Source organism: Hyphomonas sp. J20-32, from assembly GCF_055808555.1.
The window spans coordinates 168,742-391,278 of the sequence record NZ_CM147873.1 but is presented as its reverse complement, the minus strand read 5'-3'; the positions used below and the strand labels follow the sequence as shown (position 1 = coordinate 391,278).

223 protein-coding genes and 1 other RNA gene (1 of these 224 only partly in view) are annotated in these 222,537 nt (G+C 62.7%); 122 read left to right on the top strand and 102 right to left on the bottom strand.

Going from position 1 to position 222,537, the window contains the following annotated elements:
• Positions 1-915, top strand: partial view of a 2-oxoglutarate dehydrogenase complex dihydrolipoyllysine-residue succinyltransferase gene (gene odhB, locus AC0L7I_RS01865; RefSeq protein WP_473397842.1) — the 3' portion only. 582 nt of this gene lie to the left of the window's left edge; the window shows 915 of its 1,497 coding nt (coding positions 583-1,497); its start codon lies off the left edge, out of view; its stop codon occupies positions 913-915.
• Here odhB and AC0L7I_RS01860 read toward each other — a convergent pair.
• Complete coding sequence (locus AC0L7I_RS01860; protein ID WP_473397841.1) at positions 912-1,352, bottom strand: hypothetical protein; 441 nt, start codon at positions 1,350-1,352, stop codon at positions 912-914. The two genes, odhB and AC0L7I_RS01860, sit on opposite strands and share 4 nt — an antisense overlap.
• Before the next feature lie 342 nt (positions 1,353-1,694).
• Between AC0L7I_RS01860 and AC0L7I_RS01855 the strand changes: the two genes are divergently transcribed.
• Positions 1,695-2,510 carry a carbonic anhydrase gene (locus AC0L7I_RS01855; protein ID WP_473397840.1) on the top strand — a complete coding sequence of 272 codons (816 nt, stop codon included), beginning with the start codon at positions 1,695-1,697 and terminating at the stop codon, positions 2,508-2,510.
• 128 nt (positions 2,511-2,638) lie between these two features.
• Positions 2,639-2,983 carry a chorismate mutase gene (locus tag AC0L7I_RS01850; protein WP_473397839.1) on the top strand — a complete coding sequence of 115 codons (345 nt, stop codon included), beginning with the start codon at positions 2,639-2,641 and terminating at the stop codon, positions 2,981-2,983.
• On the opposite strand, the gene AC0L7I_RS01845 is transcribed toward AC0L7I_RS01850, so the two are convergent.
• Positions 2,944-3,336: an Hpt domain-containing protein gene (locus AC0L7I_RS01845; protein WP_473397838.1), complete on the bottom strand. Its 393-nt coding sequence runs from the start codon at positions 3,334-3,336 to the stop codon at positions 2,944-2,946. The genes AC0L7I_RS01850 and AC0L7I_RS01845 overlap by 40 nt on opposite strands.
• A gap of 404 nt (positions 3,337-3,740) precedes the next feature.
• Between AC0L7I_RS01845 and AC0L7I_RS01840 the strand changes: the two genes are divergently transcribed.
• Positions 3,741-5,795 carry a hypothetical protein gene (locus AC0L7I_RS01840; RefSeq protein WP_473397837.1) on the top strand — a complete coding sequence of 685 codons (2,055 nt, stop codon included), beginning with the start codon at positions 3,741-3,743 and terminating at the stop codon, positions 5,793-5,795.
• Here AC0L7I_RS01840 and gcvA read toward each other — a convergent pair.
• Positions 5,792-6,724 carry a transcriptional regulator GcvA gene (gene gcvA, locus AC0L7I_RS01835; RefSeq protein WP_473397836.1) on the bottom strand — a complete coding sequence of 311 codons (933 nt, stop codon included), beginning with the start codon at positions 6,722-6,724 and terminating at the stop codon, positions 5,792-5,794. The two genes, AC0L7I_RS01840 and gcvA, sit on opposite strands and share 4 nt — an antisense overlap.
• Positions 6,725-6,833: 109 nt before the next feature.
• Here gcvA and cysG point away from each other — a divergent pair, with 109 nt between their 5' ends.
• From cysG to AC0L7I_RS01805, 6 genes are read left to right on the top strand one after another with little or no spacing between them, the layout of a single operon-like run.
• Positions 6,834-8,225: a siroheme synthase CysG gene (gene cysG / locus AC0L7I_RS01830; RefSeq protein ID WP_473397835.1), complete on the top strand. Its 1,392-nt coding sequence runs from the start codon at positions 6,834-6,836 to the stop codon at positions 8,223-8,225.
• Complete coding sequence (locus tag AC0L7I_RS01825) at positions 8,222-8,527, top strand: DUF2849 domain-containing protein (RefSeq protein WP_473397834.1); 306 nt, start codon at positions 8,222-8,224, stop codon at positions 8,525-8,527. The genes cysG and AC0L7I_RS01825 overlap by 4 nt, the downstream gene beginning before the upstream one ends.
• Entirely contained in the window at positions 8,524-9,135 is a 612-nt protein-coding gene (locus AC0L7I_RS01820; RefSeq protein WP_473397833.1) for a glutathione S-transferase family protein, read from the top strand. The genes AC0L7I_RS01825 and AC0L7I_RS01820 overlap by 4 nt, the downstream gene beginning before the upstream one ends.
• Positions 9,128-10,786, top strand: coding sequence for a nitrite/sulfite reductase (locus AC0L7I_RS01815; RefSeq protein WP_473397832.1), 1,659 nt, complete (start codon positions 9,128-9,130; stop codon positions 10,784-10,786). The genes AC0L7I_RS01820 and AC0L7I_RS01815 overlap by 8 nt, the downstream gene beginning before the upstream one ends.
• Positions 10,773-11,261: a DUF934 domain-containing protein gene (locus tag AC0L7I_RS01810; RefSeq protein ID WP_473397831.1), complete on the top strand. Its 489-nt coding sequence runs from the start codon at positions 10,773-10,775 to the stop codon at positions 11,259-11,261. Before AC0L7I_RS01815 ends, AC0L7I_RS01810 begins: the two co-directional genes overlap by 14 nt.
• A 6-nt stretch (positions 11,262-11,267) precedes the next feature.
• Positions 11,268-12,011, top strand: a complete 744-nt coding sequence (locus AC0L7I_RS01805; protein WP_473397830.1) for a phosphoadenylyl-sulfate reductase — start codon at positions 11,268-11,270, stop codon at positions 12,009-12,011.
• A gap of 74 nt (positions 12,012-12,085) precedes the next feature.
• On the opposite strand, the gene AC0L7I_RS01800 is transcribed toward AC0L7I_RS01805, so the two are convergent.
• Complete coding sequence (locus tag AC0L7I_RS01800) at positions 12,086-12,916, bottom strand: TrmH family RNA methyltransferase (RefSeq protein WP_473397829.1); 831 nt, start codon at positions 12,914-12,916, stop codon at positions 12,086-12,088.
• A gap of 70 nt (positions 12,917-12,986) precedes the next feature.
• On the opposite strand from AC0L7I_RS01800, the gene AC0L7I_RS01795 reads away from it, so the two are divergent.
• Positions 12,987-14,207 (top strand): hypothetical protein, encoded by a 1,221-nt coding sequence (locus AC0L7I_RS01795; protein ID WP_473397828.1) that lies wholly within the window; start codon positions 12,987-12,989, stop codon positions 14,205-14,207.
• Between the two features lie 13 nt (positions 14,208-14,220).
• On the opposite strand, the gene rpoH is transcribed toward AC0L7I_RS01795, so the two are convergent.
• From rpoH to AC0L7I_RS01775, 4 genes are all read right to left on the bottom strand, one after another.
• Positions 14,221-15,135 carry an RNA polymerase sigma factor RpoH gene (rpoH, locus tag AC0L7I_RS01790; RefSeq protein WP_473397827.1) on the bottom strand — a complete coding sequence of 305 codons (915 nt, stop codon included), beginning with the start codon at positions 15,133-15,135 and terminating at the stop codon, positions 14,221-14,223.
• Between the two features lie 216 nt (positions 15,136-15,351).
• Positions 15,352-16,497, bottom strand: a complete 1,146-nt coding sequence (gene zapE, locus AC0L7I_RS01785) for a cell division protein ZapE (protein ID WP_473397826.1) — start codon at positions 16,495-16,497, stop codon at positions 15,352-15,354.
• Positions 16,490-17,104 carry a rhomboid family intramembrane serine protease gene (locus AC0L7I_RS01780; protein ID WP_473397825.1) on the bottom strand — a complete coding sequence of 205 codons (615 nt, stop codon included), beginning with the start codon at positions 17,102-17,104 and terminating at the stop codon, positions 16,490-16,492. Before AC0L7I_RS01780 ends, zapE begins: the two co-directional genes overlap by 8 nt.
• Before the next feature lie 108 nt (positions 17,105-17,212).
• Entirely contained in the window at positions 17,213-17,644 is a 432-nt protein-coding gene (locus AC0L7I_RS01775; protein WP_473397824.1) for a response regulator transcription factor, read from the bottom strand.
• A gap of 262 nt (positions 17,645-17,906) precedes the next feature.
• Between AC0L7I_RS01775 and AC0L7I_RS01770 the strand changes: the two genes are divergently transcribed.
• The 10 genes from AC0L7I_RS01770 to AC0L7I_RS01725 all read left to right on the top strand — a co-directional run bounded on the left by AC0L7I_RS01770 (position 17,907) and on the right by AC0L7I_RS01725 (position 28,256).
• Entirely contained in the window at positions 17,907-18,818 is a 912-nt protein-coding gene (locus AC0L7I_RS01770) for a GNAT family N-acetyltransferase (protein WP_473397823.1), read from the top strand.
• A 232-nt stretch (positions 18,819-19,050) separates the two neighbouring features.
• Positions 19,051-20,235, top strand: coding sequence for a mechanosensitive ion channel (locus AC0L7I_RS01765; protein ID WP_473397822.1), 1,185 nt, complete (start codon positions 19,051-19,053; stop codon positions 20,233-20,235).
• Positions 20,236-20,324: 89 nt separating this feature from the next.
• A complete protein-coding gene (locus tag AC0L7I_RS01760) occupies positions 20,325-20,816 on the top strand; it encodes a GNAT family N-acetyltransferase (RefSeq protein WP_473397821.1) in 492 nt (163 codons plus the stop codon).
• 39 nt (positions 20,817-20,855) lie between these two features.
• Positions 20,856-21,326, top strand: a complete 471-nt coding sequence (locus tag AC0L7I_RS01755; RefSeq protein WP_473397820.1) for a DUF2946 family protein — start codon at positions 20,856-20,858, stop codon at positions 21,324-21,326.
• A gap of 66 nt (positions 21,327-21,392) precedes the next feature.
• Positions 21,393-23,486 (top strand): TonB-dependent receptor domain-containing protein, encoded by a 2,094-nt coding sequence (locus AC0L7I_RS01750; RefSeq protein WP_473397819.1) that lies wholly within the window; start codon positions 21,393-21,395, stop codon positions 23,484-23,486.
• 121 nt (positions 23,487-23,607) lie between these two features.
• A complete protein-coding gene (locus AC0L7I_RS01745) occupies positions 23,608-24,537 on the top strand; it encodes a LysR family transcriptional regulator (protein WP_473397818.1) in 930 nt (309 codons plus the stop codon).
• A 259-nt stretch (positions 24,538-24,796) separates the two neighbouring features.
• Complete coding sequence (locus AC0L7I_RS01740; protein ID WP_473397817.1) at positions 24,797-25,324, top strand: VOC family protein; 528 nt, start codon at positions 24,797-24,799, stop codon at positions 25,322-25,324.
• Positions 25,325-25,427: 103 nt separating this feature from the next.
• Complete coding sequence (locus AC0L7I_RS01735; protein WP_473397816.1) at positions 25,428-26,426, top strand: PhoH family protein; 999 nt, start codon at positions 25,428-25,430, stop codon at positions 26,424-26,426.
• A 188-nt stretch (positions 26,427-26,614) separates the two neighbouring features.
• Positions 26,615-27,496, top strand: coding sequence for a patatin-like phospholipase family protein (locus AC0L7I_RS01730; protein ID WP_473397815.1), 882 nt, complete (start codon positions 26,615-26,617; stop codon positions 27,494-27,496).
• A 127-nt stretch (positions 27,497-27,623) separates the two neighbouring features.
• On the top strand, positions 27,624-28,256 hold the full coding sequence (locus tag AC0L7I_RS01725) for a hypothetical protein (protein WP_473397814.1): 633 nt from the start codon (positions 27,624-27,626) through the stop codon (positions 28,254-28,256).
• Positions 28,257-28,454: 198 nt separating this feature from the next.
• Here the strand turns inward: AC0L7I_RS01725 and AC0L7I_RS01720 are convergent, their stop codons facing one another.
• The 5 genes from AC0L7I_RS01720 to AC0L7I_RS01700 form a co-directional block, all read right to left on the bottom strand.
• On the bottom strand, positions 28,455-30,494 hold the full coding sequence (locus tag AC0L7I_RS01720) for a hypothetical protein (protein ID WP_473397813.1): 2,040 nt from the start codon (positions 30,492-30,494) through the stop codon (positions 28,455-28,457).
• Positions 30,491-33,346: a DUF4159 domain-containing protein gene (locus tag AC0L7I_RS01715; RefSeq protein ID WP_473397812.1), complete on the bottom strand. Its 2,856-nt coding sequence runs from the start codon at positions 33,344-33,346 to the stop codon at positions 30,491-30,493. Before AC0L7I_RS01715 ends, AC0L7I_RS01720 begins: the two co-directional genes overlap by 4 nt.
• Positions 33,343-34,209, bottom strand: coding sequence for a DUF58 domain-containing protein (locus AC0L7I_RS01710; RefSeq protein WP_473397811.1), 867 nt, complete (start codon positions 34,207-34,209; stop codon positions 33,343-33,345). The genes AC0L7I_RS01715 and AC0L7I_RS01710 overlap by 4 nt, the downstream gene beginning before the upstream one ends.
• Entirely contained in the window at positions 34,206-34,553 is a 348-nt protein-coding gene (locus AC0L7I_RS01705; protein ID WP_473397810.1) for a hypothetical protein, read from the bottom strand. The genes AC0L7I_RS01710 and AC0L7I_RS01705 overlap by 4 nt, the downstream gene beginning before the upstream one ends.
• Before the next feature lie 85 nt (positions 34,554-34,638).
• Positions 34,639-35,637, bottom strand: a complete 999-nt coding sequence (locus AC0L7I_RS01700) for an AAA family ATPase (protein WP_473397809.1) — start codon at positions 35,635-35,637, stop codon at positions 34,639-34,641.
• Positions 35,638-35,711: 74 nt separating this feature from the next.
• On the opposite strand from AC0L7I_RS01700, the gene AC0L7I_RS01695 reads away from it, so the two are divergent.
• From AC0L7I_RS01695 to AC0L7I_RS01680, 4 genes are all read left to right on the top strand, one after another.
• Complete coding sequence (locus tag AC0L7I_RS01695; RefSeq protein WP_473397808.1) at positions 35,712-36,299, top strand: DUF1285 domain-containing protein; 588 nt, start codon at positions 35,712-35,714, stop codon at positions 36,297-36,299.
• Between the two features lie 5 nt (positions 36,300-36,304).
• Positions 36,305-36,925: a CoA pyrophosphatase gene (locus AC0L7I_RS01690; protein ID WP_473397807.1), complete on the top strand. Its 621-nt coding sequence runs from the start codon at positions 36,305-36,307 to the stop codon at positions 36,923-36,925.
• Between the two features lie 78 nt (positions 36,926-37,003).
• Complete coding sequence (locus AC0L7I_RS01685) at positions 37,004-37,420, top strand: DUF6111 family protein (RefSeq protein ID WP_473397806.1); 417 nt, start codon at positions 37,004-37,006, stop codon at positions 37,418-37,420.
• Complete coding sequence (locus AC0L7I_RS01680; RefSeq protein WP_473397805.1) at positions 37,407-38,630, top strand: CCA tRNA nucleotidyltransferase; 1,224 nt, start codon at positions 37,407-37,409, stop codon at positions 38,628-38,630. The genes AC0L7I_RS01685 and AC0L7I_RS01680 overlap by 14 nt, the downstream gene beginning before the upstream one ends.
• Here the strand turns inward: AC0L7I_RS01680 and AC0L7I_RS01675 are convergent.
• Together AC0L7I_RS01675 and hemF are read right to left on the bottom strand one after the other, a co-directional pair.
• Positions 38,614-39,111: a TspO/MBR family protein gene (locus AC0L7I_RS01675; RefSeq protein ID WP_473397804.1), complete on the bottom strand. Its 498-nt coding sequence runs from the start codon at positions 39,109-39,111 to the stop codon at positions 38,614-38,616. The genes AC0L7I_RS01680 and AC0L7I_RS01675 overlap by 17 nt on opposite strands.
• 97 nt (positions 39,112-39,208) lie before the next feature.
• On the bottom strand, positions 39,209-40,093 hold the full coding sequence (hemF, locus tag AC0L7I_RS01670; RefSeq protein ID WP_473397803.1) for an oxygen-dependent coproporphyrinogen oxidase: 885 nt from the start codon (positions 40,091-40,093) through the stop codon (positions 39,209-39,211).
• 184 nt (positions 40,094-40,277) lie between these two features.
• On the opposite strand from hemF, the gene petA reads away from it, so the two are divergent.
• The 10 genes from petA (at position 40,278) to AC0L7I_RS01620 (ending at position 48,257) form a co-directional block, all read left to right on the top strand.
• The gene (petA, locus tag AC0L7I_RS01665; RefSeq protein WP_473397802.1) at positions 40,278-40,850 is read left to right on the top strand and encodes a ubiquinol-cytochrome c reductase iron-sulfur subunit; all 573 of its coding nucleotides are present in this window, start codon (positions 40,278-40,280) and stop codon (positions 40,848-40,850) included.
• A 15-nt stretch (positions 40,851-40,865) separates the two neighbouring features.
• The gene (locus tag AC0L7I_RS01660) at positions 40,866-42,323 is read left to right on the top strand and encodes a cytochrome b (protein WP_473397801.1); all 1,458 of its coding nucleotides are present in this window, start codon (positions 40,866-40,868) and stop codon (positions 42,321-42,323) included.
• 19 nt (positions 42,324-42,342) lie between these two features.
• A complete protein-coding gene (locus tag AC0L7I_RS01655; protein WP_473397800.1) occupies positions 42,343-43,386 on the top strand; it encodes a cytochrome c1 in 1,044 nt (347 codons plus the stop codon).
• Positions 43,387-43,449: 63 nt separating this feature from the next.
• The gene (locus AC0L7I_RS01650) at positions 43,450-43,896 is read left to right on the top strand and encodes a GNAT family N-acetyltransferase (protein ID WP_473397799.1); all 447 of its coding nucleotides are present in this window, start codon (positions 43,450-43,452) and stop codon (positions 43,894-43,896) included.
• Between the two features lie 3 nt (positions 43,897-43,899).
• Positions 43,900-44,778, top strand: a complete 879-nt coding sequence (locus tag AC0L7I_RS01645) for an S-methyl-5'-thioadenosine phosphorylase (protein WP_473397798.1) — start codon at positions 43,900-43,902, stop codon at positions 44,776-44,778.
• Between the two features lie 68 nt (positions 44,779-44,846).
• The gene (locus AC0L7I_RS01640; protein WP_473397797.1) at positions 44,847-45,638 is read left to right on the top strand and encodes a hypothetical protein; all 792 of its coding nucleotides are present in this window, start codon (positions 44,847-44,849) and stop codon (positions 45,636-45,638) included.
• 32 nt (positions 45,639-45,670) lie between these two features.
• Positions 45,671-46,144, top strand: coding sequence for a YybH family protein (locus AC0L7I_RS01635; protein ID WP_473397796.1), 474 nt, complete (start codon positions 45,671-45,673; stop codon positions 46,142-46,144).
• A gap of 82 nt (positions 46,145-46,226) precedes the next feature.
• On the top strand, positions 46,227-47,096 hold the full coding sequence (locus AC0L7I_RS01630) for an ion transporter (protein ID WP_473397795.1): 870 nt from the start codon (positions 46,227-46,229) through the stop codon (positions 47,094-47,096).
• A gap of 88 nt (positions 47,097-47,184) precedes the next feature.
• Positions 47,185-47,889 (top strand): TerB family tellurite resistance protein, encoded by a 705-nt coding sequence (locus tag AC0L7I_RS01625; protein WP_473397794.1) that lies wholly within the window; start codon positions 47,185-47,187, stop codon positions 47,887-47,889.
• Between the two features lie 89 nt (positions 47,890-47,978).
• Positions 47,979-48,257, top strand: a complete 279-nt coding sequence (locus AC0L7I_RS01620; RefSeq protein ID WP_473397793.1) for a hypothetical protein — start codon at positions 47,979-47,981, stop codon at positions 48,255-48,257.
• 120 nt (positions 48,258-48,377) lie between these two features.
• On the opposite strand, the gene AC0L7I_RS01615 is transcribed toward AC0L7I_RS01620, so the two are convergent.
• The 4 genes from AC0L7I_RS01615 to AC0L7I_RS01600 all read right to left on the bottom strand — a co-directional run bounded on the left by AC0L7I_RS01615 (position 48,378) and on the right by AC0L7I_RS01600 (position 52,587).
• On the bottom strand, positions 48,378-49,313 hold the full coding sequence (locus tag AC0L7I_RS01615) for a ribose-phosphate pyrophosphokinase (protein ID WP_473397792.1): 936 nt from the start codon (positions 49,311-49,313) through the stop codon (positions 48,378-48,380).
• A 144-nt stretch (positions 49,314-49,457) separates the two neighbouring features.
• Complete coding sequence (gene pgeF, locus AC0L7I_RS01610; RefSeq protein WP_473397791.1) at positions 49,458-50,222, bottom strand: peptidoglycan editing factor PgeF; 765 nt, start codon at positions 50,220-50,222, stop codon at positions 49,458-49,460.
• 57 nt (positions 50,223-50,279) lie between these two features.
• Positions 50,280-51,557: an ammonium transporter gene (locus tag AC0L7I_RS01605; protein WP_473397790.1), complete on the bottom strand. Its 1,278-nt coding sequence runs from the start codon at positions 51,555-51,557 to the stop codon at positions 50,280-50,282.
• 127 nt (positions 51,558-51,684) lie between these two features.
• Positions 51,685-52,587: a peptidylprolyl isomerase gene (locus AC0L7I_RS01600; protein WP_473397789.1), complete on the bottom strand. Its 903-nt coding sequence runs from the start codon at positions 52,585-52,587 to the stop codon at positions 51,685-51,687.
• A 66-nt stretch (positions 52,588-52,653) separates the two neighbouring features.
• Between AC0L7I_RS01600 and AC0L7I_RS01595 the strand changes: the two genes are divergently transcribed.
• Positions 52,654-53,523 (top strand): 50S ribosomal protein L11 methyltransferase, encoded by an 870-nt coding sequence (locus tag AC0L7I_RS01595; protein WP_473397788.1) that lies wholly within the window; start codon positions 52,654-52,656, stop codon positions 53,521-53,523.
• On the opposite strand, the gene AC0L7I_RS01590 is transcribed toward AC0L7I_RS01595, so the two are convergent.
• The gene (locus AC0L7I_RS01590; RefSeq protein WP_473397787.1) at positions 53,514-53,684 is read right to left on the bottom strand and encodes a hypothetical protein; all 171 of its coding nucleotides are present in this window, start codon (positions 53,682-53,684) and stop codon (positions 53,514-53,516) included. The two genes, AC0L7I_RS01595 and AC0L7I_RS01590, sit on opposite strands and share 10 nt — an antisense overlap.
• Positions 53,685-53,848: 164 nt before the next feature.
• Between AC0L7I_RS01590 and AC0L7I_RS01585 the strand changes: the two genes are divergently transcribed.
• From AC0L7I_RS01585 to ligA, 3 genes are read left to right on the top strand one after another with little or no spacing between them, the layout of a single operon-like run.
• Positions 53,849-55,660: an aminopeptidase P family protein gene (locus AC0L7I_RS01585; RefSeq protein WP_473397786.1), complete on the top strand. Its 1,812-nt coding sequence runs from the start codon at positions 53,849-53,851 to the stop codon at positions 55,658-55,660.
• A 57-nt stretch (positions 55,661-55,717) separates the two neighbouring features.
• Positions 55,718-57,412: a DNA repair protein RecN gene (gene recN / locus AC0L7I_RS01580; protein WP_473397785.1), complete on the top strand. Its 1,695-nt coding sequence runs from the start codon at positions 55,718-55,720 to the stop codon at positions 57,410-57,412.
• A complete protein-coding gene (gene ligA, locus AC0L7I_RS01575) occupies positions 57,409-59,514 on the top strand; it encodes an NAD-dependent DNA ligase LigA (RefSeq protein ID WP_473397784.1) in 2,106 nt (701 codons plus the stop codon). Before recN ends, ligA begins: the two co-directional genes overlap by 4 nt.
• Before the next feature lie 3 nt (positions 59,515-59,517).
• Here the strand turns inward: ligA and AC0L7I_RS01570 are convergent, their stop codons facing one another.
• The 6 genes from AC0L7I_RS01570 to AC0L7I_RS01545 form a co-directional block, all read right to left on the bottom strand.
• Positions 59,518-60,351, bottom strand: a complete 834-nt coding sequence (locus AC0L7I_RS01570; RefSeq protein WP_473397783.1) for an outer membrane protein assembly factor BamD — start codon at positions 60,349-60,351, stop codon at positions 59,518-59,520.
• Positions 60,352-60,467: 116 nt separating this feature from the next.
• Positions 60,468-61,373 (bottom strand): UDP-3-O-acyl-N-acetylglucosamine deacetylase, encoded by a 906-nt coding sequence (gene lpxC, locus AC0L7I_RS01565; RefSeq protein ID WP_473397782.1) that lies wholly within the window; start codon positions 61,371-61,373, stop codon positions 60,468-60,470.
• Between the two features lie 190 nt (positions 61,374-61,563).
• Positions 61,564-62,988, bottom strand: coding sequence for a cell division protein FtsZ (gene ftsZ, locus AC0L7I_RS01560; RefSeq protein WP_473397781.1), 1,425 nt, complete (start codon positions 62,986-62,988; stop codon positions 61,564-61,566).
• A gap of 88 nt (positions 62,989-63,076) precedes the next feature.
• A complete protein-coding gene (ftsA, locus tag AC0L7I_RS01555; protein ID WP_473397780.1) occupies positions 63,077-64,372 on the bottom strand; it encodes a cell division protein FtsA in 1,296 nt (431 codons plus the stop codon).
• Positions 64,372-65,241 (bottom strand): cell division protein FtsQ/DivIB, encoded by an 870-nt coding sequence (locus tag AC0L7I_RS01550; RefSeq protein WP_473397779.1) that lies wholly within the window; start codon positions 65,239-65,241, stop codon positions 64,372-64,374. The genes ftsA and AC0L7I_RS01550 overlap by 1 nt, the downstream gene beginning before the upstream one ends.
• A complete protein-coding gene (locus AC0L7I_RS01545) occupies positions 65,229-66,137 on the bottom strand; it encodes a D-alanine--D-alanine ligase (protein ID WP_473397778.1) in 909 nt (302 codons plus the stop codon). Before AC0L7I_RS01545 ends, AC0L7I_RS01550 begins: the two co-directional genes overlap by 13 nt.
• Positions 66,138-66,377: 240 nt before the next feature.
• Here AC0L7I_RS01545 and AC0L7I_RS01540 point away from each other — a divergent pair, with 240 nt between their 5' ends.
• On the top strand, positions 66,378-68,435 hold the full coding sequence (locus AC0L7I_RS01540) for a TonB-dependent receptor plug domain-containing protein (protein WP_473397777.1): 2,058 nt from the start codon (positions 66,378-66,380) through the stop codon (positions 68,433-68,435).
• Between the two features lie 6 nt (positions 68,436-68,441).
• On the opposite strand, the gene murB is transcribed toward AC0L7I_RS01540, so the two are convergent.
• The 7 genes from murB to AC0L7I_RS01505 all read right to left on the bottom strand — a co-directional run bounded on the left by murB (position 68,442) and on the right by AC0L7I_RS01505 (position 76,596).
• Entirely contained in the window at positions 68,442-69,395 is a 954-nt protein-coding gene (murB, locus tag AC0L7I_RS01535) for a UDP-N-acetylmuramate dehydrogenase (protein ID WP_473397776.1), read from the bottom strand.
• Positions 69,396-69,450: 55 nt separating this feature from the next.
• A complete protein-coding gene (locus AC0L7I_RS01530; protein WP_473397775.1) occupies positions 69,451-70,977 on the bottom strand; it encodes a hypothetical protein in 1,527 nt (508 codons plus the stop codon).
• Positions 70,978-71,022: 45 nt separating this feature from the next.
• The gene (locus tag AC0L7I_RS01525) at positions 71,023-72,162 is read right to left on the bottom strand and encodes an OmpA family protein (RefSeq protein ID WP_473397774.1); all 1,140 of its coding nucleotides are present in this window, start codon (positions 72,160-72,162) and stop codon (positions 71,023-71,025) included.
• Positions 72,163-72,255: 93 nt separating this feature from the next.
• Positions 72,256-72,849, bottom strand: coding sequence for an exopolysaccharide biosynthesis protein (locus tag AC0L7I_RS01520; protein WP_473397773.1), 594 nt, complete (start codon positions 72,847-72,849; stop codon positions 72,256-72,258).
• 65 nt (positions 72,850-72,914) lie between these two features.
• Complete coding sequence (locus AC0L7I_RS01515; protein ID WP_473397772.1) at positions 72,915-74,447, bottom strand: 2-isopropylmalate synthase; 1,533 nt, start codon at positions 74,445-74,447, stop codon at positions 72,915-72,917.
• A 137-nt stretch (positions 74,448-74,584) separates the two neighbouring features.
• Positions 74,585-75,328 (bottom strand): TVP38/TMEM64 family protein, encoded by a 744-nt coding sequence (locus AC0L7I_RS01510; protein ID WP_473397771.1) that lies wholly within the window; start codon positions 75,326-75,328, stop codon positions 74,585-74,587.
• A 59-nt stretch (positions 75,329-75,387) separates the two neighbouring features.
• Positions 75,388-76,596: a BaiN/RdsA family NAD(P)/FAD-dependent oxidoreductase gene (locus AC0L7I_RS01505; RefSeq protein WP_473397770.1), complete on the bottom strand. Its 1,209-nt coding sequence runs from the start codon at positions 76,594-76,596 to the stop codon at positions 75,388-75,390.
• Between the two features lie 106 nt (positions 76,597-76,702).
• On the opposite strand from AC0L7I_RS01505, the gene bioB reads away from it, so the two are divergent.
• A complete protein-coding gene (bioB, locus tag AC0L7I_RS01500) occupies positions 76,703-77,707 on the top strand; it encodes a biotin synthase BioB (protein ID WP_473397769.1) in 1,005 nt (334 codons plus the stop codon).
• Positions 77,708-77,779: 72 nt separating this feature from the next.
• On the opposite strand, the gene AC0L7I_RS01495 is transcribed toward bioB, so the two are convergent.
• The 4 genes from AC0L7I_RS01495 to AC0L7I_RS01480 all read right to left on the bottom strand — a co-directional run bounded on the left by AC0L7I_RS01495 (position 77,780) and on the right by AC0L7I_RS01480 (position 80,438).
• On the bottom strand, positions 77,780-78,451 hold the full coding sequence (locus AC0L7I_RS01495) for a hypothetical protein (protein WP_473397768.1): 672 nt from the start codon (positions 78,449-78,451) through the stop codon (positions 77,780-77,782).
• Positions 78,452-78,470: 19 nt separating this feature from the next.
• Positions 78,471-79,097 carry a hypothetical protein gene (locus AC0L7I_RS01490; protein WP_473397767.1) on the bottom strand — a complete coding sequence of 209 codons (627 nt, stop codon included), beginning with the start codon at positions 79,095-79,097 and terminating at the stop codon, positions 78,471-78,473.
• 154 nt (positions 79,098-79,251) lie between these two features.
• Positions 79,252-80,025, bottom strand: coding sequence for an SDR family NAD(P)-dependent oxidoreductase (locus AC0L7I_RS01485; protein ID WP_473397766.1), 774 nt, complete (start codon positions 80,023-80,025; stop codon positions 79,252-79,254).
• 5 nt (positions 80,026-80,030) lie between these two features.
• Entirely contained in the window at positions 80,031-80,438 is a 408-nt protein-coding gene (locus AC0L7I_RS01480; protein WP_473397765.1) for a YbaN family protein, read from the bottom strand.
• A gap of 170 nt (positions 80,439-80,608) precedes the next feature.
• Here AC0L7I_RS01480 and AC0L7I_RS01475 point away from each other — a divergent pair, with 170 nt between their 5' ends.
• From AC0L7I_RS01475 to msrA, 3 genes are all read left to right on the top strand, one after another.
• Positions 80,609-85,582 carry an alpha-2-macroglobulin family protein gene (locus AC0L7I_RS01475; protein WP_473397764.1) on the top strand — a complete coding sequence of 1,658 codons (4,974 nt, stop codon included), beginning with the start codon at positions 80,609-80,611 and terminating at the stop codon, positions 85,580-85,582.
• A gap of 4 nt (positions 85,583-85,586) precedes the next feature.
• The gene (pbpC, locus tag AC0L7I_RS01470; RefSeq protein ID WP_473397763.1) at positions 85,587-87,644 is read left to right on the top strand and encodes a penicillin-binding protein 1C; all 2,058 of its coding nucleotides are present in this window, start codon (positions 85,587-85,589) and stop codon (positions 87,642-87,644) included.
• Positions 87,645-87,802: 158 nt separating this feature from the next.
• Complete coding sequence (gene msrA / locus AC0L7I_RS01465) at positions 87,803-88,453, top strand: peptide-methionine (S)-S-oxide reductase MsrA (protein WP_473397762.1); 651 nt, start codon at positions 87,803-87,805, stop codon at positions 88,451-88,453.
• Here msrA and AC0L7I_RS01460 read toward each other — a convergent pair.
• Entirely contained in the window at positions 88,447-90,168 is a 1,722-nt protein-coding gene (locus tag AC0L7I_RS01460; protein ID WP_473397761.1) for an ArnT family glycosyltransferase, read from the bottom strand. The two genes, msrA and AC0L7I_RS01460, sit on opposite strands and share 7 nt — an antisense overlap.
• 261 nt (positions 90,169-90,429) lie before the next feature.
• Between AC0L7I_RS01460 and AC0L7I_RS01455 the strand changes: the two genes are divergently transcribed.
• The 3 genes from AC0L7I_RS01455 (at position 90,430) to aguB (ending at position 95,556) form a co-directional block, all read left to right on the top strand.
• Entirely contained in the window at positions 90,430-93,579 is a 3,150-nt protein-coding gene (locus AC0L7I_RS01455) for a TonB-dependent receptor (protein ID WP_473397760.1), read from the top strand.
• Between the two features lie 95 nt (positions 93,580-93,674).
• Positions 93,675-94,658 carry an agmatine deiminase family protein gene (locus AC0L7I_RS01450; RefSeq protein WP_473397759.1) on the top strand — a complete coding sequence of 328 codons (984 nt, stop codon included), beginning with the start codon at positions 93,675-93,677 and terminating at the stop codon, positions 94,656-94,658.
• A 55-nt stretch (positions 94,659-94,713) separates the two neighbouring features.
• The gene (gene aguB, locus AC0L7I_RS01445; RefSeq protein WP_473397758.1) at positions 94,714-95,556 is read left to right on the top strand and encodes an N-carbamoylputrescine amidase; all 843 of its coding nucleotides are present in this window, start codon (positions 94,714-94,716) and stop codon (positions 95,554-95,556) included.
• Here the strand turns inward: aguB and AC0L7I_RS01440 are convergent.
• A complete protein-coding gene (locus tag AC0L7I_RS01440; protein ID WP_473397757.1) occupies positions 95,553-95,855 on the bottom strand; it encodes a hypothetical protein in 303 nt (100 codons plus the stop codon). The two genes, aguB and AC0L7I_RS01440, sit on opposite strands and share 4 nt — an antisense overlap.
• Before the next feature lie 124 nt (positions 95,856-95,979).
• On the opposite strand from AC0L7I_RS01440, the gene murI reads away from it, so the two are divergent.
• Positions 95,980-96,849, top strand: coding sequence for a glutamate racemase (gene murI, locus AC0L7I_RS01435; protein WP_473397756.1), 870 nt, complete (start codon positions 95,980-95,982; stop codon positions 96,847-96,849).
• Here the strand turns inward: murI and AC0L7I_RS01430 are convergent.
• Positions 96,795-97,988, bottom strand: a complete 1,194-nt coding sequence (locus AC0L7I_RS01430) for a type III PLP-dependent enzyme (RefSeq protein ID WP_473397755.1) — start codon at positions 97,986-97,988, stop codon at positions 96,795-96,797. The genes murI and AC0L7I_RS01430 overlap by 55 nt on opposite strands.
• 263 nt (positions 97,989-98,251) lie before the next feature.
• On the opposite strand from AC0L7I_RS01430, the gene AC0L7I_RS01425 reads away from it, so the two are divergent.
• Positions 98,252-99,340, top strand: coding sequence for a substrate-binding domain-containing protein (locus AC0L7I_RS01425; RefSeq protein WP_473397754.1), 1,089 nt, complete (start codon positions 98,252-98,254; stop codon positions 99,338-99,340).
• Between the two features lie 73 nt (positions 99,341-99,413).
• On the opposite strand, the gene AC0L7I_RS01420 is transcribed toward AC0L7I_RS01425, so the two are convergent.
• Positions 99,414-100,520, bottom strand: coding sequence for a glycosyltransferase family 4 protein (locus tag AC0L7I_RS01420; RefSeq protein WP_473397753.1), 1,107 nt, complete (start codon positions 100,518-100,520; stop codon positions 99,414-99,416).
• Between the two features lie 199 nt (positions 100,521-100,719).
• Here AC0L7I_RS01420 and putA point away from each other — a divergent pair, with 199 nt between their 5' ends.
• Together putA and AC0L7I_RS01410 are read left to right on the top strand one after the other, a co-directional pair.
• Positions 100,720-103,854 carry a bifunctional proline dehydrogenase/L-glutamate gamma-semialdehyde dehydrogenase PutA gene (gene putA, locus AC0L7I_RS01415; protein WP_473397752.1) on the top strand — a complete coding sequence of 1,045 codons (3,135 nt, stop codon included), beginning with the start codon at positions 100,720-100,722 and terminating at the stop codon, positions 103,852-103,854.
• A gap of 14 nt (positions 103,855-103,868) precedes the next feature.
• Complete coding sequence (locus tag AC0L7I_RS01410) at positions 103,869-104,711, top strand: DUF3298 and DUF4163 domain-containing protein (RefSeq protein ID WP_473397751.1); 843 nt, start codon at positions 103,869-103,871, stop codon at positions 104,709-104,711.
• Between the two features lie 22 nt (positions 104,712-104,733).
• Here the strand turns inward: AC0L7I_RS01410 and AC0L7I_RS01405 are convergent, their stop codons facing one another.
• The 3 genes from AC0L7I_RS01405 to AC0L7I_RS01395 form a co-directional block, all read right to left on the bottom strand.
• Positions 104,734-106,506 carry a hypothetical protein gene (locus AC0L7I_RS01405; RefSeq protein WP_473397750.1) on the bottom strand — a complete coding sequence of 591 codons (1,773 nt, stop codon included), beginning with the start codon at positions 106,504-106,506 and terminating at the stop codon, positions 104,734-104,736.
• A gap of 73 nt (positions 106,507-106,579) precedes the next feature.
• Positions 106,580-107,026 carry a DUF6265 family protein gene (locus tag AC0L7I_RS01400; protein ID WP_473397749.1) on the bottom strand — a complete coding sequence of 149 codons (447 nt, stop codon included), beginning with the start codon at positions 107,024-107,026 and terminating at the stop codon, positions 106,580-106,582.
• Complete coding sequence (locus AC0L7I_RS01395; protein ID WP_473397748.1) at positions 107,023-107,337, bottom strand: hypothetical protein; 315 nt, start codon at positions 107,335-107,337, stop codon at positions 107,023-107,025. Before AC0L7I_RS01395 ends, AC0L7I_RS01400 begins: the two co-directional genes overlap by 4 nt.
• A gap of 45 nt (positions 107,338-107,382) precedes the next feature.
• Between AC0L7I_RS01395 and AC0L7I_RS01390 the strand changes: the two genes are divergently transcribed.
• Positions 107,383-108,600 (top strand): serine hydrolase domain-containing protein, encoded by a 1,218-nt coding sequence (locus tag AC0L7I_RS01390; protein ID WP_473397747.1) that lies wholly within the window; start codon positions 107,383-107,385, stop codon positions 108,598-108,600.
• A 64-nt stretch (positions 108,601-108,664) separates the two neighbouring features.
• Here the strand turns inward: AC0L7I_RS01390 and AC0L7I_RS01385 are convergent, their stop codons facing one another.
• The 3 genes from AC0L7I_RS01385 to AC0L7I_RS01375 all read right to left on the bottom strand — a co-directional run bounded on the left by AC0L7I_RS01385 (position 108,665) and on the right by AC0L7I_RS01375 (position 110,147).
• The gene (locus tag AC0L7I_RS01385) at positions 108,665-109,036 is read right to left on the bottom strand and encodes a hypothetical protein (RefSeq protein WP_473397746.1); all 372 of its coding nucleotides are present in this window, start codon (positions 109,034-109,036) and stop codon (positions 108,665-108,667) included.
• Between the two features lie 189 nt (positions 109,037-109,225).
• Positions 109,226-109,657: a PaaI family thioesterase gene (locus AC0L7I_RS01380; RefSeq protein WP_473397745.1), complete on the bottom strand. Its 432-nt coding sequence runs from the start codon at positions 109,655-109,657 to the stop codon at positions 109,226-109,228.
• Positions 109,647-110,147, bottom strand: a complete 501-nt coding sequence (locus AC0L7I_RS01375; RefSeq protein ID WP_473397744.1) for a PaaI family thioesterase — start codon at positions 110,145-110,147, stop codon at positions 109,647-109,649. Before AC0L7I_RS01375 ends, AC0L7I_RS01380 begins: the two co-directional genes overlap by 11 nt.
• Before the next feature lie 91 nt (positions 110,148-110,238).
• Between AC0L7I_RS01375 and AC0L7I_RS01370 the strand changes: the two genes are divergently transcribed.
• The 6 genes from AC0L7I_RS01370 to AC0L7I_RS01345 all read left to right on the top strand — a co-directional run bounded on the left by AC0L7I_RS01370 (position 110,239) and on the right by AC0L7I_RS01345 (position 115,809).
• Positions 110,239-111,570, top strand: coding sequence for a flavin-containing monooxygenase (locus AC0L7I_RS01370; RefSeq protein ID WP_473397743.1), 1,332 nt, complete (start codon positions 110,239-110,241; stop codon positions 111,568-111,570).
• Between the two features lie 30 nt (positions 111,571-111,600).
• Positions 111,601-112,302: a M23 family metallopeptidase gene (locus tag AC0L7I_RS01365; RefSeq protein ID WP_473397742.1), complete on the top strand. Its 702-nt coding sequence runs from the start codon at positions 111,601-111,603 to the stop codon at positions 112,300-112,302.
• A 39-nt stretch (positions 112,303-112,341) separates the two neighbouring features.
• Positions 112,342-113,028, top strand: a complete 687-nt coding sequence (locus AC0L7I_RS01360; RefSeq protein WP_473397741.1) for a DUF6498-containing protein — start codon at positions 112,342-112,344, stop codon at positions 113,026-113,028.
• Positions 113,029-113,104: 76 nt separating this feature from the next.
• On the top strand, positions 113,105-113,734 hold the full coding sequence (locus AC0L7I_RS01355; protein WP_473397740.1) for a TetR/AcrR family transcriptional regulator: 630 nt from the start codon (positions 113,105-113,107) through the stop codon (positions 113,732-113,734).
• Positions 113,735-113,803: 69 nt separating this feature from the next.
• Positions 113,804-114,838: an alpha/beta hydrolase gene (locus tag AC0L7I_RS01350; RefSeq protein ID WP_473397739.1), complete on the top strand. Its 1,035-nt coding sequence runs from the start codon at positions 113,804-113,806 to the stop codon at positions 114,836-114,838.
• Entirely contained in the window at positions 114,835-115,809 is a 975-nt protein-coding gene (locus tag AC0L7I_RS01345; RefSeq protein WP_473397738.1) for an NADPH:quinone oxidoreductase family protein, read from the top strand. The genes AC0L7I_RS01350 and AC0L7I_RS01345 overlap by 4 nt, the downstream gene beginning before the upstream one ends.
• Here AC0L7I_RS01345 and AC0L7I_RS01340 read toward each other — a convergent pair.
• Both AC0L7I_RS01340 and AC0L7I_RS01335 read right to left on the bottom strand, forming a co-directional pair.
• Positions 115,806-116,702: a DMT family transporter gene (locus tag AC0L7I_RS01340; protein ID WP_473397737.1), complete on the bottom strand. Its 897-nt coding sequence runs from the start codon at positions 116,700-116,702 to the stop codon at positions 115,806-115,808. The two genes, AC0L7I_RS01345 and AC0L7I_RS01340, sit on opposite strands and share 4 nt — an antisense overlap.
• Positions 116,703-116,765: 63 nt before the next feature.
• Entirely contained in the window at positions 116,766-117,668 is a 903-nt protein-coding gene (locus AC0L7I_RS01335) for an SDR family oxidoreductase (protein WP_473397736.1), read from the bottom strand.
• Positions 117,669-117,730: 62 nt separating this feature from the next.
• On the opposite strand from AC0L7I_RS01335, the gene AC0L7I_RS01330 reads away from it, so the two are divergent.
• Positions 117,731-118,147, top strand: coding sequence for a DUF2147 domain-containing protein (locus AC0L7I_RS01330; protein WP_473397735.1), 417 nt, complete (start codon positions 117,731-117,733; stop codon positions 118,145-118,147).
• A gap of 6 nt (positions 118,148-118,153) precedes the next feature.
• Here AC0L7I_RS01330 and AC0L7I_RS01325 read toward each other — a convergent pair whose 3' ends face one another.
• On the bottom strand, positions 118,154-118,531 hold the full coding sequence (locus tag AC0L7I_RS01325; protein WP_473397734.1) for a hypothetical protein: 378 nt from the start codon (positions 118,529-118,531) through the stop codon (positions 118,154-118,156).
• Positions 118,524-119,621 carry a mechanosensitive ion channel family protein gene (locus tag AC0L7I_RS01320; RefSeq protein ID WP_473397733.1) on the bottom strand — a complete coding sequence of 366 codons (1,098 nt, stop codon included), beginning with the start codon at positions 119,619-119,621 and terminating at the stop codon, positions 118,524-118,526. Before AC0L7I_RS01320 ends, AC0L7I_RS01325 begins: the two co-directional genes overlap by 8 nt.
• Before the next feature lie 115 nt (positions 119,622-119,736).
• Between AC0L7I_RS01320 and AC0L7I_RS01315 the strand changes: the two genes are divergently transcribed.
• Positions 119,737-120,792, top strand: coding sequence for a methyltransferase domain-containing protein (locus AC0L7I_RS01315; RefSeq protein WP_473397732.1), 1,056 nt, complete (start codon positions 119,737-119,739; stop codon positions 120,790-120,792).
• Between the two features lie 7 nt (positions 120,793-120,799).
• On the opposite strand, the gene AC0L7I_RS01310 is transcribed toward AC0L7I_RS01315, so the two are convergent.
• Entirely contained in the window at positions 120,800-121,558 is a 759-nt protein-coding gene (locus tag AC0L7I_RS01310) for a hypothetical protein (RefSeq protein WP_473397731.1), read from the bottom strand.
• Positions 121,559-121,681: 123 nt separating this feature from the next.
• Here AC0L7I_RS01310 and AC0L7I_RS01305 point away from each other — a divergent pair, with 123 nt between their 5' ends.
• On the top strand, positions 121,682-122,137 hold the full coding sequence (locus tag AC0L7I_RS01305; RefSeq protein WP_473397730.1) for an HU family DNA-binding protein: 456 nt from the start codon (positions 121,682-121,684) through the stop codon (positions 122,135-122,137).
• Positions 122,138-122,223: 86 nt separating this feature from the next.
• Here AC0L7I_RS01305 and AC0L7I_RS01300 read toward each other — a convergent pair whose 3' ends face one another.
• Entirely contained in the window at positions 122,224-123,846 is a 1,623-nt protein-coding gene (locus AC0L7I_RS01300; RefSeq protein WP_473397729.1) for a cisplatin damage response ATP-dependent DNA ligase, read from the bottom strand.
• A gap of 29 nt (positions 123,847-123,875) precedes the next feature.
• Here AC0L7I_RS01300 and AC0L7I_RS01295 point away from each other — a divergent pair, with 29 nt between their 5' ends.
• Both AC0L7I_RS01295 and AC0L7I_RS01290 read left to right on the top strand, forming a co-directional pair.
• Positions 123,876-124,304: a PaaI family thioesterase gene (locus AC0L7I_RS01295; RefSeq protein WP_473397728.1), complete on the top strand. Its 429-nt coding sequence runs from the start codon at positions 123,876-123,878 to the stop codon at positions 124,302-124,304.
• A 14-nt stretch (positions 124,305-124,318) separates the two neighbouring features.
• Positions 124,319-124,933: a glutathione S-transferase family protein gene (locus tag AC0L7I_RS01290; RefSeq protein ID WP_473397727.1), complete on the top strand. Its 615-nt coding sequence runs from the start codon at positions 124,319-124,321 to the stop codon at positions 124,931-124,933.
• 41 nt (positions 124,934-124,974) lie between these two features.
• Here AC0L7I_RS01290 and AC0L7I_RS01285 read toward each other — a convergent pair whose 3' ends face one another.
• On the bottom strand, positions 124,975-126,183 hold the full coding sequence (locus AC0L7I_RS01285) for a S1 family peptidase (protein ID WP_473397726.1): 1,209 nt from the start codon (positions 126,181-126,183) through the stop codon (positions 124,975-124,977).
• Between the two features lie 57 nt (positions 126,184-126,240).
• Positions 126,241-127,269: a ligase-associated DNA damage response exonuclease gene (locus tag AC0L7I_RS01280; protein ID WP_473397725.1), complete on the bottom strand. Its 1,029-nt coding sequence runs from the start codon at positions 127,267-127,269 to the stop codon at positions 126,241-126,243.
• Positions 127,270-127,385: 116 nt separating this feature from the next.
• On the opposite strand from AC0L7I_RS01280, the gene AC0L7I_RS01275 reads away from it, so the two are divergent.
• The 3 genes from AC0L7I_RS01275 to AC0L7I_RS01265 all read left to right on the top strand — a co-directional run bounded on the left by AC0L7I_RS01275 (position 127,386) and on the right by AC0L7I_RS01265 (position 131,131).
• On the top strand, positions 127,386-128,621 hold the full coding sequence (locus tag AC0L7I_RS01275; protein WP_473397724.1) for an Hsp70 family protein: 1,236 nt from the start codon (positions 127,386-127,388) through the stop codon (positions 128,619-128,621).
• A gap of 97 nt (positions 128,622-128,718) precedes the next feature.
• On the top strand, positions 128,719-129,522 hold the full coding sequence (locus AC0L7I_RS01270) for a hypothetical protein (RefSeq protein ID WP_473397723.1): 804 nt from the start codon (positions 128,719-128,721) through the stop codon (positions 129,520-129,522).
• A 103-nt stretch (positions 129,523-129,625) separates the two neighbouring features.
• Positions 129,626-131,131, top strand: a complete 1,506-nt coding sequence (locus tag AC0L7I_RS01265; protein ID WP_473397722.1) for a serine hydrolase domain-containing protein — start codon at positions 129,626-129,628, stop codon at positions 131,129-131,131.
• A 16-nt stretch (positions 131,132-131,147) separates the two neighbouring features.
• On the opposite strand, the gene AC0L7I_RS01260 is transcribed toward AC0L7I_RS01265, so the two are convergent.
• A complete protein-coding gene (locus AC0L7I_RS01260; protein WP_473397721.1) occupies positions 131,148-131,831 on the bottom strand; it encodes a hypothetical protein in 684 nt (227 codons plus the stop codon).
• Between the two features lie 111 nt (positions 131,832-131,942).
• Here AC0L7I_RS01260 and AC0L7I_RS01255 point away from each other — a divergent pair, with 111 nt between their 5' ends.
• Positions 131,943-134,435, top strand: a complete 2,493-nt coding sequence (locus AC0L7I_RS01255; protein WP_473397720.1) for a ligase-associated DNA damage response DEXH box helicase — start codon at positions 131,943-131,945, stop codon at positions 134,433-134,435.
• Positions 134,436-134,438: 3 nt separating this feature from the next.
• Here AC0L7I_RS01255 and AC0L7I_RS01250 read toward each other — a convergent pair whose 3' ends face one another.
• A complete protein-coding gene (locus AC0L7I_RS01250; RefSeq protein ID WP_473397719.1) occupies positions 134,439-135,575 on the bottom strand; it encodes an acyltransferase family protein in 1,137 nt (378 codons plus the stop codon).
• Between the two features lie 211 nt (positions 135,576-135,786).
• On the opposite strand from AC0L7I_RS01250, the gene pdeM reads away from it, so the two are divergent.
• Complete coding sequence (pdeM, locus tag AC0L7I_RS01245; RefSeq protein ID WP_473397718.1) at positions 135,787-136,506, top strand: ligase-associated DNA damage response endonuclease PdeM; 720 nt, start codon at positions 135,787-135,789, stop codon at positions 136,504-136,506.
• Here the strand turns inward: pdeM and AC0L7I_RS01240 are convergent.
• Entirely contained in the window at positions 136,503-137,525 is a 1,023-nt protein-coding gene (locus tag AC0L7I_RS01240) for a TIGR00341 family protein (RefSeq protein WP_473397717.1), read from the bottom strand. The genes pdeM and AC0L7I_RS01240 overlap by 4 nt on opposite strands.
• Positions 137,526-137,708: 183 nt before the next feature.
• Here AC0L7I_RS01240 and AC0L7I_RS01235 point away from each other — a divergent pair, with 183 nt between their 5' ends.
• The 6 genes from AC0L7I_RS01235 to sigJ all read left to right on the top strand — a co-directional run bounded on the left by AC0L7I_RS01235 (position 137,709) and on the right by sigJ (position 142,147).
• Positions 137,709-138,326, top strand: a complete 618-nt coding sequence (locus AC0L7I_RS01235) for a S24 family peptidase (RefSeq protein WP_473399102.1) — start codon at positions 137,709-137,711, stop codon at positions 138,324-138,326.
• A 3-nt stretch (positions 138,327-138,329) separates the two neighbouring features.
• Complete coding sequence (locus AC0L7I_RS01230; RefSeq protein ID WP_473397716.1) at positions 138,330-138,680, top strand: DUF3147 family protein; 351 nt, start codon at positions 138,330-138,332, stop codon at positions 138,678-138,680.
• A 92-nt stretch (positions 138,681-138,772) separates the two neighbouring features.
• A complete protein-coding gene (locus AC0L7I_RS01225; protein ID WP_473397715.1) occupies positions 138,773-140,266 on the top strand; it encodes a pyridoxal phosphate-dependent decarboxylase family protein in 1,494 nt (497 codons plus the stop codon).
• Positions 140,267-140,343: 77 nt separating this feature from the next.
• Entirely contained in the window at positions 140,344-140,730 is a 387-nt protein-coding gene (locus tag AC0L7I_RS01220) for a hypothetical protein (protein WP_473397714.1), read from the top strand.
• Positions 140,727-141,269, top strand: a complete 543-nt coding sequence (locus AC0L7I_RS01215; protein WP_473397713.1) for a hypothetical protein — start codon at positions 140,727-140,729, stop codon at positions 141,267-141,269. Before AC0L7I_RS01220 ends, AC0L7I_RS01215 begins: the two co-directional genes overlap by 4 nt.
• Positions 141,266-142,147 (top strand): RNA polymerase sigma factor SigJ, encoded by an 882-nt coding sequence (gene sigJ / locus AC0L7I_RS01210; protein WP_473397712.1) that lies wholly within the window; start codon positions 141,266-141,268, stop codon positions 142,145-142,147. Before AC0L7I_RS01215 ends, sigJ begins: the two co-directional genes overlap by 4 nt.
• Here sigJ and AC0L7I_RS01205 read toward each other — a convergent pair.
• A complete protein-coding gene (locus AC0L7I_RS01205) occupies positions 142,138-142,605 on the bottom strand; it encodes an SAM-dependent methyltransferase (protein ID WP_473397711.1) in 468 nt (155 codons plus the stop codon). The two genes, sigJ and AC0L7I_RS01205, sit on opposite strands and share 10 nt — an antisense overlap.
• Positions 142,606-142,720: 115 nt before the next feature.
• Between AC0L7I_RS01205 and AC0L7I_RS01200 the strand changes: the two genes are divergently transcribed.
• Entirely contained in the window at positions 142,721-143,626 is a 906-nt protein-coding gene (locus AC0L7I_RS01200) for a LysR family transcriptional regulator (RefSeq protein ID WP_473397710.1), read from the top strand.
• Between the two features lie 229 nt (positions 143,627-143,855).
• On the opposite strand, the gene AC0L7I_RS01195 is transcribed toward AC0L7I_RS01200, so the two are convergent.
• The 3 genes from AC0L7I_RS01195 to AC0L7I_RS01185 form a co-directional block, all read right to left on the bottom strand.
• Positions 143,856-144,434: a manganese efflux pump MntP gene (locus AC0L7I_RS01195; RefSeq protein WP_473397709.1), complete on the bottom strand. Its 579-nt coding sequence runs from the start codon at positions 144,432-144,434 to the stop codon at positions 143,856-143,858.
• Positions 144,435-144,492: 58 nt separating this feature from the next.
• Positions 144,493-144,957, bottom strand: coding sequence for a Dps family protein (locus tag AC0L7I_RS01190; protein ID WP_473397708.1), 465 nt, complete (start codon positions 144,955-144,957; stop codon positions 144,493-144,495).
• 120 nt (positions 144,958-145,077) lie between these two features.
• The gene (locus tag AC0L7I_RS01185; protein ID WP_473397707.1) at positions 145,078-146,265 is read right to left on the bottom strand and encodes a pyridoxal phosphate-dependent aminotransferase; all 1,188 of its coding nucleotides are present in this window, start codon (positions 146,263-146,265) and stop codon (positions 145,078-145,080) included.
• A 272-nt stretch (positions 146,266-146,537) separates the two neighbouring features.
• On the opposite strand from AC0L7I_RS01185, the gene AC0L7I_RS01180 reads away from it, so the two are divergent.
• From AC0L7I_RS01180 to AC0L7I_RS01150, 7 genes are all read left to right on the top strand, one after another.
• On the top strand, positions 146,538-146,852 hold the full coding sequence (locus AC0L7I_RS01180) for a hypothetical protein (RefSeq protein ID WP_473397706.1): 315 nt from the start codon (positions 146,538-146,540) through the stop codon (positions 146,850-146,852).
• Positions 146,853-146,891: 39 nt separating this feature from the next.
• On the top strand, positions 146,892-148,766 hold the full coding sequence (gene uvrC, locus AC0L7I_RS01175; protein WP_473397705.1) for an excinuclease ABC subunit UvrC: 1,875 nt from the start codon (positions 146,892-146,894) through the stop codon (positions 148,764-148,766).
• Between the two features lie 73 nt (positions 148,767-148,839).
• On the top strand, positions 148,840-150,867 hold the full coding sequence (locus AC0L7I_RS01170; RefSeq protein WP_473397704.1) for a pyrroloquinoline quinone-dependent dehydrogenase: 2,028 nt from the start codon (positions 148,840-148,842) through the stop codon (positions 150,865-150,867).
• A gap of 167 nt (positions 150,868-151,034) precedes the next feature.
• Positions 151,035-151,508, top strand: coding sequence for an NUDIX hydrolase (locus AC0L7I_RS01165; RefSeq protein ID WP_473397703.1), 474 nt, complete (start codon positions 151,035-151,037; stop codon positions 151,506-151,508).
• A gap of 120 nt (positions 151,509-151,628) precedes the next feature.
• Positions 151,629-153,119, top strand: a complete 1,491-nt coding sequence (locus AC0L7I_RS01160; protein WP_473397702.1) for an inorganic phosphate transporter — start codon at positions 151,629-151,631, stop codon at positions 153,117-153,119.
• A gap of 57 nt (positions 153,120-153,176) precedes the next feature.
• Entirely contained in the window at positions 153,177-153,833 is a 657-nt protein-coding gene (locus tag AC0L7I_RS01155; RefSeq protein ID WP_473397701.1) for a CDP-alcohol phosphatidyltransferase family protein, read from the top strand.
• A 274-nt stretch (positions 153,834-154,107) separates the two neighbouring features.
• Positions 154,108-154,866, top strand: a complete 759-nt coding sequence (locus AC0L7I_RS01150) for a L,D-transpeptidase family protein (protein WP_473397700.1) — start codon at positions 154,108-154,110, stop codon at positions 154,864-154,866.
• On the opposite strand, the gene AC0L7I_RS01145 is transcribed toward AC0L7I_RS01150, so the two are convergent.
• Positions 154,842-155,315 carry an NUDIX domain-containing protein gene (locus AC0L7I_RS01145; protein WP_473397699.1) on the bottom strand — a complete coding sequence of 158 codons (474 nt, stop codon included), beginning with the start codon at positions 155,313-155,315 and terminating at the stop codon, positions 154,842-154,844. The genes AC0L7I_RS01150 and AC0L7I_RS01145 overlap by 25 nt on opposite strands.
• Positions 155,316-155,524: 209 nt before the next feature.
• Here AC0L7I_RS01145 and AC0L7I_RS01140 point away from each other — a divergent pair, with 209 nt between their 5' ends.
• Genes AC0L7I_RS01140 through AC0L7I_RS01130 form a run of 3 tightly spaced genes read left to right on the top strand, consistent with a single transcriptional unit; the run spans position 155,525 to position 158,325 of the window.
• Entirely contained in the window at positions 155,525-156,514 is a 990-nt protein-coding gene (locus AC0L7I_RS01140) for a calcium/sodium antiporter (RefSeq protein WP_473397698.1), read from the top strand.
• Positions 156,511-157,263, top strand: a complete 753-nt coding sequence (locus AC0L7I_RS01135; RefSeq protein ID WP_473397697.1) for an SDR family oxidoreductase — start codon at positions 156,511-156,513, stop codon at positions 157,261-157,263. The genes AC0L7I_RS01140 and AC0L7I_RS01135 overlap by 4 nt, the downstream gene beginning before the upstream one ends.
• Positions 157,264-157,302: 39 nt before the next feature.
• On the top strand, positions 157,303-158,325 hold the full coding sequence (locus tag AC0L7I_RS01130) for a threonine aldolase family protein (RefSeq protein WP_473397696.1): 1,023 nt from the start codon (positions 157,303-157,305) through the stop codon (positions 158,323-158,325).
• 4 nt (positions 158,326-158,329) lie between these two features.
• Here the strand turns inward: AC0L7I_RS01130 and AC0L7I_RS01125 are convergent, their stop codons facing one another.
• Positions 158,330-158,947, bottom strand: coding sequence for a hypothetical protein (locus AC0L7I_RS01125; RefSeq protein ID WP_473397695.1), 618 nt, complete (start codon positions 158,945-158,947; stop codon positions 158,330-158,332).
• A gap of 254 nt (positions 158,948-159,201) precedes the next feature.
• Positions 159,202-159,819, bottom strand: a complete 618-nt coding sequence (locus tag AC0L7I_RS01120; protein WP_473397694.1) for a hypothetical protein — start codon at positions 159,817-159,819, stop codon at positions 159,202-159,204.
• 286 nt (positions 159,820-160,105) lie between these two features.
• Between AC0L7I_RS01120 and AC0L7I_RS01115 the strand changes: the two genes are divergently transcribed.
• From AC0L7I_RS01115 to AC0L7I_RS01095, 5 genes are all read left to right on the top strand, one after another.
• The gene (locus tag AC0L7I_RS01115) at positions 160,106-160,765 is read left to right on the top strand and encodes a DUF2959 domain-containing protein (RefSeq protein ID WP_473397693.1); all 660 of its coding nucleotides are present in this window, start codon (positions 160,106-160,108) and stop codon (positions 160,763-160,765) included.
• A 9-nt stretch (positions 160,766-160,774) separates the two neighbouring features.
• Complete coding sequence (locus AC0L7I_RS01110) at positions 160,775-161,230, top strand: GNAT family N-acetyltransferase (protein ID WP_473397692.1); 456 nt, start codon at positions 160,775-160,777, stop codon at positions 161,228-161,230.
• Positions 161,231-161,241: 11 nt separating this feature from the next.
• Positions 161,242-162,198 (top strand): prolyl aminopeptidase, encoded by a 957-nt coding sequence (gene pip, locus AC0L7I_RS01105; RefSeq protein WP_473397691.1) that lies wholly within the window; start codon positions 161,242-161,244, stop codon positions 162,196-162,198.
• A gap of 6 nt (positions 162,199-162,204) precedes the next feature.
• A complete protein-coding gene (locus AC0L7I_RS01100) occupies positions 162,205-162,609 on the top strand; it encodes a DUF3052 domain-containing protein (protein ID WP_473397690.1) in 405 nt (134 codons plus the stop codon).
• A gap of 130 nt (positions 162,610-162,739) precedes the next feature.
• The gene (locus AC0L7I_RS01095; RefSeq protein WP_473397689.1) at positions 162,740-163,033 is read left to right on the top strand and encodes a DUF1330 domain-containing protein; all 294 of its coding nucleotides are present in this window, start codon (positions 162,740-162,742) and stop codon (positions 163,031-163,033) included.
• Between the two features lie 33 nt (positions 163,034-163,066).
• Here AC0L7I_RS01095 and rnpB read toward each other — a convergent pair.
• Positions 163,067-163,449: RNase P RNA component class A (gene rnpB / locus AC0L7I_RS01090), an RNA gene on the bottom strand.
• A 54-nt stretch (positions 163,450-163,503) separates the two neighbouring features.
• Complete coding sequence (locus AC0L7I_RS01085) at positions 163,504-164,040, bottom strand: low molecular weight protein tyrosine phosphatase family protein (protein WP_473397688.1); 537 nt, start codon at positions 164,038-164,040, stop codon at positions 163,504-163,506.
• A 170-nt stretch (positions 164,041-164,210) separates the two neighbouring features.
• Between AC0L7I_RS01085 and AC0L7I_RS01080 the strand changes: the two genes are divergently transcribed.
• The gene (locus tag AC0L7I_RS01080) at positions 164,211-165,155 is read left to right on the top strand and encodes a YhjD/YihY/BrkB family envelope integrity protein (protein ID WP_473397687.1); all 945 of its coding nucleotides are present in this window, start codon (positions 164,211-164,213) and stop codon (positions 165,153-165,155) included.
• On the opposite strand, the gene AC0L7I_RS01075 is transcribed toward AC0L7I_RS01080, so the two are convergent.
• The 3 genes from AC0L7I_RS01075 to AC0L7I_RS01065 form a co-directional block, all read right to left on the bottom strand.
• Positions 165,128-165,868: a peptidoglycan recognition protein family protein gene (locus AC0L7I_RS01075; protein ID WP_473397686.1), complete on the bottom strand. Its 741-nt coding sequence runs from the start codon at positions 165,866-165,868 to the stop codon at positions 165,128-165,130. The genes AC0L7I_RS01080 and AC0L7I_RS01075 overlap by 28 nt on opposite strands.
• On the bottom strand, positions 165,868-166,770 hold the full coding sequence (locus AC0L7I_RS01070) for a DMT family transporter (protein WP_473397685.1): 903 nt from the start codon (positions 166,768-166,770) through the stop codon (positions 165,868-165,870). The genes AC0L7I_RS01075 and AC0L7I_RS01070 overlap by 1 nt, the downstream gene beginning before the upstream one ends.
• 63 nt (positions 166,771-166,833) lie before the next feature.
• Entirely contained in the window at positions 166,834-167,697 is an 864-nt protein-coding gene (locus AC0L7I_RS01065) for an MBL fold metallo-hydrolase (RefSeq protein WP_473397684.1), read from the bottom strand.
• A gap of 68 nt (positions 167,698-167,765) precedes the next feature.
• Here AC0L7I_RS01065 and AC0L7I_RS01060 point away from each other — a divergent pair, with 68 nt between their 5' ends.
• The 6 genes from AC0L7I_RS01060 to AC0L7I_RS01035 all read left to right on the top strand — a co-directional run bounded on the left by AC0L7I_RS01060 (position 167,766) and on the right by AC0L7I_RS01035 (position 171,821).
• The gene (locus AC0L7I_RS01060; protein WP_473397683.1) at positions 167,766-168,224 is read left to right on the top strand and encodes an ArsR/SmtB family transcription factor; all 459 of its coding nucleotides are present in this window, start codon (positions 167,766-167,768) and stop codon (positions 168,222-168,224) included.
• Positions 168,221-169,021: a sulfite exporter TauE/SafE family protein gene (locus tag AC0L7I_RS01055; RefSeq protein WP_473397682.1), complete on the top strand. Its 801-nt coding sequence runs from the start codon at positions 168,221-168,223 to the stop codon at positions 169,019-169,021. The genes AC0L7I_RS01060 and AC0L7I_RS01055 overlap by 4 nt, the downstream gene beginning before the upstream one ends.
• 123 nt (positions 169,022-169,144) lie before the next feature.
• Complete coding sequence (locus tag AC0L7I_RS01050) at positions 169,145-169,858, top strand: hypothetical protein (RefSeq protein WP_473397681.1); 714 nt, start codon at positions 169,145-169,147, stop codon at positions 169,856-169,858.
• 1 nt (position 169,859) lies between these two features.
• Positions 169,860-170,486, top strand: a complete 627-nt coding sequence (locus tag AC0L7I_RS01045; protein ID WP_473397680.1) for a class I SAM-dependent methyltransferase — start codon at positions 169,860-169,862, stop codon at positions 170,484-170,486.
• Between the two features lie 5 nt (positions 170,487-170,491).
• Entirely contained in the window at positions 170,492-171,310 is an 819-nt protein-coding gene (locus tag AC0L7I_RS01040; protein ID WP_473397679.1) for a heme-dependent oxidative N-demethylase subunit alpha family protein, read from the top strand.
• 73 nt (positions 171,311-171,383) lie between these two features.
• On the top strand, positions 171,384-171,821 hold the full coding sequence (locus AC0L7I_RS01035) for an EVE domain-containing protein (protein WP_473397678.1): 438 nt from the start codon (positions 171,384-171,386) through the stop codon (positions 171,819-171,821).
• On the opposite strand, the gene AC0L7I_RS01030 is transcribed toward AC0L7I_RS01035, so the two are convergent.
• Together AC0L7I_RS01030 and AC0L7I_RS01025 are read right to left on the bottom strand one after the other, a co-directional pair.
• Positions 171,818-172,510, bottom strand: a complete 693-nt coding sequence (locus AC0L7I_RS01030) for an aspartate/glutamate racemase family protein (protein ID WP_473397677.1) — start codon at positions 172,508-172,510, stop codon at positions 171,818-171,820. The genes AC0L7I_RS01035 and AC0L7I_RS01030 overlap by 4 nt on opposite strands.
• Positions 172,507-173,037, bottom strand: a complete 531-nt coding sequence (locus AC0L7I_RS01025; protein ID WP_473397676.1) for a D-glycero-alpha-D-manno-heptose-1,7-bisphosphate 7-phosphatase — start codon at positions 173,035-173,037, stop codon at positions 172,507-172,509. The genes AC0L7I_RS01030 and AC0L7I_RS01025 overlap by 4 nt, the downstream gene beginning before the upstream one ends.
• A gap of 145 nt (positions 173,038-173,182) precedes the next feature.
• Here AC0L7I_RS01025 and AC0L7I_RS01020 point away from each other — a divergent pair, with 145 nt between their 5' ends.
• Positions 173,183-173,467 carry a hypothetical protein gene (locus AC0L7I_RS01020; protein ID WP_473397675.1) on the top strand — a complete coding sequence of 95 codons (285 nt, stop codon included), beginning with the start codon at positions 173,183-173,185 and terminating at the stop codon, positions 173,465-173,467.
• 68 nt (positions 173,468-173,535) lie between these two features.
• On the opposite strand, the gene AC0L7I_RS01015 is transcribed toward AC0L7I_RS01020, so the two are convergent.
• The gene (locus tag AC0L7I_RS01015; RefSeq protein WP_473397674.1) at positions 173,536-174,789 is read right to left on the bottom strand and encodes a TCR/Tet family MFS transporter; all 1,254 of its coding nucleotides are present in this window, start codon (positions 174,787-174,789) and stop codon (positions 173,536-173,538) included.
• Between the two features lie 140 nt (positions 174,790-174,929).
• On the opposite strand from AC0L7I_RS01015, the gene AC0L7I_RS01010 reads away from it, so the two are divergent.
• Complete coding sequence (locus AC0L7I_RS01010; protein ID WP_473397673.1) at positions 174,930-175,550, top strand: GNAT family N-acetyltransferase; 621 nt, start codon at positions 174,930-174,932, stop codon at positions 175,548-175,550.
• A 3-nt stretch (positions 175,551-175,553) separates the two neighbouring features.
• On the opposite strand, the gene AC0L7I_RS01005 is transcribed toward AC0L7I_RS01010, so the two are convergent.
• The 3 genes from AC0L7I_RS01005 to AC0L7I_RS00995 form a co-directional block, all read right to left on the bottom strand.
• Entirely contained in the window at positions 175,554-176,330 is a 777-nt protein-coding gene (locus AC0L7I_RS01005) for a crotonase/enoyl-CoA hydratase family protein (RefSeq protein WP_473397672.1), read from the bottom strand.
• The gene (locus AC0L7I_RS01000) at positions 176,327-177,241 is read right to left on the bottom strand and encodes an alpha/beta fold hydrolase (protein WP_473397671.1); all 915 of its coding nucleotides are present in this window, start codon (positions 177,239-177,241) and stop codon (positions 176,327-176,329) included. Before AC0L7I_RS01000 ends, AC0L7I_RS01005 begins: the two co-directional genes overlap by 4 nt.
• A gap of 64 nt (positions 177,242-177,305) precedes the next feature.
• Positions 177,306-178,487, bottom strand: a complete 1,182-nt coding sequence (locus AC0L7I_RS00995) for a vWA domain-containing protein (protein WP_473397670.1) — start codon at positions 178,485-178,487, stop codon at positions 177,306-177,308.
• A 120-nt stretch (positions 178,488-178,607) separates the two neighbouring features.
• Between AC0L7I_RS00995 and AC0L7I_RS00990 the strand changes: the two genes are divergently transcribed.
• Positions 178,608-179,354 carry a hypothetical protein gene (locus tag AC0L7I_RS00990; protein ID WP_473397669.1) on the top strand — a complete coding sequence of 249 codons (747 nt, stop codon included), beginning with the start codon at positions 178,608-178,610 and terminating at the stop codon, positions 179,352-179,354.
• A gap of 63 nt (positions 179,355-179,417) precedes the next feature.
• Positions 179,418-180,173 carry a DUF2270 domain-containing protein gene (locus AC0L7I_RS00985; protein ID WP_473397668.1) on the top strand — a complete coding sequence of 252 codons (756 nt, stop codon included), beginning with the start codon at positions 179,418-179,420 and terminating at the stop codon, positions 180,171-180,173.
• A gap of 88 nt (positions 180,174-180,261) precedes the next feature.
• On the opposite strand, the gene AC0L7I_RS00980 is transcribed toward AC0L7I_RS00985, so the two are convergent.
• Positions 180,262-181,137 (bottom strand): AAA family ATPase, encoded by an 876-nt coding sequence (locus tag AC0L7I_RS00980; protein WP_473397667.1) that lies wholly within the window; start codon positions 181,135-181,137, stop codon positions 180,262-180,264.
• 422 nt (positions 181,138-181,559) lie between these two features.
• Here AC0L7I_RS00980 and flbT point away from each other — a divergent pair, with 422 nt between their 5' ends.
• The 3 genes from flbT to AC0L7I_RS00965 are packed head-to-tail and all read left to right on the top strand — an operon-like array spanning position 181,560 to position 182,919.
• Positions 181,560-181,946 carry a flagellar biosynthesis repressor FlbT gene (flbT, locus tag AC0L7I_RS00975; protein ID WP_473397666.1) on the top strand — a complete coding sequence of 129 codons (387 nt, stop codon included), beginning with the start codon at positions 181,560-181,562 and terminating at the stop codon, positions 181,944-181,946.
• Positions 181,946-182,257 (top strand): hypothetical protein, encoded by a 312-nt coding sequence (locus AC0L7I_RS00970; RefSeq protein WP_473397665.1) that lies wholly within the window; start codon positions 181,946-181,948, stop codon positions 182,255-182,257. The genes flbT and AC0L7I_RS00970 overlap by 1 nt, the downstream gene beginning before the upstream one ends.
• An 11-nt stretch (positions 182,258-182,268) precedes the next feature.
• The gene (locus AC0L7I_RS00965; protein WP_473397664.1) at positions 182,269-182,919 is read left to right on the top strand and encodes a MarC family protein; all 651 of its coding nucleotides are present in this window, start codon (positions 182,269-182,271) and stop codon (positions 182,917-182,919) included.
• A gap of 19 nt (positions 182,920-182,938) precedes the next feature.
• On the opposite strand, the gene AC0L7I_RS00960 is transcribed toward AC0L7I_RS00965, so the two are convergent.
• Positions 182,939-184,147 carry a hypothetical protein gene (locus AC0L7I_RS00960; RefSeq protein WP_473397663.1) on the bottom strand — a complete coding sequence of 403 codons (1,209 nt, stop codon included), beginning with the start codon at positions 184,145-184,147 and terminating at the stop codon, positions 182,939-182,941.
• 314 nt (positions 184,148-184,461) lie between these two features.
• Here AC0L7I_RS00960 and dksA point away from each other — a divergent pair, with 314 nt between their 5' ends.
• Positions 184,462-184,878 (top strand): RNA polymerase-binding protein DksA, encoded by a 417-nt coding sequence (gene dksA / locus AC0L7I_RS00955; protein WP_473397662.1) that lies wholly within the window; start codon positions 184,462-184,464, stop codon positions 184,876-184,878.
• A gap of 412 nt (positions 184,879-185,290) precedes the next feature.
• Positions 185,291-186,310: a FliM/FliN family flagellar motor switch protein gene (locus AC0L7I_RS00950; protein WP_473397661.1), complete on the top strand. Its 1,020-nt coding sequence runs from the start codon at positions 185,291-185,293 to the stop codon at positions 186,308-186,310.
• 3 nt (positions 186,311-186,313) lie between these two features.
• Here AC0L7I_RS00950 and AC0L7I_RS00945 read toward each other — a convergent pair whose 3' ends face one another.
• Both AC0L7I_RS00945 and AC0L7I_RS00940 read right to left on the bottom strand, forming a co-directional pair.
• Positions 186,314-186,931: a YceI family protein gene (locus AC0L7I_RS00945; protein ID WP_473397660.1), complete on the bottom strand. Its 618-nt coding sequence runs from the start codon at positions 186,929-186,931 to the stop codon at positions 186,314-186,316.
• 19 nt (positions 186,932-186,950) lie between these two features.
• Complete coding sequence (locus AC0L7I_RS00940; RefSeq protein WP_473397659.1) at positions 186,951-188,804, bottom strand: DUF885 domain-containing protein; 1,854 nt, start codon at positions 188,802-188,804, stop codon at positions 186,951-186,953.
• Positions 188,805-189,000: 196 nt separating this feature from the next.
• Here AC0L7I_RS00940 and AC0L7I_RS00935 point away from each other — a divergent pair, with 196 nt between their 5' ends.
• Positions 189,001-191,592: a response regulator gene (locus AC0L7I_RS00935; protein ID WP_473397658.1), complete on the top strand. Its 2,592-nt coding sequence runs from the start codon at positions 189,001-189,003 to the stop codon at positions 191,590-191,592.
• A gap of 6 nt (positions 191,593-191,598) precedes the next feature.
• On the opposite strand, the gene AC0L7I_RS00930 is transcribed toward AC0L7I_RS00935, so the two are convergent.
• Positions 191,599-192,342, bottom strand: coding sequence for an alpha/beta fold hydrolase (locus AC0L7I_RS00930; protein ID WP_473397657.1), 744 nt, complete (start codon positions 192,340-192,342; stop codon positions 191,599-191,601).
• Between the two features lie 96 nt (positions 192,343-192,438).
• Positions 192,439-193,242, bottom strand: a complete 804-nt coding sequence (locus AC0L7I_RS00925; protein WP_473397656.1) for a hypothetical protein — start codon at positions 193,240-193,242, stop codon at positions 192,439-192,441.
• A gap of 70 nt (positions 193,243-193,312) precedes the next feature.
• Between AC0L7I_RS00925 and AC0L7I_RS00920 the strand changes: the two genes are divergently transcribed.
• Positions 193,313-194,230: a fatty acid desaturase family protein gene (locus AC0L7I_RS00920; RefSeq protein WP_473397655.1), complete on the top strand. Its 918-nt coding sequence runs from the start codon at positions 193,313-193,315 to the stop codon at positions 194,228-194,230.
• 59 nt (positions 194,231-194,289) lie between these two features.
• Positions 194,290-194,733: a c-type cytochrome gene (locus AC0L7I_RS00915; RefSeq protein ID WP_473397654.1), complete on the top strand. Its 444-nt coding sequence runs from the start codon at positions 194,290-194,292 to the stop codon at positions 194,731-194,733.
• An 18-nt stretch (positions 194,734-194,751) separates the two neighbouring features.
• On the opposite strand, the gene AC0L7I_RS00910 is transcribed toward AC0L7I_RS00915, so the two are convergent.
• Complete coding sequence (locus tag AC0L7I_RS00910) at positions 194,752-196,257, bottom strand: flavin-containing monooxygenase (RefSeq protein ID WP_473397653.1); 1,506 nt, start codon at positions 196,255-196,257, stop codon at positions 194,752-194,754.
• Positions 196,258-196,633: 376 nt separating this feature from the next.
• On the opposite strand from AC0L7I_RS00910, the gene AC0L7I_RS00905 reads away from it, so the two are divergent.
• Both AC0L7I_RS00905 and AC0L7I_RS00900 read left to right on the top strand, forming a co-directional pair.
• The gene (locus AC0L7I_RS00905; RefSeq protein WP_473397652.1) at positions 196,634-198,049 is read left to right on the top strand and encodes a DEAD/DEAH box helicase; all 1,416 of its coding nucleotides are present in this window, start codon (positions 196,634-196,636) and stop codon (positions 198,047-198,049) included.
• Positions 198,050-198,153: 104 nt separating this feature from the next.
• Positions 198,154-199,131, top strand: coding sequence for an NAD(P)H-dependent flavin oxidoreductase (locus AC0L7I_RS00900; protein ID WP_473397651.1), 978 nt, complete (start codon positions 198,154-198,156; stop codon positions 199,129-199,131).
• Between the two features lie 46 nt (positions 199,132-199,177).
• On the opposite strand, the gene AC0L7I_RS00895 is transcribed toward AC0L7I_RS00900, so the two are convergent.
• The 11 genes from AC0L7I_RS00895 to AC0L7I_RS00845 form a co-directional block, all read right to left on the bottom strand.
• Complete coding sequence (locus tag AC0L7I_RS00895) at positions 199,178-199,591, bottom strand: Fur family transcriptional regulator (RefSeq protein WP_473397650.1); 414 nt, start codon at positions 199,589-199,591, stop codon at positions 199,178-199,180.
• A 47-nt stretch (positions 199,592-199,638) separates the two neighbouring features.
• A complete protein-coding gene (rimI, locus tag AC0L7I_RS00890; protein WP_473397649.1) occupies positions 199,639-200,094 on the bottom strand; it encodes a ribosomal protein S18-alanine N-acetyltransferase in 456 nt (151 codons plus the stop codon).
• Positions 200,091-200,735: a tRNA (adenosine(37)-N6)-threonylcarbamoyltransferase complex dimerization subunit type 1 TsaB gene (gene tsaB, locus AC0L7I_RS00885; protein ID WP_473397648.1), complete on the bottom strand. Its 645-nt coding sequence runs from the start codon at positions 200,733-200,735 to the stop codon at positions 200,091-200,093. Before tsaB ends, rimI begins: the two co-directional genes overlap by 4 nt.
• Positions 200,736-200,748: 13 nt before the next feature.
• On the bottom strand, positions 200,749-201,348 hold the full coding sequence (locus AC0L7I_RS00880; RefSeq protein WP_473397647.1) for a malonic semialdehyde reductase: 600 nt from the start codon (positions 201,346-201,348) through the stop codon (positions 200,749-200,751).
• 42 nt (positions 201,349-201,390) lie between these two features.
• Positions 201,391-201,972, bottom strand: coding sequence for a NifU family protein (locus tag AC0L7I_RS00875; RefSeq protein ID WP_473397646.1), 582 nt, complete (start codon positions 201,970-201,972; stop codon positions 201,391-201,393).
• 81 nt (positions 201,973-202,053) lie between these two features.
• The gene (locus tag AC0L7I_RS00870; protein WP_473397645.1) at positions 202,054-203,112 is read right to left on the bottom strand and encodes a hypothetical protein; all 1,059 of its coding nucleotides are present in this window, start codon (positions 203,110-203,112) and stop codon (positions 202,054-202,056) included.
• A gap of 180 nt (positions 203,113-203,292) precedes the next feature.
• Positions 203,293-203,751 carry a copper chaperone PCu(A)C gene (locus AC0L7I_RS00865; RefSeq protein ID WP_473397644.1) on the bottom strand — a complete coding sequence of 153 codons (459 nt, stop codon included), beginning with the start codon at positions 203,749-203,751 and terminating at the stop codon, positions 203,293-203,295.
• Between the two features lie 86 nt (positions 203,752-203,837).
• A complete protein-coding gene (gene trpS, locus AC0L7I_RS00860; RefSeq protein ID WP_473397643.1) occupies positions 203,838-204,872 on the bottom strand; it encodes a tryptophan--tRNA ligase in 1,035 nt (344 codons plus the stop codon).
• Positions 204,873-204,896: 24 nt separating this feature from the next.
• Positions 204,897-206,453 (bottom strand): murein biosynthesis integral membrane protein MurJ, encoded by a 1,557-nt coding sequence (gene murJ, locus AC0L7I_RS00855; protein ID WP_473397642.1) that lies wholly within the window; start codon positions 206,451-206,453, stop codon positions 204,897-204,899.
• Positions 206,454-206,475: 22 nt separating this feature from the next.
• Entirely contained in the window at positions 206,476-209,325 is a 2,850-nt protein-coding gene (locus AC0L7I_RS00850) for a [protein-PII] uridylyltransferase (protein ID WP_473397641.1), read from the bottom strand.
• 31 nt (positions 209,326-209,356) lie between these two features.
• Entirely contained in the window at positions 209,357-209,827 is a 471-nt protein-coding gene (locus tag AC0L7I_RS00845) for an Lrp/AsnC family transcriptional regulator (protein WP_473397640.1), read from the bottom strand.
• A gap of 110 nt (positions 209,828-209,937) precedes the next feature.
• Between AC0L7I_RS00845 and AC0L7I_RS00840 the strand changes: the two genes are divergently transcribed.
• Positions 209,938-211,140, top strand: a complete 1,203-nt coding sequence (locus tag AC0L7I_RS00840; RefSeq protein ID WP_473397639.1) for a methionine gamma-lyase — start codon at positions 209,938-209,940, stop codon at positions 211,138-211,140.
• Here AC0L7I_RS00840 and AC0L7I_RS00835 read toward each other — a convergent pair.
• Positions 211,137-211,502: an EthD domain-containing protein gene (locus AC0L7I_RS00835; RefSeq protein WP_473397638.1), complete on the bottom strand. Its 366-nt coding sequence runs from the start codon at positions 211,500-211,502 to the stop codon at positions 211,137-211,139. The genes AC0L7I_RS00840 and AC0L7I_RS00835 overlap by 4 nt on opposite strands.
• 161 nt (positions 211,503-211,663) lie before the next feature.
• Here AC0L7I_RS00835 and AC0L7I_RS00830 point away from each other — a divergent pair, with 161 nt between their 5' ends.
• Together AC0L7I_RS00830 and AC0L7I_RS00825 are read left to right on the top strand one after the other, a co-directional pair.
• Positions 211,664-212,341 carry a nitroreductase gene (locus tag AC0L7I_RS00830; RefSeq protein WP_473397637.1) on the top strand — a complete coding sequence of 226 codons (678 nt, stop codon included), beginning with the start codon at positions 211,664-211,666 and terminating at the stop codon, positions 212,339-212,341.
• A 78-nt stretch (positions 212,342-212,419) separates the two neighbouring features.
• On the top strand, positions 212,420-213,427 hold the full coding sequence (locus AC0L7I_RS00825) for an SDR family NAD(P)-dependent oxidoreductase (RefSeq protein WP_473397636.1): 1,008 nt from the start codon (positions 212,420-212,422) through the stop codon (positions 213,425-213,427).
• 15 nt (positions 213,428-213,442) lie between these two features.
• On the opposite strand, the gene arsC is transcribed toward AC0L7I_RS00825, so the two are convergent.
• Genes arsC through AC0L7I_RS00800 form a run of 5 tightly spaced genes read right to left on the bottom strand, consistent with a single transcriptional unit; the run spans position 213,443 to position 216,212 of the window.
• Complete coding sequence (gene arsC / locus AC0L7I_RS00820; RefSeq protein WP_473397635.1) at positions 213,443-213,862, bottom strand: arsenate reductase (glutaredoxin); 420 nt, start codon at positions 213,860-213,862, stop codon at positions 213,443-213,445.
• Positions 213,863-213,865: 3 nt separating this feature from the next.
• Positions 213,866-214,888, bottom strand: a complete 1,023-nt coding sequence (gene arsB / locus AC0L7I_RS00815) for an ACR3 family arsenite efflux transporter (RefSeq protein WP_473397634.1) — start codon at positions 214,886-214,888, stop codon at positions 213,866-213,868.
• A 4-nt stretch (positions 214,889-214,892) separates the two neighbouring features.
• On the bottom strand, positions 214,893-215,381 hold the full coding sequence (locus tag AC0L7I_RS00810; protein WP_473397633.1) for an ArsI/CadI family heavy metal resistance metalloenzyme: 489 nt from the start codon (positions 215,379-215,381) through the stop codon (positions 214,893-214,895).
• Positions 215,382-215,403: 22 nt separating this feature from the next.
• Positions 215,404-215,739 carry an ArsR/SmtB family transcription factor gene (locus tag AC0L7I_RS00805; RefSeq protein ID WP_473397632.1) on the bottom strand — a complete coding sequence of 112 codons (336 nt, stop codon included), beginning with the start codon at positions 215,737-215,739 and terminating at the stop codon, positions 215,404-215,406.
• Between the two features lie 59 nt (positions 215,740-215,798).
• Positions 215,799-216,212 carry a hypothetical protein gene (locus AC0L7I_RS00800; protein ID WP_473397631.1) on the bottom strand — a complete coding sequence of 138 codons (414 nt, stop codon included), beginning with the start codon at positions 216,210-216,212 and terminating at the stop codon, positions 215,799-215,801.
• A 117-nt stretch (positions 216,213-216,329) separates the two neighbouring features.
• Between AC0L7I_RS00800 and AC0L7I_RS00795 the strand changes: the two genes are divergently transcribed.
• The 4 genes from AC0L7I_RS00795 to AC0L7I_RS00780 all read left to right on the top strand — a co-directional run bounded on the left by AC0L7I_RS00795 (position 216,330) and on the right by AC0L7I_RS00780 (position 219,197).
• Positions 216,330-216,827 carry a CinA family protein gene (locus AC0L7I_RS00795; RefSeq protein WP_473397630.1) on the top strand — a complete coding sequence of 166 codons (498 nt, stop codon included), beginning with the start codon at positions 216,330-216,332 and terminating at the stop codon, positions 216,825-216,827.
• A gap of 33 nt (positions 216,828-216,860) precedes the next feature.
• Positions 216,861-217,700 carry a class I SAM-dependent methyltransferase gene (locus AC0L7I_RS00790; RefSeq protein ID WP_473397629.1) on the top strand — a complete coding sequence of 280 codons (840 nt, stop codon included), beginning with the start codon at positions 216,861-216,863 and terminating at the stop codon, positions 217,698-217,700.
• A gap of 123 nt (positions 217,701-217,823) precedes the next feature.
• Positions 217,824-218,342 (top strand): hypothetical protein, encoded by a 519-nt coding sequence (locus AC0L7I_RS00785; protein WP_473397628.1) that lies wholly within the window; start codon positions 217,824-217,826, stop codon positions 218,340-218,342.
• 114 nt (positions 218,343-218,456) lie between these two features.
• The gene (locus AC0L7I_RS00780; RefSeq protein WP_473397627.1) at positions 218,457-219,197 is read left to right on the top strand and encodes a polyamine aminopropyltransferase; all 741 of its coding nucleotides are present in this window, start codon (positions 218,457-218,459) and stop codon (positions 219,195-219,197) included.
• Between the two features lie 93 nt (positions 219,198-219,290).
• Here the strand turns inward: AC0L7I_RS00780 and AC0L7I_RS00775 are convergent, their stop codons facing one another.
• Together AC0L7I_RS00775 and AC0L7I_RS00770 are read right to left on the bottom strand one after the other, a co-directional pair.
• A complete protein-coding gene (locus AC0L7I_RS00775) occupies positions 219,291-219,557 on the bottom strand; it encodes a DUF3892 domain-containing protein (protein WP_473397626.1) in 267 nt (88 codons plus the stop codon).
• A gap of 25 nt (positions 219,558-219,582) precedes the next feature.
• The gene (locus AC0L7I_RS00770) at positions 219,583-219,780 is read right to left on the bottom strand and encodes a hypothetical protein (RefSeq protein ID WP_473397625.1); all 198 of its coding nucleotides are present in this window, start codon (positions 219,778-219,780) and stop codon (positions 219,583-219,585) included.
• 125 nt (positions 219,781-219,905) lie between these two features.
• Here AC0L7I_RS00770 and AC0L7I_RS00765 point away from each other — a divergent pair, with 125 nt between their 5' ends.
• The 4 genes from AC0L7I_RS00765 to AC0L7I_RS00750 all read left to right on the top strand — a co-directional run bounded on the left by AC0L7I_RS00765 (position 219,906) and on the right by AC0L7I_RS00750 (position 222,535).
• Complete coding sequence (locus tag AC0L7I_RS00765) at positions 219,906-220,262, top strand: helix-turn-helix domain-containing protein (RefSeq protein WP_473397624.1); 357 nt, start codon at positions 219,906-219,908, stop codon at positions 220,260-220,262.
• Positions 220,259-221,128: an ImmA/IrrE family metallo-endopeptidase gene (locus AC0L7I_RS00760; protein ID WP_473397623.1), complete on the top strand. Its 870-nt coding sequence runs from the start codon at positions 220,259-220,261 to the stop codon at positions 221,126-221,128. The genes AC0L7I_RS00765 and AC0L7I_RS00760 overlap by 4 nt, the downstream gene beginning before the upstream one ends.
• A 217-nt stretch (positions 221,129-221,345) precedes the next feature.
• Positions 221,346-222,056 (top strand): CPBP family intramembrane glutamic endopeptidase, encoded by a 711-nt coding sequence (locus AC0L7I_RS00755; RefSeq protein ID WP_473397622.1) that lies wholly within the window; start codon positions 221,346-221,348, stop codon positions 222,054-222,056.
• 131 nt (positions 222,057-222,187) lie between these two features.
• Positions 222,188-222,535 (top strand): hypothetical protein, encoded by a 348-nt coding sequence (locus tag AC0L7I_RS00750; protein ID WP_473397621.1) that lies wholly within the window; start codon positions 222,188-222,190, stop codon positions 222,533-222,535.
• Positions 222,536-222,537 lie beyond the last annotated feature (2 nt).

Here is a 222,537-nt window from a genome sequence, read left to right as displayed (position 1 = left end):
GCATCGCCCGCTCCGGCCGCCGCTGCAGCGAGCAGCGCCGTTGCCCCGTCGGTCCGCCGCATCTCGACCGAAGCGGGTGTCGACCCGGCAAACATCCCCGGCACCGGCCGCGATGGCCGCGCCACCAAGGCCGACGCGCTCGCCTATGTGAACGCTGCGCCGAAAGCGCCTGCCTCGACAGCCGTGGCCGAGGCGCGCCCGCCGCGCGACCTTGGGCCGCGCGAGGAGCGGGTGCGCATGACGCGCCTGCGCCAGACAATCGCCCGGCGCCTGAAGGAAGCGCAGGACAGCGCCGCCATGCTCACCACGTTCAATGACGTGGACATGGGTGCCATCATGGACCTGCGCAAAAAGCACCAGGAAAGCTTTGTCGCCAAGCACGGCATCAAGCTTGGCTTCATGAGCTTTTTCGTGAAGGCCTGCGTCAACGCGTTGAAGGAAGTCCCGGCGGTCAATGCCGAGATCGACGGTACCGACATCATCTACAAGAACTATTATGACATCGGCGTTGCCGTCGGCACCGACAAGGGCCTCGTCGTGCCGGTCGTGCGCGACAGTGACGAGTTGTCCCTTGCCGGTATCGAAAAATACATCGCCGACCTCGGCAAGCGCGCCCGCGAAGGCGAACTCACGATTGGCGACATGCAGGGCGGTACGTTCACGATCTCCAATGGCGGCATCTACGGCTCGCTTATGTCGACCCCGATCCTCAACCCCCCGCAGTCCGGCGTGCTCGGCATGCACCGGATCGAACAGCGCCCGGTCGCGATCAATGGCCAGGTCGTCATTCGTCCGATGATGTACCTAGCACTCAGCTATGACCACCGCATCGTCGACGGTAAGGAAGCGGTCACCTTTCTCGTCCGCGTCAAGGAAGCGCTGGAAGATCCCGAGCGGATGCTGCTCGAAGTCTAGGTTCTGACATCGAAGGGCAGGGGGCTGAGGTCGGGACCGACCCAGCCCCGCCTTGCTTCGACCGAGAATAGGACTGGCTTGGACCAATAGGCCATCAGCCAGCTGGATTTCCCGAATTCCGATGCCATCAGTCCGCGCAGGACGGCGCATAGCGGCGTGCCGGGCGCCGCCTCGCCGAGCTGGCTGTGCGCCGCGCCGAGCGATGCCTGCGTGATCGTCTCGTGATAGCCTTCAGTGTCGGAGTTCACCCCGCCATTGGCTGCGTTATAGGCGCGGATCATGTCCGGCATGTCCCGGCATGCAGCCGCATAGTCCTGCGCAACCAGCCAGAGGGCAGCAGCGAAATGGGCGGCATGCGTCCATTCGGCCAGCGGCAGCGTTCGGTCCATCAGGCCGCGCGCGATGCGTTCAATTTCCGAATCAGACGCATATGGCATGTCGTTTTTCCTTCGATAGGCCCCGCTGCAAAAAAGGGTCGCCGGGCATGTTCAGGATTGAGCCTGCTCAGGCTCAGCTGCGATACACTTGGATTTTGGCTGCGTTAACCTTTCCGGTGGAAGCATGATGACCGCTAAGGGCGGTATTGCGGAAAACATGCAGAATGTCATGGAAAAACAACGTCATTTTCGAATCGGCAACCCGTTCAGTATCTCGGTTGCGCTATTTAACCTTAAGACGACGGCATACCGGGATCCGCCAAAGCCGCAGCGAGCTTTGCGCCCGTCGGGGTGGGTCAGTTCGTGGTGTCACTGAACCAAGTTGAACAAGGATCATGTTATATGACTCAGAAATTCCGATTGCTGGCGAGTGCCGCCATCCTCTGCGGCGCGCTTGTTGCGGCCCCCTCTGGCCTTGCGACTGCCGAAAGAGCCCACGCAGCATCGGCCGCTGACCAATCGACGGCCAAGCCTCACTGGACGTATGAAGGCGACGAGGGCCCGGACGCGTGGGGCAAGCTGCACGGTCTGGACGGCCCGGCCTATCCGGTTTGCGAGACGGGTGACGCGCAATCCCCCATCGACCTGTACGCGACAAATGCTGCAGGAAGCATCGCGATCGAAACGGACTACAAGACCGGTCCCCTGACCCTTCCGGCCAATGGGCACACGATCCTGGTCAAGGCGCCTGTCGACTCCAGCATCACCATTGGTGGTGTCAGGTACAACCTGCTGCAGGTTCATTTCCACACGCCGTCGGAACACGTGATCAATGGTGCTTCTTACCCCATGGAAGCGCACTTCGTGCACCAGCACCCGGAGACCCAGCAACTCGCGGTTCTCGGCGTGCTCATCAAGCAGGGCCGAAGCAACTGGCAGCTTGAGCAAATTCTCCGGGAGAAGAAGGGCGACGAATTTGATGGCAAGGTCGGCCGCATGACTTTCGATCCGAATGCCCTTTTGCCGAAAGACCTCAAAGTGTTCCGCTATGACGGCTCGCTCACCACGCCGCCCTGCTCGGAGGGTGTCAACTGGAACGTCGCGGCTGACCCTATCGAAGCCAGCGCAGAAGAGCTTGCCCAGTTCGAGAGCTACATGGGCGCCAACGCGCGTCCGGCGCAGCCCCTGAACGCAAGACCGCTGGTCAAGCCGGAATAGCCTGGCGCACCTGTCCGGGCGCGGTCTGCCTTTTTCCGGCAGGCCGCGCTTCCCGGTCGCACCTCCCTGTCTTGCCGCAAGCGCCGTCCCCATGTAACGGGCACGTCTAGCAGAACGGGGCCAAGCCCATGACAACCTACACATCCGACCAGCGCCACCATACCGCCGAAACGGCGGACTCGATGGTGCAGGTGCGCTACGAGATCGACCGTATCGACCGCCTGCTTGTCGAAATCCTTGCCGAGCGACAATCCTTCATGGATGCCGCCGCCCGTATCAAGGGCGACCGCGCCATCGTGCATGACCGGGCCCGTATCGAAGATGTGATCGCGAAGGTGAAGGCCACTTGTGCAGACGCCGGCCTGTCACCAGCGATTGCCGAGCCTGTCTGGCGCACCCTGATCGATCGGTGCATCGCTTATGAATTCGAGAGCTATGACGCCTTGATGGCCCCTGAAGCGGCAAGCTCGTAGGCCAGCTTGGCGACAGCTTCCAGCGTGTCGCCCAGCGCGTCCTTCACATCTCCCAGCATCACAGCGGCGGCTGTCACGCTTGGCGGCGTGTCGCCACGCCCAAGGCGTTCGGCGCGCCCGCAGATGGCGGCCAGCTTGACGGCGCCGATGCCGAGGCTTGCCCCTTTCAGCGTATGGGCCGCGTCAGCCCACTGGCTCGGGTCAGCGCGCGGGTCCAGCAGCCGCGACCAGATTTCGGCCTGATGCTTGAAAATCTCCAGCACTTCGATGGCCAATGCCTGGTCACCGCCTGTCATGGCCTGCAAATGGGCCTGGTCCAGCAATACGAGCGGGGCAGGGGCGGCGTCGGTCATGGTCGGCTCTCCGGAGGCGTATGGCACTGTCTCACGGCGACCATTCCCCAATGGTTAACGCCAGGCGTCGCTCCGTTCACCGGACCTTACAAAATTTTATCGATTGGCGAGAAGGCCTGAACGGAGTAGGTTACAGCCTTGTTTAGGGCCTGAGAGATGCCCTTTGTTGAATTGGGGATCCCCATGGTCGCAATCGTCGTATTCATCCGCAACCTTGTCCTTGCTGGGATTCTTGCCTGGCTCGGTGTCGAGTTTGCGCCTTCAGATCAGGATGATTCAGCAGATAACCGGCCCGCTGAGAATATGCTTGTCCGAGTGCTGGGTTAGGCAACGCGCCTGTTGAGCCTTGAAAAAGCCTGTTTTCCGGCCTCGCCGCGGGCTTATTGTCGCGGTATAGTCGCCTCATGACGGTCACGCCTTCATCTCGCCCGTCCGGCCGGGATCTTCTGGTCAGGCAAGAGGCGTCGGAAAACTTCGAGTACGCCCGACATGGTGGCGGCTGGATGGTTGCCACGGGATTCGTCATTGCCTTGCTGTGGTTTGCTGGCGTTGGTGCAGGAGTGCTCGGGCTACTGGGCATTGATGCACTACTTGAACTTTCACCCGCCATTCTGCTCGCTGGCGGCGTCGCTGCGATCATCCCGGGCCTGATTATCATCATGGCAGGCTATATGGGGCGCACGAATCGTCGCGCGGCTGCCTCGAATGCACTCGTCATGGAAGCCGCCATCCGCCTTCTGGCCCCGGCCCGTGAAGCTGGCACCGAGGGCATCAGTATCGCCGAACAGATGAAACAGTCCGCCGCCGAAGTCGATCATGCCATGGCGCATGCGATCTCCGCCATGAAGGCCATGTCAGGTGAGATTGGCGACGAGCGCATGCGACTGGAATCGGTTGCCTATGCGAGTGCTGACAATGCCCGCGATCTCGCCCAGCGCCTCGCCGCCGAGCGAACGGCGCTTGAAAGCCTTGCCCGCGACTTGCGAACCCAGGTCAACGAGATGAGCGAGGCCATTCCGCGCCAGGCCCAGCAGATGGTCAGCGCGGCCCGTCTGGCTGGTGAGGAAGTTGCCCGCGCCGACGACGCACTCGAAGCCCGGCTGAATGGCATGCGCGCTGCCGGCGAGTCGCTCGCAGCCAAGCTCGTTGATCTCGACGGCCTCGCGCGGGACGCATCTTCGCGCACCGAAACGCTCACTTTCGCTGTCAGCCGCGTCGAGGAGAAACTCGAACAGTCACGCAAGCTTGTCGATGCCGCCGTCCGGGCAGGGGAGATCGCAGCAGCGGCGGCCTCGACCACCGGCGAGGCGCTCAAGGATGCCGTGTCCTCCGCTTTGGATGGTGCCCGCCTTGCCAATCGCGAAATCAAACAGACGGCCCATTCGGCCGCCGAAGAAGCCGCCAGCGCCCTCGCGCGCCTGCGCGAAGCCGGAGATCACGCCACCGCCTCGGTGCGGGCCGCTGGCAATGCGGCGCGGGCCGAGACAGACATTCTCAACCGCCGTCTCGGAGTCCAAGCGCCAGCTCCCTCGAAGGACGCTGCACCCGTTCACAGCGCCGCTCCCACACCCACTCCTTCCCCCACGCCCGCTCCATCTCCGGAGCCGGCGCCCGCCGCCCCGCCAGCAGCGCCCGCCGCCTACGCAAACGGCCACGCCAATGGACCGCTGAATGGTCGTTCCAATGGTCACGAATCCCCCACTGCTGAAAAGTCCGGTGCCACAGGCACGCCGGCTGCCCGCCCTCAGCCGTCCCGTCCGAACCCGCGTCCGAGCATGGAAGACGAATTGTTCGATGCCGCTGCCGACCTGCTGGCATCGGCCAGCCTCGGCAAGGAGGCCGATACGGACAGCAAGAAGGACGCGCCGCTGGAGCTCGGTCGAGAGGTCGATCCGAAGGATCCGAACCCACTGACACTGCGGCGCCGTTTCGACGATGCCGCCGAACCCAAACCGGCCGTCCCGGCCCGGCGTTCAACCGATGTTGCGCCGACCCAGGCGAATGGAAATACGCTTGTTCCATCCTCCGGCCGGCCGCTCTCGTCCAGCAATGACATGGGCTGGCGCGATATCATTTCGGACATGAGCCGTGACGAAACTGGCGCCAAGCCTGACCGCGAAGACATTGCGGACGAACTGATCCAGCGCTTGCAAACGTCCGGTATTCTCCTGCCCGAAGCGTTTCGCCCGAAAGCCAAGCGCAAGATTGCCGAGGCTGCCCGCAACGGCGAAAGAGAGCGGCGTGCGGCGATCATGGACAATGCCGGTCGTCAGGTCGAACGCGTCACCCAGCGCCTGCGCAGTGACCGCGACCTGCAAGCCCTCGCCCGCGAGTTCATAACGCTGGAAGAGGAAGACGCGCTCAACGCGCTCGAACAGACCCAGAAGACCAGCCGGAATGCCAGCCCGCGCCTAGCCGCCTACCTTCTGCTGGATGCTGCGGCCGGCGCCGGTAACTAGACCCCGACGATTTCGTCCTTGGTCGCTTCGGCCTTCACCCATTTCATGAAGGCTCGCACATCCGGTGACAGGTGGCGGCCCTTTGGCCAGACCAGCCAGTAACCGAAATCGATCAGCGTCGAGCCGTCAGCAAAAGGAGCGACCAGCCGACCCGATGCGAGATCGGCGGCGGCAATCGCCTGCTTGGCCAGCGCCACACCGCGCCCGGCTGCCGCTGATTCAATGACCAGGATCGCCTGGTTGAAACGCGGCCCACGCGACCCATCCACGCCATCCACCCCGCGCGCGCGCAGCCAGCTTGCCCAGTCCGGGCAGGACGGGTCATTTTCGCCGCTCTCATCGTGCAGCAATGTATGGTGTCGCAGGTCGTCGGGTTTTCTTATCGCGTCCGGTCCCTCAAGCAGGGCAGGGGAACAGACGGGCAGCACGGTTTCGTCCAGCAATTTCTCCGACTTGAGGCCCTCATAGCTGCCCCGGCCATAGCGGATCGCGAAATCGGCGTCCGCCATCGTGAAGTCGGTCAGGCCCATATCGGCCGAGATCCAGGCCTCGACGCCCTCATGCGTGTTGTGAAATTCGCCGAGCTTGGGCGCCAACCATTTGGCCGCAAAACTCGGTGCGCACGATACCATCACCCGGCCCTTGCGAGCGGGCGCCTGCATGATGCGCCCGGCCTCGGAAATCCGCTCGAACGCTTCGCGCACCAGCGGTAGGCTGGCCTGCGCGGCATCGGTTAGCAGGACGGAACGCCCCGTTCGCTTGAACAAGGGAGTTCCGGCATAGTCCTCCAATTGACGGATTTGCTGCGAAATCGCGCCTGGCGTAACATTGAGTTCGTCGGCGGCCTGTGTGAAAGACAGGCGTCTTGCGGCGGCTTCAAAGGCGCGCAGGGCGTTCAGGGGCGGCAGGCGGTCGTTCGTGTCTGTCATGAAATAGTATCTCTAAAGGCTCGCTGTAGGGGTTCACGGTTGCGCCTGAGCCGTCAAGAGCCATCTTGGCCCCTGATCGATCAGCAATACTAAACAAGAGTGGCCCCGCATGCGCCAATTTCCGGCCTTCTTCAACATGGATGACGCGTCTGTCGTGGTTTTTGGCGGCGGCGAAGAGGCACGCCGCAAGGTGCGCCTGCTGGCCGCGACGCCCGCTCACATCACCGTGATCGTCAGCCAGATCGATCCGGGCTTCGCCGAAGAGTTTGCCGGGCGCATCACGATTGCCCCCCCTGATCATGCGGGTCCGGCGCTCGATGTCGCCCGGTTTGCCATCGTCGCGAACCGGCTCGACACCAATGCCGAGAAGGCGATCACGATGGCGCGCCAGTATGGCGTGCCGCTGAATGTCGTCGACCATCCCGAATTGTGCGACTTTACCGTCCCGTCGATCATCGACCGGGGCGACGTCGTTGCGGCCATCGGCACGAACGGATCGGCGCCCGTTCTGGCCAAATCCCTCCGCGAAAAGCTCGAAGCCCTGCTGCCGAGACGTATTGGTGATCTCGCCGCCCTCGCGGGGCGCCTGCGCCCGGATGTGAAAGCCGCGATCCCGGACAACAAGGCCCGTCGCCGCTTCTGGGAAGCGGCCTTTACCGGTCCGGCAGCCGAGCGTGCGTATGCCGGTGATCTGGACGGCGCCGAAGCGGCCATGCGACAGCAGATGCAAACGGGCGCGCCTGCCGAAGGCGTGGTCCACATCGTCGGCGCCGGTCCCGGCGACCCCGAACTCCTCACACTCAAGGCCCTCCGCCTGATCCAGGAAGCCGACGTGGTTTACTATGACCGCCTCGTCAGCGACGAAATCCTCGCCCTCATCCGGCGCGACGCAGACCGCGTGCCCGTCGGCAAGTCCAAGGGCGACCATTCGGTCCCGCAGGAAATGATCCACGAATTGCTCATCGCCTCGGCCCGCGACGGCAAGCGCACTGTCCGCCTCAAGGGCGGCGACCCGTTCATTTTCGGTCGGGGCGGGGAAGAGCTGGAAGCGGTCCGCGCGGCCGGTGTCGCCGCCACCGTCGTGCCCGGCATTTCTTCCGCTCTCGGCTGCGCTGCCGGGGCTGGCCTGCCGCTCACCCATCGTGACCATGCTCAGAGCCTCACCTTCGTCACCGGCCATGCGAAGGAAGGCGGCGTGCCCGATCTCGACTGGGCTGCGCTCGCCCGTCCGGCGCAGACGGTCGTCGTGTTCATGGGTGTCGGCACGGCTGCGACCATTGCCGAAAAGATCATCCAGGCCGGCCGTGCGCCAGCCACGCCTGTTGCCGTCATCGAGAACGGCACGCGCGACAACGAAATCCGCGTTTTCGGCACGCTTGCCGAACTGCCCCACCTCATCCAGCGCGCCGGCATCAAGGGGCCCGCGCTGCTCGTCATCGGCGAAGTGGCGGGCCTCCCCGAAGAGGCCATTGCCCGTGCCTTCAGGGAAAACATCGCATGAGCTCCGTCCGCCCGAAACTGAAACCGGAAACCCCGAAATCCATCACCGCATGGGAAACCGCCACCGGCCGCAACGTCTGGATGGACGCCGACGGCGGCTGGACCACGGATACGTCCCGCATCGCAGCCTTCACCGGGGACGAGGCTGAAATCCGCCTCGCCGCAGCGGCAAACCAGGAAGGCGTCGTGACCGATCCCTATTTCATGGAAGTGACGGAAACGGGCGCCATCACTGGCCGCGAAACGCTGCGCGAATCCATCCGAGCGAACGGCCCCACCGTCGCCTATGGAGCCAAGGCATGATCCGCATTTTCGGAGATTCCATTTCGGGCAATTGCCTGAAGGTGAAATGGGTGGCGCAGCGCCTCTCTGTCCCGCACGAATGGATCGAGATCGACATCCTGAAGGGCGAGAGCCGTACGGACGAATTCCTCGCGCTCAATCCGTTCGGGCAGGTGCCTGTCATCCAGTTCGACAATGGCCGCACGCTCGCCCAGTCCAACGCCATCATCCTTCATCTGGCCGAAGGATCGGACCTGATCCCGGACGACGCGTTCGAGCGCGCCAAGATGCTCGAATGGATGTTCTGGGAACAATATTCCCATGAGCCGACCATTGCCGTGCGCCGCTTCCAGAAACACTATCTCAAGAAGCCGGACGACGAGATCGACCCCGACCTGATGGCCAGGGGCCGCCGCGCCCTCGGTCGCATGGAAATGGCGCTCCTGTCGAATGACTGGATAGCCGGCGGCGAGGCTCTCACGCTCGCTGACATCTCCCTGCTCGCCTATACGCGTCTTGCGCATGAAGGCGGCTTCGACCTTTCCGAATTCCCTGCCGTGCACGCCTGGGTCGCCCGCTGCGAGTTGGAACTCGGCCTGCCACATCTCCACGAGGTGACACATGTATAGATACGACGAATTCGACGCGCAGATCGTCAAGGAGCGCGTCGCCCAGTTCCGCGGCCAGGTCGAGCGCCGCCTGTCGGGCGAACTGCTCGAAGACGAATTCAAGCCGCTGCGCCTGCAGAACGGCGTCTACCTGCAACTGCACGCCTATATGCTGCGCATCGCCATTCCCTATGGCCAGCTGAACCCGCGCCAGATGCGCATGCTGGCCCGCATCGCCCGCGACTATGATCGCGGCTACGGCCACTTCACCACGCGCCAGAACGTACAGTTTAACTGGGTGGCCCTGAAGGACATCCCGGATGTCCTTGCCCTGCTCGCCGAGGTCGAGATGCACGCCATCCAGACCAGCGGAAACTGCATCCGCAATACGACGTCGGATCATTTCGCTGGCGCTGCGCGCGACGAGATCATGGACCCGCGCCCCTGGTGCGAGATCATCCGGCAATGGAGCACGTTCCATCCGGAGTTCGCCTTCCTGCCGCGCAAGTTCAAGATTGCCGTCACCGGCGCCGAGCATGACCGAGCCGCCATCCGCGTCCACGATATCGGCCTGCACATGCGCCGGCGCGGCGACACGGTCGGCTTCGAAGTCCATGTCGGCGGCGGGCAGGGGCGCACGCCGCATGTCGCCGTGCTTGCGAATGCCTTCGTGCCGGAGACGCAGTTGCTCGATTATCTCGAGGCCATCATGCGCGTCTACAATCGCCACGGGCGCCGCGACAACAAGTACAAGGCCCGCATCAAGATCCTGGTGAACGAACTTGGCCCAGACGAATTCAAGGCCCAGGTCGAGGCTGAATTCGCCGACCAGCGCGCGCACGAGAAGATCGACCTGCCCAGGGAGGAGATCGAACGCATCCACGCCTATTTCGCCCCGCCGGAACTGGCAGCGAAGCCGGAAATATCGGACGCGTTCGAAGCAGCGAAAGCGGCAGACCCTGCGTTTGCCCGCTGGGCCCGCATCAACCTGCATCCGCATGTCATCCCGGGCTATACGTCCGTCACGGTCAGCCTGAAGCCGATTGGCGGGCTTGCGGGCGATGCCACCGACACGCAGATGGAAACGGTGGCGCATCTCGCTGAGATCTATGGCCATGACGATATCCGTGTCAGCCATGCGCAGAACCTGGTCCTCGCGCATGTCGCCCTCGACGACCTGCCGGCCCTCTATCGCGAGCTTGACGCCGCCGGTCTCGGCACGGCGAACGAGAGCCTGATCACGGACCTCATCGTCTGTCCGGGCCTCGACTATTGCAACCTTGCCAATGCGCGATCCATCCCGGTCGGGCAGGCAGTGCAGCAGGTCTTCGCCGATCCGGACTACCAGGAAGACATCGGTCGCCTGCACATCAATATTTCCGGCTGCATCAACGCCTGCGGACACCACCATGTCGGCCATATCGGCATCCTCGGTGTCGACAAGAAAGGCGAGGAATTCTACCAGATCACCTTCGGCGGCCGCGCCGACGAAAAAGCAGCGATCGGCGACATTGCCGGTCCAGGCCTCAAGTCGGAAGATGTGCCCGGCGCCCTCAAGCGCGTTGTCGACACCTATCGCGCGCTTCGCAGCGGCAAGGACGAGCTGTTCATCGACACGCTGGCCCGCCTCGGCCACGACCCATTCAAGGAAGCCCTCTATGCCGCTAGTTAAGAACGGCGCCGAAACGGCCGATCGCTGGTCCCATGTCGCGGATGAAGCAGAATTGTCTGATGGGGCCTATGTCACCCTTCCGCTCGCCCGGTTCCTTGCCGAGGCGCCTCGGCTTGCCGAACGCAACACCCATGTCGGTGTGCGCCTTGCGCCTGATGACGATGTCGCGCCGCTTGAGCCTTTCCTGCAGCAAATACTGCTGATCGAGATCAGTTTCCCGAAATATACCGACGGGCGCGGCTACTCCCAGGCCCAGCTCCTGCGCCGCCGACATGGCTATGCGGGCGAGTTGCGCGCGGTCGGCCATGTCCTGCGGGATCAGATATTCTATATGAACCGTTCAGGCATCGATGCTTACGCAACGGCCCGTGCAGACCTACCTTCAGTGCTGGAAGCATTGAAGGAATATTCCGAAGTCTACCAGCCCGCAGCGGGCGGTCAGGTGCCGGTGTTCCGCAAGAGACACGGAAGCTAGAACCTGATGCCTTATGGTGACGTCATTGCCCGGAACGCTGAAGCGCCGGAACTTCGCCTCGCACGCCTGAATGGCGAACTGCGCGATGCCTCCGCCCAGACGATCCTGCGCGTGTCGATGATCCGCGAATGGCCCGATCGCATGACCTATGTTTCCAGCTTCGGCGCCGAAAGTGTCGCCATGCTGGCTCTGATCGCTGATGTCGATCCGTCGCTGCCAATCGTGTTCCTCGACACGGGCATGCACTTTCCGCAAACGCTGGATTACCGCGACGAAGTCATCGAGCGTCTCGGTCTCACCGGCGTGCGCTCGATCCCGCCAAACGAAACAGAGCGCAAGGTCCTCGATCCGAAGAACGATCTCTGGAAATCGGATACCGATGCCTGCTGCGCCCTGCGCAAGGTGCGCCCGCTCGAGCCGGCCCTGGAAGGCTTCTCGGCCTGGATCACGGGCCGCAAGCGGTTCCATGGCGGCGCGCGCATGTCGCTGCCGGTCTTCGAATTTGCCAATGGTCGCTACAAGATCAATCCGCTGGCCAGCTGGACGCCGGAAGATGTCGACCTGATGATCAAGCAGCGCAACCTGCCACGTCACCCGCTGGTCGCACAGGGCTATCCGTCGATCGGCTGCTGGCCCTGCACAAAGCCTGTCGCCGAAGGCGAAGACGTGCGCGCCGGTCGCTGGGCCGGTCAGGACAAGACCGAGTGCGGCCTGCATGTCGAAAAGAACGAACGCCCCCGCGTGTTCTGAGTTTACACTCCGGGTCGGACGTCACACCACGCATTCCCGTACGCCCTCTCCGGTCTGGAGAGGGCGGTTTCTTTTCAGGATCGGGACGCAAACACGCTTGCCAGTGCAATCGCGCCCGCCGTTGCCACGTTAACGCTGTCAAAGCCCGCGGACAGGGGGATGCGCACTGGCACGGCAGCTGCGATCAACGCGTCTGGCAGGCCCGGCCCTTCCGCGCCGAGCAGGATCGCGAGCCTGTCCGGTATGGGCAGGGATCCAATCGGCGCGGCATCCGCGCGCGGCGTCATCGCCCAAACCGTATAGCCGGCGTCCTGCGCCGCCTGCATCATGTCCGCCCCGCTGCCGCCATGCGCAAAGGGCAGCCACAGGCTCGCGCCCGACGAGACCCGGATGGCCTTGCGGTAAAGCGGGTCACAACTCTGGCTGTCCAGCAGCACGGCATCGGCGCCAAAGGCCGCCGCATTGCGGAAACACGCGCCGACATTGTCATGGTTGGACAGGTCCGACAGCATGAGGATAGTCGATGAGGCCGCGTCCCCTACGCAGGCACGGGAAATGTGGTCCAGAAGCTCTACCGCCTGTACGGCTTCCCCCTTCAGCCCGCAGGCCAGCACGCCCCGGTGCATCGGGAATCCCGCCACGGCGTCCATCACGTCCTGCGGCGCGACATAGACCGGCACATCATCCGGCACGTATTCAAGCATATCAGCCAGCGGTTCCAGCCGCGTCTCGCACAGGAACAGGCTTTCGACCTTGAATCGCGACCGTCGCAGCAGCGTCTCCAGCGTCACCTTGCCCTCGACAATGAACCTTGCCCCATGGCCCGACGTCAGGTCCTTCTCGCGGATCGACGTATAGGCGGCGATCCGGGCGTCTGCAGGGTCATCAATCGGGTGAATGGGCATAGGGTTGACCTTGTCAGGTATGGCTCAGCGGGTAGGAATACCTGACAGCCATGATCTAGGGGACGAGTTCATGTCAAATACACATCTCGTGTCGCGGGTCGCCGTGTCGATCGCATTTCTTCTGCTCTATGCCGCATTCCTGGTGGAGACCGGCGCGCTGGTTGCGGAATTCGGCGCTGGCAGCATCGGCCTGCGGGTCGCGTCCCTTGATTCCCAGAACTTCATCTTCTTCCCCATTGCGGGCCTGTTGGCGCTTGTTGCCTTCTGGAAACCTGCGGTGCTTCTGGTCGATGCGTTCGGTCGTGGCAAGCTCAGGTATGGACGCCTGATCCTGATTGTCTGCCCACTTGTCTGCGGGGTGGCGGCCTGGGGCCTTGCCAGCCTGTTCAGCGGATCGAATGCGCGATCTGTCTTTGAAATCTCTCCGTCAGCCCTGATGGCGGATCAGGGCGCACCCGGAACAGATGCGACGCCGCCGCGTGCGCCTGTTCTGGATGTGCTGACACGCATGAAGATCCTCTCGTCCGCTGAAGGCGGTCTGGCCACCTACCAGTCGAAATGCGATCAGGAATGGCTGCAATACGCGAGCGCCGCCGATGTCGAAATGCTTTGCTTTCCGGCTGGCGAGCGCCTGACAGTCAGGGATTGCTGCCAGGCCAAGACAGCGTTCCGTCAGCATCTCAACATACTGGCGGCGCAGTCGCCCTCACGACTGGCCACCATCCACCGCTACGTGCTCACGGCGAAGTGCTTCTTCCTGCTGTTGCTTCTGGGAATTGGCATACTGCTCGTACGCTATCGCAAAGGCCTTGAGCGGGCCTATGGCAGCGACTTTTCACACATTTCCTTCGGCTTGGCAGTGGGCGGCGCCGTCATGTTGATCTGGCCCTTGCTGAACGCGTCCTATCTTCAGACCATGTCGTTGTTGACGGGGGGCGGATCGTCGAGCGCCTATACAATCGTGGCGCCGCTCGTTGCCCTCGGTTTCGGTGTCTGGACGTTGCTGCTGATATTCTTCCACCTGCGCGCCTATCCCAGCCAGGTCGAATATGCCGCCAAGATCGGCGGATTCGTGGCCGCCGCCATTGGTGTGTTCCGCTATGACGACATAACCATGTACCTGTCACGCACTCTGGGAGTCGGCGGCAGCGTCGTGGCGATCATCGTCTTTGCGGTTGCGGTGACGGCACTGCTTCTCAGCATCCTTTTCGGCATCGACCCGACGGATATCGACTTCAAAGAAAATCCCCGGCAGGCGAAACCGCCTGCCGGGGATGACTTGAAAGACTAGCGGAAGGGCTGTCTCAGTTCGCCGCAGCGCCTGCCGCGATCGGCAGGCCCTGTTCCTTGGCCATGCGCTTCATCGCCTTTTGCAGCTTTTCGAACGCCCGCACTTCGATCTGGCGGATGCGCTCGCGGCTGACATTATAGGTCTCCGACAGCTCTTCGAGCGTCTTGGGCTCTTCCGACAGGCGCCGCTCGGTCAGGATGTGGCGTTCGCGTTCGTTCAGGTCTTCCATCGCATTGGACAACAGGTCCATGCGGGCATCGTATTCCTGGCGGTCGGCGAATTCCTCAGCCTGGCCCTGCTCGTCATCGGCCAGCCAGTCCTGCCATTCCATGTCGCCATCGGTGCCCATGGGCACGTTCAGCGAGGCGTCCGAGCCGGACATGCGCCCGTTCATCGAATAGACTTCGGCCTCGGTCACGTTCAGCTTTTCCGCGATCAGCTTGGCCTGTTCCGGCTTGAGGTCGCCTTCGTCCAGCGCCTTCATCTCGCCCTTCAGGCGGCGCAGGTTGAAGAACAGCTTCTTCTGTGCGGCCGTCGTGCCCAGCTTCACCAGGCTCCACGAGCGCAGGATGTATTCCTGGATCGCGGCGCGAATCCACCACATTGCGTAGGTGGCCAGGCGAAAGCCCTTCTCCGGGTCGAATTTCTTTACCGCCTGCATCAGGCCGACATTACCTTCGGAAATCACTTCAGCCATCGGCAGGCCATAGCCGCGATAGCCCATCGCGATCTTGGCCACGAGGCGCAGGTGCGAGGTCACCATCTTTTCAGCAGCCTCGGTGTCGTCATTCTCGAGCCACTTGCGGGCGAGCATGAATTCCTCGTTTTTCTCGAGCATCGGGAACTTGCGGATTTCGCTGAGATACCGGCTGAGGCCCTGTTCGGGGCTGAGGGCGGCCGTACTACGGGCCGAAATTGGGTTAGCCATGATTATATCCTCCTAGTGAAACCAGTCCCGCTTGGCGGCGACGGCTCCCGTTTCAGATGTTCCGAGGATGTTCCTAGCCCCGCATGGCGGCGACGTATTCCCCGGAAATGCGCATGTATGTCATCGCGCAGCAGCATAAATAGAGAATACGGCGCCGATAGGGAAGGGGAAAGGCAAGATTTGTGAGCGTTTGGTAACGTATTGGCGCGCGGAGGTTTATGTCGCGTCCGGCACCGTCCGGCGCTCTTCGGCCAGGTAGTCCATTGAACGCATCTCGTGCAGGCGGCTGGCCGTGCGCTGGAACTCGAAACTGCCGTCTCCGGTCGGGTAGAGCGCGTCGGGCTCGGCTGCAGCGCTCGCCACAATTTTCACCCGCGCCTCGTAAAGCTCGTCGATCAGCGTCACGAACCGCGCCGCCTCGTTGCGGTTTTCGGGCGAGAGCAGGGGGATGCCCTCAAGGATCACCGTGTGGAAGGTCGCGGCGATCTCATGGTAGTCGCGCGCACCGAGCGGACGGGCGCAGAGCTCCTCGAACGTAAACCGGGCAACGCCGGCTGCCTCCCGCGACACGTCCAGCTTGCGCCCCTTCACGGTCAGCGTGCAGTGCTGCGGCTGTGCGCCCAGTGTCAGGCGCTGCCAGGCCTTGTCCAGTGCGGCCCCCGCGTCCGGTCCCAGGGGGGCATACCAGACTGGCGCCTCACTCAGCCGGTCGAGCCGATAGTCCCGCTCGGCGCTGAGTTCGAACACATCGCAATTGGCCTTCAGCATTTTCACGAAAGGCAGGAACAGGGGCCGGTTGATGCCATCGGCATACAGGTCGTCCGGATGCCGGTTGGAGGTTGCCACGACCGTCACACCGGCCGCGAACAACGCCTCGAACAGGCGCGAAAGGATCATCGCATCGGCAATCTGCGTGACCTGGAACTCGTCGAAGCAGAGAAGGCTCGCGCCGGAGGCGATCCGTTTCGCGGCTGGCGCGATCGGGTCGTCGCCCGCCCCCCTGACGCGCCATTCCGACCGCTTGCGCGCGCCCTCGTCCATGCTGCGCCATTCGCCGAGCATGTCATGCACGCTGCCCATGAATTCGTGAAAGTGCACACGCCGTTTTGCGGTCACGTCCGCCGCGTCAAAGAACAGGTCCATCAGCATGGATTTGCCGCGTCCAACCCCGCCCCACAGGTAAAGGCCCATCGGGCGCTCGGGCCTGGAGAACCAGCCGTTCTTTCCGTTGCTGACCAGCTTTCGGGCCAGGGCGTCCAGCCTAGCGGCGGCTTCGGCCTGCGCGCTGTCTGCGTCGATCAGGCCCTCGGCGACCCGGGCATGGTACCGTTCCAGCACGGAGGTCGTTGCGCCGTCAGCCAATCCGTGAGGCCACCTGGTTGATCATCTGCCGCCAGGCTTCGGGCCGCAGCAGCATGGCAATCACCAGCCCTGACAGGGCGCCGCCAAGGTGCGCGCCGTGCGCCACCATGGTCTGTTCACGCTGCGACAGGATAAAGCTGAGAACAATGAAGCCTGCGCCGAACACGATTGCCCACATCGGGATCGCGAAGAACAGGTAAAGCGTCGCGAAGGGATAGAACAGGCAAAAGCCCGTGATGACGCCGGATGTCGCGCCCGATGCGCCAACCGAGCGATAGCCGGGCTGGTTGTGCTTGTCGGCATATTCCCAGATGTTTCCGCCCAGCAGCGATGCGGCGTAAAGGATCAGGAACCCGCCGGAGCCGACATAGGCCTCCAGGATCTGGCCGAACATGTAGAGCACGTACATGTTGACGAACAGGTGCAGGCCGTTGACGTGCAGGAAGGCCGAGGTGACAAAACGGTGCCATTCCTCGCCCTGGCGGATCGGCTTGATCCAGAAGCAATACCTGTTGAAAAATTCCTGATTATTGAACGCCAGCACGCTGGCGATCACATTCATCGCGATCAGAACCAGGGTGGCAGGATAGACGAGCAGGGCGTTCATGGCATTTCAGGTTCATAAATAGGGCCAAGCCGCCCGGTTGGATTCACCGGGCGGCTTAGCAAGGTCATGCTGGGGTCTGCAAGCATAAGCGCCTCATGGGCGAATGGCTCAAGCGGCGCGCGCTGGCGCAGCAGCGGATGGCATCTGTTCCAGCAGGAAGTCCTCGAATGCATCGGGTCGCTGGATGAAACGGTTAAAGGGCAGGCTTGCCTTGAAAACGGCTTTTGGCGCGATATTTGCGCCGCAACGCAGGGCAGAGGCCACGACCTGGTCGCGCGTATCCATCGAGGAGACGACCGCGATGCGATACTTGCCCATATTGGCGACGCGGGCGATCGTCATGTCCGGGTCGACGCTGTCGGGCAGGCCGAGGTCGAGCACGACAAGATCGAAGCGCTCCAGGCGCAGGCGAGCCTCGGCGGCCATCAGTGTCGGCGCCATCACGAGGTCCACCTGGATGCGCGAGCGGGCGGCCTTGTCGGCGGCAATCGCCAACATTTCTCGCACCGGCTCGTGATCTTCTACCCAAAGTACTTTCATCTAACTCTACCCCGAAATGTTTCCTGCTGCCTGGGCGTCAGCATGCATCTGCGCCCGTCTTGGTGTGAACTTGCCACGCGGGCCTTACGGCTTGGTAAAGCAGAACTTTCCGAAGTGTTGAAATCTCTACAGATCTGCCTTTTCTGGAAAGTTTTTCCGGTCCGTGAATCCTGCCGCATCCGCTTTCCCGTAAGGGGACTTCATGTATGTTGCGCCTTCGGGAAACGCCCTCGAAGAAAAATGCAAAAAAAGCACAGAGGCCATGACTGACGAGATCGCCACAGCCCCGCAGGCGGGTTCCACCGTCTCGGCCTTTCACGAGGCCGCCACCGATGCGGATCAACACATCGTCGATGTGCTGATCGAGGAACGCTGCCCGAAGCTCCGGGCCAGCTGGGCCTGGCCGCTCGTCCGGCCCGTGCTTTACCAGATGCTCGGCTATGGCAAGGCGCGGCGCATGGCCGACGAGATCGTCCAGCTCAATGGCCGGCAATCCTTTGACCTGCTCTCCGGCCAGCTGGCATTCGACCTCTCGGTCGATGCCATTCACCGCATGCCGGAATCCGGGCGGCTCATTGTCGCCGCCAATCATCCGACGGGCCTTGCCGACGGGGTCGCCGTCTGGGACCTGCTGAAACAGGTGCGCGACGACATCGTCTTCTTTGCCAATGCAGACGCTGTGCGCGTCAATCCGAAATTCGAGGATGTCATCATCCCGGTCGAATGGGTCGCGTCCAAGCGCACACCCGCAAAGACGCGGGAAACCCTGCGCCGCGCCGCCGAAGCCTTCGCCCAGGAAAAATGCGTGGTCATCTTCCCGTCCGGTCGCCTCGCCCGCCGTGTCGACGGTGTGCTTGAGGAAAAGGATTGGTTCTCCACCGTGATCGGCCTTGCGCGCAAGCAGAAGGCCCCGATCCTGCCGCTCAATCTCGATGCCCGTAACTCCGCCCTTTATTACCTGTTTTGCGATCTTAATGACGAGCTGCGCGACATCACGCTTTTCCATGAGCTGCTCAACAAACGCGGCTCAAACTTCCGCATGACCTTCGGCCAGCTGATTCCACCGGACATCCTGCAGGGTGACTCCACAGCCCTGACCAACCTTTTGAAGCGTCACGTCTCCTATGAGCTGCTCGCCGACCGCGATGCGGTTTTCAAACCCGGTCCGAATTAGGGCGGCCGTCCGATGACACCCGATGCACCGGGCATGATGGATCGCACCGTGGCCTGACGCGCGTTCTGCGGGCCGGGCGCACCTGACAAGTGGATTTTCGCCCTTTGGGCGAGCGCGCTGCAATCCTAAATTCCTGTTCATCCTGCATTGCAAAACGATATGCAACAACGCCCTCACCGGGATGCAGGCGCTATAGGGGCGACTCGCCGCCTGGAGAATAAAGGGGCTGAATATGGAAGAATTCTGGAACAATCTCGTAGTGCAGGCGCAAACCTTCGGGCCGAACCTGATCAAGGCCGCGCTCGTCATGATCGCCTTCATCATCGCCGCCATGATCGTGCGATGGCTGGTCAGTGCGGCAATCGACAAGACCGGGCTCGCCAAACGCGCCAACACTCTCAACACGACCGGCGGCAAGAGCCTCGGCGCCAGCCTGTCGTCTGCGGCGTTCTGGGTGATCATCCTGATCGGCCTGATGCAGTCGCTCGCAATTGCCGGCGCCACACAAATATCGGACGCGCTGAACCGCGTAATCTCCCCGATCATGGCCTATGGCGATAATATCATCGGTGCGATCCTCGTGTTCGGCATATTCCTGATCGTCGCGAATGTGGTGAAACAGGCACTGTCGGCCATTCTTGTTTTCGCCGATGGTTTGCCGGAGCAGTTCAAGCTCGCATCGGGCCCCGTCAATGTATCTGGTATTTCGGCCACGATTGCTTCGGCCCTCATCATATTGATTGGCGCCATCACGGCGTTTGACGTGCTCGACATGGCCGCCATATCCCAACCGGCCAATGCCTTGCTGCAGGACATTGTAGGCATCCTTCCCAACCTGCTGGCTGCGGTTGTCATTCTTGGCATCTTCGTGGTCGTGGCCCGCTTTGTCGGCAACCTGATCGCCGGGGTCCTGCCGGGCATGGGACTGGATGGCGCCGTGGCTGAACTTGGTATCCTGAAGGGGGCGGATTCCGGCCTCACGGCTTCGGTGGTTACGTCGCGTCTTGCGCAGTTCTTCATCGTTCTGCTCGGCGTGATTGCAGCGCTCAATGCGCTCGGCATCGACACGTTGACCTATGCGATGGACGTCGTCCTCTCCATGGGCGCGCAGATCGTGTTCGGCGCTGTCATCATCTTCGCTGGCGTGTTCATCGCCCGGCTGGTCACGTCGGCCATGGCCTCCACGGGCTCAGGCGCAACCGATGTTGCCGCCAATCTCGTCAAATGGATCATCATCATCCTGTCGGTCATTCTCGGTATTTCCCGCATGGGCCTCGACCCGACCGGCGGCGAATTCATTCTCAATGTCGCGCAATACCTCGTCATGGGCGGTGCAGCCGCTTTTGCCATCGCCTTTGGCTGGGGTGGCAAGGACTGGGCAGCCCGCCAATTGGAAGCCTGGCGCGCCTCGCGATAGTGACGCACCAATTTGCACAGAAAGGCCGCTCCCCATGGGGCGGCCTTTTTTATTGCGCCCGGCGCGGATGCATCTTAAGGCCGCTCGCCATGCTTGAGATCATTCCCGAAACCCCCGCCGTGCACGCCGCTGCCATCGAAACCTTGTTCGATGCCACGTTCGGCCCCGGCCACTTTGCCAAGACTGCCGAGCGCCTGCGCGAGTTTTCGCGCTCACTGCCGGATATCAGCCGCGTGGCCGTGCTGGACGGCGAGGTGATCGGTGTGTGCCGCGTCTGGCCGCTGGTTGTGGGCGAGGCCCGCACCCGCGCACTGTTCTATGGCCCGGTCGCTGTCGCCCCGGCGCATCAGGGCAGCCGCCTCGGCCTTTCGGTTACCGGCGAAGCGCTGGAAGCGGGCAAGAAGGCGGGTTGGCCCGCTGCCATCCTCATCGGTGCACCCGTCTATTTCGGCGAGATCGGCTTCACCGTCACGCCAAGGCACCAGCTCTCCTTTCCCGGCCCGCAGGACCAGGCCCGGGTCATGGTGCGCGATCTGGCTGGCGACGCGAGCCAGCTCGCAGGCAGGGTCACGGCAGGGTAGGGGATCGGTTGCCCGCAATGGCTGGGGTGAGATTGCCACATGGCCAGTCTGCCCCCGCGCCGCTATCCAACCGCCATGCCCAAGGGTCTTTTCCCATTCGTGCCAATGCGCTTCTGGATCATCACAGCGGTATCCCTGCTGATGGTGATGCGCGCGCTCGTGCCGACAGGCTACATGCTCGCGCCTTCGGCAGACACCGGTGATATCGTTATCCGCATCTGTGGTGGCACGGCTGAGCGCTTCGTGTCGCTCAATCCCCATACCGGCAAGATGACTGAGGTCGACGGCGACGAAGCCCCGGACGCGCCGACGGATGATGGCAACACATCTTCGTCCGCGACATGTCCCTTTGCGTCGACGGCTGTCTTCGACCTGCCGCTCCCTCCGGACGTGTTCCTCGCGGCGCTGTTCGGTCCGCCTCTCCTGGGCGACCGGCCCGTCATCAATACCGTTGCCAACTGGCGCGCCCGTGCACCGCTTCCGGCCAGGGGGCCGCCCATCCGTATCTGATTGAACCCGAAAAGCATTCCTCAATCAGACCAGTGCCCGGCATCGCCTGGGCCGAACGGATAGAAAATGAAACCACACTTGTTTTGCGGCGCGGGGCTGATGGCCCTGTCCGCTGTCCTGCCTGCCGCCCATGCGCAGGAGGCAGAACCCGCCCTCCAGGACGTCATCATCGTCACGGGCTCACGTCTTGATACGGCAACACAGCATGCCGTCACACCTGATGGTGCCCCCCTTCAGGGCGGCGACGTCACCTATCTCTCCGCCCGCACGCCGGGCGGCGCCCGTATCGCCAATGGTGAACTATCGGGCCAGATGGCCTATCGCGGCCTGTTCGGCGAACGGCTCAACCTGCGTGTCGATGGCCAGCGCTTCGCGTCCGGCGGGCCGAACCTGATGGACCCTGTCTTCCACTATGCGCCGGCCCCGCTGGTTGCCGCCGTGGTGATCGACCGCGGCGTCAGCCCCGTCTCGCAAGGCCCCGGCCTTGCCGGCGGCGCCGATGCCGTTTTCAAGCGCATCGACTATGCTGCGGGCGAGGCGGCCCAATATGGTTATGATCTCACCCTTGGCGCGCGCAGCATCAATGACAGCGTGTCCACCGGCGGCATCGTCGGCGCGGCCACCGACACCTGGCGGTTCAACCTGCTGGGCGCCTATGAAGAAGGCGACGATACAGACTATGCCGACGGCACGATCGGCGGCACGGCGTTCGAGCGCAGCGTATTCGGCGTCTCCACCGGCATGAAGACCGGCGCGGGCGATATCAGCCTGGACCTGCGCCGCCAGAATACCGGCCCGTCAGGCAACCCGCCTTTCCCGATGGATATCCGGTATTTCGACACGGACTTTGCCCGGCTCGCCTATGCGACAGGTATCGGTGCGGCATCGCTGGAAGCCTCGCTCCACTATACCGACGTGTCGCACCTGATGGACAATTTCAGTATGCGTCCGTCGCCCGGCATGATGGCGGCCCGCGCCTCTTATGCCGATGCGACGACACGCGGCGCTGATATCGCGCTCGGCTTCGCGCTGTCTGGCGGCGAATTGCTGCTCGGTCTCGATACTGAGGAGTCCGATCACAATGTGACGATCACAAATCCGGACAATGCCGCTTTCTTCGTCACGGCTTTCCCCGACATCACCCTGCGCCGCACGGGGGCCTTTGCCGAATGGACAGGCCCCCTCGGGCCGCTCGAAGCCGAACTTGGCCTGCGCGTGGACCAGCATGAGTACGAAGCGGGAGACGCGTCGGTCGGCACGGCCCTGCCAATGGGCCCGCGCATGCTGGCCGCTGCCTTCAATTCCGGCAACACCGATGGCGAGGACACGACCGCCGACGCCGTCGCCCGGTTCTGGACCCCGGCAGGGAACGGCCTGTCCTGGCGCATCACGCTCGCCCGCAAGCAGAAGATGCCTGGCTATATCCAGCGCTTCGGCTGGCTGCCGACCAGTGCCAGCGGCGGGCTCGCCGATGGCAACATCTATGTCGGCGATCTTGCGCTCAAGCCGGAAACCGCCTGGCTGGCCGAGGCCGGTTTCGACTTTGCCACATCGCGCGCCTATGCCCGCCCGACCGTCTATGTCCGCCAGGTCGACGACTATATCCAGGGCGTTGCCTTTGACACCACGCCGGGTGTCGCCAACTCGCCGGTCGAGATGATCGCCGCCATGAACGGCGATCCGACGCCTCTCCGCTGGGCCAATGTCGATGCCCGGCTCTACGGGTTCGACCTTGATGCCGGATATGATTTCGACGGGCCGCTCCGGCTTGACGGCGTACTCTCCTATGTGCGCGGCGAACGGCGCGACGTGGACGACAATCTCTACCGCGTCGCTCCGCCCAGCCTGACCACCGGCGTCACCTGGGAAGCGGCGGCCTGGTCGGCCACGCTCGAGGCCCGCCTCGTCGCGGAGCAAGCGGATGTGTCGGCCGCCAATAGTGAGGCCGGGACGCCGGGCTACGCCGTGCTCAATCTGTTCGGCGACTGGCAGGTGCGTGACGGCGTGCGGCTCTCGGCCGGGGTCGAGAACCTGCTGGACCAGGTCTACCGCGACCACCTGTCGGGCTATAACCGCAATTCCGGCAGCGACGTCGCGCTTGGCACGCGGGTGCCGGGGGCAGGGCGTGGGGCCTTTGTCCGGCTCTTGCTCACCCATTGACCGGCCGGGCGGCCCGGCCTTGTGCCGGGTCGCCCGCTCGCGCGCGAAGTGTGCCGGCTGCGCTCGCCCGGCGCGTGAACAAGCTTTGCCATGGCCGGGCTCTGCCCCTAAGCCTTTCGCCATGACCGATCTCCGCCTGATCCAGTATTTCGAAGTCGTCTACCGCCTGCTCAGTTTCTCGAAGGCGGCCGAAGAGCTGCACCTGACGCACTCGGCCGTCACGCGCAGCATCAAGACGCTCGAAGACGCGTGGGGCACCCAGCTCTTCTACCGCACCACCCGCTCGGTCACGCCCACCGAGGCCGGCCAGCGCCTCTATCCGATGGCGGTCGAATTGCTCGCTTTCGCGAAAGTGGTGCAGCGCGAAACCGTCGCCGGCGATCGTCATATCAAGGTGATCGGCGGCCCCATCGCCTATGACATCCTGCTGCCGACCGCGATCATCGAGTTCCGCAAATCGTCGCCCGACGTCCGGATGCTGGCCGACGTCATGCCGCCGCACTCGGCGATCGAGGAACTGGTCCAGCGCCGCGCCAACATGGTCCTGTTCAACATGTCGACGCTTGAGGCCCTGCCGCATGCGGGCCGGCTGCACTTCCAGGAAATCATGACCGACGATTTCGTCATGCTCCACCGGCCGGGCCATCCGGTCGCCGGGCGTGACACCAGTTTCGAAACGCTCCTGGCCTATCCCTGGGCCTTTCCGGGCTATCTCAACTATCTCGACGGCCAGCTGCCCGACGGCATGCGCGAGGCGCTGGCCCAGGCCGGCGCGCCGCATTACACGCTCTACAGCCCGACATCCTGCATGAACCTGTCAATGTCCTCCGACGTGCTCACCATCATGCCCCTGTCCCTGGCCGTGCCGAACCTGGAACTGGGCCGCCTCGCCGGCAAGCAGATTCCCGGCCTGCCGAAATACCGCATCGGGGCGGCCTACAAGAAAGAGGCCGCGCTCGAACCCAATATCAAGGCCCTGCTCGACAGTCTCGCCGCCGCCGCGCGCAAGCTCCGGCGCGGCAATGCCAAGCGCCTGAAGTCCTTTCTCTAGGTGCCGGCGGCCCGGCCTATTTGTGACTGTTACGCGCAAACAAGCAATTATTACTCAATTGTTCTCATCAGTTGCCTGTCGTAACTTTCCGGCTGTCTTTGCAATGTGGTGCGTCCCCCACCTAGTTCTGCGTTGCAACGAAAAGACAGGTGTTGCCAGGTGGTGTATCCCCGCTGCCTGGCAACGTTTCCCCCCACGAAAGCGCTGGCCTTTCCCGCTCCAGGCAGGCAAGACAGGCCCAAAAAGGGGAGGGCCATCCATGAGCCGCATTTTCGGGAACGTCTGCCAGAACGGCTATGTCGTGCGTGATATCCAGTCCGCAATGGACCACTGGATCAATGTCATGGGCGTCGGCCCCTGGTTCTATATCGAGGACGTGAAGACAGACTGGTTCCGCCATCGCGGCCAGCCCTCAGACGTGAAAATGTCCATCGCCCTCGCCAATTCCGGCGACCTGCAGATCGAGCTGATCCAGCAGCGCAACGACGCCCCCTCCATGTACAAGGAATTCCTCGACGCCGGCCATGAAGGCCTCCAGCACATGTCCTACTGGACCGAGGATTACCAGGGCCTCTACGACAGCGCGCTCTCGCTCGGCTACAAGGTTGGCCACGAGGGCTGCATCGGCGGCGAGAAGGGGCGCTTTGCCTATTTCGACACCGAGGCCCATCCCGGCACCGTGGTCGAAATCTCCGACATCTCCGGCACCAAGGGCCGCACCTTCGCGCATATCCGCAAGGTCGCGCAGGGCTGGGACGGCACGGACCCGGTCCGCGTGATCAAATAGGGCAGGGCCCCAGGCCCCCTCATCCTGCCACCCGCCCTGCAGGTACACAATATTTACCATATCCTATTATGCATAGGAAAAGGTACTCCGGGGGGAAGACACAATGCCTTATGACATGCCCAGCGAAACCGTTGGCGCGAGCGACACTTCGGCGAAAACCATTTACAGGCTGAGCCGGGATCCGGCCCTCTTTGCCCTTGTGGCAAAGGCCGTTGCGCCCTTCTCCGTCAAATGGCCGCAATCGCCCGCCGAGACCGATCTGGTCGGCGATAGGCCCGCCATTGTCCTTGTCGAGCTCCTGGCCCAGCGCCTCGCGCCCATGCTGCAGGGGCAGGGGCCCGCGCTCGATGCCGCCAGCCTGCAGGCCGTCATCGACGACACGCTGCAGGAAGTGCTCAAACGCGACCTCGCCCTGCGCCTGTCGGGCATCATGCAGCCGGTCAAGCCGCATTCCATGGCCCAGCTCGCCTTCCTGAACGACCTGCTGGACCGTGACATGCCGCTCGTCTTCGGCCTTGGCCCCACCGGCACCGGCAAGACCTATCTCGCGATTGCCGCCGCGCTCAACCAGCTGGCCAAGGGCGCGGTCAAGCGCATCGTCATCACCAAGCCGCACGAAATGCTGCGCGGCGAACTGATGACCCAGGCCAAGCGCGCCGAGAAAGAGCGCGACGAACAGTTCGAGGTCTATTTCGACGTCCTGAACGACCTGGTCGGCCACGCCGAGGTCCAGGCCATGATCGACCAGCGCCACCTTGAAATCACGCCCCTCGGCCTGCTGCGCGGCCGCACGCTCAGCGACGCCTTCATCCTCATCGACGAGGCCCAGAATACCGACAAGCACTGGATGCGCCTCGCCATCACGCGCGCCGGCAAGAACTCCCGCACAATCATCACCGGCGACCCGTCCCAGTCGTCCCTGCCCACGGGCGAGACAAACGGGCTGTTCCACCTGCTGAAAATGATCGAAGGCCACAAGATCGGCCGTACCCACACATTCCAGCCAAGGGACATTGTCCGCAACGCAACGGTCGCCCAGCTCGAAGCCCTCTATGCCGAAGCCGGCCTCACCGACATGGAACTCGCCCTCCAGGCCGACTAGGCCGGGCAGGGGGGGCTTCGTCCTCCGCACCGGGACTCCCACTTCCCCACGCACCGCTGTCCCGGCGAAGGCCGGGACCTCAGGCCATCATGGGCCGGATAGTGGCGCAGGGTGCATTGCGCTGCGCCTGATGCCCCCACTGGCCGGAAGCTGGTATAGGACATGATTTCCCGCTCAGGATGGTACGCATGACCCACAAGTTCGGACTGGTCCTCGCCGGCGGCGGCGCGCGGGGCATGGCCCATGCCGGCGTGCTGAGGGCGCTGAACCATCTCGGCTATTACCCGAGCGCGATTGCCGGCTATTCCATGGGCTCGGTTGTCGGCGCGGCCTATGCGCTGAACGACAACTGGTATGACGACCTTGTCGCCATGGACGTGTCGGGCTTCCCGGTCGTGCCGCGATTCGATGGCCCGGGCATCGTGTCGCGGCTGAAGAATCTCTACATCACCGGGCAGGAACTGCGCGACATCTATTATGGCTGGGGCGCCGGCGAGGATACCGTCGCCTGGGGCCGCGGCGTCCTCGCGCAGCTGACCGGGGACAGGAATCTCGAGGAGGGCCGCGTGCCGACCTATGTCGCCGCAACGGATATCCTGACCGGCAACATGGTCATCAAGACACGCGGCAACGCGGTCGATGCCGTCTATGCCAGCTCGGCGCTGGCGGGCATCCTGCCGCCGTTTGATGACGGCACCCATCTGCTCGTCGATGGCGGGTATGTCGGCATGTCGCCGGTCGACGTCCTCAGGGAGGCGGGCATTGACCGCGTGATCTCCGTTGACCCGAGCCAGGACAGGAGCAGCCCCAACCCGCGCAACGGGCTGGACGTGTTGCTGCGGTCGATCGAGCTCACCCAGGACGCCCTGTCCAGCTTGCGCCATGAGAAAGCGGACCTTGTCCTCAAGCCGCATTTTGGCCGCTCTGTCGGCATGCTGGATTTCCAGCACAAGCGCGATTGCATCGCCGCTGGCGTCGACGCCGTCCGGCACGCGGCGCCGTCGCTTCTCGCAACGCTGGGCCATTCGAAAGCCACGCGGTCGCGGCGACACCGCCGCTGGTTCACCTGACACACCCGGTCGCGCGGTAGAGGCGCGCGGCCAAGGGGAGGAGCCAGCGCGCAAGGCGTGTCTACGATACATCGTCCGTCTCCCCACCCCAATCCAACCTATATCCAACCCGCGCTATACTGCCCCCATGAATGCGACGGATGATTTCATTGCCCATGGGTTGCAGCAGGCGGAATACGCCCTGCTGAATGTCCGCAACCTGACGGACATGGTGCGCGCGCCGGTCACGCTCAGGCGCGGGGTGGCGCAGCGGGCCCGGGCCCGGCTGAAGCTGCTGGAAGTGATTGTCCGGCGGCTGGTCCTGCTCCTCGCGCTCTCCTTACGCCTCGCGCCCGTCCGCCCCCGCACTCCCGGTCCGGCCACCCCCTTGCCACCCGGCGTCGAGGACGTAACGCACACATACCTCCCCCTTGCCGCCCCCCGGCGGCTGCGGCTCGCCGGACGCGCCGTCGATCCGTGTGCCGAACCGCCCTTCGGGCTTTTTCCGTGCACTTTCCGGGCTGGCCCCGTGCCGGCCGCCCCCGTCTTTGCCCGCATCATCGCGCTGCACCGCGTGCTGGCCGCGCCAGAGGCGCATGCCCGCCGCCTCGCGCGCACGCTGGACCGCCTGAAGAAGAAGGGCGAGCCGCGCCCGTCCTGCCTGCCGGTCGCGGGCGCCAGCAGGCTGCGCCCCGAACTCGGCCTCATCGCCAGCGCCCTGCCGGGCCTCGTCAATGCCGGGCTGGAATCATGGCCGGGCGGGGGGATAGACACGTCCTGATCCACGCTGCTTTCCACGTTTTTTGCCGGACGGTCCCGCCGCTCCGGTCACAGGTGCATCTCTTGCCTCTCTTCCGAAGATACCTGCGAAGGCAGGTATCCATGGACCGGACGCGCCTCAGGGGCAGGGGGAAAGCTCAGTCCATGGACCCCTGCCTTCGCAGGGGTCGTCGGTACAAATGATAGAAGGAGAAAAAACCTACCGCCCCTCTCGCCGCCATGCGAGAATCAGGAAGATCACCAGCAGGCCCGCCGCCAGCAGGCCTGGCAACAAGGGCTGGCTGGTTGACGAGCGCACCGCATAGGCGCCGCGCTCGCGCAGGCCCAGCCAATTGCCGCCCGCCGCATTGGCCCGCGCGCCGACGCGGCGAATGTCCGGCAGGTTGGTGCCGCCTGCGTTCAGGCGGAACACGCCGCCGCCAGTGTCTTTCGCGAAGGGCGCCATGATCTCGGTGCTCGATTGCAGGTCGGCATATTCCTTCGGGTTGGCCGGCCCGTTCAGGGCCACGGCTTCCAGCCCCCCGGCCTCGGCGCGGTACAGGCCCAGCTGGTCGATCGGCGCTTCGGCGCTGAAAATGCCCGGCGCCTTTTGCGTCCAGACCGGCTCGATGATGCGGCCTTCCGGCGTTTCCAGCTGCAGCGGCGGCGCCGCGTCCAGCAGGGTGCGCAGCTCCATCCGGGCGGTGTCGCCTTCGGCGGTGAGGCTCAGGCGGCGCTCTTCGAGTTCCGGCTCCTTCATCATCCAGTGGACGACCCGGCGGATCAGTTCCGAAAACGGCCCGCCGCCATCATGGCCGCGCGCCCACAGCCAGATCTGGTCGGACATCAGCATGCCCACACGGCCCTTGTCGACGCGGTCGACAATCAGCAGCGGCTTGTCGTCCGGCCCGCTCATCAGCACGTCCCCGGCCTGCGCCGTGGCTTCGATAGAGCGCATCCAGCTGCCCCATGTCTGGCCGTCCAGCGGCGCGGTCACGGCGTGGCGCTTGCCCGCTTCGGTCAGCTTGGGGACGAATTCCCCGGTCCGGATCGTGCCGGTCGGCGAGGCGGGCAGGACAGCTGCCAGCGGAGAGCGCGCCAGGCTGCCCGGCCCGGCAAACGGCTCGCCCGCTGCAATGAACAGCGCGCCGCCATCGGTCACATAGCGCGCCATGTTGGCAAGGTAAGACTGGGTGATCACGCCGCGCCGCTCATACTGGTCGAAGATGATGAGATCGAAATCCTTCAGCTTGTCGACGAACAATTCCTCGGTCGGAAAGGCGATCAGCGCCAGTTCCTCGGTCGGCGTGTAATCGGTCTTGTAGGGCGGGCGCAGGATGGTGAAGTGGACAAGATCGACCGAGGGGTCGGATTTGAGCAAGTCGCGCCACACCCGCCCGGCCTGGTTCGGCTTGCCGGTCACCAGCAGGACGCGCAGCCGGTCGCGAACGCCCGCCAGCGTCGCTGCCGTGCGGTTATTGGCCAGGGTCAGTTCTTCCCGGCCCGGCGGCACGTCCACGACGATGACATTCTCGCCGCGTCGCTCGATCTCGATCGGCAGTGTCGTGTCCTCGCCCGCCTTGACGGTCACGCGCTCGGTCGTGCCGCCGTTCAGCGAGACGCCGACCTCGATCTCGCCGCCATCCGGATCGTCAACCCGCACGACGAGGCTGGCCGTCTCGCCGACAATCCCGAAATCCGGCGCATCGACAATCTGCACCCGCCGGTCGCCCCGGTCGGGATCGCCGACCACGAGTCCGTGCACGGGGCCGATGGCGTTTTCCCGCGCCTCTCCGGTGGGAAAGTCATGCACCTGGCCGTCGGTCACGAGGATCGCCCCGGCAATCCGGTCGCGCGGCACATCCGCCATCAGGCCTTCCAGCGCGCCGTAAAGATGCGTGCCGTCATCGCGGGGATCGGATTCCAGCACGCGCACTTCCAGCGACGTGTCCGCTTCCAGTTTTGCCTTCAGTTCATTGAACGCCGTCTGGGCCGCGCTGGCGCGGTCCCCGAACTGCATGCTTTCCGACCGGTCGAGAACAATCGCCGCCACCGAGGGAAGGGGTTCGCGCTCTTCTTCCACCAGCGACGGGTTCGACAGCGCCGCCGCCAGCAGAGTCAGGCCCAGTCCGCGCGTCAGCGCCGCTTGCCCGCGCAGGAAGACGTAAGCAATCCAGGCCAGTGCCGCGACAGCGACGACCAGCCAGAGCGCCGGCCAGCCGAGGAACGGATCAAACGCAAGGCGGGTGGCATCAATCATTGCGGCCCCCCTTCAGGCAGGCGATCAGGCAAACGCGGTTCGGTCTCTTCTTCATCGCCATTGCCAAGGCGCTCCAGCAGGGCCGGCAGGTGGACCTGGTCGTCCTTGTAGTTGCCCGTCAGCACATACATCACGAGATTGACGCCAAAGCGCCGCGCCATTTCGCGCTGCGTCGGCCCGCCATCGACGGAATAGAGATCGCGTCCGCGATTATCCACCGCCCAGGCCGAGACCCAGTCGGCATCGCCGATGAACAGGCGCGAAACGCCGTCGCCGCGCGGGGCGTTCGGTCCGCCGGTCTTCTCGATCCAGAGGCGGCGATTGGCGAAGCGACCGGGAAAATCGTCGAGCAGGTAGAAACTGCGCGCGAGCACATGATTGGTCGGCACCGGCTGCAGCGGCGGCGCATCCAGCCCTTCCAGCAGCGTCTCGAGCGGCGCGACATCGGTATCGGTCCCAACCGTTCCGCCCGCCCGCGTGTCGATCACCAGCGCGCCGCCTGAGCGGAGATAGGCGTTCAGCTTGGCGATCGCAGTCGCCGACAGCGGCGGCGCATTTTCGGGAATGCAGAAATAGATCAGCGGGTAAAGCTCCAGCGCATCAGTCTCGAGGTTCAGCGCATCCGGTTCGGCTGGCTCGACCGAGGTGCGCAGGCTGAGGACAGATGAAATGCCCGACAGGCCGGCGCGGGTGCGTTCGTTCAGCGCGCGGTCGCCGGTTTCAACATAGCCGAAACGCATGGTGAGAGCCGCCTCGATCTCTTTCTGCGTTGCCCGGCCTGGCCCGGCAATCGGCACGACTTGCGGTGCGGTCGAGACCCGGCGATAGGAGCCATCCGGCATCTGCTGGTAGCGATAGGTCTGGGCGTCGGCATGCGGCGCAAGGCTGAAACCGAGTGTGCAAACCAGCAGCAACGCTGCGGCGCCTTTCGTCCGGCGGCCAAGACGCGGCAAATGCCCGGCCACGAGCAGCGCGATGAACAGGTCGAGCGCCAGCAGGATCGCCGCCAGCGACAGCAGCGGCCCGGCAAGGCGCAGCGACCGCGCTTCGGCATCGCCAAGCAGGCGCGCCGCCAGCGGCCAGCTTTCGATCAGGCTTGGCCGCGCCCCGGCACCGGCGTTCAGCGCGCGGGTGCCGGACGGACCCTGGTAAAGGCCGGGCGGGTGGGCTTCAGATGGATTGATCGTTCCGAAGTCGGCGGCTTTCAGCGGTGCGGCATTGGCGCCGGCAGCGGCGAGCCGGCCATAACCATCGAGCACCAGTTGCGGCGTGTAGGCGCCTTCGGTGTCGCTGACAAATTCGCCGCGCCCGGCGGCGATGGAGCGGCGCAGCATCTGCTCGAACGTGCCGGAATAGGGAAGGTCAGACCAGTCCGGCCCGGCGGTGATGTGGAACAGGATCAGCGTGCCGCTGCCACGGGAATCGGCGGTCACCAACGGGCTGCCATCGGCGAGGCGCGCCCAGGTCTTGCGGGCAAGGTCCGGCGCTGGCTTGGCCAGAACCTGCTTCCTGATGCGGACATCCGGCGGAATGGCGAGGCCATCGAAGGGCGACGTAGCGGGAAAAGCGGCCATCGCCTGCGGTTCGTCCCAGGCAAGGGCGCCGCCAAGGGCGCGGGACGAGCGGCGCAGTGCGACGGGAAGCAGGTCATCGCCCTGTGCGGCAAGGTGCGGCCCGGCAAAGCGGATCAGCGCGCCGCCCTGTTCGACCCATTCGGTCAGGCGCTCGGCATCGTCCGGCAGGATCTGGCCGATGTCCGTCAGCACGATGGCGTCCGGCGAGGTCGAGACCAGCGCTTCGATATTGCCTTCGGTGATCGAGGCGAACGGCTCGAGCGCCTTGCGCACATAATGCATGTCCGACAACAGCGGCTGGGCGACGGACCCGGCATCAACCAGCCCGACGCGCCGCGAGCGGTTCGCCGAATCCCAGAGCCAGACCGTGCCTGCGCCTTGTCGGCCTGTCGCGGTGAAGCGGGCAATGCGGGACAGCGCCGCCGCCGGAATGGCAAAGCTCGCCACGGCTTCGCGTTCACCGTCATTGAAAACCGCTTCGGCGGTGGCGAGTGCCGAGCCGTCGAGTGTGAGGGCGGAGACAAAGCTCCGCTCTTCGCCGCGCGCTTCCACCCGGCGAAGAGTGACGGAGACGGAATCGGTTTGCGATGTGATGCCGGTGATCGCCGCGGGCCCTTTGGGCGGCGCGGCGAAAACAGACAGCGGCGCCATGGATGACAGGGCGGCAGCGAAGGCGCGGCCGTCCTCGTCCTCGATTCCATCACTGGCCCAGAAGATGCGCGCGGGTTTCAGGCCGGATGCGTTCAGCCTTTCCAGCGCCTCGGTCCGGTCGGTGTTCCAGGATTGCGGGCGCAGGGACGACAGGCGTTTCGCCATGTCAGCGCGTGACAGGCGCATGGCCGGATCCGTGTTCAGCGTCTGCGGGGCGGTCAGCAAGAGATGCGTCGCCGCGTCCCGGCCGCCCGTGTCGAGCGTCGCGGTGGCTGCATCAACCAGTTCGCTCCAGCGCGAAGCCGAGGGCCAGCCATTGTCGACAACAACCAGCAGCGCGCCGCCGGCATCGGGCGCTTCGTTCCGTGCGCCCGGCGCATAGACCGGTTGGGACAGGCCCGCGATGGCCGCGGCAGCCGCCAGTGTACGGATCAGCCAGACCCACCAGGGCGTGCGGGCAGGCGTTTCCTCTTTCGGCTCGACGTCGTCTAGCAGGCGCAGCGAGGGAAGCTCCACATCCTTCGGCGCAGGCGGGGTTGCGCGCAGCACCCACCAGATGACGGGTAGTGACAGGAGTGCGAACAGCGCCAGCGGCGCGCCGAACAGGAAGGGGCCCAGCGCGGTCATCCGCGTGCCCCGAAACTCTCGACGGCCAGCTTCAGCCGGGCGGCGCCATGCAGGCTCGGTGCGCCGGTCGTGTGCGTGACAAGGCGCCAGCCGATTTGCGTGGCGAGCGCCTGGAGGGCGTCGCGCTGTTCGGCAAACTTGCGCTGGTAGTCCTCGCGCATTGTCTCGGCGCGTCCGAGAATGCGGTCGGCGTCGGCGCCGGGACGGTGGAGCTTCACGCGGCCGGAAAAAGGAAACGCCTCTTCGATCGGCGCCGCGATTGCGAGCAGCACGCCTTCCGGGCATTTGGCGGCGAGCGGCTTCAGGCGGGCCTGCCATTCCGGGATCGGATCATAAAAGTCTGACGCGATGATCAGCGTCGCAGACGTGCGCGGCGGGGGCGGGAAGGGACGGTCCGCACCATTCGAAATGTCTTCGGCGAGGCGATCGACGGCGCGCTTCCCGAAGCTGGGCGAGCGTCCTGCGCCGAGTGCGCCGATCCGCTCGCCATCCTTTGACATCAATATGCCGAGCGTCAGCATCAGCAGGCGCGCTTCGTCGGCCTTGGTGCGAATGTCGCCTTCGCCTTTCCAGTTGAAACCCGGATGCGGGTCGCACCAGAACAGTACCGTGCGGGCGGTTTCGAGTTCCGTCTCGCGCACGAACAGCTCGTTGCCCTTGGCCGAGCGGCGCCAGTCGACGCGGGTTGCGTCGTCTTCCTGCGCATAGCGGCGGTATTGCCAGAACTGCTCGCCCGTGCCCGCGCGGCGGCGCCCGGCGCTGCCGATATGGGCGGCTTCAGAGGCCTCGGCCTTGAAGTTCAGGTTCGGCAGCTGGCGGGCCAGCGCCTCGGCTTCAGCACGAAGGTCGGAGGAGGGAGTCATTTGGAGCTGCTATCCTGTGGACCATCGCAGGCACGCGTAAGCTCAGAAAGCCGGACTTCTGCTTCTTCTGCTTCTTCAAATCCCTGCGGTATTGCCTCCCAGTATTCAGAAAAATACCGATTATACAGCTTCAGAAATTGGCTTTGAGTGTGCCAGCTATTTCCAAATCGGGCTCTGACGGCATGAAGGCCATCTTGTCTCGTGCGGGAATGCCACTTCCGCCAGATATCAAATGCGTCAGCTTCTGCTTTTCCGGGATTATTCTCTTTGAGCTGACGGTATTCATTCAGAAACAAATCGTCATGAGCTTTAACCTGAAGCGCCGCAATGCATGAAATTTGCATGTCTACGTCTTTGTTCCATGCCGATGGCGAACAGGCCTGTGTGGCTGTGAGAAGAGAGCAAGCGATCACAGATCGAAGCACCCGTCTACGCCACCTTCCGCGCGAGGTCGTTGATCAGGTCGGTGAGGCTCGGGGCTTCGCCGGTCGGATCGTAGCGCATGGCCATGCGGTGGCCGAGGGCGGGTTCGGCGAGCGCTTCCACGTCTTCAATTGACGGCGCGAGGCGTCCGCGCAGCAGGGCACGGGAACGCGCGGCCAGCATCAGGGCCTGACCGGCGCGGGGGCTCGGGCCCCAGTCGACGAGGCGCTGCACGCGCGCATCGCTGGTCTGCTCGGGCCGCGCTTCGCGGATCAGGTTCAGGATCGCCGCAACGATCTTCTCGCCGACCGGCATGCGGCGCACGAGGGCCTGGATCGACATCAGCTGCTCAGCGTCGAGCGCCGGGCGGACGGTCTGGTCGGCTCCGCCGGTCGTTTCGATCAGGATGCGGCGCTCGGTGTCGAGATCCGGATAGGCGACATCGATTTTCAGCAGGAAACGGTCGAGCTGGGCTTCGGGCAGGGGATAGGTGCCTTCCTGCTCGATCGGGTTCTGCGTGGCGAGCACATGGAAAGGCGCCGGCAGGTCGTGGCGCACGCCCGCGACCGTAACATGGCGTTCCTGCATGGCCTGCAGGAGGGCAGACTGGGTGCGCGGGCTGGCGCGGTTGATCTCGTCGGCCATCAGCAGCTGGGTGAAGATCGGGCCCTTGAGGAAACGGAACGTGCGCTGGCCGCCTGCGCTTTCGTCCAGCACTTCGGAGCCAAGGATATCGGACGGCATCAGGTCCGGCGTGAACTGGATGCGCTGGTTCGACAGGCCGAGCGCCGTGCCCATCGCTTCGACAAGGCGTGTCTTTGCGAGGCCCGGCGCACCGATCAGCAGCGCGTGACCGCCCGCGAGGACCGCGGCCAGCGCCAGTTCGATGACCCGTTCCTGCCCGAAGACGGCCTTGCCGATTTCCGCCTTGACCTGACGCAGGGTCTCGGTGGCAGCTTCAGCCTCGGCGACGATGTCGTTCGTATCTACTGCAGTATCGGCCATATAAGGGGCGCCTCCGGCTTCACGTGTCTGGCAAACAAACCTATGTCTAAGGCCTCATCATGGCGGAGTAAGACGTGAAATCCAGTCCCGGCAACACAATCAGCCTCGAAGAGACGCTTAAGGCTATCCTGCCGGATGGCAAGCTGTCGGGAAAGCTGCCGCCCGTGGAATCGTGGAATCCCGAGCGTAGCGGCGATATCGACATGGCGATCCGTGCCGATGGCAGCTGGTGGCATGAAGGCGGCCGGATGAACCGCGAGCGCATGGTGAAGATGTTCTCCCGCATCCTGCGCAAGGATGAGGACGGCGAAACCTGGCTCGTCACGCCCTATGAAAAAGTCGTGGTGCGGGTCGAGGATGCGCCCTTCATTGCCGTGCGCGTCGACCGGGCGGGAGAGCCTGGGCCGCAGCAGGCGTTGGCCTTCCTCACCAATGTCGGCGACGTGGCGGTGGCCGGGCCGGACCTGCCGATCCGCGTCGAGACCGACCCGGAAACCGGCGAACCCTTGCCCTATGTTCTGGTGCGGGGACGGCTGGAGGCCAAACTTGCCCGGCCTGTCTTCTACGAACTCGCTGACATGGCCGAGCCCAATCCGGATGGTTCGCCGACACTTGGCGTGTGGAGCCAGGGCGCTTTCTTTCCTATCGGCCCGGCAGCCTGATCCCGATGGGCTACACAGATCTCGACGACTTCCTGACAAGAGCGGCTGCGCGGCTGGATCCGCCCGTCGGCGCGATGAGCCTGCAGGAAGGCGGCGACATGGATTTCCTGACGCCGGAAGAAGTTGCCATCATCCGGCCTGCGGCCGTGCTGATCGGGGTCATCCCGCGCAAGACCGGCGCGACGGCGCTGCTGACGGTCCGTCCGACCACGATGTCCACGCATGCCGGCCAGGTCGCGTTCCCGGGCGGCAAGGTCGACCCGATCGATGTCGACGAGGTGGCTGCCGCCCTGCGTGAAGCCGAGGAAGAAGTCGGCGTTGTCCCGGGCGAGGTCGATGTCATCGGCAAGGGCTCGCCCTATGTCACGGGTACGCGTTTTCGAATCACGCCCGTTCTGGGCGTGCTGCCGGCGGATTTTGTCGCCGTGCCAGACCCGACCGAAGTCGCCGATGTGTTCGAGACGCCGCTTGATTTCCTGATGAACACGGCCAACCACCAGACGGGACATGCTGTCTACAAGGGCCAGAAACGCCAATATTACGAGATGCCGCATAATGGCTATCGTATCTGGGGCGTGACAGCGGGCATTATCCGCCGCCTGTACCAGACTCTGTATGAGGGCTGAGCCCGCGACGGGCGATTAGGGGTTTTGATCCGGCCCGGTGCGGCTTATCTAGGACGTAACCCGAATTGGAGGGACATTTTGGCAGGCAGGCTGGTCTTTGAGGCCTTCATCTTCTCGATACCGTTCATCCTGTTCGGACTCTACCTGCTGGCGACGGCCAGCGCGGAACAGGAAGGCAAGCGCAAGTGGCCGGTCCAGATGTTGTTCCTGGCCGGGCTCGCGCTCGCCACGATCGCCTGGTTCGTCCTGATTGCGATGGAAAAGAAGGAACGCGATATCTGCCATGAACCGGCCCGGTTCGAGAATGGCGTGATCATTCCGGCGCGCGACTATCCGTGCGAGCAGAACGTGCGCGATGTCGGTGTGCCGCTGAAGGAATCGCCCGGAATCGTGCCGCAGGGCGCCGTCGGCCCGGCCGATACGCGCGATACGTCCGAGATACAGGCCCGCTTCCCGGAAACCGAGGCGACAGACAGCCCCGATGACCCCGATTGAGAAGATTGCGCCGCCCTGGCTGACCCAGCGCGGGACGCAGGCCGTCATGGCGGCGCTTGAGGCAGCCCGTCCGGGCGGCTCGCGGTTTGTTGGCGGCTGTGTTCGGAACGTATTCCGCAGTACCACGCACGCCGATGACGATATCGATATTGCCAGCCAGCTGGAGCCGCCGGCGATCATCGCCGCGCTCGAAACCGCCGGGATACGCGCCCTGCCGACCGGTATCGAGCATGGCACGATCACCGCAATCTTCGACAGCCGTCCTTACGAGATCACGACCCTGCGCCGCGATGTCGAGACAGACGGGCGCCGCGCTGTCGTGGCCTTTACCGAGGACTGGGCCGAGGATGCCGCGCGCCGCGATTTCCGCCTGAATGCCCTTTATGCTGATCGCGAGGGCCATGTGTTCGAGCCGATTGCGGGTGGATTGTCCGATGCCAAATCAGGCCGTGTCATCTTTATCGGCGATGGTGATGAGCGCCTGCGCGAGGATTATCTGCGGATTTTGCGCTTCTTCCGCTTCAACGCCTGGTATGGCGAGGCGATTGACGGGGCAGGGCTGGACGCTTGTGCCCGCCAGCGACAGGGCCTCCGTAAGATCGCGGCCGAGCGAATCTGGAAAGAACTGAAAAAGCTGCTCGGCGCGCCTGACCCGTCAGTTGCCATGCTGGCGATGGAAGAGAGCGGCGTGCTGGAAGAGATCCTGCCCGGCGCGCATGCCGATGGCGTTGTTGCCCTGTGCGAGGCCGAGAAACAGGCGGGGCTGAAACCGGATCCGATACAGCGCGTCATGGCGATGCTGCCGCGTCGCGGCCGCGAGATGGATGCAGTGGCCGGGCGCCTCAAATTGTCGAATGAGGAACATCGCCGCCTGCTGGCATGGGCGAGCGCCGGCATGGACCATGTCCAGGGCCTGGCACCACGCGACCTGCATGCGGCGATCTATGTCTACGGGCCTGAAGCCGTGCGGGACCGGGCCGTGCTGGAGGCAGCCCAATCGGAACGAGCCGCAGATCTCAGGGCACGCCTGTCCGAGATTGCGGCCTGGCCCCGGCCGGTCCTGCCGATTGGCGGCGACGATGCGCTGGCGTTCGGCCTGTCGGGTCCGCGTATTGGTCAAGCCCTCAGGGTGGCTGAAGCGGCCTGGATCGACAGCGATTTCAGGCTGGACCGGGATGCGCTGCTGGCCCGGCTCAAATTGCCCGATTGAGGCCCCAGACAGTTGCCGTCAGGTAGGTTGCGAACAGTAGCCAGCCGAGAAATGGCAGTTGGACCAGTGCGGCGGTGCGGGAATGGCGGTCGAATTCGCGCACGAGGGCGAAGTCGAGAATGAGCAGGATGGTCATCACGCCGAACGCGAGACCGGTGTCTCCGAGGCCGAAGAAGGCGAGATTCCAGATCATGCCGCCTGCCAGCAAGAGGAAGTAGAGGCCGAGGGCGCCGCTGGCATCCCGGAAGTTTCCGGCCTGTTTCACAACCAGGAGCGCCCCGGCGACAACTGCAGTCATCACAACAGGCCAGGCAAGGACGAGGAAGGAAGCGGCTGGTGCCAGCGGCGGCTTATCGAGCCCGGCATACCAGTTGCGTGAAGCAACATCTGACACCAGAAAACCCAGCAGGCTGGCAATTGCCGCGCTGGCCACAACCAGGACGGCGCTCATCCATGGCATGGGATATCTGCGCACCAGCATGATGCCAGTGTACCCTTAAACGGCCACTTCGTCATTGCAGAACATTGAAATCAGGGATGTTTCTCGAAACAGGCCCGGAGATTGAGCTGGAGAGCCTCTACGGCCATTTCACAACCGGCGGCATGCTGGAGAGGATGCTCGTCACATTACCGCCGGTCTTCAGGCCGAACGTGGTGCCGCGATCATAAAGCAGGTTGAACTCGACATAGCGTCCGCGCTGGACCAGCTGTTCCTCACGCTCGGCCTCGCTCCAGGCGCGTTCCATGCGGCGTGCCACGAGTTTCGGGTAGATGTCGGCAAATTGCCGGCCGACCTCTTGCGTGAAGGCGAAATCGCCCTCCCAGTCGCCCGTATTGAACCGGTCATAGAAGATGCCGCCCGTGCCGCGCGGCTCGTTTCGGTGCGGCAGGTGGAAATAGGTGTCGCAATGATCGCGCATCTCCGCGAAGTCCGCGCCAGGATATGAATCGCACGCAGCCTTCATCGCAGCATGGAAATCCACAGAATCTTCAAACGCCGGGTCTCGCTGATAGGCGAGCAGGGGATTGAGATCGCCGCCGCCACCGAACCAGCTGTCGCTGGTCACCAACATGCGCGTGTTCATATGGGCTGACGGCACATGCGGGTTACGCGGATGGGCGATCAGGCTGATTCCGCTGGCCCAGAAATGCCCATCTGACTTGTCTGCGCCCGGGATCTGCGCTGCGAACGCCTCGGAAAATGTCCCGTGCACAAGGGAAAAGTGAACGCCGACCTTTTCGAACACCTTGCCGCGCATCAGGCCCATTCGCCCGCCGCCAAGGTCTTCGGAACCGTCACCTCGCGTCCATTCGGTCATCTCGAATCGCCCCGCTTCGCCCTTGTAGAGGGGCGGTCCAACCGCATCTTCGAGTGCCTCGAACCGGGCGCAGATATCGTCCTGCAGCGATTTGAACCAGGCGCTGGCGCGCGCCTTGCGGGCATTGAGATCGGGATTGGTCATGGTGCTTTTGATGCGCTGTCTGGCCTCCTGCGACAAGCGCGCTGTTGTCACAGGCCACAAGTCAGGATAACGCGCGTCGATAAGTGTTTTACTGGGGCCTCCCGTGTCGCCTTGCCGCAATGGGCAGGGGAGGGGGCCTTGTGTAATACGGGGCCAAGATTCTGCCTTGAAGGACGGGTACAGCGTGACTGATCAAACTGCACATTCCCATGACGACGCCGTCGATGAAGATCGCCGCAATTTTATCCATATCGCAACGGGAGCCGTGACTTTCGGCGGCTTGGCTGCTTTTGCCATCGCCGCTGTCGACCAGTGGAACCCGGCAGCCGATACGCGTGCCGCCTCGTCGCTCGATGTCGATATCTCGAAAGTGCCGCTCGGCGGCGAGATTCGCGTCCTGATCGGCGGCAAGCCCTTCTTTGTCCGACACCGTACGCCGGCAGAGATCGCTGCAGCCGAAGCCGTCAACGTGGCGACGCTGCGCGAACCGCAGACCGATGGCGAGCGCCTGCGCCCAAAGGCGGATGGCACGCTTAACCCGGCCATTCTGATCACGTCCGGTGCGTGTACCCACCTTGGCTGCGTCCCGGTTGGTCCAACGCAAGGCAATGTCGGCGCCTATGGCGGCTGGTATTGCCCCTGCCACGGTTCGCAATACGATACGTCCGGCCGGATTCGCAGCGGCCCGGCCCCCACCAATCTCCCGATTCCGAACTACAAGTATGTGTCGGATACCGTGGTCAACATTTCCCTCTAAGGAAGGACATCTCTGATGAGCGGACATGAATCATCCTACACACCCAATTCCGGCTTCGAGAAATGGCTCGACAAGCGCCTGCCCCTCATCCGCTTTGCGAATGACACGGCAATCACGTTCCCGACGCCGAAAAACCTGAACTACTGGTACACGTTCGGTGGGATCCTCGCGATCTGCCTGGTGATCCAGATTCTGACCGGCGTGATCCTTTCAATGCACTATGAGGCCAGCGTCGATGGCGCCTTCGCCTCGGTCGAGCGCATCATGCGCGACGTCCCCTATGGCTGGTTGCTGCGTTACATTCACTCCAACGGCGCGTCGATGTTCTTCTTCGCCGTGTACATCCACATGTTCCGGGGCCTCTATTACGGGTCGTACAAGGCGCCACGCGAAGTCCTCTGGATCCTCGGCTGTGTCATCTTCCTTCTGATGATCGCGACAGCCTTCCTCGGATACATGCTGCCATGGGGCCAGATGTCCTATCATGGCGCGAACGTCATCACCTCGCTGTTCGGCGCGATTCCTCTGGTTGGCGAAAGCCTGCAGACCTGGATTCTCGGTGGACCGTCGATTGGCAACCAGACACTGCAGCGCTTCTTCTCGCTGCACTACCTGCTGCCATTCATGATCGCAGCGGTCGTGATCCTGCACATCTGGGCGCTGCACGTGCCTGGCAATAACAACCCGACCGGCGTTGAAGTGCAGGACGTGGAAAAGGACACCGTTCCGTTCCATCCCTATTACACGATCAAGGACGGTTTCGCTGTTGCCCTGTTCCTGATCCTGTTCGCGGCCTTCGTGTTCTACGCACCGAACGCACTGGGTCACGCTGACCAGGCCATCGAAGCCAATCCGCTCGTCACGCCAGCCCATATCGTTCCCGAATGGTACATGCTGCCATTCTACGCGATCCTGCGGGCGATCACGTTTGATCTTGGCCCCATTCCGGCCAAGCTGCTCGGCGTGATCTTCATGTTTGCCGCCATCGCCATCCTGTTCGTCCTGCCATGGCTCGACACATCGAAGGTGAAATCGATGCGCTACCGTCCGGTGGCCCGCCAGTTCTTCTTCGGCTTTGTCGTTGTCTGCGTGCTTCTTGGCTGGTGTGGTGCAAAGGCGCCGGACGCAGCCGTCATACCGGCACTGCAAGGCGAAAAGTTTCTCGTCGTAAGCTATAGCGAGAACGGTCAGGAAGCGACTAGCGAATACAAGGGAGAAGAGGCCTATCATGACGCGAAACGCTTCATGGCCAACCTTCCGGAAGACGCCAGCCCGTCACTCGCGGCCGTTGCGCCTGCTACCTTCCAGTTCAGCCAGCTCTCGCTGATCCTGACGATCTGTTATTTTGGGTACTTCTTCATGTTGTTCTTCATCGGCTTGACCGAGAAGCCGAAGGAGCTGCCGGAATCCATCCATAAATCCGTGCTCAAGCGCCACAAGGCGTCTTCAGCAACCGCCGTTCCGGCCGAATAGGGAGCCTCGAGGTAGATCCATGAAAGCGTTCCGCATTCTCGCCGCCGGTCTTGCCGGCCTCAGCCTCGCAGCCATGGCGCATGCCGAAGGTGGCGCCGCTGCCCATCCGCATGAACCGGAAGGTGGCTGGCCATTTGACGGCCTGCTCGGCCAGTTCGACATGCCATCCGTCCAGCGCGGGTATCAGGTGTACCGGGAGGTCTGCTCGTCCTGTCACTCGATGAAACTGCTCAGCTACCGCAATCTCGGCGAACCGGGCGGTCCTTTCTTCGATGCGGACTATCCGAACGCAAACGAGAACCCGTTCGTGAAAGCGCTGGCTGCAGACGTTGAAATCCAGAGCCCGACTCCGAATGATATCGGCGACTATGATTTCCGTCCGGCGACGCCAGCTGACCAGTTCCGTTCGCCCTATGCGAACGACAATGCCGGTCGCGCCGCCAACAATGGTGCCGCTCCGCCAGACCTGTCGGTGATGGTCAAGGCCCGCCATGGCGGTGCCAGCTATATCTATAGCCTCCTGTCGGGCTATCCGTCGCCAGACGCCATCGGCACCCGTGAGGTGACCCCGGCTGTCGTGACGACGCCAGCCTCTGACAATGGTACGCCGGATGATCCGACCGATGACATCGCCGAAGTCTCGACACCTGCCGTCATGCAGACGGTCATCGACATGTCGAAAGTCCATATCCCTGGACATGAAGCAGCTGAAGGCGACCACGGCGAAGCAGGTGTGCTGATCCAGCCCGCCGGCCAGTTCTACAATCCCTTCATGGCCGGCGACACGACCCCTCAATATGAAGGTGACCCGCGTAAGTCGCCCGCTGGCGGTTTCCTCGCCATGGGCCCGCAACTGCCGGAAGGCCGCGTGACCTACAATGACGGCACCGAGGCGACGACAGAACAGATGGCCCACGATGTGGCTCAGTTCCTGGCTTGGGCCAGCGAGCCGAAGCAGACCAACCGCAAATCGCTGGGCCTGCCGGTGATGATCTATCTCTTCGTCCTGACCATCCTTCTCTGGTTCTCGTACAAGCGTGTCTGGCGCAAGGTCGAGCACTAGGACGTTTTGGCCGACAAGGCATCAATTCCAGCCGTCCGCCGCGCCTGCGCAGCGGACGGTTTTTTGATTGAGGCCCTGACACGCCGCATCTGGACCGGGCGGGTCAGTACCGAATCCACGGTATTCCGCGAAACGCCCGAGAGCGTGTCCGCCCAGATCGCAAAAGGTGGTGCTGTTCTGCTTGAAAGCGATGGCGAGCCGATTGGTTCGGGTCGATTTGTCCGCGTGCCGGGGCCGGGCGGGCAGGGGACATGGATCGAAATCAAGCGCATAGGTGTGTTGCCAGCCTTCCAGAAACAGGGACTGGGCGTGGTGATCCTGGAGGCACTCGAGCAGATGGGACGCGAGATAGGGGCCGCAGGGGCCCAACTGGCCATCCGCGCCGACCAGCCTCGCCTGATCGTGTTCTATGAAGGACTTGATTACCTGCCTGCAGATGATGTTGAGCTGACGACACCCAATCCATTGTCGCCGCCGCCCTTCGGCATGCGCAAGATTTTCAGGACCTGATACATGACAAAATGGACGCTTGGCATCATCGGCGGTTCCGGCCTCTACGAGATCGATGGTCTCGAGGACAAGCGCGAGGAACGCGTGCAGACGGTGTGGGGCGAACCCTCCGACACGCTGGTGCGGGGGCGGGTTGGCCCGGTCGACCTCGTTTTCCTGCCCCGCCATGGCAGGGGGCACCGGCTGACACCGTCGAGTGTGCCCTACCGCGCCAATATCGCGGCGCTGAAGGCGGCGGGGGTCACGGACATTCTCTCGATCTCGGCCTGCGGCAGCCTGAAGGAACAATATGTGCCGGGCCAGTTCGTGGCGGTGGACCAGTTCATCGACCGGACGGTGGCGCGCGAGTTCACCTTCTTCGGCCCGGGCATGGTCGCACATGTCTCGATGGCCCGGCCCGTCTGTTCGCGCCTGTCTGCGCTGGCGGCGGATGCCGCCGAGAGCGCCGGCGCCGTGATGCACCGGGGCGGCACGTATCTCGCGATGGAGGGGCCGCAATTCTCGTCGCTGGCGGAATCGCGCCTGTATCGCCAATGGGGCTGCGATGTCATCGGCATGACTGCCATGCCCGAGGCCAAACTCGCCCGCGAGGCGGAACTGCCCTACGCGACGCTCGCCATGGTCACCGACTATGATTGCTGGCGTGAGGAGGAAGAGGCGGTCAATGTCACGAATGTGATGGAAATCATGGGCCAGAACAGTGCGCTGGCCCGTCAGGCCATCGTGCGAATGGCTGAATTGTTGGCCCAGACACCCCGCACGCCCTCACCGGATGGCATCGATACCTGTCTCGACCATGCCCTGATCACGGCCCCCGCGGCGCGCGACCCGGCCATGCTGGCAAAGCTACAGGTGATTGCAGGCCGGGCACTTGGCGGCTAAGCTTTGCCATCAATTGGCTGGGGGCAGGGCTGGCCAGGCCGTGCAGGACGATTGAAGGGGACCTCAGAATGAGCGAGTCGGATTTCTACACATTCTTCACAGGCGGCCTCGGCCTGCTGATCGCAGCGGCGCTCCTTATCGCCTGGCAATTCTGGCGCCTGCGCGACGATGAGCGTGAAGGCGCCAAATCCGCGCTTGAAGGGGTCAGCCACGAATTGCGCATCAATTTGCAGCGGATGGTCAATGAAGTCGCCCAGATCGCGGCCAATCACGAGGCCGGCCCAGATGCCCTGTTGCCGATCCGCCATCCCCAGCTCGACGGCGTCAATTCGACCATGATCCGGGCCAATCGCAATGCGATCGCCGTGCTCGGCGCCACCTATCAGGAACTCGAGGCCCGCAAGATGAGTTTGCGGGCGACGCTTGCCCAGGGCCGCGACCCGGCCACGTCGCTCGATGATGCCATGGACGCTGTCATCAACGGCATTGCCACGCTCTATATGTGGGAAGTGCATGGCGGCGCCCGTCCGTCTGATGCCGGCATTGTGCGCAGCTGGCATGTGCGCAGCTGGATGAAGGGCCACGGCTTCAGCCAGGGTGCCTTGCCCGGCATGTACCTGCGTGACGAAGTCGTCGAACGGCTCCGCACCTATGGGCTGAACCTGACGCCACAGCCGCTGACCCATACGGCCCACGAATACTACAACATGCAGTATGATCGCCATGCCGACATCCGGGGGCCGCTGGGCAAACGCCAACTGCCCAAGGCTGAACCGGACGCGGATTCCGAGGAAGACGACGAAGAAGAACTGGCGACGAAAAATGGCGATGCAGCCGCCACGGAAGCCGAGCTGCACTAGGCATCCACCAGCCCGATCCGGAGACGCTCGACATGAAACACCTCATCGCGGCCCTTGTCCTGTCACTGCCCATGGCAGCCTGCACCACCGCTGGCACAGTCCAGGTGCCACCTGTGGCAGCCGCTTCGCTTGACGCAGAAACTGTCGCCATCACAACCCTTCTGGAACAACAGGATGAAGCCTGGAACCGCGGCGATATCGACGCCTTCATGAACGGCTACTGGCGTTCGCCTGAATTGCGCTTTGCATCAGGCGGCGACGTCACGCGCGGGTGGGATGAAACCAATGCGCGCTACAAGCGGGTCTATGCGACGCCGGACCTGATGGGGCGGCTTGTCACATCCGACTACGAGATCGTCATGCTGTCGCCTGATGCAGCCATTGCGCATGGCGCCTGGTTGCTTGAGCGCGCCAGCGACCGGCCGTCTGGCCTCTACACACTGGTCTTGCGCAAGATCGATGGCGAATGGCTGATCGTCTCGGACACAACCACGTCGGCGGACTGATACCCATTCTGCAATTGGCAGGCCGTGTCATAACGGGCAGAAACCGTGTCGGGAGACGCAGGCCGGCAACGGAGATTCAGGCATGGAACGTGCGACACTTGACTTTGACACGAGCAATTCTGCGCTCGAGCGCGAGATCGAACGCCCCTGGTTCCGCCACCTCATCATCATTCTGATCGTCACCAACGCCATCGTGCTGGGCGTATTGACCTATCATGCGTCGCTGCCGAACAAGCTTGTCGTGGCGCTGGAGGTCTTTGACCGCGCCGTTACCTGGGTGTTTGCGGTCGAGATCCTGCTCAAACTCATCGTGTACCGGTTTCAGTTCTTCCGATCTGGCTGGAACTGGTTCGACTTCGTGGTCATCGGCGTGTCGATGCTTCCCGGTGGCGCTGCCTTCAGCGTCCTGCGCGCCATGCGTGTGCTGCGCGTCCTGCGTCTCTTGCACATCATCCCGATGATGAAGCGTATCACAGAAGCCCTGATGAAGGCGTTGCCCGGCATGGGCGCGATCTTTGCCGTGCTGGCGCTCGTCACCTATGTCGGCGCGGTCATGGCCACCAACCTGTTCGGCGATACGAACGACCCGGACGTCGCGCTCCTGTTCGGCGACTTGCCGAAATCGGCCTATTCGCTTTTCCAGGTGATGACGATGGATGGCTGGCGGTTCGAAGTGGTCCAGAAAGTCATTGATGACGGCAATCCCTATGCCTGGATTTTCTTCATGATCTTCATCTTCATCGCCAGCTTTGCCATCCTCAACCTGTTCATCGCCCTGGTCGTGGAAGCATTGGCGTCCGAACAGAAGGCCGTTCTGGACGAAGGGCTGGAGGAAATCGAAGACGAGATCGACGAAGCAGAAGGCCAGCGTGGTGAGATGATACGGCTCATGGAGTCGATGCGCGCAGAAATAGCAGAACTGAAACAGATGGTTGCAGCCCGCGACGCCTGACCGTGCGCGTCCATGTGTCCATTTGCTTCACGCATATGTCAGCGGGACTCACTCACATCGCCGGGATTATCTGCTATAAGACCGGCGAATGAGCCTGTGGACACGACTGCTTGAAGGCGGAAAACGCCTGTTTGAACCCGATTCCTCACCCGAACCGGCTGCCGACGGCATCGAATGCGCGCCCGATCCCAATGATGTCGGTTTTACCGCTGCGGTTGTCGGCCTTGGCGCGAAACTGGCGATGGCTGATGGCGCGGTGACTGACCAGGAGATAATGGTCTTCTCCCGCGTCTTCCGCGCTGCGCCCGAAGATGCCGACAATGTCCGCCGTGTGTTCAACATCGCCCGCCAGACCGTGCGCGGCTATGAAAGTTATGCCCGGCGCATCGGGCGCAAGTACCGCAACCGGCCCTGCCTGCTGGAGGGCGTGCTGGATGGCTTGTTCGAGATCGCCGGCGCCGATGGCGTGATCACGGATTCCGAGTTGCAATTCCTGAAAAATGTCAGCCTGGCCTTCGGGTTCAGCGAGGGCACGTTCCGGCGCATCCGTGCCAGCCATCTCGGGCCGGAGCGAGACGATCCCTACCTGGTCCTCGGCGTCGCGCACGATGCCGAATTCAAGTCGATCCGCGCCGCCTATCGCCAGCTCATGGCCGACAATCATCCCGACCGCGTCGTGCAGATGGGCGCGCCTCGCGAATTCGAGAATGCCGCCCACGCCAAGGCGGCGTCGATCACGTCGGCCTATGCCCAGATCCGCACTGAGCGCGGCCTGCTGGTGCGCCCGGACTAGGCGTTCCCGCGATTGGCATGCCGCTCGCATCAACCGTGATTGACGCGCTGCCACGATGCCGCCATGTTGGTGCGATACAAGGAACGGACATGACACAGAACGCTTCAGGCCTCTTCCACTTCAATCTCGCTGGCGCCGCGCGCGGCGGGATAAGCCTCTTTATTCAGGTGCTGATCGGAATGCTCCTTGTTGCAGCCGCGGGTATCTTTGCGGTGATGACGGCGGTTGCCGGCCTCATCCTGGCCGGTGCGGCGCTTGTCATGCGCTTCTCCGGCGCCCGGTCTGCGCCAGCGGCCCGGACTCGCTCCGACGACGAGCCGATGACGCTCGACGCCCGCCGCACCCCCCGCGGCTGGACCGTGGAATAACTCGAAGGCTCGCTACACCGCGCACTAAGTGTCTTTCCGCGTGACCACAAATGGGTTCACAACGATATTCGCATGCAGATTGGGTCTGTTTCCTGAGGGAGACCGCTAAGCGTCGAGTCTCTAGCGGTCGAACAGTTTCGAGACGCTTTCTTCGTTTGCGATGCGGCGGATGGCTTCGCCGAGCAGAGGGGCGATGGGCAGGATGCGAATGGACTTGGACTTCCGCGCCGCTTCCGACGGTTGGATCGTGTCTGTCATGACCAGTTCATCAAGAACCGAGGTTTCGATCCGCTTGACCGCTTCGCCCGACAATACGCCATGTGTGACATAGGCTGACACTGACGTTGCCCCGTGCTCCTTCAGCGCGGCGGCGGCATTGGCGAGCGTCCCGCCGCTGTCGCACATGTCATCCAGCATGATGCAGCGGGCGCCTTTGACGTCACCGATAATGTTCATGACTTCCGACTTACCCGCTTCCGGGCGGCGCTTGTCGACGATGGCAAGGTCGGCATCGATCCGCTTGGCAAGCGCGCGCGCGCGGACCACGCCGCCGACATCCGGCGAGACCACGATGATCTTGTCTCCCGTGAAGCGTTCCTTGATGTCGTCGACCATGACAGGCCCACCGAAAAGGTTGTCGGTCGGGATGTCGAAAAAGCCCTGGATCTGGCCGGCGTGAAGATCAACGGTCAGCACGCGGTCCGCCCCGGCAGAGCAGATCAGGTTGGCCACGAGTTTGGCTGAGATGGGTGTGCGACCGTCGGTTTTCCGGTCCTGCCTTGCGTAGCCGAAATAAGGGATCACAGCCGTGATGCGCTTTGCAGAGGCGCGCTTCAGCGCGTCCATGCAGATCAGCAGCTGCATCAAATTGTCATTGGCCGGGTAGGAGGTCGACTGGATGACGAAAACGTCCTCGCCCCGGACGTTCTCATCGATGCGAACGAAGATTTCCTGGTCGGCAAAGGATTTGACTTCTGATCGTGTGAGCCGCGTGTCGAGATAGTCAGCAATGGCCTCAGCCAATGGACGGTTCGCGTTGCACGATAGAAGTTTCATGGTCTCATCACCCCTGATTGCCCGGCACCCGTGTCGCTTTTGTAACAAAGCCCTGCGAGTCGCAACCGCCAAACACCGCGTTCCCGCAGCAACGAACGGATGAGGTTGAAGGCGCGTTGAATCGGCAACACTTGGCTGCGGGCGTCAGCCCTTCAGCAGTATCACCGACCCGTTGCGGCCATAGTCGGCTTCGCCGCGATGATTGCGGCGCCGATTGGAAAAATAGTCGTCTTCCATCGCACATGTGTCATGACCAATGTCGGTCACCGCGCCGATACCGACCGCATCCAGCCGCTGGCGGACAAATCCCGGCAGGTCGAACTGGAAGCGGTCGCCCTTGCCTGGTTGGAACAAGGCCTCGCTTCCCGCAGAACCTGACATGAACGCGTCTCGGAATTCCGGGCCGACTTCGTAACTCGCCTGTCCGATGGTCGGGCCGATCGCAGCGTGGATACGCGAGCGCTCAGCGCCGAGCTTTGTCATGGCGGTCACAGTGGCCTCCAAGACGCCGCCGAGCGCCCCCTTCCAGCCGGCATGCGCTGCGCCGATCACGCCCGCTTCCGCGTCCGCGAACAGGACGGGCGTACAATCCGCCGTCAGGATGCAAAGGCCGATGCCGGGCCGGTCGGTGACCATCGCATCGGCCTGTGGCCGTTCGCTCCAGGGCTCCTTGACCGGTACGGCAGTTGCGGAATGAACCTGGTAGCAGGACAACAAATGCTCTGCGCCAAGCGTGGCTGAAACGAGTGTCCGGTTGCGGGCAATCGCATCGGGCTTGTCACCCGAGCCGACACCGACATTCAGGCTTGTATAGAGCCCCGTGGACACGCCGCCCTTGCGGCCAAAGAAGCCGTGGGTGACGCCTCGCAAGCCCGCAAGGCCCGGACAGGTGCTGAACGGAATTGCCATGTCCCACCGGTGAAATGGGCGGCGCTTGCTGTCAAGGGCAAGCGCCGCGCTGCCACGTTAGTGGTGATAGGCGCTTTCGCCGTGGCTCGATGCATCGAGACCGGCCTCCTCTGCATCGGGGCTGACGCGCAGGGGCACAAAGACCTTGATGGCAAACAGAAGGACGACCGTGACCAGAGCTGAATAGGCGCCAACCGCGACGACGCCGAGAAGCTGGACGCCGAACTGGCTGGCAATGGCGGTGCCGCCAAGGCCCGGCGCCATCGGGCCAAGCGCCGCGAGGAAGGGAATGGCCAGCGTGCCGAGGATGCCGCCGACTCCATGGACCGCAAATACGTCCAGGCTGTCGTCAATGTGCAGCCGGTTGCGGATCAGCACGACCGCGCCATAGCAGACGACAGCTGCCAGCACGCCGATGATGATGGCGCCGATGGGTCCGACAGACCCGGCGGCAGGCGTGATCGTCGCCAGGCCGGCCACCATGCCCGTGGCAATACCCACAAGGGTCGGGCGTTTGAAACTGACCCATTCGATGCACATCCAGACCAGCGACGCGGTCGCCGCCGATGTGTGGGTTACCAGCATGGCCCGCGCTGCGTCACCATTGGCGCCGAGGGCCGAGCCGGCATTGAAGCCGAACCAGCCAACCCAGAGCATTGAGGCGCCCAGCATCACGAAAGCCGGATTGTGCGGCGGGTGCATGTCTTTCGGAAAATGCTGGCGCTTGCCGAGGACCAGCACGAACACCAGGGCCGATATGCCGGCTGTCGTGTGCACGACAACGCCGCCAGCAAAATCGAGCAGGCCGCGCGCCGCGAGCCAGCCTCCGCCCCACACCCAGTGCGCCACCGGCGCGTAGCAGATCAGCATCCAGAGCGCCGAAAAGATCAGCACGGCGGCGAAGTTCACACGTTCGGCAAAGGCGCCCAGTATCAGGGCGGGGGTGATGATGGCGAATGTCATCTGGAACATCATGAACAGGGCTTCGGGAATCGTCTGTCCCTCAAGGGGTGCTTCGGTGATGCCCGCCGCAAATGCCTTGCTGAAGCCTCCGAAGAATCCGCCTGCGCCTGGCCCGAAGGCCATCGAATACCCGACCGCCAGCCACAGGATGCTCATCAGGCAGGCAATGGCGAAGCACTGCATCAGGACAGACAAAAGGTTTTTGGTCTGCACGAGGCCGCCATAGAACAGCGCAAGTCCCGGCAAGGTCATGAACAGGACAAGTGCCGTCGACGTCAGTATCCAGGCCGTGTCGCCCGTGTCTGCAAAAGCGGGGGCGGCGGCCAGCCCGGCAAGTGTTGTGAGCACGCCGATGCGCCTCATGGAATTCATGACCCGGGTCAATACAGCCTCCCTTGGCATTTTCTGTGCGCGTCGTTGCGCCCTGCCGCACTTAATTCGACAGAATGCCCGCAGGAACAACCGCAAATACGGCAGGCGAACGGATTTTCTTGGCCAGTCAGTTCTCGGTTTGCGCAGTCACACGGCGGGCCGGAACCGGCAGGCTGCACACGTCCAGCACTTTCGGAGGTGTGTGAACGAAGGCATCGATGGCGGAATAATCGCGCTTTGACGTCTTGAGCGCTTCCCACTCTTCGCTCGGTGTCGCCATCACTTCATAGGCGGGCCGGATGGCACCTGGCAGGTCGGCGGCCAGCTTCATGGAAATGATCTCGTTACCTTCCAATCGCTCGGCACGCTTCGCGAAAGCGGCCTCGGACGCTGCTTCACCCTTCTCGAACAAGTCCGGATAATTTTCCTCGTCCTCCGGATCGACGCGTTTCAGCCGGTGGATATTGTCCATGCCATCAATCACCCGGCCGAAGACCGTGTAGTTGCGGTCGAGGTAGCGCCGCGATCCGAGGGGGATGAAGAATTCGATCGAGCCTGTGTCCGGCGCGGCATTGCGCGCCATGCCCAGTGCGCCGGGACAGTTGAGCAGCCATTCCTGTTCGCCGTCGCGCCCGGCGGCAAACCCGCCGCGATGGCCGGCGGTCGCCGCGAACAGGTCGCCATTCCCAAGCGGGACAAACCCATCGGAAGTCACGGTGCGTTCTGCCTCAAGCGGCAGTTCGGGCCAGTCGCCCAGCCGCGGGTCGAATTCGAGGCCCGCCTGCGCGACATGGCCTTCGACAACGCGATAAAAATACTCGCCGTCAAAAACACCTGAGCGAACTGCCTGACGGAACTGCGAAACGTGTCGCGGTGCGGCGTCCGCAGCGAGTTCGATGGCGACAGTGCCCGTCCTGGTTTCGAGCAGGACGAGATTGTCCGGATTTACCGGACGCCAGACACCCTCGGCACCCACCTGCTGCCCCATTACCCCCACCATTGCTGCGACCAGCGCACACCTCCACCACATGCCTGACACTCCCTTGCGTATGACGCCTCTGGCGCGCTCGCGCCTTGGCTGCTAAGCGCCTGCGCCATGTACCAGATAACCGCCAAGGGCGCACGGGCGCCAATCGAAACTGCGTGGGATGCCCTCGCCTGGGCCGATCCGTCACCGGCAGGGGCTGTCGATGCCAAGGAAGACGGACGCCTTGCCTGGCGCCTCGACGCGTTCACCGAAACGCTTGAAGATGCCGAAGCTTGCGTTGAAATCATTCACGAAACGTCCCCTGAACTGACCGCGCGGATCGAGGAACTCGAGGATCGTGACTGGGTGACGCTATCGCTCGAAGGCCTGCCCCCGGTTGCGGCGGGTCCGTTCTTCGTGGCCGGAAGCCACGCCCTCGCCAAGATGGCGCCGGGCAAGATCGCCGTCCTGATCGAGGCAGGCCCTGCCTTCGGTACGGGCCATCACGGCACCACGCTCGGCTGCCTGCTGGCCCTCGACGAAGTGCGCCGCCGCCGGGGCATCGGCAAAGTGCTCGACCTAGGTACGGGCTCGGGTGTGCTGGCGATTGCCGCGATGAAGGCGGGCGCGCATAGCGCCATCGGCACGGATATCGACTTCGACAGCGTCCGCGTCGCCAACGAGAATGCGGCGAAGAACCATGTCACCGGTTTCACGGCGCTGCACGTGACCGGCGCGAACACGCCCCGCATCCGTCAGGGCGGCCCTTATGACACCGTGTTTGCCAACATCCTGATGAAGCCGCTGATTGGACTTGCCCCCACCATAGCGCCGCTTACGGCCCCGGGCGGAACCATTATCCTGTCCGGCCTGCTGCACCATCAGGCCGGGCCTGTTCGCAACGCCTTTGCCTCGCGCGGGTTGAATTTCGAGCGCCGGATCAAGAAGGACGGCTGGTCGACTCTGGTCTTCCGGAAGCCGGATACCGTTCAGGAATAGGCGACCCGGCGGGCCCAGCGCGCCGACCGGCGGGCGAGGATGTAGGGGCGTTGGCCGCATTCTGCCTGGAACTTTCCAGACCGTTGAGGGGCCTGAGTGACAGGCATCACGTTGGTAATGGTCATTTCGGCAAGCGGGGCGGTTTCAATAAGCGTCTTCATGTCTCAGTTCCATGTATATGGTGCAGTGCACAATTTTGGGTGTGCCGTGCATATGGGACCAAGAGGTAAACATTTAAGTATGAGTGACCGCCCATAAGCATGCGAAAATGCATAGCACGGATGCGCCTTCCAATGACCCGAAAGCGGAGCTAAGACTACAAGCCATGAGACAGACATTTGATATCAAGGGTGGACCGCAAGACGGTCGGGCCCATTTGCCGCTCCTTCGCAAGGCGCTCGCCGCCATGAATCTCGACGGCCTCTACGTGCCGCACGATGACGAATACCAGAACGAGTACCTGCCGGACGCCAATGAACGGCTTGCCTGGGTCAGCGGGTTTACCGGCTCGTTCGGCAATGCGTTCGTATTTTCCGATCGCGCCGTGCTGTTCGCTGACGGTCGCTACACGATTCAGGCCGCTGACCAGACGGATCCGGACCTGTTCGAAATTCAGGGCACGCCAGAGCCTGGCGCTTTCGGATGGCTGCGCATGCAGGACATGTCTGGCAAGACGATTGGATATGACCCGAAACTGGTCAGCCCGAATGAGGTTGAACTGCTGAAACAGGCCGCCGAAGCATCAGGTGCCAACCTCGTCGCTGTCGCCGAGAACCCGATCGATCGCGCGTGGACAGATCGCCCGGACCAGCCTTCAGCGCCTGTCGTGGCGCATGCGGTTGAGTATGCCGGCATGGACCATGCCGAGAAACGCGCCCGCATCGGTGAGGCCCTGAAAGCCGACAAGGCCGATGCTGCCGTGATCACGTCTCCGGCGTCCATTGCCTGGGCATTCAATATCCGTGGGGGTGACGTCAGCTGCACGCCGCTGCCGCTCGGCCGCGCGATCCTTCGTGCTGACGGCTCTGCCGATCTGTTTATTGACGAGGCCAAGGTCAGCGACGATCTGCGCACTCATCTTGGCAACGGCGTCACTGTTCGCCCGCTGTCACAGCTTGAAAGCGCGCTCGGCGACTTGGGCGGCAAGACGGTCAGCGTCGATCCCGATATTGCATCCGCCTGGTTCTTCGACACGCTCGCGGCAGCCGGCGCGAAAGTATTGCGCCAGCGCGATCCGGTGGCCCTGCCAAAGGCCTGCAAGAACAGCGCGGAGATTGCCGGGACGACGGCTGCGCATGCCCGTGACGGCGTGGCACTTACCCGCTTCCTGCACTGGCTCGATACCGAGGCGCAAAGCGGGAAGGTGACCGAGATTGATGCGGTGATGAAGCTCGAAGCCTTCCGCGAAGAGCTGAATGCGCTCAATGACCTTTCGTTCCCCACGATTTCCGGCGCTGGCCCGCACGGCGCACTGCCGCACTACCGCGTGTCGACCGCGTCCAACCGCGTGCTTGAGCGTGGTTCGCTCTTCCTGGTGGATTCCGGCGGCCAATATCTCGATGGAACGACTGACGTGACCCGCACCGTGCCGATCGGCGAGGCAAGCGACGATATGCGCCGACATTATACGCTTGTGCTGAAGGGCCACATTGCTTTGGCCGTTGTGCGGTTCCCGCGTGGCACGACCGGCACGCACCTTGATGTTCTGGCCCGCCATGCGCTCTGGCAGGCCGGGCTCGACTACCAGCATGGCACGGGACATGGGGTCGGCGTTTATCTCGGCGTCCATGAAGGCCCGCAGCGCATCGCCAAGCCCTGGAACGCCGTGCCTCTGGCGCCGGGCATGATCATGTCGAACGAGCCGGGCTATTACCGGGAAGGCCAGTACGGCATCCGCATCGAAAACCTGCAATATGTCACGCCGCCCGCACCGATTCAGGGCGGCGAGATCGACATGCTGGGATTCGAATGCCTGACCTTTGCGCCGCTCGCGCGTGACTTGATCGTTACGGACCTCTTGTCGAAGGATGAGCACGACTGGGTCAACGCCTATCACAGGCGCGTATGGGACCTGCTCGCCGGCCAGCTCGAGGGCGACGTGAAGACATGGCTTGAGGGCGCCTGCGCCGCGATCTGATCGCGTTAACGAAAAAGCGTATTGTTCTTGTTTTGTTCCAGTGATATTGGAGCAGGCATGATCCTGTCCATCTCTATCCGTGATTTCGTTCTGATTGACCGCCTGGACATTGAGTCAGGTGCTGGTTTCACCGCGCTAACCGGCGAAACGGGCGCAGGAAAATCAATCATTCTTGATGCGCTGTCGCTCGCCATGGGCGCCGCGGCAGACCGGGCCTTCATCCGGTCCGGTGCTGATCAGGCAAGCGTTGCCGTGGAGTTCGGCCCGCCGACGCGCCATCCGGTTTGGGTGGCTTTGCAGGAACAAGGGATCGAAGCCTCCGTGGATGAGGCGCTGACCCTTAAACGCATCGTGCGCGCCAATGGCCCGGCCCGGGCCTTCGTGAACGACCAGGCCGTCAGTGCGGCCTTCTTGGCGGAAATTGGCGATCTGCTTGTCGAAATCCACGGTCAGCATGCTGCGTCGGCTTTGATGCGGCCTTCCATGCACCGGCGTTTGCTCGATCAGTTCGCCGGGAATGAAACACTGCTTGGCGCCTGCGCAGAAGCGTTTGGGGTCCTGCAGGCGACACAAGAGACGCGGGCTCTCCTGGAAGCCGAACAGGCCGAGGCCATTGCGACCCGCGAATGGCTGGGGCAGGCGGTTGAAGAGCTCGAGCGATTGGCGCCGGCAATCGGTGAAGCCGAGGAACTGGCATCGAAACGCATGCGGTTGATGCAGTCCGAACGGGTGACCGAATCCGTGAGTGAGGCGGAATCCGCGCTGGAAGGTGCTGATATTGATGCCGCCTTGTCCCGGGCGTCGCGCGCACTGGAAAGGATTTGTCGCCTGCCTGGCTTTGAAGGATCGTCAGAAGCCTTGCCTGAAGCTGCGAAAAGTGCGGCCGAGGCCGTTGAACGCGCGCTGATAGAAGCACGCGAAGCAACGTCTGCGGTATTCAGTCTGGAACGGCTGATCCATCACGATACCGAAGCCCTCGAGTTGGCGGAAGCGCGCCTGTTCGCCTTGAGAGCGCTGGCACGCAAGCACGCAACAGAACCAGAGGCCCTGCCGGACCTGTTGCTGCGCTTGCGCGGACGGCTCGATCTTGCCGAAGCGGGGGAAGATGCGCTGATCGCGGCCCGAGAGGCCGAAACGGCAGCCCGGGCGCGCTGGCATCAGGCTGCCGAGACCCTGACAGCTGCCCGGAAGGCAGCGGCGGGCCGGCTTGAAAAAGCGATCGCAAAGGAGCTAGCACCGTTGAAACTGGGCCGGGCGACGATCTCGATCCGGGTTGACGCCTTGCCTGAGGGCGAGGGCGGCCTCCAAGGGGCTGATCGCGTCGAGTTCGAGGCCGAGACGAACCCGGGAGCAGGGTTCGGCCCCTTGCGAAAGATTGCGTCGGGCGGCGAACTCGCGCGGTTCTCGCTGGCGCTGAAATGCGCGCTGGTCGAAGCAGGCTCGGCCCAGACCCTGATCTTTGATGAAGTTGACCAGGGTGTCGGCGGTTCGGTCGCAGCTGCCATTGGCGAACGGCTGGTACGTCTGGCGGGTGCAAAGCAGGTGTTTGCGGTGACGCACAGCCCGCAAGTGGCTGCGTCTGCTGCGTCCCAATGGCTGGTCGAAAAAGACCCTGACCAAAGGTCTGGCGGCACGCGCATTCGCGGGTTAGATGACAGCGCACGGCAGGAAGAAATTGCCCGAATGCTGTCTGGCGCCGAAGTCACCGAAGAGGCTCGTGCCGCCGCAGGGAGGTTGCTGGAGGATGCATGAACAAACCTGCGCCCGTCGAGACGCTGACGCCGGTCGAGGCCGAGTCCGAGCTTGCCCGGCTCGCAGAGGCCATCCGCGAAGCGGATGAAGCCTATTACCGTAACGACGCTCCTGAAATAACAGACGCGGAATATGACGCCATGCGCCGGCGCAACCTCGCCATCGAGGCGCGGTTCCCGGAGTTGAAGCGAGAAGACAGTCCGACAGAGCGTGTGGGCGCAGGTCCGAGCGATGGATTTACAAAGGCCACCCATGCGGCACCGATGCTGTCGCTTGACAACGCCTTCACGCCCGAAGACGTCAGCGACTTTGTCGGACGAATCCGCCGGTTCCTTGGATTAGCAGAAACGGAAGATATCCTGATAACGGCTGAGCCCAAGATTGACGGGCTGTCGCTCAGCCTGACCTACGAAAAAGGGAAGCTCATTCGCGCTGCGACGCGGGGCGACGGCCAGGTCGGCGAGGATGTCACGGCGAATGCGCGCACGCTCGATGACATTCCCCCACGCCTCAAGGGAGCCGGTTGGCCCGATCGTCTTGAAATTCGCGGCGAGGTTTTTATGAGCCATGCCGATTTTGCTGCGCTGAATGCGCGCGAAACGACGGCAGGCCGGAAAGTGTTTGCCAATCCACGCAATGCGGCAGCCGGCAGCCTGCGCCAACTCGACGTTGAGATCACGAAGTCCCGTCCGCTGAAATTCTTTGCCTATGCCTGGGCCGCTGCCAGCGCGCCGTTTGCAGAGACACAGACAGCTGCGATTGCGCAGTTCGCAGACTGGGGATTCGAGGTGAACCCGCTGATGACCCGGTCAGATACGGTCGACGGCCTGATCGCGGCCTATCGGGACCTTGAATCGCGCCGGGCGAACCTTGGCTATGACATCGATGGCGTCGTCTACAAGGTCGACCGGCTCGACTGGCAGCAGCGTCTCGGCTTTGTCAGCCGTGCGCCGCGCTGGGCAATCGCCCACAAGTTTCCGGCTGAAAAGGCGACGACCGTCCTGGAAGGGATTGATATCCAGGTCGGGCGTACGGGGTCGCTCACGCCCGTGGCGCGGCTGGCGCCGGTCACGGTGGGCGGCGTGGTGGTGTCGAATGCGACGCTGCACAATGAGGACGAGATTGCCCGTCTCGGCGTCAAGATTGGCGATACGGTGGAAATCCAGCGCGCCGGCGATGTCATTCCCCAGGTCCTGCGCGTGGTCACCGATGGCGGCGGGGCGCCGTTCCACATGCCCGATCATTGTCCGATCTGCGGTTCGGCTGCGGTGCGCGAGGTGGACGAGAAGGGGGAGGAAGATGTGCGCCGCAGGTGCACGGGCGGGTTGGTCTGTCCGGCGCAGGCGGTGGAACGGCTCCGGCATTTCGTTTCGCGCAAGTCGCTCGACATTGACGGTCTTGGCGCCAGGCAGGTGCAACTATTCTACGAGAAGGGTGTCGTGCACGCGCCGCAGGATATTTTTCGGCTGGAGCAGCGGATTGCCGATGCCGGCCTGCCCCCGCTTGCTGAATGGGATGGCTTTGGGCCCGCCTCGGCAGCCAAGCTGATTGCGGCGATCGATGCGCGGCGGAATGTGCCGTTTGCGCGGTTTCTCAATGGCCTCGGCATCCGCCATGTCGGGCAGACGACGGCGCAGCAGTTTGCCCGGAATTTCCTGTCATGGGACCTGTTCTGGTCGACGGTCACGAAAGCGGCCGCTGAAGGAGCTGAGAGCGACGCCTATGCGCAGCTCATGGGCATTGACGGGATCGGTGGCGCGGCGGTCGGATCGCTGTGCAATTTCGTGGCGGAGCCGCACAATGACGAGATGCTGTCGGCGCTCCTGTCAGAAATCACCGTTGTGGATGAGGTGGCCGCAGCCAGCGACAGCCCGGTGGCCGGCAAGACAGTTGTTTTTACCGGCACGCTGGAAAAGATGACCCGCGACGAGGCGAAGGCGCGTGCGAGCGCGCTGGGAGCGAAAGTCTCCGGCTCGATCTCGGCCAGGACGGACATTCTCGTGGCTGGACCGGGTGCCGGGTCCAAACTGGCCAAGGCCGAGGCATTGGGCGTCAGAACGCTGACGGAGGCCGAATGGCTGTCCCTGATCGGGGACGCGTAGGCCTTACTTGCCGCCCGGAATGATCTTCTGCAGCATGGTCCGGCGGACTTGGGGCGCTTCCGGATCGAGTCCCTGCTTGGTCAGCAGGCGGTAGCTCATCTTGTACCAGTCGCTGTTCGGGTAATTGTATCCGAGCGTTGCACCAGCCGCGAGCGCCTGATCGCGCAGGCCGAGCGTGAGGTAAGACTCGACCAGCCTGTGCAGGGCCTCGGCCGTATGCGAGGTCGTATCATATGTCGTTACGACCGTTCTGAACCGGTTGACGGCGGCGAGGGTCTGGTTGGAGCGCAGGTACCAGCGCCCGATTTCCATCTCCTTGCCGGCCAGCTGGTCGTTGACCATGTCGATTTTCAGCCCGGCATCGCGTGCATAGGCGCTGTCGGGAAAACGTCGCGTCACGTCTTGCAGGGCCGACAGGGCCAGTTCGGTGGTGCGTTGGTCGCGGCCGATATCGACGATCTGGTCGAAATAGCTCACAGCGATGAGATAGTAGGCGTAATCGGCTTCAGAACCGCCGGGATGAAGGCTCAGGTAGGCTTGGGCGCCTGATATGGCTTCGTCATAGTCATGTGCCTGATACGACGCGTACGACGTCATGACCATGGATTTGCGCGCCCATTCGGAATAGGGGTGCTGGCGCTCGACTTCATTGAACAGGAGGATCGCACGGGGATAGTTGCGCTTGTCCAGTTCCTTGGCTGCAGCATTGTACAATTGCTCGACCGGACGCTCGACATAGGCGAGTTCCTGTTTGCGTTTGCTGCCGGACTGGCATCCCGAAACGGCGACAATGAGAGCCAGGATCAAGAGGTTCGGGCGGAGTTTCAGAAGGGACATGCCGGTCGGGAACTTTCAGCTGTGAATGTCTTCAGCTTGATTAGCCTGAACCGGTCAGGTTTTCCAAGGATCATTATCAGGCTGCCCATTAAGCATGGGCAATGTGCGGTCCGGGCTCAGACGGCGGCGCGCGCGGGTTCTGGGCGTCGGACCGTTTCGTCGGCATCGGTTTCCCAGCACCAAGCCGACGGCGTGGACAGGAGTTTGCGCACCAGAGCGTTGTTGAGCGCATGTCCCGGCTGGACGGCATCATAGCTGCCGGCGATCGGTGCACCTGCCAGCATGAGGTCGCCGACCGCATCAAGCATCTTGTGGCGGACGAACTCATCGTCGGCCCGCAGGCCTTCAGGGTTCATGACGGCGCCATCCTCCAGAACGACGGCATTGTCGAGGGATCCGCCGCGGGCGAGGCCAATTTCGCGCAGCATGTCCACATCGCGGGCGAAACCATAAGTGCGAGCAAAGGCAAGGTCGCGGGCAAACATTCCAGGTGCCATGCGCAGGGCCATTTGCTGGATACCGATGACGGAATCGTCGTACTCGATACGGGCACGCAGGGTGAGAAGCGTATCGTCGGACGGCGATAGCGTGGCGCGCTTCGGGCCATCGACGATTTCCACACGTTCAAGAATCCGGATGCGGCGGCGCGGCGCGGTCTGGGTTTTCAGGCCAGCCTGCAGCAGGAGTTCGCAAAAGACTGCCGACGAGCCGTCCATGATCGGGACTTCCGGCCCGTCAATCTCGATGATCAGATTGTCCACGCCCAGGCCGGCCAGAGCCGCCATGAGGTGTTCGACCACGGCGACCGAAACGCCCGCTTCGTTCGTCAATGTGGTGCCAAGCCGAGTGTCGGACACCGAGTCGGCATGCGCCCTGATTTCGATATCCCTGGCATCAAGGTCTGTCCGGCGGAATACGACGCCGCTGCCGACAGGTGCAGGCTTCAGAACAAGCCGGGCTTTTTCGCCGCTATGAACACCAATGCCGGCACATACTGCCGGACGTTCAATTGTCTGCTGCATCTGTACGCCACTCAACACCGCATCGACCCTCCGCTACAGACTGCAATCTGGATGCGGTTAAGCATGAGCACAAAACACGGCTTGTTTCGACGTGTTACAAAAAGAGCCGCAACTTGCGTTACGGCCCTGATATATATGGAAATTACAGATAACAAACCGGGGTCCCCGGCCTGCATTTATTGCCTGGGCATCAGTGATTCGCAGACCGGCGAAGGAAGGCCGGGATTTCGAGGTCCGCATCGTCGAACGGCGCGGCTTCCGGATGGTCGTCCGGCGACGAGATGATTTGCGTCGGAATGGCCGCCTCTGGCGCGTCGTCATTTTCACCTTGCGGGTTGCGGCGCCAGCCGAACAGGTGGGAAAAACCCGACGCGCCCTGATCGGCGCGCGCCTTGTCGGGGGCAGGGGCCTCCTTGCGCGAGCCGAACACTGCGTCGGCGGATACTTCGTCGCTGCCTTCAGCGCCTTCATAATGGTCGGCTGGCAGCGGCTGGCCAGAGAAATCGGACCGCGGATCTGTCTCGTCGGACCGTAGCGATGGCGCATGACCCGTGATCACGAGGGGACGATCATCGGCGGGAGCTTCAGGCTCCATCACTTCTTCGGCAATCGGTTCAGCGATGGGTTGACGCACGGTCTGCTGGACGGGTTCGGGTGCAGGCGCGACGGCCGTGCCTGATTCAATGCCTGCGGCGACGACGGACACGCGAATTTTGCCCTCGAGTTCGCTGTCGAAAGCCGAACCGAGGATAATATTGGCATTCGGGTCGATTTCCCGGCGGATTTCGTTGGCGGCTTCGTCGAGTTCGAACAGCGTCATGTCATAGCCGCCCGTGATGTTGATCAGCACGCCGCGGGCGCCTTTCAGGCTGACATCGTCGAGCAGCGGGTTGTCGATGGCGGCGCGGGCCGCTTCCAGTGCGCGGCTTTCGCCTTCCGCCTCGCCCATGCCCATCATGGCCGTGCCCATGCCCCGCATGATCGAGCCGACATCGGCAAAGTCGAGATTGATGAGGCCTGGCATGACCATCAGGTCGGTAATGCCGCGCACGCCGGAATAAAGGACGTCATCGGCCATGCGGAAAGCTTCCGCAAAGGTTGTCCGGTCGTTTGCAATCCGGAAAAGGTTCTGGTTCGGCACCACGATCATCGTGTCGACATGTTCCCGGATTTCGAGCAGGCCCTTGTCGGCCAGCGCCATGCGGCGGGCGCCTTCGAAGCCGAACGGCTTCGTCACGACAGCAACGGTAAGGATTCCCATTTCCTGCGCGATGCGTGCGATGACCGGCGCTGCGCCGGTTCCCGTCCCGCCACCCATGCCAGCGGCAATGAAAACCATGTGGGCGTCTTCGAGATACATCTTGATCTCGTCGATCGATTCTTCAGCCGCCTTCGCGCCGACATCCGGGCGGGCACCGGCGCCAAGGCCGGACGTGGTCTCAGGGCCGAGCTGAATACGCTGGTCCGTCTTGGAGCGAAACAGCGCCTGTGCATCCGTATTGGCGACGATGAACTCGACGCCCTGCAGGTTTGCCTCAATCATGTTGTCGACAGCGTTACCGCCAGCGCCGCCAACACCGAAAACGAGGATCCTGGGCTTGAGTTCATGTGTCATTCGCGTACCTCAATATACATTCTGGACCGGTTTGAGAGGCACTGTCGCCTCTCACGGCTAAAAGACAGTTAAGTGAGGGCAAAAGGCGTCAGAAATTTTCTTTCAGCCAATGGAATGCCTTGCTCACTGCTCCGCTCCCGGATTCGGTCCCATATTCCTTCGACGCAACGCCAGCCCGCGCAGCGTCCACAAACCCCAGTTCCGAGTACAGTAGCAGACCCGACGCTGTAGAAAAAGCAGGCGTTCCCAGTGTTTCGCCGAGAAATTCAGCAATGGTAGGCCGACCAAGTCGGACCGGTGCGTTGAGGACCCGCGAAGCAACGTCGCGAACGCCCGCGAGCTGGCTGGCGCCGCCTGTGAGGACGATACGGCGCGGAAGTACCGAGCGTACCCCGCTGGCATCGAGACATTTTTGAACGAGTTCGAAGGTTTCCTCGATGCGCGGCGCGATAATGTCAGCGATGGCGCCCTTTTCCATCCGCATACCATGCAATCGACCGTCATCTCCCAATCTTGGAGCTTCGATCCGTTCGGCAAGGCCGGGGCCTTCAAGATTCGCGGTGCCATATACCGATTTCAGGCGTTCAGCCGCAGCGAAGGTCGTTCCGATACCCTGAGCAATGTCACTTGTAACATGGGTGCCGCCGGTTGGAACGAGGCCGAGCCAGGCAGGCGACCCGTTGAGATACACCGACACGGCCGTAACGCCGGCGCCCATATCGATGCATATTGCGCCATTCTCGATCTCGTCGTCGATCAACGCACCGGCACCGCTCGCAATCGAAGAGGGAACGAGGGCCGTGACACCCAAATGGGCCCGGCCGACGCATTCGACCAGGTTCTTGATGATCGGACGCGGCGCTGTCACCACAGAGAGGAGGATTCCGAGATGCTCGGCATACATGCCTACGGGTTGGCGAACGCCTTCCTGTTGGTCGACGCGGTACGCGACCGGCCATGCGGCGAGAATGTCGACACCCTTGGTCGGGACCTTGGTCAGCGCGAGAGCCTGGAGTCGCCTGACCTCTTTGTGCGTAATCGCCCGTCCGCCTATCTCGATGGCGGCAGTTACCAATGTGCACGCGAGTTTTGGGCCGGTGATGCCGAGAATGACTTCACTGATCTGTTCGCCCGCTTCGCGCTCGGCGTCTTCCACGGCAAGTCGGATAGACCGCTCAAGACCTTCCATGTCGGTGATGGCGCCGCCATTGAAACCGCGCGACTGCTGGCGTCCGCCGCCCAATATCTTGAATCGCCGCGGGCCAGATCCATCATTGCGACCGATCAGGCAAGTGATCTTGGAGCAGCCGATGTCCAGTGCGGCGACGGTGCCAGTGCTGCGAGACCCGTTGAGGGCGATACGTCTGGACTGGACATTTGCCATCAGGATCGTGCCGCGTCTGCGATTTTACGCGCGGCGGCACCCTGAGCCGGGGACAGGTAGATGCGGCCCTTGTTGCGAAGGTCGATCATCGTGACCGGTCGCTGCATCAGGGCCGTGCGGGTCTGGAGCGTCGACAGTCGGGAAAGGGCGCCGTCCATGGCGCCGTCTTCCGGCAGGCGAACAGTGGCGCCATTCACAAGACGGACATCCCAGCGCCGATCGGCGATGCGCGTGGCGATGGCGAGGCGGGCCGATACGTCAGGTGCCTTTTTCAGGGCGTTGACAAGGGCCGGGGCAGCTGCCGGCGCGCCCTGTCCGGCGAGACGAACGAGTGCCTTGTAGTCACCGGAGTTCGCGTCCGGCAGGATGCGGCCGAGACCGTCGACGACAGTCCACTCCTTGCCGTCATGCCAGAGGGCAACCGGTTCTGCGGCATCGGCAATGATCACGATCTGGCCCGGCCACAAGCGATGAACCCGAACGTTCAACACCTTGCGGGTCGCCTCGACGCGGCGCCTGATCAGCTGCGGGTCGGCACGAAACATGTTCTCGCCAGGCTCGATCATGGCGGCAGCGCGCACGTCATCCATGAGCGCCGGATTCTGTTCGAGACCGAGTACCGAGACGTCATTCACCGATACACCGGCCATGCGGGCCGTATCGTCAAGAAAGCCTCCAAAGCGGGTTTCGATCTGCGACAGGGATCCGCCCATCCATGCAGCGGTTGCGACAACAATTGCGACCAGCATCACAAGGCCGAACAGGATGGACGACACACGGACTTCTTCGCCCGTTGTTTCATCGACAATGGTGGCAGGACGGCGGCGCGAACGGGAGGGGACAGACTGGTTCCGGTTTACCTTTGGCATGAGGCATCCTCGATCATCCAGGCGACAAGCGCTTCGAAGGACATGCCAACGAAAGCGGCCTGTTCGGGGACAAGCGAGGTGGGCGTCATGCCAGGTTGGGTATTTGTTTCCAGGATCACGAGGCGGTCTCTCTTGTCGTCATAGCGAAAGTCGGACCGCGTTGCGCCCCGGCAACCAAGCGCCTGATGTGCCCTGAGTGCTGCGCCCATTGCAGCTTCGGTCACGCGTGCAGGCAGGTTTGCCGGGATCACATGTTGCGATCCTCCTGCCTGATATTTCGCATCAAAATCGTAATAGTCCCTTAAGGTCGTGATCTCGGTGACAGCGAGGGCGCGGTCGCCGAGCACACCGACCGTAAGTTCGCGCCCTGGTATGAACTCTTCGGCCATCAGGTTGTCGCCATAGTGCCATCCGGCGCCGAGCAATTCCTGCGGCGGGCTGTTGGCGCCCTCGCGCACGATCAGGACGCCAAAACTTGATCCCTCGGCAACAGGCTTGATCACGTAAGGGGGCTTGAGCGGGTGGCTGGCGGCCGCTTCCGTGCGGGTTACCCGCTTGTCTTCGGCGACCGGCAACCCGGCTTCGCGGTACACGGCCTTTGACTTGAGCTTGTCCATTGCCAGCGCGGACGCGAGAACACCGGAATGGGTGTAGGGCAGGCCCATCACCTCCAGCAGGCCCTGCACGCAACCATCTTCGCCCCACGGGCCGTGAAGCCCGTTGAGGACAACCTCCGGCGCGGCTTCGGCAAGCTGGATCGCAAGGTCCCGGCCTGCGTCGATCTCGACGACATCATACCCTGCTGTGCGTGCAGCCCTGGCCATTTGTCCGCCTGAGGACAGAGAGACCTCGCGTTCAGACGACCAGCCTCCATAAATTACAGCTACGCGTTTCATCGCTGGTCCTTCTTGAATCTTGCGGGTGGATATTCGACCGCTTGCCACAGCCTGTGCTGCACAAAAGCGGCATGAGTCAGGCGAAACCAGATCATGATGCCGCTCAAGTTACGAAAAAGTCACCAAACGGAGATTGTCATGAATAGACTACATGTGTAGTCGTTACATATCGACAGACGATGAAAGTAACGGGCAATACCGTTGTTTTCCCAGAAAAGAAAATCGTGAGGAAACGTTTGCATGAAAAACCGTGTCCCTGTGTTCGCGAGTTTGCTTTTTGCGCTGTCTGCCCAACAAGCATTCGGCGCAGACTTGGCAATCGCCACCAGCACATCGGACAAGACGGAATACAAGGCCGAGGATTTCGCACAGTTCGCCCCGCGCACGGCTCTTGATATTGTCAGGCGCATTCCCGGCTTTTCCATCGATAGCGGCGACAGCGGATCGCGCGGCTTCGGCCAGGCCAGCGGCAATGTCCTGATCAATGGCCAGCGGGTTTCAGGCAAATCGAATGATGCCGAAGCCGTTCTGGGTCGAATATCCACCGTGAACGTGAACAAGATCGAAGTGCTTGACGGCACGGCGCTTGGCATTCCCGGACTGTCCGGTCAGGTTGTGAATGTCACGACCAAGGATTCCGGCGGCGTTTCTGGCACATGGAAATGGAAAGTGCGCAGCCGGGAAAACCTCCGCCCCACGTACAATGATTTCGGCGTGACTGTCTCAGGCCAGAGAGGTGCACTCAGCTGGGCGATTGAAGCGGAGAGCGATCCGGAGCGCGGCGCCAGCGCCGGACCGGAACGCGTTGCTGATGGCGCAGGCAACCTGATTGAAACGCGAAAGGAAGATTTCACCCACGACGCGGAAGCCGCGTCGATTGCCGGATCGCTGGCGTGGAATCCCGCGAGTGGTTCTGTCGCAAACCTCAGCGCGAAATTTGCGGCCTACCAGCCCGACGACAAGGAAGTGTCCAAATTCTTCCAGGCTGGAGGCCCGGTGGGACGCCGGCTGTTTCAGGGATCTGAAGACGAAACGAATGCCGAGGTCGGCGCGGACTATGAATTTGGTCTTGGACCGGGACGCCTGAAGACAATCGCCCTTGTCCGCCGCGAAGACAGCCCGACCGTTGACCACGTGCTTCGCGGAAATCTGGATGGCACGGACATTTCAGAATCTGTATTCGAACAGAGCGTTGAAGAGGGCGAATACATCCTTCGTAGCGAATACGCCTGGGTGCCTTCGACAGGACGGGACTGGCAGGTGTCACTCGAAGGGGCCTTCAATTACCTGGATGCCGAATCGGCATTGTTCCGATCAACCGGTGGCGCACCGCTCGTTGAACTGGCGTTGCCGAATGCCAATTCGCGCGTGGAAGAGCAACGCGGAGAAATGTCCGTCACGCATGGGCGGGCGCTCGCGCCAGGCCTCAACCTGCAGGTTTCGCTGGGCGTGGAAATGTCGGAACTCTCCCAGTCGGGCGATGCTGAGAACGTACGCACGTTCACCCGCCCGAAGGGATTCGCCAGCCTGTCCTGGCAAGTCGATCCAACACTCCAACTCGTCACGCGGCTTGACCGGGAAGTCGGCCAGCTCGATTTTTTCGACTTCATTTCATCGGTGAACCTGAACCAGGGCAATGGCAGCCAGGGCAATTCCGAGATCGTGCCCGAGCAAGCCTGGAAGTTGAGTGTCACTGCCGAGAAGGATTTCAAGGACTGGGGCGCAGCAACGCTGACCCTGTTCGGATCGGATATTGAAGACATCGTGGACAGGATCCCGATCGGGGCCGGCGACGGGCCGGGCAACATCGATTCAGCCTGGCGTATCGGGGCGGATCTGGATGCGACGCTCAAGCTTGCGAAGCTCGGATTGTCGGGAACGGAGCTGACGTTCAGCGGTGAATGGCGCGATTCCCGTGTCGAGGATCCGTTGACCGGCGTCGAGCGTCCAATCAATGGCAGCGACATCTACTACCTCAATGCAGAGCTGCGCCGTGACATTCCGCTGACGGATTGGGCGGTTGGGGTGTATCTGGAATCCTACAATGGAAACCCCGAATACAAGCTCAATGAACGCCTTCATTCGGGCAATCAGCCGCCCTTCTCGTTTGCCTATGTCGAGCACAAGGACATTCTGGGCATGACGGGAAAATTCGTGGTGGGTAATATCCTCGATCAGCATGACTGGCTGCGCAGGGATATTTACGATCCCAACCGCCTCGGAACGATCGTTCGGTCCGAATCCCGCACCCGCCATTTCGGACCGATCTTCACGTTCGAACTGAACGGCACGTTCTAGTTCGCATCAGGACGGCGGCTGGAGCCGGCCAATGCGGCGCACTTCCCATCTCAGCTGAATGCCGCTGTTTTCGAACACGCGTGCGCGGACAAGCTCGCCAAGCGCTTCAAGGTCGGCTGCGGTAGCGTCACCGGTATTGATGAGGAAATTGCAGTGCTTTTCCGAAACCTGTGCGCCGCCCACGCGCAAGCCGCGGCATCCGGCGGCATCAATGAGCTTCCAGGCTGACCGCTGGTCAGGTGTGCCGGGCGGATCGGGATTGGCGAAGGTTGAACCGGACGTCTTGTCGCGAATGGGCTGGGTCTCGGCGCGGCGCGCCTGTAGGGTTTCGATGTCGGCAAGGATGTCGGCCGGCGTATCGGTTCCGGTGCCGCGCAGAACAAGGCGCGTCACGATGAAATCGTCCGGCAGGTCCGTGTGGCGATAGGAAAAATGTACTTCGGGCAGGTCGCCAGGCACCCCTTCGCCCTTGAACGCGGCGCGTTCGCCCGATCGAGCAATGCCTTCGAGCCTGAGCAGCACGTCCTTTAATTCCGACCCATAGCAACCCGCATTGGTGCGCGTTGCGCCGCCGACAGAGCCCGGAATGCCGGACAGGAATTCAAGGCCCCTGATGCCCGCGCTTGCCGCAGCCTTTGCGACCGAGAGGTCGAGCGCGCCCGCGCGCATGGTGACGGTCTGGTCGCCCGGCGCTGCAATCTCGCCCCAGTACTTGCCCATCAGCCTGATCACGACACCCTCGATCCCGCCATCGCGCACGATCAGGTTCGATCCGACGCCAAGAACAGTTACCGGAACCGCCGGGTCCAACGCAGAAAGGAAATCTGAAAGATCATCTTCGTCTGCCGGCAGGAACAGCCAGTCGGCCGGCCCGCCGACCCGGAACCAGGTGTAAGGTGCAAGGCTCGCGTCCTGCAGGAGCTTGCCCCGAACGGGGGGGAGGGAGGGGGCAGGTTTCACGCCGATGGGGTCGCCGGACTTTCCATCCGTGTCAAGCGACGTGTGGAGAAATTACCTACGATCCCGGCCGCCGCGCAGCGTCCGGCAAGGCGGCGAGCCTCTGTGCCTGGTCGACCCATTTGTCGCGCTGGATACGGCCCTTGAAGTGCATCAGTTTGTCGTCGACCCATTTGACGTCTTGCGGGCTCCATTCGGCGACCTGCCAGAAATAGAACACGCCGACCTCGTGCAGCAGCTCGCACAACATTGGGCCGACACCGTTGATCCGCTCGAGCTCGTCAGGGTCGCCGAAAGCCGCTTCGACGAGCAGGTTCGCCTCGTCATCTTCACGGCGAGCGGTGTTGATGGGATCGACGTCGCGGGGAGGTGGCGGGGCAGGCGCGACAATGGCGGGTGGAGCGCGGCGCTCAACGGCTGGCGCCCGTGCAACGGTCGTCGTCGTCCGGGTCTTCGGTTCGCGCTCCGCACGGGCGGCGCTGGAATCCGGGCGGGCGCGCAGCGTGTGATGGATCGCGGCGAGACCGTATTCGATCGCATTGAGGCGATTTTCCATGGCCTCGAGATCGAGACTTCCCTCTATGGACTGGACCGCGCTCAGGACGGGCGACAGGTCTGTGGGGGTCTGCGTGAGGAAGGCTTCCTGAAGGCTCGCGATGCGCCGTTCGAAAGGTGTAAGGTCGGGCGCGCCCGGGAGGCTGGAGCGCATGGCCGCCAATGATTCTTCGAGTGCCGCCAGCCGGTCGTAGAGCGGTGTCATGTTCGTTTCAGGGACAGTGAAGTTCGCTATCGCGTGCTCAACGCTGACCAGCCGCTGGTAGATCGAGCCGAGGTCCGGCATTTCGATACCGGAAATGCCTGAGGCGACACCCGTTATTTCAGATGACAGTTTTTCGAAATCGCGTTTCTGGGCCGCTTCAAGACGGTCGCCGAGCAGGGCGATACGGCTTTCGAATTCCGACAGGCGGGCCTGGACCGGACCGAGATCGGTCTGGGGCCTGTCCAGGCCGGCAATGGTGAGGTCAAGACGGGCGAGACCGCTGTGCAACGGGCCGAGGTCGACTTCAGGAACCTTCATGGCGGCGAGCGATTCCTCGATCTTCCCGAACCGGCCTTCCAGGGGCGACAGGTCTGTATTGCTGAGCCCTCCGACTGCGCCGGAGACGGACGACAGGGCGCTGTTCAATTCGGATAGTCGGCTATCGAGTTGCGAAAGACGTGCATCAAGGCCTGAAATGTTGGTTTCAACGGCGTCCAGCTTGCCTTGAAGCGGGCCGAGATCGGTTTCCGGCACGGTGAACCCGGAAATGGCGCTTTCGACCGAGGACAGGCGCTGGGTGACGGGTTCCATATCCGGCATACGCAGGGACCGGACAGCCGACGAGATCAGCGCCATGCCAGCCTCATAGTCTTCCCGGGCAGCCGGTTCAGGACGCGCGCCTAGCGCCTCCAGCTTTTCGGAAACCCGCTCATATGACTCCGTGACGGCTTCCTGCCGGTTTTTCAGCCACCAATAGGCCAGCACGGCGCCGAGAACGGCCGCCAGCAGCAGAAGGGGGAAGATCTGAATAAGAAGAAACCACATGATATAAACTCGCTAAGTCAAAAGAGCCCGAATGCCCGGCTGGGGTCAATCGGATGCACGGACGACGCGAATTTCGATCCGCCGGTTATGCGCGCGTCCTTCTGCAGTGCTGTTGTCGTCTATTGGCCTGCGGGCGCCGAACCCTTCGGCCAGCAGGCGCTCCGCTGGAACGCCACGCGCAATCAATGCATCGCGCACAGCCTCGGCGCGGGCATCACCCAGCAATTCGTTCGCATTCGCGCTGCCCATGCTATCTGTGTGGCCTTCGATTCGCAGCGTGCCGGGACATCCGCTCGCCGCATCTGCAACTGACTGGAGCAGGGCGGAACTGGCGGGATCGATCGCCGCGCTTGATGGGGCAAACCGTATCTGCGCGGTTCCAAGCAGCTCGGAGAGTGACGTTTCGCACGTTGTGACGGCCTCGTTCGGCAGGATGTCGATGTTTCCCAGGCGACCGATGGGTTGGGGGCTGGCGATCACTTGCTGGAGACCGGAAACGCCCGATTGCGGCAGTTCGCAACGCAACGAAAATTCTTCGTTCAGGAACGTCGCAACACCGCGATCACAACGGCCGACCGCACGAATTCCCTTAAGCGCAACTGCGGCATAGGCCGGATCGTTTGCAACATGAGTGACTGTCATCAAATCCGCGACGCTGGCAATGCGCGGAGGATCGATCAGGCCATTGGCTGCGGCGACGAGCGAGCTGCGAGCTGTTTCGCTTGGAACAATACCAATGAGGCTCAGCTCCCCCTCGTCCAGCCGAAACGTCCATTCAGGCTTCCGGGTTGCGGTGGGGGAGATAACTGGCGTTCCGAACCTCGCAAACACGCGGGTGACCGGTTCTGCAGGGCCCAGCCAGGTCGACGTCTGGGAGGTGCGCATCAGCGCAGTGAGCTGCTCGCCTTCCATGCGGGTAGGTGGCTGGCCTTCAAGCCACACCCATTGGCCGGATACGACAGGCCGGGCCCAATCAGCACCATTGGCAGCCAGCGTCTGTTCAGCGGACCGGATGGCGGATTGTTCGATGATGTGCTTCGCAAACGGGCCCATGCCGATCCAAAGCAGTACCAGAAGGCCGAATAGGGGTACGGCGCCATACGGCATAAACGGCATATGATGCGCGGACCGGCGACGGACGCGGGTCGTCACGGTCCTTTCTTCTGAATAGCTGAGATTGGTCATTTTCCGCGGTCCCGGCGCATTCTGCGCCCGGGCATGTAACAGGCCGGGACGAAGCGGTGCAAGCCAACTGTCCTGATACGGGAATTTCGGTTTTCACCCGAATGGCAGGGCAGACCACACGCGGAAAAGCAGCCAGACAGCGCCAGCAAGCCCGCCGCCCGCCGCGACTAGCACAAAGCCGTCGCGCGCCGTCAGGCCCAGTCCGAACAATAGTACGGTCAGGCCCGGCAGGAGGGGGCCGAAGGGGAACAGGCCCAGCGGGAATGTTACCAGCGCGGCGGCGACGCACACCAGCGCGGCCAGCGCAATGAAAGGGGGGCCGGACAGGAAGGCGAGCCGCGGCTTCAGCACCCGGTCGACTGGCCGGACGTATTTGCGCGTCTGCTCCACTCCGGCCACCAAGGCGGCGCGCGGAAAGGTTATGTCCAATACGCGCCGGGGTACCCAAGGAAATTTCCGGCCAATCACGATTTGTCCGGCGATCAGCAATGTGATCAGCGCGACAAGCCAGCTGGTGCCCGGAATGATCGTCAGCGGCGTGACTGCGATAAAGCCGAGCAGCAGCAGGATGGGTCCATAGGACCGACGCCCGACGGCGTCCAACATGTCGCGTACTGTCACCTCCTCACCGGAGGTGCATTCGGTCAGGCTCGCCAGAAGCGAATCGAGATTGTGTACGTTGGCCATGCCGTTTTCCTAACGCGATCCAAAGTGTCTGCACACCCGAATCGCGTGAGGCATGGTTTGGTTCCTCAAGCTGCCTTGCGCTTGGCCTTGCGGGCTTCGAGCTTGTTGACAGCATGGAGGTAGGCCTTGGCGCTGGCGACCAGTGTATCAGGGTCCGACGAGCGCCCCGTCGCCATGATGCCTTCGCCATTCAGGCGAACCGAGACGGTGGCCTGAGCGTCGGTGCCACCAGTAACAGCATGGACCTGGTAGAGGTCCAGCTTGCCGTCATGCGGCACGATTTGCCGGATCGCGTTGAATACGGCATCGACCGGGCCATTGCCGCGGGCAATGGCGAACTTCTCCTCGCCATCGACGGTGAGATCGATTTCGGCTGTTTGCGGGCCATCCGTGCCGCAGACCACGCGCAGGCGCTTGAACACGATCCGTTCGCCCTCGGCCGCCAGTTGGTCGTCGACCAGAACGATGATGTCATCGTCGAAGACATGCTTTTTCTTGTCGGCCAGGGCCTTGAACCGTTTGAAGGCATCGTTCAGCGCGTCGCCTTCGAGGAAGTAGCCCATGCTTTCCAGCTTGTCGCGGAAGGCGTGGCGGCCTGAATGCTTGCCCATGACCAGCGAGGTTTTCGCGACGCCGACATCTTCCGGCTTCATGATTTCGTAAGTCTCGGCATTTTTCAGCATGCCGTCCTGATGGATGCCGCTTTCGTGCGCGAATGCGTTCTTGCCCACGATGGCCTTGTTGTACTGCACAGGGAAGCCGGTGATGCGACTGACCATGGCCGAGGCGCGCGACAGGTAGGCCGGATTGATACTGGTGGAGAAGGGCAGGCTGTCTTCGCGTACCTTCATCGCCATGACGACTTCTTCGAGCGCCGCATTGCCCGCCCGTTCGCCGAGGCCATTGATGGCGCATTCGATCTGGCGGGCGCCATTGGCAACCGCCGAGATCGAGTTGGCGACGGCGAGGCCGAGGTCATTGTGGCAATGGGCTGACCAGATCACCTTGTCGGAGTTTGCAACATTTTCGATCAGGCGGCGGAAGAGCGCGCCATATTCGTCAGGGTGCGAATAGCCGACCGTGTCGGGCACGTTGATCGTCGTGGCACCTGACGCAATCGCAAGATCGATGCACTTGCACAGGAAGTCGAAGTCGGTGCGGGTCGCGTCCTCGGCGCTCCATTCGACATCGTCGGTATGGTTGCGCGCCTGGGCGACTGATCGGCCGACGGCTTCGAGCACCGCGTTCGCGCCCATTTTCAGCTTGTGCTTCATGTGCACCGGGCTGGTCGAGATGAACGTATGGATGCGCGGGCGGGCGGCGTGCTTCACCGCTTCGGCGCACCGCTCTATGTCCGAAGGCGTGGAGCGGGCGAGGCCGCAGATGATGGCGCTTTTCGACTGGGCGGCGATGGCGCTGACGGCGGCAAAATCACCGTCCGAGGCAGCAGGGAAGCCAGCCTCGATCACGTCGACGCCCATGTCTTCCATCAGGCTCGCCAGTTCGAGCTTTTCGGTATGGGTCATGGACGCGCCGGGCGATTGCTCGCCGTCGCGCAAGGTTGTGTCAAAGATACGGATATGAGGATTGGAAGTCATGGTTTGCGGCTCTGCATTGAAGTGTGAGGAGGCTTGAAGCATTCCCCTGGCCGCGCGACTGCCGGTTCTAGGCAGACGGCTCCGGCCAGGGGCCGGTAAGAAGGAGGCTGAGAGGCAAATTCTTCCACATGGAGCTTTTAATCATCCTGTTTCGTTCCCGTGTCAACCGGCGGGTCGCTGATCAGGGGAACAGATTGCCCCTTGGGTGCCATCCGTGTCCGGGCATACAATGCGATCGCGGCATAGATGGCAGCTGCGGTGAAGGCGGCCAGAATGGCGATGCCGGGATTGCCCTTTAGCGCGGCAAACAGGCTCTGGCCGGCAAAGGCGATCAGCGCGATCTTGGGCAGGATGCCGACCGCCATGCCAATCGCAAAGTCGCGGTATTTCGCGGTGCTGACGCCAAAGGCCATGTTGACCATGATGAACGGACCGGTCGGGACATTGCGCACGAGCGCGCTGGTCGCAAGGGCGTTACGGCCGACAAAGGCGGCCAGCCTGTTCGCAGTCGCGCCGGCATACCGCCGGAAAGCCTGCTCACCTGCCATGCGCCCGATCCAGAAGGTGAGTGAGCCCGAAAACATGTTGGCAATCCACGCATAGGCAAAACCTAGCCAGGGGCCGAAAAGAGCGACGGCTGCAGCAATCAGGGCGAATTGCGGGACGCCGAGAAAGGCTGCGACGCAAAAGACGAGGATCAGCGCAGGCAGGCCCCATGGGCTGCCGGCAACGGTTTCCATCCAGGCGTTGAGCGTGTCTGCACGGGGCAGAAGGCCAAGCTTTCCCATGACGAAAATGACAAGCACGGCGCCCAGCAGGCTGGCGCCGAGGATCAGCGTCCGGCGGGCCGGCTGGCTGGCTGTCTTTTCAGTCTTGCTCATAATCGCATCGCATGCGGCCAGTGCCGCCTTGCGTCAAGCAGTCTGTTGCAATGCTTTTGTTACGCAGAGGCGCCCTGCGCAGCGGCGGCGGCGCTCGCCCAGGCCCACTGGAAGTTATAGCCGCCGAGCCAGCCCGTCACATCGACGCATTCGCCGATGAAATAGAGTCCTGGAACCTTGCGGCTCTCCATGTTTTTGGAGGACAGTCCCGACGTGTCTATCCCACCGGCTGTGACTTCTGCCGTGCGCCAGCCCTCGGTTCCCGCAGGTCGCACGACCCAGTGAGTGAGGGTGGCGGCAAGGGCGTCGAGCGTGGTGTGGGAGGTGTCGGCAAGGCGGGTGGCAGGGGGGTGGTTCGTCCGTTTGAGGACCAGCTCTGCGAGCCGTTTTGCAAAGAGGCCTTCCAGGGCAGACCCGAGTGTTTGCATCGGCCGGTCGCGCTTGGCGGCCTTCAGGGTTTCGCCAATGTCGGTGCCTGGCAGGAGGCTCAGCGTTACGGGTTCGCCGGGTGACCAGTAGGAAGAGACCTGCAGGATCGCGGGACCTGACAGGCCGCGATGGGTGAACAGCATGGCTTCGTCAAAGGCCGCTCTGTCTGTGCTGGCCCGTACATCGCAGGCGACACCAGAGATCGAGGCGAAGTCCTCCTGGTCGGCTCCGGTGAACACGAACGGCACGAGCGCGGCGCGGGGCGGGATGATGTCATGGCCGAACTGGCGGGCAATATCATAGGCAAGGCCGGTCGCGCCCATCTTGGGAATGGAGAGGCCGCCGGTGGCGACGACAAGTTTCGGAGCGGTGAACGCACCGACGGAGGTTTCCACCGTGAACAGGCCATCGGTGTGGGCAACGGACGTTACTTCGGTGCCGAGGCGCAATTCACCGCCGCCCGACTCCAGCTCGTCAAGCAGCACCTTGATGATCGCGCCGGACTTCTGGTCGCAAAAGAGCTGGCCAAGCGTTTTCTCATGCCACGTGATGCCATGGCGCGTCAGAAGCGCGAGGAAATCGTCCGGCGTGTAGCGGGCGAGGGCGGACTTGGCGAAATGCGGGTTTTCCGAAATGAACCGATCAGGCGCGGTTCGGGTATTGGTGAAATTGCATCGCCCGCCACCGGAAATCCGCACCTTCTCGGCAGGCTTTGCCGCGTGGTCGATGACGAGGACCCTCAGCCCCGCCTGTCCCATGCGTCCGGCGCAGAAAAGACCGGCCGCGCCCGCGCCGAGCACGACGGCGTCAAAATGGGAAGAAGGAAGCGCGTCTGGCATGGCAGGCCTATGCCGCAGGCGGCCCCCGGGGCGCAAGCTTGATCCCCCGCGAGTTGGCGGCTAGCAGGTGCCGACCCGTTTGCCCCTCCCGCAAGGAAACTGCCCCATGACTGCAACACAGCCGCGCCATAACTGGACCCGTGACGAGATCGAAGCCCTTTATGAAGGCCCACTCGACACGCTGATCGGCAAGGCGCTGGACGTGAAGCGGGAGAACTGGCCGGACGGGAAGGTCCAGAAATCCCAGCTCCTGTCGATCAAGACAGGCGGATGCGCCGAGGATTGCGGTTATTGCAGCCAATCAGCGCATTTCGATACCGGGCTTGAGGCCTCGAAACTCATGCCGCTCGGCGAAGTGGTCGATGCGGCCCGGCGGGCCAAGGCAAACGGCGCTGACCGGTTCTGCATGGGTGCAGCCTGGCGCAGCCTGAAAGACCGCGACCTGCCCAAGGTCGCCGCGATGATCGAGGCAGTGAAAGCCGAGGGCCTCGAAACCTGCGTCACGCTCGGCATGCTGGAAGCGGGTCAGGCCGAAGCGCTCGCCGATGCGGGCCTCGACTATTACAACCACAACCTCGACACTTCTCCGGAATATTACGGCACTGTGATTTCGACCCGAACCTATGACGACCGGCTCGAAACGCTGGGCCGGGCGCGCGGCGCGGGCCTGAAGCTCTGCTGCGGCGGCATTCTCGGCATGGGTGAGAGCCGGGCCGACCGGATCGGCCTCATTCACGAATTGTCAAAGCTAACGCCGCATCCGGAAAGCGTGCCGATCAACATGCTGGTGCCGATCAAAGGCACGCCGCTGGGCAACAGCCCGGCGGTCAGCGTGCTGGAAATGGCGCGCGCGATAGCGGTCTGCCGTATCGTGTTCCCAAAAAGCTGGGTGCGCCTGTCGGCGGGCCGTGAAGGCATGACCGAGGAAGGCCAGGCCATGTGCCTGCTGGCGGGTGCCAACTCGATTTTTGTCGGCGACCGCCTGTTGACCACTGACAATCCGGACGGCGACGAGGACCACGCCCTGATGAGCGCCATGGGCCTCGAAGCCGCCGGTCATGCCGAGATGGAAAAGGGCCCGCGCCGCACGACCACGCTGATCGGCAGCTGAGGCAGTCTGGAAACAAGGCGATTCCGGATTTGGTCCGGAATCGCCTTTAATCGTCAGAAGTGATGCCTGCGATCAGGCGCCGGCTTCGTCGTCCGCGACCGGCTCTTTTACGGCTTCGGCAGCTGTTTCTGCGGCCCGCTCATGCTCGTCGAGCGCCTCCATAAGCTCGGCTGACATGCTGATTTCCTTGGACAGGTCGGCAAGGGCTGCATCCATCACGCGGGTCCATGTCTTGCTCAGGCCGCCACCAGTCTTGTCGGAATAGTAGCCCTTGAACTTGTCGCTGAAGATAACCTCACCACTGGCCGGGTCAGTCAGGGAAAAATTGATTTGGACATCACCGAAAAATTCGACAGTCACCAGTCCCGTCTTGTAGTCGAGCCAGAAGCGGGTCAGTTCCGCCGAAATTTCAAGCGACTCACCGTCCGAGGCGTCGGTGACCGTATGGCCGTTTGCCTTGAGAGTCTTGGTGATGACTTCTGCGACCGTCTCCGTCGGCGCTGCATTCGTTCCGATTGCGCCCATCACCATGCCATAACCGTTGCGCTTGTCGCCAATTCGCGAGTTTTCCGCTGGAATGCGAGCGTCATCCACTCGCTTGAGAACCAGCACTTCCGGCGAGGTTTCCGCAAGGAGGGCTGGCTTAACGGCATCGTCTGCAAGGCCGAGCGTAAGATTTGTTGTGCCAGTTGCGCACGCTGAAAGCGACAGTGCAGCAAAGGCGATCAAGACTGGCTTGAACATGGCGTTTCCTTTTATCTGGTTATCTGTAAATGATTTCGTAGGCGACCCGCTTGCCGGATTTTGCTGCGAGCTTTTCCATCGCAGCGGAAAGGGTTTCCGGCGTGATGTTCTCGATGATGTCGGCCTGCTTGCCGACTTCTTTCTGGTAAACGTCCCAGACCTTCACCTTTCCATCCCGCATGACGAGATGAAGCTTCATGAATGTAGAAAGTTCGGTGCCCTCGAAAGAGGTTCGCAGAAGGCCCCAATCCTTGATTTCAACGCGCAGCAGATGGCTCGCAACATCTGGTGCGGTATTCGGATCGATGCCCTTGGCCTCTAAGGTCGACCGGATGTTGCTTTCAACGATTTCTTTGAGATCAAGCGCACTAGCCGCCACCTTGTAGGGCTCGGCAAGGCCTGCGTCCTGATCTGCATTGATAGCGGAATTTATCCCGGCACCAATTATGCCGCCGAGTACAGCGGCCGTTCCCGTCTCGCCCATGCGCTCGTATACAACCATGAATTTACTGTCGGCATCGTCGACACTGACGTTCAGGGCAGCAATCGGAAAGGCTCCGAGGGTTTCCAGTTTGTCAGCGTTGGCGAATTGCGCGAACAGCACTGACGCAGCGGCGACAGCCACTGCGGGAATAACAGATCGCATGAAAAGCCCCTCCCAATAAGCGCAACCTAAAGGTGCGTTTTTTGTCCGTCAAGCTGATTGTGATCCACCCGCCAAGCATGGCAAAAACTGTTGTCCAACCAAGGTTCCGAAGAACGAAACATTTGGGTCAGATGCCGTTGCGCAGGCTTGCTGTCTATTTGGTCTGGCCGCCGTCGACGGGCAGGACGGCGCCGGTGACGAAGCTGGCGAGCGGGCTGAGCAGGTAGGCGGCGGCCGAGCCGATTTCGTCGGGCTTGCCAAACCGCTGGAGAGGCACTTCGCGCCGAATCCATTTATTCCAAGCTGCGCCGCGTTCGCCTTCGGAGCGGGTTTCCCAGTCTCCGCCGGGGAAGATGATATTACCCGGAGCAATCGCGTTGACACGCACGCCGGATGGACCCGCCACGCGGGCGAGTTCCTTGGCGAGATGGTTCATTGCGGCCTTGGAGGTGCCATAGGTCACCGGTGTGCCGAGGGCGCCGAGGCCAGCGATGGACGTGATCATCAGGACGGAGCCTTCGCCGCGCGGGGTCATCTTGCGCAGGGCCGAGCGGGCGAGCTTGAAGGCGGAATCGAGATTTTGGCTGATGCCGCCATCCCAGGTCTCGTCGTCCACTTCGAAGCCGGGCGGGCAGGGGTGCAGGCCGACATTGGCGACAGCGCCCCAGAGCGGACCGAAGTCTGTTTCGATGGCCTCGATCATAGAGTCGATGGTCTGGCTGTCGCGCAAGTCACCGGCACGGGCCCAGAGCTTGTCTTCGCCATAGATGCCGGCGAGGCGTTTGCGCTGCTCTTCCAGTGCGTCGCCGCCGCGTGCGGCTATCGCGACTTTTGCACCTTCTGCGAGGCAGGCCTCGACTATGCCAAGACCGATGCCCCGGCTGGCGCCAGCGACGAAAATCACCTTGTCTTTCAGATTAAGGTCCATGCCGTTTACTCTCCCTGTCGTGTTTTGCTGGTGTTCTTAGGTGTTTCATCTTCGGAGGCAAAGGGCGGCTTCCGGCTGATCACGAAGGCGGCGCCGAGCGCCAGCAGCCCGAGGCTGGCCGCCATGGTCCAGGGCCGGTTCCAGAAGATGTAGATCGTCCCGGCGGCGGCGAGGGCCATGCCGGCGAGGGCGGCGGACTTGCTGCGCATGTTCATGCGGCCGGTCTCGACGAAAGTACGAATGGGCTGGCCAAGGCCAGGCCGGGCATAGATCCAGTCCGCCCAGTGCGGACTGGACTTGGCGAAGGCAAGGGCCGCAACAATCCAGAAAATCGTCGTCGGCCAGATCGGCAAGACAATACCGATCGCGCCCAGCGCGAATGCGATCATGCCAAGGATGCGCCAGGCCCACATGCGAGCCTACATCGGATGCCGCGCAGCGACTGGCAAGGCTGATATTCGTGACGCCACCGCCTTCGAGCGACGACGAAAACGCAATATTCCTTCGAATTGACCCAATCGCGCCCTGTTGGTGCCGCGGCCAACCAGTGTATGGATATTGAAAGAAAACCGAGGAGAGGTTCATGTCGCAGTTCATCACGGGCACGCGGGGCAAGTATCGGATCGTCATCGCGGCCATCCTTTTCGGGCTCGTCGCGGCGTGTGGAGGCGGCGGCAAGAGCAAGACGTCCGACGAAGTCAGCGCCGCTGGCGAAGTTGTCCAGCGTGCCCCCAAGGACCAGGTTGCCGCCCGCCAGCGCGAACAGCGCCGACAGAAGGCGCGTGAAGCACAGGAACAGGAATTCTCCTATTTCCGCTATCGCATCGACATGAGCGGCGAGCAGCCGCTGGCCTGTCTCGTCTTCTCGGCCGCACTCGACCCGAAGACCGATTATTCGCCTTATGTCGATTTTCGTCCGGCCTTCCGTCCGGCGCTGAGCGTCGAGGGCCGCGAGCTTTGCATTGGCGGCCTGACCTTCGGCACCAGCCGCACCGCGACGATCCTGTCCGGCCTGCCGGCGGCCGATGGGCGCACGCTGAAGCGCGAAGAAACCGTGCCGATCGATTTTGCCGATAGGCCACCTTATGTGGGCTTCAAGGGCGCAGGCGTGATCCTGCCGCGCGAGGATGCCGACGGCCTGCCGATCGAAACCGTGAACGTCGACAAGGTGAATATCAGCGTGTCGCGCGTGAATGATCGTGCGCTGGCCTTCAAGAGCATCACCGCCGGCGAAACCACCGCGCAGGGCCGCTATTCCTATTCCTGGGGCAATGACAGCCCGAGTGATGTCGAGGCCGAAATCTGGTCGGGCACGATGGACATTGCCGCCGAACAAAATGCGCCGATCGTGTCGATTTTCCCGTTGCAGGACGTGATTGCGACGATGGAGCCGGGCGCCTATTATGTGCGCATCACCGACGCGGCCAAACTCGGCCCGCAGGATGGCCCACCCGCATCGTCCAGCCGCTGGATCATGCTGACTGACTTGGCGATCACGGCCTATGAAGGCGAGAACGGGCTCGATATCACGCTGCGGTCCCTGCAGGACGGAAAGCCTGTGCCGGACACGACGGTCCAGCTCGTGGCCATGAACAATGAAATCCTCGCTGAAACGCGCAGCAACGAGCAGGGGCGTGTCGCATTCGACAAGCCGCTCACCAATGGCGCCGGCAACATGGCGCCGAAAATGGTGCTGGCTTTCAGTGCCAAGGGCGAACTCGCTGCGCTGGACCTGACGCGGGCACCGGTTGACCTGTCGGAGCATGCGGTTGGCGGGCGGCGCACGCCGGGCATTGTCGATGCGTATGTCTATACAGATCGCGGGATCTATCGTCCCGGTGAAGCGGTCAAGGTTTCGGCGCTGTTGCGTGATCGGGCTGGACGCCAGGTGGAGGACCGCGCTGGCAATCTCGTCATCTATCGCCCGAATGGTCTGGTTGCGGAAAAAATCCGGTTCGACGATCCCGATTCCGGCGCCGTGCTGAACAGTTTCGACCTGCCCAAGGGGGCTTCGCGCGGCCAGTGGCGCGCAGTGATCGAAATAGACGGCCTGCCCCAGGCATCCGGAGCGGCGCGATTCGCTGTCGAAGACTTCGTGCCCCAGCGCATCGCCGTGGACTTGAAGACGGACGACAAGACACCGATGAAACTTGCCGGCACGCGGGAAATTTCCGTCGCTTCGCGCTTCCTCTATGGCGCGCCTGGTGCGGGCCTGACGGTCAAGGCCGAAGCCCGGCTCGAGCCACAACCGAACCCTTTCCCGGCCTTTGACGGCTTTGCGTTCGGGCGCCATGACACGACCTTCGAGGAACGCATCATCGAGCTGCCTGACCAGACGACAGACGGGGCAGGGGACGCCATTGTCCGTCTCGCGCCGGGCAATGCGGGCAGCAATGCCGGGCGTCCGTTGCGCATCAATGCCGTGGTCAGCGTTCTGGAGCCCGGCGGGCGTGCGGTGACCGACAGCGTGCGCGTGCCGTACCGGCCCGAAAACCTCTATGTCGGCCTGAAGCCCGGCTTCGATGAATCCGTCGAGGAAGGCGGGGACTCGGTGTTCCAGGTGGTAGCGGTGAATGCCGACGGCGCCGCCGTGGCGCAGCGCTTGGCCTGGAAAATGCTGGCCATCGACTACCATTATGACTGGTACCGGGATGGAGAGGAATGGCGCTGGCGCCGGTCGCGCACGGTCACCAAGGTGAATGAGGGCGTGGTGTCGACCACGACCGGCGGGACCGCCGAGATCAAGGTGAGCGGCCTCGAATGGGGCAGCCATGAACTCGTGGTCGAAGCAGAAGGCGTCAATGTCGGCGCGGCCGCCAGCGACGATTTCTATGTCGGCTGGGGTGGTCGCGTGTCAGACGATGGCGTCGAGGCACCTGATCGCGTTCGCGTGACGGGCCCTGAAAAGTCGCCGACCCCGGGCCAGACAGCCGAGATCACAATCGTTCCGCCCTATGACGGACAGGCGCAGATCGTTGTCGCAACCGACCGGGTGCTCTCGGTCCAGAATCTCAATGTGACTGCGGGCGGCACACGGGTGAGCCTGCCGGTTTCCGATGAATGGGGCGAAGGCGCCTATGTCATGGTCAATGTCTACACGGCACGTGACCCTGTCCTGCAGGCCAAGCCGCGCCGCGCCGTTGGCGTCGTGCATGTGCCGGTGAACATGGATTCGCGCACGTTCACGCTGACGCTTGATGCGCCGAAAGTGGCCCGTCCGCGCGGCGAGCAGGTGATCGAAGTCGATTTCGGCGGTGGCCCGCGTGAGCCTGTCTTCCTGACGCTTGCCGCCGTCGATGAAGGCATCCTGCAACTGACCAAATTCCAGAGCCCGGATCCGGTTGCGTATTATTACGGCCAGAAGGCACTCGGCATTGAACAGTATGACGATTATGGGCGCCTGCTTGATCCCAACATGGGCCTGCCGGCTGAAGTGCGGACCGGCGGCGACCAGCTTGGCGGCGAAGGCCTGACAGTTGTCCCCACCAAGTCGGTGGCGCTGTTCTCCGGCCTGGTTGAGGTCGGACGCTCAGGCAAGGCCAAGGTCCGCTTTGACATGCCGGACTTCAATGGCGAGCTGCGCCTGATGGCGGTGGCTTGGTCGAAGACCGGGCTCGGCGAAGGCGAAGCCAGCATGACGGTCCGCGATGCGGCGCCGTCTGACCTCATCCTGCCGCGTTTCATGGCACCCGGCGACGAGGCGTTCCTGACGGCCAGCATCGACAATGTCGAATTGCCAGCAGGCGAGTTCACGGCGGAGATTTCTGCGGCCGGATCGATCGAGGTAGCCGAAAGCCGACTGATCCGTACCCTGCAAACCGGCAAGCGTTCGGATGCGCCGGTGCGCGTCGATGCCAAGAATGAAGGCATCTCGCAGGTGCGCATGGCGGTGACAGGCCCCAACAATTTCGGGGTCCAGCACACGTATGACATCCAGACCCGCTCGCCCTATTTGCCGGAAACCCGTTCGACCAGCGTGCTGATGCAGCCGGGCCAGCAATATTCGGTCGATCCGAAACTGCTGGCCGGTTACGTGCCCGGTTCGGTTGACGTGACGGTTGGATTTTCCAGCATCCCGGTCGACCCGGCGACCCTGTATGCATCGCTCGACCGTTATCCCTATGGCTGCACTGAACAGACGGTCAGCCGGGCGATGCCGCTGCTCTATTCCGAGCAGCTGGTGGCGATGGGTGCTCGGGGGTCTCGCGACAATGCGCGTGACCGCGTGCAGACGGCCGTCAACACCATCCTGAACCGTCAGGGATCGGAAGGGGCGTTCGGCCTGTGGCGAGAAGGTGACGGCTATGCCTCGCCATGGCTCGGCGCCTATTCGACCGACTTCATCTACCGGGCGAAGGCGGCAGGCTATTCGGTTCCCGACGAGGCGCTCGACCGGGCATACGGCGCCCTGCGTGCTGTTTCGACCGGCGACCAGTGGCGTGTCTACGGCTATGATACGGATGTTTATGAAGGCCAGTATTCCAACGATACGGCCGAGCAGATGATGTTCCGTGCGTCAGCCTATGCGCTCTATGTCCTGGCCAAGGCCGGGGAGGCGGACATTTCCCGCCTTCGCTACCTGCACGACCGTGAGCTGCCCAATATCGACAGCCCGCTGGCCCGGGCGCATATCGGTGCGGGCCTCGCCTATATGGGGGATCGGGCGCGAGCGAACTCGGCTTTTGAATCGGCCGAGAAAGCGCTCGGTTACAAGAATAGCGGCGACTATTACCAGACGCCCCTGCGTGACGTGGCCGGTGTCATGGCGCTGGCAAGTGAAGCGGACATGGCCCCGCTTGTCGCGCGCCTTGCCGAACGGCTTGGCAAGGATGTGCCGGATGCGGACGAGCTGACGACGCAGGAGAAGGCGTTCATTCTTCTGGCCGTCAACGACTTCAACAAGGGTGCGAATGCGTTCCGCCTCATCGTCGAAGGCCTTGGCCGCGGTAATGACAATGAGCGCCAGTACCTCATCTCAGAGGCCCAGGTTGCCTCGGGTGTGACGTTCAAGCTCGAAGGCAAGGCGCCCATGTTCCGCACGGTGCTGGTGACCGGTGCACCGGAAAAGGCGCCGCCTGCGGCCTCGTCCAAGCTGAAGACCGACAAGACGTTCTATACCATGACCGGTGGCCGCGTGGACCTGTCGAGGGTCAACCAGGGTGACCAGCTGGTTGTGCGTGTGTCGGCAACACCGCTCGAGCGCCGCCTGAACCCGGTCATCATCGCCGATCTCCTGCCGGCCGGCTTCGAGATCGAGACCGTGTTGCGTCCGGCAGACGGCCGCCGCAAGGGCGAGTCCTCTGGCGCGTTCGCCTTTGTCGGCGAGATTGCCGATGCGCAATCGCAACAGGCGCAGGATGATCGCTTCGTCGCGGCTGTCGATGTTTATGGCGAGCCGGTGACGCTGGCCTATGTCGTGCGGGCCGTGACACCGGGATCGTTCGCGATGCCGGGCGTCGTGGCCGAAGACATGTATCGCCCAGCCGTCTATGCGCGCTCGACTGCTGGCCGCGTGACGATTGTCGGTGCACCGGGATCGACGGCGGGAGGCAAGTAGGCGCATGGGGCCAGCCGGGCGTCTCCTTGCCGGTCTTGCCCTGCTTGCCGGCGCAGCCTTTGCGCTGGATACGGTCCTGCCGCCGCCGCTGGAACGGGCAGGCGCCATTTCAGCCATGGTCACCGACCGGGCGGGCAAGCCGTTGCGGGCGTTCCCGACAGATGACGGACGCTGGCGTTTCCATGGCGACCTCGACAAGATCGACCCGGCATTCATCGACGCGCTGGTCCGGGTCGAGGACAAGCGCTTCCGGCGGCACAATGGCACCGACTGGCTGGGCATGGTGCGGGCGGCGGTGGATTCGGCGCTGTCCGGCCGGGTCGTGTCCGGCGGGTCGACAATCACGATGCAGACGGCGCGCATGCTGGAGCCGCGCGATCGCAATGTCGGGTCGAAACTGATCGAGATTGTCCGGGCGCACCAGATCGAACGGCGCCTGACAAAGGACGAAATACTCGCGCTCTACCTGACGCTCACGCCCTATGGCGGCAATCTTGAAGGCGTGCGCGCGGCAAGCTGGAGCTATTTCGGCCATGAGGCGGACCGGCTGTCGGACGACGAAATTGCGCTGCTGATCGCGTTGCCGCAATCGCCCGAGGCGCGCCGCCCCGACCGCCACCCGGAAAATGCAGCCAGGGCCCGCGACTGGGTTGCGACGAAACTGGCCAATTATGGCGTGTTTTCCCAGACAGACGTGGCCGATGTCGCCGCGTCCGGCGTGCCGGGGCGACGCCGTGAGTTCCCGGACCGGGCCTGGCACGGCACGGCCAAGGCGCTGGCCAGCGGGCCGCGCGGCGATGTGCACTCGACACTGGACGCGGGCCTGCAGGCAGAAGTCGAGCGGATAGCCCTGACGCAGGCCGAGGCTGGCGGGGCGGATGTCCAGGTTTCGGCGCTGGTCGTGTCCATTCCGACGCGGGCGGTGCGGGCCATTGCGGGGTCGGCCTCGCGCGATCGGCCGGGCGGCTGGCTCGACCTGACAGCGCAGGCGCGTTCGCCGGGTTCGACGCTGAAGCCCTTCATCTATGCCATGGCGTTCGACGACGGCACGGCCGCGCCGGACACGCTGATCTCGGACCTGCCGAAACGCTTTGCTGCCTACCAGCCGGAAAATTTCGACCGCATGTTCCGGGGCGATGTTCGGGTCTCGGACGCGCTGCAGCACTCGCTGAACGTGCCGGCCGTGATGATGCTCGACAAGGTCGGGCCAGAGCGTTTCGTTGCACAACTGGCCCTGGCCGGCGCCAGCCCAAGGATTGCGGGCTCGGCCAGCCATGAAGCCGGGCTTGCGATTGCGCTGGGCGGGGCGGGTCTCACCGCGCGTGAGCTGGCCGTGCTGTATGCCGCACTCGGCGACAAGGGCGTGGCCAAGCCGCTGGTCTGGCGCGCCGATGAGGAAGCCGCGACCCATGAGCGGCCCGGCCGCCGCCTGATGGGCGAGGCCAGCGCCGACGAGATTGTCCGCATCCTGCAAAACGGCCCGACACCAGTGGGCCGCGTACCGGGCCGCCTGACGGAAAACGCGCCGCAGATCGCATTCAAGACCGGTACGTCCTATGGCTACCGTGATGCCTGGGCGGCCGGTGTGGCGGGCGACCTGGCGATCATTGTCTGGGTTGGCCGGGCCGACGGTGCGCCGCGCCCCGGTGTGACCGGAGGCGACGCCGCACTGCCGATCCTGTTCGAGATTGCCGACCGGGCAGCGCACCATTTGCGCGACACGGGCGAGGCGCGCGGGCGGCTTACATCCGAGAAGCGGTTGAAATCACGGGGCGCGATGCGCGACTTCGCGGCAGCCGCACCGCCGCAAATCCTGTTCCCGCCGAGCGAGGCTGAACTCTGGGCTGGCAAGGTCGACGGCGCCCCGGCGCGCGGCTTCGTACTGGCCGGGCGCGGCGACGGCGAGCTGTCCTGGTATGTCGACGGCGCGCCGTGCGACGTCGATGATGCCGGCGCGCCTGTCTGGACGCCCACGCGCGAGGGATTCTACACGGTGACTGCAGTGGATGCTGCAGGCCGGGCCAGCCGCGTGCGCGTGCGTGTGCTCACCGGGCCTGCCTGAGAACACGGCATTGCCTCATTTTCGACACGCCGCGACAACACGCGATCAACACAAGTTTGTTAAGTGTGCGGTTGCGGCCTTTTCGACAGCAGCGTCTGTCCCATATGTGGCTGTAGACGGCTCGTCAGGCCACCGTCGATCAGTTGAGTGAGTTTGTCATGCGTACCCGTTCCGCCCCGTTTGTCGCCATTGTCGCCGGTATTGCGGCTATCGGCCTTGCCTTCATTTCCAGCGCGGGTGAGCAGGACAGGCCGACCAATGAGGTGCCCAAGCGCTTGTCTTCGGCCGTGTTTGCCGGCGGGTGCTTCTGGTGCGTTGAGTCCGATTTCGACAAGGTCGACGGCGTCATCGATACCGTATCGGGTTATACGGGCGGCCAGGTTGCCAACCCGACATACAAGCAGGTCAGTCACGAAAACACCGGTCACTACGAGGCCGTGAAAATCACCTACGACCCGGACGTCGTATCCTACGATTATCTCGTTTCCTACTTCCTTCACCATGTCGATCCGACCGATGCCGATGGCCAGTTCTGCGACAAGGGCGAGAGTTATCGCACCGCCATCTTCGTGGTGAACCCGGACGAGCGGGCAATCGCCGAAGCTGATATTGCCGCTGTGGATGCCTCAGGCGTCTTGCCCGCACCCGTCGTGACAAAGGTGATCGCGGCCGAAACCTTCTGGCCTGCCGAAGACTATCACCAGGATTACTACAAGAAGAACCCGCTCAAGTACCGCTACTATCGCGCGTCTTGCGGGCGTGACGCCCGGGTCAAGAAGCTCTGGGGCGACAGCGCCGCCGCTCACTGATCCTTTGGCGAGGGGCAGGGGGGCGCCGGAAATTCAGACTGGCCCCGGTGGCGCGCTTCCCAGTCATCATCATGCAGGTCTGGCGCGAAACCTGACGCTGCATAAAGATGGAACCGCCGCGCCAACGGGCAGCCATTGCCGCGCGTGCCGAGCGGGATCACGATCTCTCCGACAGATTCGAATGACTTGAAGTCGCTGCGCAGCATCGGGCGCATTTCCGCATGCAACGAGACGACAAGCACCTTTGCGTCCAGCGGCGGGGCGAGTGGGGCAGATTCCGAGAAGCTTTTCGGCACGCCATAGCGTCGCCACGAGAGCAGGGGCATTGTGCGGTTGCGGGCATAATAGTCGAGGCCGTGCCAGACTTCGCGCTCGTCGACGAGCACGGATGTCGCGCCCAGCTCAGCCGCCTTCTCGAACACGTCTGTCGCCGCAATGTCCCAACCGCGCGTTCGCTTCTGCGCATTGTCGAAACCGAGTTCTGTGGACATGTGAGCCGGCAACAGGGCGACCGTGACGAAAAACATCGCCAGCAGCGCATGAGCGGCAAGGCTGGTCCATAGAAGGCCAGCCGGGCGATAGGCCTGAAAATGACCAAAGCCGAGCATTCCACCGGCAATCGCGCCGCCGATGATCACGCGCAGCCAGAGATTGAGGTCTGGCGTCAGAAGCAACGCCACGAAAGTGAGGCCCGCAATCCAGAACCAGAGGCTGCGATTGGGTTCGGCGCGAATCAGCCAGGCCGCCACCAGTACGCTCGCTGCGGGCCAGGCCGTCACCGCCCAGTTGGCGTTGGCGCGTGAGATGACGGCCTGAACCAGGATGATCACGAGTACAGGCACGACAAAGCAGAGCAGCCAGCGGTCGCGCCCCATCAGGCCGTAGTCCGACCGCCGCATGACGAACAGGCCGAAGACAAGCGAGATCAGGCTGATCGGGCCGAACACGCCCATCTGGTCGACCAGGAAGTCCAGCGCATGGGCGGGATGAAAGAGGTCGCCGCCGAGATTGGCATTGTCGACCGTGTGGCTGACGGTCTTGAAATCATTGGCGGCGTTCCAGGCGAGGTGCGGCGCAAAGATGGCGGCGGCAACCAGCAATGCGGCCAGTCCCTGCCACGAGACAAGCGCCTTGCGCGTATCCCGGTCGAGCGCCAGTGCCAGCCCAATCCCGATCAGGAAGTAGAGCATCGCATATTTCGACAGGAAGCCCGCGCCGAGCGCGACGCCGAGGCCCATGGCGCTGGCCCAGCGGCCTTCGCCGCTGCGCAGGCGCCAGAAGGCATAGAGCCCGGCGCACCAGAATGGCATCAGCACCCCGTCGGTCGAGATCACGGCGGATGACAGGATCACGGCCGGCATCAGCGCATAGCCGAACGCCGCAAACATGCCTGTGCGTGCGTCGTACATCGCGCGCCCCAGCAGGAACAGGAATACGGCGCCGATCGTGTGCAGGAAGGGCGCGGCCAGACGCACGGCCCATTCTTCATTGCCGAACAGGCTCGTCACCGCATGGATCACCCAGGCGATCATCGGCGGCTTGGAATAATAGCCCCAGTCAAGTGTTTCGCCCCAGCGCCAGTATTGCGCCTCGTCGGCATAGAGGTTCAGCGGGGCGGCCATGAGAAACCCGATTCGCAGCACAAGGAGCAGGCCCAGGCCGAGCAGCGTTGCGCGGAGAAGTGCCGAATCCGATTCGTGTTTCAGGCCTGCCATGTCGTCTCACCTTGATACGTTCTCTGCTTATGCAGCGCACTGTCCGTCGAATACAGCCCCCAATTCAGGCAAGTCCTGCCCCTTGCGGGCCCAAACCGTGGCTTTTTTGCATCGCAGCAAATCGAATGACAGGATTCACGGGGTGCTCCGTTGAACTGTTAAAAACTTGTCACTAATCCGTCATCCAGCGGGAGTAAGCGACCGCTAGCCGGCCTTGCTCAGGTTTCAAGGTCGGGGGCACATTTGCATCAGGGGAATATCATGATGAATTGGAACACTTTCGGTCGCGGCATGGCGGTTTCCGCCCTCGCGCTCAGCGTCGCGGGCATCGCCTCCGCGCAGGTTACAACGTCCAGCATTCGCGGACAGGTTACAAATTCTGAAGGTGCAGCAGTGGCTGACGCTACTGTCGTCGTCACGCACGTACCGTCCGGCACCGTTTCTGCGGCTGTTACCGGACCCAACGGTGTTTACTCCGCGCGCGGCCTGCGCGTTGGCGGCCCTTACACCGTCGAAGTCTCCGGCGCCGACATCTCGCCCTTCACCGTCACGGACGTCTTTATCAGCCTTGACCAGACCTATGCGCTCGACCTCACGGTTTCCAGCGAGCGCAAGCTTGAGACCGTTGTTGTGACGGCCAACGAGCTTCAGACCGGATTCTCCAACGATGGTCTGGCAACTTCGCTCGGCATCGAAGCCCTGAACAATGTCGTCTCGATCGGACGTGACATCACGGACGCGGCTGAACTCAACCCGTTCGCAAGCGTGAACGTCCAGTCCGGCGGCGAAAAAGAACTGACAGTTGCCGGCGCGAACAACCGTTTCAACTCGCTGACCATTGACGGCGTTGCCCTCAATGACCGTTTCGGCCTGAACGCCAACGGCTATCCGACCCAGCGGTCGCCCATCTCGTACGACGCGATCGAATCGCTCTCGGTTGAGACCGCGCCTTTCGGCACGGAATATAACGGCTTTACCGGCGGCACGATCAACGCCGTTACGAAATCTGGTACCAACGAATTCCACGGTTCGGCCTTCTACTTCAAGACCGACGACTCGATGGCCGGCGACAAGCTTGGCAGCCGTACGGTGGACCGCACGTTCGACGAGAAAACCTTTGGCGGCACGTTCGGCGGCCCGATCATCAAGGACAAGCTTTTCTTCTTCGCATCGTACGACAAGTTCGAGCAGGCTGCTGCGCTCAATCGCGGCCCCATCGGTTCGAGCGCTGTCAATATCGAAGACGTGACCGCTGCAGACGTCAATGAAATCACCGACATCATGTCGTCGGTTTACGGTTTTGACGTCGGTTCATTCGCAGGTGTTCCGCCGGTCGAAGACGAGAAAATTCTCGGCAGCATCGATTGGAACATCTCCAATGATCACCGTGCCAAGTTCACCTATATCAAGACCGAAGGCTCGAGCATCGTCGAGCAGAACGGCAACAACTTCCTGCAGGGCGCCGATCTTGGTTTCCCTTCGTCCTGGTACAACCGGTCCGAAAAGGTCGAATCCTATATCGGCCACCTCTATTCCGACTGGACGCCGAACTTCTCAACCGAACTCAAGATCGCTTCGACGACCCAGGCTACCGGCCAGGACAGCCTGAGCGGCGCTGAATTCTTCCTCGGTTCCGTCGAGACATCGACGGGTGCGGTAATCGCATTTGGTCCAGACCGTTTCCGCCACGGAAACGAACTCGACCAGGACTTCATGCAGTACAAGCTCAAGGCCGAGTACCTCTACGGTGACCACACCCTGACGGCAGGTATCGAGCGCGAGGAAGTCGACGTCGACAACCTCTTCGCCCAGAACTCCGAAGGCACCTACCGCTTTGCGTCGATTGACGACCTGCGGAACCAAATCGCGACCGGCGTCACCTATGACAACGCCATCACGAATGATGAAAACGACCTGCGGGCGATCTGGGGCTACAATTACAACTCCTTCTATGTGCAGGACAGCTGGGACATCCGTTCCGACCTGAACCTCATGTTCGGCGTTCGCTACGACATCTACGAGTCGGAAGGCCAGATCCGCGAGAACCAGAACTTCATCAACCGTTACGGCTTCTCCAACACCAATGATATTGACGGACTGGACGTCATCCTTCCGCGCTTTGCGTTCAAGTGGGACGCCAACGATGATGTCACGGTTCGCGGCGGCGTTGGCCGCTTCTCTGGCGGTTCGCCAAGCGTCTGGATCTCGAACAGCTACTCCAATGATGGTGTGATCAACGGTTCGGTTTCGGATTTCGGAACGATCGCCGTTCCGAACACGCCGGATCCTGTTACGGGGAATTACATCCCTGGTTACCTCCAGGACCAGCTGGCGACGCAAACGCCGGACGGCCCGGTCAATGCGCTCGACAATACGTTCGAGATCCCGTCGACCTGGAAAGCCAATCTCGGCGTTGCCGTGAATACGTATGCTAACTGGCTGGTGACGGCTGACGTGCTGTACAACAAGCTGGAAAATGCGCCTTATTGGTACGACCTGCGTTGCGGTGACCCTGTGTCCGCATCGCCGGATGGCCGTCCTGTCTATGATTGCACTGACGGACCGGAAGCGCTGGCTGTAGGCAGCGTCGACAAGGGCCATTCGCTCCTGTGGGCTGTTTCGGCCAGCAATGACTGGGAAACGCCTGTTGGTGATTTCGACTTCTTCACCAGCTATACGCACGCTGACGTCAAAGACATCGGCATGGGTACGTCGTCGACTGCAACGTCGAACTATTCCGATACGCCGCGTTACAGCTACCAGGTGCCGCGGACAGGGACGTCCAACTTCGAAGTCGAACATTCGTTCAAGATGCGCGTCGACTGGGAGAAGGAATTCTTTGCTGACTACGCAACGAAGGCATCTCTCTTCGCGACGCGTCGTTCGGGCCAGCCTTACACCTACACGTTCAACACGACGGGTAGTGCCGACGTCTTCGGCATCACCGAGAGCCGTGCGGACGATGCGGGCGCGACGTTCTACGTGCCGACCGGCTTCAACGATCCGCTCTTCTCGGCTCAGTCGTTCGGTGGCGACGTTGCCATGCAGCAGGCCTTTTTCGACTATATTGCGACGTCGGAGCTCAACGATTACAAAGGCGGAATTGCGCCACGTAACGGTGACAATTCCCGTTGGTCGACGATTGTAGACCTTCGTCTCCAGCAGGAACTGCCAGGTGCGATGAAAAACCATCGCACGAACCTGTTCCTCGACATCGAGAACCTGGGCAACCTGTTCGACAGCGATGCCGGCAAGATCGAGCGCGTACGCTACGAGTACAAGCAGCAAGTCGCGAATGCCGTGATCGAGAATGGACAATACGTCTACAACAACCTCGACACGTCGCTGAGCAAGGAAACGCTGAACCAGTCGCTCTGGCAGGTTCAGATCGGTATCAAGTACGAATTCTAGATCGTACGCGATCCGGAATATGAATTGGGGAAGGGCGGTTCGCGATGCGGGCCGCCCTTTTCCTTGTTTGAAACCTGTGGCAAGGCCCTGCGACCATGACTGAACCAGCGCGTTTCCTCCCGCCCGAATGGGCCCCGCAATCCGCCCTCTGGTGCGGCTGGCCCCGGCTTGCCGACGAATGGGGCGGCGATTTCCATGGTGCCCGCAGCGATATTGCCGCCTTTGTGCGTGCGGCCGCGGCCTTCCTGCCAGTCAAACTGGCAGCGGGATCCGACGAAGCCGCGCAATCGGCCCGCGCCACTGTCGGCGATGTCGCGCAGATCGTTGACGTACCAACCGGCGACATCTGGCTGCGCGATACCGGTCCGATCATAACCACCGGTGCCGGCGGGCCGCAGGCCGAGACGTTCCGCTTCAACGGCTGGGGCGGCAAATACCTGATGCCCGGCGATACCGAAACGGCCGCCGCCGTCGCCGGTGTCGAGGGCATCCGCGTGCGCGCCCATGAAATCGTGCTCGAAGGCGGCGCGATTGACGTTGACGGGGAAGGGCGCCTGCTGACGACGCGGCAATGCCTGCTCAACCCGAACCGGAACGGCAACTGGACCGAAGCCGATGCCGAAGCCGCTCTGGCCAATGCCTTTGGCGTAAACGAGGTGATCTGGCTTGGCGACGGCCTGCTGAACGACCATACTGACGGCCATGTCGACAATATCGCGCGCTTCATCGCGCCGGGTCATGTCCTGTGCCAGCATCCGACCGGGCCGGATGACCCGAACGCCGACATCCTGCTTGCCATCGAGGACGGCCTGCGCGCCGCCGGCCTGATGGTGACGACCGTCTCTTCACCGGGCCATGTCGATTTCGGGGACGGCAAGCCTGTGCCGGCCAGCCATATGAATTTCACCATCACGAATGGCGCCGTTCTCGTGCCGACCTATGACGCGCATTTCAGCCTTGTCGCCCTCGCAGAGCTCGGCCCGCTGTTTCCCGGCCGGAAAATCATTGGCCTGCCGGCATTGAACATTTTGCGCGGTGGCGGCAGTTTCCACTGCATGACGCGCGAGATACCCGCCTGATCCGGCCCGTGCCTGGACCATCCCCCCCCTTGCCACCCCCTTCGGACCCCCGCCCATGACCCGCTCGATCACCCTCGCCGCCATCCAGTTCTCACCCAGTGACGACGTGCAGGCGAACATCGACCGCGTCGCCGGATTCGTTGAAGAGGCTGCAGGCCGGGGCGCGGATGTCGTTCTGCCGCCCGAACTCTTCTGCGGCTACTATTTCTGCAAGACTCAGGAAGAAGAGCATTTCGCCCGCGCCCTGCCGTGGCAAACACATCCGGCTGTCGTGCAACTCGCTGAAATTGCAAAGAAATCCGGCGTGGTGATCCCGGTGTCGATCTATGAAAAGGACGGCCCGGCCTATTACAATTCACTCGTCATGCTGGACGCGGACGGCGCTGCCCTCGGCGTTTACCGCAAGAGCCATATTCCCGACGGGCCGGGCTACCAGGAAAAATTCTATTTCCGCCCGGGCAATACCGGCTTTCGCGTCTGGGAGACAAAAAAGGGAAAAATCGGCGTCGGCATCTGCTGGGACCAGTGGTTTCCGGAAGCGGCCCGCGCGATGGCCCTGATGGGCGCAGACGTGCTGCTCTACCCGACAGCCATCGGTGCCGAGCCGCAGGATTCGGGCCTCGATACCGCCGCGCGCTGGCGCCGCGCCATGTTGGGGCATGCCGTGTCGAACGTGATCCCGGTCTGCGCCGCAAACCGCGTAGGCGACGAGCAGGGACAGGCCTTTTACGGCACGAGCTTCATGTCCGACCAGACCGGCGAAGTCGTGGCGGACATGGACCGCAAGGCCGAAGGCGTGATACTCGCGACGTTCGATCTCGACCTGATTGACCGCGAACGGGCGGCTTGGGGATTCTTCCGTGACCGGCGGCCGGACCTGTACGGATCGCTGCTCTAGTCCTGCTTCACGCGGTGCGCCGCATCGAACCAGTCGGTCATGATTCCGCCCGGTACGCGGGCCAGGTCACGATACCATTCAGGCAGGTTGTTCACGGCGTCGGCCGTGTCGCCCCAGCGACGCAGGTTGGCATCGGCTGCCTTGTGGAAGGCTTCGCGCATGCGCGCCTCGTCCATGGGCTGGAAGGCTGGAATACTTTCGCTGCCTGCCAGGCTCTTTTGAGCTGTCAGCATCATTTCAAGCATCGACGCGGTCAGGGAAAGCGATGCGCGCCAGGGCGCGAGCCAGAGGTCCATCATGAATGAAATTCCTTGTTTCTGAACAGGATAATAGGCTCATATTGTGCGGTGCACAACAAATCTGATGCCAAACTTGCGTGGTTGCCCCTTTTTCGCCGCGAGCGAATGCAAATAATTTCCTGCCATGACCGACTTTCAGTTTACCAATTTCGTTCCATCCCCGGCGCGCGGCCGGGTTCTGGTCTTCGATTCAGGCGTTGGCGGCTTGACTGTAGCGGAGGAAATCCGGGCGCTCGGACCCGCCTTGGGTGTGCATTATGCAGCCGATAGCGGCTTTTTCCCGTATGGCGACAAGTCCGACAAGGCCCTGAGAGACCGCCTGCCACGGGTCGCCAAGATGCTGTGCGACCATGTCAGGCCGGACGTGTTCGTCATTGCCTGCAACACGGCGAGCACGTTGGCCCTGTCCGAGATTAGGGCCGTCCTCGATATCCCGGTGGTGGGGACCGTCCCGGCGATCAAGCCGGCGGCCGCCTTCAGCCAGACGGGCACCATCGGCCTTCTGGCAACGCCGGGAACGATTCGCCGGGCCTATACGGCGCGGCTGATCAACGAGTTTGCCAGCGGGCACCATGTCATCATGCACGGGAGCATAGAACTCGTGCGGCTCGCCGAGGCGCATGCGCGTGGTGAAGACGTGCCGATCGAGGCGATTGCAGCAGCCCAGGCCCCGCTGTTCGACGCCCCCGGCGGCGACCAGATCGATACGGTCGTGCTGGCTTGCACGCATTTCCCGCTCGTGCGCGGCCAATTGATCGCCAGCGCGCCGCACGGGGTCAGCTATGTCGATTCAGGCGCTGCGATCGCCCGGCAAACGATCCGCGTATTGCCACATGAAACCGAAGCGCGTGGTGTCGGCGGCTCAGCCTACCTGACAAGCCCGCCCGAGGAGTCGCCGGATCTGGCGCTAGTCCTCAGGCGTTACGGCTTCCCGGACGCTCACTTCGTGGCTTTGGAGCCGATCGCGATGACTTCGGCGCCGATCGCATTGTAGAGGCTCGGCCATGGCGCATCATGGACGATCGCCACTTCCGACTCGCCAAACCCGTTGAACCGGCTGGCCATGGCGCGGCCATAGGCACCGATATTCCCGAATTCGAGATAGTCGCCCTCGGTCAGTCCGGCTGGCAGCCAGACCTTGTCAGGGAACTTGTCGGTTGAATCGCAGGTTGGCCCATAGACCGTGTACTCGGCCATGCCACGCAGCTTGCGTCCGTCACCCGTGATGGCGCGCATCGGGAAGGCCCAGCGCTCGTGCACGGCGTCATAGAGCGAGCCGTAGGAGCCGTCATTGATGTAGATTGCGCCCGGTTTCGCGAGCTCAACGCGCACGAGAAGGCTTTCGGCTTCGGCGACAAGCGCGCGGCCAGGCTCGCACCAGAGGTCGGCGTTCTCGAGCACGAACATGCTTTCGAACGAGGATTCGACCATGGCCGCATAGGCTTCCAGCGATGGCGGCGGCGTATCGGCATAGATCGACGGGAAACCGCCGCCGACGTCCACGATATCGACGGTCACACCGGCCGAGATGATGATACGTGACACGTCGGCCATGGCGGTCGCCCAGGCCGATGGCTTCATCGCCTGGCTGCCGACATGGAAGGAGACGCCCAGCTCGTCGGCATAGCGGCGGGCTTCGCGCAGGATGTCTGCAGCGTCGTCTTCGTTCGCACCGAATTTGCCGGTCAGCGGAAGGGTTGCGCCATCATTCGAGACGCCAATGCGCACGATGATGGTGAGGTCGCGGGCATAACCGGTTTCTTCGAGGATTTTCTGCAGCTCGGCCTGCGTGTCGGTCACGAAAATGCGAACGCCGTACTGATGGTAGGCACGCGAGATCGCCCGGCGATTCTTCACAGGGTGAAGGAAGGCCATGCGGGCACCGGGGAACCGGTTGTAGATCAGTTCGATCTCGTTTTCCGACGCCACGTCGAAGCTGTTGATGCCGGCGGCCCACAGGGCGTCGAGCACGTGTACGCCAGGGTTTGCCTTGACGGCATAGAATGGCTGGGCCGGGAAGCTTTCCCGGAACCATTTCGCAGCTGCTGTCACCCGGTCCGGGCGGAAGCAGTAAACAGGCAGATCGGGTTCTTGCGAACGCACGATATTATAGGGGGTAGCATAGGAGTGCATGACACCTAACCTCCAAAGGGCTTTTAACCAGCTTCGGGCGTTAGTGCAGGGGGCCCCCAGTTTAAGGGTTGGCCCAGATGTCCGCCACATCCGTATTCGGGGGGTGAGATATGCGAACGTGACGGGAAGTGCAAGCGAAAAAATGAGTCGCCCGAAACGGATGTCACAGAAACGTCATTTAACTTCGACATGATTGTCATGCCCGCAGCGTATTTGGGCGCTCGAAACCCGATTCCGGGAATGATTCTGCAGGAGTAAATCTCATGAAATCTGGCATGACTTTCGGTGCAATCAGTCTTATGGCGCTGGCGCTGGTCGCTTGCGGCAAGACAGACCTTTCCACGCTTGAGGCATCCGATGCCGCGCCTGACCGGCCTGAAATGTCCGGTTCGACCCAGAAGATCAAGATCGTTGGATCTTCGACGGTCTCGCCGTTCGCTACCACCGTGGCTGAACGGTTTGGTGCGACGTCCGGTTTCCCGACCCCAATCGTCGAGACAACAGGCACCGGCGGCGGCTTCAAGGCGTTTTGCCAGGGCGTCGGCCCGGACCAACCGTCGATCTCGAATGCTTCGCGTCCGATCAAGGCCAGCGAAACCGCACTTTGCGCCGGCAATGGCGTGACGGAAATTACCGCAGTCGAGATCGGCTATGACGGAATCGTCGTCGCGAATTCGAAGGAAGGCCCGGATTTCGATATTACGAAGACACAGCTCTACCTCGCCCTGGCCCAGGACGTTCCGGACGGCGCGGGCGGTTTCCAGACCAATCCCTACAAGTCCTGGCACGATGTGAGTGCCGACCTGCCGGACGAGCCGATCATGGTGTTCGGTCCGCCACCGACATCCGGAACGCGTGACGCATTTGTTGAACTCGGTATGGAACATGGCGCCGAGGCGTTGCCTGAACTGGCTGCGCTGAAGGAGAGCGACAAGGATGCCTTCAAGAACCGGGCCCACACAATCCGCACGGATGGCGCCTGGATCGATTTTGGCGAGAATGACACGGCGATCATCCAGTCGCTGGTGAAGACGCCAGCGGCTATCGGCGTGCTGGGGTATTCGTTCCTCGAACAGAATGCAGACCGGGTCAAAGGGGCAGAGCTGGCCGGTGTGCCGGCGACATTCGAAAACATCAATTCGGGCGAATACGGCCTGTCACGCGTGATGTTCATCTACGTGAAAGAGCAGAACCTGCCGCTTGTGCCCGGCCTGATTGATTTTGTCGAAGCCTTCACCTCGGACAATGCATTCGGCCCGGATGGCTACCTCGTCGAGAAAGGCCTGATTCCGCTCAGCGACGAGGATCGCGCGGCCCAGCGCGTGGTCGTCGAGGGGCTCAAGGCTGAATAAGCCGACCAGGCTTGCGCGCCTGACCCGCAAAAATCTGACCGGCTGCTTTTAAGGCAGCCGGTTTTTTTTGGGCCTACAGCCCCTCGATCGGCGGCTTCTTGCGCCGGCGCAGGCGGATCTTCTGCCAGAAACGGCGGCGTGCCGGGGCGGGCAGGGGCTGGAGGTTTTCGATGAAGGCTTCGGCGCAGGATTTCCAGCTATAGGTCTCGGCATAGGCGCGGCAGGTTTCGCGGCTGAGCGCCAGGCAGTCACGCGCGCCTTGGGCGAGGTCGCCGCCGACGGGCGTGATCGTCCCGGCATTTGAGCCGGGAATGACGTCGCGCGGGCCGGTTGCGTCGAAGGCCGCAACAGGGATGCCCGATGCCATCGCTTCCAGCACGACAAGGCCGAACGTGTCTGTCAGGCTGGGAAATACGAACACATCTGCGCTGGCATAGATGGCAGCAAGCTCTTCGCCGAATTTGCCTCCCAGGAATGTCACTTTCGGATAGTTGCGTTTCAGCTCTTCCAGCTGCGGCCCGTCGCCGACGATGACTTTCGACCCCGGCAGGTCGAGTTCTGCAAAGGCTTCAATATTCTTTTCAACAGCGACCCGACCGACATTCAGGAAAATCGGGCGCGGCAATCCCTTGAAGGGGTCGTTCCCGGCGCCTTCCGGAATGCGTTTGGCCGGATTGAACATGTCGGTATCGACGCCGCGCGTCCAGGCAACAAGGTTGATGAAGTTGCGGGCCTTCAGTTCCTCGACCATTGACGGGGTCGGCACCATCACCTTGCCGGAATACTTGTGGAACCAGTGCACGAAGGAATACCCGACTGAAATCGGGATCGGCAGGCGCGCGGAAACATATTCGGGAAAGCGGGTATGGTAGGCTGTCGAGAACGGGTGCTTGACGATCAGGCACATGGTGCGGCCGGCCATGCCAAGCGTGCCCTCGGTAGCGATATGGATCGCATCGGGTTCGAACTCGTGGAAACGTTCCTCGATCTTCTTGCGGGCAAACAGGGCCAATTTGATTTCGGGATAGGTCGGCAGGGGCACAGTCCGAAAGCCGTCGCCGGGATGCACGATTTCCCAGATGTGGCCCATCGCTTCGGATTCGGCGATCACCCGCTTCATCGTGCGCACGACGCCGTTGACCTGGGGGTCCCAGGCGTCGGTAATCAGAAGAATGCGCATCGGGTCTCCTTGAGGCCGCCCTACGGTCGGCGGCAATGTGGCGGGGTTGGTCCTGTGCGTAAAGAGGCGGAACAACTGCAATCTTGCTCGCGTTTGCCTCTATGTGCCGATATGACTGTGCCCGTAAACATGAAATACCCGGCAGGCTTTTGCTCTGCCGAACCGGCGCTCTTTAAACTTTTACCCCTCGGAATCCCATATGCCTGATTCGCTGCCCACTGCCTCCCTCGCCTGGGATGATCTCGACGCCCAAAAATTCGATGACGAGGAGGCCTTGCTTGAAGGATTGCTGAAAGAGGCCCCGCTGGACGACGGCGCGCGCCAGGCCGCTGTTCGCCACGGGCGCGAACTTGTCGAGATCGCCCGCAGCCGGGGCCGCAAGAAAGGCATGATGGAAAGTTTCCTCGAAGAGTTCGGCCTGTCGAACTCCGAAGGCCTCGCGCTGATGTGCCTTGCTGAGGCCTTGCTGCGGGTGCCGGACGCCGAGACGCGCGACGACCTGATCGCCGAGAAGATTCGCTCGGGCGACTGGGCGTCCCATCTCGGCCAGTCCGAAAGCTGGTTGGTCAATGCGTCGACCTGGGGCCTGATGCTGACGGGGCGGGTGATTGGCGTGCCGAAATCGCTTGAGAAAGGCCCGGGAGCGTTCGTCTCCGGCCTGATTCGCGAAAGCGGCGAGCCGGTGATCCGCGCAGCCATGATGCAGGCGATGCGTATCATGGGCGAACAGTTCGTCCTTGGCCGGACTGTCAAGGAAGCGCTGAAGCGCGGCAAGCGCATGGTGAAGTCAGGCGAGGCCGCCCATTTCAGCTTTGACATGCTGGGCGAGGGCGCGCGGACCGCGGAAGATGCGGCGCGCTACCTGAAGGCCTATGAGTTGGCGATCGATGCGGTTTCAGCTGAGAAGGATATCGGCACGGCGCCGGAAAAGGCGAGCGGCGTTTCTGTCAAGCTGTCCGCGCTGCATCCGCGCTTCGAGGCCGTGAACGAGACCCGCGTGATGGCGGAACTCTACCCGCGCCTGCTGGGCCTGTGCAAAAAGGCTGCGGGAGCGAACATTCACCTTTGCCTTGATGCGGAGGAAGCCGACAGGCTGGTGCTCAGCCTCAAACTGTTCGACCGTCTTGCACGCGAACCGTCTCTCAGGGAATGGACCGGCCTCGGCCTTGCGATCCAGGCTTACCAGAAACGTACGCTGTCGGTGATCGAGAAACTGGCCCGTCTCGCCGACGAGACCGGACAGCGTTTCATGGTCCGCCTCGTCAAGGGCGCCTATTGGGACAGCGAAATCAAGCATGCCCAGATCGAGGGCTATCCGAACTTCCCGGTCTTCACGACCAAGCCCGGCACCGACCTTCACTATCTTGCCTGTGCAAAACAGATACTCGAAGCCTCGCCGAAGCTTTATCCGCAGTTTGCTACGCACAACGCCCACACGCTGGCGGCGGTCGACCTTCTGGCCGAGGCGTCGGGTGTCACCGACTATGAATTCCAGCGCCTGCACGGCATGGGTGAGGCGCTGTATGATGCGGCTGAAGCGGGTCGGCGCGTGCGGGTCTATGCGCCGGTCGGCGCCCATAAGGACCTGTTGCCCTATCTCGTCCGCCGCCTGCTCGAAAACGGCGCCAATGCGAGCTTCGTGCATTCCTTCCTCGATCCGGACGTGCCGGTCGAAGACGTCGTGGACGATCCGATCACGCGGGTCGAGATCGGGCCGCGCCGGCATCCGGGCATTCCGACACCGCCGCGCCTTTACGGACCGGAGCGGCGCAATTCAACCGGCCTCGATCTCAGCCAGAAAGCTGTGCGCCAGGCTATGGCCTCGGCGCTGAAATCCTTCCGCGACAGTCCGGCCATTGCTGCGGGCGCGATCGTATCTGGCAAGTCAGATACCGGCGGTGGCGAGTTGATCCGGGTGCCGTTTGACACAGGCCACATCCTGGGCGCCTGCAAGGAAGCAGGTCCCGAAGCGATCGATGCGGCGCTTGAAGCGGCCGTGAAATTCCAGCCCGGCTGGGACGCGCTCGGCGGATCGAAGCGGGCGGAACACCTGCGCGCCATGGCCGATGCGATGGAAGACAACGCGCCGCGCCTGATCGCGCTTATGGCCCGCGAAGCAGGCAAGACGCTGGCCGACGGTGTGGCTGAAGTGCGCGAAGCAGTCGATTTCTGCCGCTATTACGCGGCGCAGGCAGAGCAGGAGTTCGAAGGCGCTGTACGCCTGCCGGGACCGACCGGCGAGACCAATCACCTGTCGCTGCACGGGCGCGGCGTGTTCTGCTGCATCAGCCCCTGGAATTTCCCGCTCGCCATTTTCACCGGCCAGATCGCGGCCGCCCTTGCGGCCGGGAACACGGTCGTCGCCAAGCCGGCCGAACAGACGCCGCTGGTGGCGTTCGAAGCCGTTCGCCTGTTCCAGAAAGCGGGCTTGCCCGCCGACGCGCTGCACTTGCTGCCGGGCCGGGGCGAGACGGTCGGCGCGGCGCTGACATCCGACCTGCGCGTGTCGGGCGTCTGTTTCACCGGCGGCACATCGACAGCGCGCCTGATCAACCGGACGATTGCCGGCCGGGACGGTCCGATCATTCCGCTGATCGCGGAAACGGGCGGCCTGAACGGCTTGTTCGTCGACACGACAGCGCTGAGGGAACAGGTCATCGACGACATGATCGTGTCCGCCTTCGGCTCTGCCGGCCAGCGCTGCTCGGCGCTGCGGGTCGCATTCATTCCGAAGTCGACGGCCCAGAGCCTGATTGACGGGCTGATCGGTGCCATGAATGAATTGAAGCTGGGTGATCCGTCCGAGGCGGATACCGATCTCGGCCCGGTGATCGACGCCGACGCGCGCGACTTGCTCGAAAAGCACCTGGACAAGATGCGCACGGAAGCGAAAGTCCTCCATCAGATCGATTCCGGCAAGATCGGCAAGGAGGGGTTCGGTTTCGGTCCCGCTCTGGTCGAGCTGTCGTCGATAGACCAGATACAGGAAGAGAATTTCGGGCCGGTCCTGCATGTCCTTCGATATGATCCCGACAATGTGAAGACGCTTGGTGCCGCACTGAAGGCAAAGGGCTATGGCCTGACCCTGGGCGTGCATTCGCGCCTTGAGCGTTTCCACGCCACCGTGAAATCCGTGTGCCCCGTCGGGAATACGTATGTGAATCGTTCCATGACCGGTGCTGTCGTCGGCGTGCAGCCATTTGGCGGGGAAGGGCTGTCAGGCACCGGGCCAAAGGCCGGCGGGCCGTATTACCTCCATCGTTTCGCCAATGAGCGTGTGGTAACGGTGAATATTACCGCGCAGGGCGGGGATGCCGAACTGCTGAGTTTGTAAGGGGAGACGATGTGATGTTGAGACTGGCCTGTTGCGCTGCGCTGGGTGTGCTCTTGATAGGATCCTGCGGAAAGGCGCCTGATGCGCCGGACACGGAGGTCACCCAGGATGGCGACCATCTGGTTGGCGAGAACATTCCGGCGGTCGATCCCGAAGCGGTCGCAGACGTGCCGCGTAATCTGGAGGTGACCAAGGACTATTTCGTAGGCACCGCCAGTATTGATGATCTCCTGTTCGAGGTCGCGCCGGACATTGCCGCCAAGCTGGTCGAGGATTCACGCGGGCGGATAGAGGCCATGGATGCCGATGCGCTGGCGTATCGAGAGGCGGACCCTGAATATTTCACGCCCTACAGCCTGTCGATCCGATGGGCGCTGGAGGCGTCAGCAGGCGACCTGATCAGCCTTGAGGGATTCACGGCGGCCTATTCGGGCGGCGCGCACGGCAACTATGGAACCGATGCGCGCATCTACAGTATTCAGAGCGGAATGCAGATGTCGTTTCGCGACCTGCTGGCCGACCCGTCCGGCGCAATGGTGGAATGCCTTCCGCTCATTCTCTCCGACATGGCGCAGCAGCGGTCTGAGAAAGTCGGCGGCGGGTCTTCCGTCGAAACCTTCCGGGCGGAAACCGCTGATGCGATATCGGCCAGCAGCGTGCTGGGCGGAGAGATTGGCCTGGTTGCATCAACGGACGCCGGCACGTTTGGCGGGTTTGTCGTCCACTTCGCGCCCTATGAGATCGGGTCCTATGCCGAAGGAGCCTATCAGTCGGTCGTTCCGCAATCGGTGTTCCGTGATTTCCTGAAACCAGAATATGCCGGGCTGTTCGCCGGTGGGCCGGTCACTGAGGAATAGGGAAGGGCGACGTCCCGCGCAGCTATTTCAGTGCGTCGTGATCGATGCGGAGCAGGCGGAACCGGGAAGTGTTCTCCGATTCAAGGTCGACCAGTCCGGGCCATTCCTTGCCTGCGCTGAGGGCCTCGTAGAGCGGGGCGATCGAGCCATCGAAAGTCACGTTCGTGGTGCAGACCGCAACATAGGTGAAGGGCGCGAGCGCTTCGCGGCGCGTTTTGCTGTCGTCCACGATGAATGTTTTCGCGACCCGGCTGATGCTGGGAGCCGCGCGGTGGAATGGCAGCGATGCAAGCTGGTGGGGGCCTTGTGTTGCATCGATATGCTCAGCCAGCGTGAATGACAGGCCCGAGGGCGCCATCACGATGCCGGGCGGGGCCGTGTCGAGCGCTGACAGGTCGGCGTCCTTGCAGGCATCGCCTTCCATCACAAGGATAGGTTCGATCGCCAGGTCTGTTCGCTTGACCAGACCAGCCAGCGCCAGCCCGAGGCAGAGCGGAACGGCCAGCGGGACGAGACGCTTTGTCCACGAAGTGACCGTCGGAAGCGCGATCATCACTGAGGGAACGAACAATGGAACGAAGACCGCCGGAAACCTGAAATTGCGCGTCTGGAGGACGGTCAGGAGCAGTGCAGCGCTGGCCAACAGGAGGATGACCAAGGCGCCCGCCGTGCGGGGCCGGGCCCCTTGCCAGGTTGCGATGAGCACAGCCATCAGTCCGCCCATGACCACCGGTATGGCCAGCGGGGCCCCTCTGGCATAGCCTTCAATCAGGCTGTGTTCCTGGGGGATGCGGGAGAACCAGAATTCGTTCGCGACGGGGTCGATCATCCACAGGGGACCGGCATGGCAAGCCGGGAAAGCGAGCCACAGGCCTGCCAGCAGGATCGTGCCCGGGACAGCGAGACTGAGCAGGCGTGAGATGCGACCGCCGAAGCGTTGGGATTGCCAGAGGCGCGGCGCTGCTGCGAGGACCAGCCCGCCGAGGCAGAGAGCGGCAATCCAGGGCGCCGACAGCGCGTCGCACTGGGTCTGCGCCATCGCGCCGGGCCCAATCAGAACGGCGCTCGCCGGCAGGCTGACGATCAACAATGTCAGGCCAGCCTGGGAGAGACGCTGCACAAGGTCGGTGTCGCCTGTCCAGACAGCCGCAAGTCCTAGGCCGACCAGAGCCAAGGCGACGAAGGGCGCACACTCCAGCCCGACGGCGACGGACAGGAAACTGGCCATCCCGATCAGCACGCCCGCGTATCGATGCGGGGAGACCAGTCCGAGGCAGAGCGCCAGCATCAGGACAAGCTGGACATTGTGATGGTCGATCCGCCCGGGATAGAATTCGGGCAGGGCCAGCAACGATGCGATCGCCGCAGCAATGACCGGCAGCGCCCGCAAACGGGGCCCCGACAGGTGCTGGATCACGCGGGCCGCAAGGGCGGCATAGGCGACAAACCAGAGCGGTGGCACGACGAGGCGCGCGGCGGCGAAGGCCGCTTGCGGGCCCATGAACGGGCCCAGCAGCCAGGTCACGAACACATAGGGCGCATCAACCAGCCTGGACCATGGCGTGACATAGGCGTCCGGCATGGCGAGGACAGGCCAGGAGAGGTCGTGCCATTGCCCGTCCCGCAGGAGGTCTGCGATCTGCAGCTTGCGGGCAATATCGTCGACGTCGGCCGCGAAGCTGGCGCCCGGCGGGCCATCGAGCAGCAGAATGCCGATGCCTGTCACGAGGAAGAGCAGGAATACGCGCCAATAGGGCGTCGCGGTCAGGTCTCCGGAATCCGGGATTGCTGGCATCAGGCTTTCTCTCGCGGTTCACGGCACGCTGCTACAAACCCTTTAAGCAAGGCCTAAATATCAGCGGCTTGGATCAGGACGGGGCGGCGCAAGGAACGAATGCGAAGTCTCTCTGATCCGATCCGTCGCTTAGCGAGATGCGGGCGGAAAGGCCAAGATCCGTTTTCCAATAGGCGACGACTTGCGGATAGTCATGTTCCGCGTTCGCAAATTCGATCGAGGTTTCGGTCCGTGCGCGTTCTGTAAAAAGCGAGGGACCCTGGCCCGCCGGATAAGCGTTAAACACTGCGGGCGGGCCTGGTGCGATACGGGTCTGTTCGAAAAAGGACACGGCATTGTCTTGCAGGGACACGGCATAACCGAAGAAATAGCCCTGTTCGGAGGACGACCAGACTTCACGATAGCTCGCATCCCCGCTTTCCCAGCATCCGGAAATCCAGTCCAGCGGCGGCATTTTCCCGGCAGACGCTGGCGCCGAAGCGCAGCCTGCGAGCAGGAGGATGAGGGCCAGCCGCTTCACGGTTTGACCAGCGTGCAGCCGAGTCCGGGCGCGAAGCGCGCTTTCGCGCCGACCAGGCCGCCGAGCACGGTGGCACTGGTTTCGGCGCCGTCGTCGGCGAAGGTCACGGCGCTGATGTCGGTGGTGAAATCACCCTTGCAGCTGTCCATCCCGCGCCCGGCGACGTGCAGGCAGGAACAGACCTGCTTGGCGCCATAGGCGGTCGCCACTTTGGCAAAGGCGACCTGGTCCTTCAGCCAGACCTGCCAGCCGATGCCGATAAGGGCGATCATGACACCGAACGTGATGAGAAGGACTTTGACGACTTTCATGAGATGCCCCTAAGCTGGCGCAAAGGTTAGGGGAGAAGCATTGTCGTGGGCAACCATTTCTTGAATTCCGCAGCGGTCAGGCTGGGCCTTGTCGGGTTTGTTTTCCTTTGCGGAGGCTTGGCGTCGGCGAAGGAACTGGTGCCGCTGCCGCCGCAGCCGGAGGGGCTGGCCTGGCCGACGGCGGGCTGGGAGTCGGGCGAGATGGACCCGGCCGTCGCGGCGATTGTGACGCCCATGATCGACACGGCGATTGCGGGCGAGAAGGCAGGCCCGATGGGCGAGACGCGAGCGGTGGTGATCATTCATCATGGCCGGCTGGTGGCGGAGGCTTATCGCGACGGATTCGGGCCGAAGACGAAGCAGGTTTCGTGGAGCATGGCGAAATCGGTGACCTCGGCGCTGGTCGGGCGGGCCGTGGCGCTCGGTTTCATCAAGGATATCGATGCGCCGATGCCGACGCCTTTCGACGCGGGCGATCCGCGGGCGGAGATTACATGGCGCCAGTGGCTGACCATGACGGACGGGCTCGACTATACCGAGATCGGCGCGGCCAGCATGGCGGACAATGACGTCATCCAGATGATGTACGGGCCGGGGCGGTTCGATGTGCTGGACTATATCAAGGACGAGCTGCCGCCGCTGCATGAGCCGGGCACGGTGTGGAACTATTCGACGGCGGCGTTTCATCTGATCGGGCGGGCTGTCCAGGACCTGGTTCTGGAAATCCCAATGCCTGAATTTGCCACTGAACAAGGCTTGCAACTCGAGCGCTCCTTCCTGCAGACAATCCTCCTCCGGCCTATCGGCATGGAAACCCAACTGGAATTCGACGCGGCCGGCACGTATCTCGGTGGCTCACTCGTGTGGGCGTCGGCGCGCGATTTTGCGAAGTTCGGCTATCTCTACCTGCGCGATGGCGTGTGGGACGGCGAGCGGCTGTTGCCGGAAGGCTGGGTGGATTTTTCCCGCTCGCATCCGGATGGGCCGAAGGAAAACGTCTATGGCGCGGGCTTCTGGCTGACGACGGATGGGGCCGCGCCGGTGCCATCCTACCAGCGCCGTGACGCGCCGCCGTGGGACAGCTTCGCCGCCGAGGGCCATGAGGGACAGACCATTTTCATCGTGCCGTCGCGCGATCTCGTGATTGTCCGTCTCGGCCTGATGTCCAATGAGGGCGAGAACTGGCCGGACCTGTTCCGCTGGAACCAGGCGATTGCGGGTGCCTTTCCGGAGGTGGCGGCCATCGCGGCGCCCATGGAGTAGCGCCAGCGACGCCTTGAGGGGGCGCTTGGGGAGAGGCTCGGGCGTGCTGGGGGTGAAGTATGGGTCAGGTGTCGGGCAAGTTGAATCCGTATTCCCGGCGCATGCCGGGATCTCTTGCGATTATTCCGGACAGGATGGCCTGAGGCCCCGGCCTGCGCCGGGGACACGGATGTATGGTATCTGTCAGCGCCAGCTTCAGCCTTCCCGACACCGGTGCACGAAAAGTACACGGACGATACCCGGAGAGATCATCCGACAGCCGGATGACCACGACCCGCCCGTTCCACATCACGCCCCAGAGCATCTCTGAGCCGGGACCGCCGGTTTTCCGGAACCATGCCTTCAGGCGCTGGATGCGCCAGAAGACCAGCGGCCAGATGGGCAGCAGGTACCAGGGCAGGCCGGGCAGGGGCGAGAGGAGGGAAAAGGCGGGCATGGGGCGCATTATACGCGCAGGTTGGCAGGGGGCGGATAAGTTGGTGAAGTGGCGCGCCTCCCTTTCCCTTGGGAGAAGGACCGAGGGTGAGGGGGAATGTCCCTGCCGTCTGAGCTGCCGGGGCGTGTGGAGAAGTCAGTATCCCCTCACCCCAACCCCCTCTCCCCGGAGGGAGAGGGGGCTCAAGGGTCAGTCGCCGCCAACCATGAAGTGAGCCATCAGGGTGGTGACGGGCTTGGATTTCTCGTCCTGCCAGGCTTCGGCATGGACCGAGCACATGCGCCGACCCATCTTGGTGATGGTGGCGCGGGCGTAGAGGTCTTTCGCGTGGGCCTGTCGCATATAGTCGATGGTGAGATTGATCGGGCGGGGCGGGCGCGTCAGGTGCTCGGTCACGAGGAAGACCTGCGCCATGGCCGTGATCTCGAGAAAGGCGCCGATCGCACCGCCATGGATGGCGCGGATGGCGACATTGCCGATCAGCTTGTCCTGGAAGGGGAGGATGGCTGTCATCTCGTCGCCCATGACTTCGCAGTGCATGCCGAGTTCCTGCGCGAATGGCGTGCGCGCGATAAAGGCGGCAACCTCTTCGGCGCGGCTGAGCCCTGGATTATTCGGCATCGGTGCCTCCCATCGTGGAGGGCGCGCGCGGCTTGGTGATGGCGAAGGCACCGGCGGCGGTGGCGATGACCTTGTCGCGGGTTTCGTGGAAGGCCCAGGCGCGGGTGAAACAGATCGAGCGGGTGACGTGATAGCACTCGGCCTCGCCGAGAATGTCGCGGCGCGGGTCGGCCGGGCGCATATAGTCGATGCGCAGGTCGAGCGTGGCGACATAGCGCGCCTGTTCCATGGCGGAGCCGGCGGCCGTGCCACAGAGATTGTCGAGAAAGGCGGTCAGCACGCCGCCATGTATGACACCTGTATCGGGATCGCCGACGAGGCGCTCCTTCCAGGGCTGGATGCCCCAGACATGGCCCTTTTCCACCTTGGTCATGCGGAAGCCGAGACGGCGCCCCCACGGGATGACGCCGGAGATCATGTCGAGGTTTTCCTGCATCAGACGGAGCGGCAGGGGGCCCCTTTCCGGTGCTGACGTCGCGTCATCGCTCATGGGAGAGGCCTCTTCGTTTGACGTTCCAGCCGCCCCGGATAACATCTGGTCACTGACGTGGAAACAGTTCACGCAGCGGGAGGAGAGGCCTATGGCATTTGACGGCAGCAACAAACCGAAAACATGCATCATCGGCGCAGGATGCTCGGGATTCACCATGGCCAAGCGCCTGAAGGATCATGGCCTGCCATATGACTGTTTCGAGATGTCGGACGATATCGGCGGCAACTGGTACTACAAGAACCCGAACGGCACCTCGTCCTGCTATCAGAGCCTGCATATCGACACGTCCAAATGGCGCCTCGCCTTTGAGGATTATCCCGTGCCGGACGACTGGCCGGATTTCCCCCACCATGCCCAGCTGCTGCAATATTTCCACGATTATGTGGACCATTTCGGCCTGCGCGAAACGATCACGTTCAACACGGCCGTGACCGATTGCGAAAGCCTGCCGGGTGGGCGCTGGAAGGTGACGCTGTCGACGGGCGAGAGCCGCGAATATGATGCGCTGGTTGTCGCCAACGGCCACCACTGGGATGCGCGGATGCCGAGCTATCCCGGGCATTTCGATGGTTACCAGGTCCATTCGCACCATTACCGCGACCCGTTCGAGCCGTATGACTTCCGCGGCAAGAATGTGATGATTGTCGGGGCGGGCAATTCGGCGATGGATATATCCTCCGAACTGTCGCAGCGGCCGATCGCGAACAAGCTGTTCATCTCGATGCGCCGGGGCGTCTGGGTGCTGCCGAAATACATGGACGGTACGCCGGCGGACAAGGCGGCCCTGCCGGCATGGCTGCCGAGCAAGCTCGGGCGCAAGCTGGCACGGGCCAAGATCAAGAAGACGATCGGCATGATGGAAGATTATGGCCTGCCGAAACCCGACCACGAGCCGCTGGACGGCCACCCGTCAGTGTCGGGGGAGTTCCTGACGCGCGTCGGTTGTGGCGACATCCTGCCGAGACCAGGCATCGAGCGGCTCGACGGCGACGGGGTCGTGTTCACCGATGGCTCACGCGAGAAGGTGGACGCCATCGTCTGGGCGACAGGCTATAATGTGACCTTCCCCTTCCTGAAGCAGCCGGAACTGACGCCGCAGGACAATACGTTCCCGCTATACAAGCGCATGGTGAAGCCGGGCTTCGAGACGCTGTTTTTCCTGGGACTGGCCCAGCCCTTGCCGACATTGGTTAATTTTGCCGAGCAGCAATCGAAACTGGTCGCTGCTGCGCTGACCGGCGATTATGGCTTCCCGGATGCGGCGGAAATGGCCCGGATCACCAAGGCTGACGAGCAGGAACACCTCGGCCATTTCTATGACAGCCCGCGCCACCGCATGCAGGTGGACTTCGGCGTCTATGTCGCGGACCTGCTGAAAGAGTTAAAGCGCGGCGCAAAACGCGCAGGTGTGGTTGCCTGACATTAAGAGAAACGTGGTAGGGTGCAGCCGATGATCCGACTGATCCCAGCCATCCTGCTGCTCCTGGCAGCTGCGGCGTGCGCGTCTGCACCTCCACCGCGAATTGCGGTGGCTGTCGCCGCGCCATCGCCTGCGCCGACAATTTACGGCCCGCCGGGCGACCCGCACAATCCGGCACAGGGCGCTTACCAGCCGAATGAATACCTGCGGGTCTGCAGCGGCATGAAGGTGAGCAATGCGCCCCCTTCCCATGAGGGCGGCTGGGTGATGGATTTCAAGCCGGTGGTCGTTGTCGACGGCGTGGTGCTGGCGACCGTGCCGACCAATGATGTCTGCCTGTCGTCAGGTTTCGGCTTTCGCGGAAGCCGCTTCCATGACGGGCTCGACCTGACGCGGCGCCCATCCGGGCCGGTTTTTGCCGCTGCGCCGGGACGTATCATCGAGGCCCGCAATTCGCGCGGCTATGGCTGGCAGGTGCTGATCGACCATGGGCGCGGCGTCTATACGCGCTATGCCCACCTTGCCTATTTCGACCCGAATGTGGCGGTCGGACGGGAAATCGGCTTTGGCCAGCCGGTCGGCATGATGGGCCAATCCGGCAACGCGACCGCGATCCACCTGCATTACGAGATCCTGACCGGGAACTATCACAATCCAAGGGGCTCCAAGGGGCTGCAGGTGCGTGACCCGTTCAGTTTTCCGGCCTATGAGTTCCTGATGGCGGGTTCCTAGGCACGCAGGGGGCAAGATGTACCAGGCAGGCAGGGCGGCATGACGAGCCGTTTCTTCGATCCGTCATTCCTGGCGCGTACCTATCGTGATCCACTGGCCTGGCTCAGCCTTGCGACCGACCTGTTGCCGATCATCGCGATCATCCTGTTCCATTGGGGGGCGACCCCGCTGGTAGCGCTCTACTGGCTGGAAAACCTGATCATCGGGGGCTACACGATCCTTCGGCTGGCGGGGGCGGCGACGGGCGACATCCTGAAGCTCGGCGCGGCGGCTTTCCTGATCCCGTTCTTTACCTTGCACTATGGCATGTTCTGCTACGGGCACGGCGTGTTCCTGAAATCGTTCGCGGGCGGCGGCGGTGCCGGAGACGGCCCGATGGACCTGGTGCTCTGGGCGATTGGCTCAGGGCAGGGGATGGCACTGTTCCTGGCCGTCATCGTCGTCACCAATGCGGCGTTCTTCCTGACCGACTATATCGGCAGGGGCGAGTTCAGGACGGCGAACCTGTCGGCCGAAATGTTCGCCCCCTATGGCCGGATCGTCACCTTGCACGTGGCGATCATACTCGGTGCCTTCTTCTCCCTGGCGACCAGCCAGCCATTGCTGGGCGTGCTGGTCCTGATCATGATCCGGGTTGCGTTCGGCATCGCCCTGTCGGTGTTGCGCCGCAGGCGCCTCGATCGCGGACTGAGCAAGCCGTCTGGCCAATTCACGCCGCGCGTGTAAAAAGTTGACGTCTGGTGACGGGTTGCGCAAGGTGGCCCGACTGGCCGGCAACTTTTCGGCGCAAAAAGGATAGTGCATGCCTCCTTCTTCCGACACGGTCGCTGTGACCGGCAAACGCGCCCGTTCCAAGGCCGCCAACCGGCATGCGATCCTGGTGGCCGGCCGCCGTGTGTTTGCGCGCATCGGCTTTGATGCCACCACGGTGCGCGATATCATCCGCGAAACCGATCTCGCTGCGGGCACGTTCTATAATTACTTCAAGTCCAAGGAAGAGGTGTTCGAGGCGATTGCCGAGGATTCCACTTACCGGTTCCGCGCGCGGCTGAGCGATGTGCGGGCGCGGGCGACGACGTTCGAGGATTATATCCAGCAGGCCTATCATGCCTATTTCAGCTTCATCGCGGCGGAGAATGAGGACGCGATCAAGGGCGGTGCGCCGCACCTGGCGCTGATCGGCGTGCGCGTGGATACGCCGGAAATGCTGGCGATTGCCGGTGAGATCCGGTCCGATCTCGACCATGTCCTGTCTGCGGCCGGGGCGCCGGTGATCGACATCGACTATCTCACGGCGGCAGCCATCGGCATTGCAAGGGAAATGGGCGACAACATGCTGCAGCGCCGACCGGTGAATGCCGATGCCGCGACGAAATTCGCCTCGGCCCTTCTGCTGGCGGGCGTGCGCGAGATCTCGGGCACGGCTGTTTGAGGAAGCGCTTGGCGGACCTCGGGGAAGGTGGCTAGACTGGCTTGAAGAGGGCAGTTTGGGAGCCGGGCCATGAGTCTACAGCAGACAATCACGAAACTGATATTCAAACTGCCGGGCGGCTTGCTCGTGCGCATGGCGGGCGGCAAGCCGCTCGAGATCAATGGCCGGGTGCTGGAGCCGCAATTGCAGATGGTGGCCTGGACCGGCCGCAAGGCGCCGCCCTTTTCATCGCTTCCGGCCGAGGTGGTGCAGGCGGCAACGCGCGAGCAGCTTGCCACGTTGGCGGCCGCGCCGGAGCCGGGTGTCATCATCGAAGATTCCAAGATTCCCGGCCCGGACAGGAACGAGATTCCCGTGCGCGTCTACCTGCCGGACGAACAGGACCCGGCGCATCCGATGATGGTCTATTACCATATGGGCGGCGGCGTGATCGGTGATCTCGACACGTGCAATGCATTCTGTTCGATGATTGCGACAATCGCCAAATGCCCGGTCCTGTCGGTGGACTATCGCCTGGCACCGCAGCACAAATTCCCGGCCGGGATTCACGATGCGATCGCCGCCTATGAGTGGGCGCTGCGCAATGCCGGCAAGTATGGCGCCCCGGCAGGCGTGGCGGCCGTGGGCGGCGACAGTATGGGCGGCAATTTTGCGGCCATCGTTTCGCAGGAGATGAAGCGTCAGGACAAGCCGGTCCCGGCCCTTCAATTGCTGATCTATCCGGCCGTGGACCTGGTCGAGGAATTTCCGTCGCGCAAAGCCTTTGGCGATACGTTCTCGCTGTCGACCGACACGATGGACTGGTTCATGGAGCAGTACCTGCCAGAGGGCCATGATCGGAGCGACCCGTTGCTGTCGCCAGGCCAGAGCGGCGACCTGTCGGGCCTGCCGCCGGCGATCGTGGTTACGGCGGGACATGACCCGCTGGTCGATGAGGGGGACGATTACGCGCTGCGGCTCGGGCGGGATGGCGTTTATGTGAAGCACAAGCGCTATGACAGCCTGTCCCATGCCTTCACGGCCTTCACCGATTTCTCGCCGGGCTCGCGCCGGGCCTGTCTCCAGATTGCGGGCATGGTGCGCGACATGTATGGCCGGCTGTGAGGGCGCTGGTCTGCCATACGATCACGGATGATTTTTCCGGGACCGAAATACGCGACGTGCCGATGCCGGAACCGGGCCCCGGCGAAGTGCGCGTGCGGGTCAAGGCGGCGAGCGTCAATTTTCCGGACCTGCTGCTGACGCAGGGCAAGTACCAGCTGAAACTGGAGCCGCCGTTTACGCCGGGCATGGATTTTTCCGGCGTCGTCGATGCGCTGGGCGAGGGCGTGACGGACTTTTCCATTGGCGACGCAGTGGCGGGCGGCAACCGGTTCGGCGCCTTTGCGGAATACCTGACAGTTCCGGTGGCGGGCCTGCAGAAGAAGCCCGAAAACATGAGTTTTTCAGAGGCTGCCTCCTATTCGGCGGCCTACCTGACGGCCTATGTCGCGCTTGTGCGGCGGGGCAATTTGCAGCCCGGCGAGACGCTGTTGGTGCACGGCGCCAGCGGCGGTGTCGGCATGGCGGCGGTAGATGTCGGCAAGCTGTTGGGCGCAACCGTGATCGCGACAGGGGCTTCTGACGACAAGCTCGACAAGGTGGTCGCGCATGGCGCGGATTACGCGATCAATGTGAGCCAGGGCTTTCGCGACAAGGTGAAGGCGCTGACCAGGGGGCGCGGCGCGGACGTTGTGTTCGACCCGGTCGGCGGGGACGTGTTCGACGAGAGCGTGCGCTGCATTGCCTTTGACGGGCGGCTTCTGGTGATCGGATTCACGTCAGGCCGGATCGCGACCGTTTCCACCAATATGCCCCTGATCAAGGGGTTTTCCGTGGTCGGCGTGCGGGCAGGCGAGTATGGCCGCCAGTTTCCCGACAAGGGCCGCGAGAATGTCGAGACGATCTGGAACTGGGCGCGCGAAGGCAAGGTGCACCCGCGCGTGCATGCCGAGTTCCCGCTGGACAAGGCGATGGACGCCTTCGCCATGCTCTGGAACCGCAAGGTCGTCGGCAAGGTCGTGGTGACGCCCTAGCGGGCGTAGAGCACCAGTCCGATTATGCCAGCGGAGACGAGCAGGACGCCGATCATCTCGCGTGCGGAGATGCGTTCCCTGAAGAACAACACCGACGCACCGATCATGAATACGACCTCGATCTGGCCGAGCGCCCTGACATGGGCGGCGTTCTGCAGGGTGAAGGCGGTAAACCAGGCAAGCGAGCCGAGCATGCCGACTAGGCCGACCCAGGCAGCGCTGCGCCAGCTGCGCAGCAGGCGGCCGGCCTGTCCCGGTTCCCTGATTTGCAGGAAGGCCAGAACGGCCAGCGCCTGGAACGCGGTGACAAAGGCGAGTGTGGTGGCGGCGCGGAGGAAGACGTCGCCCTCGACCAGAGACAGGGACGCCCCGCGATAGGCGACAGCCGAGAGGCCGAACAGGCCGCCTGACAGGATGCCCAGCAGGGCCTTGCGGTCCAGAAAGCTGCGGCGGGCGGAAGGATCGGCGGGAAGGGAAATCAGGACCACGCCGAACAGGCTGACCAGGATGGCGAGCGCGACCGGAAGCGAAAGGCGGTCACCGAGCAGGACGATGCCGAACAGGGCCGTTTGGACGGGCTCTGTCTTGGTGAAGGCCGTGGCAACGGTGAAGTTCCGGTGAGAGAAGAGATGGATCAGCAGGCCGGTGGCGAGGATCTGCGCCAGCCCACCAAGCATGCTGCTGGCAACGAATGTCAGGTTGAGCGGCGGTGCGCTGCGGCCAGTGCCAGCGAGCAGGACAGCCAGCACGAGGCAGGCCAGCGGCGCAGCAAACACGAAACGGGCCGCCGTGGCGCCCCATGTGCTGAGCGTGGCCTTCAACCGTTTCTGCAGCGCCGAGCGCAGGTTCTGCAGGAAGGCGGCAGCTATCGTAATGGGTATCCAGATTTCCATCCGGCGCTTGGACAGCACCTTGAGGAGCGTGTCAAAGCCTGTCCGAGGCCGACGAAATCAGGGTCACACCGTGCGCTTGGCCCTGTCGGCATTGTTGGAGGCGGTGATCGTCTCCTTGACGGCCTGCCATTGCTCGTCGCCCCAGGCCGTGAGCTGGGCGAAGTTGCCGCCAGAGGCATTGTACATGGCCCCGTCGATGGCGATGGTCTGGCCGTTGATGTATTCGGCGCCGGGCGCCATCAGCAGGACGGCGAGGTTGACCAGTTCGTGCATCTCGCCGACGCGGCCCATCGGGTTGGCGGCGCCGGAATCCATGCGTTTGGCGCCGTCGGCATCCGGCGCGAGGCGTTCCCACGCGCCCTTGGTGGGGAAGGGGCCTGGCGCGATGGCGTTGAAGCGCAGGCCGTAACGGGCCCATTCAACCGCGAGGCTTTGCGTCATCGTGTTGACGGCAGCTTTCGACATGGCGGACGGCACGACGAATGGACCGCCATTCCACACCCAGGTTGTCAGGATCGAGATGACATTGCCGCGATTGCCGCCCTTGATCCAGCGCGTGCCGATATCGTGCGTCATGTAGAACGAGCCGCGAAAGACGATATTGGCGATGGCGTCGAACCCGCGGATCGACAGGTCTTCTGTCCGCGAGATGAAATTGCCGGCGGCATTGTTTACGAGGCCTGTGAGCGGGCCGTGCTTGGCCCAGATCCCGTCATTCATGTCGGAGATGGCCTCGGCGACGCGGATGTCGCAGGCATGCGGCACAACCTTGCCGCCATGCTTTTCCATCAGTTCGGCGGCCGTTTCTTCGCACACGCCACCGCGCCGACCGCAAATGTGCACTTCGGCGCCGAGCGTCAGGAAGCCTTCGGCCATTTCCTTGCCGAGGCCCGTGCCGCCGCCGGTGACGAGGATACGCTCATCCTTCATCAGGCCGTCCCGGTACATCAGTTTTGACGTGTCCATTGGTGTTCTCCCTCCATGCTTTATGGTAGTGAGTATAGCTCGCCTGAAGCCGGAGACATCCCATGAAACCTGTCCTTTTCGCCCTTGCTGTGCTTGCCCTCGGGGCAGGAAGCGCCTCTGCCGATCCGCTGAACGTGTTCGGAACGTTCTCCACCGAGGAAGAAAACTCGCATGTGACCATTGCCGATTGTGGCGACGGCACGCCTTGCGGCACCATTGTCTGGATCGACCCGGCCAGCGTATCGGACGGCAAGACGCCTGAAACGGCCACGGATGCGGACGGCAAGAAAATTCTAGGCCTAACCATGCTGGAAGGCTTCAAGCAGACCGCAAAGGGCTGGACCGGCGGCACGATCTACAATCCGAAAGAGGGCAAGACCTACAGCTCCAAGATGAAGCTGAAGGATGACGGCGTGCTGGAAGTGAAGGGCTGTATCGCCCTGCTGTGCAAGACGCAGAACTGGAAGCCAGTGAGCTGAGGGGCGCTACTTCCGGAAGGGCAGGCTGACCAGCCGCCAGAGGACCCATATGGGCAGGACGATGCCCGCGCCGGCGAGCGCGGGCTTCCAGAAATTGCGGACGGCCCAGCCGGCGGCGGCCAGCGCCTGACTGGCGATGGACGCTATGGCTTCGGGTATGTTCACATCCGGAGAGGCCGGATTGAAATTCGCAGCGAGCACGACAAAGCCGACAAGGATGCAGAGGCCGAGCAGTTTGACTACGCCCCAAGGGCCGATACCGAACAGCCGAATGAGTATGGAGCGGGGCGGCGGTTTCTCAGCTTTGGCCTTCGCCCTGACCTTGGGCGCTGGTCCTGGCGGCGGCTCCAGTGGCTCTACGACGGGCGGTTCATTCTCAGTCATGGTCCGCAATGTCTGCAGCGGCGTTGCCCTTGTAGGCAACATTGACCCGGTGCGGATAAGGGATGGTAATGCCTTCGCGGTCGAAGGCTTCCTTGACGGCCTTGGTCAGGTCAGCCCGGACCTGGACGAATTCGGGCGTTGAGACCCAGGCCCGCAGGCGCAGCTTCACGCTCCAGTCGGCGAGCGCATGCACGCCGACCCATGTTTCCGCCTTGGTCAGGATGCGGGGATGTGCGTTGACCACGTCGTGAACGACCTGCAGTGCCTGATCCATGTTGTCGTCATAGGAAATGTCGAAATAGAGATCGAACTTGCGGCGCGTCTGGCGCGTATGGTTGATCAGCGGATCGCCCCAGACCTTGTCATTGGTGACGATGACAATCTTGTTGTCGATCTGTTTCAGTGAAGTGGTGAAGGGCGAGATATCGGTCACTTCGCCTTCAAGACCGGCAATATTGACATAATCGCCGATGCGGAAGGGACGCAGGATAGCCAGCATGACGCCTGCAGCGACCGATTTCATCGTGTCCTGCAGGCCCAGACCGATGGCGAGACCACCTGCGGCGAGTACAGCGGTGAGCGATGTCGTCGGGAAACCGAGCTGGGTCAGCGCCATGACGATGGCGATGGCGAAGATGAGGTATTTCACGAAGGAACTGCCAAAGGCGAACATCGTATCGTCGGCGCCGGTGCGGCGATGGGCCTTGCCACCGAAAGTGCGCATTGAGCGGGCAACCCAGTTTGCCAACATGATGGCAACGAAAAGGATCGCAACGGCGGCAATCGCACCGGGACCCTTGTCTTCAACCAGTGTGCGCCAGTCATACCCTGCCAGGCCGAGCGGCAGGGGCGACAACAGGATAAGCGCGAACATGCGTGCGACCGAGGCGCCGAGATCCCAGCTCGATCCTTCGAAGCCCTGATCCTTGGGCGTGACCATCTTGCCGATCAGCATGACCAGACGCTTGACCAGAATGGCCGCGATCCAGATTGCGATTGTTGCAGCCAGTACCAGCGACCATTTCAGGACCTGGGGCTCAGCGGCCTGGGCCCAAGCGGGCCAGCCGGACATGTCAAATTCAGGCATCATGTCGCACTCATGTCATGGGCGGCTGCAGGCTTCAACCAGCCTTTCACGCATTGGTGACTGGAGGAAAGCTCTCTATTGCGGCAAGCAGACCCATTCAGCCATCAGGAGCAATCGCATGAACAAGCAGGTCGTCCAGGAATATTACGGGGATATCCTGAAATCCTCCTCAGACTTGCGGACCGATGCCTGCACGACCGAGGCGGCGCCGCCCCTGCATGTGCGTACTGCACTGGGCCGCGTGCATGACGCTGTTTCCGAGCGGTACTACGGCTGCGGCCTGGCCATTCCTGCGGAGCTTGGCGGCCTGCGAGTGCTCGATCTCGGCTGCGGCGCCGGGCGCGACGTCTATGCGCTGGCAAGCCTTGTCGGGCCCGATGGCCATGTGACCGGTATCGACATGACCGAAGAACAGCTGGCTGTCGCACGTGAGCATGAGGCCTGGCATGCAGATGCCTTCGGGTACGCGGCGCCGAACACGCAATTCCTGGAGGGGGAGCTGGAAAAGCTGGATGCGCTGGACCTGACGCCGGCCAGCTTCGACCTGATCATTTCAAACTGCGTGATCAATCTTTGCACCGACAAGCCGGCCGTGTTCCGCGCTGCGCACCGCCTGCTGAAACCCGGCGGCGAACTTTATTTCTCGGATGTCTACGCCGACCGCCGCATTCCTGCGGACCTGGTGAAAGACCCCGTCCTCTATGGAGAATGCCTGTCGGGCGCGTTGTATTGGAACGACTATCAGGCGGTCGCGCGAGACGCCGGGTTTGCCGATCCGCGCGTCGTCAATCATCGCCCGCTTGCGATACTCGATCCGGCGCTGAAGGCGAAGCTCGGTGCGATCCGGTTCGCCTCGGTGACGGCGCGCCTGTTCAAGCTGGGCGGACTCGAATCCGCCTGCGAGGATTATGGACAAGCCGTGATCTATCGCGGCGGCGTCGAAGGCATGGAAGAGGTCTTCATCCTCGATGCCGAGCATCATATCGAGCGGGGCCGGGTTTTTCCTGTCTGCGGCAATACGCTGGCGATGCTGATGGACACGCGGTTTGCGGCCTATTTCGAGGTGATCGGTACAGGCGACAGGCATTTCGGAGTGTTCCCCGGCTGCGCCGCGCCGGACGTGTTCGCTGCCAGCGAGGCGTCGGATGCAGCGCCGGTTGGTGGCTGTTGCTGACGGCCTTTCAGGCTTGGCCAAACGCGCCATGGGCGCCGCGCGTGAGACGCAGGTAGAGGACGAGGGCAGCGACAGCGCCGGTGACGATGGCGAGCCAGGTCATGCCGGTAATTGTCCAATTGTTGAGCAGGATGCCGAGCAGGCCCCAGCCAAGCGAGACAAAAAACCACCGGCTGCGGCTGATGAAATGCGAGAAGGCCCAGGCTGCGAGCGCAGCGGGCACGAGCGTTGCCCACAGCATGTGCCAGGGATAGTCGGTTGCGCCCAGCGTTGTGAAATGCCGAATCGTCAACGGGATGGAGATGGCGATCGCGACGGTGATCCAGCCCGCGAGGAGACCGGTAGCGCAATCGGCGGCGAACTTGGCCACGCTGCCGCCCATGCCGCGCATCCGGTCGAACCTGTATGCGGCGAGCCAGGTGGCGGCTGCAATCGGGAACAGGAGCGCAAAGTCCAGCGGCTGGGACACGATCAGCTGGGCGCTCAACATCCAGATGACGTTCAGCATACCGGCCATGATCAGTGGCGGCGCGATGCGGTCCATCCATGGCTCGCGGCGGAAAACGGCAAACAGCGCAAACACGAAATAGGCGAGGAATATCACGCTCCAGATCGCGAAGAAGGCGGGCAGGGGCTGTTCGGGCGCGCCAAAATCGCGGGTCGCGTTTCCGATTGGCGTGCCGACGCCGAGCAGCGGCGCCAGCGCCCCGGACAGGGGTTGCAGCACGGCGAGAAGAAGCAGAATCACGAGCGGCTGTTTTTGCATGGACGATATATGAGCCTGAATGGCTGGCGGGCAAATTGGTTGCACTGACAAAAGTGTGGTGGCAGTTGGCGGATTCGCGTTATAGGCGCCCTCTCTGCGAAGATCTAACAAAGGATTTTGCTCATGGCAAAGACACCTGTGGCCAAGAAGGCCCCTGCGAAACCTGCGGCCAAGAAAGCTGCTGCGAAACCTGCTGCGAAGAAAGTTGCTGCAAAACCAGCCGCAACCAAAACTGTTGCGGCAAAGAAAACCGTTGCGAAGGCTGCACCTGCTGCGGCTGCCAAGACGGCAACAAAAACGGCACCGACCGTGACCCTGCGTCAGATGTCGGTTGAACTGGCTGAGGCTCACGGCCTCACCAAGAAACAGTCGCAAGAATTGTTTGACGACATGGCTGCCCGGATCACGAAACGCCTCAAGAAGGGCGAGCGCATCCGTCTGAACGGCCTCGGCACGCTGGAAGTGCGCAAGCGCACAGCCCGCATGGGCCGTAACCCGGCAACGGGCGAAGCGATCAAGATCAAGGCGTCCAAGAAGGTTGCCTTCCGCGTCGCCAAGGAACTCAAAGAAACCGTCTGATAACAGACATTTCCTGAAGTCCTGAAAAGGGGTCGGACCGGCAGAGGGTCTGGCCCCTTTTTTTGTCTCGGGACTGGCCGGCCTTGCTAGTCAGGCAGCAGGGCCTCAAGGGTTTCAATCCGGTCGGCCTCAGCCGTGGGCTTGTCCCAGCGGATGCGGTTGATCCGCGGAAAGCGCATGGCGAGGCCGGACTTGTGGCGCGAAGACCGCTGCAGGCCTTCAAAGGCGACTTCCAGAACGATGCCTGTTTCCTTGCTGGCGGCGACGGAGCGCACAGGACCGAACCGATCGATCGTGTTGGCACGGACAAAGGCGTCGAGTTGCTTCAACTCGTCGTCAGTGAAGCCGAAATAGGCCTTGCCGACCGGGGTGAGCTTGTCCTCGCCGTCTTCATCGCGCCAGACACCGAAAGTGAAATCGGAATAGAAGCTGGACCGCTTGCCGTGGCCGCGCTGGGCATACATGAGCACCGCGTCGACGAGGAAGGGGTCGCGCTTCCACTTGTACCAGAGTCCCTTGGGGCGGCCAGCAAGATAGGCGCTGTCCCAGCGTTTCAGCATCACGCCTTCTATTTCAGGTGCAGGCGGTTCGAGGCGGGCATCGTCGAGCGCGGCAAGCGTGGTGATCGGCACGAGGGGGGAGAGGTCGAACCGATCGCTCTCAATGCCGAGAACGAAGGCTTCAAGACGAGTGCGACGTTCACGGAAGGAAAATCCGCGCAGGTCGCGCGCGCTGTCATGCAAGATGTCATAGGCGCGGATGAAGGCGGGATGTGTCTGCAGCTGGCGCTTAGAGACGCTCTTGCGGCCCAAGCGCTGCTGCAGGGCATTGAAAGGCGCGATGGTGCCGTCGGCGTTGCGCACCAGGAGTTCGCCGTCGAGCGTGCCGTCGAAGTCCATCGCGGCCACGACATCCGGGAAGGCGTGGGAAATGTCGTCGCCGGTGCGGGTGTAAAGGCGCCTTGCGCCGCCTGCCGCAGTGGCCTGCACGCGGACACCGTCATATTTCCATTCAGCGGCAAACGTGCCGGCGGTGATCAGGGCGGGATCGACCGCGTCCGGCATATCGCGGCCGGCCTTGGGCACGAGGGGGTGGGCCAGCATGACCGGGCGGAACGGGGCGGCGATGTCCGGTTCCGGCTTGTCGGCGTGGCCTTCGAGCCAGGCGAACAGGCTTTCATAGGGCGGGGCGAGACCGTGCCAGATTTCCTCGATTTCGGTCACGTCCCTGCCGCCGAAGTCTGCGAGCGCGAGCTTGGCGAGCCGGGCCGAAACGCCGATGCGAAGGCCGCCGGTGAGAAGTTTCAGGAAAGCCCAGCGACCGGTCGCATCGAGACCGTCGAGCCAATTGGCGACGAGCTGCGGCGCCTCGGCACGGGGTGTTGCGGCCAGCGTTTCGACTATGTCGGAGAGCGGCGGCGTGCGATTGGCGCCGCGTGCCTGAGGCCAGACGAGGCTGACCGTCTCGGCAAGGTCGCCGACATAGTCGTAGGAGAGGGCGAAGAGCTCGGGATCCATGCGCCCGTCGATGAGCGCGCGGATCATCGACGTTTTGACGTTCGGAATATCGAGGTCGCCGGTAATCGCGCCAAGGGCATAGCCACGGTCGGGATCGGGCGCCGTGGCGAAATAGTCCACCATCAGGCGCAGCTTGCCGTTGCGCGAAGGCGTGAGCACAAGTCGGTCAAGCAGGTCGGCGAAGGCTTGCATTGGAACATACATAGGGCCAAACACGGGGCATGACAGCGCCCGTTCTGCCAGAAGGCTACAGCCCGCACTATCGCAAGTCGGGTTTCACCGACCCGTGGGAGCCACTCTATTCGCAGGTCACCGATGAACAGGTGAGTATCGGGCTCTCTCTCGACACACCGCACTGCAATTCGCGAGGGCTCGTACATGGCGGCCTGCTGACGGCGATTGCCGACAATGCGATGGGACTGAGCTGCGGGCAGGCAGTGAAGGCAGCCGGACGTGAAGCGGGTGGCCTGGTCACCGTATCGCTGACGATAGATTTTGTCGGATCGGCTTCCCTCGGGGCGTGGCTTGCCACGGACACGCATTTCACGAAGATCGGCGGATCGCTCGCCTTCGCAGACTGTCTGCTGCGCGCCGACGGAGAGGTCGTGGCGCGGGCCAGCGCCTCGTTCAAGATCACAAAAGCAAGGTAAGGAAACCGAAGACGATGACTCTCAAGCTCCACCACCTCAACGCCTCGCGCTCGCAGCGTATTGTCTGGCTCCTCGCAGAACTCGGCGTGCCGCACGAGATCGCCCACTACAAGCGCGATCCGGTGACAAACCTTGCCCCGCCCGACCTGTTGAAGATCCACCCGATGGGCAAGTCGCCGCTGCTGGAAGATGGTGACGTGGTGATCGCGGAAACCGGCGCCATCGCGGAATACCTGGTGGGCAAGTATGACACGGCCTTCCAGCTGCACCCGCGCCCGAATTCGCCGGAATTCCCACGCTACCTGGAATGGCTGCATGCGGCCGAAGGCGCCGTGTTCCTGCCGGGCCTGCTGCAGGTCTATTTCCGGCGCGTCGACATGACCGGCAATCCGGTCGAGGCGATGATGGCCGCCGAGCGCGAGAAGGCGGCAGCCACGATCGAGGCGCACCTATCGAAGTATGCCTACTTTGCGGGCGAGCGATTCACCGCGGCCGACTGCCTGATGGGCTTTCAGATACAGATGGCCGACTCGACGGGAGGATTGGCAAATCGCCCGGCGACCAAGGCCTGGCTGGAAAAGATGAAAGCCCGGCCTGCCTACCAGAAGATGCTGGAAGTCGGGGTCTGAGGTTCGGTCACCGCCCCTGCCTGCGCAAGGGGCCGGCGAGCTTACCTGCAACTATCCGGATCGGCGTCGCAACGCGCCATGACTGAATCCATCCATCCGGCATAGCCCTGCAGGTTGGTGTAGCGGCCATTATAGTCGCCCGCGCAGAATTCGCCCGTGGTGCGGTTCTGCTCGACCACTGACAATACGCCGACGACAGTCCGGGTGCCGTCGGCCTCCGTCACATAGAGCGGGCCGCCGCTATCGCCGACGCAGGGACCAGCGCCGCCTGCGCTGGCAACATTGATCAGCGACGGGCCGTCAGCCGTGATCTGCAGTTTGGTGGTCAGGAGGTCGTTCGAGAGCTGGCCGCCATAATGCGTGAGGCCCCAGCCCGCCATGTCGGCGGTCGGGTAATTGGCGGGTGCGAGCGGCTTCACAGTGGCACCATAGCGGGCGACCGGTACGCCGGCGATGGGAGCAACCTGGTCGTCATCGAGCCGGATCAGGGCGAGGTCATTGGCATAGCCATTGGCGGTGCCGAGATATCCGCCATGACAGACAGCCACCGAGCCGCTGGTGACCTTTGCAAGCGGGCTGCGCAGGTTGGCCGCGTCGCCGATGAGGCGCAGTTCCTGATAGTCGTCATCGACGCAATGGGCGGCGGTGACGAACCAGTTCTTTGCGATGCGCGTGGCGCTGCAATGGCCGCTGGCGACAGTGCCGTCGGCCTGCGGGTTGCGGGGCTCGAGTTTCACGATGCCGGGGAAACTGGCGAGGGTGGCAGCAAGGCCGTTGACGGCCTGGGTCCCGACGGAGGGCTCTTCCAGGGTCGTGGCGCCGGCAACCATGGCGACGGTGGGCGTCGGGGCGCTGTCAGCGGGACGGCCGCAGCGGGCGGCATTGAGCGCGGCCAGCGTCGGCAGGGGTGTCTGGATTGTCTCGGAAAGACCGCCCTCAGGCCCAGGCGGTGTGGCAGCCTCTTCGACTGTGACGTCTGCAGGCGCGGCCTCTGCTGGGGCCGTCTCATCGACCGATGGAAGTGTATTGATCGCGTCTGTTGGCGCGTCGGTCGTGGATTCGGTGGCGGGCGTTTCAGGCACGACTTCGGCCGAGCTGGTCACCTCTTCGTCGAACGCGCCGTCAGGCAATTGGTCGACCGGGCTGGCGGCTTCTTCTTCCGCCGGATTGAAGCCGGGCACCTTGATGGCATCGCAGGCCGCAAGCACGAGCAGGGCGGCAGTTGCCGCGAGAAGGGCTGGGCGTTTCATATCGTCCCCTTTGAACACACCAATATCCGCCACTAAACGCCCCAAGCCGGGGCGCGGTCAACCGGCCTCGTCAGCGAAGGCGACCATGCGCAGGGGTCGGGCGCGGCGGCCTTCGAGCTCGGCCCAGCGGACCAGGGCGTCTTCTCGTCCATAGGTGACCCAGAGCTCTTCCGGGTTCACGTCGCGCACGGTTTGGGTCAGCTCGTCCCAGTCGGCATGGTCGGAAATCACGAGCGGCAGCTCGACACCGCGCTGTTTCGCCCGCTGTTTTATGCTCATCCAGCCGGACGCAAAGGCGATGACCGGGTCGGGGAAATTCTGTGCCCATTTACCCTCGAAACTGCCGGGCGGGGCGACGATGACCTGGCCGCGATAGGTTTCGCGTTCGGCTTTCGGCACGTCGCCGGCAGGAACGGTGACGAGCGTGCCGAGGTCGATGCCGACGGATTGGTAGTGGGCACAGATCTTTTCCAGGCTGGGATGGATGAAGATAGGGGCGTCATGGCCGGCGAGGCGCAGGTGGCGGATCACGCGCTGGGCCTTGCCGAGGGAATAGGCGCCGACGCAATGAGCGCGCTCCGGGAAATGCTTCAGGCTGTGCAGGAGACGGGCGATCTCGCCGCCCGTGTCGGGGTGGCGGAAGACGGGGAGGGCGAAGGTTGCCTCGGAGATGAACACATGGGTGCCGAGAACCGGCTCGAACGTGGCGCAAGTCGGGTCGAAGCGGCGCTTGTAGTCGCCGGTGAAGGTCATGCGCAGGCCCTTGTGTTCGACCACGACCTGGGCCGAACCGAGGATGTGGCCTGCGGGCGCCAGCCAGACCGTGACGCCGTTTATCTCGACGGTTTCGCCATATTCGAGGCCTTGCGTGGATTTGGCGAAATTCTGGCCATAGCGGCAGGCCATGATGGCGAGCGTGTCGGGATGGGCGAGCACCTTGCCATGGCCGCCGCGCGCATGGTCGGAATGGCCGTGGCTGATGACGGCGCGGTCAACGGCGCCGCGCACGGGATCGAGGTAGAAATCCCCCGGCGGGCAATACAGGCCCTTGGGTGTGGGCTGGAGGAGGAGGTCGGGCCGGAGCATGGGGCGAATGTAGGCGATTGCGGGATGGTGGGAAGGGGCTGGACGCGGCGCCTTCCGCTTTGCGGCCAAGTGGGGTAGGCGACGGGGCCGCATTCCTCGCATCAAGGGCGCTCCCCATGCAGATTGGCATCGATTTCGGCACATCGAACACGTCGATCGCGTTTCGCGGTCCGGATGGCGCCGCCCTGATCGCGCTGGAGCCGGCCGCCACGTCGATCCCGACAGCCGTGTTCTACGGCCTGGATTCCGGCGAGTACGCCATCGGGTCGCAGGCCGTGAGTGCCTACGAGTCCGGTGAAGAGGGCCGGTTGATGCGCTCGATAAAGTCGGTCCTCGGCTCGTCGCTGATTGACGAAACGACGGAACTCGGCCGACGGCGGCTGCCGTTCCGTGACGTGATCGTGCATTTCCTGCGCCGCGTGATTGCCAATGCGGAAGAGCAGACCGGGCAGCGCGTCGAGTCCGTCATCCAGGGCCGCCCGGTCTCGTTCAATGACAGGCATGCCGATCTCGACAAGCGCGCGCAGACCATTCTGGAAAGCTGCCTTCACGCGGCGGGCGTTGCCCGAGTCGAATTCCTCGAAGAGCCCGTGGCGGCGGCGCGGTCGGTGGCTTTCCCGACTGGCCGGGAAAAGCTGGTATTCGTGGTCGATATCGGGGGCGGCACGTCCGATTTCTCGGTCGTGCGCATAACGCCCGACAATGCCGGATTCGATGTGCTGGGGAGCGCCGGCCTGTATGTCGGCGGCAATGATTTCGATCACATGTTGAGCTTTTTCGAACTCTCGCACCTGTTCGGGCATGGCGAAACGCTGGCGCTGAACGGGCTGCCGGTGCCGTCAGCGCCTTATTCCACCCTGTCGGACTGGAAGAGCCTGAACAAGCTCTACACGCGCGACACCCAGAAACAGATCAAGTGGATGTTGATGAACAGTCCGGACAGTCGCGGGATACGGGCGTTCGACCACCTGGTGCGCAACCACGAAGCCCACGCCTATGCCAAGCGCACCGAGCAGATCAAGATCGGCCTCAGCGAGGCAGGCCAGCAGACTTTCGTCTATGACACGCCAGAGGCGCACCTTGAGCGGCTTGTTGCGCGCGGCTCGTTCGAGAACCTGATCGGGGAGGCCGTGTCGAAGATGGATGCGGTGGCCGTGGACTGCCTGAAGCGGGCGGGCGTGGCGCCGGAGCAGGTGACCGATATCGTGATGGTGGGCGGGTCCACGTTCATTCCGCTGGTTCAGGCGCGGCTGGCGGGACGGTTCGGGAATGCGGCCCTGTCTGCCAATGACCGTTTCGGGGCGGTCGCAAAGGGCCTGGCCGTGCATGGGGCGGCGGTGGGGAAGGGTTAGGCGGCGGGGAGCATCGATTGGCGGTTTGCGCGATGGCCCGGCAGATGAAAGTGTACCGTCCAGCAGCGTCACGTCTCCAGAGCCGAAGGGGCCGATCTTGAGCGAGATTTCCGATTATCTTGACGACTGGGTGCAGGGCGCGGCTGAGCGGACATCTGGCCCGACGCTCCTGTTCGTTTCCGGCGCGCAGGGGATCGGGAAATCGTGGGCCCTGCGGGACGTGCTGGCCAGGCATCCAGCAATTGCCGGGCTCAGCCTTGACGATTTCTACCTGACGCGGGCGGCGCGCCGGGCGCTGGCGGCAGAGATTTATCCCCTGTTTGCAACACGCGGCCCGCCGGGAACGCATGACCTTGAGCTGCTGAACGCGACGCTCGATGCGCTGCTATCGGCCGGGGAGACAACGCGGGTGCCGATCCCCGTTTTCGACAAGGCAATCGATGATCGCGCGACCCCGGCGCAGTGGGCCCGTTTCACCGGAAGGCCGGAGGCCGTCATCGTGGAAGGCTGGCTGATGGGAGTGGACAGTGACGCAGGTGCAGCCCGCGCCCCGCCGCTGAACGCGGTCGAGGCGCGCGACGGGTCCGGCACCTGGCGCGCCTACCAGGAACAGCAACTGGCAAGCGCCTATGGCGCCCTCTGGGACCATGCGGACGGGTATTTCCATATCGATGCGCCGGGGTTTGACGTGGTGCGGACATGGCGGCTGGAACAGGAGTGCACGACGCTCGGCGTGCCAGCCGGGGAACTGCCGCCGGAACGTCGGGCATGGGTGTCTGATTTCATCCAGCACTATGAACGGCTGACGCGAAGGATGCTGACCGGGCACCGCCGTGCGGGCGCTGTTTTGTCAGTGGATGCGGAGCGGCGGGTGACGTCCTTTGCCGGGCCAGCGGAGTGACGAGTCCGGCGGTTGAACATTGCTGATATCTTAACTGCCCCGCCACACTTGCGACACGAAATCATGTGCATACACTTGCGCCCGTAACAGGAGAGTTTTGTCCATGCGTCCAGTGTCCGCCGTGATCGTATCCCTTGCTGCGCTTGCAGTATCCGCCGCACCGGCCTTCACCCAGGAGGGCGGCAATACCGACGATATGGATGTGGCGCTGGCAGCCGGCTGGAAAGCCGCTTTCACCTGTTCGGACATGTTCACGGCCGGCCAGTCGATGACGGTGATCGAACAGAACGATCTCAGCGGTATCTATCCCGACTACCAGCGGGCATTCGATACGCTGCCGAAGGCGGAGATCAATACGGCGAAGAAGACCGTTTCAGTGTCCTATTCGGCGACCATGCCGCCGCGCATTGCGGCCTGGCGGCCCGGATTCGGTTGCACGCAGCTGCCGATCGGCGCCGATTCCAGCATGATTACCTTCCTGCCGCATTTTGCCAGCTGGCCGGCGGCACCGGCGCAGGACCGGGGCAGCGCCATCGGCGCGAACGTCAAGATACAGCTGCGCACCGAAGAGGCCGAGCGGCTTGAAGCGCCGGTCTCGTTCGCCTTTGACGAGCGCACCTATGGCAATGGTACGCGAACGAGCGCGGTGCTGGTCGTGCGCGACGGGCAGGTCGTGGCCGAGCGCTATGCGCGCGGCGTGGACCATGAGACGCCGCAGCGGACCTGGTCTGCCGGCAAGTCGATCGCGGCGACGGTGCTGGGCGCGGCGCGGCGCAACGGCCTGATCGATATCGATTATCCGGCGGTGATTGCCGACTGGAACAATGGCGCCGACCCGCGCCGGGCGATCACGATCCGCAACCTGCTGCACATGGCGAGCGGGCTGGACAGCGGCGAGAGCGGGTCGCGCACCGACCGGATCTATTTCGGTGGCGGCCGGGTGGTCGACCAGGCGGGTAGCAAGGTGCTCGAAGCGGAGCCGGGCGCGCGGTTCAAGTATTCCAACAATGACACGCTGATCGCGATGCGCAGCCTGCGCGAGTCGATGAAGGATGACAATGCCTTCCATCGCTTCCCGTATGAGAACCTGCTGCACAAGATTGGCGCGACGCACACGACCATGGAGATCGACTGGAACGGCGATTTCATCGCATCAAGCCAGGTCTGGTCGACGGCACGCGACCTGGCCCGGGTGGGCCAGCTCTACCTGCAGGACGGCCTGTGGGGCAATGAGCGCCTGCTGCCGGAAGGCTGGGCAGAGTTCGTGCGTACACCGGCCCCGGCACAACCGGAGAGCGGGCCCGGCTATGGCGCGCAGTTCTGGCTGATGAACAATGCGGCCGGTGTTCCCGAAGGCACGTTCTACATGGCGGGCAACCGGGGCCAGTATGTCGTGATCGTGCCGTCGATGAACGCGGTGATCGTGCGGCGCGGCTATGACGTGAATGGCGGGGCGCGGTTCGAGATCAATGATTTCACCCGCGACGTGCTGCTTGCCCTGCAGGCGGCGGATGACGAGCGGGCCGCGCAGGCGGCAGCTGCAGAGCTAGAGACCGAAGCCGAGAATGTGCCGTTCAAGGAGAAGATGAACCGACGCTTCGGGCAGTAGGCGGGGACGCGGCGGCCTATTTCGTTCCCATGCCGGAATTTGGCGCGGGTTTGAGATTGGTGATTGTCTGGCGCTCGGACTCGGCGAAATCCTTCATCATGGCCGAACCGCTGATATCGACATTGACCTGAGCCACATGTGTGCGCCCGTCGGGTGCGCGGGTGCAGGCCACTTTCATCTCGAATTGCTTGATCCTGGCAATCGGCAAGGGTTTGAAAGACTTTTCGGCAACCAACTCGACCGACAGGATGGCCGGAGCGTCCTTTGCAACCACCACCTTGCCCGTCAGGTATTTGAGCATGTCGTCCATGTCGCCCGGTTTTGCGCCGACCTGCGGCGTGTAGGCATAGGTCGCGGTGGTTGCTGTTTCGGACACGAGCGCGGCATCGCCGGGAATGTTGTCGCCGAAGCCGCTGCACCAGATATCGCCATCGACATCAGCCTGCATCCTTTTGACCTGCTTCCTGAAATCGTCGCTCCAGTCCTTCATCGCAGGCGAGATCACGGTGAGACGGTTGCCTTCCGGCTGTGTCGGATCGACCCGTATCATGGCATCGGTTTCGTCGTTCTGGAGGATCAGGTCGAATATATACAGCGGCCCGTCCGAACTGGCGGCGAGAGCATCCTGAAGCGGCGTTCCGGCAAGGGCCTGCAATGGCATGAGCGCTGACAGGGCGAGCGGGAGGAGTGAGCGGTGCATGTTTCAGACCCTTGTGGCGACGCTGGAACCAGCCAGACACCAAGGTTCACCTGAACCGGGCCTGAAAATAAAGAGGCAAGCGCGAAGTCTTGCGATAGTTTAATTCCCGACATGCCTGATAGCGCCGCCCCCGTCCTTACCTTGCCCGAGCCCTTTGCGGGCTGGTTCGCCGCGCGTGGCTGGCAGGCCCGACCGCACCAGCTGGCGCTGACCGAGGCAGCTTTGGCTGGCGAGAGTGCGCTGCTGATTGCGCCGACGGGCGGCGGCAAGACGCTGGCCGGCTTCCTCGCCAGCCTCATCGAGCTGAAGGACAAGGGCCGGCGGTCGAACACGGGCATCCCGGCCCTGCATACACTGTATGTCTCGCCGCTGAAGGCGCTGGCGGTGGATGTACAGCGCAACCTGATGGCGCCGGTGGGCGACATGGGGCTGGATATCCGGATCGAGACGCGCACGGGCGACACGCCCGGTCATGTGCGCCAGAGGCAACGACGCAATCCGCCGGACGTGCTGCTGACGACACCGGAACAGCTGGCCCTGTTCATTGCGTCGGACCATGCGAAGGACTTCTTTGCCGATCTCAAATGCGTGATCGTCGACGAAGTGCATGCATTGGCGGCCTCGAAACGGGGGGACTTGCTGTCGCTGGGCCTTGCGACGCTGAGCGGTTGGGCGCCGGCCTGCCGGTTCATCGGCCTGTCGGCGACGGTGAAAGAGCCGGAGGCGCTGGCACGGTGGCTGGCGCCGGCCGCGCGGATCATCAGGGCCGAGGGCGGGGTGTCGGCGGAAGTGGATATCCTTGTCTCGCGTGAGCACATTCCGTGGTCGGGCCATTCCGGGCGGTTTGCGGTGCCGGAAGTGTATGAGGCGGTCAAGCGGTCGAAAATGGCGCTGGTCTTCGTCAACACGCGCAGCCAAGCTGAAGTGATGTTCCAGGAATTGTGGCGGGTCAACGACGACAACCTGCCGATCGCGCTGCACCATGGTTCGCTGGCGAAAGACCAGCGCGTTCGCGTGGAAGCGGCGATGGCGGCGGGCCAGCTGAAGGCCGTGGTGTGTACGTCCACGCTCGATCTCGGCATCGACTGGGGCGAAGTGGACCTCGTGATCCAGATGGGGGCACCGAAGGGCGCGGCGCGGCTGGTGCAGCGGATCGGTCGGGCGAACCACCGCATGGACGAGGCGAGCCAGGCGGTGCTGGTGCCGACGAACCGGTTCGAGGTGCTCGAATGCCGCGCGGCAGAGGCGGCGGTCGAAGCGGGCGAGATTGACGGCGAGGGCCTGAGGCAGGGATCGCTCGATGTGCTGGCGCAGCATGTCATGGGACGGGCCTGCGGCGACGGGTTCGAGCTGGCGCCGCTATACGAGGAGATCGTGCGGGCGGCCCCCTATGCGGATCTCGACTGGGAGACGTTCGAGCGGATCGTCGATTTCGTCGCCAGCGGCGGCTATGCGCTGAAGACCTATGACCGGTTCCACCGGATCGTGCGGCGGCCCGATGGGCGCTGGGTGGCGCGCACGGCGCAGGATGCGCAGCAGCACCGGATGAACGTGGGGGCGATTGTCGAAGCGGTGCAATTGTCTGTGCGTCTCGTCAGTTTCGTGGGGAAGGGGGCGGGCGCGCCCGGTGAAAAGCGCTCAGTGCGGGCAGGCCGCAAGCTGGGCGAGATCGAGGAGTATTTCATCTCGACGCTTGTGCCGGGGGACACGTTCCTGTTCGGCGGCGAGGTGCTGCGCCTGATTGGTGTCGAGGGGCTCGATGCGCTGACCGTTCGGGCGGTGGGCGAGAAACCGGCGATACCGTCCTACAATGGCGGCAAATTCCCGCTGACGACTTTCCTCGCCGAACGGGTGCGCCAGATGATCCACGACCCGGCGCAATGGGATGCCCTCCCGGCGCCTGTGCGGGAGTGGTTCGCGGTCCAGGCGCGCCGCTCAAGCATTCCGCCGCCGGATCACCTGCTGGTCGAAACCTTCCCGCGCGGAGAGCGGCATTACATGGTCTGCTATCCGTTCGAGGGGCGCCTCGCGCACCAGACCCTCGGCATGTTGCTGACACGGCGGCTGGAGCGGATGGGGGCCAAGCCGCTCGGTTTCGTGGCCAGCGAATATGCAATGGCCGTCTGGGCGATGGAGGACATGGCGGGGCTCGACATGGACGACCTGTTCCACCCGGACATGATGGGCGACGATCTCGAGGCCTGGCTGGACGAGAGCGCGCTGATGAAGCGGACCTTTGCCCATTGCGCGCAGGTGTCGGGCCTGATCGCGCGCAACCTGCCGGGCAAGGAGAAGAATTCGCGGCAGGTGAGTTTCTCGGCCGATCTCATCTATGACGTGCTGCGCAGCCACGAACCGGACCATATATTGCTGCAGGCGGCGCGGCAGGATGCGGCGACCGGCCTGCTGGATGTACGACGCCTGTCGGACATGCTGGTGCGCATTCGCGGCAAGATCGACCACGAGCTGCTGGACCATATCAGCCCGTTTGCCGTGCCGGTGATGCTGGAAATGGGCCGCGAACCCGTATTCGGCGCATCGGTTCAGGACGCGGTGCTGGGCGAGGCGGAAGACGTGCTGGTGCGCGATGCGATGCGGGAGTGAGCGTCAGGCCTGATTCGCCGTGGCGCGGGTCCGACCGGAGTCGAAGCGCTGGAACAGGCGCCCGACCAGGTGTTTCCAGAAAGGCAGGCGGCGCTCGGAGACTTCTGCGAGCAGGAAACAGGCGGCAAGCGCCGTTGTTGCGAGCGCGACCTGATGCGCCGGGTTGGCGCTGTCAAACGCAGGCAGGCCATGCAGGAAATTGAGGACCGGATAGTGGAACAGGTAGATCGAAAAGGTTGCGCCGGCGAGCCAGCGGATGGCCGTGCCCGCGCCGGCGCCTATCCACGTGGCTTCGCGCGCGAGCCGGTGAACGCCGATGAAATGGACGGCCATCAAGACGGCGATCAGGAAGTTCCAGATGAACTCGTCGGAAAAGCCGAGCACGTATCCGGGCAGTGCGAGCTGATCGAGCATGGCATCGGTCAACACGGTGAGGTGCTGCGGCACATGCAACGCGAGGCCGCCAGCATAGAGCGCCCATGGCGCAAGGACGATACCCCAGGCGGCAGTTGCGGGCAGGGCGGTCACATGTCCTTGCCGGAGGAGCCGCTCCAGCAGCACACCGAGCAGCCAGCAGGGCGCGAGCAGAAGGATGGGCGGGCCGATGATCAGGGCGATCAAGGCCAGCAGGGCAAGGCGCATGGGTCCGCGACAGAAAACAGCCACCCCGAAGCCGACATAATACCAAGCCTCGTAGGCGACCGACCAGAACGGGCCGTTGGATCCGACATTGATATTGCTGGACCAGGCCTGCGTCGAGAATGTCAGCGCACCGATGAGCTGGCTGACCCTGTTTTCGCCATTGTACCATTCGGCCTGATAGATTTGCGGTTCGAGCCATGTGCCGAACGTATCCAGCGCGAAAGTGACGAGCAGGGCCGGGATGACGACGGAATACAGCCGGGCGATCCGTGCCTGTGCGTAAGCGGCGGGGCCGCGATCGCGCGCGAAGGTCGTGTAGGCGATCACATAGCCGGACAGGACAAAGAAGACGACGACAGCGTCGCTCCCAAGATTGATGTCCCGAATCCATTGCATGCCGCCATTCGTGAAGCGGGCATAGCCCAGGTGCGAGGCGAAGACGGCGAGCGCGGCAAGAAAGCGGAGCGCGTCGAGATAAAGGGAAAAGCCGCGATTCATCGCACGATGGTTTCGGTAGCACCACGCGGGGAGGCTGCAGATTCGACCATTGCTTACGACCCCATCACGGTTTGGTTTTTGTCTGTCGTATCGAACCATTCTAGGAAAACATGCTTAAAACCCCGTGAAGACGGGTGATTGCGAGATTGAGGTGAGGTCCTTGTGAAATCCGGGTTTGACCGGGCAAGCGGCCCGGTCCAGTTTCACTTGCATGACTGCACTTGCTACCCGCCCTTCTGAAACGCTGCTGCACCTTGGCGGCGAGATGCTGCTGCCGTTGCCGGAGGGCGCGCTATGGTGGGAAGCTGAGCGCGTGCTTGTCGTCTCCGACCTGCATCTCGAGAAGGGCAGCGCCTATGCCGCGCGGAGGCAGATGCTGCCGCCTTATGATACCGGGGCGACGCTGGACCCGGTCGAGCGCCTGTGCACCAGCCTGAAGCCCCAGACGGTGATCTCGCTGGGCGACAGTTTCCATGACCGGGCTGCCGAGCTGCGCCTGCCGGAGGCCTATGCGGCGCGGATCAAGGCGCTGACGGGTGCGCATGACTGGGTCTGGGTGGAGGGCAACCACGATCCCGATCCACCGGCCGACCTCGGCGGGCGCGCGGCCAAAGTGTTGCGGATCGGCAGCCTCGTATTCCGGCACGAGCCGACGGGCGAGGCGGGAGAGATAGCCGGCCACCTGCATCCGGCGGCCAAGGTTAAGGGGCGCGGGCGCATGGTGCGGCGGCGCTGTTTCGCCAGCGACGGGGCGCGGCTGGTGATGCCGGCCATGGGCGCCTTTACCGGCGGGCTGAACGTGCTGGACGATGCCTTTGCGCCGCTGTTCCCGGAAGGCCTGATGGCGTTCGCGCTGGGCGGAGAGCGGGTGTTTGCCGTATCGGCCAAGAGTCTCGTGCCGGATGTGGCGCGGGCGCGCTGGCGGCTCTAGCCCGTCCAGTCAACGCCGAGGACGATGCGGCCGGTGATCATCGCGATGAAGACGAGCAGGATGGCGATCCAGACGCCGAGTACTCCGACCGTGATGCGCCAGCGCTTGGGAGGCAGGCCCTGCAACAGGAAGGCCGCGATGCCGGCAATATTGATGCAGACAAGGTTGTTGGCAAACAGGAACAGGCCGCGCAGCGCCAGTTCGATATCGCCCTGTCCGAAATAGAGACCAGCCGCCGACAGTGGCGGGACGAGGGCCACGGCGATCATCACACCAACCAGTGACGACGACGCGCCCTTGTTGAGAGCGAGCACGCCGGCAGCGCCTGAAGCGAGCGCGAGCGCAATGTCGGCGAGGTGGACCATGGTACGGTTGTAGAGCTCCGGCGTGTGCGGATCGAAGTCGATCACGAGGCTGAGCAGGGCGGTGAAGACGAGCACGCTGACGGCACCGATGAAGAGCGTGCGGCTTGCCCGCCAGGCGAGGGCGCCGTTCCCGACGGTGGCGGCGAGGGCGAGGGACAGGGTGGGGCCGAGCAGGGGCGCGATGACCATGGCGCCGATGACGATGGCTGTCTGGCCGCTGCGCATGCCGAGCGCGGCGATGAGCGCCGATAGGATGACCGTGATCAGGTATTCCGGAGTGAGGGCAATCGAGTCGACGACATCGTCATAGATTTCGTCGGTGCTGCGCCGGTCACGGCTGAGAAAGCGCTCGATCGCGGTGGGCGGGCGCACGGGTTCGCCTGAGTCTGTCCCGGCTACGTCCGGTTCCTGAAGCGGCGGGACGACGGCCTGCAACTCGACCACCATGGCCACGAAGCCTTCATTGTCCTGGAGCGCCAGGCTGAGGCGTTTGAGCAGGTTCTCGACATCATGGCTGACGACAATGGCGGAGAATTTCTCTCGGCCGTCGGGCACGGTTTCCTGCCAGACGCGGGCGCTGCAGCTTTCGAGAAGGTCGCGGGTCTCGGCGACGTCCACATCCTGGACAAAGACTTCGACGAGGCGTGATGACATGGCGGCAGGCTCTCAAGGATGGGCGTTTGTCCAGAGTAGACGGGGCGACGGCAAGACGCCTACGCGGGAGACTACGTATATGTCCGCGCGCGTCCACCTTGCAGGCAAGGCCCGTTCAGGCTGCTTGACAATAGGATTATATACCCATTATCCATGAGGTCGGACAGAACAGGGCCGTTTGCCATGCAGCACAGGGATATCTGGCGGGGAATAGACCAGTTGGCAGCGCATCACGGGCTGTCGGCCTCGGGCCTCGCGAAACGCGCAGGCCTGGACCCGACGACGTTCAATCCCTCGAAACGCGAAGGCGCTGATGGACGACCGCGCTGGCCCTCGACAGAAAGCCTTGCGCGCGTGCTGGCCGCGGTCGGCAGCGGGTTCGATGATTTTGCCGCCATGGTGGAGGGCCGTCGCGGCGGCCTCGCGCCGCTGATCGGCTTTGCGCAGGCAGGGCAGGACGGCTTTTTTGACGATGCGGGCTTCCCGGTTGGCGGCAGCTGGGAAGAGGTGCGGTTTCCGGGGCTCGGCGACGAGCCGGTCTATGCGCTGCAGATCAGCGGGGATTCGATGGAGCCGGCCTATCGCGCGGGCGACCGGATCATCGTTGCGCCGGGCGCCGAGGTGAAGCCGGGCGACCGGGTCGTGGCCAAGACGACCGGCGGGGAAGTGATGGCCAAGGTGCTGGCGCGGCGCAATACGCGCACGGTGGATCTGGCCTCGCTGAACCCGGACTATCCGATGCGCAGTTTCAAGCCGAACGAGATCGCCTGGATCGCGCGCATCCTGTGGGCGAGCCAGTAGGCCATGACATATCTCATTCTCAAAGCGCTGATATCCGGTATCCTGATCGCGGCCGTTTCGGAGATTGCCAAGCGCAGTCCCGGGTTCGGGGCATTGGTGGCCTCGCTGCCGCTTGTGTCCGTGCTGGGCATGATCTGGCTGTGGCGCGACAAGCCGGATGTGGCCAATATGGCCGATCATGCCAGCGCCACGTTCTGGTATGTGTTGCCGTCGCTGCCGATGTTCCTGCTGATCCCGGCCCTGTTGCGGCAGGGATGGGGATTCTGGCCGTCACTGGTAGCGGGATGCCTGCTGACAATTGCGCTCTACCTGCTGATGACGTGGATCGGCCCGCGATTCGGGATCAAGCTTTGACCACCCTTTTCCGCAGGGAGAGGGGACACGTTCTGCACATGACCCCCGGGAAGTGCTTTGCATGTTCCGTGAAAGCAGGCGAATAGGCTGACATGACCGATACCCCCTATGACGAACCCACACCGCAAGTCTCGCTGGACCCCGATGACTGGGACGCCTTCCGCGCGCAGGCGCAGCGCATGCTGGACGCTGCCATCGACCGGATGCAGGCGAGCCGGCAGGGCCGCGTGTGGACCGAGCTGCCGGACGCGATCAAGGACACGCTGAAGGCACCGCTGCCCCGCGCGGGCTGGGGCATGGAGGACGTGATCAGCCGGATGGAGACCCTGTTGCCCTATGGCGCCGGCAACACCAATCCGCGCTTCTTCGGCTGGGTGCACGGTTCCGGCACGCCGTCGAACATCCTGGCAGAAATGGCGGCCTCTTCGATGAATGCCAATGTCGGCGGGCGCGACCATGGCGCGATCTATGTCGAGAAACAGGTGATCCGCTGGTGCCGCGAACTGTTTGAATTTCCCGGGACCGCCAGCGGTATTGTCGTGTCGGGTACGTCGATGGCGACGATCATCGCGATCAAGGTGGCGCGGGATGCGCGACTGAGCTTTGCGAGCCGCAAGGACGGCGTCTGCGGCCATGGCCTGGTCGGCTATACGTCGACCGAGACGCATTCCTGCGTCGCGCGGGCGTTCGACCTGGTTGGCCTCGGCACGGATGCCCTGCGGCGTATCCCGGCGAATGACCGGTTCGAGATCGACATGGACGCGTTGCGGGCGGCGATTGCGAAAGACCGCGCTGCGGGGCTGACACCTTTCATCGTGATCGGCACGGCAGGCACCGTGAATGTCGGTGCGATCGATCCGCTGGAAGACCTCGCCGACCTCGCGAAAGCGGAAAACCTGTGGTTCCATATCGATGGCGCGTTCGGCGCGCTGGGTGTGCTGTCGGAACGTGCGCGGGGCCGCCTGACCGGGATCAAGCGGGCGGACTCACTGGCCTTCGATTTCCACAAATGGATGCACGTCAATTACGATGCCGGCTTTGCCCTGATCCGGGACGAAACGCTGCACCGCGCCGCGTTCACCGACCGGCCGGACTATTTGAAGGCCAAGGAGCGCGGGCTGGCAGGCGGGAACCCGTGGCCGGTGGAATACGGGCCAGAACTCTCGCGCGGTTTCCGGGCGCTGAAAGTGTGGGCGCAGCTGGCCGAGTTCGGCACCGAGCGGCTGGGGCAGATGATCGACCGCAACTGTTATCAGGCGTCATACCTGGGCGAGCAGGTTGCCAAGACGCCGGGACTGGAATTGCTGGCGCCGGTGGCGCTGAACATCTGCTGCTTCCGGCATGTGGTAGATGGCCTGCCGGGCCCTGTGCTGGACGCGATGAACGACGAGATCGTGATCCAGTTGCAGGAGCAGGGCATCGCGGCGCCGTCGACCACGCAGCTGCGCGGCCGGACAGCGATCCGGGTGAACATCACCAATCACCGCACGGCGCGCAAGGACCTCGATATATTGCTGACCGAGATCGTTCGGATCGCCGCATCGCCGGAAGTGGCCGCGGTGCGGGAGGCGGCGCAGAAAGCCTGACGGCAGCCATACTCGCGAACCCGTGTCACAAAACCAGAGGCTGTTTCGTCATAGGAGCAGCAAGAAGGAGATGGCCGATGTGGCGCGGAATTTTGATTGGCGTGGCGATACTTAATCTGGGGTTGGCCGGCTATTTATGGTTTGCCCCGCATGCCTGGTACGAACGCACGCCCGGCGTGGCGATGATGGGGCCATTCAACCTGCATTTCATCCGGGATGTGGCACTGGCCTACCTGGCCAGTGCGGCCGCGCTCGGCTGGGGCGCCTGGGAGGGCGACGTCACGGCTGCCGTATTCGGCGCGGTCTGGCCTTGTTTCCATGCCCTGTTCCATGTCTGGATCTGGCTGGGGCGCGGCGTGCCGTTCGATGAGATCGCGCTGGTCAACCTTGTCGGTATCCAGTTTCCGGCCTGGCTGGCATTGATAGCGGCCTTGCAGTTCCGGTCCGGGAGGGCGACGCAATGATCGCCTGGTTCCTGAACAGGCAGGCGCGGGCTTTCGGCAAGCGCTACGACTATGACACCGCCTATATGCATGCCGTGATCAACACGTCGCCCAAGGCAGGGCTGCGCATGGCGGCGTTTCCCTATGCGACCGGCTTTCGCGGGCCGCCGGCGGCAGGCGAAGTCATGGCAGGCGCAATGCTGGCCTCGACACTGGACGGCGATTGCGGGCCGTGCGCGCAGCTTGTCGTCAACATGGTGATGCAGGCCGGCGGCAACCCGGCAAGACTGCAACTCTGCGCCGAAGGCCGGGATGCCGAGGCGGCGAATGTCGGGCTGGGATTCCGGTTCGCGAAGGCGGCCATTTCGGGTGATCCGGTCGCGGATGACCTGCGCGAGGAGATTGAGGCCCAATTCGGGAAAGAGGCGGTCGTGGCCGCGTCATTCGCAGCGGCGACGGGGCGTTGGTATCCTGTGTTCAAACGCGGCCTGGGCCATGGCACGGCCTGTACGCGGCTGCAATTTGGCGATGCGCCAGTGGAGGTGCGTAGAGTATCATGAACCTGGCGACGACGATCTTCGAAGCAGAGCGGCCCAGACTGACGGCGCTGTGCTACCGGATGCTGGGTGAGCGGGCGGAAGCCGAAGATGCCGTGCAGGATACGTGGCTGCGCTGGTCGCGGATCGATCCGGAAGCGATTGACAACCCGTCTGCGTGGCTAAGGCGAACTGCAACCAATATCGCGATTGATGCGCTTCGCGCGGCGCGGGCCAAGCGGGATACCTATCCTGGGCCGTGGTTGCCCGAACCGCTGTTTGCTGCCGGGGCGCAGGCGGCGGGTGCCCGGTTCGAGATTGCACAGGAATGCGAACTGGCGCTGCTCTGGGCGATGGAGCGTCTGAGCGCAGCGGAGCGGGCGGCTTTCATCCTGCGGGAAGCCTTCGACGCAGGGTATGACGAGATAGCAGCAACATTGGGAAAGTCGGAGGCCGCATGCCGCCAGTTGGTCAGCCGGGCGCACAGGCGGTTGCAGGAAAGTGGACCGCGATTTGATGCGCCGGATGACCAGGTGCGTGAGTTGATCGCGCGCTTTCTGTCGGCTGTTGCAGCGGACGATTTCGAGACAGCGCGGCAATTGCTGGCGCCGGACGTCGTGGCGCTGAGCGATGGCGGCCGCAAAGCGAGCGCAGCGCTGCGGCCGCTTGTGGGCGCGCAGGATATACTGACGGTGTTCGGGTCCGTGATGCGCAGGTCGGGCGCGGCAACGGACTGGCGGCTGGAAGTGGTAGAGGTCAATGGCGCGCCGGCGCTGGTGCGCTGGCTGGACGGACGGATCGACTTCGTACTGACGCTGGCGCCGGATGCGTCGGGACGAATCGCCTGGTTCTACATCATGCGCAATCCCGACAAGCTGCCGCGCGCTGGCGCCTACCAGTAGGTTTCCATGATTTCTTTTGCCCAGCCGGGTTCGCGCAATTCCCCGCGCGGCTGGAAGCCGGACATGACGGGTTTGATGTCGAGCACGGGTGTGCCGTCGATTGCGTCGAGCCCCTTGATGGAGAGGACAGTGCCGTCGACGGAAAGGATCTCGCAGATCGTGGCGCCGAGGCGGTTCGGGCGGTTCTTGCCGCGCTGGGCGAAAATGCCGATCTTCGGCCAGTCTGTGTTGCCGCGCGGGTAGCGCGCGCCGGTGACGATCTTGTCGTCGGGCACCTGGTCGAACAGGAAAATCACTTCGGCATGGGAGAAGGTATCGAGACCCATCAGGGCCCCGGCATCGAACACGGCGGTATCGAGTTCAATGCGGGCGGGGACGGAATCCCAGTCATCGTCGATAGCTTCCGTGCGATCGCATCGGACGTGGCCGACAGGCTTCATCAGGAACGGGTCAGTCATCGCGCGCCTCCTTAGTAAAATTAATGGATACAAACTTACCGGGAAATCCGGATTTGGCCCATCCTGTAGATTCTCCGCTTGCCGCAGGGTCAAAGAAGCGTCACAAACGCTGACCATGGATTGGGGCAAATTGAAATCCTTTCACGCGGCAGCCGAAGCGGGCAGCCTGACATCTGCGGGCGAACGCCTCGGGATATCGCAGTCGGCTGTGTCGCGCCAGATTGCGGCGCTGGAGGAGCAACTGGGCGTGTCCCTGTTCCAGCGCCATGCACGCGGATTGGTGATGACTGATAGCGGGCACACGCTATTCCGGTCGACGATGGAGATGGCAGCAGCTGCCGCGATGGCCGGCACCGCGCTCAAGGACCAGCAGGAAACCCCGCAAGGCGAGCTGATCGTGTCGGCGCCGGTGGCGTTCGGGTCGACATGGCTGGTGCCGCGCCTTGGCAGTTTTGCGCGCAAGCACCCCGACCTGCATCTCGACCTGCGTCTTGAAGACCGGGAGTACGACCTCCTGAAACTGGAGGCCGAATGTGCGATCCGGCTTTGGGCGGCGGACAAGGCGGACCTGATCCAGCGCAAGCTCGGCACGGTGGCGACGAACCTCTATGCATCGCCCGAATACCTGAAGCAAAAGGGCGTGCCGCGTACGCCGCAGGATCTCGATAATCACCGCATCATTGCCTATGGCGACGAAACCTCCCTGCTTAACGTGATGAGCTTTGCCTGCCGGGTGGGCCGCGATGACAGCCCGCCGCGCCCGGCCTCGCTGAAGCTGAACAATGTCTTCGCGATGCTGCGGGCTGTGGATGCCGGGCTCGGTATTGCCGATGTGCCCGATTACATGGCGAGCGCGATGCCGCGGCTGGTGAAGGTGCTGCCGGACCATGTCGGGCCGATCTTCGATCTCTACTTCGTCTATCCGAGCGACCTGCGCCGGTCCAAGCGCGTGGCGGCGTTCCGCGACTTCGTGACAGCCGAGACGGAGCCGCTGCGGCGGCCATCCATGCACCAAAGCTAAGATTACAGTTTTGTTAAATGCATATTTGCATGGGTGGGCTGCGGTCATGCAGCTTGCACCGCAGGCCACAATCCCTATTTAGCCTGTATGCCAAGGGCCCCGGGCATTTCCCAATCTCCTCCGATTGGGCGTTTCCTCCCCCCTTCGGGGCCCGATACTCAAACCCGGCGCGTTCAATCGCAGCCGGGTTTTTTTTGCCCGGGATTTTGGGGGTAACAGGGTGCTGGTGTCAGCCGCCGGTCATGTGACTGTAAAAGATCGATGCTCCAATTGCGATAAGGACGAGCCCGCCGCCGATCTCGGCGCGCTGTCCGAAGCGGACACCGAGCGCCGGACCGATGGAGAATCCGAGCGCACTGACGAGGAAAGAAGTAAGGCCGATGGCGAGGGCGAGCCAGGCGCTGGTGCCGGCAAGCGCCATGGCGACGCCGACAGCGGCAGCGTCGATACTGGTGGCGATGGCTGTCAGGATGGTGCCGAAGGCGGTATTGCGGCGGGGCAAGGCGTTGTCGCCGGAGACCTCATCGGGGCCAGCGCGCAGGCCCTCGCGGACCATAAGCGTGCCGATGGTGGCGAGCAGGGCCAGAGCGATCCAGTGGTCGAAGGCCTCGGCATAGGCGGCGATGCTGTGGGCCAGCCACCAGCCCAGCAGGAACATGAGCCCTTCGCTCAACCCGAAGACAGACCCGACGCGCATGGCCTGGGCCGCGCTGTGCGTGCGCTGCTGGGCGCCGCGCGCGAGGGCGGCGGCGAATGCGTCTGTCGACAAGGCGAGGCAGACAAGGGCGAGGGTCAGGATTTCGTGCATCGCGAAGCGCGCTCTTTGAAAAGGTCAGCTCCGCGGTGTCATGAAACGGGCCGGAACGCTAGAGGTTGGCGCGCAGCATCCAGGCGGTTTTTTCCGCAATGTCGGCACGGCGGGTCATCAGGTCAACGGTGACGATATCCTCGTTTTTCTCGGCGATGTTGAGGCCGATCTTCGCGGCCCGGCTGATCGCTTCATGGCCTTTGACAAGATTGGAAATCATGGCGTCGGCATCCGGCACGCCATTGTCCGGCTTGATGGTTGCTTCTTCCAGCATTTCCGAGGAGGAGCCCGGTGCGAAATGGCCAAGGGCGCGGATGCGTTCGGCAATCTCGTCGAGCGCCGTCCACAGCTCTGTGTATTGGGTCATGAACATGGTGTGCAGCGCGTTGAAGCGCGGCCCGCTCACGTTCCAGTGGTAGCCGTGTGTCTTGACGTAGAGCGCATAGGTTTCGCCAAGCAGGACGCGCAGCGCCTGAGCGGACAATTCGCGGGATTTTTCGTTGAGGCCGATATCGATAGGCATGTCTGTCTCCTGTTTGCGTATTGGCTATAGGCAACAGGTGGGTAATCGATCCCCACGATACCAATCGATTCGAAATCATACGGCTATAGAAACTGCCTATACCAAAGCGGCGCAGAAGCGCTAAATCCGGGTGAGCGCTTCGGTCAGGGCTTCGGTTGAAGTGGCATAGGAAATCCGGAATGCGGGAGACATGCCGAACGCTGCGCCGAACACGACGGCGACTTTTTCCGTTTCCAGCAATTCGGTGGCAAAGTCTTCGTCAGTCTCGATCACTGCGCCGGATGGGGCGGTCTTGCCGATCACGCCGGCGCAAGACGGGTAGACATAGAAGGCGCCTTCCGGCGTCGGGCAGTGCAGGCCAGCGCACTTGTTGAGGCCGGCAACAACCATGTCGCGGCGCTGCTGGTAGACCGCGCGGCGTTCGGCCATGAAATCCTGCGGGCCGTTCAGCGCTTCGAGGGCTGCATACTGGCTGATCGAGCAGGGATTGGACGTGGTCTGGCTGATCACCTTGCCCATCGCCTTGATCAGTTTTTCGGGCCCGGCGGCATAGCCGATACGCCAGCCGGTCATGGCATAGGCCTTGGAGACGCCGTTCATGGTCAGTGTCCGGTCGTAAAGTCCGGGCTCGACCTGGGCGATCGTCCAATATTCGAAATCGTCATAGACAAGGTGTTCGTACATGTCGTCGGTCAGGATCCAGACCTGCGGGTGGCGCAGGAGGACATCGGCGAGGCCGCGCAGCTCGGCCCTGGTATAGGCGGCACCGGTCGGGTTCGACGGCGAATTGAGGATGATCCACTTGGTGCGCGGCGTGATGACGGCTTCCAGCGCTTCCGGCGTCAGCTTGTAGTTCGAGTTTGGTCCGCAGGGGGCGATGACGGGTTCGCCGCCGGCCATGAGCACCATTTCCGGATAGGAGACCCAGTAGGGCGCAGGTACGATGACTTCGTCGCCGGGATTCATCGTGGCGACAAGCGCGTTATAGATGACAGGCTTTCCACCGGGCGCGACATGGACCTGGGACGGTTTGTAGGTCAGGCCGTTTTCGCGGGCGAACTTGGCGCAAATTGCCTCTTTCAGTTCCGGGATGCCGTCGGCTGGCGTGTACTTGGTCTTGCCCGTGCGGATCGCCTCAATCGCTGCATCCTTGATATTGTCCGGCGTATCGAAATCGGGTTCGCCGGCGCCGAGGCCGATCACGTCATGCCCGGCGCGCTTGAGTTCGGCCGACTTGGTGGTGACGGCGATCGTGGCGGAAGGCTTGACGCGGGCCAGCGCGTCGCTGAGGCGGATTTCTGCGGACATTATCTGTGTATCCCGAAGTGGAGCGTACGCTGTTTGTGACGGCTTGGCCTTAGTCTGCGTGGGCTCAAGGGGCAAGCTTTTCCCCGATCCGGCACCATGCGGCGGCGGGACGCAGGGCCTTGCCGCGTGGAGGCTGATTGCTGCGGAATTTTGCCAATTGTGTAAATTTTACCGGATTTCTTTGTGAGAATTTCAACCATGACTGCAATTATACAACATCGTGGACCCGGTTTCGTATCCGGGGCCAAGTTTTGAAGGAATGTCCAGAAGTCATGGCTGCATCGTCAAATTCCGCATTCATGGAAAACCTGTGGAACCTGATCGTAAGGGAGGCCGAGAGCGGGGCGCATGATTTCGCGATCTGGACCGCCCGGCTCAGCGATGGCGAGCGTGTCGTGGGCCTGTGCGTGTTTGCCCTGACCATCCTGCTCCTGATGATGGGGCCAACGAAGAAGCGCACGGCATCGCGAGGGAAGGGGACACAATTCACTTTCGCGCTGGCCATCGTCGTGATTTTCGGGTTCGGTGCCGGCTGGATCCTGGACGGCGGCGCCGGTATGAGCGATTTCATGTCGAACCTGTTCTAGGTCTCGCATCGACGGCGCTCAGGCGCTATCTGTAGGACCATGGAATCGCAGGACAATGACGCACCCACGCTTCGCGGCGTCGACGTCATCAAGGACAACCTGAAACGACTGCCCGGCCGGCCCGGTGTCTATCGCATGTTCGGCGATGGCGGCGAGGTTCTGTATGTCGGCAAGGCCCGCGACCTGAAAGCGCGGGTCGGCAACTATGCGCGCCTTGGCGGGCATACGCAGCGGATCGCACGGATGATCTCGATGACGCGGCGAATGGAGTTCGTGGTCACCGAGAGCGAGACCGAGGCGCTGCTGCTGGAAGCGAGCCTGATCAAGAGCCTGAAGCCGCGCTTCAACGTGCTGCTGCGCGACGACAAGTCGTTTCCCTATATCCTGATCCGGCGCAATCATGAGGCCCCGCAGATCAAGAAATATCGTGGCGCCAAACATAATGAAGGTGATTATTTCGGGCCGTTCGCCAGCGCCGGAGCGGTGATGCAGACATTGGACACGTTGCAGAAGGCGTTCCTGCTGCGCACCTGCGAGGACAGCGTGTTTAATGCCCGTACCCGGCCCTGCATGCTGCACCAGATCAAGCGCTGCTCGGCGCCATGCGTCGGCCTGATTTCGAAGGAGGACTATGCTGAACTGGCTGACGAGGCGGCTGACTTCCTGCGCGGGAAGGGGGGCGATCTGCAAAAGCGGCTGGCAGAGGAGATGGACGCAGCAGCCGAGGCGATGGAATTCGAGACGGCGGCACGGTTGCGCGACCGGATCCGGGCGCTGGCGCATGTGCGCGCGACACAGGACGTGAACCCGGACGGGTTGGAGGAAGCAGACGTTTTCGCCATCGCCATCGAGGGCGGTGTCTCCTGCGTGCAGGTGTTCTTCATCCGGGCCGGTCAGAACTGGGGCGCGACCGCGCATTATCCGCGCCACGAACGCGACCAGACGGTGGAGGAAATCCTCGCGGCCTTCCTGGTGCAGTTCTATGACAAGCGCCCGCCGCCGAAGCTGATCCTCGTCAACGAGATGCCGGAACAGGCTAGCTTGATCGGCGAGGCGCTGGAACTGAAGGTCGACCGGAAGATCGAGATCAGGCGCCCCGAACGCGGGTCGAAACGCGACCTGGTCGAGCAGGCGACCCGCAATGCGACCGAGGCGGTGACGCGCAAGCTGGCCGAGACGGCGAGCCAGGCGCGGCTCCTGGACGAAGTGGCGAAAGTCTTCGATCTGGACGACGTGCCGCAGCGGATCGAGATCTACGACAACTCGCACATACAGGGCGCGAACGCCGTCGGCGGCATGGTCGTGGCCGGACCGGACGGGTTCATCAAGCAGGCCTATCGCAAGTTCAACATCAAGGATGAGACGATCGAGCCGGGCGACGATTACGGCATGATGCGCGAAGTGATGCGCCGCCGGTTCGCGCGTGGCCTGAAGGAAAAGGCCGTGGGCAACGACCGCAACTGGCCGGACCTTGTCCTGATCGATGGCGGGCTGGGGCAGCTGAACGCCGTGCTGGAGGCGTTGGCTGAGCTGGGCCTCGGGCCGGAGGACGTGACGCTTGTGTCGATCGCCAAGGGCGTCGACCGCAATGCTGGGCGCGAGCAATTCTTCCGGCCCGGGCGGGCGCCTTTCAAGCTGCCGGAAACGGCGCCGGTGCTCTACTACCTGCAGCGCCTGCGCGATGAGGCGCATCGCTGGGCCATCGGCGCGCACCGGGCGAAGCGATCGGCCGATATCGTCCGTTCGCCGCTCGACGAGATCGAGGGCATCGGCCCGGCGCGCAAGAAGGCGTTGTTGCAGTATTTCGGTTCGGCGCGCGGCGTTTCGCGGGCAAAGGTGGCAGACCTCATGGCGGTTGAAGGCGTGAACGAGTCGCTTGCCGAACGCATCTATGGGCACTTCCATAGCGGATAGGCTTGGGCGCCCTGCTGGTTGCAGTTGCGGTGTATCCAGTCGATGATCCCGTATTGGTGACCGGAGACCCCAGATGAGATTCACGCCGCTTCGTACGATCCTGCTCGCGATAACCGCCTTTGTTGCGGTCAGCTTCCTGGGCGGGTCAGCAATGTGGTCGGTGCTTGGATTGGCGCCGAATCTGACGATCGAGGGCAATGCAGAAATTGTGCGCCCGGTACAGGCGGCAGAAGGGCAGGCCTGGACGGCCTATGGCGGCGACAAGGGCGGTACCCGGTATGCGACGGTGGACCAGATAACCCCGGACAATGTAACCGATATCGATATCGCGTGGACGTTCCGGACCCACGCATTCGACGGCCGGGAAGAGGCCAGGGCCGACGCTGCGTTCGAGACGACGCCGATCCTCGTCGAGGGATCGCTGGTATTCTGCACGCAGTTCCAGGATGTGATCGCGATTGATCCCGGCACGGGGACCGAGCGCTGGCGCTACAGTCCGGGTGTCGACACGAATAGCAACCCGGCGAACCAGTTCACCTGCCGGGGTGTGTCCTATTGGCGGGACGCATCGGCGGAAACGGGGTCAGCATGTGCCGCCCGTGTGTTCGTGGCAACGCTGGATTCGCGACTGATTGCGCTTGATGTGAAGACAGGCATGCCGTGTACGGACTTCGGCGATGGCGGGGCGGTGAACGTCAAGCCGAGCATGGACCTGCGCTGGCCGGGCGAATACCAGATCACCTCGGCGCCGGCGATCATTGGCGATACGGTGGTCACGGGCTCGGCGATCAGCGACAATCTTCGCACCGAGGCGCCGCTCGGCACGGTCCACGCATTCGATGCGCGAACGGGCGAGGCGAAGTGGAGATTCAACCCGGTGCCGCAGGACCTGGCCGATCCGGCACAGGCGACCTGGGCTGACGGATCGGCGGCGCGGACCGGGCATGCAAATGTCTGGTCGACAATCTCGGCGGACGAGGCGCGCGGCCTTGTCTTTCTGCCGACCTCGAGCCCGAGCCCCGATTATTTTGGCGGCAACCGGATCGGCGACAATCGCTATGCCAATTCGGTCGTGGCGCTGAATGGCGAGACCGGGGACGTGGTGTGGAGTTTCCAGACCGTTCACCACGATGTCTGGGACTTCGACTTGCCGGCCCAGCCGGGTCTTTACCAGGTCTGGCGTGACGGCGCGCCGCATGACGTGGTGGCGCAGGTGACCAAGTCCGGTCTCCTGTTCGTTCTGGACCGTGACACGGGCGAACCCTTCCTGCCCGTCGAGGAGCGGGCGGTTCCGCAAGGTGCCGTTGAGGGCGAAGTCCTGTCGCCGACGCAGCCTTTCCCGGTGGCGACGCCGAATATCGTGCCGAACACGCTGAAGCCGGGCGATGCGTTCGGCATCACGCTGTGGGACAAGATGGCGTGTGCGAAGAAGATCAGGTCGCTGCGCCGCGATGGCCTGTTCACACCGCCCACCGAGCAGGGGACGCTCGCCTATCCGTTCCAGGGCGGCGGCGCAAACTGGGGCAGCACGGCTTACGATCCGGCGCGCAACCTGCTGGTCGTGAACATGAGTTCCATTGGCGCCTTCGTGAAGCTGTCGAAGAAGGATGGCGATGAGGCCAAGACCTACGCGCTGGACGATGATGCCGAATTTGCGCCGATGGAAGGGGCGCCCTTCGGCATGTCGCGGGGCGTCCTGATGTCGCCGTTGGGCTTGCCCTGCACGCCACCGCCATGGGGCGTGATTGCCGGCATCAGCCTCGATACGGGCGAGATTGTCTGGCGCCAGACGATCGGCACGACAAAGGACCTGGCGCCGGGAGGCCTGGCGCTGAAGATCGGCACGCCGAACATAGGTGGCCCGATGATCACGTCGTCAGGCCTCGTTTTCATTGGCGCAACAATGGACGATTACCTGCGTGCATTCGATGTCTCGACCGGGCGCGAACTGTGGAAGGGCCGCCTGCCGGCGGGCGGCCAGGCGACACCGATGAGCTACCGACATGATGGTCGGCAATATGTCGTGATCGCAGCAGGAGGACACAGTTCGATGGGCTCGAAACAGGGCGATACGCTGGTGGCGTTCGCGCTGCCGGACTAGGCGGTTCACGCCAGCGCGATCGCAGATCGAGCCTGCAGTCGTAGACGCAATGACCCTACTGAACAGGGATTCTTAACGGTGATGAACGAATGTGGCGGCATGCCATAGGGCGGGACATTCGCAGGCCCGCCATTGCAGCAACGGACGATTATCGTCACATTAGTGTCATGAAACTGACTGGTGCCAGCCTGAAACAGGAGATTGCCGACTTTGTGCGGGGCACCTGGCTGCGCCCGCCCACGGCGCAGCAGGTGGCAGCGCTGTGCTGGCGACGTTCAGGCGAGGGCCATGAAGTACTGCTGGTAACCACGCGGGGGCGGGGCCAGTGGATGGTGCCCAAGGGCTGGCCGAAGATGGACATTCCGGATCCGGACATGGCCAGCGTGGAAGCCTATGAGGAGGCCGGCGCGCGCGGTAGCGTCAAACCGGATCCAGTTGGCAGCTTCCATTTCGAGAAGCGCATCGGACCGGGGACGGTGATGGAATGTGAAGCGACTGTCTACGCGTTGGAAGTCAGCGGGCTTGAGCCGGAATTTCCGGAGTCCGGCCAGCGCGAAGTGGAATGGTTTTCACCCGGCGAAGCGGCGGCCAAAGTGGCATCGCCAGAGCTCAGCGACCTACTGAGCCGGTTCCGGCCCTGAGCGCCGGGACGCAACTTACAAAAATCCTCATAAAACCTGTCAGGTAATCCTGACAGGCAGCGGAAAGCCGTGCTAACGCGCAATGCTGATACGGCCACCGAAGACGGATACCCAAGCGACATGCCACAGAACAGCGGAATGAAACCGACCCTCGACAAGGACCTCTCGAAGGTCGGGCGGATCGAACAGGCTTCCCATTCTGTCGGGCGTTCCTTGCTGATGCCGGGGCTGGCGCTGGTCTTCATCGCGGTGTGCGCCGTGTTCGCGACAACGGTGACCGGCAGCGCACCGGAATCCTATATCATTGTGGTCGCCGCAGCGATCGGGGCCTATATGGCGCTGAACATTGGCGCGAACGATGTCGCCAACAATGTCGGCCCGGCTGTCGGGTCGAAGGCGCTTTCGATGGTGGGGGCTCTGGCGATTGCCGCCATTTGCGAAAGCGCGGGGGCGCTGATTGCTGGCGGCGATGTCGTTGGCACCGTGTCGAAGGGAATTATCGATCCGACGGGCCTCAAGGATTCCAGTACCTTCATCCTGCTGATGATGTCGGCGCTGATCTCGGCAGCGCTTTGGATCAACCTTGCGACCGTCGTCGGCGCGCCGGTGTCGACGACGCACTCGATTGTCGGTGGCGTCGCCGGGGCCGGGATTGCGGCAGCTGGCATCGGGGCGGTCAATTGGCCGATGATGGGACAGATCGCGGCGAGCTGGGTGATCTCACCCGTGCTGGGCGGCATAATCGCCGCCCTGTTCCTGGCCTTCATCAAATCGGCGATCATTTACCAGGACGACAAGATCGCGGCGGCGCGGCGCTGGGTACCGATTCTGGTGGCCATCATGGCGGGCGCCTTCTCGACCTACCTGGCGACCAAGGGTCTCAAGCACATTATGAAGATCGATTTGCAGCTTGCGGTCCTGATTGGGTTCGGAGCAGCGATTCTGACCTGGCTGGTTTCAAGCCCACTGATCAAGCGCCAGTCGCAAGGCATGGAAAACCGCAACAAGTCACTGCGCGAATTGTTCAAGCTGCCGCTGATCTTCTCCGCGGCGCTGCTCTCTTTCGCGCACGGCGCCAATGACGTGGCCAACGCCATCGGACCGCTGGCGGCGATTGTCACGACCGCGCAATCGGGCGCCGTGGCGGCCAAGGTGGGCATCCCGCTATGGGTGATGGCGATCGGTGCGCTCGGCATTTCATTCGGCCTGGTCATGTTCGGCCCGAAACTGATCCGGATGGTCGGTGACCAGATAACCAAGCTGAATCCCATGCGGGCCTTTTGCGTGGCTTTGTCGGCGGCGATCACGGTGATTGTCGCCTCAGCGCTCGGTCTGCCGGTGAGCTCGACGCACATTGCCGTGGGTGCCGTTTTCGGCGTCGGCTTCTTTCGCGAATGGTACACGGCGAATTCCCGGCGCCGCCGCGACTATATCGCCCGCAATCCGCAAAACCCTGATCGTGAAACGCGCGAGACGAACGACCAGCCGCGCTATCGCCGCCTTGTGCGCCGGCACCATTTCATGACTATCATCGCGGCCTGGCTGGTCACCGTACCCGCCGCCGGGGCATTGTCGGCCGGGCTATACTTGGTTTTCTCGATGCTGGGATAGCGATTCGGAGTGCCATGACCCATTGCCCCCGCGGCCGGGCACTGGCACATGGGCGCAATGGATTTCAAATGGATACCGAATGCGCTGACGATTGCCCGCTGTGTGTTTGCGGGGCTTGTCCTGTGGGGAATCTGGAATGCGGAACTGGCGGGCCAGGCGGTTGCGGCGGCCACGCCAGACACGCCAGCCGATGATGTGCTGCGCCAGAACGTGATGCAGCAGCTTTGGCACCAGTTCGCTCTGCTGGGGTTCCTGTCCGGCGCGCTAACGGATTTTCTCGATGGCTATCTTGCGCGCCGCCTGAACGCGCAAAGCCGGTTCGGTGTATGGCTTGACCCGATTGCCGACAAGCTGCTGGTCGGTGCGGCGCTGCTCGGCCTCGCGATGGTACTGAAGACCTGGCTGATCTATATCCCTGCGGCTGCGATCATTGCGCGCGACGTGTTCATGACCTGGTTGCGCACGACACCGGCCGGCAAGGCGGTGGTCGACCCGTCAAATCTCGCAAAATGGAAAACCGGGTTCGAAATGGCGGCGATAATCGGCCTGATGCTGCCACTGGCCTTTGCCCCGGCCGACCTCGCCGTGGACGCGGGCGGCTCGACACCACTCGTGTTCCGTGTCGGTACTCTGTTGCTGGTTGGCATGCTGTGGATGGCTGCTGCCTTGTCTCTGCTGACGGGCTGGCGCTATATCCGCGCGGCCCGCGCCTGACATTTTCTGCGCGCACAAAAAAGACGCCGGTCCAGGGGAAGAAGACCGGCGTCCAATTTGCTTTTTTGGCGCGCCAGACAAGGGGAAGGGCCGGTTTGCCGCCAAAGAGATCATACTCGCGTGGCCGGGAGGGGAAGCAACCGACCACTTCCCTAGGGTAAGTCCGGGGTCTTAACGGTGCGTTAACACCCGAGGCAGAATTGGGGCGAAGATTTCCCAACACGGTCCGGGTTCTGCCCGTCATCGGCCGTATTCGGACCGGAAACCTAGGCACATGAAACAGCGTGTGCCCTCCAGGATAAAGTTTCTCGCCTTCATCCTGGCCGCGCTTGCCTTTCTTTGCCTTCCTGCCGTGTTTGCCTTCGCCGGAGCGGACGCGTTACCGAGAACGGCGCGTTCCGACGCGGCCTATGCGCAAAATGCCCCGTCCCTGCGGGCGGCGTTGCGGGCTGACGGTCTGGACCTTGGCCAGCCGGTGTATCTGCGCATTACCAAGCAACCGGCCGAACTGACGGCCTATATCGCAGACGATGCCGGCGCGTACCATGCGTTCCGGACCTGGCCGGTGTGCAGCGTTTCCGGGGAGCTGGGACCCAAGGAGCGGGAAGGCGACGGGCAGGCGCCCGAGGGGTTTTACACGGTCACGCCCGCTGCGATGAACCCTGCATCGCGCTTTCATCTTTCGTTCAATCTGGGCTTTCCGAACGCCTACGACCGGGCGCTTGGCCATACCGGGAGTTTCCTGATGGTACACGGCGCGTGTGTTTCGATCGGCTGTTTCGCAATGACGGATGCTGGAATCGCAGAAATCTGGACCCTGATGCAGGCCGCCTTTGACGGCGGGCAGGCATCGGTGCCGGTGCACATCTTCCCATTCCCGATGACGCAAGAGAACCTGCAGGTCCATGCGGACGACACACCTGCCGCATTCTGGCGGTCATTGGCCCCTGCATGGGACGCGTTCGAGGCCACGCGCCGTGTGCCGCGCGTCACGATGCAGGGCGGGGTCTATATGGTGCGGGCGGCCCAGTAGGGACTGGGGCCCTGGTCGCCATAGAGTTCGGCCAGACGCTGCCGTGTGCCGGGCGTGGCGCCATCCGGCGGGCTCAGCGGATCGACCCAGGCTGTTTCGGCGATTTCGCCAATCGATGTGGCTTGGGTCTCCTTCCATGTTCCGTGGGGAATACGGTAGAGCAAGACGTGGTCATTGCGGAAAACGTGATGGTTTGAATAGAAACCGATGAGCTGGGGCGCGCCGGTCAGGCGGATACCGCCTTCCTCAACCAGTTCGCGGCGCAAGGCGTCGATCGCCGGTTCGCCGCGCTCAATGCCGCCGCCTGGCATATACCAGCCTTTGACATAGGTGTGGCGCACGAGGAAGACGTGCCCGTCCGCGTTTTCAACGGCAGCGCGTACGCCGAGAGTCATCGGTCGGCGAAGCCGTGCATAAGTCTGGAACAGGCGAGTGCGCAGGTTGGCCATGGCGCATGGTAACCTGTCGAATGAGGCTCGCCAATCGCAGCAACGCGCGCTAAGGACGGGGCCACGAAAGAAACAGACCCTAAAGAACAAAAAAGCGAGACGGTGTAATGATCCATCCCTCCCTGATTGCCATCGGCACGATCGTGCTGGTTTTCGGCATCCTGAACCTCATCGAATTCAAGCGTCTCGACTAGGGACACACAGGCGCAATGCCGGACATTTCGCTGATCGCCGCCCTTGTCGGGGGGCTTGTCATCATGGCTTTCGCCGGCGATTTCCTGGTCAACGGGGCCGTCGCGCTGGCGCACCGTCTCGGCGTGTCGCCTCTGATTGCCGGTATTTTCATTGTCGGTTTCGGCACCTCGGCGCCGGAAATGATCGTGTCGCTGGATGCTGCCCTGGAGGGCCGCGCCGGTCTCGCGCTGGGTAATATTGTCGGCTCGAACATCGCCAACGTCTGCCTTGTCCTGGGTATTCCGGCGCTGATCTTCCCGTTCATGGCTGGCGGAAGCGGACAAGGCCGGGCGCTCGGCGCCATGCTGGTCGCAACGGCGCTTTGGATCGGACTGACCGCGGTCATGCCTTTGCATGCCGGTATCGGCCTGTTTTTCGTCCTGATCCTGTTTGGCTATTGCGGCTACACATTCCTTGCCGCGCGGCGGGCTGTGGCGCTGGGAATTGATCCCGGCGTGCCGCTCGACGAGACGCCCGGCATCAGCGTCGGCCGGGCGTTGGCCTATGTGCCGCTGGGCATCGCAGGCCTGATCCTTGGCGCCCAGCTGATTATAGCCGGCGGTGTTGGCGTCGCCGAATTCTACAATGTACCGCAGGAATGGATCGGCCTGACGCTTCTCGCCATCGGCACCTCGATGCCGGAGATCGGCGCGAGCGTTGCCGCCGCCTTGCGCCGACGCGGTGACGTGGCGATCGGCAATATCCTTGGGTCGAACGTTTTCAACATCCTGGGCGCTGGCGGGATTATTTCCTTCTTCGGGCCGATCAGCGTAGCCCCGACATTCCGCCAGTACGACCATTGGGCCATGGCACTGGCTGCAGCCATCGTCGCCGTGCTAATCGTGACCAAGGCCCGGGTCGGGCGGCTGGTGGGGATCCTGCTCTTGTTGCTGTATGCGATCTATATTTACGGGCTGATCAACGGGTTCAACATATTGGGCCTGTTCCAGCCAGCGGGCACATGACGCCCGGGGCGGCTCTCGTTACCGGCGCAGGTGCGCGACTGGGCAAGGCGATGGCCGAGGCGCTGGGGCAGGATGGCTGGGCTGTGGCCGTTCACTACCGGTCCTCGAAAGACGGCGCTGAAGCGACAAGGGCGGCGATTGAAGCGGCCGGTGGCCGCGCGGCGCTGGTTCAGGCCGATCTCTCAATCGAGGCGGAGACGGCGGGTCTGGTAGCGCAGGCTGCCGCTTCGCTGGGCCAACCGGTCAGGCTGCTAGTCAATTCCGCGTCGGTGTACGCCGATGACAGCGCTGCGGGTCATACGCGAGAAAACTGGGACACGCATTTCGAGACGAACCTGCGCGCGCCACTGCATCTGGCGCAGCAGATCGCAAATGCCTTGCCCGCCAGTGAGAAGGGACTCGTCGTCAACCTGATCGATCAGCGCGTCTGGAAACTGACGCCGGAATTCTTCACCTATACATTGTCCAAGGCGGCGCTGTGGCAAGCGACGCAGACCCTGGCGCAGGCTCTGGCACCGAATGTGCGGGTCAATGCCATCGGGCCGGGACCAACGCTGAAAAGCATTCACCAGACCGAAGAGAGGTTCGCCGCCGAGAAGCGGGCGACGCTGACGGGCGAAGGGTCGAGCCCGCAAGAAATCGTGCGGGCGCTGCGCTATCTTATCGCCGCATCCAGCGTGACCGGGCAGATGATCGCGGCGGATGGCGGCCAGCACCTGATGTGGCAGACGCCCGACACGCAGATCTGAGATGGTCTTATATAAACCAGCCGAACCCACAGGTGGTGCATGAATTTTTTGTCCGACACGTCCGCGCCTGCCCATCCGAATGTGCTCGCAGCGATTGCCCGCGTGAATTCCGGCATGGAGCCGAGCTATGGTGCAGACAGTGTGACGGCGCGAGTGCGCCTCCTGCTGAAAGACGTGTTCGAGACGGACGACCTTGACGTCTGGATGACCGCATCCGGCACGGCGTCCAACGCCCTGGCGCTGTCCTGCTTTTGCCCGCCGACGGGTGCAGTGCTTTGCCATGAAGAGGCGCACATCCATCGCGACGAACGCGGCGCGCCGGAATTCTTTTCGGGCGGCGGCAAGCTGTCGCTGCTGCCGGGGAAGGGGGCCAAGATCGACGAGGCGGCGTTGCGCGCTGCCTTGGCTGCGATCCAGCCGGACTTCGTGCACGAGACGCCGGCGCAGGTTTTGTCGCTGACCAATCTTTCCGAGTGCGGCCTGGCCTACAGCGCGGACGAGGTTCACCGCTTCGCCGCGCTGGCGCACGGGCACGGGCTAGCTGTGCACCTGGATGGTGCGCGGTTGGCGAACGCACTGGTGAAGACCGGGGCAAGCCCGGCCGAGATGAGCTGGAAGGCGGGAATCGACGTGCTGACACTTGGCCTGACCAAGACGGGCGCAATGGGTTGCGAGCTGATCCTGCTGTTTGGCAAGGCGCGGGAAAAATGGGGCACGCTGCAGGCGCGGGCGAAACGCTCAGGCCATATGCCGCCCAAGATGCGCTTCCTGGCGGCGCAGGCTGAGGCGATGCTGGACGGTGGACTGTGGCTGGATCTTGCCGGGCGGGCCAATGCGAAGGCGACGCGTCTGGCAGCGGCGCTGATCGCGCAGCCGGGCGTGCACCTTGCCTACAAGCCGGACGGGAATGAAGTATTCGTGCGCCTGCCGGAGGGGCTGGCTGAACGTCTGGCAGAGGCTGGGGCAAAGTTTTATCCGTGGCCGGGGGGCTGCCATCGGTTCGTGTGTTCATGGTCAACGACCGACGAAGAAATCGCCGCGGTTGAAACGGCGATGGGCTGACCCGTCAGGAACTGAGGGCGCTGCCAAGCCAGGACTGCAGGTTCTCGATCATCGCCTGGGTATTGATCGGGGCCTCTTCGGCGCCGCCCAGCAGTTTCTGGTGGATTGAGATAAACAGGAGCGGCGCCATCGCGGCGAAAGCGGCAGCGCGCAGCGCGTCTCGGGTTTGCGGGCTGCCCGGTGTGCCCTTCAGCTTGTCGATGATCGATTCAAGGCCGGGCTCGAGCAGGAATCTCAGGTAGGCCCGGCCGGCAACTTCGTCTGCGATGCCCTCGATCAGGCCGAAGGCGTGGGCGCGAGTGAATTGGCCGCGTTGCATGCCCGCATCCGCCACGCGGTAATATTCCTCAAGGGCTTCGGTCGGGTTGGCCGCAGGGTGGGCGACCAGTTCCCAGATCCATTCGCCGCGCTTTCCCATATTCTCAAGGATCGCCGCAACGACCCCCCGGCGATCATCGAAATAGTGGCGAAGTGTTGGCTCGGACGCCTGGGCCGCGATGGCGAACTGGCGCAGTGAGGGCCGCCGCAGGTCTGCGGTGAGCGCAAAATCCGTCAGCGCATCGACAAGCGCCATTCGTTTTTCTTCAAAATCGTGATTGCGTGCCCCCACCGGTCTCGGCATGCTCAACTCCCGGGTGAATTGGACGGTCCCCCCAATAAGAACCATTCTCAATTCATTCATACGGCTTTTGATCTCTCTGGCAACCTATAATATTTACTACAGTTTAGCCAAAAAAACGGAGTTGGCGCAGCACAGGTTTTTTTGCGGCAAGCAGGCCAAACTCAACTCCCTTGGGGTCTCTCGCCGGAATCATACCTGCTCCGATCGCGCTGGAACCACACATCAGATCGTCGTCGGAGGCCGGATTCTTGCGATCAGTCAGAGATTGCTTCGCCGAGCCAGGCCTCAAGCAGCCCGATTGTCGACCGGCTGTCGATGGGCGCTTCATCGGCGCCGCCGAGCAGTGTCTGATGAATTCCGATTAGGATTAGAGGCGACAGGATCGCGAAGGCGGCCGCGCGCAGTTCCAGCGCGGTCTTCGGCGCGCCGGGGGTGCCGGACAATTTCTCCGTGATGACGTTCAGGGAGGGCTCCAGCATGTATTTCAGGTAAGCCTTGCCGGCGGTCTCTTCAGCAACCCCCTCGATCAGGCCGAATGCGTGAGCGCGGGTAAACATATCGAATTGCGGTCCGGGCTCGGCAATCCGGTAATACTGTTGGACTGCGCTCGCTACGGTCTCGGCTGGCACCGCGAGATCGTGCCGGATAGATTTGGCGAACTTGCCCATATTTACCAGGATGGCGACGACGACTCCCCGGCGGTCCTTGAAATAGTGGCGGAGCGTGGGCTCGGACGCATCGACGGCCTTGGCGAACTGACGCAGTGACGGGCGGCGAAGCTCCGCCGAGACGGCGAAACGGGTCAAGCCGTCAACGAGCGCAGCGCATTTTTGATCAAAGTCGTGGTTACGGACACCCGCCGGTCGCGACATTTTCAACTCCAAATCGAAATTGGAGGTCCCCCACCTAGAACCGATTTCAAGCCAACCCTACGGATTTTCTGTCCGCCAGCAACCTATAATACTTGCAGCAGATTATCTATTTTTCCGAAGGGCCTGTCATCAGGACTTTATTTCGGTGCGGGCATCCCGATTTCCACTTCATTGGGAGCGGAGATGGAGAATCCGACGGCTACCAGCTTGCTGCATGTCGCGGTGACGTCTGGACCCGGTTGCCGGAGCGATGCATGACTGGGGTCAAGAGCAAGGGGATACGATCATGACGACATTTATCCGCGCGGGCCTGATCGGCGCACTTTTGGTGACCACGACACTAGCGGGCTGTGCGTCGACCTATTACAGCGCGATGGAGCAGATCGGCTTTGAGAAGCGCGACCTGCTGGTGCAGCGCGTCACCGATGCGGCCGTTAGCCAGGAGAACGCCAAGGAAGAGTTTGCCAATGCACTGGAGGCTTTCCGCGCGGTGGTGACTGTCGATGGCGGCGAGCTGGAGTCGACCTATGACAAACTGTCTGATGCTTACGACCGGTCAGAAGACAAGGCCGAGAAAGTGCGCGATCGCATCAGGGATGTGAAAGGCGTGGCGCGTGATCTGTTCAAGGAATGGAATACCGAACTCAAGGAATATTCCGATGCGGGCCTGCGCCGGTCATCGGCCCAGCAGCTTGCAGCAACAGAGGCACGCTATGGCACGCTGGTCGCCAAGATGGACAAGGCGGCTGCGTCGATGGACCCGGTACTGGCCGTGTTCCATGACCGCGTCCTGTTCCTGAAGCATAACCTCAATGCGCGCGCGATTGCGGCCCTTGGGTCGGAGACGGCAGACCTCGAATCCGATGTCGCCAGCCTGATCGCCGAAATGGAGCGCTCTATTGCCGAGGCCGATGCCTTTATCGCCGAAATGCGGGCGGGCGGCTAGGGAAGGCCCATGCAGATCATTCCCGGAGATTTCGAGGATGCGCGCGTGCTCGATCTGCTGCGCGTGCACCTTGAGGGCATGCATGCAAACTCGCCGCCGGGCAATGTGTTCGCGCTCGACCTTTCTGGACTAAAGGCGCCAGGGATCAGTTTGTATACGGCATGGGAGGGCGAGGTGCTGCTGGGCATGGGCGCCCTGAAGACTCTGGGCGATGGCAACGGCGAGATCAAGTCGATGCGGACCTGTGAAGTACACCTGCGCAAGGGCGTGGCGGCTCGCCTGCTGGAACATATTATCGTCGAGGCGCGGGCGCGGGCCTATCGCCGGCTCAGCCTGGAAACAGGGAGCGGGCCAGCGTTCGACGCGGCGCTGGCGCTCTACCGCCGGAACGGGTTCGTTGAGGGCGGCGCGTTTGGCGATTATGAGAAAAGCGACTTCAACCAGTTCTTCCACCTTGCCCTGTAAAGGCGACCGCCATGTCTGAACTTCGAACCTTCTATCCCGAAATCGAGGCCTATGAGTCCGGGCATCTCGATGTTGGCGATGGCCACACGATTTACTGGGAACGGTCTGGCACGAAGGGCGCAAAACCCGCCGTATTCCTGCATGGCGGGCCAGGCGGGGGATTTTCGCCAAGCCACCGGCGGCTGTTCGACCCCAAGCTGTACGATGTGATGCTGTTCGATCAGCGCGGCTGCGGCAAGTCCACGCCGCATGCCTCGATCGACGCCAACACGACCTGGCATCTGGTGGCCGATATTGAGCGCCTGCGCGAGATGATGGGCGTCGAAAAATGGCAGGTGTTCGGCGGATCCTGGGGGTCGACGCTGGCGCTCGCCTATGCCGAGACGCATCCCGAACGCGTCAGCGAGCTCGTGTTGCGCGGCATCTACCTGCTCACCAAGGCCGAGATGGACTGGTACTACCGGTTCGGCGTGTCGGAAATATTTCCGGACAAGTGGGAGCGCTTCCTCGCGCCGATCCCGGAGGCAGAGCGCGGCGACATGACGGCGGCCTATCGCAAGCGCCTGACGAGTGACGACCGGGCGGTGCAGATCGAGGCAGCGTTGGCCTGGAGCCAGTGGGAAGGCCAGACCATCACACTGTTGCCCGAACCGTCGACCAGCGACGTGTTCGGCGAGGACGATTTCGCGCTCGCCTTTGCCCGGATCGAGAACCATTACTTCACCCACAAGGGCTGGCTTGAGGAAAACCAGCTGCTGCGCGATGCGGGCAGGCTGAAGGATATTCCGGGCACGATCGTTCACGGGCGCTATGACATGCCATGCCCGGCGCGCTTTGCCTGGGCGCTGCACAAGGCCTGGCCGAAGGCGGACTTCCACCTGATCGAAGGAGCGGGTCACGCCTATTCCGAACCCGGCATCCTCGACCAGCTCATCCGCGCGACCGACAAGTATGCGGGCAAGGGGTGAGGGGCGATGGCGCAGGCGACACACGGCTATTCCGGCAAGCCGCTGTTCCAGAAGCTTGGCCTGAAACCGGGCATGACTTGCCTGCCGATCAAGGCGCCCATGGACTATGAGGCGCTCGTTTGCGGGGCCCAGGACGTTCGCTTCCTGAAGCGGGCAGGGGCGGCTGACCTTGTCCATTTGTTCTGTGCCGACAGGCCAGCGCTTGATGCAAATATCGAGCGGGCGCTTGGATACGTCGCCGAGAAAGGCATGCTCTGGGTGTCGTGGCCGAAGAAATCCTCGAAACACTACAGGGACCTGACGGAGGATGACTTGCGCACCGTCATACTGCCGGCGGGCTGGGTCGACGTGAAAGTTTGCGCCGTGGACGCTGACTGGTCGGGCCTGAAATTCTTGCGCCGGAAAGCCTGAACCTGCCTCTGGCGCAGCTCATCATTTGTCCTGGCCCATACGATTGGATTGTCGGTGTACAAAGAGGTGGACGCCCGTTGTGCCGGACGCCAATCATCGCAGGCTAACCGTCTGAATTGCAGGGAGTGACATGATGACAGCTTATCTCGTGCTGGATTTTACAATTCTCGATATGGCAGCCTTCCAAGAATACATTGATGCTGTGCCGGCGTTCATTGCCAAGCATGGCGGGCGTTATATCGTGCGTGGCGTGGAGCCTGACGTGATGGAGGGCGACTGGAAACCGGAGCGCCTCGTCATCCTGGAATTTCCCGCCGACACGAACGCCAGGTCGTTCCTGGACGATCCGGACTTCCAGGACCTGATCGCAGTGCGGAAAAGTTCGACCGTGAGCAAACTGATCCTGGCCGAAGGATGCACCTAATGCGGGCGATCAGCGATGTGACAAAATTAATAAATGACCAGACGGCCTGTAAGCCGGGTTCTGTTCCCCGCGCCCTCTCGGGACATCGGTTCGGCAACCATTCCTCTGCGACAGGCCTCACAGCCTGCCTCTCGCGACACACCCGGGGCGCGGGCTGAAGACATCCCATATGCGCCCCCTACTTGGTCTTGCTCCAGGCGGGGTTTACCTTGCCGGGACTGTTACCAGCCCCGCGGTGGGCTCTTACCCCACCCTTTCACCCTTACCTCCCGCCGAAGCGGGAGGCGGTCTGCTCTCTGTGGCACTTTCCCTCGGCTCGCGCCGGGCGGACATTATCCGCCGCCTTGTCTCCCTGGAGCCCGGACTTTCCTCCAATGGCAGGTTACCCCACCACCAGCGGCTGCCCGGCCGTCTGGTCATTGAAGGGCATATAGGGCCATATTCGCTGGAGTTCGAGTCCCGCATGGCTTTCACCCCTGATCAAAGATCAGGGGTTCCGCCCTGGCGCGGATCAGGTCGACCAGTTCCTTGTCCATGTACTTGTAGTCGTCCGGGATATCGAGCACGTGCACGGGCTTGTACGCCACTTCCTGGCGGAAGTCGGCGCGGATGCGGGACTTGTGCTTGTCCTCCATGACGAGGATCAGGTCAGCCCAGCGGATGTCGGCCACCGAAACCTGCCGGCGGGCGGACTTCGCAATGCCGGCCGAGCGCGCGGCGACGCCGTCCACGCGCGCGAAAACGGTTTCACCGGTCGGGCTGCGCCACTGGTTCTTCGAGCATACGAACAGGACCTTCACGGGCTCGATGTCTGCCATCAGCTTCTTCCATTCCTTCGGCGGCCAGATCTTGCCGATCTGGCGCGCGCGGTGCAGTTTGTTGTGGCGCAGGTAGACCAGCTTCCACTTCTTCTGCTCGAAGCCGCGGTCGACCGTGTGGACCTTGCGGTCGCCATTGTGGTTGCGGGCAAGCGCACGCCGCGCCGCCCGTGAGACGGGGTGTGACATGGTTCATTCCTCATATTGTCGGGTCAGCAGCCGCGGCAATACGGGGATGAAGCCGGTGAAATAGGCGAATTGACCTTATTGTACAAGGCAGGATCAAGCATGGCCTTCCGGTCCGGATCGGTTCACACTGGCGCTGGCACAAAGCCTGATCGATTCCTCCCGGAGGCTGTATGCGCAACCTGATCAACCGTCTGCCGGTACCTCGGATCGTCAAGCATTGGCTGTTGATCCCTCTATGGGATGCGATGGTGCGCCTGTCCAAGCCGGAAGTGCGCATCGTGACGGGCGGGATTTCCTTCTATGCGCTGTTCTCGATCTTCCCGCTGATCTACCTGACCGTGACCCTTTTGTTCGCGTTGCTGCCGGCCGATCTCAGCCGGCAATTGTCCGACACGATTGACCAGGTCCTGGTCTCGGCGGTGGCGCCCTTGTCCAAGGCAGACCTCGATACGATCCGCGGGGCGACCACGCGCAGCCTGACCCTGCAGGCGCTCGGCGCGGTCATCGTGGTGTTCTACACCGCGAGTTCCGGCGCGAAGGCGGCGATCACCGGTATTCGCATGGTGACCGGAAGCGAACGGCGCAGCAAGATCATCCGCTTCAACGGTGTCTCGATCCTGATGACGGCGCTGCTGATCCTGCTGGTCTGGATTCTTGGTGCGCTGCAATTGATGGCCTCGTTCATTACCGAGCATCAGGGTTTTGTCGCGTTCGACGTCGCCCAGCGTGTGTCGGACCTGGCATCGCAACTCTGGCTGGGCAAGGGGATCGCCTGCTTTGCCATCTTCTACATGATCATCGCCCTGTCGCTGCACGGGCGGATCAAGGGACACCGGGCGAAAGCGGCGGGAGCGGCAGCCGGGGCGCTGGCCTGGATGGGCGCGACTTGGGCGTTCCATGTCTATCTCAAGTTCTCGGCGCTCGACTCATTCTACGGCGCGCTGGCCTCGGTTATTCTAGGGTTCATCTGGCTGTCAGTATCGGTCGCGTCGCTCCTGCTTGGCGCAGCGCTGGCTGCCGAATGGGCCAGTCGTATTCCCGAAGAGGGGCTCGCCGCGGAAGAGGATGAGGTGGACGGCAGCGAGGATCAGGACGAGGCGGCGACGGCCTCATAAACGTCACGGATGCGGGCGAGGGTGCCTGCATCGCTTTCACCACTGAGGTTGCCGGGCAGCCAGTGGCGCTGGAAAGCCCGCACGGCCAATTGTGTCGAGTCATCATAGGTGCCGGTTACATCCAGGCCATACCCGATGGTGCGCAGGCGGGTCTGCATGGCCGTGACAGCGTCGCCGTGCTGCAGCTGCTTGCTCTGGGGATCGATGGGGCCTTGCGGCGGCCAGAGCCCGATCCCGGCGGCCGCAAGGCGCGCCCACGGGAAATGCTCGCCGGGATCGGTCTTGCGGGCCGGGGCGATGTCGGAATGGGCCACGATGCGGGTGGCCGGAATGGTGTGGCACACGAAGATGCTGTGACACAGGTCAATGACGGCCTCGATCTGGGCATCCGGATAAGGCGGGAGTGTGCCATCGGGCTGCGGCACGTCATGGCCGCCATTGACGATCTCGATGCCGATGGAGCGGGAGTTCAGGTCGTCGTCGCCCTGCCAGGTGGAGACGCCGGCATGCCAGGCGCGCTTGTCTTCGCCGACCAGCTGCGAGATGTGCCCATCCTCCCAGACCATGTAATGGGCCGATACTTCGGATGCCGGGTCGCGCATGCGGGCGAGGGCCACCTCGCCGGTTTCCATGCCGGTATAGTGCAGGACCAGCATGTCGACCGGGTGTTTGCGGTCGTTGAAATTGGGGCTGGGCGCGAGATCGACTTGCATCAACTGTCTCCGGGACCGAGTTTCTTACCAAGGGCGGCTTCGGGCATACGGTAATTCGGCCGGGCGGCAATCACGAACACGCCCGTCAGCGAGATCACCGAGCCGAGCACGAGCCGCGCGGTGATCGGTTCATTGAGCAGGACGATGCCGAAGATGACGCCCCAGATCGGCGTCATCAGCGTTAGCGGCGACAATAGCGATACGTCGTATTTCTTGATCAGCGTGTAGAAGGCGCCGTGGCCGAAGATCGACACGCCGACAATCGCGAACAGGCTGGCGAGCCAGACCGGCCAGCCACCTGCCAGGTAGCGCTCCATCTGGTGGCTTTCGAACAGGCCGGAAAAGAGGAAGAGGGGCAGGAAGCTGAACAGGCCGACCCAGGCCTGCATCTGCATTCCGCTGATCGGGGGCATGCGTTTCATCAGGATGCCGCCTGCCGAACCGATAAAGGCCGAGGCCACGATGTAGAGCAGCCCGACCGAAATGCCGAAACTGCCCGGGTCGACTGCGATCAGCACGACACCGGCAAAGGCGAGCATGATGCCCAGCCCGCGCCGCCAGCCAATGGTTTCGCCAAGGAAGGCCATGCTCATCAGCGTCGAGATCGGCACGCCGAGCTGGCCTGTGACGGCTGCGGCGGAGGCTTCGGCTTGCTGCAGGCCCATGAACAGGAGCGCGAAGTTCAAAGACCCGATCAGCAGCGCAATCACGAAGAGGATCTTCAGGTCGGCCGGTTTTGGCTTCAGGAACGGAATCAGGAACAGCGCCACGCCGGTGAAGCGCACGGCGGCAAAGAACAGGGGTGGCACGCCAACATCCGCCACGACCCAACGGGTCAAAACGATGTTGAGGCCCCAGACGAGGCAGACGGCAAAAAGGAGCAGGAAATCGCGAAAGGCCATGCCTGCCCGTTATCAGGCTTTGGCGGCAAAGGGCAGGGGGTTTGGCCCTGCCTTCGCGCAACGTCAGACGCCCAGCCGGTTGACTGGAATCTTCAGATAAACCTGCCCGTCGTCTTCCGGAGGGGGCATGGCGCCACCGCGGATATTGACCTGCAGGGACGGCAGGATCAGGCGGGGCGGCGCAAGGGTTGCGTCGCGCGCCTTTCGCATCGAGACGAACGCCGCTTCGCCGACACCTTCATGGACATGCACGTTAGCCGCGCGTTGTTCGGCGACCGTGGTTTCCCAGGCCGGACGGTCACGCCCGGCGGGCAGGTAGTCATGGCCGACAAAGACGCGCGTTTCCTGCGGCAGGTCGAGAATGCGGTGGATCGAGCGGTAGAGCGTCGCCGCGTCGCCGCCGGGGAAGTCGGCCCGGGCGGTGCCGTAATCCGGCATGAACATCGTGTCGCCGACAAAGGCGGCATCATCGATCACATAGGTGACGCACGCCGGTGTATGGCCGGGCGTATGCATCACGCGAACAGTGAGGTCGCCCAGTGCGAAGGTCTCGCCATCCTTGAACAGCGCATCGAACGCGCCGCCATTATGGCAGACGTCGGTTGCGTGGAACATGGAGGAGAAGACCGACTGTACTTCCGTGATACGCGCGCCGATGCCGACCCGGGCACCTGTGATTTCCCGGACATGGTGAGCGGCCGACAGGTGGTCGGCATGGGCGTGCGTGTCGAGCGCCCAGGTCACTTTGAGGCCGAGGTCGGCAGCCACGCCCAGCACCGCATCGACGGAGGCCGACGTGAGGCGTGCAGCATGCGGTTCATAGTCGAGTACGGGATCGATGATCGCAGCTTCACGGGTCGCCGGATCCCACACGAGATAGGTAACCGTCGATGTTTTGTCGTCGAAGAAGGCTTTGATCTGGGGCATGGGAGGATTCCTTTCCCTCCCAATATATTAGGGATTGCTAATTTAACAAGACCTAATATATTGCTCCCATGATTACTTCATTGCTCGATCCAGACATGTTCAAGGACAAGGCCTCCGAGGCGGCGGGCCTGTTGCGCAGCATGGCCAATCCGCATCGGCTGATGATCCTCTGCCGCCTGGGCGACAAGGAGATGTCTGTCGGCGAATTGCACGAGGGTACGGCCCTGTCGCAATCCTCACTGTCGCAGCATCTTGGCGTACTGCGTCAGGAAGGGCTCGTGCGTACACGCCGGCAAGGCCAATCGATTTTCTATTCGATTGCTGACCCGGCGGCCATCAGCGTGATCGCGACTCTGGCGGCGATCTATTGCCCGGAAATTCTGGCCGAGGCGCAAGGGAATGCCAGGCCGAATGTATGCTTTGCGGCCTGCCCATTTGTTCTCGGCGACGACGCGGCCAATGAGACGGGGGCAGGGCGAAAATCTCCCAAGCCTTGGTCTCGGTCGGCGACACGGTCCGGAAAATGATCGAATTCACGCCTCTTGTGATTCTTGCCGCGATCGCGAGCGGTGCGATCATTGGCGTATTTCTCGGAACGTTCGGCGGCGGCGGGTCGGTTCTGGCCGCACCGCTCCTTCTCTATGTCGTCGGTGTGACCGACCCGCATATGGCGATTGGCACGTCGGCGGCCGCCGTGGCGGCCATTGCGCTGTTCAGCCTGATCGGGCACTGGCGCGGCGGCACGGTGAAATGGCCCTGCGCGATTGTCTTTGCCTTGTCGGGTTTTGTCGGGTCGGTTATCGGGTCGACAATCGCCAAACAGATAGATGGCAGCCAATTGTTGCTGGCCTTTTCGATCGCCATGGCGGCGATCGCGCTTTCAATGTTCCGCAAGCCCGCTTTTGCCGGGGACCCGGATGTGCACCTGACGACGTCGATCACGGTGAGAATCGCGCCGCTTGGCCTCGTCGTAGGTATGGCGGCCGGGTTCTTCGGTATTGGCGGCGGATTCCTGATCGTGCCGGGCCTGATGCTGGCCGCCGGGATGACCATGTCGAATGCGACGGCCTCGTCGCTCGTGTCGGTCGCCCTGTTCGGTGCGGCGACTTCGGCCAATTATGCCTTCTCCGGCTTTGTCGACGGTCGGCTTGTCCTTCTTTTGCTCGTGGGCGGCGCGGCGGGCGGTCTGATCGGCATCGCGATTTCCCGTGCGCTGTCTCAACGCGTGCGGACAGCGCGGTCAGCCTTCGCCGTCATGATCCTGGTCGTCGCGGCCTATGTCGCGTGGAACGCGGTGGGCGCCCTGACCGTTCATGCTGCGTAAATCGCGGGCAAGGCAGTCGGACTGAACATGCTTGCTGAAGTCTTGCCTTAGGGCTGATATAGGTCAGAGTTAACAGAGCATGCCAGCGGGTGAGTGGCATGAATAATAATATGGAGATGTGGGATGGGATTGATCTGGTGGATTTTGCCAGCCGTGGCAGGCGTGATTGGCCTGATGCTGCTTTTTGCCGGCTTCGGGAAACTCGCGAAGCTGAAACCGCTCGGCGGTGGCTCGCGCCTGTTGTTCGGCGTCGGCTTCCTGGGGCTTGCCGGGATAGTGGCCTTTGCGGGCCTCAACCTGCAAACCTACAAGCGCCTGACCTTTGAGCGTGATGTCGCGAACATCAAGTTTGCCGCCGTGGACGGTTCGCCCGGCACCTACCATGTCGACGTGACATTTTCGGATGGCCAGAAACTGCTGGAGTCCACAGGTGCGCAGCCGATCCTGCGCGGCGACCAGTTCGAGATCGGCGCGCAGGTCATCAAGTTCCTGCCTGTCGCCAATATGCTCGGCTATGATTCAATCTACCGGCTGGAATATCTCGAAGGACGCGATGCGCGCCGTTTCTCCTCGGAGGCGGTAACCGAGGCCCAGACCAATGGTATCGCGCTTTCGCAAAATCCCGGGCTGGACGTGCACGCGCTGGCCGAGAAAGAAGGCAAGCGTTTCGGCATCGATGCGCAATACGGCTCGGCCACATACCAGCCGATGGGTGACGGCTTCGAATATAATGTTAACATCACGCAGGATGCGCTTGTCGCCCGGCCAACCGAGGCCACGAAGGCGCTGATCCAGAAGGGAACCTATCCTGGTTTCCAGTCGACGAACGGTGGCTGACATGAACCCCTGGGAACGCTACGTCGTGCCAAACCTGATCGCGTGTGCCTGTGGCTCCAAGCCGATCATGAAGCAGCGGGAGAAAGTTGTTCCGAAGGCTGAGGGCCGTGTGCTTGAGCTCGGCTGCGGTTCGGGCACAAATTTCGCCATGTATGATGCCAACAAGGTCGAGCGCCTGTTTGCGCTAGAGCCTTCGCCCGGCATGCTGGTCAAGGCCCGCCGCGAAGTCGGAACGCTCGGCTTTGGCAACCAGATCGAATTCATGGAAGCAGGCGCCGAAGCCATTCCGCTGGAAGATGATTCTATCGACACCGCAGTCATCACGTTCGTGCTTTGCACGATCCCGGACTGGAAATCAGCGCTGGCCGAGACTCGGCGCGTATTGAAGCCCGGCGGGCGGATCCTGTTTTCCGAACACGGACTGGCACCGGATGAAGGCGTCGCAAAATGGCAGCGCCGGATCGAGCCGGTATGGAAGCCCCTGGCCGGGGGGTGTCACCTGACGCGGGACGTGGCGGCAATGTTCACCGAAGCCGGTTTTGCGCTGGAAGATGCCGAAACCATGTACCTGCCATCGACTCCCAAAGTGGCCGGCTTCGTCAGTTGGGGCGCCGCACGCGCGGCCTGATAAGAATGCGCACACCGCCCTACCTGCCCTATCTCGCAGGATCGCCAAGCCTTTCGCCCGGCCTTAAGCCGATTGATCCGGACAAGTGGCTTCTGCCCGATTCCGAAGCGAAGGACTGGCTGCCTGAAAAAACCGTTCTGATGCGAACGCACCGCGATCAGGTGTTTGCCGATACCGGCATTCCGGAAGCCATCGCCGAGACGGCGGATGCTGTTCTCTCCGTTACCGGCCCCGGCGAGGCAAGCTGGGACAGCCCGCTCGAACAAGCTGCAGGGCGAGTCTCGGACGATCTTTGCCTGCTCCTGCCGGACGATACCGGACGGTGGACGCTGCGGGCGGCCAGCCTTGTCGCGCCCACATACTGGACGCTGGCGGAAAAGATCGACCAGCCCCTGGCGGGCCTGCACCACACTGTGCCTGCCGCCAATCCGGGTCTCGTCTCGCGCATTTCGCGCATGTTCGACGGCCTGTCCTCCGGCACTGTGCTGGAGCGGTTCAACTGGACCGTTCAGGCAGGTCCCTCACGGTTCACGCCAAGCAGCGAGCCGCTGAAGGCAATGGCGCGCGCCGCCCCGGACGAGGCCGCGCTGGAATTGCTGCATTTCCGCGTCGAACGCCAGACGATCTCGAAAATGCCGCAGACAGGCGTCGTCGTGTTCACGATCCGCACCTGCGTTGATCCGTTGGCGGCGGCCCTGCCGGACGCCGATCATGCGCGCGCGTTTGAAGCGGCGTGGGACGGCATCGATCCGGCGCTGGGCGACTACAAGGGCTGGCCATCCTATGAGCGGCTGGTGCGGGCGGCGCTGGCGCAGCTGGCTTGAAACGGGCCCCGGGTGGACGGATGGCGCGGCGCCGCCTAGAGCAGGCCCGGACACGGAAACACCGGAGACACACATGAAATACTGGCTGATGAAATCCGAACCCGATGCCTGGAGCTGGGACCAGCAGAAGGCGAAAGGCGAGGCGGGCGAGGAATGGTCCGGCATCCGCAACTACACGGCGCGCAATTTCATGCGCGACATGAAGCTTGGCGACCAGGTGTTCTTCTATCATTCCAACAAGGGGCTGGAAGTGGTCGGCATCTGCGAAGTCAGCGCCCTCAGCGCGCCGGATTCCACCACCGATGACGAACGCTGGGACTGTGTCCACATCCGTGCGCTGGCCGACATGCCAAAGCCCGTGACGCTGAAAGCCGTCAAGGCCAATCCGAAACTGGCCGAGATGAGCCTCGTCAAGTCGTTCCGCCTGTCGGTTCAGCCTGTACTGGCGCCGGAGTGGAAGGAAGTGTGCAAGATGGGCGGGATCGATCCGAAAACGCTGAAGCCGGTCTAGGCTGTCGCCATGTCCATCGCGGCTTCGCAATGGATGCGGGCGGTGTCGTAGACGGGCAGGGGGCTGTTGGCCGGGTTCAGGACAAGCCCGATTTCGGTACAGCCGAGAATGATGCTGTCGGCGCCGCGCGCGGCGAGCGCCTGCGAGATCTCGATATAGCGATGCGTCGTTTCCCGCGTGACGATGCCCTTGACGAGATCATCGAAAATGATGCGGTGGATATCGTCGCGTTCTCCCTGTTCCGGCACCAGCGGCGGCATTCCGAACGCATTGGCGAGATAGTCCGGATAAAACGGCTCTTCCATCGTGTAGCGCGTGCCGAGCAGGGCGGGCGACCGCCGTCCGTCGGCCCTGAGGCGCGCCGCCGTGGCGTCGATGATGTGGAGGAAGGGGATATTCAGGGCCTGCTTCAGGGGCGCGGCCACCTTGTGCATTGTGTTCGTCGCAAGGAGGACCAATCCGGCGCCGGACTGTTCCAGACGCTTGCCGGCCTCGACCAGCTCGCGTCCGGCGTCGTCCCATGCGCCTGATTGCTGCAGTGCCTGTACATGACCGAAATCGAGCGCGTCGATCATCACGCGGGCGCTGGTATTGCCACCCGAACGGGCGCGCGCGAGTTCGCACAGCGTCTCGTAATAGATGACCGTCGAGGCTGGCCCCATGCCGCCGATAATGCCGATCGTCTTCATCCGCGATTGCCTTCCTCGAAGCTGGCGAGCGTCCATTCGGCAAATTGCGCGAGGTCGCCGCCCGTGAACAGGAAGCCCGCCACGCCGGCGGCGCGCGCCGCCTCGATGTCGGTTTGTTTGTCACCGATGAGAAAACTCGCCTCCCGTTTCACGGGGAAGTCTGCCATGGCTTTCAGCAACATGCCCGGCTTCGGCTTGCGGTCGAAACTGTCGCGCCGGTAGCGTGGGTTTTCGCCCGCTTCATGATAGGGGCAATAGTAAACGCGGTCGACGGAGGTGCCCTTTTCGCCGAGCTGGCCGAGCATCCAGTCGTGCAGAACGTGCATGTCGTGTTCACTGTAGTAATCACGCGCGATTCCGGACTGGTTGGTAACGACGAAAACGAACCATCCGCGCGCCTTGAAGGCCGCAATCGTCTCGATTGCGCCTTCGATCCATTCAAAGTCGGAGACCTTGCTGACATAGCCCTTGTCGACGTTGATGACGCCGTCGCGATCGAGGAATAGAGCAGGGCGCTGATGGTTCATCTTGGCGCTGTTTGCCTGTGTGCCGCCAAAGTTGCAACACCTTCCCCGATGTCAAAACGACTGGACCTGCCCGGTAAAACGGGGTTGTCTGAGCACTGAAGGGCCGACAAGAGTCCTCAACCAAGACCCATGGGAGGGCAAATCTATGGAACAATATCTACCGCTCATTCTGAGCGCCGTCGGTGGCACGGTGCTCGGTCCAATTATCTCGAAGCTGGTCGGTGGCAGCGGCACCGGTGGAATCGTCGGTGGCATTCTCGGCGGACTTGGCGCGCATTTCGGTCTCGATGCGGCCAGTATCCAGGTGCTGGGCGACGCTGCAGCCGGGGCGACGTCGCCCATGAACATCGTTAACAGCCTGCTCGAAGGCGGCGTCGGCGGTGGCGTGCTCGGCGTGGTCGCCGGCATGGTGATGAAGAGCAAGGGCTAGCGCCTCGGCGCTCTGACTCACATTTTCTAGGAACACTTGGCGGTCCGGCCTCAGCCGGGTCGCCTTTTCTATTCGGCTGTAGCCGGCAACGCAGTGCGGTTTTCGCGCACCCCGCGCATGAATGGCACAAGGGCGAGAAGGGTCAGAAGCGCTGCGAGCAGGAAAGCGGCCCCGCCGAACTGGAATGGTGCGCCGTCATGCGTGAAGTAGTAGAGCACGCCATTCATGGCCAGCGGGCCAAATATCATGGCCAGTGAATTCAGGCTGGCGCTTGCGCCCTGCAGTTCTCCCTGGGCATTGCGCGGCGTCAGGGTCGACATGAGGGAGTTGATGGCGGGTCCGGTCACGCCGCCAAGAGAGCCGATCGGGATGATCGCGTAGACGATCCATGCTTGTCCGGCGAACGCATAGGCAAACAGGCAAATGGCGCTCACTCCCATACCCAGCAGGGCGGTGCGCACCGTGCCGATCCGGTTCAGGATCACGCCCATGAGGCCAGCCTGCACGACCGCAGCGCCGACACCGACCAGGCCGAGCGAGAAACCGATTTGCTTCGGACTCCAGTCGTAGCGGATTTCGCCATGGACCGACCATGTTGCAGGGAAGACATTGTGAGCGAGGGCAAAGATGCCGGCGGCGATGAGAAACCATGATACTTGCGGCAGCTTGGAAAAGTGCTTGGCTGCGCCGAACGGATTGGCCCGCTTGATGCTGAAGGCGCGGCGGTCGGTTTTCTGAAGGGATTCCGGCAGCACGAAGAAGCCGTAACAGAAATTCAATGCGGCGAGGCCGGCAGCCGCAAAGAAAGGCGCCCGCGGGCTGATTTCACCGAGGAAACCGCCAATGACCGGCCCGAAAACGAAGCCGAAGCCGAACGCAGCGCCGATCATGCCGAAGGCCCGGCCCCGGTCCTCCGGCTCGGTCACGTCGGCAATATAGGCATTGGCAGTCGAATAGGTCGCGCCGGAAATGCCCGACAGGGCACGGCCGATAAAGAGCAACCAGATCGATCCGGCAAACCCCATGATCAGGAAATCGATGGCAAGCGTGCCGATCGACACCAGAAGGACAAGCCGACGCCCAAAATGGTCTGACAGGGCGCCCACAGTTGGCCCGAACAGGAAGTTCATCAGGGCATAGGTTGCGGCCAGGAGGCCCAGCCAGATCGTGGCATCCTCGGGCGGCACATTGATCATGTCCTGTACGAGGCTCGGGATGACGGGAATGATCAGGCCGAAGGCCAGCATGTCGATGGCAACGGTCACCAGAACGAAGAGGAAGGCGTTCTTGCCGTGTTTCCGGAGGGCAGGGGCATCGGTCATGATCACGCTTTGGGTGGGAATGCAGGAAAGGTCAATCGCGTCGCATCATGGTTGCGTGAATTCCCTCGAACTGTAACTTTCTCCGCGTGCATGCGGCGCAACAGATTTGCCGGATGGCATTTAATGGGAGTAACCGTGCCATGGCAGAGGGCATACCGGTCACGCGAACGGACGCATCTGAGTCACGCGTGGCGGACATCCGCGACGCGGTACGCGCCACGACGCGACTGGGCGGCGGACCCGAGGCATCGCGCCTCGCGCAGGTCGACGACGCGCCGGCCTTGCTGGCGTTCCTGTCGGACCCTGCTGTTCATGCGCCGATCTATTCCCTGCCGCGCCCCCTGACAGAGGCCAATGTGCTGGCTTTCATCGCGGACCACCTTGCCCAGCGCGAGGCGGGCGAGGGCCTGCTGTTCGTTCGCGATGACGGCGCGGGGACGATCCTCGGCTACAGCGACATTCAAATCTGGCCCAATTGGGCGGCGGGCGAACTGGGCGGTGCACTGCATCCCTCGCAGCACCGTCAGGGCCGGGGCACGCGCGGCGCGGCAGAAAGCTTCGCATGGATGTTCGAGGCGCTGCACCTCGACCTGATCTGCGAAACGGCGAGCCTTGAGAACACGGCGACGCAGCGCATGCTCGACGGGTTGGGATTCGAGCGCAAAGGCGAGGTGACGAGCACCCGTCCGGACGGCACGACGCGCGCCTCGCTGGTCTGGGAAATGGCGCGGGATGACTGGTTCCGCCTGCATCCGGCCTGATCGTCAGAATGCGCCGTGGCGGCCCTTGCCTTTCGTGAAGGCGGTGGCGCCTTTCAGTGTCTCGCCGGATTTCAGCACATCGAGGCCCCCTTCGACTTCGGCCGTCAGGGCGTCGTCCATGTCCAGGCTCCACTGGCGCATCGCCGACAGACGGTCTTTGCGCATGCAGGTTTGCGGGAAGGCAGCGATGTCATTCGCGAGCTGCATGGCGCGCTCCAGGGCCTTTCCGGCCGGCGCGGCATAATTCGCGAGACCGATGGCGAGCGCTTCGTCCGGGCCAACCTCGCGGCCGGTGAGAATAAGGTCCATGGCGCGCGAGGCGCCGATGAGGCGGGGCAGGCGGATCGTGCCGCCGTCGATCAGCGGCACGCCGAAGCGCCGGCAAAACACGCCGAACCGGGCCGTGTCTGACGCGACGCGCAGGTCGCACCAGAGTGCGAGCTCTAGTCCGCCTGCCACGGCATAGCCTTCGACTGCGGCAATGACCGGTTTGGAAAGTTCTAGCCGTGTCGGGCCCATCGGTCCCATGTCACCGTCCGGTCGCACCGGGTTTCCCTTGCCTGCGGCAACTGCCTGCAGGTCTGCGCCCGCGCAGAAATTGCCCGCGGCGCCGGTGAGGATGGCGACCGACAGGCTGTCGTCGTTATCGAAGGCCTGGAACGCTTGGTAAAGCGCGACAGCCGCCTCCCGGTCCACCGCATTGCGCCGGGCCGGGCGGTTGATTGTGACGACGAGCACATTGGCTTCCCGCCGGGTCTGGACCGTATCGACCTTGCTCATCTCAGGGTGCCGCCTGTAGCGGACTGCCCGAGGAAAGGCACGATCCGGTTGAGCAGTGTCGGAACGATCTTCTCCGGCAGGTCGTGCCCCCATTTGTCGATGACCTCGATGTCGGCGCGTGGGATGCGCCGGGCGATATCCTGACCGGCCTCTGGCCTGATCAACGTGTCGATCGCGCCGTGCAGCACCAGGGTCGGATGGGCGACAGTCTCAAGGCGTTCATGCCAGCGCGGCTGGGCGAGAATGGCGGCATATTGACGGGCAACGCCTGCTGGACGGTCGGACCGCGCCATCGCAGCGATGGCAGCGGCGCGGATTTCATCGTCCGGCATGCGGATGTCCGGATGCGAGCCGTAGGCGGCGCGCCCCTTCACGGCCAGGTCGGCCACGGCGTCCGGTGTCCTCTTTTCAGGAACGGCTGTCAGCGCGGCGGTGGCCTCCGGCGTTGACGGCGGGAGTGACGGGTCGCCGGACGTTGTCATTACGGGGATTAGCGCACGGACGCGTTCGGGATGGTTCAGCGCCATGAGCTGGACGATCATGCCGCCCATGGATACGCCGAGCACGTCTGCCTGCTTCGCGCCGAGCGCCTCGACCAGAGCGGCGGCATCGGCCGCCATGTCGTTCAGCAGGTAAGGTACGGCTTCATGCATCGGCTTGCCCGCCGCGATGCCCTTTACGATGTCGCGTGGAGAAGGAGGGATTTGCCCGGCCAGTTCCGTGGTGAGGCCGATATCGCGATTGTCGAAGACAACCACGCGGCGACCGGCATCGGCCAGGCCCCGCCGGAAACTGTCCGGCCAGGATGTCATCTGGCTGGAAAAGCCGGACACGAGCAGCATGAGCGGGTCATGGGGCGACCCAACCGCTTCGTACTCGATTTCGATACCATTCGCCTTGATGCGCGCCATGTCCGGTCTCCCTGCCTGCGATTGTTTTGAGCAGAGTAGAGGCCATGCCGCTGGGGCAGTAAAGCTACCGCCCGAGTTCCTTCATGGCCTCGTCGAGGCCGCCGAGGGTCAGTTCGAACATGCGGTGGTCGCCGATCAGTTCGCGGATCAGCTTGATCGAGCCGGTATATTCCCACGCGCCTTCCTTGACCGGGTTCAGCCAGACAAGGTTCGGGAAACGCTGCACGAAGCGCTGCAGCCAGATGCCGCCGGCCTCCTCGTTCCAGTGCTCGACCGATCCGCCGGCGTAGGTGATCTCGTAGGGGCTCATCGTCGCGTCGCCGACGATGATGACCTTGTAGTCGGACGGGAACTTGTTCAGCACGTCCCAGGTCGGGATGCGGTTGTTCATGCGGCGGCGATTGTCCTTCCACAGGCCTTCATAGGGGCAGTTGTGGAAGTAATAGTATTCGAGGTTCTTGATCTCGGACTTGGCGGCCGAGAACAGTTCTTCCATGATCCGCACATAGGGGTCCATCGAACCGCCGACATCGAGCAGCAGGAGGACGGAGACCGCATTGCGCTTCTCGGGGCGCATCTCGATGTCGAGATACCCGCGCCGCGCCGTGTTGCGGATCGTCGAGTCGAGGTCCAGTTCGTCCGGCGCGCCCTTGCGGGCCCATTTGCGCAGGCGCTTCATGGCGACCTTGATGTTGCGGGTGCCGAGCTCGACACTGTCATCGTAATTCTTGAATTCGCGCTTGTCCCAGACCTTGACCGCTCGGCGGTGGCGGGATTTCTCCTGGCCGATGCGGACACCTTCGGGATTGTAGCCATTGGCGCCAAAGGGAGACGTGCCGCCGGTGCCGATCCACTTGTTGCCGCCTTCATGGCGTTTCTTCTGCTCTTCGAGGCGCTTCTGCAGCGTTTCCATCAGCTTCTCGAAGCCGCCCATTGCCTCGATCTCGTCCATCTCTTCCTTGGACAGGAATTTCTCGGACATCTTGCGCAGCCATTCTTCCGGCAGGTCTGTGACGTCCACGGCGTCAGCCATGCTGTCGAGACCCTTGAAGACATGGCTGAACACTTTGTCGAACTTGTCGATATTGCGCTCGTCCTTCACCAGGGCCGATCGTGACAGATAGTAGAAATCGGTCACCTCCATGTCGATGACCTGCTTGTCCATGGCCTCCATGAGCATCAGGTATTCCTTCAGCGTCACCGGCACTTTGGCTTCACGCAGTTCATTGAAGAAGTTGAGGAACATGGGCAATCTTTCCTGTCGTAAGAGGTAAAGATAGTCCGCCTTGGGCGCCATGTCCAAGCTGACGCAGCGAAAAGTCAGCCGCTCATGTCCAGTTCACCCCGGCTGGCCTAGGAAAGGGCCATGTTGAAGGCACTCCTGACCCTGCTTGCCAGCCTGTCTGTGGCGTCGCTCGCGCACGCGGGGGCGCCCGGCTGTCGCGAGCCCGCCGAGTCGGCATGCATGTTCGACGCGATCTGGGAGGCCGCAGGCGCCCTGCCAGCAGAGAAGCAGGCGCGACTCCAGCCGGTCTTCCTGGAAACTGTCGGCCGGACCGGCAATACGGCCCTGCTGCGGTCATGGCAGTCGAGGCTCGGCGCGCCGGCCCACCACCGCACGCCGCAAATCGATTATGCGGGGCAACAGGCTGAATCCGTTGTCGCCGAATCGGGATGGAGCGGTTTTGAACAGCGCGCGCGGGCCGGGACTGTGCCCTTCAATATCGGCCGGCCCGAAATCATGGCCGCCGGCGTACGCCTCGCGACCGACGCGGCCACTCAGCGCCGACTCATGGACGCGATGTTCGACCTGGCCCAGACCAAGGCAACGAGGGGCGGCCTCGGCGACAATTTCGAGAAGGGTGATTTCGGCCATGTGCTGGCCGAGCTTTCGATGCAGCGCTGCGACCTTGCGAGTTTCGACCGCGCCATGTCGCTGACAGCGGCGCCTGACAGCCTGCGCTATGCCCTTTGGCGGTCCCGGATCACCGGAAATGCCGGCCAGCTGGCCAGCCGCATCCGGTCCGAGGCTGATGCCGACGACACGCGCCATGTGCGCAATGCACTGGAAGGCTATGGCCCCATCGCTGCGCTCGGCTATTGCCGAAACTAGCCGATGAGACAGATTGTCAGGCAGGCTTCCCGATCCCGGTGAACCGGTTCATAAGGATCGACCATGACTGAATTTGACGACGATATGGCCGACCCTGACGGCGATCCACCCGAAGCGATTTGCGGCAACAAGGAAGTGGGCGCGATCGCCCACCTCTACCGTGCTGAAGTCTACCGCTCGACGGTGTGGCGCCAGCGTCTCGACCAGACCACCAACTGGGCAGTCATCTCCACCGGCATCGGCCTGTCGGTCGCCTTTGCCAATGCGCAGGCCTCGCCGTTTCCTATCGTGCTTGTCGGCGCGCTTTGCATCGTGTTCCTGACGCTGGAATCGCGCCGCTACCGCTTCTTCTATGTCTGGCGGTTCCGCGCACGGGTGCTCGAGATCGCCTTCTATGTGCCGATGCTGCGCGGGCAGGGGGCCCGAATCCCGCTCGACCGGGGTACAGCCCTGTCGGACGATTACGAAAAGCCGCAATACCGGATATCCAACATACGTGCGATCGGCCGGCGCCTGCGCCGCAACTATGGCTGGCTGTTCGCCATTCTCGGCGCAGCCTATTTCGCCAAGATCGCCATCCATCCAACGGATGTGGAAACCTGGTCGCAATTCGTGCGCCGGGCCCATATCGGACCGATTCCCGGCTTGGTCGCCATCGGTTTCGGCCTGTTGTTCCACGCCATCTGGATCACCATCGCCGTCAAGACATGGATGGACGAGCGCTACGACAAATCAAAGATGGCCGACTTCCTGAACAGCCGGCAGGATGTCAACCAGCGCGAAAATGCCCAGGCCGAGATGGATATTCTGGGGCATTAGGCACCGCCGAACTAACACATCGTGGAATTGAAAGAGGCGGGCCGTATTACGGCCCGCCTCTCGCGATTTCGGTATTGATGTCGAGATTTCAGCCCGCCGGGCCGCGGCGGCCGCCGCCGGGGCCGTCCTGGCGACGCGAGAGGAAGGCGAGGCGCTCGAACAGGGCAACGTCCTGCTCGTTCTTCAGGAGCGCGCCGTGTAGCGGTGGAGTCAGGCGCTCGGGATCTTTCTCGCGCAGCGTTTCGAGGTCGATATCCTCGTTCATCAGCAGTTTCAGCCAGTCGAGCAGTTCGCTGGTCGACGGCTTCTTCTTCACGCCCGGCAGTTCACGCATGGCGTAGAACGTGGTCAGCGCATCTCCGACCAGCTTCTTCTTGATCTCCGGGAAGTGCACGTCGATGATTTCGCGCATCGTCTCTTCGTCCGGGAATTTGATGAAGTGGAAGAAGCAGCGGCGCAGGAAGGCGTCCGGCAGCTCTTTCTCATTGTTCGACGTGATGATCACGATCGGGCGGACCTTGGCCTTCACGACCTCGTTGGTCTCGTAGACAAAGAATTCCATCCGGTCGAGTTCCTGCAGCAAGTCGTTCGGGAACTCGATGTCGGCCTTGTCGATCTCGTCGATCAGCAGGACGGGGCGCTTCTTGGAGGTGAACGCCTCCCACAGCTTGCCCTTCTTGATGTAGTTCTTGACGTCCTTGGCGCGCTCTTCGCCCATCTGGCCGTCACGCAGGCGGCTGACCGCGTCATATTCGTAGAGGCCCTGGTTGGCCTTGGTCGTCGACTTGATGTGCCACTCGATCAGATCGCAGCCGAGCGACTTGGCCACTTCGATGGCCAGCACGGTCTTGCCGGTGCCGGGCTCGCCCTTGATCAGCAAGGGGCGCTCAAGCGCGATGGCAGCGTTGACGGCCACTTTCAGGTCATCGGTGGCGACGTAGTCCTTGGTGCCTTCAAAACGCATGGGGCGGGGTCCTCTTGTAAACGGTTGAGGCCACAATAGGCTGCGGGCCGTGGGGAGCAAGCTTTGACGTTAGGGGAGGCCTGACATTCGGTGCAAAAGTGACAATCAGGTCTTTCCCTAGCGGAAATCACTTCGCTTCGTATGTAGATTATGCTATATGGAATAGGCCATGCGCGCCGCCGTAGTGCACCAGCTTCAGCTAAGTGTCGCGCCTGTCAAGACTTGCCATTCCCATGCAGGAAAGGCGCTTCCGGGCAGGTGCAGGCCGTATGATCCAAAATGCCCGATGACAACGGCCGCATGGCACATTAACTTTCTCCAAGCCCCAGCCTGCTAGGTTCGCGATCCTTAACGTGTGGCAATCATGCGTTAACGCCTTTCTGCAAAATTCATCGAATTAGGCAGAATTGGATTCGCTTGAGATGCCCTTGAAGCTTTCCCTGAAGCCCGGCGAGACATTCGTCGTCAATGGCGCAGTTGTGCGCAATGGCGACCGTCGCGGCGTGCTCCTCTTGGAAAACCAGGCCCGTGTCCTGCGTGAGAAGGATATCCTGCGCCCGGGCGACGCGACCACACCGGTGCGGCGCGTTTATTTTGCCATCATGCAGATGTACCTGCTCGGTGAAATTGACGGCTCAGCCTATGCGCAAGCTGCAGAAGCCATTGCCGCGCTGCTTTCGATCGTTGGTGATGATGACGAACGGGCCGCCGTCCTTGAGATTTCTGCCGACGTCGCCGCCGCTGACCTGTACCGCGCGCTCAGTCGTTGCCGCAAGATCATGACGGCTGAGACGGCAGGGTGCAGCTGATGGCGGATGGCAGTGTCATGCGCGCTCGCTCGCAACCCGGCGCCCCCCGCTTGAGCCTCGACGAGGCGATATCCCGGCTTGAAGCCGGGCAGGGCGATGGAATCATTGTCGATCTCGGCGATGGCCGAACAGCGGTGGCCGACGGCCATCGCGGCGATGACGGCCTGCTACAGCGCTTGCGCGGGCACCGCATGATGGTGGCTCTGGCGTCCGGCGCGGCCGACCTGTCCAAGTTTTCCGCAGCGGCTGACTCTGTCAAAGTCGCACCGCTTGTGCAGGAAATCCTCGACGCTGCCGTCCAGAGAGACTAGGGGCCTCGCGCATGAGCGCAGAACTTATCTCTCTTTTTACCGCGACTTTCGTCACGTTTTTCGTGCTGATCGACGCGCCCGGCGTGGCGCCGATCTTTGCGACGCTCACGGCGCAGGGCGACGCCGCCTATCGCCGCAAAATGGCGTTCAAGTCGACTTTCGTGGCGACGCTTATCATGTTCGCGTTCGCGTTTGGCGGCTCCTGGGTGCTCAGCGCGATGCACATCTCGATCGATGCCTTCCGCGCTGCGGGCGGCGTTCTCCTGTTCCTGATCGCGCTCGACATGGTGTTCGAGAAGCGGACAGAGCGGCGCGAGCATCGGGCCGAGGAAGTGCTCGAAGGGCACAAGCCCAATACCGAACTTGATGATATTTCGGTTTTCCCGATCGGTATTCCGATGATCGCAGGGCCGGGCTCAATTGCCACTGCCATGTTCTACATGTCCGAAGCCAATCAATGGCCCGAAAAGGCGGTGGTTCTGTCGGCCATCGGCCTCAACCTGCTGCTGACACTGGTGATTTTCCTGGCGGCGACGCCGCTGGTGCGCCTTATGGGTGCCAGCGTGGCAGGCGCCCTCACGCGCATCCTGGGCGTGATCCTCGCGGCCCTGTCGGTTCAGTTGCTGATCGATGGCATCAAGGGCGCGTTCGGCCTCGCCTGAGGCCTTTGCCCGACTTTGCCTATTGCGGCGCGTCGATACGCGGGCGCCGACGCAGGCTGCGGCGCAGTGTCGACAGCGTCACCCAGAACAATACGAGTCCTGCTGCCGTGAGGCTCATGAACTGAAGAACGAGCTCACGCGTCCAGCGCACGCCGGTGTCGGCAATACGCATCGCGCCGGGGCCCATTTGCTTGAACAGGGCGACTGACCGGTCGCCGCCGGCTTCTGCGATCAGGCGCACGCGGCGCAGGTCCGCACTGTCCTTGACCTGTTCGATCAGGGTCACGGCGGCGGACGGATCAGTCAGCATTCCGATCCGGTCAATTTGTGCAAGGTCGGTTTCCAGTCGGGCGAGGCCTTTCGGGTTGATGGCGCTCGCATAGGCTGCACGCACGCGCTCGACCCTGACCTTGGTGATTGCCAGGTCGCCGAAAGCCTCCTCCAGCGCCGGCTTCAGGACCGAATCCGGGAGAGCGGCGTTCAACCGGTCCGTCAGGTAATCGTTGAATTCCGGCGTGATGCGTCGCGACCGGCGCGCCGATTTCAGGATCGAAAGGGCACGGATATTGGATTCTGCAAGCGCATCCGGTTGGTCCGCCTGTTCCAGCCCGATCCCCGTGATCTTGAGCACGAGTGCATCGACGCGGTCGCCCTTCATCCAGCGTTCGGAATGGTTGGCGAGATCGGCGTGCGTCCCGAGAAGGGCAAACCGCGCGGCGACGACAGGCGAAACCGCCTCTGCGATCGGTTCATCGGCCTCCGGTTCAGGCTCGGTGACGCCAGCATCTTCCTCGTCCGGATCTAGTTGCGTATCCAGGTTGCGCGCCGACCCCATCGCGCCGGCAAAGCGCTCGCTGACATCGACCGGCAGCTTTCTCAGGGCGGCAAGCGCAATGCGTTCGTCTTCGGTGCCGGTGATTTCGGCATTGGCCGCCGCCATCAATTCCTTGACGTCGTCGCGGCTCAGCATTTGCGGCGCTGCCATCAGGAAGCCGCGCGCCGCCGTCACGTCTCGCGCCGTCAGCTCGCGCGAGACGATATCGTGCCAGAACTTGTACTTGTCGGCTGCGTTGCGCGGCGCCATCGCGGTGAAAGCGTCGTCCATGTTGTGGCGGGTCTGGTCAATCGCCTCGACCGAAGGCGCTTCGGAAAACGTGGCGCCGGAAAATGCGCCGCCAACGACCTGTGCGCCGATCACAGGAATAAGGATCAGCAGCGAATTGAACATCACTGCCTGCATCCAGCCTGATGAGCGGATCGATCTTTTCCTTCGGCGGGCCATGGGCACTAGAACCGTTGCGAAAGCTGCACTTTAGACGAGTTTTCATAGAGCGCGGCGTCGATCCAAAGATCAAGCCTTGGCCTGCTAAATGCGACCGGTTTGCCTGTTTTGGGACCTATTCTTTATGTCACACAATCATGAAATATACGCTAAATGGCCACAATTACCTGAAATCATTGAATTATTAATCTGCGGCCTGGCGATTGCAGTGAATCGCTAGCCGCTCTATATCGGGCCCATCCTGATTAAAGGTGTCTGCTATGAGTATTGAACTATCAGACGATTACCGCCCCTCTGACGATGAGGAGTTCATGAACGAGCGTCAGCTGGCTTTTTTCCGGCGGCTGCTTGAGAACTGGAAGGCGGACATTCTCGACGGCGCGAAACAGACGATCCACAATCTGCAGGATGAGTCCGGTTCGTTGCCAGACATTGTCGACAGGGCATCAGCCGAAAGCGACAAGGCGCTCGAATTGCGAACGCGTGATCGCCAGCGCAAACTGATCTCCAAGATCGACAGTGCGCTTCGCCGGATTGGCGACGGGTCCTATGGCTTCTGCGAAGCGACGGGAGAGCCGATCGGCCTGCGCCGTCTTGAAGCCCGCCCGACGGCAACGCTAAGCCTCGAGGCGCAGGAGCGCCACGAGCGCAAGGAACGTACCCTGCGCGACGACTGATCAGGGTTTTCCAGAATTTGGAATAGAAGAACGGCGGCCTCCCGGTTTTCGGAAGTGCCGCCGCCTTTTTACCATCAACCCAACGCCGCAGCGATTCTGTGTCGTGCCTTTTGCGTTAAGGGGATGATCGCATCAAGGTCCGAACGTTCCCTTACCTGATGGTAATCACGGTCTTAAGACAAGGCTCGCTAGTTTAAGATTGCGGCGGGATCCGTTAACGCCCGGCCCTGGAGCCATCGGTGCTCCAGTCTGCAAAGCGGGCAGGGCGTGAAAAGTCCTAACCAGTCGTTAACCCTCTTGGGGCACATTAAGCGTTTTCCGAACCGGATTCCCGATTGCACGCATGAGTCGTTCATTGCCATCCACAGCTGACGACGGTTGGGACATGTCTCCAAGGCGTGAAACTGCAGTCATGCTCGACATGCCAACGCGGTTTGAATCCTTCGAGCCCGTGTCGCAGAAGCCCGTTTTGCGAGGAAAGCTCAGTTCTGCCGAGATCGAGGCGCTGCTGCGGCCCGACCTGTCGGACATGGACTCTGAACCGACGCCCGAACCGACGTCTGTCACGCCACGCGACATGCCTGATCTGGACAAGCCTGCAGCACCGGCCAACACGACGGCCCGCGCAGACCTTCCCGAAGATGCCCTGCGCCTTGCCGCACGCCTGTCGTTGGCTTTCCGCCAGGGCTGCGGCCTGCGCGCTGCAGCCACCGTCACGGGCGCGTCTGGCGGCACCTTCGCGTCTGCCCTGGAGCCTTATTCAGGCGAAACGGGACGGGCAATTGCCTGTTTCGCAGCGCCGAACGGTGAAATCATCGCCATGCTCAGCCTCAGCGCACCGCTCGCAGCAGCGCTGATCGAAAGTGCCTGCGGCGGCAAGCCCGGTCCGTTCGTGCCGCGTGACCTGACACCACTCGACACGGCGCTGCTCGAAGGCCTGGTGCGGCCGCTGGGCGCGGGCATTTCACCGACACTCAGTTTTGCCCGGATCGAAACCGATGCCGATTTCGCCGCTGCCCTTGCGCGGCCCGGCGCGGCGGATGTGATCGACCTCGACATCCGGTTCGATCATTTGCGGATGCCGGCGCGAATGATCCTGGCCAGTGACGACCTGTTCGATCTGGTGCCGCCCGCGGCTACGACTCGGACGTCCCTCGCCCCAACCCCCACCCATGCCACACCCGCACCGACCCCGTCCGGCGCCGCTGTCACTGCCGTGCTGACAGCACGTATTGCCAGCCTCAGCGTGCCGCTGTCGCGCCTGACTGACCTGAAGGCGGGCTCGACCCTTCTTCTGGGAGTGCCGGCAGACCAGCCGGTCGAACTCCTGTCGGGAGGGCGCAATGGCCCTGTCGCGGCAGAAGCCCAAATCGGCCGCAAGGGCGCAAAAATGGCCCTGCGCATCACGAAGCGCGGTCCCGCTCTGCGCTAAGTATTACAGTTTCAGGAATTCAGCCTGAATCTCGATTTCGACCGTATCCGTGACCAGCCCTGAGAATTTCGACACACCAAACACGGTCCTGTCGATGGTCGTGACCGCCGAAAAGCCAGCCACGTCGGTCCCGCGCAGCCGGTCATAGGCGGCGCCATTGAACGTCACGTCCAGCACAACCGGCGCCGTTGCCCCGTGCAGCGTCAGGTCGCCCGTCACTTTTGCCGTTGTCTCGCCCGTCATCTCGACAGAAGTCGACCGGAAGACGGCCTGCGGGAATGTCGCCGCGTCGAACCAGTCCGGCCCCATGAGTTCGGTGGCAAATGGCGCATTCGCAACGTCGAGTGAGGTCATGTCGATAACGGCTTCGACGCTCGAACTGGCCGGGTCGGCAGCATCGCCAGTGAGACTCGCCTCGAACGAGTTGAACCGGCCGACATAGGTCGAGAAGCCGAGGTGGTTTATCCGGAACAGGACCGCCGCATGTGCCGGATCGAGCGCATAGTCACCGGCTTTCACTTGCGTGATTTCCGTTGTCACGTTCGGCTTCAGCAGCGGCGCCATGACCGACGTGCAGGCGACCAGCAGGGCGAGGCTGAGCCCCGCCGATGCTGGTTTCAACAAGCTCTTGTGCACGAGCTTAGCTCTCCCTGGTTTCCTCCACCCAAGCTCGCACGTTCTGCTCCAGGATGGCCAGCGGAACTGCGCCGTCCCTTAGCACAACATCGTGAAAGCCCCGAATGTCGAACCTGTCGCCCAGCTCGGCCTTTGCCATTTCGCGCAGCTCGACAATTTTCAACATGCCGATCTTGTAGGCCGTGGCCTGCCCCGGCATCACGATATAGCGGTCGATGGCCTTCTGGCAGTCGCCTTCCGGGTTCGGCGTATTGTCCAGCAGGTACTGGACGGCCTGTTCGCGGGTCCACTTCTTGTCATGGATGCCGGTGTCGACGACAAGCCGGGCAGCGCGCCAGATTTCCATCGCGAGGCGGCCAAAATCGTCATAGGGATCTGAGTAGTAGCCCATCTCCTTTGGCAATAGTTCCGAATAGAGCCCCCAGCCTTCGGTATAGGCTGTATAGCCGCCGAACTTGCGGAAACTGGGAATGCCTTCCAGTTCCTGCGCCATGGCGATCTGCATATGGTGGCCGGGAATGCCTTCATGGAAGGCGAGGGCCTGCATCTGGTAAGTGGGCATGTCCTGCATGCGATAGAGGTTGGCATAATAGGTGCCGGGCCGGCTGCCATCGGGGGCAGGACGGGAATAAAAGGCTTTTCCGGCGGACTGCTCACGGAAGGGCTCCACCGCCTTCACGATCAGCTCAGCCTTCGGGAAGGTCTTGAACACCATCGGCAGGTCTTCGCGCATGGCGTCGATCGCAGCCGTGGCTTCTTTGAGGTATTCCGCTTTGCCTTCGTCCGTATTCGGCTTGAAGAATTGCGGGTCGGTCCGGGTGAACTCGAAAAAGTCCTTCAGGCTGCCCTCGTAGCCGACCTTAGCCATGATGGTGCGCATCTCGTCCTGGATGCGGGCAACTTCGGCGAGGCCGAGATCGTGGATTTCATCCGCGCTCATGTCTGTCGTGGTGATCTGCTTCAGGCGCATGGCGTAATAGGCGTCGGCATCCGGCAGTTTCCAGGCGCCGTCGTCTGTCGTTGCGATGCCCGTTTGCGCCTCCAGTTCCACGATCGCGGCCTCGTAGGCGGGTCCGACATCATCCTGCAGGGCGGCTACCGCGCGGGCGAGCAGGTCGTCGGCCTCTGCCTGCGTGATCGCTTCAGCGTCAACAAGGGCGTCTACCTTGCTGCGAAAATCCTCCATCAGGGGGCTGTCGTCGCCGTCATCGGTAAAAGGATAGCCGGTAATCACGCCGCGTGAATCCGACAGGACATAGTCATAGACGAAGCGTGGCGGCAGGATGCCTTTTGCAGCGGCAGCCCGGGCATTGGAGACATTCTGCCCGAGATAGGCTGGAATGCCTTCCAGCCGGGCGATATAGGCCTCAGCATCGGACGCGCTGGTGACCTTGTGCTGGTTCACAAGGAAGGCGGGGATGCCGGACTGTACGCCGAACATCTGGTTGAACACGTATTCGTGGTCCCGGAAGGGGAAAGCGGCCTCGGCCTGCGACAATTCATATTCCGCCAGCCGCCAGGACAGTTTCGCCTGCGGGTCCAGTGCGTCGAAGTCGAACGAGTCGTTCATCTCCGCGATGATGGCGCGCTGCAATTCAAGGTTTTCCAGTGCGTGCGCGTCGGATTCGTCGTCCCATTTGTCGTAGTCATCCTTGATGCCGAGATACGTCTGGGTCATCGGGCTGCGCGCCACGGTTTCCCGGAATTTGACCTCGAACCAGTCATTGAGGCGGGCGCTCTTGTCCTGCGTGGCTTCGGCAGGAGCCAGCGTTTCCGCAACCGGGGCCGCAGGGGGGGTGGAGCTGGCGCAGGCGGCCAGCATCAGGATGGTGGCAAGGGCGGTGGCGGTACGCGTCATGGGCAACTCCGAATCAGATGAGGATTGTGCTATTTCCACAGTGAGTCTTAACGCTTTTTTCGGTTTCGTTAACCTTTGCCGTGCCAATGTATGTGGACTAGGATTCCGCTACGGCTGAGTCGGCCACGTGCCGGCGGAATCGATGTATAGTGATCCGGCAAGCTGTGATGCTGTCGGTGCAGGAGATGTAACACGCATGGATTCCCTGGAACTGACGCAGGCGGCCAATACTGGCGATGATGGCGAAACCACCAGCGGCGAAGGCTTTGCCGAGCTGGGCGGACGCTTCGACGTCTTGCAGCTGTTGTTCTGGGGCTGCCTGCTGATTTCGATCGCTGCAGCAAGCGTTGCGCTGGCCTGGCCGAAAGCCTCTGGTGCGCCAGGACCGATCCTGCTGATCTCGATGGCGTCCGGCGGTCTCGTGTTCCTGCTCTGGAGCGTGCGCGGGGCAGGGCGGTTCCTGGGCCTGTTCCCCGAGCGTGGTTCTGCTGCCCGTGCCGTGCAGACCAACATACCCCGTTTCGGCTGGATCGAGGCGCTCGACGAATCCGTCCTGATCACCGACCTGGGCGGCGCGCCGGTTGCGGCCAATGAATCCTACAACGAACTCAGCCGGATTGCGCTGATGATCGGTCAGGCTGATGGCGGCGCAGTCACGGTTGACCGCCTGTTCGGTGCCAATCCGGGCCTCGCGGCCCCGGTCTACCGCCTGTCCAAGGCCGCCAAGGCCGGTCTTGCGCGCCGCGAAGTATTGCCGCCGATCACGATCGGTTCGGAACAGGTGCCGGCCCAGTTCGAAATTGGCGTCTCGCCGCTGCCGCGCCAGCGCGTACTCTGGCGCATCCGCCGTATCGCCGGCCAGCAGGAAGCGACCGGCGCATCGGACCTGAAATCCCTCTATGTCGAAGATGCCCCGATGGGTTTCTTTGCCGCGCGCCCCGATGGCACGATCACCTATGCCAATTCCTGGCTGCGCGAGATGCTCGGCCTGCCGGAAACGGCGAAGAATATCCGCATCGACGACATCATGCGCCCGGAATTCGTGAAAATGCTCGCGCGGGATCGCAAGACAGGCGCCCCGGGCCGGGCCGATATCCAGCTGCGCGCGCGCGACGGCGTCGAAGTTCCCGTGCAGGCGATCACGACCTGGGCCGGTCGTGGCGCCGAAGCGGCGGGCCGCACGATCATCCTTGCCAACCAGCAGGTGATGAACGGTCAGGAAGAGCGTTTGAACTTCGCCTCATCGTCGCGTCCGCCGCGCCTTGAAGGCGATCCGATGTTTGACGATGCGCCGTTCGGCGCGGTCCGGCTGCAAGGCGACGGCGTCGATGGTGCGATCATTCTCGATGCCAACCGTGCGCTGATGGAGATGACCGGCGGCGACGCCACGCCGGGCGGCCATTTCTCGAACCTGTTTGTGGCCGAAGACGGCCAGGAAGCGCTCAACGCATCGCTGATCGATGCCATCGACAAGCCGGTTGGCCTCAAGCTGGCTGGCCGTGAGCCGCGCCATGTCAACGTGTTCGTCACGCTCGACGGAAACGGCAGGCCGTCGGTTGCCTATGTCATCGACATTACCGAGCAACGTGAACTGGAACTGCGCCTTGCCCATGGCGAGAAGATGCAGGCGATCGGCCAGCTCGCGGGCGGCGTCGCGCATGATTTCAACAATGTGCTTCAGGGCATCATCCTCAACAATGAGGACCTGATGACCAGCCATCCGGTGGGCGACCCGTCCTACAACAATCTGAAGTCGATCCACGAATTCTCGATCCGCGCAAAGGACCTGGTTCGCATGTTGCTGGCCTATGCCCGGCAGCAGACCTTCAAGCGTGAGATATTCAACGTCACGGACTTCCTGTCCGAATTCTCGATCCTGTTGCGCCAGATCCTCGACGAGCGCGTCGAGATCGTGGTCACGCATGGCCGCGATGTGCCGCACATCAAGGCTGACAAGAACCAGCTCGAAACCGCGATCATCAACCTGGCGACCAATGCGCGTGACGCCATGATCAGCCACAATAATGGCGGCAAGCTCACGATACGGACCGCCCGCGCAACCGGCAGGGACGCCCAGGCCAAGGGCTTCGGCTTTGTTGAAGACGGCGACTATATGCTGATCGAAGTGGAAGATACCGGCCACGGCATGCCGCGAGACGTGATGGACAAGATTTTCCAGCCCTTCTTTACGACCAAGGAAGCCGGCGTCGGCACAGGCCTCGGCCTTGCCACGGTCTATGGCATCATCAAGCAGTCGGGCGGCTATATCTGCCCCATTTCGACTGTCGGCAAAGGCACGACCTTCCAGATATACCTTCCGGCGCTCAAGGCTGAAGACATCCCCGCGCCGGTCGAGATCAGCCAGGCCGAGAAGCAGGCCAATCGCCCGGTCGATATTTCCGGTCGTGGCCGCATCCTGCTGATTGAAGACGAGGATGGCGTGCGTGCCATCACAGCGACGCAATTGCGCAAGCGCGGCTATGAGGTCTCCGAAGCCTGCGATGGCGAGCAGGCGATGGAAGTCCTCGAAGACGCGCCCGGCAGTTTTGACCTCGTCATTTCTGACGTCGTCATGCCCGGCATGGATGGCCCGACCCTGATCCGTGAAGCCAAGGCATTGCTTGGCCATGCGCGAGTCATCTTCATTTCGGGCTATGCCGAGCGCGATCTGGCCAAGCAGCTTGACGATGACCGTGCGGTCTCGTTCCTGGCCAAGCCGTTCACCTCACGCCAGCTGGCCGAACGTGTGAAGATGGAACTCGGCAACCCGAAGGCCGAGGCGGCCTGACCGGTCTTACATCATTCGCTTGGTCGCCCAGAATTCCTTGAGGACGAGGGCAAAGCTGCCGGGATGTTCGGCGCAGGCCCAGTGGCCCGCATCATGTTCGACGTGCAGGGGAACGCTCCAGCGTTTGGCAAAGCGTTGCGCGATCGGCAGGCCGACATAAGGATCGTTCTCGCCCCAATACAGCTGGCCCTTGGCGGGCAGGTTCGCGAGATCGTCTTCCCAGTCCCCGGAAATGCGCAGGCCCCGGGCCGAGCGATAGAGTTTCAGGATCGACTGGCGCATCGTCTTGTCAACCAGCGGTGCCTCGTGCGCGGCTATGGCGGGCGGCATGCCGCCTTCGACCAGCGCGGCCTGGAGTTTCGTCCTGTCGCGCATGCCCATCATGACAAGCTCGCCAAGCAGGGGCGTTGCCCACATCCTGGCCATGCGGTGGCCCGAATACTGACTGTCGATCACGGCATTGGTGACACACCAGCTCTCGACTAGGTCCGGTCGCAGCGAACAGGCCCGCAGCGTCAGCAGGGCGCCCCAGTCGTGGCCGATAATGTTCACGGGCTGGCCCACGGCCTCCATTTGGCCGATCAGCCAGTCGGCATAGGCGTCCTTGGTGCAGGTAAATCCGGGCGGCACGGAACAGCCGAACCCCGGCAGGGCGGGTGCCATCCATTGGTCTGGCTTCAGGCCGAGCGCCTTGACCAATGGGCCCCACAAGAAAGGTGTGTCCGGCACGCCGTGTACAAACAGGATCATTGTCTTGCTCCCCCGAGCCCAGGTGACGATTCCTGAACGGCATTGAGACACAAGCTTGCCGCTGGGGCAAGGAATTCGAACCTTGCGGCGAAACGGTCAGGTGATCCTGTCCCAGCAGGTACGGCCAAACCGGTCATAGTCTTCCATTTCGGACACCATCTGTCGGAAGAGGGTCGCGTCGCCAATCTCCTCCGGCAGAAGCGGATCGAGGTTGATTGTGCGAATCACCGACTGGCCGACCAGAAGCGTTTCTTTCGCCGCTGCATCGGGCGCAAGTCCGGCTGCGGACTTGCGGCTTTGCTGCATGGCGGCGATGGCGGATTCGTAGCGGGCTTTCAACTCGTCCGTAGACCAAAGGTCGCGCCAGTCCTTGCCGGTAGGCAAGGCGGTCTCGGTTATCGCGACAAGCAGAGCGTCTGCCTGCAAGCCGATACGCATGAGCGCCGCACGCAACTCGGCCAGTGACAGGCGCAAATTATCCGGCCGGACCCATAGTCCTGTTTCGGCCTGCGCAAAGCCGTAGAGCCGGAGTGCGCGCATGCGGGCGCGCAGGTCCTTGCGGTCGGTGCGACCAAGGTGGTTGGTCATCACACCGACCCAGCCACCCTGCCACGGGCGGGTCCTGTCAGGCGCCGTGCGCCAGTCGCTGATTTCGGCTGTCAGCGCGGCAGCCTTAGCGCCCGTCGCATAGATGCCCCGATCGACGCTTTCCAGCAGGCCGTCCTTGACCAGGCGGGTGACCGCCATGCGGATGGCGGTCGGTTCCATTCCGAACAGGCCCCCGGCGCGCGTCAGATAAGTCAGCGCCTGCGTCCGGCGACCGCGCACACTCATCAGCGACAGGACAAGGGTGCGGGCGGACACGTCTTCGGCAGAGATGGGCTCAAAACGTAACGTCATTTGACCAATAGTGCACATTCGTGTTACAAACACAAACAACCAGAACAATTCGATTGGGAGACACTCGACCATGACCGAAGCCGTACGCCTGTCTGAGGCCGTGTCGAAGGAAGAATTGCGAGAGCTGTCAACGCCGTCTGACGTGAAGGCCATCGCCTCCCTCCTGTTCAACTGGGGGCTGATCGTGGCGGCTTTTGCCGTGCCGATCATCTGGACGAACCCATTGACCATTTTTGCGGCGGTCGTGTTCCTTGGCGGGCGCCAGTTAGGCCTCGGCATCCTCAATCATGACTGCGCCCACCATGCCTTCGTCAAGAGCAAGGCGGGCAATGACTTTATCGGTCACTGGCTGTGCGGCGCGCCATTGAACATTTCGGTCTACGCCTACCGCACCTATCACCTGAAGCACCACAAATACGCCGGTACGCCACAGGACCCGGACAAGATTTTCGTGAAGAATTACCCGGTTTCCAAAGCCAGCCTGAAGCGCAAGCTGATGCGCGACATTACGGGGCGCACGGGTTTTCGCGACACGATGATGAAGCTGAAAGGCTTCAAGCTGAAGAAGCACTATCCTTGGCTTGTGTTCCATGTCGGCCTGCTCGCCGTGCTGACGGCGGTTGGCGCGCCATGGGCCTACTTGATGTGGTGGGCCGCCGAAATATTCGTCTATCCGGTGCTGACTCGCGTGCGCCAGATCGGTGAACATGGTGTCGCCATTGATCGCGACAGCCTTGACCCGCGCGACAATACGAGCACCACGCTCGCCTCATGGTGGGAGCGCCTGTTCATCGCGCCAAACCAGGTGAACTATCACCTGGAGCACCACCACTTCGCCGCCGTGCCGGGTTACAATTTGCCAAAATTGCATCGCCTGCTGTCTTCGCGCGGCTACTACCGTGACCATGACTGTATTTCGCACGGCTATATCGACGTGCTGAAGCGCGCGGTGCGTGACGACGAAACAGATGGCGCCGTCGCTGCCTGAACGCTGTTCCTCCTGCGTGGGCTGGTCTATGATCGGACCATAGCGCAGGAGAACACACCATGACCCGACTGACCCATATGGCTGCCTACCAGATGGCGGGCCTTGCCGCCGCCGCCCTGTTGATCACCGCCTGCGCAAAACCGGCGCCTGTGCCCGAAGAAGTCCGCCCGCCAGAGCCGACGCTCGGCGTCGATATTCCGACCGTCCGTCCGGATGGGGAGTTTGAGAACACGGAGACTGAAATGCTGGGGCAGGGGCGCGCGATCGCCGAGAATATCTGTTCGACCTGCCACGCAATCGGCCTGGAGGGATCAAGCCCGCACCGGGAGGCAATCCCGTTCAGGGACCTGTCGAAAAATTACCCGATCGAAGATCTCGCCGAGCCACTGGCCGAAGGCATCATGGTCGGCCATCCAGACATGCCGGTCTTTGCATTCGACCCGGATCATATCGATTCGCTGATCGCCTATATCGAGAGCATCCAGACGCCGCACGAATTGTAACGGCGCCTGGTCCTGACCTCAGGAATACTTGAATTCAGGCGCATCAAGATCGATGGCCGGAATGACGTCCTTTTCGGCCCAATAGTCCTGATTGTGTTGCCATTCCGGATTCGAGCCACGTTTCGGCATCAGGTGCATTGAGCGCATCAGGTAGTTCGGATTGAAATTGCTGGCATCAATCCAGGGCAGGACGTCCATGTCCTTGTCCTGCGGCCTGAGGACGGCTTCGACCTGCCGGACACCTTTCTCATCCATGTGCTTGAGCAGGCGGCAGACGAAATCGCCGAGCAGGTCTACCCGCAGGGTCCAGCTGGCGCGGAAATAACCGAACACCCAGACCATGTTCGGCACGCCCGTGAACATCATGCCGCGATAGGTGATCGTCTTGGCGAAATCGACCGGCTTGTTATCCACCGTAAACGGAATGCCGCCGAGGACGGACAGGTTGAAGCCCGTTGCTGTGACAATGATGTCAGCCTCAAGCTCTTCGCCGGATTTGAGCAGGATGCCTTTCTCCGTGAAGCGCTCGATGTGATCGGTAACGATGCTGGCCTTGCCGCTGGCGATGCCCTGGAAGAGGTCGCCATCCGGAACAAAGGCGATGCGCTGCTGCCAAGGGCGGTATTTCGGCGTGAAATGCTTGTCGATGTCGAAGTCGGGCCCGAGGAATTCGCGCACGCCGGCCAGCAATTCTTCCTTTACGGCCTCGGGTTCCTGCTCGGCGCGGTGGGTCAGCTCATTCTGGTCGAACAGGACCTTGCGGCGAACGATTTCGTGGATCCATGTCTCGTCGATCTTGAGCTTGCGCAATTCATCGGCAAGCTCGTTCTCGTTGCGACCGGGAATGAAATAGGTCGGCGAACGCTGGAGCAGGGTGACATGCTTGCAGTCGCCTGCGATGGCCGGCACCAGCGTCGCCGCCGTTGCGCCGGACCCGATGACGATGACACGCTTGCCCTTGTAGTCCAGGTCTTCCGGCCATGTCTGCGGGTGCACGATTTCGCCCTTGAAATCCTCCATGCCGTCCCATTCGGGCGTGAAGCCCTTGTCATGCGCGTAATAGCCCTGGCACATCCAGAGGAAATTGGCTGTGATGCGCACGGGCTCGCCGGTGTCGGAGCGTTTGGCCTCGATCGTCCAGCGCTTGTCCGCCGACGACCAGCTGGCTGACAGTATCTTGTGATTGTAGCGGATGTGCGGTGCGATATCGTTATCGTCGATGACCTCGTTCATATAGGTCAGGATCTTGTCGGCGGCCGCAATGGGCTGGCCCGTCCAGGGCTTGAAGCGGTAGCCGAACGTATAGAGGTCGCTGTCCGACCGGATCCCCGGATACTTGTGGGTCAGCCATGTGCCGCCAAAGCTTTCCTGCGACTCGAGGATGACGAAGCGCTTGCCGGGCGTCTGGGTCTTCAGGTGATAGGCCGCTCCGATGCCAGAAATACCGGCGCCCGCAATCAACACATCGAAATGCTCGGTCTTGGTGTCGGTGGGCTTGCGCTCAAGCGTCTTTGTATCTGCCATTATCGTCGGTTCCGTCCCTTTTGTGCCCACCTTTCGAGAGGTAGTGCTTTCTGCAGCCATAGAAGCGCATCCGCACTTGGCCGTACACTCCGGAACTTCCCGTAACGCACAATGTGTCGCAGGGACGTGGCGTTAACACACCTACAGCCAAAACCGTTTGTGCGGCGCAACAAAGCATGTCATAGGCTGCCCCAGCAGGGACAGCGCCCCAAAAGGCGTGCCGCTGCTCTCGCATTGATCGTAAGCCTATCCGGTTTCGCGTCGAGTGCGCACCAGAACCGGGATGCCGATCTTGAACAGGCTTCCTAAACAAACAGAGCCATAAGCGCGCGCGGGCACGAGCCTCAACGCTGCGCCTGAACATGAAAGAGTCATTTTGACCCAATTTACCGAACTCGGCCTCGCCGAGCCCGTCCTCAAAGCCATTACAGCTCAGGGCTATACCAATCCTACCCCGATCCAGGCGCAGGCCATTCCGGCGCTGCTCAAGGGCCGGGACGTCGTCGGCATTGCGCAGACCGGCACCGGCAAGACCGCAGCCTTCGTGCTGCCGCTGCTGAGCCTGCTGGCCACCAAGCCATCCCGTCCGGCCCCGCGCACGGCACGTGTCCTGATCCTGGCGCCAACCCGCGAACTGGCCGCGCAGATTGCTGACAGCGTGCGCGCCTATGGCAGTCACATGCGCCCAAGTGTTGCGGTTGTTGTCGGCGGCGTGAAGCCCGGCGGCCAGATCAAGGCCATGTCGCGCGGCGTCGATTTCCTGATCGCGACGCCCGGACGCCTGCTCGACCACATGGACACCCGCGCCATCAGCCTGGCTGACACGACGGCCGTGATCCTCGACGAAGCTGACCAGATGATGGACCTTGGCTTCATGCCGGCCATCCGCAAGGTCATGGCGGCTGTTCCGAACAAGCGCCAGACGATCCTCTTCTCGGCCACCATGCCGAAGCCGATCCGGGCGCTTGCTGACGACTTCCTGCGCGAACCGGTCGAGATTGCCGTCACGCCGGAATCGAAACCTGTCGAGCGCATCGAACAGGCCGTCTACATGATCAAGGGCACTGCGAAGCCTGACTTCCTTGCCGAGCTGCTTTCAGCCGACGACATGGACCGTGCCATCGTCTTCACACGCACCAAGCATGGTGCCGACAAGGTTGTGAAACATCTTGGCAATAACGGCCTCTATGCCGAAGCCATTCATGGCAACAAGAGCCAGAACCAGCGCATCCGCGCCCTCGACGCCTTCAAGAGTGGCAAGGCCCCGATCCTGGTTGCCACCGACATTGCCGCACGCGGCATTGACGTCGATGGTGTCAGCCACGTGATCAATTTCGACATGCCGAACATTTCGGAATCCTATGTCCACCGCATCGGCCGTACGGCGCGGGCGGGCAAGAGCGGCATCGCGATCTCACTCGTCGGCAATGACGAGCGTGCCTACCTGCGCGATATCGAGAAGCTGACGGGAAAAGCGATCCCACGCCTCGACCCGCCTGCCGGCACGGCGCTCGACCTGTCGCTGCCGGAAGAAGAAGGCCCGCACAAGCAACAGCGCAATGGCGGCCGCAGCCGTCCGGGCGGCGGCGGTAGCCGCGGCGGACATTCACGCAATGGCGGCGGCAAGCCGCGCGCCCACGGCCAGGGCGGCAAGCCGAAGGCCGGTGGTTCGTCGAATGGCAGGCGCAAGCCTGGCGGCAAGCCCGGTGGCCAGCGCGCCGGCAATGGCGGCGGCGGTGGCAATGCTGCCCCCACGCGCAGCCGGGGCTCATGGTCGCCTGCTTCCAGCTAAGTGCGGACGGGCCGGCCTGACCGGTCTTTCCCCATCGTCAACCTTGCGATACGCGCCGTCCTTGTTCAAGGATGGCGCGTATTCGTTTTGAGGAGGACGGCCCCATGAAAACCCGTATCACCGAGATGTTCGGTATCCAGCATCCCATCATTCAGGGCGGCATGCACTATGTCGGCTTTGCCGAGATGGCGGCTGCGGTGTCCAATGCCGGCGGCCTTGGCATCATTACCGCGCTGACGCAGAAGACGCCGGCTGACCTCGCCAACGAAATTGCCCGTTGCCGCGACATGACGGACAAGCCAATCGGCGTGAACCTCACGTTCCTGCCGGTGGTCAATGCGCCCGACTATCCGGGCTATGTCAAAGCCATCATTGACGGCGGCGTGAAGGCCGTCGAAACCGCTGGCAACAATCCGGTCCAGGTCCTGCCCGTGCTCAAGGAGCATGGCATCAAGGTCATCCACAAATGCACAGCCGTGCGCCATGCGCTGAAAGCCCAGTCGATCGGCTGCGACGCGGTCAGCGTGGACGGGTTCGAATGCGGCGGTCACCCCGGCGAAGATGATATTCCCAACATGATCCTGCTGCCACGGGCCGCTGACGAACTGGACATCCCGTTCGTGTCATCCGGCGGTCAGGCTGACGGTCGCAGTCTCGTTGCCTCGCTCGCCATGGGCGCTGACGGCATGAACATGGGCACCCGTTTCATCGCCACGAAAGAAGCGCCCGTGCACCAGAACGTGAAAGACGCAATCGTTGCGGCCAGCGAACTCGACACGCGCCTCGTCATGCGCCCGCTTCGCAATACCGAGCGCGTGCTGACGAACGCCGCTGTCGAGCGCCTGCTCGTCAAGGAAAAGGAACTTGGTTCCAACATCCAGTTCAAGGACATCGCTGAAGAAGTCGCAGGCGTCTATCCACGCATCATGATGGACGGCGAAATGGATGCGGGCGCGTGGAGCTGCGGCATGGTTGCCGGCCTGATCCACGATATCCCGACTTGTAAGGAACTGATCGACCGGATCATGGCAGAGGCCGAAGAGATCATCTCCAAACGGCTATCCGGTTTCCTGAATGCCTGAATGGGTTTGAAAGCGCCGCCTTTCCCAAAAGGGGAAGGTGGTGTGCCTATTCGCCGTCTTTCAGTGGAACGCCATAGAGTTCGAGCCGGTGATCCACCAGCTTGTAGCCGAGCTTGCGAGCGATTTCGATCTGCAGTTCCTCGATCTCCTCGGAATGGAACTCGACCACGCCGCCGGTCTTGATGTCGATCAGGTGGTCGTGATGCTCGTCCGGCACTTCTTCATAGCGTGCCCGGCCATCGCGGAAATCGTGTCGTTCGATAATGCCGGCATCCTCGAACAGCTTCACCGTGCGATACACCGTCGCCAGCGAAATCGAGGAATCCATGGAATTGGCGCGCCGGTGCAATTCTTCGGCGTCGGGGTGGTCGTCTGACGTCGACAGGATGCGCGCGATCACGCGACGTGGCTCCGTCATGCGGAGACCTTTTTCAGCACAGAGTTTTTCGAGTCGATCCATTTCGCTGTTCTGCCTTTAACGGTGGGGGAAGTCCAGACGTGGGCCTGTCAAACCGACAAGTCCCGCGACATCAGGATTGCTGCGGCAGGAATGTCCCTGCCGGTCGTGTAATACCCGGGACGGCGGCCATCCTCGGTGAATCCAAGCCCCTCATAGAGTTGCCTTGCGGCGATATTATCCTCAGCGACATCCAGCGTGATCCTGCCAATGCCGCGCTCGCCAAGCCGGGACGTGAGGCCGCCCAGCAATTGCTTGGCTATGCCGGTCCGCTGCAGGGCCGGGTCTGTTGCGATCGTGAGAATGTCCGCTTCACCGGCCACGATTTGCACCAGTACAAACCCGGCAAGGCCACCATGCTGTTCGATCCCAAGGGCCAGCGATGTACTTTCTGACAGTAGGTCACGAAAGGCCGCAGGGCTCCAGGGATCGGGAAAGCCGGTTGCATGCAGCATCGCGACCCGTCCGGCATCGTCCGGCCTGAGCACGACCAGCGGCAGGGTCATGGCTTCGATCCGGGCAGGGTCGCGTCCGGCTCGCGGGCATAGACGGGGGAGGGCGGATGGCTGGCCGGGTCAAAGCCGGCAGCCTTGAGCGCGGCCGTGATGGCCGAAGGCCGCATCGGGCGCGAATCGAGCCGTTCAGTGGTTTGGCCCAATGCCTCTGCGCCATCAATGAAGACCGGCACGGAAAATCCGGTCAGCATGGCTTTCAGGTCCGCGAGGTTGACCTCGACCGGCGGCGCGATCCCGGCGTCGCCTTCCAGTCCCTGAACCCACCAGGTCTGGTCGGGCGGGCGCTTCTGCGCGAGCAGCGCGCCGAGGCTGTTGCCTTCCATACCGGCGGGAATGGCCGCTTCCAGGCTGGTCACGCCGATGCATACGGCGCCGGTGACCAGGCTGAGACCACGTGCATAGGCAACCCCGATCCGGATGCCCGTGAAACTGCCGGGGCCGGTGACAACAGCGATCCGGTCAATGTCTGCCAGTGCGACGCCAGCGTCTGCCAGTACGCCGTCGACAAAGCCGGGCAGTTGCCTGTCCTGTCCGCGCGCCATGGCCTCCCGCGCGTCGGCAAGAATTTCGCCGTCGCGTACCACTGCCGCTTCCAGGGCAGCGAAGGCCGTATTGAGGGCGAGAACCAGCATTCCGGGCGCGGCTTCAGAGAATCCGGCAGGCTGTGTCGAAGTCCAGCCGTGGGCTGCGATCAAACAGTTTGGATTTGTCGCCATGGCCGATATTGCAGATGAAATTGGCGCGCCAGTGATTCATCTCGCCGTCCTGGCTCTGGAAGAATTCGGCATTGACGCCGTCCGCATCGAAACCGGACATCGGGCCACAATCGAGGCCCAGCGAGCGGGCGGCGATCATCAGGTAGGCGCCCTGCAGCGAACCGTTGCGGAAGGCTGTCTCGTCGCGATTGCTGTTGAACCAGTCCTTTGCGCCGGGCGCATGCGGAAACAGCGCCGGAATCTTCTCCTGGAAATGAAGGTCATGGGCGATGATGCAGGTCCAGGGTGCGGTCAGGGTCTTGTCGTGGTTGCCGGCAGACATGTGCGGCGCGAGACGCTTCTTGCCTTCGTCCGTGGTTACCCAGACAAACCGGGCCGGCGAGCAATTGGCGCTGGTCGGGCCCATCTTGGCGAGATCATAGACGGCGCGCACGAGAACTTCCGGCACCGACTTGTCGGTAAATCCGTTGTGGCTGCGCGCATCGCGGAAGATGACATCAAGGGCGTGGTCGTTGACCGGATGGGCCATGGGCGTCGTTTCCTTTTGTGATTTGAATTCCGGGCTCGGTCCCTAGAGGACTGCTTCAACCGCCGTTACTTCCGGAACATAGGTTTTCAGCATGTTCTCGATGCCCTGCTTGAGAGTCATTGTCGAGGAGGGGCAGCCGGCGCAGGCCCCGCGCATCGACAGGTGGACAATGCCGGTGTCCGGCTCGAAGCGATGGAAAATGATATCGCCGCCATCCTGGGCCACAGCCGGGCGAACACGGGTTTCAATGAGTTCCTTGATTTCCGCAACGATCTCGGCGGATTCGCCCTCATAAACCGTGCCGTCATCGTCGGCGCCGTCGGACGCGACAGCGCCATCCTCGACCACCGGCAACCCGGCCATGAAATGGTCCATGATCGCGGCCAGGACCATCGGTTTGACGTGTTTCCAGTCGCGCCCTGTATCCTTGTTGATCGAGACGAAATCGCTGCCCAGGAAGACGCGCTCCACACCATCGACCTGGAACAGGGCGCGGGCGAGCAGGCTCATCCGGGCGCTGCCAATGTCGGGAAAATCGAACGGGCCGAGCTCACCGGCCACAGGCAGGCCGGGCAGGAATTTTATCGTATCCGGGTTCGGGGTGGGTTCGGTCTGGATGAACATGGGCTTAGGGGCCCCTCTCGCATGGTTGTTTCCATGCTGAGATGGCCCGAAGACGCTATGTGTTCAAGGGCTAAGCGGCGTTCAGGGTGCGGTGGCAAGCAGATCAGGATCAAGCGAAGCGACCGATTCCAGGTCTTCCTGGGGCAGGGCGTCAAGAGCGTCGGCAAGGGCCAGCGACGCGCTCTTGGCTTCTGCAAGGAAGAATCCCATGCTGGCTAGGTGATTGGCCATCAACAAGCCGTCACCGGGCTGGTTCGATACAATCAGCGGCTTCATGCGCGCGGCGCGGCCCCATGCATCCTTGGCGCGGGTCATGGCGTCCTGCACTGCAGGCGTCCGGCCGAGGCGGGGTTCGGCGCGTTCAGCGGCCATCAGCATTTCGCGGGCAACATGGGCACGGGCCTTTGCGCCATAGAAGGCGACGATGTCGGTGCGGCTGGCAGGCCATTCGACGACGTCGCGGTTGATCTGGGCCGAAAGGTCCGTGAGATCGGTTTCAGCCCAGCCGGCAAACTGGCGCGATTCGGCCTTGAGCAGTTCAAGCCGGTCGGGCTGAACGGCCAGGCCGCGCGCGGCGCGGGTGTCGAACCGGTTGAGCGCCTCTGCAGCAGAAGTCAGGCGCGGACGCATATCGTCGCCCGGCATGCCGTGCAGCAGGCGGGCTGCAGCCGTGAGGTCTGCGTCGGGTTCACCATTGACCGGGCTCATCACGGCAAGAAGGCGCGTGTGTTCTGCCAGCGCATCAGCTGTGGCTTTCTGCCAGGCAGGCATGGCGGTCAGGCGTGCTTGCGGGTGCCAATTGGCACGGTCACCGGCCCAACCGGTGCCTTCCAGTTCGCGGGCAATCTTGTTGATGGCGACGCCCGCTTCAGGCGAAGCCCAGTTCTGGCTCGAGGCGAGCAATACGTCGCTGTCGTCGATCCGGTGCGACATCACGGTCATCACCGGGTAGGCCAGTATCGCGCCAACGACGACGCCGATTTTCATCATCAGGATTGATCGGCGCCACCAGCGCTGGAAGAACAGCATGACCGGACTGGGTTCAGCATAGTCGAAGGTCACGAGATGATCGGTACCAATCCGGGTCACGACGGGCCCTTCCTCCTGGTAGGCCGCAGGCAAGCGACTATCAAATGCCATCCACTCTACTTTCGAACGCTGAAACTGTTGCTATTACGACACTATGCGGGGATTTCCCTGTCATTAACAGTCCCTTAACCGTTAAATCTCGGCAACCCGGATTTCTATGTGCAAAAGCCCTGCCAAAGCCCTTGTCAGGCCTTGGTTTTTTCACGCGTGGCGTGGCCAAAAAAATAGCAGTTAATCGCCCTGGCCGATGATTTCCGCCTTCGAGACCAGCAATTGTTCCCTGCCCTGACCATTGCTGAAAGTCAGCACGAGATCGACTTCGTCGCCGATGGCGACGCTCGGCTTCACTCCGAAGAACATCAGGTGGTTCGCGCCGCGTTCGAGCACGAGCGGGTTTTTCTCCGTCACTGGCAGCGACTCGACCTGGCGCATGCGCATCATGCCTCCCTCCATCGTCATGGAGTGAATTTCCACACTCTCGGCAATCTCGGCAGAGACTGCGATCAGTGCTTCATCGGCCCCTTTTACGGTGATCACCATTCCGCCGCTGGAGACGGAGCGTCCTTCGGCGGGCTTCACGATATAGGCGTCAGAAATTTCCAGTACGCTGGCGCCGTCGGGAATCGGCTTCGAGCAGGCGGCGATCAGGCCGAGCCCCAATAGCGCGGCGGCGAGAGGAGAAAATTTCATCGTGCGACCTTTCGAATGAATGACGTCGGACCAGCCTAAGGGCTTTGCCGGACAGGCGAAAGATGCCGCGCTGCCGCAATCGGCGATCAGACCTGCCAGAATCCAATAATGCGACGCACTTCGTTCATCACCGGCGCAGCGATTGCGCGGGCCCGATCCGCCCCGGTTGCAAGCGCCCGGTCAATCCCGGCAGGGTCGGCGAGGATTTCGCGATACCGCGCTGTGATCGGAGACAGGTGCGCAACGGTCACGTCGGCAAGGGCCGGCTTGAACACGCCAAAGCCCTTTCCGCCAAATTCGGCCAGCACCGCGTCGACCGTTTCGCCCGACAGGGCGCTGTAAATGCCGACAAGGTTCTCGACTTCCGGACGGCCTTCGAGGCCAGCCGCTTCGCTCGGCATGTCGCCGAGGAGGTCTGTCTTGGCTTTCTTGATCTTCTTCGCAATCTCGTCGGCTGTGTCGACCAGGTTGATGCGCGACAGGTCCGACGGGTCGGACTTCGACATCTTCTTGGTCCCGTCCTTCAGGCTCATGATCCGGGCGCCGGGGCCCTTGATCAGCGGCTCCGGCAGCGGGAAGAAGCCCGGAACGTCATAGTCCCGGTTGAACCGGTCGGCGATGTCGCGCGACAATTCGAGATGCTGCTTCTGGTCTTCGCCGACAGGCACGTGCGTCGCCTTGTAGGCGAGAATGTCGGCAGCCTGCAGGACCGGATAGGTGAACAGGCCGACCGAGGCGCGTTCGGAATCCTTGCCGGACTTGTCCTTGAACTGGGTCATCCGCTCGACCCAGCCCATGCGGGCCACGCAATTGAAGATCCAGGCGAGTTCGGTATGCGCCAGCACGGCCGACTGGGGGAACACAATCGCCTTGTTCGGGTCGATGCCACAGGCCAGGAAGGCCGCCGCGATCTGGCGGGTCTGGTCGGCCAGGGCACCTTTCTCCACGGGCAGGGTGATCGCGTGCAGGTCGACGACGCTGTAGATGCAGTCATGCGTGTCCTGCAGGTCGACGAATTTCTTCAACGCGCCGAGATAATTGCCAAGGTGCAGGTTGCCCGTGGGCTGGACGCCGGAGAAGACGCGCTCGGGGCCGGTATAGGCGGGGGTCGTATCTGTCATGGGCAGGGCCAATAGCGCGTTTGGTCAGCGGCGCATAGTGCGGCGGATGTCGCTGATCCGGACAGCGCCGGTCACGAGTGCGGCAAGCGTATAGGACACGCCGCCGGCCAGGACGATGGCGAGGGCGGTCAGGGCCTTGCTGTGATAGAGATGGGCCCTGATCGGCTCCAGGTTGGCCACCATCAGCCAGACCACGACCGACATGATCGCCGTGGCGAGCAGCGCCCGCGCCAGTCCGGAGGCCAGCTTCGGTCCCGGACGGTACCAGTCACGCCGGATCAGCGTTGACCACAGCAGTGCGACATTGACCCAGGCAGCGATACTGGTGGCAATCGCAAGGCCGATAAAGCCCTGCTGCCCGGCACTTTTCATCCAGAAGAACAGGCCTGCGCCGAGGGCGGTATTGATGAATACCGACACCAAGGCGTAGCGCATCGGAGTTTTCGTGTCCTCGCGGGCGAAATAGGCCGGTGCCAGAACCTTGATCAGCACGAAGGCCGGTACGCCCCAGGCGAAGTGGAACAGCGCGCTGCCTGACTGGAAGGCATCGTCGGGCAGGAAGGCTCCGCGCACGAAGAACGCGTCGATCAGGAAGACCGGGGCCAGCATCAGCGCGGCAGCCGCCGGCAGCGTCAGCGCCATGGCCAGGCCGATGCCTTCATCCATGGTCGCGCGGCTGGATTCCTCGTCCAGCGCCCGCGCCGCCCGCGACAGGCGCGGCAGGATCGCGATGCCGACCGCCACGCCGACCAGCCCAAGCGGCAGCTGGTAGAGCCGGTCAGCCGCATAGAGCCAGCTCTTGGCGCCAACTTCGAAACTCGCCAGCGACTGGCTGACAATGATGTTGATCTGGGTGCCGCTGGCCGCAAACGTGCCGGGCAGGGCGAGCAGCATGACCTTTCGTACGGCGGGCGTCAGGCGCGGCCAGCCGATCAGGCTGAGATGCACCTTCTGGCGGCTGACGCCCCACCAGAGTGCGCCGGCCTGCAGCACACCGGCGACGAAATAGGCTATCGCCGCAGCCTTGGCCGTTGTGACAGGATCTGTGCTGACAAAGGCGGCGGGTATGAGGCAGAGGTTCAGGAGTGTCGGAACGCCTGCCGACAGGATGAACCGTTCCGACGAATTCAGCACGCCGGACAGGAGTGCGCCGAGCGCCATGAAGGTGAGGTAGGGCATGGTGATCCGCGTCAGGAAGACGGCAAGATCGTAGTGCACCGTGTCGTCGGCCTGTCCGCCATGGATCAGCAACAAGACCCAGGGCATGAAAATCTGCGCGAGAATGGTCAGGGCAGCGGTGGCCGCGAACAACACCCGCATCGCTTCCTGCGCCACCACGCGGGCGGCTTCTGCGCCTTCGGCTTCCAGCGTTCGGGCATAGGTGGGCACGAAGGCGGAGGCGAAGGCGCCTTCGGCAAAGACACGGCGGAACAGGTTCGGGAATTGCTGTGCGGTGGCCCAGGCGTCGCCGATCGGCCCGGCGCCTATGCGCGCGACCAGCAGTATGTCGCGTACCATGCCCAGCACGCGGCTTGCCAGCGTGAGGGATGATTGCACGAGTGTGTTGCGCGCGACGCTCATGCGAGATTCCTTCGGTGAATTCTCAGAAACTGTCCACGGCGCGGGACCGTTTCAGTTTACGGGCCGGCGTTTGCGGTGCATCCAGTTCTTCGCGTCCGAGTACGGCGAGAAGACGTTCTTTCAGTAAATCCTTGCGCGCTTTTGTGCTCATTTTCTGGCCACGCGCATTCTGGACGTAGAAGGCATCGAACACGCGCTCGCCATAGGATCCGACATGCGCCGAGTGGATCGACAGTTTCATGTCCGCCAGCACGTCAGCGACTTCGTGCAACAGGCCGGGCCGGTCGCGTCCGCCGATGTCGATGACCGTGTAGTCCGCCGAGAGGTCGTCGCGAATCTGTACCGAGGGCTGCACGAGGAAGGCCGCCTCGCGGCGTCCCGCCCGAGTCTTGACCTCGCCCGCGATTGGGCGGCCTGCCAGCGCGTCTCTCATGGCTGCCTCCAACCGTTCCATGCGTGGCGCGTCGCCTGCCGCGAAAGCGGCCTTGTTGTGGTCCTGCAGCATGAAAATGTCGACGATCCGGCCGCTATTGCTGGTGAAGACCTGCGCCGAGACCACGTTCGCGCCCAACCGTGCAAGCGTGCCGGCAAGGTCGGCGAACAGGCCGGTCCGGTCGGCGCCGGACACGATCATGGCCACCGCGCCGCCATCGGCAAGATACCGGTGCGCAACCGTGTCGTCGTCATCGGTCAGCACGCTTGCCTGCCATGCCAGGTCATCCGGGTCGAAGCCGGTCCAGTAGGCGGTTTCCATTTCCAGCATGATCGCTGGTACGCTGCCGATCTGGTCGACCAGCGCCTCGCGGCGGCGTTCGGCGCGCGCCTCAAGTTCGGCCATGACCCCGGCTTCGTCGGTGCGGCCTCCGCGCAGGGCGGCTGCCGTATTATTGTAGAGATCGGCCAGCAACTGGCCTTTCCAGGCGTTCCAAACAGCCGGTCCCACGGCCTTGATGTCGGCAACTGTTAGAATATAGAGCAGGCGCAGGCGCTCCAGCGAACCGACAAGGTCTGCGAATTTGGCCACGGTGCGCGGATCGGAAATATCCCGCTTCTGGGCTGTCTCGCTCATCTCGAGATGATGCCCGACCAGCCAGGCCACGAGTTCGGTCTCGGCTTGCGGCAGACCCAGTCGTTCGCACGCACGTGCCGATGTCTTGGTGCCTTCGATCTGCTGGTCGCCCTTGCCCTTGCCGGTGTCATGCAACAGCATCGCCAGGTACAATGCCCGGCGGTTTTCCAGCAGCGGGAACAGTTCGGAGACCAGCGCGACCCGGTCGCCGCGCCCGTGTTCCATGTCGGAAATGTAGGCGACCGCGCGAATCGTGTGCTCATCGACTGTATAGTGATGATACATGTTGAATTGGGTCTGGGCCACGATGCCGCCGAATTCCGGTATCAGGCGGCCGAGCAGGCCGGATTCGTTCATCCAGCGCAACACCTGTCCCGGACGGTCGCCGCCCATGATGGCTTCCAGAACCAGTCGTCGTGCTTCTGGCTGTTCGCGAACCGGTTCGTTGATGCCGCGCAGGTTGCGGGTCAGCGCCGTGAGGGCGTCCGGGTGGATGTCCTTGCCTTCGCGCCGCGCAATCGTGAACAGGCGCAGCATGTTCAGCGGGTCGGTTTCCATCACGTCTTCGCTGGCCACGTTGATCCGGCCATTGTCGAGGGTGAACCCCTTGTCCTTGAGTGCCTGGGGCGCACGAACCGGCAGGAAGCGGCGCAGGCCCTCGGGCTTCTTCTTGTGGTCGGCTTCCAGTTTCGCGGCCAGGATCCGGGTCAGCCCGCCGACATCCTTGGCGATCAGGAAATAGCGTTTCATGAAACGCTCGACGCCCTGCTGCTCGCCGCGGTCGCGATAGCCCATGCGCGAGGCAATCTCCGGCTGCAGGTCGAAGCCGAGCCGTTCTTCCGGCCGTCCGGTCACGAAATGCAGGTGGCAGCGCACGGTCCAGAGGAATTTTGCCGCCCGGATGAAGACGGCATATTCATGCTCGGTGAACGGACCGTTGCGCATCACGTCTTCCAGCGTCGTGCCGCCATACATGTGCTTGGTGATCCAGTAGAGCGTCTGCAGGTCTCGCAGGCCGCCCTTTCCCTCCTTCAGGTTCGGTTCGACAACATAGCGCGCATCGCCGTGACGGTTATGGCGCGCGTCGCGTTCGGCCAGCTTGTCGGCAATGAACTGGGCGTCCTTGCCCTTGACCGCGTCCTTCTGGAACAGCTCGAACATTTCGGCAGCAAGCTCTTCGTCGCCGCAGATGAACCGCGCGTCCAGCATGGATGTCTTGATCGTCACATCCTCGCCGGCAAGCTTCACGCATTCGTTCGGTGTGCGGAATGCGTGGCCGACTTTCAGGCCCATGTCCCACATCGCGTACAGCATGTACTCGATCACGCTCTCGGTGTGCGGGCTGGCCTTGTAGGCGCGCAGGAACAACAGGTCGGTATCGGAAGAGGGCGCCATCACCCCACGCCCGTACCCGCCGGTTGCGACAATCGCGATCCGCTCGGCCTCGGTGGGGTTGCGGGCGCGAATGACATGCGTGGTCGTGTAATCGTAGAGGGCGTGGATCACTTCGTCCTGCACCGCGCAGAGGAGGCGGGCCGTGTCGAGCCCGTCAGCGCCCTGCTGCAGGCGTTCCTGTGCGATCATGCGGCCGCGAAACAGCGCGGCGTGCAAATGATCGATGGCGACCTTTCGGGCCGCCTGCGGGTCGCCCAGATTGTTCTGGGCCGCCGCCGTCAGCTTCACCCTCAGCGCGCGCCCGTCGATAATGTTGGAAATCCGCCAGCGCCCGGGACGCCGCTTGGACGGGCTGCGCGTCTCGACAAGGCTTGGCGCATTGGGGGCAGGCATCGAGGTATCGGTCATACATGTCCTATAGCAGGTCCGGCGCCGCCGCCTATGGTTGCTTTGCCGCGATTACGGGCAGTCCGCGCGACTGTTTGACGACTCCATAGGCGAAACTGGTTTCCATTGAGGCAATGCCCGGGATCTTGTGAATGGTCTGGCGCACCAGCTGTTCATAATCGTCCAGGCTGCGCGCGATCACCTTCATCTGGTAGTCCTCGCCGCCGGCCATCAGGTAGCAGTCGAGCACATGCTCGATCTCGGCAATCCGTTCCTCGAAGCGCCGCACGGTCTCATCCGAATGATTGGTCAGGCGGATGCGCACGAAGCCGGTCACAGGGAAGCCGCAGGTCTTCTGGTCGACCAGCGCCGTATAGCCCGTAATCACCCCGGCGGCCTCAAGGTTGCGCACCCGGCGCAGGCAGGGCGAGGGCGACAGGCCGACTTCGGTGGACAATTCCTGGTTGGTCAGCCGCCCGTCGCGCTGCAAAACTTTCAGAATCTTGGCATCTGTCGCATCCATTCAAAGAGTTATTGGCAGATTCTGCCAATATGCAAGAAAAATATAGCACGAATAGGCGAAACTCGTCGGGCAACCTGTGCTATACTGATATAAACTCAGGAGATACGCCCATGGCCTATGATTCCTCACGCCCGCTTGGCTTTGCCACCCGCGCCATCCACCACGGTTACAACCCGGCGGACAATGCCAACGCGCTGACCCCGCCGCTGCATCTCACTTCCACCTTCGCCTTCCCGACCGCCGAACAGGGCGGGGCGCTGTTCGCGGGCGAGGCCGAAGGCCACGTCTATTCGCGCATATCAAACCCCACCGTCGCGCTGCTGGAATCCCGTATTGCCAGCCTTGAGGGCGCCGAGGCGGGCCTGTGCACCGCGTCAGGAATGGGCGCCATCTCGGCGACGATGTGGACGCTGGTCAAACCCGGCGACGAGATCATCACCGACAAGACACTCTATGGATGTACCTTCTCCTTCATGCGCGACGGCCTTTCGCGCTTTGGCGTCACGATCACCCATGTCGACCTGCGCGACCCGGAAAACCTCCGCGCCGCGATCAGCGAAAAGACGCGCATCGTGTATTTCGAAACCCCCGCCAACCCGAACATGCGTCTCGTCGACATCCGCGCCGTTTCTGACATCGCCCATGCGGCCGGCGCCCTCGTTGTCGTCGACAATACCTATGCCTCGCCCATGCTCACCCGGCCCATCACGCTCGGGGCGGACTTCGTGCTCCACTCGGCCACCAAATACCTCGGCGGCCATGGTGACCTTGTCGCTGGCGCGGTCTGCGGCCCGGCCGAGGCCATCCACGAGATCCGCATGGTCGGCGTCAAGGACATGACCGGGTCCGTCATGGCGCCGTTCAATGCCATGCTGGTGATGCGCGGCCTGAAGACGCTGCAGCTGCGCATGGCCCGTCATTGCGAGAGCGGGATGAAGGTCGCGACATGGCTTGAGGCCCAGCCCGGTGTTTCCGCCGTTTACTATCCGGGCCTGCCGAGCCATCCGCAGCATGACCTCGCCAAACGACAGATGCCCGGCTTTGGCGGCATGATCGCGTTCGAGCTCGAAGGCGGTTACGACGCGGGCATCGCGATGATGAATCGCCTACAGCTCATCCGCCGCGCCGTCAGCCTCGGCGACGCCGAAACCCTGATCCAGCACCCGGCCAGCATGACCCATTCTACCTACTCACCAGAGGAGCGCCACGCCCACGGCATCAGTGACGGCCTCGTGCGCCTGTCAGTGGGACTGGAGGATGTGGCGGACCTGCTCGAAGATCTGGCGCAGGCGCTGGGAACAAACGCGAACTAACCTACCACTACATGCTCATCGCCAAACCAGAGCGGTGAGTTGGCAAGGTCGATGAATTTCTTCTCGTCCGCGAGCAGTTCGGCGCCCGCCTTGGCGGCGGCCTCGCTCGTATTGGCGGCCATCGCTTCTTCGCTTTCGAACCAGAGTTCGGCGACGCCGTCATAGGCGTCCGGGCCGCCACGTGAGCCCTGCATCGCATCGTTCAGCGCCGGGTGCCCCGTATGCAGTTGAACATAGCGCAAAATGCCCAGCGTCTTGGCGTGTTTCGCGACCAGCGGCGCATGCTGTTTGCGCCAATAGGTCTGGAAATCCTCCCGGCTGAGATGGGGCAGGCGGCGAAGGCAGAAGCTGAGCTTGATCATGGGCGCAAGCCTATTGCCGCCGCCGTGCCCTGTCGACCGGAATCGATCCGCCTGCCGCTACGACAGGCTTGGCAGGCACGCCCCGTCTGCACACAACCGGTTCAGTATATCGCGCGAACATGTTTAAAAACGCGCGAAGAGACATCTCAGGAGGGTCACCAGTGGAATTCAAGGACGTGGTCATGGGCCGGCGCAGCATTCGCGGCTACCAGAAGAAACCCGTGCCGAAGGCGCTGATTCGCGAAGTGCTGGAAATGGCCATGCGCGCGCCCACCTCGCTCAACACCCAGCCATGGAATTTCTACGTCGTCGCTGGCGCCGTGCTTGATCGCATCCGCGATGGCAATGTCGAGCGCAACCTTGCCGGCGTACCGCACTCGCGCGAGTTTCGTCTGGGTCCCGACTATGCGGGCGTCCATCGCGAACGCCAGATCGGTATCGCGGTCCAGCTGTTCGAGGCCATGGGCATCGAACGCCATGACAAGGTGAAGCGCCATGACTGGGTGCTGCGTGGCTTCCGCCAGTTTGACGCGCCGGTCTCCATCGTCGTCACCTATGACAAGTCGATCCAGGGCAGCGACATTGCGCCGTTCGATTGCGGCGGCGTGGTCAATTGCCTCGTCAATGCCGCCTGGTCGAAGGGCCTCGGCTGTGTGATCAACTCGCAAGGCATCATGCAGTCGCCTGTCGTGCGCGAACATGCCAAGATCCCTGACGACCAGGTCATCCAGACCTGCGTCGCCATGGGCTGGCCCGACGACAGTTTCCCTGCCAACGCTGTCGTCTCGACGCGCAAGTCGGTTGATGACGCCGCGACATTTCTCGGCTTTGAGGATTGATCCGGCGGGGGGCTGGGCGTGCCGGGCGTGACCTGCGGGCCGCGCGCTGGTACGCTGCCATAAAACAGGAGGTCCCTCATGCCGAACACACTGGAACTCAACCGACGCCACCTGATGATGGGGGCCGGACTGGCGGCAACGGCCTTTGCCGCCGGCGCAGCGCAGGCACAGGCTGAAGGCCATGCCACCGCGCCGGACCTTTCCGGCAAGTCGATCCTGATCACCGGGTGTTCGTCGGGCTTTGGCCGCCTCGGCGCGGAGCACTATGCGCGCCTCGGCGCAAAAGTGTTTGCGACCATGCGCAACCTTCCGCGTCCGGAAGCGGATGAACTGACTGCCCTCGCGGCCAGCGACAAGCTCGACATTACCGTGATTGAAATCGATGTGACCTCGGACGCGCAGGTCGAGGCCGGTGTCGCCGAGGCGCTCGCAGCAGCTGGCGGCGCGATCGACGTCCTGATCAACAATGCAGGCATCGCCTTTGCCGGGCCGATCGAAGTGCAGGACATGGAAGCGACGCAGCTCATCTTCGATACCAATGTTTTCGGCCCGCAGCGGATGATCCGCGCCGTGCTGCCTGCCATGCGTGCGGCCGGCGCCGGACAGGTCTTCAATATTGCGTCCCAGCTCGGCCGCGTCATTGTCCCGGGCTATGCCCATTATTCGCCGACAAAGTTCGCCCTCGAAGCGCTCAGCGAACAGCTTGCCTATGAGACCGTGACGCAGGGCATTGAGGTGACGGTCATCGAGCCCGGCGGCTATCCGACAAAAATCTGGGAAAACCAGGTTGTCCTGTCGGCGGGGCTGAAAGCCCGGCTGCCGGACGAGTTGCTGGCGGCCTATCCGCAGATGACGGCGTCCATGGGCGTCGACAATGGCGGTGGCGGCGGCAGCACGGACCCGATGGACATTCCGCGCAACATTGCCGAAATCATCGCCATGCCTGCTGGCAAGCGCCCGCTGCGCCGCGCGGTACACCCGGTGTCGCGCCCGCAGGAGCCCATCAACGAGGTCTCCGCGAGGCAGCAACTGGCCATGCTCGGCGGCTCGCCCTACGGCCCGCTGGTCAAGGCTGTGCTGGACTAGGGGCAGAGGCCCCCGTCAGCCGACCCGCCGGCCCTCCGCATCAATCAGGAGTGCGCCGTCTTCCTTGTGGAAGGGCCCCGGCGGCAGCCGCTCCAGCAGGTCGAGCACGGCTTCGCTGGGCCGGCACAGGCGCACGCCCTTGGGCGAACAGACGATCGGCCGGTTGACCAGGACCGGCGCCTCCAGCATCGCGCTGAGGATCGTCTCGTCGGCGACACCGGGCTCCAGCAGGCCGAGCTCGGCAGCCGGTGACTTCGTTTCCCGCAAGGCCTCGCGCGGGGTGAGGCCGGCGGCGGCCAGCAGGCCGAGCAGCTGTGGCCGCGTCCAGCCGGTCTTCAGGTATTCGATCACGACGGGCGTCGCGCCGCTGGCTTCGATGATTGCCAGCACGTTGCGCGACGTGCCGCAATCAGGATTGTGATGGATGACGATCATGAGTCAGGCCTCCGGAAAGGAATTTCGGGTGCGATTGGCAAATGCCACCAGCGACAGCATCACGGGCACTTCCACCAGCACGCCCACCACGGTCGCCAGCGCGGCGCCGGAATTGAGCCCGAACAGGCTGATCGCCACGGCAACCGCCAGTTCGAAGAAGTTTGACGTGCCGATCAGGGCGCAGGGCGCCGCCACAGTGTGTGGCACTTTCCACGCCCATGCCGCGCCATAGGCAATCGCGAAAATGGCATAGGACTGGATCAGGATCGGCACCGCGATCAGGGCAATGATCAGGGGCCGGTCAATGATCACCTGTCCCTGGAACCCGAACAGCAACACGACCGTTGCCAGCAATCCGGCCACGGATGCCGGTTTGATCCGGTCCATGAACCCTGTCACGGCCGCCTCGCCCCCGCGTGCCATCAGCATCCGGCGCGCCGCCATGCCCGCGACCAGCGGGATCACGACATACAGCGCAACCGACAGGATCAGCGTCTCCCACGGCACGGCAATGTCGGTCACGCCCAGCAGGAAGGCGACAAGCGGCGCGAAGGCGAACACCATGATCGCGTCGTTCACGCTTACCTGCGCCAGCGTATAGTTCGGGTCGCCCTTGGTCAGTTGCGACCAGACGAACACCATCGCCGTGCACGGCGCGGCGCCCAGCAGGATCAGCCCGGCAATATAGCCCTCGGCATCCGCCGCCGGGATGAATCCGGCAAATACGTGCTTGAAGAACAGCACGCCCAGCGCGGCCATGGTGAACGGCTTGATCAGCCAGTTGACCACCAGCGTGATGATCAGCCCCTTCGGCTTCTCGCCGACGCGGGCGAGGCTGGTGAAATCGACGCCGATCATCATCGGCCAGACCATGGCCCAGATCAGGACGGCGACCGGGAAGTTCACATTGGCATATTCCAGCCCCGCCAGTGCCTGGAACAGGCCGGGGACAAGAAAGCTCAGTCCGATACCTGCCGCGATGGCGGCGGCGACCCAGACCGACAGGTAACGTTCAAAAATGCCCACGCTGCTAGCAACAGCTGGAAGTAGCTGCGGGAGCGGTCACGGGCACCGGGCAACAGGCCCGTTCCACCGCCATGCCGGTCGGCGTCGCGGCGAGGCGCCCGTCCGCTATTTCGGGTCCGCCGCCATAGACGGCGCTGTCGCCGGTCGTGTGGAACACTTCCCATGCCACGCCGGACGGGTCCCTGACCCAGCTCTTTTCAGACTTGGCATAGCAGCAGGTCGTCTCGCCTTCTTCCAGGACCGAGGCATCGGCGCGGCTGAGGCGGTCATACACCTCGCTCAGTTCCTCGCCGGTCTCTGCCTGGATGCCAAGGTGCTCGACGCCTGCGGCCGCGCCGCGCTGGCTGATCGCCAGGTTGACGCGCGGATCGTCCAGCATCCACTTGGCGTAATCGGTTTTGACAACTGTCGGCTCAGCCGAGAACAGGGTCGAATAGAAATCGATGGAGCGTTTCAGGTCGTCGACGGCGATGTGAACATGCAGGCGTTTCATGGCTTTGTCCTTTGGTTTGAATTCAGCAACAGGCCGACCGGGCCATTTCCAGGACCGGCGCGCACACATCTGTCCGGCCCTCACAGCAATCCTCCATCAGGAAGACGATCAGGCCACTGATCGCGTCGAAATTGGCAGAATAGATGATCGACCGTCCCTGCCGCTGCCCTGTCACCAGTCCCGATTGGGACAGGATGTTCAGCTGCGCCGACAGCGTATTCGGCGGCACGTCCAGCGCGGCGGCGATATCGCCGGCCGGCAGGCCGTCATGGCCCGCTTTCACCAGCAGGCGGAACACGGCCAGGCGGTTTTCCTGGGCCAGGGCGGAGAGTTGCGATAGCGCGGCTTTTATTTCCATATTTCCAGATATATGGAAATAAAAGAACGAGTCAATCCGGTTTCATCGGACAGGCGCCGTCACGCGCCTGAATCGAACGTGCACAGGCCGGTCATCACCCGGTCCGTTCCGGGCTCGCATCCTTCCTGCATGAACAGGAAACGGCCCGATTGGCGATCAATGTCGAGCGTGCTTTTGACAGAAGACCGCCAGCCGCAATAGGGGGCCGCGATCTCCTGCCGAAGAGTCAGGCTGGCATGCGTCATTTTCACGTCGCAGGCGGTTGTTCCGGCCTGCGCGCAGACATTGTCCGCGCCACCTGTCTCATTCCGGACGAAAAGGTAGCCCTCGGCAAAGTGAAAGGCGACGCGCCGGTCGGGGTCGGGACGCGCCTCTACTGTTCCCTCGCAATTGAACGTGACTTCGTCCCGGCTGGGGTTACTGCAGCTCATCACCGCGAGACAAGCCGCGACCGGTATCCAGGGTTTCACCACGTGTTCTGTCCTGCGCTTCCACAAAGTACCGTCTGAATGCCCCACGAGCCGTCACTGTCCGGTTAATCCCTCCCTCGCCGGTTGCATACCGCCACGCCACCTGCTTGATGTATCGCCATGCAAACCCTCCTTCCCCTGGCCGCCCAGATCGGCGCGCTTCTCAAGGCGCGCGGCGAAACCGTTGCGATTGCCGAATCCTCGTCCGGTGGCCTCATCTCTGCCGCGCTTCTCGCCGTGCCTGGTGCCTCGGCTTATTATCGCGGCGGCGGCGTCATCTACACGCCGCAGGCCTTTCGCGGCCTGATGGGCCTCAGCCGCGCCGACATGCCCGATGGCATGCGCTCCTCGACCGAGCCCTATGCCTGCCTTCTGGCCCGCACGATCCGGGGCAAGCTTGATGCCAACTGGGGCCTGTCGGAAACCGGCGCCTCGGGGCCCGGCGGTAACGGCTATGGCGACGCGGCCGGGCATACATGCGTCGCGCTGGCAGGGCAGGGCGCCAATGGCCCGCAGGAAATCTCCCGCACGCTGGAGACGGGCCTCGCTGACCGCGAAGCCAATATGCGCCATTTTGCGCGCGACGCGCTCAGCCTCCTGCACGAGGCGCTGGTCTAGGCCCCGCCTGCCGCTCAAAAAGGAACGCCGCCGATGAACAATGCAGACCAGATCGAATACTGGAACGGTCCCGCCGGCCAGAAATGGGTCGACCAGTCCGATCGGCTCGACGCGATGCTGGCGCCTTTCGCCGACAAGGTCATCGCAGCGGCCGGCCTGAAACCCGGTGAGTCCGTGATGGATATCGGCTGCGGGGCAGGTGCGCTCACCCTGCGCGCCGCGGCCGAGGTTGGCGCGGCGCACGGCGCGCTCGGCGTCGATGTCTCCGCCCCGCTCATCGCACTCGCCCGCGCCCGCGCAGCGGCGGCCAAGGCACCCGCCCGGTTCGAACTCGCCGATGCCAGCGCGTTCACCGCGCCGGATCCCGTCGACATCGTCATCTCACGCTTCGGCGTCATGTTTTTCGAAGACCCCGCCGCCGCCTTCGCCAATATCCGCCGGTCGGTCAAACCGGGCGGCAGGCTGGCTTTCGCCTGCTGGCAGGCCCTCAGCCTCAATGACTGGGCGCTGGCGCCCCTTCAGGCGGCCATGCCCTTCTTCAAGGAGGCGCCCGCCCCGGTTGACCCGACCGCCCCCGGCCCCTTCGCTTTCCAGGACAAGGACCGCGTTGCCGGCATCCTGTCAGACGCTGGCTGGGCCAATGTGGCAATCGATCCGGTGGAAACCACGATCACCTTGCCGGGCGAGGATGTGGAAACCACCGCCCGGTTCATGATGCAGCTCGGCCCGCTCTCGCGCGTGCTCGGCGCGCAGGGCATTGATCCGGCCCCGGTCGAAGCGGCCCTCATCACCCTGATGCAGGCCCACACAACCCCCGAAGGCCGCATCGCCATGAAATCCGCCTGCTGGCTGGTGAGCGGAGAAAGCGCCTGATCCGTAGACGGTGTAAAATCCAAAATTGGATGCGTAGCAGTGCTATTGATGAGGGCTCAAAAGGCTGACATAGCTGAAACCGACCTATGCTAATTGCCATGCTGAAACGACGCATGAAAAATCATGGAACAAGACTTTAGTATCCTTGGACGGGAACACGCTCTCGCCACGGCTTATTTTCAGACTGACAAAGATGACCCAGAATGGAAATTTACGTTCGCCCGTTGGACGCTTCTTGGCCGGGTAATCAGGCAGTTCAAACCATCTGATACCTATTGCCATTTGGATGGCTTCGACCTCGATCAGATTTTTACCAACAAAAGTGGATTTGTGGGCGTAGGAAGAGTTTGGCATCTGCCGGAACCCGGGGTGCCAGGTGATATTGCTACCATACTGGCAGTTAAGTTCGATCCGGCTAGGCGAGGGATTCAAAATGCCACCGTCTGGGTGGGGCCGTTGGTGCCAAAACGCGGAAAATCGCCCAAATTGACCGGGATGAAATTTGGCGACTTTTTCTCTGCGTCACCACACATCGGCCCACCGTGGAGAGTGGCTTTTGAACGAAATGCAACTGGCTGGCATATACATCCCGACTTTGACCTGTCCGTATTCCTAATGCCATGGCGAGACGAACCAGACTAAGGATAACGTCCGCTCCTGACCCCAAGCAGTCATAGCAGTCCCCCCATCACCCACCCGCCTATGCCCGGCGGCCTGTCTCTTGTAGGGGTGGGTTCCGTTGCAAGGACGTCCCCCATGAGCCGCCTGTTTGAAGAACTCGACTATCGCGAGACGCCGATTGGCCCGATCAGCCTGCGGCGGCGCTTCCATCCGGCCCTCAAGGTCGACGTGTTCGAGATCATCCTCGGCGACGAGCACCTGATGTCCAACATCTTCACCGTGTCCGAAATCGCGCTCGCCCGCCTCGGCCTCGACAGGCTCGCCAGCCTCAGCCCCGGCTCAGGCGAAAAATGGGATGTCGTCGTCGGCGGCCTCGGCCTCGGCTACACGGCCGGCGCCGTGCTCGAATATGACCGCGTTGCCTCGCTGCGCGTCGTCGAGATGCTGGACGCCGTCGCCGACTGGCACGCTGCCGGGCTGGTGCCGCTCGACCCGCCGCTCAGCGCAGATGACCGCTGCCAGGTCGTGCGCGATGATTTCTTTGCGCTCGCCCGGTCCGAGACTGGCTTTGACGCGGCCCAACCGGGCCGCCAGTTCCACGCCATCCTGATCGATATCGATCACACGCCCGACTGGTTGCTCGATGCCCGCAGCGGCCATTTCTACAGCGAGGCAGGCCTGCGCCAGCTCGCCACGCATCTGAAGCCGGGCGGTATCATGGGCCTCTGGTCCGATGTCGTGCCCGACGATGCTTTCCTGCAGCGCCTGTCAGGCGTGTTCGACGAGGCCTGGGCCGAACCGGTCAGCTTCCACAACCCGCTCCAGGACAACACCTATACCCAAACCATCTACCTCGCCCGCAAGCCCGCGTGCTGACAGGTGCGCGCTGGGAACGCTTAGTCCGTTTCGGTATCCGTATCCGCCTTTTCTTGGCGGTTACTTCCGAGAACAAGATTGAGCAATTCTTGTCTAGTTACATTCTGGAAGTGCGAGCAGGTTGTCGCTCCACTTACCATCTGCGTAGGTCCGAACGTATTTTCCATTTGGTCCGTCCACAACACCAATATCAGCCCGGACGCTGTTCACGCGCGTGTAAAAAGTGTTCGTGCCTGCCTCGATCGAATTGATCACTTGCTGTCTCGTCCATTTCCACGTCGCGCCACCGAGATGTGTGATACCTTCATGCGGGCTGTTACGAGGCATTTTGTTGATACATGTTACTTGTACGTCTGCCATATTATCTTTCCTTTGATGAATTGACTTATTTGCCGCGGCCGGCGCCGTTCTTTGTCGCGTCAGCCAACTTGTAGCTCTGTCCGGACTTAGGCGTCGGCGGCATCGGTTCCCCTTTGACCACCGTTCGCTCTTTTCCAGTTGAGCCACCCCGAGTGCCTTTGATTTCGTACTGTCCCGACCGTGGCGCTTTCTGTCCGGGGCGGAGAGGAGGGGTCTTAGCCATTAGATTTTCCTTTTCTTCGCTATGGCTTTAAGGAAACCGTTTCCTTGTCGTTATCGACATGCCATACATGTCTGAATATACCAGCTCAACAAAGGCGTCAAGATGATCTTGGCGAAATCGACAATATGAGTAATCCAAAGCCATCAGAGATTTTCCCGGAACGCCTTCGAAATGCGCGCGAAGTTCTGCGAAAAATGAGTCAGGTTGAATTGGCGAAGCGTACTGGAATGCCCTCAAGTTCGATCGCTCATTTTGAAGCTGCGAATCGCAAACCTTCGTTCGATAATCTGGCCAAACTTGCTGCTGCCTTGGATGTCACGACAGACTATCTACTGGGTAGAGCGGACAGTCCAAACACCTCCATGAGCGCGGACCCGCTTGCGCGGCATGGAGCGGATTTGACGGACGAGAATAGGCAATTTGCAATCGAGTTTATGGAGATGCTGAAAAAGCGCGACGAGGACCGAAGAAAAGACCAATGACCGCTAGGCGTGACCAACAGCACCGCAGGTTTGCGAGGCAAGCCGAAGTGTTGCTTAAATTGGAAGGGCTTTTGACCTTGCCAGTGGACATTTTAGCTCTCGCAAAATCTCGCGGTATCGTCGTAAGCCCCCTTCCGCCAGACCAAGTAGGTTTGTCGGGAATGTTGGCTCGCTACGGCAATACGTTCGGAATTTTATATGCCACTCACATTCAGAATGAGGGATTCCAGAGATTTAGTATCGCACATGAATTGGGACACTATTTCGTCGAAGGTCATCTTGACGACATTTCCTTCAGTTCTGGCATGCATAGCTCAAGAGCTGGATTCGTTTCCGACGACGCTTTGGAGCGAGAGGCCGATCACTTTGCAGCTGGGTTGCTTTTTCCGACGTCTCTTGTGCAGCAACGCCTAAAACGTCTTCCTGAAGGTTTGGCATCAATAGATGTTTTGCAGCGAGAGGCGAAAGCGTCACTGACCGCAGCGGCAATAAGATACGCACGATTGACGGATGACTTTTCAGCAGTGGTAGTTAGCTCGGACGGCAAGATTGACTACTGCTTCGCTTCAGAAACGCTCAAATCGTTGAAAGGAAACTTCTGGATTGAGGCTGGCTCTGCCATACCGATAGGTAGCGCCACACAAGAAATGCACTCCCGAAATTCTGATGCTCGAAAAGGTGCGCGAGACGATGGCATCTGCAGTTTACGAGATTGGTTTGAAGGAACCGACGATATCGATGTGAAGGAAGAAGTTGTCGGTCTTGGATCTTACGGAAGGGTGCTGAGCATATTGTCATGCATCGATCCCGAACCAGATGACGATCCGGACGACGTGCTTGAAAGCACCTGGGCTCCCCGGTTTTAGTCTGTAGATTTTAACGGTTTTTGCCGCGCTCAGTTCGAAAACTGATTCTGCCCCACCGCCCCGCGCATCATACCGCTCCGGCGCCACCCCATCTCGCTGTCCAGTTCCGGCGACAGATTTTTCTGGACCTGCCTGCATCCAAATGCCCGCCTCGCGGCATCTTGCCCGTGTATGCCCAATTCCGGGCGAGAACATTCCGGACAGGAGCAATCACGACATGGATAATCATTTGAAGCACGGGCGCATCACCGCGCTCGTGGAAGTCATGGCCGTGGTCGCCATCGCATTCCTGTCAAAGGCCGCGCTGGACCCCTTCATCTGGCGGTTCTCCGGCCCTGTCTCGCTGATCACGCTATTGGTCCTGCTGACGGTCTACCTGCGGCGCCGCGGCATACACTGGTCCGGGATGGGCCTGCGCGCGGTTCCGGGAATGAAGAGCCGGCTGCTGATGGTCCCGCAAACCCTGCTGGCCATCGTCGCCATCATCGCCACAGGTGTCGGCACCCAGCTCGCCGGGCAGGCCCTCGGGCTTGATTTCATGTCAGAGGGGCAGGGCGAGGTTGAGGATCGCTGGGGCGATATCGTCGGGAACGTGCCCGTCTACCTGATGTGGCTCGGTATCGGCATCGTTAGCGGCGGGCTGGCCGAAGAGATGTTCTTTCGCGGTTACCTGATCACCCGTCTGCAGACCGCTTTCAAGGGCCTGCGCCTGGCGCCTGTCCTGGCGGTTTTCATCCCGGGGCTCATCTTCGGATATGGCCACTACTACTATCAGGGCCTCGGCGGGCTGATCGCGACAGGCATGATCGGCGTCGCCCTTGGCGTCCTGTTCCTGCTGTATAAGCGGAACCTCTGGCCCCTGATCATCGCCCATGCCCTTGTCGACTCGCTCGCCATCACCGGCATGTTCATGCAATGGGATATCTAGCGGGGCAGGCAGGTGAAAGCCTGCCGCCTTTCCTGCGCATCCCGTGAGACAATCTTCGTGGCGGCGGCCGATCCAGCCGCTCCACCGCAAACTTGTCCTCCCCCCGCCTTGCCGCCCCTATACTGCCCCCCATGCACCCCCGGCACGCCCATCTCTATGCGCACGTCCATGTCCTGCTCTGGCCATGGCTCTGGTGGCAATTGCAGAACCTGAACCGCTGGATGAAGGCGACCGGGCGCGGCCTGCTCGTCGCCGTCGACCGCTGGGGCAATGTCTATATCCGCTGCATGGGTGACGCGCCGGAGGCGGAGGACCGGTTCGTGCGTGCGCCTGTCTCAGACAGGTTAGCGCAAGCACTCGCCCCCGATCCGTGTCCCCGGCGAAGGCTGCGAAGGGACAAGCAATCGCATTGCGATTGCCCTGCAGCAGGCCCAGGCGCAAGCGCATGGCGGGCCAACCTGCCCCTGCCACATACCTGACC

Bases quoted from the DNA above. Each gene is read 5' to 3' on its own strand.
- gcvA (WP_473397836.1), bottom strand. From the start codon at position 6,724: ATGACAGACACGAACGACCGCCTGCCGCCCCTGAACGCCCTGCGCGCC.
- AC0L7I_RS01730 (WP_473397815.1), top strand. From the start codon at position 26,615: ATGACCCACAAGTTCGGACTGGTCCTCGCCGGCGGCGGCGCGCGGGGC.
- AC0L7I_RS00780 (WP_473397627.1), top strand. From the start codon at position 218,457: ATGAGCCGCCTGTTTGAAGAACTCGACTATCGCGAGACGCCGATTGGC.
- AC0L7I_RS01430 (WP_473397755.1), bottom strand. From the start codon at position 97,988: ATGCACTCCTATGCTACCCCCTATAATATCGTGCGTTCGCAAGAACCC.
- AC0L7I_RS01705 (WP_473397810.1), bottom strand. From the start codon at position 34,553: ATGCAAATTTCATGCATTGCGGCGCTTCAGGTTAAAGCTCATGACGAT.
- AC0L7I_RS01095 (WP_473397689.1), top strand. From the start codon at position 162,740: ATGATGACAGCTTATCTCGTGCTGGATTTTACAATTCTCGATATGGCA.
- AC0L7I_RS01385 (WP_473397746.1), bottom strand. From the start codon at position 109,036: ATGCCCGCCTTTTCCCTCCTCTCGCCCCTGCCCGGCCTGCCCTGGTAC.
- AC0L7I_RS01625 (WP_473397794.1), top strand. From the start codon at position 47,185: ATGAGCCTGTGGACACGACTGCTTGAAGGCGGAAAACGCCTGTTTGAA.
- AC0L7I_RS01725 (WP_473397814.1), top strand. From the start codon at position 27,624: ATGAATGCGACGGATGATTTCATTGCCCATGGGTTGCAGCAGGCGGAA.
- AC0L7I_RS01570 (WP_473397783.1), bottom strand. From the start codon at position 60,351: ATGTCCCTTCTGAAACTCCGCCCGAACCTCTTGATCCTGGCTCTCATT.
- AC0L7I_RS01600 (WP_473397789.1), bottom strand. From the start codon at position 52,587: ATGTGGTGGAGGTGTGCGCTGGTCGCAGCAATGGTGGGGGTAATGGGG.
- AC0L7I_RS01050 (WP_473397681.1), top strand. From the start codon at position 169,145: ATGGGATTGATCTGGTGGATTTTGCCAGCCGTGGCAGGCGTGATTGGC.
- AC0L7I_RS01285 (WP_473397726.1), bottom strand. From the start codon at position 126,183: ATGAAACGCCCAGCCCTTCTCGCGGCAACTGCCGCCCTGCTCGTGCTT.
- AC0L7I_RS00765 (WP_473397624.1), top strand. From the start codon at position 219,906: ATGAGTAATCCAAAGCCATCAGAGATTTTCCCGGAACGCCTTCGAAAT.
- AC0L7I_RS01845 (WP_473397838.1), bottom strand. From the start codon at position 3,336: ATGACCGACGCCGCCCCTGCCCCGCTCGTATTGCTGGACCAGGCCCAT.
- AC0L7I_RS01005 (WP_473397672.1), bottom strand. From the start codon at position 176,330: ATGAGCAAGGTCGATACGGTCCAGACCCGGCGGGAAGCCAATGTGCTC.
- msrA (WP_473397762.1), top strand. From the start codon at position 87,803: ATGCGTACCCGTTCCGCCCCGTTTGTCGCCATTGTCGCCGGTATTGCG.
- AC0L7I_RS00980 (WP_473397667.1), bottom strand. From the start codon at position 181,137: ATGCGTTTTGAAGGCACCAAGGACTACGTCGCCACCGATGACCTGAAA.
- AC0L7I_RS01780 (WP_473397825.1), bottom strand. From the start codon at position 17,104: ATGAACGCCCTGCTCGTCTATCCTGCCACCCTGGTTCTGATCGCGATG.
- AC0L7I_RS01365 (WP_473397742.1), top strand. From the start codon at position 111,601: ATGATCCGACTGATCCCAGCCATCCTGCTGCTCCTGGCAGCTGCGGCG.
- AC0L7I_RS00805 (WP_473397632.1), bottom strand. From the start codon at position 215,739: ATGGAAATAAAAGCCGCGCTATCGCAACTCTCCGCCCTGGCCCAGGAA.
- AC0L7I_RS00795 (WP_473397630.1), top strand. From the start codon at position 216,330: ATGCAAACCCTCCTTCCCCTGGCCGCCCAGATCGGCGCGCTTCTCAAG.
- AC0L7I_RS01145 (WP_473397699.1), bottom strand. From the start codon at position 155,315: ATGGCCAACCTGCGCACTCGCCTGTTCCAGACTTATGCACGGCTTCGC.
- AC0L7I_RS00850 (WP_473397641.1), bottom strand. From the start codon at position 209,325: ATGACCGATACCTCGATGCCTGCCCCCAATGCGCCAAGCCTTGTCGAG.
- AC0L7I_RS00775 (WP_473397626.1), bottom strand. From the start codon at position 219,557: ATGGCAGACGTACAAGTAACATGTATCAACAAAATGCCTCGTAACAGC.
- AC0L7I_RS01660 (WP_473397801.1), top strand. From the start codon at position 40,866: ATGAGCGGACATGAATCATCCTACACACCCAATTCCGGCTTCGAGAAA.
- AC0L7I_RS01760 (WP_473397821.1), top strand. From the start codon at position 20,325: ATGCTTGAGATCATTCCCGAAACCCCCGCCGTGCACGCCGCTGCCATC.
- AC0L7I_RS01750 (WP_473397819.1), top strand. From the start codon at position 21,393: ATGAAACCACACTTGTTTTGCGGCGCGGGGCTGATGGCCCTGTCCGCT.
- AC0L7I_RS01110 (WP_473397692.1), top strand. From the start codon at position 160,775: ATGCAGATCATTCCCGGAGATTTCGAGGATGCGCGCGTGCTCGATCTG.
- AC0L7I_RS01825 (WP_473397834.1), top strand. From the start codon at position 8,222: ATGAGCTCCGTCCGCCCGAAACTGAAACCGGAAACCCCGAAATCCATC.
- AC0L7I_RS01380 (WP_473397745.1), bottom strand. From the start codon at position 109,657: ATGCCGAATAATCCAGGGCTCAGCCGCGCCGAAGAGGTTGCCGCCTTT.
- AC0L7I_RS01525 (WP_473397774.1), bottom strand. From the start codon at position 72,162: ATGACCAATCTCAGCTATTCAGAAGAAAGGACCGTGACGACCCGCGTC.
- cysG (WP_473397835.1), top strand. From the start codon at position 6,834: ATGCGCCAATTTCCGGCCTTCTTCAACATGGATGACGCGTCTGTCGTG.
- AC0L7I_RS01135 (WP_473397697.1), top strand. From the start codon at position 156,511: ATGACGCCCGGGGCGGCTCTCGTTACCGGCGCAGGTGCGCGACTGGGC.
- trpS (WP_473397643.1), bottom strand. From the start codon at position 204,872: ATGACAGATACGACCCCCGCCTATACCGGCCCCGAGCGCGTCTTCTCC.
- AC0L7I_RS01585 (WP_473397786.1), top strand. From the start codon at position 53,849: ATGAGACAGACATTTGATATCAAGGGTGGACCGCAAGACGGTCGGGCC.
- pdeM (WP_473397718.1), top strand. From the start codon at position 135,787: ATGACTGCACTTGCTACCCGCCCTTCTGAAACGCTGCTGCACCTTGGC.
- AC0L7I_RS01240 (WP_473397717.1), bottom strand. From the start codon at position 137,525: ATGTCATCACGCCTCGTCGAAGTCTTTGTCCAGGATGTGGACGTCGCC.
- ftsZ (WP_473397781.1), bottom strand. From the start codon at position 62,988: ATGACACATGAACTCAAGCCCAGGATCCTCGTTTTCGGTGTTGGCGGC.
- AC0L7I_RS01495 (WP_473397768.1), bottom strand. From the start codon at position 78,451: ATGTTCAAGCCAGTCTTGATCGCCTTTGCTGCACTGTCGCTTTCAGCG.
- AC0L7I_RS01055 (WP_473397682.1), top strand. From the start codon at position 168,221: ATGATCGAATTCACGCCTCTTGTGATTCTTGCCGCGATCGCGAGCGGT.
- AC0L7I_RS00935 (WP_473397658.1), top strand. From the start codon at position 189,001: ATGGATTCCCTGGAACTGACGCAGGCGGCCAATACTGGCGATGATGGC.
- ftsA (WP_473397780.1), bottom strand. From the start codon at position 64,372: ATGGCAAATGTCCAGTCCAGACGTATCGCCCTCAACGGGTCTCGCAGC.
- AC0L7I_RS01540 (WP_473397777.1), top strand. From the start codon at position 66,378: ATGAAAAACCGTGTCCCTGTGTTCGCGAGTTTGCTTTTTGCGCTGTCT.
- AC0L7I_RS01305 (WP_473397730.1), top strand. From the start codon at position 121,682: ATGGCAAAGACACCTGTGGCCAAGAAGGCCCCTGCGAAACCTGCGGCC.
- AC0L7I_RS01690 (WP_473397807.1), top strand. From the start codon at position 36,305: ATGGGCTACACAGATCTCGACGACTTCCTGACAAGAGCGGCTGCGCGG.
- AC0L7I_RS01230 (WP_473397716.1), top strand. From the start codon at position 138,330: ATGACATATCTCATTCTCAAAGCGCTGATATCCGGTATCCTGATCGCG.
- AC0L7I_RS01375 (WP_473397744.1), bottom strand. From the start codon at position 110,147: ATGAGCGATGACGCGACGTCAGCACCGGAAAGGGGCCCCCTGCCGCTC.
- AC0L7I_RS01295 (WP_473397728.1), top strand. From the start codon at position 123,876: ATGACAGCGCCCGTTCTGCCAGAAGGCTACAGCCCGCACTATCGCAAG.
- AC0L7I_RS01000 (WP_473397671.1), bottom strand. From the start codon at position 177,241: ATGGCGCGCATCAAGGCGAATGGTATCGAAATCGAGTACGAAGCGGTT.
- AC0L7I_RS01315 (WP_473397732.1), top strand. From the start codon at position 119,737: ATGAACAAGCAGGTCGTCCAGGAATATTACGGGGATATCCTGAAATCC.
- AC0L7I_RS00950 (WP_473397661.1), top strand. From the start codon at position 185,291: ATGCTCGACATGCCAACGCGGTTTGAATCCTTCGAGCCCGTGTCGCAG.
- AC0L7I_RS01125 (WP_473397695.1), bottom strand. From the start codon at position 158,947: ATGCCGAGACCGGTGGGGGCACGCAATCACGATTTTGAAGAAAAACGA.
- AC0L7I_RS01065 (WP_473397684.1), bottom strand. From the start codon at position 167,697: ATGCCCCAGATCAAAGCCTTCTTCGACGACAAAACATCGACGGTTACC.
- AC0L7I_RS00995 (WP_473397670.1), bottom strand. From the start codon at position 178,487: ATGTTCCTCAACTTCTTCAATGAACTGCGTGAAGCCAAAGTGCCGGTG.
- AC0L7I_RS01485 (WP_473397766.1), bottom strand. From the start codon at position 80,025: ATGGACCTTAATCTGAAAGACAAGGTGATTTTCGTCGCTGGCGCCAGC.
- lpxC (WP_473397782.1), bottom strand. From the start codon at position 61,373: ATGCAGCAGACAATTGAACGTCCGGCAGTATGTGCCGGCATTGGTGTT.
- AC0L7I_RS01700 (WP_473397809.1), bottom strand. From the start codon at position 35,637: ATGGCCGATACTGCAGTAGATACGAACGACATCGTCGCCGAGGCTGAA.
- bioB (WP_473397769.1), top strand. From the start codon at position 76,703: ATGACTGCAACACAGCCGCGCCATAACTGGACCCGTGACGAGATCGAA.
- AC0L7I_RS01255 (WP_473397720.1), top strand. From the start codon at position 131,943: ATGCCTGATAGCGCCGCCCCCGTCCTTACCTTGCCCGAGCCCTTTGCG.
- murI (WP_473397756.1), top strand. From the start codon at position 95,980: ATGACCGACTTTCAGTTTACCAATTTCGTTCCATCCCCGGCGCGCGGC.
- AC0L7I_RS01475 (WP_473397764.1), top strand. From the start codon at position 80,609: ATGTCGCAGTTCATCACGGGCACGCGGGGCAAGTATCGGATCGTCATC.
- AC0L7I_RS01675 (WP_473397804.1), bottom strand. From the start codon at position 39,111: ATGCTGGTGCGCAGATATCCCATGCCATGGATGAGCGCCGTCCTGGTT.
- AC0L7I_RS01030 (WP_473397677.1), bottom strand. From the start codon at position 172,510: ATGAAGACGATCGGCATTATCGGCGGCATGGGGCCAGCCTCGACGGTC.
- AC0L7I_RS01490 (WP_473397767.1), bottom strand. From the start codon at position 79,097: ATGCGATCTGTTATTCCCGCAGTGGCTGTCGCCGCTGCGTCAGTGCTG.
- AC0L7I_RS01630 (WP_473397795.1), top strand. From the start codon at position 46,227: ATGGAACGTGCGACACTTGACTTTGACACGAGCAATTCTGCGCTCGAG.
- AC0L7I_RS01120 (WP_473397694.1), bottom strand. From the start codon at position 159,819: ATGTCGCGACCGGCGGGTGTCCGTAACCACGACTTTGATCAAAAATGC.
- AC0L7I_RS01615 (WP_473397792.1), bottom strand. From the start codon at position 49,313: ATGAAACTTCTATCGTGCAACGCGAACCGTCCATTGGCTGAGGCCATT.
- AC0L7I_RS01395 (WP_473397748.1), bottom strand. From the start codon at position 107,337: ATGAAAGTCGTCAAAGTCCTTCTCATCACGTTCGGTGTCATGATCGCC.
- AC0L7I_RS01770 (WP_473397823.1), top strand. From the start codon at position 17,907: ATGACTGACGAGATCGCCACAGCCCCGCAGGCGGGTTCCACCGTCTCG.
- AC0L7I_RS01720 (WP_473397813.1), bottom strand. From the start codon at position 30,494: ATGATTGATGCCACCCGCCTTGCGTTTGATCCGTTCCTCGGCTGGCCG.
- AC0L7I_RS01420 (WP_473397753.1), bottom strand. From the start codon at position 100,520: ATGCGCATTCTTCTGATTACCGACGCCTGGGACCCCCAGGTCAACGGC.
- AC0L7I_RS01765 (WP_473397822.1), top strand. From the start codon at position 19,051: ATGGAAGAATTCTGGAACAATCTCGTAGTGCAGGCGCAAACCTTCGGG.
- putA (WP_473397752.1), top strand. From the start codon at position 100,720: ATGCCTGATTCGCTGCCCACTGCCTCCCTCGCCTGGGATGATCTCGAC.
- AC0L7I_RS01025 (WP_473397676.1), bottom strand. From the start codon at position 173,037: ATGAACCATCAGCGCCCTGCTCTATTCCTCGATCGCGACGGCGTCATC.
- aguB (WP_473397758.1), top strand. From the start codon at position 94,714: ATGACCCGCTCGATCACCCTCGCCGCCATCCAGTTCTCACCCAGTGAC.
- AC0L7I_RS01020 (WP_473397675.1), top strand. From the start codon at position 173,183: ATGGAACAATATCTACCGCTCATTCTGAGCGCCGTCGGTGGCACGGTG.
- AC0L7I_RS01355 (WP_473397740.1), top strand. From the start codon at position 113,105: ATGCCTCCTTCTTCCGACACGGTCGCTGTGACCGGCAAACGCGCCCGT.
- AC0L7I_RS01680 (WP_473397805.1), top strand. From the start codon at position 37,407: ATGACCCCGATTGAGAAGATTGCGCCGCCCTGGCTGACCCAGCGCGGG.
- AC0L7I_RS01260 (WP_473397721.1), bottom strand. From the start codon at position 131,831: ATGCACCGCTCACTCCTCCCGCTCGCCCTGTCAGCGCTCATGCCATTG.
- AC0L7I_RS01405 (WP_473397750.1), bottom strand. From the start codon at position 106,506: ATGCCAGCAATCCCGGATTCCGGAGACCTGACCGCGACGCCCTATTGG.
- AC0L7I_RS00910 (WP_473397653.1), bottom strand. From the start codon at position 196,257: ATGGCAGATACAAAGACGCTTGAGCGCAAGCCCACCGACACCAAGACC.
- AC0L7I_RS01035 (WP_473397678.1), top strand. From the start codon at position 171,384: ATGAAATACTGGCTGATGAAATCCGAACCCGATGCCTGGAGCTGGGAC.
- AC0L7I_RS01170 (WP_473397704.1), top strand. From the start codon at position 148,840: ATGAGATTCACGCCGCTTCGTACGATCCTGCTCGCGATAACCGCCTTT.
- AC0L7I_RS01740 (WP_473397817.1), top strand. From the start codon at position 24,797: ATGAGCCGCATTTTCGGGAACGTCTGCCAGAACGGCTATGTCGTGCGT.
- tsaB (WP_473397648.1), bottom strand. From the start codon at position 200,735: ATGCTGGTTCTCGCCCTCAATACGGCCTTCGCTGCCCTGGAAGCGGCA.
- AC0L7I_RS01530 (WP_473397775.1), bottom strand. From the start codon at position 70,977: ATGTGGTTTCTTCTTATTCAGATCTTCCCCCTTCTGCTGCTGGCGGCC.
- AC0L7I_RS01745 (WP_473397818.1), top strand. From the start codon at position 23,608: ATGACCGATCTCCGCCTGATCCAGTATTTCGAAGTCGTCTACCGCCTG.
- AC0L7I_RS01510 (WP_473397771.1), bottom strand. From the start codon at position 75,328: ATGAGCAAGACTGAAAAGACAGCCAGCCAGCCGGCCCGCCGGACGCTG.
- AC0L7I_RS00895 (WP_473397650.1), bottom strand. From the start codon at position 199,591: ATGGATCGACTCGAAAAACTCTGTGCTGAAAAAGGTCTCCGCATGACG.
- hemF (WP_473397803.1), bottom strand. From the start codon at position 40,093: ATGACCAATCCCGATCTCAATGCCCGCAAGGCGCGCGCCAGCGCCTGG.
- AC0L7I_RS01200 (WP_473397710.1), top strand. From the start codon at position 142,721: ATGGATTGGGGCAAATTGAAATCCTTTCACGCGGCAGCCGAAGCGGGC.
- AC0L7I_RS01360 (WP_473397741.1), top strand. From the start codon at position 112,342: ATGACGAGCCGTTTCTTCGATCCGTCATTCCTGGCGCGTACCTATCGT.
- AC0L7I_RS01715 (WP_473397812.1), bottom strand. From the start codon at position 33,346: ATGACCGCGCTGGGCCCCTTCCTGTTCGGCGCGCCGCTGGCGCTGTTC.
- AC0L7I_RS00770 (WP_473397625.1), bottom strand. From the start codon at position 219,780: ATGGCTAAGACCCCTCCTCTCCGCCCCGGACAGAAAGCGCCACGGTCG.
- AC0L7I_RS01080 (WP_473397687.1), top strand. From the start codon at position 164,211: ATGCGCAACCTGATCAACCGTCTGCCGGTACCTCGGATCGTCAAGCAT.
- AC0L7I_RS01505 (WP_473397770.1), bottom strand. From the start codon at position 76,596: ATGCCAGACGCGCTTCCTTCTTCCCATTTTGACGCCGTCGTGCTCGGC.
- uvrC (WP_473397705.1), top strand. From the start codon at position 146,892: ATGGAATCGCAGGACAATGACGCACCCACGCTTCGCGGCGTCGACGTC.
- AC0L7I_RS01180 (WP_473397706.1), top strand. From the start codon at position 146,538: ATGGCTGCATCGTCAAATTCCGCATTCATGGAAAACCTGTGGAACCTG.
- AC0L7I_RS01325 (WP_473397734.1), bottom strand. From the start codon at position 118,531: ATGACTGAGAATGAACCGCCCGTCGTAGAGCCACTGGAGCCGCCGCCA.
- AC0L7I_RS01235 (WP_473399102.1), top strand. From the start codon at position 137,709: ATGCAGCACAGGGATATCTGGCGGGGAATAGACCAGTTGGCAGCGCAT.
- AC0L7I_RS01455 (WP_473397760.1), top strand. From the start codon at position 90,430: ATGATGAATTGGAACACTTTCGGTCGCGGCATGGCGGTTTCCGCCCTC.
- AC0L7I_RS00985 (WP_473397668.1), top strand. From the start codon at position 179,418: ATGACTGAATTTGACGACGATATGGCCGACCCTGACGGCGATCCACCC.
- rimI (WP_473397649.1), bottom strand. From the start codon at position 200,094: ATGACCCTGCCGCTGGTCGTGCTCAGGCCGGACGATGCCGGACGGGTC.
- AC0L7I_RS01840 (WP_473397837.1), top strand. From the start codon at position 3,741: ATGACGGTCACGCCTTCATCTCGCCCGTCCGGCCGGGATCTTCTGGTC.
- AC0L7I_RS00755 (WP_473397622.1), top strand. From the start codon at position 221,346: ATGGATAATCATTTGAAGCACGGGCGCATCACCGCGCTCGTGGAAGTC.
- AC0L7I_RS00810 (WP_473397633.1), bottom strand. From the start codon at position 215,381: ATGAAACGCCTGCATGTTCACATCGCCGTCGACGACCTGAAACGCTCC.
- AC0L7I_RS00840 (WP_473397639.1), top strand. From the start codon at position 209,938: ATGGCCTATGATTCCTCACGCCCGCTTGGCTTTGCCACCCGCGCCATC.
- AC0L7I_RS01410 (WP_473397751.1), top strand. From the start codon at position 103,869: ATGTTGAGACTGGCCTGTTGCGCTGCGCTGGGTGTGCTCTTGATAGGA.
- AC0L7I_RS01605 (WP_473397790.1), bottom strand. From the start codon at position 51,557: ATGAATTCCATGAGGCGCATCGGCGTGCTCACAACACTTGCCGGGCTG.
- AC0L7I_RS01850 (WP_473397839.1), top strand. From the start codon at position 2,639: ATGACAACCTACACATCCGACCAGCGCCACCATACCGCCGAAACGGCG.
- AC0L7I_RS01640 (WP_473397797.1), top strand. From the start codon at position 44,847: ATGAGCGAGTCGGATTTCTACACATTCTTCACAGGCGGCCTCGGCCTG.
- AC0L7I_RS01775 (WP_473397824.1), bottom strand. From the start codon at position 17,644: ATGAAAGTACTTTGGGTAGAAGATCACGAGCCGGTGCGAGAAATGTTG.
- AC0L7I_RS01800 (WP_473397829.1), bottom strand. From the start codon at position 12,916: ATGCCCATTCACCCGATTGATGACCCTGCAGACGCCCGGATCGCCGCC.
- AC0L7I_RS01330 (WP_473397735.1), top strand. From the start codon at position 117,731: ATGAAACCTGTCCTTTTCGCCCTTGCTGTGCTTGCCCTCGGGGCAGGA.
- AC0L7I_RS01480 (WP_473397765.1), bottom strand. From the start codon at position 80,438: ATGTGGGCCTGGCGCATCCTTGGCATGATCGCATTCGCGCTGGGCGCG.
- AC0L7I_RS01250 (WP_473397719.1), bottom strand. From the start codon at position 135,575: ATGAATCGCGGCTTTTCCCTTTATCTCGACGCGCTCCGCTTTCTTGCC.
- AC0L7I_RS00825 (WP_473397636.1), top strand. From the start codon at position 212,420: ATGCCGAACACACTGGAACTCAACCGACGCCACCTGATGATGGGGGCC.
- AC0L7I_RS01340 (WP_473397737.1), bottom strand. From the start codon at position 116,702: ATGGAAATCTGGATACCCATTACGATAGCTGCCGCCTTCCTGCAGAAC.
- AC0L7I_RS00930 (WP_473397657.1), bottom strand. From the start codon at position 192,342: ATGATCCTGTTTGTACACGGCGTGCCGGACACACCTTTCTTGTGGGGC.
- AC0L7I_RS01045 (WP_473397680.1), top strand. From the start codon at position 169,860: ATGAACCCCTGGGAACGCTACGTCGTGCCAAACCTGATCGCGTGTGCC.
- AC0L7I_RS01130 (WP_473397696.1), top strand. From the start codon at position 157,303: ATGAATTTTTTGTCCGACACGTCCGCGCCTGCCCATCCGAATGTGCTC.
- AC0L7I_RS00760 (WP_473397623.1), top strand. From the start codon at position 220,259: ATGACCGCTAGGCGTGACCAACAGCACCGCAGGTTTGCGAGGCAAGCC.
- AC0L7I_RS01590 (WP_473397787.1), bottom strand. From the start codon at position 53,684: ATGAAGACGCTTATTGAAACCGCCCCGCTTGCCGAAATGACCATTACC.
- AC0L7I_RS01140 (WP_473397698.1), top strand. From the start codon at position 155,525: ATGCCGGACATTTCGCTGATCGCCGCCCTTGTCGGGGGGCTTGTCATC.
- pgeF (WP_473397791.1), bottom strand. From the start codon at position 50,222: ATGGCAATTCCGTTCAGCACCTGTCCGGGCCTTGCGGGCTTGCGAGGC.
- AC0L7I_RS01160 (WP_473397702.1), top strand. From the start codon at position 151,629: ATGCCACAGAACAGCGGAATGAAACCGACCCTCGACAAGGACCTCTCG.
- AC0L7I_RS01520 (WP_473397773.1), bottom strand. From the start codon at position 72,849: ATGGCCAACGTACACAATCTCGATTCGCTTCTGGCGAGCCTGACCGAA.
- AC0L7I_RS01815 (WP_473397832.1), top strand. From the start codon at position 9,128: ATGTATAGATACGACGAATTCGACGCGCAGATCGTCAAGGAGCGCGTC.
- AC0L7I_RS00965 (WP_473397664.1), top strand. From the start codon at position 182,269: ATGAGCGCAGAACTTATCTCTCTTTTTACCGCGACTTTCGTCACGTTT.
- pbpC (WP_473397763.1), top strand. From the start codon at position 85,587: ATGGGGCCAGCCGGGCGTCTCCTTGCCGGTCTTGCCCTGCTTGCCGGC.
- AC0L7I_RS01115 (WP_473397693.1), top strand. From the start codon at position 160,106: ATGACGACATTTATCCGCGCGGGCCTGATCGGCGCACTTTTGGTGACC.
- AC0L7I_RS01060 (WP_473397683.1), top strand. From the start codon at position 167,766: ATGATTACTTCATTGCTCGATCCAGACATGTTCAAGGACAAGGCCTCC.
- AC0L7I_RS01710 (WP_473397811.1), bottom strand. From the start codon at position 34,209: ATGACTCCCTCCTCCGACCTTCGTGCTGAAGCCGAGGCGCTGGCCCGC.
- AC0L7I_RS01645 (WP_473397798.1), top strand. From the start codon at position 43,900: ATGACAAAATGGACGCTTGGCATCATCGGCGGTTCCGGCCTCTACGAG.
- AC0L7I_RS01075 (WP_473397686.1), bottom strand. From the start codon at position 165,868: ATGCAAGTCGATCTCGCGCCCAGCCCCAATTTCAACGACCGCAAACAC.
- recN (WP_473397785.1), top strand. From the start codon at position 55,718: ATGATCCTGTCCATCTCTATCCGTGATTTCGTTCTGATTGACCGCCTG.
- AC0L7I_RS00915 (WP_473397654.1), top strand. From the start codon at position 194,290: ATGACCCGACTGACCCATATGGCTGCCTACCAGATGGCGGGCCTTGCC.
- dksA (WP_473397662.1), top strand. From the start codon at position 184,462: ATGAGTATTGAACTATCAGACGATTACCGCCCCTCTGACGATGAGGAG.
- AC0L7I_RS01290 (WP_473397727.1), top strand. From the start codon at position 124,319: ATGACTCTCAAGCTCCACCACCTCAACGCCTCGCGCTCGCAGCGTATT.
- AC0L7I_RS00865 (WP_473397644.1), bottom strand. From the start codon at position 203,751: ATGAAATTTTCTCCTCTCGCCGCCGCGCTATTGGGGCTCGGCCTGATC.
- AC0L7I_RS01545 (WP_473397778.1), bottom strand. From the start codon at position 66,137: ATGAAACGCGTAGCTGTAATTTATGGAGGCTGGTCGTCTGAACGCGAG.
- flbT (WP_473397666.1), top strand. From the start codon at position 181,560: ATGCCCTTGAAGCTTTCCCTGAAGCCCGGCGAGACATTCGTCGTCAAT.
- AC0L7I_RS01265 (WP_473397722.1), top strand. From the start codon at position 129,626: ATGCGTCCAGTGTCCGCCGTGATCGTATCCCTTGCTGCGCTTGCAGTA.
- AC0L7I_RS00900 (WP_473397651.1), top strand. From the start codon at position 198,154: ATGAAAACCCGTATCACCGAGATGTTCGGTATCCAGCATCCCATCATT.
- AC0L7I_RS01450 (WP_473397759.1), top strand. From the start codon at position 93,675: ATGACTGAACCAGCGCGTTTCCTCCCGCCCGAATGGGCCCCGCAATCC.
- AC0L7I_RS00960 (WP_473397663.1), bottom strand. From the start codon at position 184,147: ATGTTCAATTCGCTGCTGATCCTTATTCCTGTGATCGGCGCACAGGTC.
- AC0L7I_RS01185 (WP_473397707.1), bottom strand. From the start codon at position 146,265: ATGTCCGCAGAAATCCGCCTCAGCGACGCGCTGGCCCGCGTCAAGCCT.
- pip (WP_473397691.1), top strand. From the start codon at position 161,242: ATGTCTGAACTTCGAACCTTCTATCCCGAAATCGAGGCCTATGAGTCC.
- AC0L7I_RS00880 (WP_473397647.1), bottom strand. From the start codon at position 201,348: ATGGCCCATCCGGTCAACGACCACGCCCTTGATGTCATCTTCCGCGAT.
- AC0L7I_RS01015 (WP_473397674.1), bottom strand. From the start codon at position 174,789: ATGACCGATGCCCCTGCCCTCCGGAAACACGGCAAGAACGCCTTCCTC.
- AC0L7I_RS01310 (WP_473397731.1), bottom strand. From the start codon at position 121,558: ATGCAAAAACAGCCGCTCGTGATTCTGCTTCTTCTCGCCGTGCTGCAA.
- AC0L7I_RS01425 (WP_473397754.1), top strand. From the start codon at position 98,252: ATGAAATCTGGCATGACTTTCGGTGCAATCAGTCTTATGGCGCTGGCG.
- ligA (WP_473397784.1), top strand. From the start codon at position 57,409: ATGAACAAACCTGCGCCCGTCGAGACGCTGACGCCGGTCGAGGCCGAG.
- AC0L7I_RS00750 (WP_473397621.1), top strand. From the start codon at position 222,188: ATGCACCCCCGGCACGCCCATCTCTATGCGCACGTCCATGTCCTGCTC.
- AC0L7I_RS01225 (WP_473397715.1), top strand. From the start codon at position 138,773: ATGACCGATACCCCCTATGACGAACCCACACCGCAAGTCTCGCTGGAC.
- AC0L7I_RS01275 (WP_473397724.1), top strand. From the start codon at position 127,386: ATGCAGATTGGCATCGATTTCGGCACATCGAACACGTCGATCGCGTTT.
- AC0L7I_RS01755 (WP_473397820.1), top strand. From the start codon at position 20,856: ATGGCCAGTCTGCCCCCGCGCCGCTATCCAACCGCCATGCCCAAGGGT.
- AC0L7I_RS01735 (WP_473397816.1), top strand. From the start codon at position 25,428: ATGCCTTATGACATGCCCAGCGAAACCGTTGGCGCGAGCGACACTTCG.
- AC0L7I_RS01320 (WP_473397733.1), bottom strand. From the start codon at position 119,621: ATGATGCCTGAATTTGACATGTCCGGCTGGCCCGCTTGGGCCCAGGCC.
- AC0L7I_RS01300 (WP_473397729.1), bottom strand. From the start codon at position 123,846: ATGCAAGCCTTCGCCGACCTGCTTGACCGACTTGTGCTCACGCCTTCG.
- AC0L7I_RS00785 (WP_473397628.1), top strand. From the start codon at position 217,824: ATGGAACAAGACTTTAGTATCCTTGGACGGGAACACGCTCTCGCCACG.
- AC0L7I_RS01855 (WP_473397840.1), top strand. From the start codon at position 1,695: ATGACTCAGAAATTCCGATTGCTGGCGAGTGCCGCCATCCTCTGCGGC.
- murJ (WP_473397642.1), bottom strand. From the start codon at position 206,453: ATGAGCGTCGCGCGCAACACACTCGTGCAATCATCCCTCACGCTGGCA.
- AC0L7I_RS00875 (WP_473397646.1), bottom strand. From the start codon at position 201,972: ATGTTCATCCAGACCGAACCCACCCCGAACCCGGATACGATAAAATTC.
- AC0L7I_RS01820 (WP_473397833.1), top strand. From the start codon at position 8,524: ATGATCCGCATTTTCGGAGATTCCATTTCGGGCAATTGCCTGAAGGTG.
- arsC (WP_473397635.1), bottom strand. From the start codon at position 213,862: ATGATCGTCATCCATCACAATCCTGATTGCGGCACGTCGCGCAACGTG.
- AC0L7I_RS01620 (WP_473397793.1), top strand. From the start codon at position 47,979: ATGACACAGAACGCTTCAGGCCTCTTCCACTTCAATCTCGCTGGCGCC.
- AC0L7I_RS00925 (WP_473397656.1), bottom strand. From the start codon at position 193,242: ATGACGTTACGTTTTGAGCCCATCTCTGCCGAAGACGTGTCCGCCCGC.
- AC0L7I_RS00790 (WP_473397629.1), top strand. From the start codon at position 216,861: ATGAACAATGCAGACCAGATCGAATACTGGAACGGTCCCGCCGGCCAG.
- AC0L7I_RS01440 (WP_473397757.1), bottom strand. From the start codon at position 95,855: ATGATGGACCTCTGGCTCGCGCCCTGGCGCGCATCGCTTTCCCTGACC.
- AC0L7I_RS01195 (WP_473397709.1), bottom strand. From the start codon at position 144,434: ATGCACGAAATCCTGACCCTCGCCCTTGTCTGCCTCGCCTTGTCGACA.
- AC0L7I_RS01810 (WP_473397831.1), top strand. From the start codon at position 10,773: ATGCCGCTAGTTAAGAACGGCGCCGAAACGGCCGATCGCTGGTCCCAT.
- AC0L7I_RS01280 (WP_473397725.1), bottom strand. From the start codon at position 127,269: ATGCTCCGGCCCGACCTCCTCCTCCAGCCCACACCCAAGGGCCTGTAT.
- AC0L7I_RS01350 (WP_473397739.1), top strand. From the start codon at position 113,804: ATGAGTCTACAGCAGACAATCACGAAACTGATATTCAAACTGCCGGGC.
- sigJ (WP_473397712.1), top strand. From the start codon at position 141,266: ATGAACCTGGCGACGACGATCTTCGAAGCAGAGCGGCCCAGACTGACG.
- AC0L7I_RS01460 (WP_473397761.1), bottom strand. From the start codon at position 90,168: ATGGCAGGCCTGAAACACGAATCGGATTCGGCACTTCTCCGCGCAACG.
- AC0L7I_RS01635 (WP_473397796.1), top strand. From the start codon at position 45,671: ATGAAACACCTCATCGCGGCCCTTGTCCTGTCACTGCCCATGGCAGCC.
- AC0L7I_RS00870 (WP_473397645.1), bottom strand. From the start codon at position 203,112: ATGGCATTTGATAGTCGCTTGCCTGCGGCCTACCAGGAGGAAGGGCCC.
- AC0L7I_RS01655 (WP_473397800.1), top strand. From the start codon at position 42,343: ATGAAAGCGTTCCGCATTCTCGCCGCCGGTCTTGCCGGCCTCAGCCTC.
- AC0L7I_RS00835 (WP_473397638.1), bottom strand. From the start codon at position 211,502: ATGATCAAGCTCAGCTTCTGCCTTCGCCGCCTGCCCCATCTCAGCCGG.
- AC0L7I_RS01155 (WP_473397701.1), top strand. From the start codon at position 153,177: ATGGATTTCAAATGGATACCGAATGCGCTGACGATTGCCCGCTGTGTG.
- AC0L7I_RS00845 (WP_473397640.1), bottom strand. From the start codon at position 209,827: ATGGATGCGACAGATGCCAAGATTCTGAAAGTTTTGCAGCGCGACGGG.
- AC0L7I_RS01100 (WP_473397690.1), top strand. From the start codon at position 162,205: ATGGCGCAGGCGACACACGGCTATTCCGGCAAGCCGCTGTTCCAGAAG.
- AC0L7I_RS01515 (WP_473397772.1), bottom strand. From the start codon at position 74,447: ATGACTTCCAATCCTCATATCCGTATCTTTGACACAACCTTGCGCGAC.
- AC0L7I_RS00920 (WP_473397655.1), top strand. From the start codon at position 193,313: ATGACCGAAGCCGTACGCCTGTCTGAGGCCGTGTCGAAGGAAGAATTG.
- AC0L7I_RS01040 (WP_473397679.1), top strand. From the start codon at position 170,492: ATGCGCACACCGCCCTACCTGCCCTATCTCGCAGGATCGCCAAGCCTT.
- AC0L7I_RS00940 (WP_473397659.1), bottom strand. From the start codon at position 188,804: ATGACGCGTACCGCCACCGCCCTTGCCACCATCCTGATGCTGGCCGCC.
- AC0L7I_RS01860 (WP_473397841.1), bottom strand. From the start codon at position 1,352: ATGCCATATGCGTCTGATTCGGAAATTGAACGCATCGCGCGCGGCCTG.
- AC0L7I_RS01595 (WP_473397788.1), top strand. From the start codon at position 52,654: ATGTACCAGATAACCGCCAAGGGCGCACGGGCGCCAATCGAAACTGCG.
- AC0L7I_RS01190 (WP_473397708.1), bottom strand. From the start codon at position 144,957: ATGCCTATCGATATCGGCCTCAACGAAAAATCCCGCGAATTGTCCGCT.
- AC0L7I_RS01335 (WP_473397736.1), bottom strand. From the start codon at position 117,668: ATGGACACGTCAAAACTGATGTACCGGGACGGCCTGATGAAGGATGAG.
- AC0L7I_RS01550 (WP_473397779.1), bottom strand. From the start codon at position 65,241: ATGCCAAAGGTAAACCGGAACCAGTCTGTCCCCTCCCGTTCGCGCCGC.
- AC0L7I_RS01070 (WP_473397685.1), bottom strand. From the start codon at position 166,770: ATGGCCTTTCGCGATTTCCTGCTCCTTTTTGCCGTCTGCCTCGTCTGG.
- AC0L7I_RS01165 (WP_473397703.1), top strand. From the start codon at position 151,035: ATGAAACTGACTGGTGCCAGCCTGAAACAGGAGATTGCCGACTTTGTG.
- AC0L7I_RS01150 (WP_473397700.1), top strand. From the start codon at position 154,108: ATGAAACAGCGTGTGCCCTCCAGGATAAAGTTTCTCGCCTTCATCCTG.
- AC0L7I_RS01085 (WP_473397688.1), bottom strand. From the start codon at position 164,040: ATGTCACACCCCGTCTCACGGGCGGCGCGGCGTGCGCTTGCCCGCAAC.
- AC0L7I_RS01205 (WP_473397711.1), bottom strand. From the start codon at position 142,605: ATGACTGACCCGTTCCTGATGAAGCCTGTCGGCCACGTCCGATGCGAT.
- AC0L7I_RS01370 (WP_473397743.1), top strand. From the start codon at position 110,239: ATGGCATTTGACGGCAGCAACAAACCGAAAACATGCATCATCGGCGCA.
- AC0L7I_RS01805 (WP_473397830.1), top strand. From the start codon at position 11,268: ATGCCTTATGGTGACGTCATTGCCCGGAACGCTGAAGCGCCGGAACTT.
- AC0L7I_RS01215 (WP_473397713.1), top strand. From the start codon at position 140,727: ATGATCGCCTGGTTCCTGAACAGGCAGGCGCGGGCTTTCGGCAAGCGC.
- rpoH (WP_473397827.1), bottom strand. From the start codon at position 15,135: ATGGCTAACCCAATTTCGGCCCGTAGTACGGCCGCCCTCAGCCCCGAA.
- AC0L7I_RS01795 (WP_473397828.1), top strand. From the start codon at position 12,987: ATGTCAAATACACATCTCGTGTCGCGGGTCGCCGTGTCGATCGCATTT.
- AC0L7I_RS01220 (WP_473397714.1), top strand. From the start codon at position 140,344: ATGTGGCGCGGAATTTTGATTGGCGTGGCGATACTTAATCTGGGGTTG.
- AC0L7I_RS01010 (WP_473397673.1), top strand. From the start codon at position 174,930: ATGGCAGAGGGCATACCGGTCACGCGAACGGACGCATCTGAGTCACGC.
- AC0L7I_RS00990 (WP_473397669.1), top strand. From the start codon at position 178,608: ATGTTGAAGGCACTCCTGACCCTGCTTGCCAGCCTGTCTGTGGCGTCG.
- AC0L7I_RS00970 (WP_473397665.1), top strand. From the start codon at position 181,946: ATGGCGGATGGCAGTGTCATGCGCGCTCGCTCGCAACCCGGCGCCCCC.